Source organism: Microbacterium candidum (assembly GCF_030315975.1).
Lineage (GTDB): Bacteria > Actinomycetota > Actinomycetes > Actinomycetales > Microbacteriaceae > Microbacterium > Microbacterium candidum.
In genome coordinates this window covers 112,670-305,068 of the sequence record NZ_JASXSZ010000003.1, presented here as the reverse complement: position 1 = coordinate 305,068, position 192,399 = coordinate 112,670, and the positions used below count along the sequence as shown (strand labels likewise).

The window sequence follows — 192,399 nt, the reverse complement described above, 5'->3', positions numbered from 1 at the left end:
GGCCCGCGGCCGTGTGCGCGCAAACCGCGCGGGGGGCGGGGGGCGCCCCCCCGGGGCCCCCTTCTGCGTGCTGTCGGCTCAGGCGCCCTTGAACGTGAACGCGCGAACCAGCTGGACGACACCGAGGACGACCGCCGCGATTCCGACGATCCACCAGAGCACCGCGGCACCGAACGCCGGCGAGAAGATCAGGAAGATGCCCGCGATGATGCTGATGATCGCGAAGAACACCGTCCAGCCCTTCGAGGCGGCGTCGCGGAGGGTCGTGAGCGCCACGACGCCCTCGACGATCCACAGGACACCGATCAGGATGCCGACGAAGACGAGCAGCCATGCCGTCGTCTCCGCGAGGTTCGCGAAGGCGATGACGCCGGCGACGATGAACACGAGGCCGAGCACGATGTGACCGATGCGCGGCCACACCTTCATGCCCTTCGAGAAGATGCCGAGACCGGCATACACGAGGCCGCCTGCGATCGCGTAGATCGCGATCAGGATCGTGACGACTGCTGCGGACTTGGCCGGCCAGATGAGGATGGCGAGGCCGAGGAGGATGGCGAGGACGCCGCCGATGCCGAGCGCGGTGCGCAGGCCGTTGACAGCTGCCTTCTCATCCGAAGTGAGATCGGACATGAGGGGCTCCCTTCCTGGGAGATTCCTGAACATAGGACATGCATCACTGTAGCGACGTTCCGCGGCATCCATTCCGTGTGACCGCGCGTGTCGCGAACCGATCGTGCTGGGCCTCGCGCGTCCCGCGGGGGCGCGCTACCGTGAGCCTGCGCGGCATCGCCGCCTGAAGGGGGCTCGCATGGCCATCGTCTCGCGAGGATTCGGCGCCCGTCGCAGGGCGAGCGATCCGCAGCTTCCGCCCGGGCAGTATCTGACCGAGGACTTTCCGGTGCTGTCGGCCGGGCCGACCCCGCGCATCGATCTTGCGACATGGACATTCGAGATCCAGAGCGGGACGGACACGCTCGCCGCCTGGTCCTGGGACGAGCTGATCGCGCTGGAGATCGAGGACGTCCGCACCGACATCCATTGCGTGACCCGTTGGTCGAAGCTCGGCACCTCCTGGCGCGGGGTGTCGATCGACACGCTGCTCGCCGGCATCGACACGACGGCGTCGTACGCGACGGCGCACTCGTACGGCGGGTACACCACGAACATCCCGCTCGCGGAGCTCCGTGGCGGCCGCGCGTGGGTCGCGTTCGAGTTCGACGGCGCGCCCCTCGATCCGGAGCACGGGGGACCTGCACGTCTGCTCGTGCCGCACCTCTACTTCTGGAAGAGCGCGAAGTGGGTGCACGGTCTCACGCTGATGGACCAGGACGCCCCGGGGTTCTGGGAGCAGAACGGGTACAGCATGCACGGCGACCCGTGGACTGAGGAGCGCTATTGGTGAGCATGACCGATTGGCGTCCTGCGCGGGTCCTCGCCGTGGCGGAGGCCAGTCCTTCTGCGCGCGTGCTGCGCCTCGACGTGCCGGGCTGGCCCGGCAGCGCCGCGGGTCAGCACATCGATGTCCGGCTCACCGCCGAGGACGGCTACCAGGCGGTGCGGTCGTATTCGCTCGCATCGTACGGCTCGGCATCCGCACTGGAGATCGCGGTGGACGAGATCCCGGACGGCGAGGTGTCCCCGTACCTGGTCCGCGACGTGCTGCCGGGCGACGAACTGGAGGTCAAGGGGCCGCTCGGCGGCTATTTCGTGTGGCACAGCGCCGATGCCGGGCCGGTGCAGCTCATCGCGGGCGGATCCGGCATCGTGCCGCTCGTCGCGATCGCCAGAGCGGCGCGGCACGCCGGAGCCGCGGCATCCGCTCGTCTGCTCTATTCCGTCCGTTCTCCCACCGATGCGATATATCGCGAGGAGCTCGCGCGGTCGGCGAACGACGGGGGAGTGCCGGTCACGTGGGCGTACACCCGAGCGGCCCCCGCGGGATGGCCTGGACGCCTTGGCCGGGTGGACGACGAATCTCTGCGCGCGGCTGTCTGGCCGGCGACGGAGCAGCCCGTCGTGTACGTGTGCGGTCCAACCGGCTTCGTCGAGCATGTGGCGGATGCGCTCGTGCGACTCGGCCATGATCCGCAGCGTGTGCGCACCGAGCGATTCGGAGGATCGTGATGAGGATCGTCGACGGCAACGCCGCCGCTGGAATGCTGTCCGAGGTCATCGACGGCGATGCGACGACGCTGATCGGAACGTGCGCCGGGTGCGGCGCCGTCGCCTACATCGCGGAGGCAGTCGTCGAGCTGGACGACGTGGCGGCGATCATGCGATGCCGCAGCTGCACGCACACTCTGCTGACCGTGCTGCGCGCTCCGGAGGGCGTCCGGATCGTGTTCGGCACGCTCGGTGAGCTGCGTCGCGGCTGAGCGTCACTCTTTCGCAGAGGCGCCATGGAGAGCCGACGCGGCGACCGCACCGGACGCGGCGACGCCGATCGCGACCACTCCGATGCCGAGACTCGCGGTGGTGGCGGCGCCCACGGCACCGGCGATGAGCGGGCCGGCCGCATCCCCGAGTTCACGTCCGAGCTCGGCGCTGCCCATCGTCCGACCCATCCGGTCGGCCGGGGTCGACGCCGCGAGGTGCGCGAACGCGAGAGGGGTAGCAAGCCCGACTCCTGCGCCGATGAGCAGGGCCGCGAGGTAGAGCGTCACGGGTCCCGGCACGAGCGCGGCGACCGCCAGGCCGACGGCGATCGCGACGAGCCCGGTCGCCGTCCCCGCTCCCGCCGGGAGTCGCCCGGCATCGTGGCGGCGCCCCGCCCACGGCTGAACAAGCGTCGAGGCGAGTGCCAGCACGGTGACCGTCGCCATACCGCCGACCGGGCCGAGACCCGTGTGCGTCGACAGCAGAGGCAGGAAGCCGACGGCGACTCCGAGGGCACCGGTGGTCGCCGCGAGCACGAGCGTCGGGACGAGGAACGAGCGCTCGCCGACCTCGCGCGCGAGGTCGGCGAGGGTCGCGCGCTTGCGCGGCAGGACCGGGATGCGGGGGAGTGCGATCGCCACCCACACAGTGGCGCCCAGGGCGAGCACGGAGAGCGCGGCGAAGAGGGCTGGCATCCCGGCCCACCACACGAGGAAGGCGCCCAGCAGCGGCCCGAGTGCATAGCCGAGGCTCTTCCACGAGCCGTAGCGACCGAAGTACCGCCCGGTGGAGGTCGGGTCCGCGACTCGCGCCACCGCCGACGACGAGGCGGGGGAGAACGCGGATGCCGCGGCCCCCTGGGCGAATCGAGCCACCCCGAGCCAGATCGGCGACGGGAGGAGGACGCCGATGAGGGATGCCGCGGCGAACGCCGCGAGTCCGCCGACGATGACCGGCTTCACGCCGACGCGGTCGCTCAGCGCGCCGAAGACGGGCTTCAGGAGCACCTCGGCGAGATCGTAGAGGGCGAGCACGACACCGAATCCGAGGAGCGTGAGGCCGATATCGCCCGTCTCGACGCCGAGGGCCGCAGCCACTCCGTGCGCGCCGAACGCGGTCGTGAAGCCGGCGAGATACAGCGGTCCGAGGCGAGCGGGCGGGCGCGAGGACACGCCGCAAGCCTACGGCCCGGGGTGCGCAGGATCCGAGAAGCGCGTGTCCGGCGCCACCCCTAGAGTGAACGGCATGGCCGCTGACATCACCGCCGACGCGCACGACGCCATCCGGGTCGAAGGCGCCCGCGAGCACAACCTCAAAGACGTGAGCATCTCGATCCCGAAGCGCCGGCTCACCGTGTTCACCGGGGTGTCCGGGTCGGGCAAGAGCTCGCTCGTGTTCGGCACGATCGCCGCAGAGTCGCAGCGCCTCATCAACGAGACGTACAGCACGTTCGTACAGGGGTTCATGCCGTCGCTCGCGCGGCCCGACGTCGACGTGCTCGAGGGCATCACGACGGCGATCCTCGTCGACCAGGAGCGGATGGGTGCGAACTCGCGCTCCACGGTCGGCACGGTGACGGATGCGAACGCGATGCTCCGCATCCTGTTCAGCCGGCTCGGCGCGCCGCACGTCGGCTCGCCGCAGGCGTTCTCGTTCAACATCCCCACCGTCCAGGGGAAGGGTGCGATCACGGTCGGCGGCGTGACCACGCGACGCGAGTTCAGCCAGACGGGCGGCATGTGCCCGCGCTGCGAGGGAATGGGGACGGTGTCGGACGTCGACATCCATCAGCTCTTCGACGACTCGCTGTCGCTCAACGAGGGAGCGATCACGATCCCCGGGTACACCGCCGGCGGGTGGTCGGTGCGGATGTTCTCGGAGTCCGGGTTCTTCGACCCCGACAAGCCGATCAAGGACTATTCCGAGAAGGAGCTGAACGACTTCCTTTATCGTGAACCCGCCAAGGTCAAGATCAACGGCATCAACGTCACGTACGAGGGCCTGGTGCCGCGCATCCAGAAGTCGATGCTGTCGAAGGACGTCGAGTCCCTGCAGCCGCATATCCGCGCCTTCGTCGAGCGAGCCGTCGCGTTCGCTTCATGCCCGGAGTGCGGCGGCACGCGCCTGAACGAGGGTGCCCGGTCGTCGAAGATCAAGGGCATCAGCATCGCGGATGCGTGCGCGATGCAGATCAGCGATCTCGCGGCGTGGGTGAGCGGGATCCACGAGCCGTCGGTCGCACCGCTGCTCACGGCGCTGCGGGAGAACCTCGACTCCTTCGTCGACATCGGGCTCGGGTATCTGTCGCTCGATCGTCCGTCCGGGACGCTGTCCGGGGGAGAGGCGCAGCGCACGAAGATGATCCGCCACCTCGGATCAGCGCTCACCGACATCACCTACGTGTTCGACGAGCCCACGATCGGGTTGCATCCGCACGACATCCAGCGCATGAACGAGCTGCTCCTGCAGCTGCGCGACAAGGGGAACACCGTCCTCGTCGTCGAGCACAAGCCCGAAGCGATCATCATCGCCGACCACGTGGTCGACCTCGGCCCCGGCGCAGGGGCCGCCGGTGGCACGATCTGCTTCCAGGGCACTGTCGACGAGCTCCGGGGGAGCGACACCGTCACGGGCCGCCACCTCGGCGATCGCGCCCAGCTGAAGAAGGCCGTGCGCGATCCGAATGGCGCGATCGAGGTTCGCGGCGCATCGACCCACAACCTCAAGAAGGTGGATGTCGACATCCCGCTCGGCATGCTCACGGTCGTGACGGGTGTCGCGGGCTCCGGGAAGAGTTCGCTCATCCACGGCTCCGTGGCGGGGCGCGACGGCGTGATCGCGATCGACCAGGCCGCCATCAAGGGATCGCGACGGAGCAATCCGGCGACGTACACGGGGATGCTGGAGCCCATCCGCAAGGCGTTCGCCAAGGCGAACGGAGTCAAGCCCGCGCTGTTCAGCGCGAACTCGGAGGGCGCGTGCCCGAACTGCAACGGTGCGGGATTCATCACGACCGACCTCGGCCCGATGGCCTCCGTGGAGACCGTGTGCGAGGTCTGCGGCGGCAAGAGGTTCGACGCATCCGTCCTCGAGTACACGCTGGCCGGCAAGGACATCAGCGAGGTCCTCGCGATGTCCGTCGATGAGGCCGAGCAGTACTTCGGGGCCGGCGAGGCGAAGACGCCGGCCGCGCACACGATCCTGAAGCGCCTTTCAGATGTCGGGCTCGGCTATCTGCAGATCGGCCAGCCGCTGACGACCCTGTCGGGAGGAGAGCGTCAGCGACTGAAGCTCGCGACGCATCTGGGGGAGAAGGGCGGGGTGTACATCCTCGACGAGCCGACGACCGGCCTGCACCTCGCGGACGTCGACCAGCTGCTCGGACTGCTCGACCGCCTGGTCGAGTCCGGCAAGTCCGTCATCGTGATCGAACACCACCAGGCGGTCATGGCGCACGCAGACTGGATCATCGACATCGGCCCGGGCGCCGGACACGACGGCGGGCGCGTCGTCTTCGAGGGCACCCCTTCCGAGCTGGTCGCTGCACGATCGACTCTCACGGGTCAGTTCCTTGCCGAATACGTCGGAGCCTGAGGAGTCGGGACTCTTCCGCGGCGCTCGTTCCTATGCGTACACTGAGCGCCACATCCCGGGTGCGGCCCGGCGCGAAGATCGGAGCCAGACACCATGACCGACCCGACACAGCCCGCTGCGCCCGTACCGAGTGAGCCTGCGCCGCCGTCGCCCACTCCGAAGTCGGGCGTCGGGCTCGGAGCACTCATCGGCGTCGGAGTCGGCGTCGTCGTGCTCTCGTTCGTCGCCGCGTATCTCGGGGCCTCGGCCGCGCGCTCGACCGCAGAGCCGGCGTCGACCGTCACCGTCGTCGCGCCCACGCCGACACCGAAATCGTCCGCCGAGGTCGAGCAGATCATCAAGGGCGTCCTTCCGGCCGGATCCGCCGTCCGGGCAGGCAGCGGCGCACCCGCGGCCGGCAAGGGCTACGAAGGCGATGTCTACATCGACATCACGACGTCCGACGTCTATGTCTTCCGCAACGGCAGCTGGCAGCTTGCCGGTAACATCCGCCAGTCGGCGGCCGAGAACCTGACGGGCGCGGCAGGTGCTCCGGGCGCTCCGGGTGCGTCCGGGGCACCCGGCGCGTCCGGGGCACCAGGAGCTCCGGGCACACAGGTGCTGCTCGGCGTCGGCGCGCCGACGGACGCCACGTGCACCACGAACGGCGACGTCTACATCGACACCGCCGCGACGACGTTCTACGAGTGCTCGTCCGGGAAGTGGATCCCGTCCGGAGAGCCCACGCCGACGCCGCAGTCGACCAAGTAGCGCCGCTCTGGTCCATCTCCGCGTGACAGGCATTCGCCGATAATGCACATTATGTCAACTCGAGATTCCGCGGAGTCCCCTCGCAGCTGTGCCACCCAGCGCGGGTGATGCTCCGCCGGATCAGATGCGGGGACGGCGGTCATACGATGAATGGGTGGCTGCACCATCCCCTCGACCCGCTGGATCGTACGGAATGGATGCCTCGTGGGTGCCGTGGCTGTGGGCTGCGATCGGCATCGTCTACCTCGTCCTCGCCGGCTTCTCGGTGTTCTCCTGGGGCGCTCCGCTCTGGGTGACGTTCCTGGTCGCCGTCCTCGGGCTCGCATTCCTCGCCGGCGGAGCGCTGTTCTGGAACGCCTCGGCGCACGGCAAGTTCCTCGTCTGGAGAGAGCTTCTTGACGAGCTGCCCGCACCGGCGCGCGTGCTCGACCTCGGCTGCGGGCGCGGGGCGGTCACGATCATGACGGCGGAGGCGTTCCCGCGAGCCGACGTCACGGGCGTCGACCTGTGGCGCTCGATCGACCAGTCGGGCAACTCCCCCGCGGCCGCCGAGGCGAATGCGACGGTGAACGGGGTCTCCGGCCGCACGCGGTTCGTCACCGGAGACATGACGGCGTTGCCGCAGTTCGACGGTGGTTCGTTCGATCTCGTCACCGCGAGCCTGGCGATCCACAACATCCATTCCCCACTCGGCCGAAGGTCCGCGATCGGCGAGGCATGGCGCGTCCTCTCCCCCGGTGGCCGGCTCGTGATCGTCGACATCTCCAAGGTGGACGAGTACATCGTGCACCTGCGGGCACTCGGCGCGGCGCTGACGGTCCGCCGTGCGGGCTGGCGGATGTGGTGGTCGGGGCCGTGGATGGCGACCCGCATCCTCATCGCTGCGAAGCCCGGGGCGAGCTCATGACGACCGCACTCCCCTCCCCCGCCCGCACGTGGCGGATGTGGCTGATCTGGAGCGTGGCGGTCGCCGGATACGTGCTGTCCGTCACGAACCGCACGTCGCTCGCGGCCGTCGGCGCAGATGCATCCGATCGTTTCCATGCGGATGCATCGACCTTGGCCATGTTCGCCGTGCTGCAGCTCGGCGTGTACGGCGCGATGCAGATCCCCGTGGGTGTGCTCCTCGACCGATACGGCGCCAGGCCGATCATCACGATCGGCATGGGCTTCATGGCCATCGGTCAGCTCGTCATGGCCTTCTCCCCCAACGTCGGCATCGCCATCGCGGCGCGCATGCTGCTCGGGGCGGGTGACGCTGCCGTCTTCCCGAGCGTCCTGCGCGTCGTCGCGACGTGGTTTCCGGCGCAGCGCGCGCCGCTCATGGTGCAGATGACCGGCATCGTCGGCCAGACCGGTCAGATCCTCGCCATCCTGCCGATGGCCGCGCTCCTGCACGCGACGAGCTGGGAGGTGGCGTTCGGAAGCCTCGCAGGGCTCAGCGCGCTGTTCACGGTGCTCGTCTTCGGCGTGATCCGCAACCACCCGCCCGAGGTGGATGCCGACGTCTCGGTCGACAGCGATACCGGCGCCATCCGGGTGGTCAAGAGCTCGGCCGACCTGCGGCAGACCATCGGCGAAGCTTGGTCGCATCCCGGCACGCGACTCGCATTCTGGTCGCACTTCACCACGCCGTTCGCCGGCACGGCCTTCATCATGCTGTGGGGCTTCCCGTTCCTCACGGCCGGTGAAGGACGGACGCCGGCTGAGGCATCGGTCATCACGACGGTCTTCGTCGTCGTCGGCATGTCGATCGGCCCGATCATGGGTGCGCTCTCCAGCCGCAATCCCCTGCGCCGCTCGTACATGCTCGTGCTGCCCGCGGTCGCCGTCCAGGCCGTCGCGTGGCTCATCGTGATCGCGTGGCCGGGTCAGGCGCCCTTCTGGCTCCTGATCGCGCTCGCTGTGGCGCTCGCGATGGGCGGTCCCGCATCCATGATCGCCTTCGACCATGCACGCACCCACAACCCCAGTCATCGCCTCAGCACGGCGACCGGCATCACGAACGTCGGTGGATTCCTCGCGGGGCTCGTCGCGATCTTCCTCATCGGCCTGGCACTCGACCTGCAGGGAGCCGGCACCCCGGCCACATACTCCCTCGACGCATTCCGCGTCGCTTTCCTGACCCAGGTGCCGCTGTGGCTCCTCGGCAGTTTCTTCATCGTGTACGAGCGTCGCCGGACGCGGGTCCGCCTCGGACTGCACACCCCGCGGAAGCGCTCGTAGGCGCCGTCTACGATTGTGAGGTGACCGACGCCCGAGCGACCGCCGAGCACCTCATCCGCCGCTTCGCCCGCCAGACGAACCTTCTCGTCGCAGGCCGTGCCGTCCGGGTCATCGGCGATGACGACACCGCGCACGCGCTCCGCGAGATGCTCCGCGCGCTCGGCGCGATCGACGCGGAGACCGCGGACGCGCTCGTCTTCACACCGGAACCGCTCCTCGCGGGTGCGCCGCTACCCGACCGAGGCGATGCCGCCGGGCGGGTCGACTTCGCCGGGGCGCACATGCCCGTCTCCCGCGCTCAGGCCGCGCGCCTCGCCGAGGACGGCACGGTGCGGGGTGTCCGGATCGGCATCGCGATGGTCCTCGAGCCGAAGACCGCACAGCTCGCGCTCCTGCTCCGGGACGCCGGCGCGGAGGTCGCGGTCTACGCGCACCCGGACGAGATCGCCGTCGCCGTCGCCGATGTCCTGCGCGATCGCGGCATCCCGGTGGACGGCGACCCGGCTCTCACCGGCCGTGCCGAGCGGGATGCGGCGATCGCCTTCCTCCGCCGCGGCCACGACCTGCTCCTCGACGACGGGTCCCATCTCATCCGCCTCGCGCACGAGGAGAGGCTCGTCGACGGTCTCGTCGGGGCCGCGGAGGAGACGACGAGCGGTCTCGCGCCGTTGCGGGCGATGCAGGATGCCGGGGTCCTCTGCATCCCGGTCGTCGCCGTCAACGACGCTCCGATGAAGACCTCATTCGACAACCGCTACGGCACCGGCCAGTCCTGCGTGTTCGCGATCGCCGATGTGCTGGACGGCGTCGGACTGAGCGTGCGCGACCAGCCCGCCGTCGTGGTCGGCTACGGACCGGTCGGCGTCGGCGTGGCCGCGCACCTCGCCGCACTGGGAGCGGAGGTCGGTGTCGCGGAGACGGATCCGGTGCGCGCGCTGCAGGCTGCGCACGACGGGCATCGCGTCGGTCCTCTCATGGATCTGGCCCCAGGGGCGCTCGTCGTCTCGGCAACCGGCGCGCCGTACACGATCGGGGCGGACGTCCTCGCGGTCGCGCGGATCGTCGCCGTCGCGGGCGGAGTGCCCGGTGAGGTCGACCTCGATGAAGGGATGCTGCATCCTGTCCTGTCTCCAGGGGGCGACCTGCTCGCCCACCTCGAACGCCACGGCGTCGACGGGGCGCTTGTGATCGACCGCGGCGGATGCGTCAACCTCACAGCGGGCGAAGGGAATCCGATCGAGATCATGGATCTCTCGTTCGCCGTCCAGCTCGCCGCGGTCGCGCACCTCGTGCGCGAACCGCTCGAGCCGGGCGTGCATCGGCTGCCTGCGGATGTCGACGCATCGGTCGCGCGGACCGCCCTCCAGGCCCGCGGGCAACGCATCGACGCGCGCGGATCCCGTCAGCAGATCGCAGAGGCCGACTGGCGCTCGCGCCGCTACGCAGGGAGCCGTGCATGAGCGGCGTCGTGCTCTACTCCGCAGGCCTCGTCGTCCCGATCACGGCGCCGCCGATCGTCGATGGCGCCGTCGCAGTGCGAGGCGGCCGCATCCTCCACGTCGGCGAGCGGACGTGGGTCCGACGGCTCCTCGCGGAGCGCGGCATCGACGCCGTCGAGGTGCACTGGCCCGGAGTGCTGACGCCGGGACTCGTGAACGCGCACTCCCACCTGCAGTACACCGGGATGGCCGAGGTCGGCCTCGGGAGCTACCACGGCTTCGACGATTGGGCGCGGGCCTTCAATCCCGTCTACGAGGCGGGCCGCGATTGGGCGGCGGACGCGGCGGAGGGCGCCGAGCGCATGATCCGCACCGGCACGACGGCTGTCGCCGACATCGTGACGGATGTGGCGGCGGCCGGCGCTCTGCACGACGCGCGTCTGCACGGCATCTCCTACTGGGAGGTCATGAGCTGGACGAACGCGGACTGGGCGCGCACCGGGCGTGAGCAGGTCGAGCGCGCGCTGGATGCGCTGCCGACGCCGCCGGGCACCGGACTGTCTCCGCACGCGCCGTATTCCCTCGACATCGAGCCCCTGCTCGACATCCCCGACATCGTGCGCGAGCGCGGCGGCCGCATCCACATCCACCTCGGCGAAGCCGCGTTCGAGCGGGAGTTCGAGCACGAGCACGCCGACCCCTGGCATTCCGCCGGGCTGGGCAGCTTCACGGAGCTGCGCAGCGCGGGATTCGGCACGAGCGCGACGGAGTTCGTCGACCAGCTCGGGGTCCTCGGCCCGGACTGCCACATCGCGCACGGCGTCTACATGACGGCGCGCGACCGAGCGATCCTGCGCGAGCGGCGCACCACCGTCGCGCTCTGCCCGCGCTCGAACGCCGTGATCGGGCTGGACGAGCCGCCCATCGCCGCCTACCTGCGCGAGGGCAGCCCCATCGCGGTGGGCACCGACTCGCTCTCGTCGAGCCCATCGCTGGACGTGATGGCGGATGTCGCCGAGCTCGCCCGCATCGCGCGGAGCCAGGGGTACCTCGACCGCGACCTCCACGAACGGCTCCTCGGTGCTGCGACCATCGGCGGAGCGCACGCGATGGGCATCGACGTCGGCCCCGACCGCACCGGGTACCTCGCCGTCGGAGCACTCGCCGACCTCGCGTTCTTCGATGTCCCCGCCGGACCCGACGCCGTCGTCGAGCTCGTCGAGACCGGCGGCGGACGGACCGCAGCGACAATCATCTCCGGCGAACTGCGATACGCATCCGCCGGATTCCCCGCCGAAGGAGCCCCCGTATGACCGTGCCCGCCACTGCGCAGCGTCTCGGACTGGAGCCGCACCCCGAGGGCGGCTGGTACCGCCGCACGTGGGCGAGCGACGTCGCCGTCGAGACCGCGGGCGGGATGCGGCCTACGGCGACCTGCATCCACTACCTCCTGCAGTCCGATGAGCGCAGCGACTGGCACGTCGTCACAAGCGACGAGCTCTGGCTGTGGCATGGGCCCGGCGATCTCGAGCTCCGTTTCGGCGGGGACGGAGAGGCACCCGTCGACGGCCCGACGGTCCTGCTCGGACGGGATGCCGCCTTCCAGGCGATCGTGCCCGCGGGAACGTGGCAGTCGGCGCGCCCTGCCTCGGGTGAAGAGGTGCTCGTCAGCTGTATCGTTTCGCCGGGTTTCGACTTCGCCGATTGGCGCCTCGCCCGCTCCCATACGCTGTAGGGGCACCATCACAGCCCTCGAGGAGTTTCTCGTGTCCTTCGCCCCTGCCCTTCGCCGCGTCGCCGCCCTGGCGACCGCCGTCGTCGCCGCCGTCGCACTCACCGCCTGCAGCGGCACCGCCGCAGCCGCACCGACCGCTTCAGGCGGTTCGCTGCAGACCGTCACCGCCGGCAAACTGACCATCGCCACCGGCAACCCCGACTACGAGCCCTGGTTCATCGACAACGAGCCCTCCAACGGCAAGGGCTTCGAAGGCGCAGTGGCGAAGGCCGTCGCCGAGAAGCTCGGATACACCGGCTCCAAGATCGTCTGGGTCCGCACCGGGTTCGACGAGGCGATCGCGCCCGGCCCGAAGGACTGGGATCTCAACATCCAGCAGTTCTCGATCACGGATCAGCGCAAGAAGGCCGTCGACTTCTCCTCGCCCTACTACACGACCACGCAGGCCGTCGTCGCCCCCAAGGGATCGCCCGCCGCATCCGCCAAGACGCTCGACGCGCTGAAGAAGGTCAAGGTCGGCGTCGCCTCCGGCACGACGAGCTACACGGTCGCCAAGCAGGATCTCGGCACCGGGAACCTCGCCGTCTTCAACTCGGTCGACGATGTCGTCCTGGCCCTGAAGAGCGGTCAGATCGACGCCATGGTCACGGATCTCCCCGGAGCGTTCTACATCACCGGCGCCCAGCTCGACAACGGCGTCGTTGTCGGCCAGTTCGCGGGCGACCAAGGTGGCGACCAGTTCGGGGTCGTGCTCCCGAAGAACTCGTCCCTGACGCCCGCGGTCACCAAGGCCGTCGACGAGCTTCGCGCCGATGGCACGCTCGCGAAGCTGCAGCAGCAGTGGCTGACCGAGGCGGCCAACGTGCCCGTCCTCAAGTGACGGAACTCGCAACGCCGGTCGCGGCGTGGCAGCCGAGCGATCTCGAGCTGTCACGCCGCGCGCTGCGCCGCCGGGCCACGACGAAGTCTGTCCTGGTCGCCCTCATCAGCAGCGTCGTCGTCGCGGTCGTGCTCGTCGTCGTCGTCGTCAACACCCCGGGGTGGGAGGTCGTCCGACAGACGTTCTTCGACCCGCAGGTCGCTCTCGACAGCTTCTGGCCGATCCTGCAGGGCCTCGGCGTGAACATCGTGGTCCTCCTCGTCGGCGCCGTGGGCGTTGCGATCTTCGCGACGCTGCTCGCGATCCTGAGGTCGCTGCGCGGACCCGTCTTCTTCCCGCTGCGCTTCCTCGCGACTGCGTACACCGACCTCTTCCGCGGTGTCCCCCTCATCCTGGTCCTCTATCTCGTCGGCTTCGGCGTTCCGGCTCTGCAGCTGTTTCCGCGCGTACCGGCCGTCGTCTGGGGCACCATCGCGATCATCATCAGCTACTCGGCCTACGTCGCGGAGGTGCTGCGCGCAGGCATGGAGGCCGTGCATCCGTCGCAGCGCATCGCCGCTCGCTCGCTCGGACTGACCCACGGCCAGACGCTGCGGATCGTGGTCATCCCGCAGGGCGTCCGCAAGGTCGTCCCGGCACTCATGAACGACTTCGTCTCGATGCAGAAGGACGTCGGCCTCATCTCGGTCCTCGGCGTCGTGGACGCCGTCCGCGCCGCGCAGCTGCAGGTCGCCGAGACCTTCAACTACACCCCGTACGTCGTCGCCGGCATCTTCTTCATCATCCTGAGCTGGCCGATGATCCGGCTCACCGACACGTTCACCGCGCGCCTGAACAAGCGCGAACAGGCCGGAGGGATCGTATGAGCGTCCTCGAGACGCGCGGCGTGCGCAAGCGGTTCGACGACCACGAGGTGCTCCGCGGCATCGACCTCGACGTGGCGCAGCACGAGGTCGTCGTCCTCATCGGCGCGTCCGGATCCGGGAAGTCGACCCTGCTGCGGACGATCAACCTGATCGAGCGGGTCGACGACGGGCAGATCTTCCTCTCCGGCATGGACATCACCGATCCCCGCGTGGATGCCGACCGCATCCGTGCCCGCATCGGGGTGGTGTTCCAGCACTTCAACCTCTTCCCGCATCTGAACGTCCTCGACAACGTGACGCTCGCGGCACGCCGTGTGCACCGCATGCCGAAGGACGAGGCGACGGCCCGCGGCCGTGAGCTGCTGGACACGCTGGGGCTCGGCGGCAAGGCGCGCGAGTATCCCGACCGCCTCTCCGGCGGTCAGCAGCAGCGCGTCGCGATCGTGCGCGCGATCATGACCGATCCGGAGCTTCTGCTGCTCGACGAGATCACGAGCGCGCTCGATCCGCAGCTGGTCGGAGAGGTCCTCGATCTCGTCCGAGAGCTGAAGGGGCGCGGGTCGACGATCCTGATGGCCACGCACGAGATGTCCTTCGCGCGGGAGGTCGCCGATCGGGTGGTGTTCCTCAAGGGCGGCGTGCTGGTCGAACAGGGCACGCCCGAGCAGATCTTCGACGATCCGCAGCATCCCGACACCGCCGAGTTCCTCGCGCGCGTGCACAGCTGACCGCCGCGATGTCGGCGGTGGCCGATAGCGTGACGGAATGACGCGCGCGGTCTTCTACACGGCATCCACGCTGAACGGCTTCCTGGCCGACGAGCACGATTCCCTCGACTGGCTCTTCGCGGTGCCGGGCGGGGACGACGGCGGTGAAGACTTCGCCGAGTTCCTCGACGGGATGGGCGTGCTCGTGCAGGGATCCTCCACCTACGAGTGGGTGCTCGCTCACGAAGACCTCGTGGAGCACCCGGAGAAATGGCCCGCCTACTACGGCGATCGTCCGACGTTCGTGTTCACGTCACGCGAACTGCCGGCCGTTCCCGGCGTCGACATCCGCTTCATGACGGGATCCGTTGCGGAGCGGTGGGACGAGATCGCCGAGGCCGCCGGGTCACGCGACGTGTGGATCGTCGGAGGCGGCGATCTCGCCGGCCAGTTCGCGGACGCCGGTCACCTCGATGAGATCGTCGTGACGTTCGCCCCCGCGAGCCTCGTCACCGGCAAGCCGCTGCTCCCCCGCGTCATCGGCGCCGACCGTCTCACGCTCCTCGAGGCGACGAAGAAGGGCCCGTTCGCAGAGCTGCGCTACCGCGTCACGGCGCCGTAGGGGCCGGCTCGATCGGGGTCCACTGCCCGTACTTCGGCTCCCGGCCGTCACCGGACGAGGTGCCGGTCAGCCGGCGCTTGATCCACGGGCCGACGTGCTCGCGGTAGTACGACAGCCCGCGCGGTGCACCGGTATCGGGCAGATCGGGCAGCGACCACCATGCGGTCGCCGGATCCTGCCCCACCGCCGTGAGGACGCGTGCCGCGACCCGGTGGTGACCGCGCGCATTCATGTGCAGCCGGTCGTCCGACCAGTACGGCGGCGTCGCGAGTTCGCGATCCGGCCAATTCCATGCCGTGATGACGTCCGGGCGCGGGGCGAGACGCTGCGCCACCGCCGCCGAAAGGATGTCGCCCCGGCGCTGGATGAGCCGGCTCATCGGGAGCTGACCAGATGGGTTCGCTCCCGAGAGGGCGATGAGCTGCACGCCCTCCTCGTCGCAGCGCTGCAGGACGCGCTCGAACGCGTCGACCACGTGCGAGATCGATGTTCGCGGACGCAGCATGTCGTTTCCGCCGCCGTTGAACGACAGGTGGGTCGGCTTGAGGGCGAGCGCGGGCTCGAGCTGCTGCTCCACGATGGGCCAGATGAGCCTGCCGCGGATCGCGAGGTTCGCGTACTCCACGGTCTCGCCGCTCGACGTCGCCCAGCCTTCTGCGACGAGATCCGCCCAGCCGCGGACACGACCGTCGGGCAGTTCGTCGCCGACGCCTTCGGTGAATGAGTCGCCGATGGCGACGAAGCGGACGGTTCCCACGCATCCAGCCTACGTGAGGCTCCGCCCGGCCCCGCGGGGCCGGGCGGAGGCATAGTGTGACGCTATGGCCATGTTCGCGGATCGGGTCGCGGCGGGGCGGCAGCTCGCTCAGGTGCTCGATGCGGGCGCGTATCCGGATGCCGTCGTCTTCGGCATCCCGCGGGGCGGTGTGGTCGTCGCCGCGGAGGTCGCGCGCACGCTCGGTGTGCCGCTCGCGGCCGTGGTGGTGCGCAAGCTCGGCGCTCCGTCGAACATGGAGTTCGCGATCGGCGCGATCGCGAAAGAGGTGACGGTCGTGAATCCGGATGCTGTCCGGACCGCACTCGTGACCGCCGAGCAGCTCGCCTTCATCGAGGATGTGGAGCGTGTGGAGCTCGACCGCCGTGCGCGGGCTTTCGCGCCCGAGCCGCTCGACATCACCAACCGCACGGCGATGGTGGTCGACGACGGCATCGCCACGGGCGCGACGGCGACGGCTGCCTGTCAGGAGCTGCGCCGACGCGGTGCGGCGCGGGTCGTGCTCGCGGTCCCGGTCGCGCCGGCCGACTGGCATCCGTCGCACGGCGCGGTGGACGAGTACGTGTGCCTCCACGTCGAGCCGAACTTCTGGGCGGTCGGCCAGTTCTACGACGACTTCACCCAGACGACCGACGCGGAGGTCGTGGAACTGCTGTCCCACGACCTCCGCGACGGGCCTGCGTGAAGCGACTCAGCGCGCGAGGTGACCGCGCAGCGTGTCGAGTCCGACGCCGCCCATGTCGAGCGCGCGCTTGTGGAACTGCTTGATCGAGAAGGCATCGCCCTCACGAGCCTTCACCTCGTCGCGCACCTGCTCCCAGATACGCTGTCCGACCTTGTAGGACGGGGCCTGACCCGGCCAGCCGAGGTAGCGGTTCACCTCGAACTGGATGAACTGGTCGGACATGTTGACGTTGCCGCGCATGAACTCCAGCGCGTAGTCCGCATCCCACGTCCCTGTGCCGTCGAGGCGCGGCTTCTCGAGGTGCACGCCGATGTCGAGCACGACGCGAGCCGCGCGCATCCGCTGCCCGTCGAGCATGCCGAGGCGGTCGGCCGGGTCTTCGAGGTAGCCGAGCTGCTCCATGAGCCGCTCCGCGTACAGAGCCCAGCCCTCGGCGTGGCCTGAGGTACCGGCCAGGACGCGCCGCCACGTGTTGAGCTGCGCACGGTTGTAGGTCGCCTGGGCGATCTGCAGGTGGTGGCCGGGGACGCCCTCGTGGTACACGGTCGTCAGCTCGCGCCACGTGTCGAACGTGTTCACGCCTTCGGGCACCGACCACCACATGCGGCCCGGACGCGAGAAGTCGTCGGTCGGGCCGGTGTAGTAGATGCCGCCCTCGTTCGTCGGGGCGATCATGCACTCGAGCCTGCGGATGGGCTCCGCGATGTCGAAGTGGGTCTTGCCGAGCTCCTCGATCGCACGGTCGCTCGTGGCCTGCATCCAGGTCTGGAGTGCCTCGGTGCCCACGAGCTGGCGCGACGGATCCGCCTCGAGGAACGCGACGGCCTCTTCGACGGAGGCTCCGGCCTTGATCTCGTTCGCGATCGCCGTCTGCTCGGCGACCATGCGGTCGAGCTCCTGGCGGCCCCACTCGTACGTCTCGTCGAGGTCGATCGTCGCCCCGAGGAACCGGCGCGAGTGCAGCGCGTACAGCTCACGCCCCACGGCGTCCTTCTCGCCCGCGACAGGCGCGAGCTCGGAGCGCATGAACTCGGCGAGCTTGTCGTACGCCACACGCGCGGCGCCCGACTGGTCGGACAGATCGCGGGCGAGGGACGCCGGGAGCTGGCCTTCGGACGGGGCTGCACCACCCACGAACGCGGCGAAGAAGCCGTCGTCGCTCGTGTAGCGGTCGATCTGGACGGCGACCTCGGCCACCTGGCGGCGCGCCGGGACGACGCCCTGCGCGATGCCCTCGCGGAGCGTCGCGATGTAGCCGTCGATCGCTCCGGGGATCGCCGAGAGGCGCCGCGCGACCACCGACCAGTCGTCGACCGTGTCGGTCGGCATGAGGTCGAAGATCGAGCGGATCTCCTGCGTGGGCGACTCGATGACGTTGAGCTTGCGCAGGTGCCACCGCGCTTCGTGCAGGTCGAGCTCGAGGCGCAGCTCCCCGGAGAGGTCTGTCTTGGTGATCTCGTCGATCTCGTCGACGGGGGTTGCGGCGTCCAGAGCCGCGAGGGTCGAGCGGACCGCCTCGACAGCGCGCTCCTCGCCCTCGGGCGAGAAGTCGCCGAAACGGTCGTTGTACTCCGAGCGGCCGATGTAGGTCGCCAGGGTCGGCGACAGATCGGCCAGGGTGTCGACCCACGTTTCTGCGATCGCGTCGATCGGCGTGGGGGTGCGGACGGGTTCAGTCATGGGTTCGAGCCTAGGCACTTGGCATCCGGTGTCGCAAAGCCTGGGTCTCGGTGTCAGGCCGGACCGCGGGTCGCCGATGGATCAGTGGCCCGCCTCGTTCCAGTCGGCGCCGCGCCCGATCTGCACGTCCAGCGGCACGGAGAGCTCAGCCGCATCCCCCATCCGGGCCCGCACGATACGGGAGGCGGCATCCCACTCCCCCGGCGCGATCTCGACCACGAGCTCGTCGTGGATCTGCAGGAGCACCCGCGAGGCGAGGCCCGCCCTGCGGAACTCGTCATGGATGCGGAACAGCGCGATCTTCATGATGTCGGCCGCGCTGCCCTGGATCGGCGCGTTGAGAGCGGCGCGCTCGGCGTTCTCCCGGAGCACGCGGTTCGGGCTCGTGAGATCGGGGAACGGACGTCGGCGGCCGAAGATCGTCTCCGTGTAGCCCTCGATGCGCGCCGTCTCGACCGACGACCGCAGATAGTCGCGGACAGCGCCGAAGCGCGCGAAGTACTCCGTCATGAGCTGCTTCGCCTCGGCCTGCTCGATGCGCAGCTGTTTGGACAGGCCGAAGGCGGAGAGTCCGTACACGAGCCCGTAGGACATCGCCTTGACCTTCGTGCGCATCGCCGGCGTGACGTCCGTCGGCTCGACCCCGAAGACGCGGGCGCCGACGAAGCGGTGCAGGTCTTCGCCCGAGTTGAACGCCTCGATGAGCCCGGGATCGCCGGAGAGGTGCGCCATGATCCGCATCTCGATCTGCGAATAATCGGCCGTCAGCAGTGTCTCGTAACCCTCGCCCACCTCGAACGCGGCACGGATGCGACCGCTCTCGTCGGTGCGGATCGGGATGTTCTGCAGATTCGGGTCGGTGCTCGACAGACGCCCGGTCTGGCTGCCGGTCTGCACATACGTCGTGCGGATGCGACCGTCCTCGCCGATGGCGGCATCGAGCGACTCGATGATCTGTCGGAGCTTCGTCGCCTCGCGGTGCTGCGAGAGCTGCTCCAGGAAAGGATGCGGGTTGGTCTCCTGGAGGTCGGTCAGCGCCGTGGCGTCCGTCGAGTATCCCGTCTTCGTCTTGCGCGTCTTCGGCAGCTCCAGCTGGTCGAACAGCACCTCCTGCAGCTGCTTCGGCGAGCCGAGGTTCACCTCGCGCCCGATCGTCGCATACGCCTCTTGAGCGACGACGTCGGCCCGTGCGCCGAGCTCGCTGGAGAACGCGCTGAGCTTCTCGTGCGAGACGGCGACACCGGCGAGCTCCATGTCGGCGAGAGCGCGCTGCGTCGGCAGCTCGATCGTCTCGAGCACGTCCGCGACCCGCGCGGGCAGCTCTTCGCGGAGGGCGTCGGACACCCGCAGCGTGTACCAGGCGAGTTGGGCGGGAGTCGCGCCCTCGGTCTCCGGAACCAGCTGGTTCGGGTCGGACTCGGGCAGCCTCTCGCCGAGATACCGGTCGACGAGGTCGCCGAGGTTCTTGTCCGGGAAGCTCGGCCGCATGAGCCAGCCGGCGAGCGATGCGTCGTAGGCGACCGCGCCGACGGAGAGACCCGCGCGTGTGAGCGCCTTCAGCTGCGGCTTGGCGTCGGTGAAGACCTTGGGCGCATCCGAGGCGAACCACTCTGCGATGGATGCCGCGACCTCCGGCGACCAGTTCGACTCCGCCGCGGCATCGTGCGTCGCGAATCCGATGCGCGACGGCAGACCGCCGACGATCGCGACGGTCACGGCCACGTCACCGGAGGCATCTGCGAGCCACGCCGCGACACCGGCGGCGTCGGGCTCGGCGACCGCCGGCGCCTCTCTCGCGGGTTCCGCGACGGCTGCGTCGGCGGCGGCGCCGGTCGCCTCGAACACCCGCGGCAGCAGGGTGCGGAACTCCAGACGCGAGAAGATGTCGCGCACGGCGACGGCGTCGATCGGCTTGACCTCGAGGTCGGCGGGACCGAGCGGGAGCTCGACGTCCCGCAGGAGGCGGTTGAGCGACCGGTTGCGCCGTACGTCCTCGATGTGCTCGCGCAGATTGCCGCCGACGACGCCGGTGATCTTGTCGGCGTTCTCGAGCAGTGCCTCGAGCGAGCCCCACTGCGTCAGCCACTTCACCGCGGTCTTCTCGCCGACCTTGGGGACGCCGGGCAGGTTGTCGCTCGTCTCGCCGACGAGCGCCGCGATCTCCGGGTACTGGGCGGGCTCGACGCCGTACTTCTCGCGCACGGCCGCCGGGTCGTAGCGTTTCAGCTGCGAGACGCCCTGCACATTCGGGTAGAGCAGCGTGACGTCGTCGGTGACCAGCTGGATCGTGTCGCGGTCGCCCGAGCAGACGAGCACGCTGAAACCCTGCTCTGCCCCCTCGGTGGCGAGCGTGGCGAGGATGTCGTCGGCCTCCACGCCCTCCTTCAGGATCACGGGGATGCTCATCGCCGCGAGGCAGTCCTGCAGGATCGGGATCTGCCCGCGGAACTCCGCCGGCGTCTCCGACCGGTTCGCCTTGTACTCCGCGTATTGCTCGGTGCGGAACGAGACGCGCGATGTGTCGAACGCGACCGCCATATGGGTCGGGCGCTCGGCCTTGATGAGGTTCACGAGCATCGACAGGAAGCCGTAGATGCCGTTGGTGTGCTGGCCGTCTTTCGTGGAGAAGTTCTCGACAGGCAGGGCGTAGAACGCCCGGTATGCCAGCGAATGGCCGTCGACGACGAGCAGGGTAGGCTTTGCGGAGTCCGTCACCTCCTCAGCCTACTGAGGGCTGCGGACACCCGATGGCGCCCGGCGCCCCACTCCCCCGCATGGAAGGTGAGCGATGAGCGACGACCCCACGACCGACGTCCACATCGACCAGAACCTCGGGGCACTCGGCGAGAAGATGGGGATGCGGTTCCTCGAGAAGACCGTGGAGCGCTGCGTCGCGACGCTGCCGGTGGAGGGCAACACGCAGCCGTACGGGCTCCTGCACGGCGGCGCCTACGTCGTCCTCGGCGAGTCGCTCGGCTCGACCGCCGCGGCGCTGCACGCGGGCCCCGGACGGATGGTGGTCGGCGTCGACATCAACGCGACGCACACTCGCTCCGCGACGACGGGGGTCGTGACGGGCGTGTGCACCCCCATCCATCTCGGGCGCAGCATCGCCGTGCACGAGATCGTGGTGAGCGACGACAAGGGACGGCGCTGCTCGACGATCCGGATCACGAACCTGATCAAGGACTTCCCCGCGGCCTGACGAGCCGGCCGAGACGACGAAACGCCCCTCGGATCGAGGGGCGTTTCGCATGGGGTCGGGGGTTCAGGCCTTCTTCGGCGCGAGCTGCTCGATGATGGCCTTCGCGACGTCCTGCATCGTGAGACGGCGATCCATCGAGGCCTTCTGGATCCAGCGGAACGCCTCGGGCTCGGTGAGGCCCATCTTCTCGTTCAGGAGGCCCTTGGCGCGGTCGACGAGCTTGCGCGTCTCGAAGCGCTCGACCATGTCGGCGACCTCGGCCTCGAGCGTGATGATCTGCTCGTGACGGGCCAGCGCGATCTCGATCGCAGGAAGCAGGTCGTTCGGCGTGAACGGCTTCACGACGTACGCGAGGGCGCCCGCCTCGCTGGCGCGCTCGACGAGCTCCTTCTGGCTGAACGCGGTCAGCAGCACGACCGGCGCGATGTGGTTCTTGCTGAGCTTCTCCGCGGCCGAGATGCCGTCGAGCTGCGGCATCTTCACGTCCATGATGACGAGGTCGGGACGCAGGTCGGTCGCGAGCTGAACGGCGGTCTCGCCGTCACCCGCCTCGCCCACGACGTCGAATCCGTTGTCGCGCAGGATCTCGACGATGTCGAGTCGGATCAGCGATTCGTCCTCCGCCACGACGACGCGGCGAGGGGCTGCCGCCCCGGTGCTCTCTTGCTCAGTCACCATTGAATCCTACGGTATGGTCGTCTGCGGACGTTGACGGCCGGTGTGGCGGAATGGCAGACGCGACCGACTCAAACGCGGTTGCCCCAAGGGGCGTGGGGGTTCGCCCCCCCCCCCCGCCACCACAAAAGAGAAGAGTGGATGCCTCGACCCCGAGGCATCCACTCTTCTCTTCTGCGCTTTACGCGCCGTAGTACTGGTTGCCGAGCGCCTTGCTCTTGAGCGCGTCGAACTCGCCCTGCGTGATCGCGCCGGAGTCGAGCAGGGACTTCGCACGGGCGATGTCCTCCGCCGGGCTCGTCGAGGCCGCGGGGGCGTAGTCGTCGACCTCCGCGACCACCTGGTGTGCCTTGTACTCGCGCTCCGCGATGCCCTTGCTGTTCACGATGACGTAGATCAGCCCGGTCAGGAACGGCACGAAGATGAGCAGGATGATCCACAGCGCCTTCAGCCACCCGTTCGCCTTGTCGTCGCGGAACAGGTCTCGGATCACGAAGAAGATGACGTAGAAGTAGGCGACGAAGTAGAACGCCCACAGAATCCACCAGAAGAACACGAACAGTCCTTTCGTAAGAGTGACCCCAGCATAGAGGCCCGCACCCCTACGGGGCACGGGCCTCTTGCGAGCCGCGAAGGCGCTTACTGGCGGTAGATCGGCGCGGCGCCGTGGACCGCGTCACCGACCTTGTGGACGCGGATGTCGTTGGTCGAGCCCACGATCCCGGGAGGGGATCCGGAGATCACGACGACCTTGTCGCCGACCTTCGCGAGGTCGTTCGACAGCAGGTAGTCGTCCACCTGGATGAACATGCGATCGGTGTGCTCGACGTGCTCGACGAGGGTCGTCTTCACACCCCACGTGGCGGCGAGCCGACGACGGATCTCGGGCAGCGGTGTGAAGGCGATCATCGGGATCTTCGAGCGCAGCCGCGACATGCGTCGCGCCGAGTCGCCCGACTCCGTGAAGATGCAGAGGTACTTCGCCTCGACGAAGTCGGCCACCTCGGAGGCTGCGAGGGTGATCGCGCCGCCCTGCGTACGGGGCTTCGACGTCAGCGGCAGGATGCGCTCGAGCCCATGGTCCTCGGTCGACTCGATGATGCGCGCCATCGTCTCGACGACGACCACGGGGTACTCCCCCACGCTCGTCTCACCGGAGAGCATCACCGCGTCGGCGCCGTCGAGGACCGCGTTGGCGACGTCGCTGGTCTCGGCACGCGTGGGGACCGGGTTGTTGATCATCGACTCGAGCATCTGCGTCGCGACGATGACGGGCTTCGCGTTGCGGCGGGCGAGCTCGACGGCGCGCTTCTGCACGATCGGCACGGCCTCGAGGGGAAGCTCGACACCGAGGTCGCCGCGGGCGACCATGATGCCGTCGAACGCGTCGACGATCTCCTCGAGGTTGTCGACCGCCTGCGGCTTCTCGACCTTCGCGATGACCGGGACGTGACGCCCCTCCTCCGCCATGATCACGTGCACGCGCTGGACGTCCTTCGCGTCGCGCACGAAGGACAGCGCGATCAGGTCCGCACCGGCGCGCAGGCCCCAGCGGAGGTCGGCCTCGTCCTTCTCGGACAGCGCGGGGACGTTGACCGCGACGCCCGGCAGGTTGATGCCCTTGTTGTTCGACACGGGGCCGCCGACGATCACCTTGGTGGTGACCGTCACACCGTCGGTCTCGAGGACCTCGACGCGGACCTTGCCGTCGTCGATCAGGAGGAAGTCACCGGGCTTGACATCCTGCGGAAGGCCCTTGAAGGTCGTGCCGCAGATGTCCTTGGTGCCGGCGATCTCCTCGGTGGTGATCTTGAAGATGTCGCCGACGGCCAGGTCGTGCGGACCGTCGGCGAAGCGTCCGAGGCGGATCTTCGGGCCCTGCAGGTCGACCAGGACGGCGACGGCGCGGCCGGCGTCGTCGGCCGCGCGGCGGACGTTGGCGAGGTTGGCGTCATGGACGGAGTAGTCGCCATGGCTGAGGTTCAGACGGGCCACGTCCACGCCGGCGTCGATGATGGCACGGACCATCTCATACGACGACGTGGCGGGACCCAGGGTTGCGACGATCTTCGCGCGTCTCATTCGGTGTTCAGCTCCGGAGGGGTTGGTTGGAAGCGGTTACAGCCTACGCGGGCTGCAGTCCGATGGCCACGTCCGTGGGACGGACGGGCGAGGGCAGCGAGGACTCCCCCATGAGGTACCGGTCGACACCGGCGGCCACGGCGCGGCCCTCGGCGATCGCCCAGACGATGAGCGACTGACCGCGACCCGCATCCCCCGCCACGAACACGCCGGGAACAGTGGTCTGGTAGTCGTCGGCGCGCTCGACGTTTCCACGCCCGGTGAACTGCGCGCCGATCTGCTCCTCGATGAGGTCGCGCTCGGGGCCGGTGAAGCCCATCGCGATCAGCACCAGGTCCGCCGGGATCTCGCGCTCGGTCCCGCTCTTGGGCACGCGACGTCCGTCGACGAACTCGGTCTCCGCGACGCGCAGCGCGCGGACCTCCCCCGCATCCGTCCCGAGGAACTCGACCGTGGAGGCGAGGTACGACCGCTCGCCGCCCTCCTCATGGGCCGACTGGACCTCGAACACGGCGGGCATCATGGGCCACGGCTGGTGGTCGGGGCGGGAGGACGGCGGCATCTTGCCGATCGCCAGGTTGGTGACGCTGAGCGCCCCCTGACGGTGCGCCGTGCCGATGCAGTCGGCGCCGGTGTCGCCGCCGCCGATCACGATGACATGCTTGCCCTCGGCGGTGATCTGGTTCACCACGCCGTCGCCCGCGATCGCGTGGTTGGACTCCACGAGGTACTCCATCGCGAAGTGCACGCCGGCGAGGTCACGTCCCGGGAGCGCGAGCTCGCGGGGAACCGTCGACCCTGTCGCGATGACGACCGCGTCGTAGCGGGTCCGCAGATCGCTCCAGCTGATGTCGACGCCGATCTCGACGCCGGCGCGGAAGCGCGTCCCCTCGTCCTGCATCTGACGAAGTCGCGACTCGATGTGCCGCTTCTCCATCTTGAAGTCCGGGATTCCGTAGCGCAGCAGTCCGCCGATGCGGTCGTCGCGCTCGAAGACGGCGACGGTGTGCCCCGCACGGGTCAGCTGCTGCGCGGCTGCGAGCCCCGCAGGACCCGACCCGACGACGGCGACCGTCTTGCCCGTGAGACGCCCCGGCGGCTGCGGCTCCACCCATCCGTGCGCGAACGCCTCGTCGATGGTGGACACCTCGATCTGCTTGATCGTGACGGCCGGCTGGTTGATGCCGAGGACGCACGCGCTCTCGCACGGCGCCGGGCACAGCCGCCCGGTGAACTCCGGGAAGTTGTTCGTCGCGTGCAGGCGCTCGATCGCGGCCCGCCCCTCCCCGCGCCACGTGAGGTCGTTCCACTCGGGGATCAGGTTCCCGAGCGGGCAGCCCTTGTGACAGAACGGGATGCCGCAGTCCATGCAGCGGCCCGCCTGCCGGCGCAGCACTGCCTGGTCGCCCGCCTCGTAGACCTCTTTCCAGTCCATGATGCGGACCGGCACCGGGCGGCGAGCGGGCAGCTCGCGCTCGGTGACCTTGAGAAAGCCCTTCGGGTCAGCCACCCGTCACCTCCAGGATGCGGCTCCAGACGACGTCGCCGTCGGGGTCGAGCCCCTGGGCGACGGCATCCTGCCGGGTTTGCAGTACGGCCGCGTAGTCGCGCGGGAGCACGCGGGTGAAGTTCGCGACCTCGGTGTCGAAGTCCGCGAGGAGCGTCGCAGCGAGGGCGGAGTCGGTCTCGGCGACGTGCTGGACGAGGAGGTCACGGAGGATCTCCGCATCCGCCGCTCCGAGCGGGCCGAGCTCGAGCTCGCCGGCGGTCATGGCCTCGCGGTTGACCCGCGCGCTCTCGAGCTTGTAGACGTAAGCCGTCCCCCCGGACATGCCGGCGCCGAGGTTGCGCCCCGTGTCGCCGAGGATGACGGCGAGTCCGCCGGTCATGTACTCGAGGGCGTGGTCGCCCACGCCTTCGACGACGGCCGTCGCACCGGAGTTGCGGACGAAGAACCGCTCCCCGACAGCACCGCGCAGGAACAGCGTGCCCTGGGTCGCACCGTAGCCGATGACGTTGCCCGCGATCACGTTGAGGGAGGCGTCGAAGGTGGCGCCACGAGGCGGGCGGATCACGATCTGGCCGCCGGAGAGCCCCTTGCCCACGTAGTCGTTCGAATCGCCCTCGAGGCGCAGGGTGATGCCGGCCGGCAGGAATGCGCCGAACGACTGGCCCGCAGAGCCCGTCAAGTTGATCTCGATCGAGCCCGATGCGAGGCCGTTCTCACCGTGCGCCTTGGTGACGTGGTGTCCGAGCATCGTGCCGACCGCGCGCTCCGTGTTGCGGATCGGCAGGTCGAACGCGATGTGGCCGCCGTGGTGGATGACGTCCTGCGCGCGTTCGATGAGCGGCACGTCGAAGTGGGCCTCGAGCTCGTGATTCTGCGGCCTGGCGCTCCGGCGCGGCTCATCCGCGGCGAAGGCAGGACCCTCCAGGATCGGGGCGAGATCGAGACCGCTCGCCTTCCAGTGCGCGACGGCGCGGTCGACGTCGAGCAGCTCGTGGTGGCCGATCGCCTCCTCGATGGTGCGGAAGCCGAGCTCGGCGAGGATCTCGCGCACCTCCTCGGCGATGAACTCCATGAAGTTGACGACGAACTCCGGCTTGCCGGTGAACCGTGCCCGCAAGGCCGGGTTCTGCGTCGCGACGCCCACGGGGCACGTGTCCAGGTGGCAGACGCGCATCATGATGCAGCCCGACACGACGAGCGGGGCCGTGGCGAAACCGAACTCCTCAGCTCCGAGCAGCGCACCGATGATCACATCGCGACCGGTCTTCAGCTGCCCGTCCACCTGCACGACGACGCGGTCGCGCATGCCGTTGAGCATGAGCGTCTGCTGCGTCTCGGCGAGGCCCAGCTCCCACGGCGTGCCCGCGTGCTTCAGCGAGTTCAGGGGGCTCGCGCCCGTGCCGCCGTCATGCCCGGAGACGAGGATGACGTCGGCCAGCGCCTTGGCCGTGCCCGCCGCGACCGCGCCGATGCCCGACTGGCTGACGAGCTTGACGTGCACCCGCGCCTCGGGGTTCGCGCGCTTGAGGTCGAAGATCAGCTGTTTGAGGTCTTCGATCGAGTAGATGTCGTGGTGCGGCGGCGGAGAGATGAGCCCGACGCCGGCCGTGCCGCCGCGCGTCCGCGCGATCCACGGGTAGACCTTGCCCGGAGGCAGCTGACCGCCCTCGCCGGGCTTCGCGCCCTGGGCGAGCTTGATCTGGATGTCATCGGCCTCGGTGAGGTACATGCTCGTGACGCCGAAACGCCCCGATGCCACCTGCTTGATCGCGCTGCGGCGCTCCGGGTCGAGGAGCCGGTCGACGTCCTCGCCGCCCTCGCCCGTGTTCGACTTGCCCCCGAGGCGGTTCATCGCGATCGCGAGCGTCTCGTGCGCCTCGCGGGAGATCGAGCCGTAGCTCATCGCTCCGGTCGAGAAGCGCTTGACGATCGAGGAGACCGGCTCGACCTCGTCGATCGGCACCGGCGGCCGCATCCCCGTCTTCAGCCGGAACATACCGCGCAGGGTCTTGAGCTCCTCCGCCTGGTCGTCGACGAGTTTCGTGTACTCGCGGAAGATGTCGTAGCGGCGCGTGCGCGTCGAGTGCTGCAGGCGGAACACCGTATCCGGGTTGAACAGGTGCGGCGAGCCGTCGCGGCGCCACTGGTATTCGCCGCCCGTCCACAGCCGCTCGTGCGTGCGTGCGGCCGCATCCTCCGGGTAGGCGAAGTCGTGACGCGCCTGGTTCTCGGCCGCCACCTCTTCGATGCCGATGCCGCCGAGCTTCGACTCCGTGCCGGTGAAGTAGGCGTCGATGAACTCGTCCGAGAGTCCGATCGCCTCGAACACCTGGGCGCCCGTGTACGACGACACCGTCGAGATGCCCATCTTCGACATGATCTTCAGGACGCCCTTGCCGAGCGCGTAGATCACGTTCTTGACGGCCTTCTCGGGCGTGATGCCGGTGATGAAGCCGGCCCGCACCAGATACTCGACCGTCTCCATCGCGAGGTAGGGGTTGACCGCGGAGGCGCCGTAACCGAGCAGCGTCGCGACGTGGTGCACCTCGCGCACGTCGCCGGCTTCGACGACGAGGCCGACCTTCATCCGGTTCTGCTTGCGGATGAGGTGGTGGTGGACCGCCGAGAGCATCAGCAGCGACGGGATGGGAACGAGGTCCTTGTTCGAGTCGCGGTCGGAGAGGATGACGAACTCGGCGCCCTCCTCGATCGCGGCGTCGACCTCGGCGCACATCTCCTCGAGACGACGCTTCATCGAATCGGGGCCCGCGTCGAAGTGGTAGAGGCCGCGGATGATCACCGCACGACGGCCCGGCATGGTGCGGCCGATGTTCTGGATCTTCGCGAGCTCGTCGTTGTCGAGGACGGGGAACCCGATCGTGATCTGGCGCGCGTGGTCGGGACCCCATGCGAGGAGGTTCCGCTCCGGGCCGATCGACGTCCGCAGGCTCGTGACGACCTCTTCGCGGATGGAGTCGAGCGGCGGGTTCGTGACCTGCGCGAACTGCTGCGTGAAGTAGTCGAACAGCAGGCGCGGGCGGTTGCTGAGCGCCGCGATCGGCGTGTCGGTGCCCATGGCGCCGAGCGGCTCGGCACCCGTCTGCCCCATGGGGGTCAGGAGGATCCGCACCTCCTCCTCGGTGTAGCCGAAGGTGCGCTGACGCCGCGTGATCGAGGCGATCGGGTGCACGATGTGCTCGCGGTCGGGAAGCTCGGCGAGGTCGAGGCGCTGGCGCAGCCACAGGTCCCACGGCTCGAGCCCGGCGAGGCTCGCCTTGATCTCGTCGTCCTCGATGATGCGACGCTGGGCGGTGTCGACGAGGAACATGCGGCCCGGGCGCAGGCGCCCGCGGCGCTTGATGCGCTCCGGCGCGAAATCGAGCACGCCGGTCTCGCTGCCGATGACGACGAGCCCGTCGGTCGTCTCCGTCCAGCGTCCGGGGCGCAGGCCGTTGCGGTCGAGGGTGGCGCCGACGACCGTGCCGTCCGTGAACAGCAGTGCCGCCGGGCCATCCCACGGCTCCATCTGCATGCTGTGGTAGTCGTAGAACGAGCGCAGGTCGGCCGGGATGCCGGTCTGCTTCTCGTAGGCCTCCGGCACCATCATCATGATGGCGTGCGGCAGGCTGCGGCCCGTGAGCGTCAGGAGCTCGAGGACCTCGTCGAAGGATGCCGAATCGCTCGCGCCGTCCGTGCAGATCGGCAGCAGCGCCTCCATGTCGCCGAGGAGCTCGGACTCGAGCTGCGACTGGCGGGCCCGCATCCAGTTGCGGTTGCCGTTGACCGTGTTGATCTCGCCGTTGTGCGCGAGCATGCGCAGGGGCTGCGCGAGCGGCCACGACGGGAACGTGTTGGTGGAGTAGCGCGAGTGCACGACAGCGAGCTCGGAGGCGAACCGCTCGTCCTGCAGGTCGGGATAGAACGGCTCGAGCTGGAGCGTCGTGACCATGCCCTTGTAGCCGAGCGTCCGCGACGACAGCGACACGAAGTAGGCGTCGAGCTCGTGCTGCGCGCGCTTGCGCAGCCGGTAGACGCGGCGGTCGAGCGCGATCCCCGAGAGCGCCGGCGCATCGCCGACCGCCGGGCGCGACACGAAGATCTGCTCGAACGCGGGCATCGCGTCGAACGCGAGCTTGCCGAGGTGCGTCTCGTCGACGGGGACCACGCGCCATCCGAGGACCGTCAGAGCCTCGCTCTCCGCGATGCGGGCGATGCCCTCCTTCAGCGCCGCACGCGCAGCCTCGTCGCGCGGCAGGAACGCGAGTCCCGCCGCGTACTCCCCCACCGGGGGCAGGTCGAAGTCGACGACCTCGCGCAGGAAGGCATCCGGCATCTGGGTGAGGATGCCGGCGCCGTCACCGGTGCCCGCATCCGATCCGATCGCCCCGCGGTGCTCGAGGTTGCGCAGCGCTGTGAGGGCGAGCGCCACGATATCGTGCCCCGCCTCTCCGCGCAGCGTCGCCACCATCGCGAGACCACAGGCGTCCTTCTCGAACGCGGGGTTGTAGAGGCCCTGCTTGGGCGGGAATGCGCCGTGGCCGACGCCGAGAGGGGGGCTCGAGGCCATACCAACCGTCCTCAGATGAAACTCAAGACGGGACGACGTCGGCCCGTTACTTCTACTTGGTGGCGGCGGTGCTTGTGGCTGTGCCCTCGGCTACCGTCGCGGGCGGCTCGCTCACGTCGACGTAGTCATCGGTGTTCCCAGAGTCTACAGCCAGTTTGGAAGAGGGCTGTCTCCCGGACATATAGACCGACGGCTCGTAGCCGGTGTGCCTGCGCTTCTGCACGAACATGATGCCGAGACCCACGATGACGCCCAGAATGGCGGCCCAGACGTTCGTGCGCAGGCCCAGGTAGACGTCGCTCGGGTCGATGCGGATCGACTCCCAGACGATGCGTCCGGCGCTGTACCACACGAGATACAGACCGAACAGGCGCCCCCACTGCAGGCGGAAGCGCCTGCCCGCCCAGATGAGCACGGCGGCGCCGATCAGGTTCCAGATGACCTCGTACAGGAACGTGGGCTGGAAGAGCGTGCCGGCCGGCAGCCCGGCAGGAATCGCGGGGTTGGGCTGGGCGATCTCGAGGCCCCAGGGCAGGGTCGTCGGCAGACCGAACAGCTCCTGGTTGAACCAGTTGCCGAAGCGGCCCATCGCCTGGGCGACCAGGAGTCCCGGGGCGAGCGCGTCCGCGAAGCTCGTGAAGCGGATGCCGGTCCACTTGCAGCCGAGCCACGCGCCGATGGCGCCGCCGATGAGGGCGCCGTAGATCGCGATGCCGCCCTCCCAGATATAGAGCGCTGTGAGGGGATTACGGCCCGCGCCGAAGTAGAAGCTCCAGTGCGTGAGCACGTGATAGGCGCGCGCGAAGATGATCGCCATGGGCACGGCGATCAGCGCGATGTCGACGACCACCCAGCGCTCCCCGCCCCGCTTGGTCAGCCGGTAGTTCGTCATCAGCGTCGCGACGATGATGCCGGCGATGATGCAGAGGGCGTAGTAGTGGATCTGGAACGGTCCGACCGTGAAGTAGCTCACGGGCGGGCTCGGGATGCTGGCGAGCACGCCGGAGAGCGCGCCCGTGGCGTGGAGGGTCATGCCTCGAGTCTAGAGGCGCGGCGAGGGCGCGCCCGTCCGGGCGGTGCCCGCGGAGATCGCGCGGGTCGCCTCGGCGAGCCCGTCGACGCCGCCGTCGCGCAGCGCGCGCACGAGCGCCGTGCCGACGATCGCGCCGTCCGCGTACTCGAGCACGCCGGCGACCTGCTCCGCGTTCGAGATGCCGATGCCGACGCATGCGCGCTCGGCGCCGTGCGCGCGAAGACGTGCCGTGAGGGTGCGGGCCGCCGCATCCAGCTGCGCCCGCTCCCCGGTGATGCCCATCGTCGACACGGTGTACACGAAGCCCGTCGAGCTCGCCGCGATGAGTTCGAGCCGGGCATCGGTCGACGTCGGTGCCGCGAGGAACACGCGATCCAGCCCCGTCCGCTCGCTCGCCGCGATCCATTCCGGGGCGTTCTCCGGCGTGATGTCCGGTGTGATGAGGCCGGCTCCGCCCGCGGCGAGCAGGTCGTCGGCGTAGCGGTCGACGCCGTACTGGAGCACGGGGTTCCAGTACGTCATGACGAGCACCGGGACATCCACGCGGCTCGTGATCGCGCGGACAGCGGTGAAGAGGTCCGCGAGACGGAACCCCGCTGCCAGAGCCGCCTGCGTCGCCTCCTGGATGACCGTGCCGTCCATCACCGGGTCGGAGTACGGCGGGCCGAGCTCGATGACGTCGACGCCGTTCTCAGCGAGGGCGACGGCCGCGTCGATGCTGGTCTGGAGGTCGGGGAAGCCGACCGGAAGGTAGCCGACGAAGGCGCCCCGCCCGGCGGCGTGCGCGGCATCGATGGCTGCGGCGACTCGCGACGTCACTGGTCCGCCTCCTCGTCGTAGAGCCCGAAGTAGCGGGCGGCGGTGTCCATGTCCTTGTCGCCGCGGCCGGAGAGGCACACCGCGAGGATCGCGTCGGGCCCGAGTTCGCGCCCGACGCGCAGAGCGCCGGCGAGGGCGTGCGCCGACTCGATGGCGGGAATGATGCCCTCGGTGCGCGAGAGCAGGCGCAGGGCCTGCATCGCCTCGTCGTCGGTCGCCGGGATGTAGTCGGCGCGCCCGATGGATGCGAGCCACGAGTGCTCGGGGCCGACGCCCGGATAGTCGAGGCCAGCCGAGATCGAGTGCGACTCGATCGTCTGGCCGTCGGCGTCCTGCAGCACGTACGTCTTGGCGCCGTGCAGCACGCCAGGCCGCCCGCGCTCGATGGATGCCGCGTGCCGCTCGGTGTCGACGCCGTCACCGGCCGCCTCGACTCCGTAGAGGGCGACGCCTTCGTCGTCGAGGAACGCGTCGAACATGCCGATGGCGTTCGAGCCTCCGCCGACGCACGCGAGCACGGCGTCGGGCAGACGCCCCGTCTCGTCGAGGAGCTGCTGGCGCGCCTCTTCGCCGATGATCTTCTGGAAGTCGCGCACCATCGAGGGGAACGGATGCGGGCCGGCCGCCGTGCCGAAGATGTAGTTGGTGGTCTCGACGCTCGCGACCCAGTCGCGGTAGGCGTCGTTGATGGCGTCCTTCAGCGTGCGCGAGCCCGTGGTGACGGGGATGACCTCCGCGCCGAGGAGCCGCATCCGCGCCACGTTGAGCGCCTGGCGCTCGGTGTCGACTTCGCCCATGTAGATGGTGCAGTCGAAGCCGAACAGAGCGGCCGCCGTCGCGGTGGCCACGCCGTGCTGGCCGGCGCCGGTCTCGGCGATCACCCGGGTCTTGCCCAGCCGCTTGGTGAGCAGCGCCTGGCCGATCACGTTGTTGATCTTGTGCGAGCCGGTGTGGTTGAGGTCCTCGCGCTTGAGGAAGACGCGCGCTCCCCCGGCGTGCTCCGCGAAACGCGGCACCTCGGTGAGCACGGAAGGACGGCCCGCATACGAGTGCAGGAGGCCGGTGAGCTCGGCGAGGAACGCCGGATCGGCCATCGCCTCGTCGTACACGGCCGTCAGCTCGTCGATCGCGGCGATGAGCGACTCGGGCATGTAGCGCCCGCCGAACTCGCCGAAGAAGGGACCCTTCGCTTCGCGCAGGGATGTCATCACGCACCTCCGAGGAAGGCTTTGAGGGTGGCGACGGGGTCGCCGGTGACGAGAGCCTCGCCGACCAGGACCGCATCGGCTCCGGCAGCGCGGTAGTGGGCGACGTCGGCGGGCGCGAGCACCGCCGACTCGGCGACCTTGACGGCGCCCGCGGGGATGCCGTCGACGAGGCGCCCGAACAGGTCGCGATCCAGGTCGAACGTCGTGAGGTCGCGGGCGTTGACGCCGACGAGGCGCGCGCCGATGTCCGCCGCGCGCGACACCTCGTCCGCCGAATGGGTCTCGACGAGCGGCGTCATGCCGAGCTCGAGCACGAGTGCGTGCAGCTGCGCGAGCAGGGTCTGGTCGAGCGCCGCAACGATGAGAAGCACGAGGTCGGCACGCGCCGCACGAGCCTCGAAGACCTGGTACGGCGTCGCGATGAAGTCCTTGCGCAGGACCGGCACCGAGACGGCCGCCTTCACGGCCTCGAGGTCGGCGAGACTGCCCTTGAAGCGGCGCCCCTCAGTGAGGACCGAGATCGCGGAGGCCCCGCCCTGCTCGTAGAGACGCGCCTGCAGCGCCGGATCGGGGATGGCGGCGAGGTCGCCGCGCGAGGGGCTCGCCCGCTTGACCTCGGCGATGATCTTGACGCGCTCGGCGGGCGCCAGGTATGCGAGGGCATCCAGAGCGGGCGTCTGTGCGAGGGCGTCTCGTTCCACCTCGGCGAGCGGACGGGACTGCGCCCGGATCTCCGCATCCTCGACTGCGCCGGCCGTCAGGTCGGCGAGCATGTCAGTGCTCTTTCGGGGTGTACTTCGGGCCGTTGACGCCGTAGCCGGCCTTCGCCATGATCCAGCCCACGATGGCACCCACGACGACGAGCGCGACACCCGTCCACACGAGCCACGGCATCTCCAGGAAGAACGCGACCGTCGCGATGGCGATGGCGGCGAGCATGATGATGACAGCCGTCCAGGCAGCCGGCGAGTGTCCGTGGCCGGGGTCGCCGATGGGGTTGCTCATGGTTCTCCTTCGTGGCGCGCGCGAGTGCGCGCGCCCAGTCTATCGGGGCTGTTCGCCCGCGGTGGGATCCTCGCCCCGGGACAGTCCGTCCCACGAGTCGAGGGCGTCGAGGGGGCCGGCGGCGGGCGTCTTGGCGTGCTCGTCGGCGCGGAAGCGACGGCCACCCGCGTTCCAGCGGGCGCCGGTCGCGAGGGTCAGAACGCCCGCGAAGGCGAGGACCACGCACGCGAGGAGGGTGATCGCGGGCCACGCGGTCTGCGAGATCCGGCCGACGAGTCCCGCGATCGCATGGAGCCCCGCGATGCCGGTCGCCTTCGTCACGACGGTCTGCACCGCGGCGACCGGCATGGTGAACACGATCTGCGCGGTCAGCCAGCCGAGGACCAACGCGATGACGAGCGCCAGGGCCCCGAAGACGTAGCGCAGCACGCGGCCGACGATCGAGAGGGCGAGCCCCAGGGCGAGGACGGCCAGACACAGGGGGGCGAGCACCTGCACCGCCGAGGCGCCCGGAACCGGGAGGCTGTGCGCCGACACTCCGCTGATCGTCACCTCGAGCCACGTCTGCGTCGACGAGATGACACCGGTCGCACCCGCGATCAGCATCAGCACGATCGACGTGAGCTTCGCCCGGCGCCTCACAGCTCCGGGCCCCTGACCGGTTCGAGGTCGTCGGCGTCGAAGCACGTGCGCGTGCCGGTGTGGCACGCCGGGCCGACCTGGTCGACCTGGAGGAGGATCGCGTCGCCGTCGCAGTCGAGACGCGCGCCGCGGACGAGCTGGATGTTGCCCGACGTGTCGCCCTTCCGCCAGTACTCCTGGCGCGAACGGGACCAGAACGTGACGCGGCCGCTCGTCAGTGTGCGGCGGAGGGCCTCGGCATCCATCCACCCCAGCATGAGGACCTCCAGGGTGTCCCACTGCTGGACGATCGCGGCGACCAGCCCGTCGGCGTTGTAGGCGACGCGTGCCACGCGCTCTTCGACCGTCTCGGTCACGGCTGTTCCTCCGTCTCGCGGATCTCGATGCCGTCCGCGGCCAGCGCGCGCTTCACGTCGCCGACCGTCAGCTGGCCGGAGTGGAACACGGATGCGGCGAGGACGGCGTCCGCACCGGCGTGGATGGCGGGTGCGAAGTCCTCGGCGCGCCCGGCGCCGCCGGAGGCGATCACCGGCACGCTCGCGATCTCCCGCATGAGGCCGACGAGCTCCAGGTCGAAGCCCGCCTTCGTCCCGTCGGCGTCGATCGAGTTCACGAGAAGCTCGCCGGCGCCGCGCTCGATCGCCTCGCGCGCCCACTCGAGGGCGTCGAGGGCGGTCTCGGTGCGGCCGCCGTGAGTCGTGACGACGAATCCGGATGCGGTCGAGGGCGAGCGCTTGACGTCGAGCGAGAGGACGAGCACCTGCGCGCCGAAGCGGTCGGCGATCTCGTCGACGAGCGCAGGCCGGGCGATGGCGGCCGAGTTGACGCCGACCTTGTCGGCTCCGACGCCCTGCAGGCGCGCGACGTCGTCTGCGGAGCGGATGCCCCCGCCGACGGTGAGCGGGATGAAGACCTGCTCGGCGGTGCGGCGGACGACGTCGTACGTCGTGGCGCGCTCGTCGACCGTCGCGGTCACGTCGAGGAACGTCAGCTCGTCCGCGCCCTGGGCGAAGTACACGCGGGCGAGTTCGACCGGGTCGCCCATGTCGCGCAGGTTCTCGAAGTTCACGCCCTTCACGACGCGGCCGCCGGCCACATCGAGACACGGGATGACGCGGGCTGCAAGGGACATCTCAGAGCCTCGCGGCGTGGATCGCCGTGACGAGGATCGCGCGGGCGCCGATGTCGTACAGCTGATCCATGATCTGGTTCACGCCCGTGCGTGGGATCATCACCCGCACGGCGACCCACTCCGGGTCGCGCAGCGGAGAGATCGTAGGCGACTCGATGCCCGGCGCGATCGCGACCGCCTGGTCGACGAGGGCCGCGGGCAGGTCGTAGTCGACCAGCACGAAGCGGCGGGCGACCATGACGCCGCGCAAGCGCCGCAGGAACGTGTCGGCACCTTCCGGATCGGTCGGTCCGGCGATGAGGACGGCTTCGGACTCGAGCAGGACCGGCCCGAAGATCTCGAGGCCCGCCTGACGCAGCGTCGTGCCGGTCGACACGACGTCGGCGACGGCGTCCGCGACCCCCAGTTGCACGGCGGATTCCACCGCGCCGTCGAGGGGAACGAGGTCCACGGCGACGCCGTGCGTGTCGAGGTAGCCGTCGACGAGCCCCGGGTACGCGGTCGCGACGCGGAGCCCGTGGAGGTCCTCGAGCGAGTGGAAGCGGCCGGGAGGGCCCGCGAAGCGGAACGTCGAGCCAGCGAAGCCGAGCTGCTCGATCTCGCGCGCGCCGGGCATCCGCGCGTCGAGGAGGAGATCGCGGCCGGTGATGCCGACGTCGAGGGCGCCCGACCCGACATAGGTCGCGATGTCCTTCGGGCGCAGGTAGAAGAACTCGACCTCGTTCTGCGGGTCGGAGACATACAGGTCTTTGGCGTCGCGTCGGCCGGTGTATCCGGCCTCCGCGAGCATGTCGGCGGCCGTGTCGGCCAGGGAGCCCTTGTTGGGCACGGCGATTCGCAGCATCGGATTGTGCTTTCGGGTCGTGGCGTACGGGAGGGTCGTTCGCTCACAGATGTCGGTAGACGTCCTCCAGCTGGAGACCCTTCGCGATCATCATCACCTGGAGGTGGTAAAGCAGCTGCGAGATCTCCTCGGCCGCGGCATCCTTCGACTCGTACTCGGCCGCCATCCACACCTCGGCGGCTTCCTCGACGATCTTCTTGCCGATCGCATGCACGCCCGCGTCGAGGCGGGCGACCGTGCCGGAACCGGCGGGTCGCTCGGCCGCGGTCGCGGTGAGCTCAGCGAACAGCGTGTCGAACGTCTTCACTGTTCCAGCGTAGCGAAGCCCCGAGGGGCCGAGGACCGCGTGACGGCTCAGTGCCGGTGCTGTGCTGCGGTTGCACGGAGCCCGGCGATCGCCGCCTCGGGGTCTGCGGCGCCGAAGACCGCGGAGCCGGCGACGAACGTGTCCGCGCCGGCCTCCGCCGCCTGCTCGATGGTGGATGCGGCGATCCCCCCGTCGACCTGCAGCCAGACCGCGCTCCCCCGCCTGCGGGCTTCGTCGGCGAGGCGCCGCAGCTTCGGCATCGTCTCCGGCATGAACGACTGCCCGCCGAAGCCGGGCTCGACCGTCATCACGAGGATCTGGTCGAAGTCGTCGAGGATGTCGTACAGGCCCTCGACCGGGGTGGCGGGCTTCACCGCGACGCCCGCGCGAGCGCCGATCGCCCGCAGACGCCGGGCGAGGGCGACCGGCTCGGTCGCCGCCTCGAGGTGGAAGGTGACGGATGCCGCGCCGAGCTCGGCGTAACCGGGGGCCCAGCGGTCCGGGTCGGCGATCATGAGATGCACGTCCAGGGGGATCGGGCTCGTGGCCTGCACGCGCTCCACCATCTGGGGACCGAACGTCAGATTCGGGACGAAGTGGTTGTCCATGACGTCGACATGGACGTAGTCGGCCGTGGCGATGCGGGCCAGGTCTGCCTGCATGTTCGCGAAATCGGCGGCGAGGATGCTGGGGTTGATGCGGGGCGCGGCGGGAAGTTCGGGCACGCGCCCATTATGACGGTCCGGGCGGGCGCGACCCGCTGGCCGTGCTCGCGCCGTGTCAACGCTTGCGGAACAGCGCGATGAACATCGCATCCGTCCCGTGCCGGTGCGGCCAGAGCTGCACGCGACCAGAGCCGTCCGACGGCGCCGCGAGATCGAGGGGCTCTCGCGCCACCGACTGCACGACCGCGCGTGCATCCAGCTCCTCGATCTCATCACCCCAGTCGCGTCTGAGGTCGGCGACGACGCTGCTCGTCTCCGCCAGGTGCGGGGAGCACGTCACGTACGCGAGGATGCCGCCCGGCTTCAGCGCGCCGATCGCCGTCGAGGCGAGCTCCCGCTGCAGCGCGACCAGTTCCGGCACGTCCGCGGGGCTCTTGCGCCAGCGGGCCTCCGGCCGGCGTCGCAGCGCTCCGAGCCCGGTGCAGGGCGCATCCACGAGGATGCGGTCGTAGGTCGCGAGGGAAGCGGATGCGCGGACCCGGCCGTCCTCTTCGCTGACCGGCACATCGAGCGGCACGGCGGCGAGGGCCTGCCGGACGAGACCCGCACGGACCGGCGAGATCTCGTTGGCCTCGAGTTGCGCGCCGTGTGCGAGCGCCTCGGCGGCCAGCAGCGCGGTCTTCCCACCCGGCCCCGCGCACAGGTCCAGCCAGCGCTCGCCGGGCCGGATCGGCGCGGCGTTTACAAGTGCGTAGGCCGCCAGCTGCGAGCCCTCGTCCTGCACGCGAAGGCGGCCTTCGGATCCCGAGACGATGGGTTCGGGATCGCCGCCGCCGGCCCGGAACCCGGTCGGCGAATACAGCGTCGGGGTCGCGTCGGCGGGGACCTCTGCCAAGCCCGGGAGGGCCGTCATCGTGACCCGAGGAGCCTCGTTGTCGGCGTGCAGCAGGTCTTCGAGCTCATCCGCCCTGCCCTCGGCGGCCAGAGCGCGGCGCAGCGCCCGGACGACCCAAACCGGATGCGCGCTCGACAGCCCGATGCGCTCGTCGTCCGAGCGGGCGGATGCTTCGACCCGCGCCATCCACTCCCCCGGCGTGTCGCGGGAGATGCGCCGGAGCACGGCGTTCGCGAACCCGGCCGCGCCTTTGCCGCGCGCAGAACGCACGAGGTCCACGGTCTCGTTCACCGCGGCGTGCGAGGCGATGCGAGTCGAGAGGAGCTGATGGACGCCGAGGCGGAGGGCGTCGAGCACCGGCGGGTCGATCTCGTGCGCGCCGCGATCGGCGGAGAGGGCGATGATCGCGTCGTACGTCCCCTGGCGGCGGAGCGTGCCGTACGTGAGCTCGGTCGCGAGACCCGCATCGGCTCCCGTGAGTCCGGCGGCGGCGATGGCCTTCGGGAGCACAAGGTTGGCGTAGGCGTCGGACTCGTGCACGGCCCGGAGCGTCTCGAACGCGACGGCGCGGGCGCTGCCGGTGCGCGGGTCGCGCCGCGGCCGCACGGGCGGGCGGTTGCGGCTGTGGTGTGCGGGCGCGCTCATCGCAGGACCACCGGTCCGACGGTGCGGAGCCCGCGCCACCAGTCCGCTGCCGCCATCGCGCCGCGGCCCGCGGGCTGGACGGTCACCAGCGCGATCGGCTCGTCCGCGGTCCCGACGAGGACAGCGCGTCCGCGCAGCTCGACCTGTCCGGGCGGGAGCTCGTCGCCGGAGTCGGCGGCCCGCGCGGCGAGGACCTTGAGACGCGTGCCATCGAGGTCGGAGTGGGCGCCGGGTTCCGGCGTGACGCCGCGGACCCGGTTCAGCACGGCGTGTGCGGACTCGCCCCAGCGGATCCAGCCGTCGTCGAGGCTGAGCTTGGGTGCGAAGGTGGGCGTGCCCTCCTGGGGCCTCGCGATCGCCGTGCCCGCGGCGAGGCCATCGACCACGCTGCGCAGAAGGTACGCGCCGCGGTGGGCGAGGGCGTCCAGGACGTCGCCGGACGTGGCATCGGGCTCGGGCCGGTACTCGATCGCGTCGAACACGTCGCCCGCGTCGAGTTCCGGGACGAGCTGGAACACCGCCGCGCCGACCACCGCGTCGCCCGCGATGAGGGCGTGCTGCACGGGCGCCGCACCCCGCCACAGCGGCAGCAGCGAGAAGTGCAGGTTGATCCAGCCGAGGCGCGGGGCCGAAAGGAGGGGTTCGCGGACGAGCCCTCCGTACGCGACGATGACACCCAGGTCGGGCTCGAGCGCCGCGATCTGTTCCGTGGCCGCCGCATCCAGACGATCCGTCTTGATGACCGGTAGGCCGAGCTCGTCCGCCGCACCCGCCGTCGGCGACGGGGTCATCACCCGCTTGCGCCCGAGCGGGGCATCGTTGCGGCTCACGACGCCGACGATCTCGTGCTCGGTCGCCGCCAGCAGGCGCAACGAGGGGACGGCCGGGTCGGGGGTCCCGGCGAAGACGACGCGCATGGATCTCCTCACAGCTCGGGCTCGAGCACGTCGAGCCGCACTCTGAGTGTATTGCGGGGGCGCGCCCCGCGGTCGCGGGGTGCTCGGCGCGACGTGAGAGCCGCATGGACGACCGAAGCCCGCAGGCTCTCCGCGACGGCCTTCCCCTGGCCGTAGTCGAACCGCACGAGGGCGCGCTGGGCCGCCGCATCCGCCCCCTCGATCCCGACCGGACCGACGAGGGCGTCGTCGGTGAGAGCGGGCACGGCTTCGCGGAGGGCGGCGAGTGCTGCGGTCATCGCGGCCGGTACGCCCTCGATCGCGGCGACACGGACCGCCGGTGGCATCCGAAGCGGTGCACGCACCGCGAGTTCGCCACGTGCGTACGCCGGCTGCGACCATGTCGCGAGGGCACGCGCGACGGGCCCGACGACCCCCGCGAGATGCACGGGCGCACCCGGATGCGCCAGGGCTGCGGCGTTCGACCACCAGCGCAGGCAGGACTCGCCGATCCGGAGATCCTCCGACATGAGCATCCGCTCGCCGTCCAGGAGGAGCACCGCGCGATAGCCGCCGTCGGCCACCGGCTCAGCGCCGCGGGTGGCGATCACGAGGGCAGGACGGGCGTCGACGCGAAGGACCTGATGTGCGCCGTCCGCGACGACGATCCGCACGCCGGGGAACGCGCGGCCGAGCTCGTCGGCGGTGCGCTCGCTGCCCGAGGACGCCATGCGCACCTTGGTGGAGCCGCAGTTTCCGCACGTCCAGGGATTCGCAGCGCGGCCGCACCAGGCGCATTCAGGCACGGATCCCGGTCGGCGCGCCCGCAGCGGCCCGCCGCAGTGCGCGCAGCGCGCCGGACGACGACAGTCCGCGCACACGAGCGTCGGGGCGTACCCCGGCCGAGCCACCTGCACGAGGACAGGACCGTCGGCGAGCGCGGCACGAGCGGCCGCCCAGGCTGCGGAGGGGATGCGGGCCCCTCGATCGTCGGGCGGACTCAGCACGACGCGCGCCGACTGACGCCGCGCGGCGGGGGCATCGTCGACCCATCCGATCGAGACGAGCCGTTCGACATCCGTCGTGCGCGTGTGACCGAGGAACAGGAGCGCCCCGCCCTCGAGCTCCTGGCGCACGAGTGCGGCGTCACGGGCGTGGACGCCCGGACTCAGGGGCTCCGCGAGCAGCGGGTCGCCGTCGTCCCACACCCCGACGAGCCCGAGGTCGGTCACCGGCGCGTAGACGGCCGAGCGATTGCCGAGGACGATGCAGGGGGCCGCTGCCAGCCGGCGCAGATACGCGCCGTAACGGGCGGGCCCGCTCTGGCGCGAATCGTCGCGGACGAGAGCGGATGCGGGCACCCTCCCTTCCAGGGCGGCAGCGACGGCGTCGAGGTCGCGATGGTCGGGTACCACGAGCACGACGCTGCGGCCGGCGGCGAGCACCTGCGTCGCGGCCGCTGCGAGCAGCGTCGCCCACCGCCCGACGGTCTCTCCGGACGGCAGCCGCGTCGGCGCCGGCGGTGCATCCACCGCCAGACGACGGCTCTCGGCGATGGCTTCGGCGAGTTGCGGGAACGGCTCGAGCTCGGCGCGTGCCCAGGCGACCGAATCGTCCGTCACCGGCTCGGCGACGGGCGGATCGGCGGCGCACCAGAGCTTCTCGACGCGCACCATGCGCTTGGGCACGGCGAGCCGGAGGACGTCGCCGGCCGAACCCGCCGCACGGTCGGCGACCCGGCGGGCGAGCGTATAGAGGCGCTCAGGGAGCACCGGCACCGACCCGACCACCGACTCGATCTCCGAGAGCGGCCGGGGCGCGGCATCCAGGCCTGCGAGGGCCCCATCGGTCTCGCGCTCGGCATCGCGCACGCCGACGACGAAGCCGTCGACGACGCGGCCCGCGGTGCGCAGCGGCACGCGGACGCGCACGCCGGGGACGGCGTCGCCCCGGAGCTCGGACGGCACCGCATAGTCGAACAGCCTGTCGAGCTGCGGCAGCGGCGAATCGATGAGCACCGACGCGATGCGCTGCGGCGCGGCGCCGGAAGTCATCGTGCTCCCGGCGTCAGAGGCCGGCCGCGCGACGCAGGTCGTCGACGCGGTCGAGACGCTCCCACGTGAAATCGGGCAGCTCGCGACCGAAATGCCCGAATGCGGCCGTCTGCCGGTAGATCGGGCGGAGGAGATCGAGGTCGTCGATGATCGCCTTGGGCCGCAGGTCGAACACCTCGCGGATCGCGCTGACGATCGCCTCGTCGGCGACATGCCCCGTGCCGAAGCTCTCGACGTACAGGCCGACGGGATGCGCCGCGCCGATGGCGTAAGCGACCTGGACCTCGAGGCGGTCGGCGAAGCCCGCCGCGACCGCGTTCTTCGCGACCCAGCGCATGGCGTACGCCGCCGAGCGGTCGACCTTCGACGGGTCCTTGCCGCTGAACGCACCGCCGCCGTGGCGCGAGGCCCCGCCGTAGGTGTCGATGATGATCTTGCGGCCGGTGAGGCCGGCATCGCCCTTCGGTCCGCCGATGACGAACGGGCCCGCAGGGTTCACGAGATACGTGACGTCGTCGTGGTCGAGCCCCGTCGTCGCCAGCACCGGGTCGATGACCTCGGCGCGCACGAGGGCGCGCAGCTCGTCCTGCGAGATGTCGGGGTGGTGCTGCGTCGAGAGCACGACCGACTCGATCGTCTTGGGCACGGCGCCCTCGTAGCCGAGGGTCACCTGGGTTTTGCCGTCAGGGCGCAGGAAGGGCAGCTCACCGCTGCGGCGCGCCTCGGAGAGACGCTCGGACAGGCGGTGAGCCGTCCAGATGGCCATCGGCATCAGCTGCGGCGTCTCGGTCGTCGCGTAGCCGAACATGATGCCCTGGTCGCCGGCGCCCTGCGCGTCGCGCGGGTCGACAGAGCCGCCCTCGCGGTGCTCGAGCGCGTTGCCGACACCGGCGGCGATATCGGGCGACTGCTGTCCGATCGACACGCTGACGCCGCACGAGTCGCCGTCGAAGCCCATGTCGCTCGACGTGTAGCCGATGCCGGTCACGACGTCGCGCACGATCGCCGGGATCTCGACGTAGGTGCTCGTGGACACCTCCCCGGCCACATGGACGAGCCCCGTCGTGACGAGGGTCTCGACCGCGACGCGCCCGTCGGGGTCGTCGGTGAGGATCGCGTCGAGGATGCTGTCGGAGATCTGGTCGCAGATCTTGTCGGGGTGGCCCTCGGTGACGGATTCGGAGGTGAACAGGCGCAGCTCGGTCATCGACGCTCCAGGATCGGGTGAGGCGGTTCTTCCAGTATGCCGACGGCCGGGGACATCGTCCCCGGCCGTGGCAACAGTGCGACTCGGATCACTCCGCGTGGCGGAGGCGGAGCTTGTCCTCGTTGATCTCGTGGAGGGCGACCGTGAGCGGCTTGTCCTCGACGGTGGAGTCGACGAGCGGCCCGACGTTGTCGAACAGGTTCCCCTCGTGCAGGTCGGAGTAGTAGTCGTTGATCTGACGCGCGCGCTTCGATGCGTAGATCACGAGCTGGTACTTCGAGTCGACCTTCTCGAGAAGGCTGTCGATCGCGGGCTCGATGATGCCCTGGTTGTTTCCGGCCATGGCGGAACCTCCTGGTTCGGATGTCGGCGGCAAAGAGGCGGCGCTCAGGCGCGCGGAAGCGCGCGCAAAGGCGCCTGAGCCAATTCTACGACCTCCGCGGCCGCTGTGGCGACATCCTCGTTCACGACGCGGTAGTCGAACTCGTTCTGGGCGGCCAGCTCGACCTTCGCGGTGCGCAGACGACGCGCCCGCTCCTCGGCGTCCTCGGTGCCTCGGCCGACGAGCCGCTGGACCAGTTCGTCCCAGCTCGGCGGAAGCAGGAACACCAGGGTCGCGTCCGGTGCGGCCGCCCGCACCTGGCGAGCGCCCTGCAGATCGATCTCGAGGAGAGCCGTGCCGCCCGCATCCACCACGTGCTCGATGGGCTCGCGAGGCGTCCCGTAGCGGTACTTGTTGTGGACGGTCGCGTGCTCGAGCAGCGCGCCGGTCGCCACGAGCCGATCGAACTCCGCATCGTCGACGAAGAAGTAGTGGATGCCGTCGACCTCGCCCGGGCGCGGGGGCCGCGTCGTCGCGGAGACGGACAGGTGGATGTCCGGGTGATGATCGCGGATGTGCGCGGCCACCGTGCCCTTGCCGACCGCGGTGGGACCCGCGAGCACGATGAGGCGGCTGCGGCCGCCCCGTGGCTCCGGCTCCGGCATCCGATCGTCCAGCCACTCCTGGAGGGCCACGCGCTGGCGGGAGCCGAGACCGCCCAGCCGCTTGACCGGGGAGATCGCGAGCGAGTCGAGGATGCGGTCGCGCTTTCCCTCCCCGATCGCCGGGAGCGACGTCAGGAAATCGGTGATGCGCAGGGTGCCGGCGGCTGAGGTCGGAGCCGCGGCGGCACGGGTGAGGACGGTCTGCGGGGAGACGACGCGAGTCGCGAGATCGCGCTTCAGGCTGGCGCGTGCGCGGCGGGCCGCGACGGCGTTGCGAGAGGCCGCGACCCGGTCGACCTCGGGCGGTCGCGCCGGCGCGCCGGGGGTGTGGGCCGGAGCCCCATTCAGCGGTCGTGCTGGCGCGCCGGGGGTTTGGGGCGGAGCCCCATCGAGCGGAGTTCGGGTGTCAGGCATGGGATCTTCAAGCGTACAGCGCGGCACGCTCCGCGATGCGCGCGGAGATCCCCTCCGGTCCCGCCGAGAGGATGCTGCGGCTCTCGCTCGCGACGACGTTCACGGCCACCGCGTCGAAGAGCCGGCCGAGGTCCGCGGGCCGCGCGCCCTGGAAGCCGAAGCCCGGCGCGAGGATGGGCGTCCCGGACAGCACCTCGTCGGTGAGGCCGAATGCGCCTCGGTCGAGCGTCGCCCCGACCACGAGGCCGAACGATCCGAGCTGTGCGCCGCCGTTGCGCTCGCCGACCTCCGCGGCGACCTGCGCCGCGACGGTGCGCTCCCCCGCCGCTGCGGACTGCAGCACCGCGCCCTCAGGATTGCTCGTGGCCGCGAGGACGAACAGGCCCTTGCCGTGCTGTGCGGCGACGTCGAACGTCCCGGACAGCGCGCCGACGCCGAGGTACGGGCTCACGGTCAGCGCGTCGGCCTCGAGCGGCGAGCCCGGAGTCAGCCACGCGCGGCCGTAGGCGTCCATCGTCGAGCCGATGTCCCCGCGCTTCGCATCCGCGATCACGAGGAGACCCGCCGCGCGGGCGGCGGCGAGCACATCCTCGAGGGCGGCGAACCCGGCCGATCCGTGCCGCTCGAAGAACGACACCTGCGGCTTCACGATTCCGACACGGCCGGCCGCCGCATCCACCGTCCGCAGCCCGAACTCCCGGGCGCCGGCGGCGGACTCCGGAAGCCCCCACTCGGCGAGCAGCGCCTCGTGCGGGTCGATGCCGACGCACAGCCGGCCGTGCGTGTGGAACGCGGCGGCCAGCCGTGCGCCGAAGTCGCTCACGAGCGGCTCGCTCGGGCCACCGCGTACTCCTGCAGGCTCGTGACCTCGTAGCCGTCCTGCATGGCGTCCATCGCCGTCACCGCGGCGCCGAGCGTCGCGATGGTCGTGAACAGCGCCTTGTCGGCGGCGACCGCCGCGGCGCGGATCTCGTAGCCGTCGGCACGGGCGGACATGCCGCTCGGAGTATTCACCACGATGTCGATCTCGCCGGCGTTGATGAGGTCGACGATGTTGCGCTCGCCGCCCTCCTGCGTCTCGCTGAATTTGCGGACCACGCCCACGTCGATGCCGTTGCGGGCGAGGATCTCCGCCGTGCCCTCGGTCGCGACGAGCGTGAAGCCGAGCTGCTGCAGCCGGTGCGCGGGGAGGATGACGGCACGCTTGTCGCCGTCGGCGACCGAGATGAAGACGGTGCCGGACAGTGGCATCCCGCCGTAAGCGGCGTCCTGGCTCTTCGCGAACGCGGTCGGGAAGTCGCGGTCGATGCCCATGACCTCGCCGGTCGAGCGCATCTCGGGGCCCAGTACGGAGTCGACGGTGTGGCCCTCCTTCGTGCGGAAGCGCTTGAAAGGCAGCACGGCCTCCTTGACGGCGACCGGGGCGTCCAGCGGCACGCGTGAGCCGTCGAGGGTGGGCAGCAGCCCCTCCGCCTTGAGCTCCGCGATCGTCCCACCGGCCATGATGCGCGACGCGGCCTTCGCGAGCGGGATGCCGAGCGCCTTCGAGACGAACGGCACCGTGCGGCTCGCGCGCGGGTTCGCCTCGATCACATAGAGGACGTCGGCGCTGATGGCGAACTGGACGTTCAGGAGCCCGCGCACGCCGATGCCCTCCGCGATCGCGAGGGTCGCCTCGCGGACGCGGTCGACGTCGGTGCGGCCGAGGCTCACCGGCGGCAGGGTGCAGCTGGAATCGCCGGAGTGGATGCCGGCCTCCTCGAGGTGCTCCATGACGCCGCCGACGTACAGCTCGGCGCCGTCGTACAGCGCGTCGACGTCGATCTCGATCGCATCGTCGAGGAAGCGGTCGACGAGCAGCGGCGCGCCGGGCCCGATGATCGCCTGGTCGGCGACGCGCACGAAGTAGTCGCGCAGCGTGGCGGTGTCGTAGACGATCTCCATGCCGCGGCCGCCGAGCACGAAGCTCGGGCGCACGAGCACCGGGTAGCCGATGTCTTCGGCGATCGCGACGGCGCCCTCGACGTCCGTGGCTGTGCCGTGCCGGGGGGCGACGAGGCCCGCGGCGTCGAGGATGCCGCTGAACAGGCTCCGCTCCTCCGCGAGGTCGATGGCCTCGGGGCTCGTGCCGAGGATCGCGTACCCGGCATCCTGGATGCCCTTCGCGAGACCGAGCGGCGTCTGGCCGCCCAACTGGCAGACCACGCCGAGGATCTTGCCGGACTGCGCCTCCGCGTGCAGGACCTCGAGGACGTCCTCGAGGGTCAGCGGCTCGAAGTACAGCCGGTCACTCGTGTCGTAGTCGGTGGACACCGTCTCGGGGTTGCAGTTGACCATGACGGTCTCGTATCCGGCGTCGGCGAGGGCGAAGGACGCGTGCACGCAGGAGTAGTCGAACTCGACGCCCTGGCCGATGCGGTTCGGGCCCGAGCCGATGATGACGACCTTCGTGCGCTCGGACGGCCGGACCTCGGTCTCGAAGTCGTAGCTCGAGTAGTGGTAGGGCGTCAGCGCGGGGAACTCGCCGGCGCACGTGTCCACCGTCTTGTACACGGGGCGCACGCCCAGGCCGTGACGCACGCCGCGGACCTCGGCCTCGCTCTCATCGCGCAGCTGCGCGATCTGGGCGTCGCTGAGGCCGTGCTCCTTCGCGATGCGGAGGGTCGCGGCATCCAGCTCCGGCGCCTTGCCGACGAACTCGGCGACCTCGTTGATCAGCACGATCTGGTCGAGGAACCACGGGTCGATCTTGGTCGCCTCGAACAGCTGCTCGACGGTCGCACCCTTGCGCAGCGCCTGCTGCACGAGGATGATCCGGCCGTCGGTCGGGACCTTCGACGCCTCGACGAGCTCGGCGACCGAGCGCGGCTCCTCGCCCCAGTGGAAGCTCGACCCGCGCTTCTCCAGCGAGCGGAGCGCCTTGTTCAGCGCCGTCGAGAAGTTGCGGCCGATCGCCATCGCCTCGCCGACCGACTTCATGGTGGTCGTGAGGGTCGTGTCCGCGTTCGGGAACTTCTCGAAGTTGAAGCGAGGGACCTTCACGACGACGTAGTCGAGCGTCGGCTCGAAGCTCGCGGGGGTCGCCTGCGTGATGTCGTTGGGCACCTCGTCGAGGCGGTAGCCGATCGCGAGCTTCGCGGCGAGCTTGGCGATCGGGAACCCCGTCGCCTTCGACGCGAGCGCCGACGAGCGCGACACCCGCGGGTTCATCTCGATGACGATGATGCGCCCGTTGTCGGGGTTCACCGCGAACTGGATGTTGCAGCCGCCGGTGTCGACGCCCACGGCGCGGATGATGTCGATGCCGATGTCGCGCAGCTTCTGGTACTCGCGGTCGGTGAGGGTCAGCGCCGGGGCGACCGTGATCGAGTCGCCCGTGTGGACGCCGACCGGGTCGACGTTCTCGATCGAGCAGACGACGACCGTGTTGTCGGCCGTGTCGCGCATGAGCTCGAGCTCGTACTCCTTCCAGCCGAGGATCGACTCCTCGAGGAGCACCTCGTTGGTGGGCGAGTCGTGGAGGCCCGCGCCGCCGATGCGACGGAGGTCCGCCTCGTCGTATGCGAAGCCGGAGCCGAGGCCGCCCATCGTGAACGAGGGGCGGACGACGAGCGGGTAGCCGAGCTTCTCAGCCCCGGCGAGGAGGTCTTCCATCGAGTGGCAGATCACGGAGTCCGCGACATCCGCCCCCGCCTCGATCACGAGCTCCTTGAAGATCTGGCGGTCCTCGCCCTTCTGGATGGCATCGACCTTGGCGCCGATGAGCTCGACGCCGTACTTGTCGAGGATCCCCTGCGCGTGCAGGGCCATCGCGGCGTTCAGGGCCGTCTGGCCGCCGAGGGTCGGCAGGATCGCATCCGGCTTCTCCTTCGCGATGATCGTCTCGATCACGGCGGGCGTGATCGGCTCGATGTAGGTCGCGTCGGCGAAGTCTGGGTCGGTCATGATCGTGGCCGGGTTGGAGTTGACGAGGATGACGCGTACGCCCTCTTCGCGCAGCACGCGGCAGGCCTGCGTCCCCGAGTAGTCGAACTCGCACGCCTGGCCGATCACGATCGGCCCGGATCCGATGACCAGGACGCTCTTGATGTCGTCGCGCTTAGGCATTCTTGTGGGTCTCCAGGTTGGCGACGACCAGGTCGCGGAAGCGGTCGAAGAGGTAGTTGGCGTCGTGCGGGCCTGCCGCCGCCTCCGGGTGGTACTGGACCGAGAACGCCGGGATGTCGAGGGCGCGCAGCCCTTCGACGACACGGTCGTTGAGGCCGATGTGGCTGACCTCGACGCGGCCGTAGCCGTTCGGACTCTCCACTTCGCCCTCGATCGGCGCGTCGACCGCGAAGCCGTGGTTGTGCGCCGTGATCTCGACGCGGCCCGTCGCCTTGTCGAGCACGGGCTGGTTGATGCCGCGGTGGCCGAAGGGCAGCTTGTACGTGCCGAAGCCGAGGGCGCGGCCGAGGAGCTGGTTGCCGAAGCAGATGCCGAAGAACGGCAGCCGCTCGTCGAGGACGGCGCGCAGCAGCTCGACGTGGTCGCCCGAGGCCGCGGGATCGCCCGGTCCGTTCGAGTAGAAGACGGCGACAGGGTCGATCGCGCGGATGTCGTCGATCGTGACGTCCTGCGGCAGGACGTGCACGTCGAAGCCCCGCGCGGCGAGGTTGTCGATCGTCGCCTGCTTGACGCCGAGGTCGAGGACGGCGAGGTTGCCGATCCGCTCCCCTGTCGCCCGGGTCACCTCGGCGGTGGCCACCGAGACCTCGGCGGAGAGGTTCAGGCCGGCCATCTGCGGCGCCTCGCGCACGATGCGCACCTGCTCGTCCGGGTCGATGGATGCGGCGTCCCCGGAGAAGATCCCGCCGCGCATGCTGCCCGCGGACCGGATGTGCCGGGTGACCGCGCGGGTGTCGATGCCGCTGATCCCGACGATGCCGTCGTTCACGAGGGCGTCGTCGAGCGACTCGTCGGCGCGCCAGTTAGACACGACGCGGGAGGGGTCGCGCACGATGTAGCCCGCGACCCAGATGCGGCGCGATTCCGGGTCTTCGTCGTTCATGCCGGTGTTGCCGATGTGCGGCGCCGTCTGCAGCACGATCTGGCCGGCGTAGGACGGGTCGGTGAGGGTCTCCTGGTAGCCGGTCATGCCGGTGGCGAAGACGACCTCGCCCAGGGTCGTGCCGCGGGCGCCATAGGCGCGTCCGACGTGGCGGGTGCCGTCCTCGAGGACGAGGACGGCGGGGTCTGTGGTGAAGGTCATGCGTCGGCTCCTGTCTGGGAGTCTGTGGCGGATGCGGGGCCCGATCCGGTGTCGGGGCCCTGCGCAGATTCGGGGAGGATGTCGTGGATCGCGTCCGCGAGGGCGCGGGCCGAGGCATCCGTCGGGCGGAAGTACGAGTCGACCGTCGTGTCGGCGTCGGTGCGCCACACGAGGCGGACGAGACCGTCCTTCTCGACGACGCGGTCGATCACGACCGTCGACTGGCCGACCTCGATGATGCGGTCCGGGCTGAGGACGAAGCGGGTCTTTCCGCCGAGGTCGACCTCGACACCCGCATCCGCGATCACGACCGCGGCGAACGACCGCATGCCGAGCCCGGGCGCGGCCAGCCGCTCCAGCGGCTCGTCGTGCCGAGTCGTGGCGACGTAGAGCGTGTCGAACGATGCGTGCACGTGCGCATCCGCGGGAAGCTCTCCGGCTGTGAAGAGCGGGGTGGCGTCGCGCTTCGCGCGGCGGCTCCAGCCCCACAGCGCACCCGCGCCGACGGCTGCGACGAACAGGACGATGAGGATCGTCGCCGTCACATGGCTCACGCGAGGACTCCAGCCTCGGCCAGGACGCCGTCCGCGACGGTGGGCACACCGCGGTGCAGCGTCCACACCACGCGCCCGGGCAGCTCGCGCCCGAGGTACGGCGAGTTGCGGCTGCGGCCGCGGAGGTCGTCGGAGCCGAAGACCGCGGCGACCGACGGGTCGTGGAACGTCAGCTCCGCCGGCTCCCCGACGGCGATCGGGCGCCCGTGACCGTCCAGGCGGCCGATCTGCGCGGGCGTGCGCGACATCACGCGCGCGACGTCGGCCCACTCGAGCAGTCCGGTGTCGACCATGGCCTGCTGGACGACGCGGAGCGCGCTCTCCAGGCCCACCATGCCGTTCGCGGCCGCCTGCCACTCGCACGACTTCGCCTCGTCCGGATGAGGAGCGTGGTCCGTGGCGACGATGTCGATCGTGCCGTCGGCGAGCCCCTGGCGCACCGCGAGGACGTCCTCGTCGCGGCGCAGCGGCGGATTGACCTTGAAGCGCGCGTCGTAGCCGCGCACGAGCTCTTCCGTGAGGAGCAGGTGGTGAGGGGTGACCTCGGCGGTGACCGGGATGCCGCGGGCCTTGGCCCAGCGGATGATGTCGACCGAGCCTGCCGTCGACAGGTGGCACACGTGCAGGCGCGAGCCGACGTGCTGGGCGAGGAGCACGTCGCGGGCGATGATCGACTCCTCGGCGACCGCGGGCCAGCCGGCGAGGCCGAGCTCGGCCGAGACGGCGCCCTCGTTCATCTGCGCGCCCTCGGTGAGGCGCGGGTCCTGTGCGTGCTGTGCGATCACGCCGTCGAAGGCCTTCACGTACTCGAGCGCGCGGCGCATGATGAGCGGGTCGGACACGCAGAAGCCGTCGTCGCTGAAGACACGCACCCGGGCGCGCGAACGGGCCATCGCACCGAGCTCCGCGAGGCGCTCGCCCTTCTGACCGACGGTGACGGCGCCGATCGGCTGGACCGTGACGTAGCCCGCGACCTCGCCGAGAGACAGCTCCTGCTCCACGACACCGGCGGTGTCGGCCACCGGCGAAGTGTTGGGCATCGCGAAGACGGCCGTGTATCCACCGGCGGCAGCCGCGCGCGACCCGGTGAGGATCGTCTCCGACGCCTCGTATCCCGGCTCGCGGAGGTGCGTGTGGAGGTCGACGAGACCGGGCAGCGCCACGAGTCCGTCGACGTCCACGACGGTCGCGCCGGCCCGCGAGAGACCCGTGCCGACCTCGGCGATGCGGTCTCCCTCGACGAGGATATCGGCGGTGTCGCCGCCCTCGATGCGGGCGCCGCGGTAGATCGTGGTGCCGGGGCTGCCGGCATCCGGGTGAAGGGCGGTCATCGGGCGTCCTCCTTCTCGTTGCGCTCGCCTGCCAGCAGCAGGTACAGCGCGGCCATCCGCACCGAGACGCCGTTCGCGACCTGCTCGAGCACGGTCGAACGCGGCGAATCGGCGGCGTCGGCGGAGATCTCCAGCCCCCGGTTCATGGGTCCGGGGTGCATCACAATGCTATCGGCGGGCAGGGCCGCCAGCCGGTCGGCGTCGAGGCCCCATGTGCGCGTGTATTCGCGCTCGTTCGGGAAGTACGCGGCGTTCATCCGCTCGAGCTGGATGCGCAGCATCATGAGCGCATCGGGGCCGTCGGCGATCGCCTCGTCCAGGTCGAACAGGATGCGGGCGGGCCACGCCGTGACGTCCTGCGGGATCAGCGTCGGCGGACCCACGAGCGTCACCTCGGCGCCCAGGGTGTTCAGCAGCCACACGTTCGAGCGGGCGACGCGCGAGTGCAGGATGTCGCCGACGACCGTGACGCGGAAGCCTTCCAGGTCCCGCCCGCGGCTGTCCGCGCCGTAGCGACGCTTGCGCATCGAGTACGCGTCGAGGAGCGCCTGCGTGGGGTGCTCGTGCGTGCCGTCGCCGGCGTTCAGGACGCTCCCCGTGATCCAGCCGCTCGTCGCGAGCGTGCGGGGGGCCCCCGACGCGCCGTGGCGGATGACCACCGCATCCGCCCCCATCGCCTGAAGCGTCTGCGCGGTGTCCTGCAGGGACTCGCCCTTCGAGACGCTCGATCCCTTCGCGGAGAAGTTGATGACATCGGCCGACAGGCGCTTGGCCGCCGCCTCGAAGGAGATGCGCGTGCGCGTCGAGTCCTCGAAGAAGAGGTTCACGACGGTCTTGCCGCGCAGAGCCGGCAGCTTCTTGACCTCGCGTTGCTGCGCGTCGGCCATGTCCTCCGCGACATCGAGGATGCGGAGGGCGTCCTCGCGGGAGAGGGTCTTCGTGTCGAGCAGATGCCGCATCCCGGTCACTCCCCCTCGATCGTGACGGCGTCGTCGCCGTCGACCTCGATGAGCCGCACCCGGACGCGCTCGTCGCGCGCGCTCGGCAGGTTCTTGCCGACGAAGTCGGGGCGGATGGGGAGCTCGCGGTGCCCGCGGTCGACGAGCGTCGCGAGACGCACGATCGCGGGGCGGCCGATGTCCTGCAGGGCATCGAGCGCGGCGCGGATGCTGCGCCCGGAGAACAGGACGTCGTCGACGAGGACGACGACTTTGCCGTCGATCCCGCCGGCCGGGATCTGCGTGGGCTGCGGAGTGCGCGTCGGGTTGCGGTGCAGATCGTCGCGGTACATCGTGACGTCGAGGGCGCCGGTGGGGATCGCCTCCCCCGAGATCTCGCCGAGCAGGCGCGCGATGCGCTGGGCGAGGGTGACGCCGCGAGTCGGGATGCCGAGGAGCACCAGACCGTCGGGCCCCTTGTTGGACTCCAGGATCTCGTGGGAGATCCGAGTCAGGGCACGGGCGATGTCGGCTTCGTGCAGCACGGTACGTGCGCTCATCCGCCGCTCCCTTCTCCGCCTCACAGGACGGGCTTAAAGGTTGCTAGTCCCCTCAGTCTAGCGAAGGGGCGGGACGGATCCTGACGATCCGCCCCGCCCCTTCGCACAGCCGGTCAGCTCTTCTTCGGAGCCGCCTTCAGGGCGCGCGATGCGACGACGAGCGCGGCGCACACGAGCACGACGTCCTTCAGGATGTACTGCGCGGTGAGCGTGGGTGCCGGCGTGAACAGGTCGCCGGTGAAGAACACGAGCGGCGACAGGATGCCGACGAACGTGACGGCCAGCAGCGCCAGTGCGAAGCGCTGGAAGGCGCCGACGACGAGCAGGATGCCGACGAGCGACTCCATCGCCGCCGTGATCGCCAGCGCCGGGTATCCCGTGACCATGCCGAACGACAGCACGTTCCACGTACGGGCGACGAGAGCCTCGATCGGGCTCACGCCCGGGAGGAACTTCAGGACGCCGAACACGAGGAAGACGAGCCCGAGCGCGATCCGCAGCATCGGGATGGACCAGCGTTCGAGCAGCGTCTTCACGCCGCCCTCCAGCTGCGCCTCGAGCCGCATCGCCTTCGCGAACGCGGATTCACGGGTCGGAGCCGCCGTGGTCACGGCTCCTGTACGGACAGGGATGGTGGTCATTGTGCGACTCCTCAGTCGATAAGTCCCACGATTGTGGGAACCGCAGACTAGGAGCCGCCCTCCCCGACGGTGATACGCGGATCCGGATGTATCACCCCGCTGTTCCGAGGCTCTGAAGAGGCATCGGCGCAGCGCCGATGTGCGGCGCGCCACGGCGCCGTCGCACGCTCGAGACCACCAGAGGAGAACCGTGTCCCTGTTCGTCCGCCGCGCCGAGGTGTTCCTCGACGCCGCCACCGTGCTGTGGCTCTGCACGTTCGTGATCACGTGGTTCGGAATGGGGATCGGCGACGACGGGTGGTCCGTCTCCCGCTATCTCCTCTCGTCGGCGTTCATCGCGCTCGCGGCGCTGGCCACGACAGGTGCGCTCGTGGGACTGAGCGCCCGCCGCGCCGGCCGGATGGATGCGCCATCGCTCGCCATCGGCGGCCTCGGCCTCCTGTCCGCCGTCGCAGCAGCTCTGCTCGCCTGGGTCGTCGGGATCTGGCTGCCGCTGCTCGCCGCAGCGCTCGTCTGGACGCTCGCGCGGACCCGCCACCAGCCGGCGATGTCGCACCGTGTCAGTCTCGCTCTGCTCATCGTCGTCCCCATCCTCGGCGTGGGGGCCATCGCTACCTCCGCCCTGTCCTTCACGACCGGCGGCACGGAGCCGCTCCTCTGGGGGCTCGTCGCCGCGTTCGCAGCCGCGCACATCGTCGGCTTGGTGTCCGCGACCGCGCGACTCGGCCGCGACGCACGGCACGCGGCGGCCTGACCGTGACGATCGACATCACGGCCGTCGGGCCGCGCACCTGGGTGACCGTGACGCGTCGCGTTCTGGCCGGGCTCTTCGCGCTCAGCTGGCTGACGGTGCCCGGCTTCGGCATCCCCGATCTCCTCGTCACGTGGGACCCGGACTGGTACCAGGTCCTCGAGGCCGGCTGGGGCCTGTTCATGGGGGTCCTGGTGGCGGTCCCGTTCATCGTGCTCGCGGCGGCGCCGCGGTTCTCCGACATCGCGCAGGGTCAGCTTCTCGTCGCCGTCGCCGCCCTGGCGGTCGCCGCCGTCGCCACCGCCGACTGGCGCCTCGGCATCGTCATCGCGCTGCTCGCCGGTGAGGTGTTCATCGCCTCCGGTCTTCCGCGACTTCCCGCTCTCACCCGACCGCGGCGAGCGGGGCCGCTTCTCGCCGTCGCGGTGGTCGCCGCACCCGCATGGATCGCCTACGCGGTCTCGCTGTGGCCGCGGGAGCTGCAGCGACTGATCGATGCGGACTACACGATGGACATCGACCACCTGGGCGTGCAGGGGGCGCTCGCCGTCGCGTTGCCGTCACTCGCGGTCCTCGCGGCGTTCTGGCCGCGCGGACGGATGTTCACGGGGCTCAGCGCAGGCGTCTGCGCGTTCTACCTCGGACTCGTGTCCTGGGCGTGGCCCGAGACCCCGACCGCGCTGCCGCCGGCCTGGTCGGTGGCGTGCGCCGCCTGGGGTCTCGCCGTCGCCGTGCTCGCGCCCGTGCTCAGGCCGCGGGGACGGTCGCGTCGCGGTACAGCTCGTCCTCGACCGCATGAGCGCGGATCGAGTGCCCCTGCGATGTGAGGCACTTGCCGCTGCGCAGGTCCCAGCTCCAGTCGTGGAGGCTGCAGGTCAGCACGCCGTCCTCGATCTTGCCGGTCTTGGTGAGGTCTGCACGCAGGTGCGGGCAGCGCCGCTGCACCACCCAGTCGCCGAGCTGGGCGTCCTCGGTCTGGTCGGACTGCTCCGCGTACCAGTTCTCGACGTACTCGATGCGGTCCCGCGACAAGCACTTCAGGAACGTCGTGAGGAACTCATTGAACTTGCCGGAGCGTCCGACCTCGAACTGCATCGACAGGAAGATCGAGTTCGACCAATCGATCTCGTGGTCGGCGATGTTCGTCGAGACGAGGTCTGCGGGGATCGTGTACCAGTAGATACACTCCTCACCCGCGTACTCGCGGACCTTCGCCTTCGGGAAGTCCACGACCATGTCGAGTTCGCCGATGCGGAAGCGCACGTTGCCGCCGACGCCGTCCCGGATGGTGCGGGCACGGCGCAGGAGCGGCTCCCACCACTCCTTGATGGCGGCGAGCATCTCCTCGGGCGGCAGCACGGGCGCCCGGCGTGCCTCCTCGGCGCGGACCTCGTCCTGGCGCGAGTCGCGCTGCTCGGCGAGGTACTCCCACTTCTCGCCGAAGATCCGTGCGATCTCGGCGTCCGTGTACAGGGTCTGGGTCACCGTGAGGTCGGCGTGGTCGAGGTCGACCTGCGTACCGGGCACGAACAGGTAACCCTGCTGGTCCGGGCGCTCGACGGCCATGTGGTCGAGGAACTGCTGCTGATCGGTGAAGATCGCGTCGTCCTCGATGCCCCATCCGTTGTAGCGGAAGAGCTCCTCGCGCAGGAACATCGGCGGTCCCGCCATCGGGAAGACGTGCTCCGCATCCACCTTCTCGATGTAGTACAGGGCGCGCTTGTTCTGCGCGTCGCGCTTGAGCTTCGCGAAGTTCCGCTTGGCGTCCTGCGGCAGGTCGTAGACCATCGGCCACCAGATGGCGCCCGAGACCTGCGTGAAGTACGCGTCGGGCTTCGAGAAGGACAGCAGCTTCTCGAGGTCCAGAGGGTGCGAGTCGTTCTGATTGAGCATGCTCGCGGTGCCGTCGTCGACGCTCAGCGACGAGTCGCCGATCGGACCGTCCGACGGAGCCCGCAGCGGCGTGACCATCAGCTTGAGCTCGCCGTACTCGAGCGAGACACCCGCCTGCGTGTAGACGATGTTGTCGTACCCGAGATTGCGGAGGTCGGTCTCGAGGTCGTCCGTCGGGTACTCGGGCAGCAGGACCTTGATGTCCTTCGGAACGTACTGCTCGAGCAGTCGCGGGTCGAAGTGGTCGCGGTGCCGGTGCGAGATGTAGAGGAAGTCGGCCTTCCCGAAGCGCTCCCAGTCGAGACCGCGGTTGTCCGGGAACGGGAACCACGAGCCGAAGAAGCTCGGCCCGAGAACGGGGTCGCAGAGGATGCTGCCGCCCGTGGTCTCGATGAACATGCCGGCGTGACCGAGCCCCGTGATTCGCATGGAGTCCTCCCGTTTCGAACGGTTCGAGCCTATCCGAGGGTCTCGGGAGCGACCCGCGCGACCGGCCGGAACAAATGTGCGGGCTCAGTCCCGCGGTGGTGCCCCCTCGCCCCGCAGGAGCGCGAACAGGTCCCCCACGGGGGCGAGGTGCTGCAGCTTGTCCGGATTCAGCTGGTTCGCGATCGCCTGGATGCCACCGTCCTCGACGTGGAGGGTCACGACCGACAGGGTCGCACCGTCCGCGCCGCGGAAGCGCAGCGTGGGCTCCGCATTCGCGACCGTCTGCTCGAGCTCCACGCCGAGCACGGCGCCGCGGCGCATGAGCCCGACGAGGAACCGTGCCACGGCGAGATCCCCGGTCATCGGACGTTGGATGGCGGGCGCCTTGCCGCCGCCGTCAGCCATGAGCACGACATCGTCGGCGAGCACGCGCATGACCGCGTCGACATCTCCGTCGCGCAGCGCTCGGACGAAGTCGTCGACGACCCGTCGGGTCTCGGCATCCGTCGCCCTCGACGCGGCACGGCCCGCCGACACCCGCTGCCGCGCGCGATGGAGGATCTGGCGGCAGGCCGCCGGCTCCCGCTCCACGATCTCGGCGATCTCCCCGTACTCATAGCCCAGTGCCTCGCGCAGGACGAACACCGCCCTTTCCGTCGGCCCCAGGCGCTCCAGCATCGTCAGCACCGCGATGGACAGCGTGTCGTCGTGCTCGATGCGGTGCGCGGGGTCGGCGTCGTCGGCCAGCAGCGGCTCCGGGAGCCATGGCCCGACGTACACCTCCCGCACCCTCCGGGCTGATCGCAGCGCGTCGATCGACAGGCGGGTGGTGACGGTCGAGGCGAACGCGTCCGGTCGATCGATCCGCTCCCCGGTGCGCGCGTGCTCGTGCAAGCGCAGCATCCCGGCCTGCACGATGTCCTCGGCGTCGGTGACGCTGCCGAGCATGCGGTAGGCGATCGAGAACATGAGGGGACGGAGCCTCGGAGCCTCCACGGCGAGATCCATTCTTCGAGCCTGTCACAAACCGAGACGTCGCCCGTCGGAGGGGGTGAGGAAAGGAAAACCCGACATGAAGATCTTCATCGCAGGCGCATCCGGTGCGATCGGCTCCCGGCTCGTCCCGCTGCTCGTCGCCGCGGGACACGACGTCACCGGCACCTCGCGGACAGACACCGGCGCGCGTCGCATCGAGGCCGCCGGCGGCCACGGCGTCACCATGGACGGGAGGGACTCCGCATCCATCCGTCGCGCTGTGCTCGAGGCGCTCCCCGACGTCGTGGTCCACGAGCTCACCTCGTTGTCCGCGGGCTTCGACTTCAAGCGGTTCGACGAGGTGTTCGCCGCCACGAACGACATGCGCACACGCGGCACCGACGCGCTCATCGCCGCCGCCCAGGAGGCCGGGACCGAGCGGATCCTCGTGCAGAGCTACACGGGCTGGCCGAACGCACGCACCGGTGGCCCGGTGAAGACCGAAGAGGACCCGCTGGATCCGGATCCGGCGCCCGCCGTGCGCCGCACGCTGGCCGCGATCGCCCACACGGAACGCGCGACGGTGGATGCCGGCGGCCTCGCGCTGCGCTACGGCAACCTGTACGGCCCTGGCCAGGCGCTCGGCGAGGGCGGCCAGATGCTCGACGTCGTGCGCAAGCGGCAGTTCCCCATCGTCGGCCGCGGAACCGGGATCTGGTCGTTCTGCCACGTCGAGGACGCTGCGTCCGCGACCGCCGCAGCCGTGTCGCACGGCGCACCGGGCCTGTACAACATCGTCGACGACGAGCCCGCACCGGTCTCCGAGTGGCTCCCCGTCCTCGCACAGGCCGTCGGCGCGAAGCGGCCGATGCACGTGCCGGGCTGGGTGGCGCGCACGATGGTCGGCGAGTTCGGCGTCGCGTGGATGACGACGGCCCGCGGTTCGTCGAACGCCAAGGCGAAGGCCGCGCTGGAGTGGTCGCCGCGATACGCCTCGTGGCGCGACGGCTTCCGCACGGGCCTCGGCGTCGTCACGGCCGCCGCCGCGTAGCGCCGTCAGGCGTCGAAGAGGCCGCGGATGTCGTCGGCGGTGAGCGCCTGGCCGAAGAGTGCGTCATCGTCCATGACGGCCTGGAACAGGCGCGCCTTGCGCTGCTGGAGCGCCATGACCTTGTCCTCGATGGTGCCTTCGGCGATCATCCGGTAGACGTTCACGGGACGGGTCTGGCCGATGCGGTGCGTGCGATCGACGGCCTGCGCCTCGACAGCCGGGTTCCACCACGGATCGAGAAGGAACACGTAGTCCGCCTCCGTCAGCGTCAGGCCGAAGCCGCCGGCCTTCAGCGAGATGAGGAACACCGGCTCCTCCCCCGAACGGAATCCTTCGATGACGCGCGCGCGATGCCGCGTCGAGCCGTCGAGCATCGCGTATCCGACGCCGTCGCGTTCCAGCCGTGCTCGCACGAGGTCGAGGTACGACGTGAACTGACTGAAGACGAGCACGCGGTGTCCCTCGGCGACGATCTGCTCGAGCTGCTCCATCAGGGCCTCGAGCTTGCTCGACGGGATGTGCGCGTGGTCCGGGTCGACGAGCCCGGGGGCGAGGCTCAGCATGCGCAGCAGTGTCAACGACCGGAAGACGATGAACCGGTTGCGATCGAGGTCCTCGAGAAGCCCCAGGACCTTCTGCCGCTCCCGCTGGAGCGTCGCGTCGTAGATCGCGCGATGCGCGGGTTCGAGTTCGATGCGCAGCAGCTGCTCCTGCTTGGGCGGAAGGTCGGCTGCGACGAGCTCCTTCGTACGGCGCAGGACGAGCGGGCGGATGCGGCGGCGCAGTCGTGCGAGCCGCCCGGCGCGGAAGGGCCCGCCCTCCTGGTTCTCCGGAACCTTGCCCTTCTCGATCGGACCGATGTACTCCTCGCGGAACCGGCGGCCGGACGCGAAGAGCCCGGGCGCTGTGAGCGAGAGGAGCGCCCACAGCTCAGACAGGCTGTTCTCCAGCGGCGTGCCGGTCACGGCGTAGTGCGCATCGGCACGCAGGCGCCCGGCGGCGCGGTGCAGCTTCGTCTGCGGATTCTTGACGAACTGCGCCTCGTCGAGGACGACGGCGGCCCACTCGACGCCCGCGAAGGCGTCGGCATCCAGCCGCAGGATCGTGTACGACGTCACGAGGATGTCGGCCGCCGAAGCCGCATCCCCCACGCTCGACCGGCGCTTTCCCGTCGTCGCATCGACGACCTCGACACGCAGATCGGGGGTGAATCGCGCGGCCTCCGCACGCCATGTCGAGAGCACGGATGCGGGCGCGACGACGAGCACCGGCCTCGTCTCGCCCTGCTCCCGCATGTGCTGCACGAAGGCGAGCATCTGCAGCGTCTTCCCGAGGCCCATGTCGTCCGCGAGGATCCCGCCCAGCCGGTGGCGCCACAGGAAGGCCAGCCAGTCGAGCCCGTCCTGCTGGTACGGACGGAGGGATGCCACAAGCCCCGCGGGTGCGGGAGTGCGCTCGACGCGGGTCTCGGCGCGCAGCCCCTCCGCCAGTGCACGCCACGCGACGGCGGGCTGCGCCTCGTCGGCGAGGTCCTCGAAGTCGGCCCACAGATCCGTCTGGTGGCGGCTGATGCGGGTCGTACCCGCATCCCACTCGGCCAGCTCGCCGGCCTCTTCGAGGAGGTCTTTGAGCCGTTGCAGCGCGGGATGCGACAGCGAGAAGTAGGCGCCGTCCTGGAGCAGCAGCTTCTTCTTGCCCTTCGACAGAGCGCGGAACAACGGCGTGAACGGAATCACGCGGCCGTCGATCGTGAGGAGCACGCCCAGATCGAACCAGTCCGGATCGGTCGACTCGACCGTCGTGACGGTGATGCGCGGATCCTCTTCGAGGAGACGATAGGCGTGCGGAGTGCCGGCGACCTCGACTCGGAGCCCGGGGACGCCCTCGAGCGCGGGAACGAGTTCCGCCGCGAACTCGGCGGCGGCGACGTCGTTGAGAACGCCGCTCGACACCAACGGCCGCTCCGTCGCCTCCGCCCACGCCGCGCGAAGGCGCGATGCGGCCTCCGACTCGAAATCGGGGTCGCGGATCCGGTCGCTCTCTCGGCTGTCGAAGGGGACGCGGGCAGACCCCGGGTAGTCCCACGAGAAGCGGTAGGTCAGCACATGACCGGCCCCGTGGACGATGGTCAGCACGAGTGCGGGTTCGGGCCGCGCGGGGAGCTCGACTCCGGCTCCCGCGCGGACCGTGGTCGTCAGCGCGATCCGTGGGTAGTGCTCGCTCAGGAACTCGGCGGTTTCATCCGGCGGCACGTCTACCCCGCCCGGACGGCCGAGCAACGCAGCCACCGGTGCGCTGAGACGCGCCGGCGCGAGCGTGATGGTGACCTCGCCGCCGTCGTACGCCAGCGCATACGCGCCGGTGCGTCCGATCGGGCGGATGCTGCCCGCATCCACCGTCTCGCCGTCGATCGTCGCGACGGCCGTGAGCCGGAGCGCTTCGCGGTCCCTCGTGATCTCGAGAGCGACGTCTGCGCCGCCCGCGAGAACGACCGACCGGTTCTTCTTCGTGCCGATGAAGGGGACGCCGAGCCCCTCGGCCGCGGCGAGGTGCGCCCACAGCAGCTCGGACCCGACCGTGTCGAGGGTGATCCACTCGGACGAGTCGAGCGGAGTCCCGAGCGCCCGGATGTCCCTCGTGAGGGCATGCAGCTCTGCGAACCAGCGCGCCTGCGCCTCGTCGTGCGGGCCGCCGGGTCTCCGCAGCGACTCCCATGACACGTCGCCCTTGATCCAGTTCCCGGTCGACGCGCTCCGCACGTAGGGGCGGATGCCGAGGAGCAGCTCGCGGTCCGGGCGCACCGGCCCCGAGAGCCTCGCCTCCTGCGTGCGCGGCGAAGACCATGCCGAACGCTGCGGCAGCCGCTCTCGCACCTCGAAGCCGAGGGCCAGCAGGACGCGCGCCCGCGCAGGTGCGTCCGCCTCAGCGATCAGATCGCGCCAGCCGCGCACGCGCCGCGGGGCAGCGGACGACATCTGCGTCGTGCGGATCGGCTCCGCCAGGGTACGCGAAGGGGTTCGTTCCGGAACCGCAGGATCCGGCTCCCCCGGCGCAACCAGGGCATTGCTCGCGAGCATGGCCGCGACGGCGTGCTTGCAGTCCTCCTCCACCGGGCAGGTGCATCGGGCTGACAGAATACGCGCCGACCCTGCGTCGAGGGTCACCGTCGTGCGATAGGCGGCACCCCTGCTCCCGCTGACATCGGCACTCAGCGTGCGGCTGGCCTCGTTCCAGGTGAGCGCCCGAACGGCACCGCTGTGGAAGTAGCCGACCCCGCGCTCGAACGATCCTCCCTGCGTCCGGCGACGGATCAGCTCGGGATCGAAGTATGGCGCCGGCACGTCCACCACGTTAGGCGACGCCCGCGACACTCACGCCGCGGGCCGAATCAGCTCGAGCGCGCGACCCGCGCGAGCACGCCGTGCACGAACGCGCCCGACTCCTCCGTGGAGAACTCCTTGGCGAGCTCCACGGCCTCGTCGATCGCGACCGCGGAGGGGACCTGGTCGTTGTACAGGATCTCCCACGTCGCGATGCGCAGCACCGCACGGTCCACGGCGGGCATGCGTGCGAGCGACCAGTCCTTCGAGGAGGTCGTGATCTGCTCGTCGATCTCGTCGTGGTTGTCGATGATGCCGTCGACGATGTCGCGCGCGTACAGCCACGAGGCCTCGCGCGCCGGCTCGTTCGCCGCCCGCTTCGCCTCGGCGGCGAGCACGACGCCGAGCTCCTCCCCTCGCACGTCGGCCTGGAAGAGGATGTCGAGGGCGCGCTTGCGCGCCTTGGTGCGTGCGCTCATGGATGGCGCGCGTCAGCTCACGCGGCCGAGGTAGTCGCCCGTGCGCGTGTCGACCTTGACCTTGGTCCCGGTCTCCAGGAACAGCGGGACCTGGATCTCGTAGCCGGTCTCGACCGTGGCGGGCTTCGTGCCGGCCGACGAGCGGTCGCCCTGCAGACCCGGTTCGGTGTACGTGATCTCGAGGACGACGGATGCCGGCATGTCGATGTACAGCGGGTTGCCGTTGTTCAGGGCGATCGTCACCTGCTGGTTCTCCAGCAGGAAGTTCGCCGCATCCCCGACCGTCGCCGCGCCGACCGTGATCTGGTCGTAGTCGGAGACGTCCATGAAGACGAAGCCGTCGCCGTCGTTGTACAGGTACTGGAAGTCGCGGCGGTCGACGTTCTCGATCTCGATCTTCGCGCCCGCGTTGAACGTCTTGTCGACGACCTTGCCGGTCAGGACGTTCTTCATCTTGGTGCGGACGAACGCGCCGCCCTTGCCCGGCTTGACGTGCTGGAACTCGACGATGCTCCAGAGCTGGCCGTCGATGTTGAGGACGACGCCGTTCTTGATGTCTGCGGTCGATGCCATGAGTCTTCTGTTCCGTTTCGTGAAGTTCGCGGGCGCGTGGACGCCCAACATCCCATTCTATGGGATGCGGCGTACCGAGCCTGCGAGCGGGCCGTTCAGCCCTCTGCCTGGCCGGCGATGATGTCGATGAGACGCTCGGTCGCGGTGGCGTACCCGCGCACGCCCTCGCCGATCACATGCACGATGGCGACGTCCGCGACATAGGAGTGGCGGCGGAACTCCTCCCGCTGCTGCACGTCGGAGATGTGCACCTCGGCGACCGGCAGCGCGACGCCGAGGAGGGCGTCGCGCAGCACGACGGAGGTGTGCGTGAGCCCCGCCGGGTTGATGACGATGCCGTCGCAGTCCTCGCGCGCTGCGTGGATCGCATCGAGCAGGACGCCCTCGTGGTTGCTCTGCACGGCACGGACGACGAAACCGCGGGATGCGGCGGCCTCCGCCGTGATGCGCTCGACGTCGGCCAGGGTCTCGGTGCCGTAGATCTCCGGCTCCCGGGTGCCGAGGAGGTTGAGGTTCGGTCCGTTCAGGAGAAGCAGTCGATGCGTCGTCACGAGCCCACCGTACCGCGGAGGGTCGCCGTCGTCAGCCGGCGACCTCCTGGTATGCGGCGAACAGGAGCGACTCGTCGGGCGCCTGCAGCACGGTCGGACGGGCGATGTCGTCGAGCACGATGAACCGCAGCATCGAGCCGCGCGCCTTCTTGTCCCGCTGCATCGTCGCGAGCAGCGTCGGCCACGCCCCCGCGCGGTACGTCATCGGCAGGCCCAGCGCACCGAGGATGTCGCGATGACGCTGGACCGCGCCATCCGGAAGGCGTCCGGCCAGGCGCGAGAGCTCCGCGGCGAACATCATCCCCACCGAGATCGCCGCACCGTGGCGCCACCGGTAGCGTTCGGCGTGCTCGATCGCGTGGCCGAGGGTGTGCCCGTAGTTGAGGACCTCGCGCAGCCCTGCCTCGCGCAGGTCCTCGCCGACGACCCGCGCCTTCATGTCGATCGCGAGCTCGATACTGCGGCGGAACGCCTCGGAGCGCGGGTCGACGACCGCGACGGGGTCGGCCTCGATGAGGTCGAGGATCTCCGGATGCCAGATGAATCCGGCCTTCACGACCTCGGCGAACCCGGCGACGCGCTCGTTCGGAGACAGCGAGTCGAGCAGGTCGAGGTCGCAGATGACCGCGCGGGGGGGCCAGAACGCGCCCACGAGGTTCTTCCCCTCGGCGGTGTTGATACCGGTCTTGCCGCCGACGGCGGCATCGACCATGCCGAGGACGGTCGTCGGCACCTGGACGACGGCGACGCCGCGCAGCCACGTGGCTGCGACGAATCCGGCGAGGTCGGTCACCGCTCCCCCGCCGAAGCCGACGACGGCATCCGTGCGAGTGAAGTCGGCCTGGCCCATGACCTGCCAGCAGAAGGCGGCGACCTCGACGCGCTTGCCCTGCTCGGCATCGGGGATCTCCGCGAGGAGCACCTGACGGTCGGCGCCGAGGGCGCGACGCAGCCCCTCCGCCTGTTCGGCGAGCGTCGGCGGGTGCACGATGAGGACCTTCTGCGCGCCCGCCGGCAGTGCCTCGGCGAGACCCTGGACGACCCCGCGGCCGATGGTGATGTCGTAGGGCTGATCCCCCGCGACCTGGATCGTCGTCGTGTCGCTCACTGTGCGCCTTCCTCGTCCTCTTCGTCCTGCGTGACCCCGCCGTCGGTGCCGTCGCCAGGAGAGCCGCCGACCCAGGCAGCGATCGCCTCCGCGACCGCGCCGAGCGGACCGTGCGATGTGTCGAATGTCGCGTCGGCGAGCTCCTCGTACACGGGGCGTCGCGCCTCATAGATCTCGCGCCACCGTCCGACGGGGTCGTCGGCCTGCAGGAGCGGCCGATTCGTCCCCTGGATGCGGGATGCCACGATCCGCGGCTCCACTGTCAGCAGCACCACGCGGTGTCCGCCCAGGAGCGCCCGGGTTCCGGCATCCATCACCGCGCCCCCGCCGAGCGCGACCACGCCGCCCGCATCCAGCGCCTCAGCGACCGCATCCCGCTCGAGTTCGCGGAACCGGGCCTCGCCCTGCTCGGCGAAGATCCGCTCGATCGGTCCGTGGGCGCGGGCGATGGCCGCGTCGCTGTCCACGAACGAGACGCCGAGCATCTTCGCCACCCGGCGGCCGATGCTCGTCTTGCCCGCCCCCATGGGGCCGATCAGGACGACCGCGCTCACAGCAGGGCGGCGTCGCTCGCCGCCGTGCTGCGCAGCGCCTCCGGGATCGACGCCAGGTACGACTCGAGGTTGCGGCGCGTCTCGGCGACGTTGTCTCCGCCGAACTTCTCCAGCACGACGTCGGCGAGGACGACGGCGACCATGGCCTCCGCGACGACGCCGGCGGCGGGGACCGCGCACACATCGGAGCGCTGGTGGTGGGCGGACGCCGTCTCCCCCGTCGCGACATCCACGGTCCGCAGCGCGTGAGGCACCGTCGCGATCGGCTTCATCCCGGCGCGCACGCGCAGGACCGTACCCGTCGACATGCCGCCCTCCGTGCCGCCGGCGCGATCGGACGAGCGCGTGATGCCGTCATCCGTCACGAAGAGCTCGTCGTGGGCGGCGGAGCCGCGGCGGCGGGTCGTCTCGAAGCCGTCGCCGACCTCGACGCCCTTGATGGCCTGGATGCTCATGAGCGCCTGTGCGAGCTTCGCGTCCAGGCGGCGGTCCCACTGCACGTGGGAGCCGAGCCCCGGCGGCAGGCCGTACGCGAGCACTTCGACGATGCCGCCGAGCGTGTCGCCGTCCTTGCGGGCGTCGTCGACCTCCGCGACCATGCGTGCCGACGTCGCGGCGTCGAAGCAGCGCAGCGGATCGGCGTCGAGTGCGTCGACGTCGCCGGGCGTCGGCAGCGGCGAGCCGTCGGGGACCTGCACGGGGCCGATCGACAGCGTGTGGCTCACGAGACCGATGCCCAGCTCGCCGAGGAAGCCACGGGCCAGGGCGCCGAGGGCGACGCGTGCGGCCGTCTCGCGGGCGCTCGCGCGCTCCAGGATCGGGCGGGCCTCGTCGAACCCGTACTTCTGCATGCCGACGAGGTCGGCGTGGCCCGGACGCGGGCGCGTCAGCGCGGCGCTGCGGCCGCGCGACTTGTCGGTGAGCTCCACGGGATCCGGGCTCATCACCTCGACCCACTTGGGCCACTCGGTGTTGCCGATGCGCAGCGCGATCGGGCTTCCGAGCGTGTAGCCGTGCCGGACGCCCGACGAGATCGTCAGCTCGTCCTCTTCGAACTTCATGCGGGAACCGCGCCCGTAGCCGAGCTTCCGGCGGGCGAGGTCGGCGCGGATGGCGTCGGACGACACGGGGACGCCGGCAGGCAGACCCTCCATGACGGCGACGAGTTCGGGGCCGTGGGATTCACCGGCCGTGAGCACGCGGAGCATTGCTCCAGTCTCCCACGACCGCGCCGCCGCCCTCGCGCCTGTGACGGCCGCGGGCGCGGCCATCACGGCTATGAGCGTCAATCGACGGCGATCGACGCCCGCATCGCGGCCAGGACGTGCTCCTCGTCGGCGAGCGGCACCGCCGGGTCGCCGTGCACGAAGACGCGCACCTGCAGGAGGGCCTGGTGCAGCAGCATCCCCAGTCCCCAGACGGCCTGATTCCCGTGCCGCTCCCACGCGAGGGCCAGAGCCGTCGGCCAATGCCCGTAGACGACGTCGTACAGGAGGCCCCCGGCCTCGGCGAGGGCCTGGGCCGCCTCCCCGGCGATCGGGGCGTCTCCAGGCAGAGTCGAGATCGTCACGTCGCCCTGCGTGAAGGCCCCGGCATCGAGGGCGGAGGCGGACACCCGCATCCCGAGACGTCCGCCGAATGCAGCGAGGGATGCCGCGGCCTCGGGTCGGCGCGCGACGACGTCGACCTGCTCGGCGCCGAGTTCGGCGAGCGCGACGACGGCGGAGGTCGCCGTCGCCCCCGCGCCGACGATGCGAGCCCGCGGCGGTGCATCGATCCCGTGTTCGCGGAGGTCCTGGACGATTCCGCCGACGTCCGTGTTGAACCCGCGCGGGCCGTCGTCTGAGATCAGCAGCGTGTTCACCGCGCCGGTCAGGTCGGCCGGCCGGTCGAGGGTGACGGATGCGGCGCGCGCGACGCCCTTCAGCGGCATCGTGAGCGACAGCCCGCGGAAGGAGGCGTCCAGTCCCGCCAGCTCGCCGGCGAACGATTCCTCGTCGACGCGCCGACGGCCGTACGACCAGTCGAGACCGAGTGCCGCGTAGGCGGCCGCATGCAGCAGCGGTGAGCGGCTGTGTGCGATGGGGTCGCCCCACACCTCCAGCCGGGCGCCGACGGGCGTCAGCATCCCGAGTTCGGGTGCGCCGTGCACCACGTGCGCATCTGCTGCACGGCCTTCTGCTGGTCCGCGTACGTCGTGGAGAAGACGGTCTCGCCCGTGTCCATGTTGACGGTCGTGAAGTACAGCCACGGTCCGTCCACCGGGTGCATCGCGGCGTCGATCGCGAGGTCGCCGGGGCTCGAGATCGGCCCGATCGGAAGCCCCGCGTGCACATACGTGTTCCACGGGTTCGGGTCCTTCAGAGCCTCTGCGGACGAGCTCGCCGTTCCGTTGTGGAGCGACCCGTAGCCGTACTGCGCCGTCGAGTCCATCTGCAGCTTGCCGAACGTCTCCTTGTTGTTCGGCTGCAGGCGGTTCTCGATGACGCGCGAGACCTTGTAGAAGTCCTGCGTATTGCGCGCCTCGCGCTGGATGATCGACGCGACGATGAGGACGCGCTCACGATCCGCGACCGGCACACCGGCCTTGTCCAGCGACTGAACCGTGCGGTCGACCATCTTCTTGATGACCTGCTGCGCCGTCACGCCGGGTCCGAAGGTGTACTGCGCGGGGAACAGCCAGCCTTCGAGACTCTGCGCCGTGACGCCGTAGTCGGCGGGCTTCGCGGCCGCCGCCTGGAGCTGGTCGAGCGGGATCTTCAGGCTCCCGGACAGGTTCTTGAGGATCTGGTCCTCCGTGAGCCCCTCGCGCAGGAGCGCGGTGTTCTGCAGCTTCGTCGACGGGTCCTCGAGCGCCTTCAAGGCGGCAGCGGACGTCATCTCCTTCTGCAGCTTGTACACACCCGGGTAGAACGTCGGGTTCTGACCCGACTTCACGAGGTACTGATAGAACGCCTGCGAGGTCTTCGTCACGCCCGCGTTGCTGAGCGCCGTGGACACGTTCTTGCCGTTGTCGCCGTCGTTGATGGTCACGAGCGCCTCGCCGTGAGCGAGGCCCGACGCGTAGTCGATCGGCTCGGTCCACCCCATGACCTCGCGCACCTTGCCGCCCACCGGCGAGTTCCACACGGCGAACCCTCCGGCCACCAGTCCGCCGATGAGGACCACGACGATCCCGAGGATGACCCAGCCGCCGGCTCGGCTGTGACCGCGCGAACCGCCGCCCTTGCCTTTGCCCTTGCCCTTGCCGCCTCCCGAGGGCGGACCTCCGGCAGTCGCGAAGAGGTCGTCGAGTGTCGCCGCAGCGGGCTCCGGCGCCGATCGGACGGGGGCGGATGCCGCCGCGGCTGCCGCGTCTCGCACGGGCAGGAGCAGATCGAATGCCGTCGGCTGCACCGCGGGCGCGGGCTGCACGGCCTCCGCCGTCCGCCCCGCCTGGGGCAGGATCGCGGTCGGCGTCTGCGTGATCGGGCCGCTGTCCGCTGCGCGATTCGGCGTCCGCATGGGCCCCGGTTCGTCGGTGTCGCGCACCGACGAGAACGGATCGTCGGTGTCGTCGATCTCATCGCTCAGCGGGTCGGGGAAGCTGCGGACCGGTCGCAGCGGAAGCGGCGTGAAACCCGACGGCTCATCTGCCGGAGCAGTCGCCGGCATCGGCACCGGGAACGCTGTCTGTGGTACGGCAGGGGTGGCGCCCGACTGCGTCGGCACCTCGCCGGTCGCGCGGGCCGCGGCCTCGCGCGCGGCGCGGCGCGAGCCCGGCGCGGGAGCATCGGCAGCAGCCGCCCCTTCATCCGGCAGCGTCGCGGCACTCTGCGGAACCGTGGTCTGCCGGCTCGCTGGCGCCGTCTCGCGGGTGGGCACCGCAGCGGCCTGCGGGCTCCCGAACGGGCCCGTCGACGCGAGGGGCGCGGGTTGAGGAGTGCGCACGGGTCCGGGTGCCGTCATCGACGTGGATCCGGGGCGCGCCGTCTGGCGGTCGCCGAAGATCCCCTCGAAAGGATCGTCGTACGACGTGGGTTCGGGCATCAGGTGGGCTCCTGGGCGGGTTCGACGGTTTCGCCGGGAGCGCTCCCGCTGCTTTTCTCGACGTCGAGCGCCTGCTGCAGGAGGATCACCGCGGCGACCTGGTCAACAATGCTACGAGACGAACGTTGGGATCTCCCTGAGCCGCGCAGCGCCGCGTGGGCCGACACGGTGCTGAGCCGCTCGTCGACCAACCGTACGCCCCGCGATGACGCGGAAGCCAGCGCAGCCGCGAATTCCCTGGCATCCTGCGTCGACGGCGTGTCGTCTCCGCTCATATTGAGCGGAAGTCCGACCACGAGCTCGAACGCACTGTACTCGTCGGCGAGCTCGAGGATGCGGGCGACGGATGCATCCGACCGGGGCACGGTCTCGACAGGAGTGGCGAGCATGCCGTCGGGGTCGCAGCGCGCGACGCCGACCCGGGCCTTGCCCACGTCGACGCCGAGCCGAACGCCCCGGCGGAACCCGGTCACGCGCCCGTCGCCTCCACACCGCGCACGACCGCATCCAACGCCCCTGGCAGGGCCGAGACATCCGTCCCGCCACCCTGTGCGACGTCGTCGCGACCGCCGCCGCCTCCACCGAGGAGACCGGCCGCTGTCTTCGCGAGGACACCCGCCTTCGCGCCCCGGTCGCGTGCGGCTTCCGTCGTCGCGACGATGACGACCGGGCGGTCCCCCACCTCGGCGCCGAGCGCCACGACCGCCGCCTCGGAGCCGAGACGCTCCCGGACCTGCAGCACGAGATCGCGCAGGTCGTCCGCCGACGCGGCACGGCCGACGGACTGCGCCACGACGCGGAACGCGCCGGCGCTCGTCGCGGACTCCACGAGAGCGGGGACGCGCTCGCCCAGGGCCTTCGCCTCGAAGGCGGCGATCTTCTTCTCGGCGGCCTTCAGGCTCGCCGTGAGCTCGGCGATGCGAGCGGGCAGACTGTCCCGCGGGGTCTTCAGCGTCGACGTCAGCTGCGACACGATCGCCCGCTCGGCGGCGAGGTCGCGGAACGCGTCCTGGCCGACTAGAGCCTCGACCCGACGGTTCGACGCGCCGACGGACGACTCGCCGACGAGGCTGATGATCCCGATCTCGGCGCTCGTCGACACGTGCGTGCCCGCGCAGAGCTCGCGCGACCACGGGCCGCCGATGTCGACCATGCGCACGGTGTCGCCGTACTTCTCGCCGAAGAGCGCCATCGCGCCGAGCTCCTTGGCCTCGGTCAGCGACAGCACGCGCGTCGTCACCTCGAGGTTGTCGTGGACCGCGTTGTTGGCGATCTCCTCGATCTCGGTCTTCGTGTCGGCGGACAGCGACTGGCCCCATGCGAAGTCGAACCGGAGATACCCGGCGCGGTTCAGCGAACCCGCCTGGGTCGCGGTCTTGCCGAGGGTGTCACGGAGAGCGGCGTGCACGAGGTGCGTCGCCGAGTGCGCCTGACGCGCAGCACGGCGGTTCGCGGCATCCACCACGGACGTCGCCGCCTGCCCGACGCCGACCTCGCCGCTCGTCACCTCGACGGTGTGGCTGACGAGACCGGGGACCGGCTTCTGCACATCGAGCACTTCGAGCTCGTAGCCCGGACCGACGATGACGCCCTTGTCGGCGACCTGGCCGCCGGACTCGGCGTACAGCGCCGTCTCGGCCAGGATGACTTCGGCGATCTGCCCCTGCGTGGCCCGCGGCACCGGTAGCCCGTCGACGAGCAGGCCGAGCACGCTCGACTCCGTCTCGAGGTCCGAGTAGCCGGTGAACACCGTCTCGCCCTGCGCGCGGAAGTCGCGGTAGACGCTCAGGTCGGCGATCGCGCGCTTGCGCGACTTGGCGTCCGCCTTCGCGCGCGTCTTCTGCTCGAGCATCAGCTGATCGAACGCGGCACGGTCGACGGAGAGCCCGGCTTCCTCCGCGACCTCGAGCGTGAGGTCGATCGGGAAGCCGTACGTGTCGTGGAGGAGGAACGCCTCCTTGCCCGCCAGCGCCGCGGCACCGGCATCCTTCGTCTGTCCGATGGCGAGGTCGAGGATCGTCGAGCCCGACGCGAGCGTGCGCAGGAAGGTCTCTTCCTCCGCGTAGGCGTACTGCGAGATGCGGGCCCAGTCGTCGACGACCACCGGGTACGCCGAGGACATCGCGTCGCGCGAGGCGGTGAACAGCTCGGGGAACGACGCGCCCTCGTAGCCGAGGAGGCGCATCGCACGGATCGAGCGCCGCATGAGGCGGCGCAGGATGTAGCCGCGCCCCTCGTTCGACGGCGTGACGCCGTCCGACAGCAGCATCAGGGAGGAGCGCACGTGGTCCGCGATGACGCGGTACCGGACGTCGTCTTCGTGCTCGGCGCCGTAGCGGCGGCCGGTGAGCTCGACCGCACGGTCGAGCACCGGACGCACCTGGTCGATCTCGTACATGTTCTCGACGCCCTGCTTGATGAACGCGACGCGCTCCAGGCCCATGCCGGTGTCGATGTTCTTCTGCGGCAGCTCGCCGACGATCGTGAAGTCGGTCTTGCTCTTCACGTCCGCGATCAGATCCTGCATGAAGACCAGGTTCCAGATCTCGGTGAAGCGGTTGTCGTCGACCGCCGGTCCGCCGTCGCGGCCGTACTTGGGTCCGCGGTCGAAGTAGATCTCCGAGCACGGGCCCGCGGGGCCGGGCTGTCCGGTCGACCAGTAGTTGTCGTCCTTGCCCATGCGCTGGATGCGCTCGGGCGGCAGCCCCGCGACCTTCTGCCACAGCGCCGCGGCCTCGTCGTCGTCCTCATAGACCGTGACCCAGAGGTCGCGCTCGTCGAAGGCGAGGCCGCCGTCGGCCTCAGGCGACGTGAGCAGCTCCCACGCGTAGCCGATCGCGCCTTCCTTGAAGTAGTCGCCGAAGGACCAGTTGCCGAGCATCTGGAAGAACGTGCCGTGGCGGGCGGTCTTGCCGACCTCCTCGATGTCGTTCGTGCGGATGCACTTCTGCACGTCGGCGGCGCGCGCGTAGGGCGCCGGGACCACGCCCGTGAGGTACGGGATGAACGGCACCATGCCCGCGATCGTGAACAGGATCGACGGGTCGTCGCTCACGAGCGACGCCGACGGCACGATGGTGTGGTCGTTCTTCTCGAAGTAGTCGAGATAGCGCTTCGCGATCTCAGCGGTCTTCATGGCGGTGCGGATTCCTCAAGGCAGAGTCGAAGCAGGTCGCCGCACGGCGTGCAGCGACGGAAGCGGTGTTCAGAGGGCGGAAGCCGGACGTTCGGAAGCGTCGTCCTCGTCGCCGGAAGCAGGGCTTCCCGAAAAAGAGGCCTCCTGCGCCCGGTACGCGTCCGTCATCCGGTCGGTGAACTCCGTGATGCGGGCGTCGAGTTCGGCGAGCGCGTCGCGTCCGCGCGGGTCCTTGTTGACGTAGTGCGCGGCGACGAAGCCGCCGAGAACGCCGATCACGAACCACAGGAAGCTCTTCACAACAACTCCTTCGCGTCGCGCCGCGGGCGCGGCTCCCCCCATCGTAGGCGAGAACGCAAGAGGGGCGCCGGGTAGAACCCGGCACCCCTCCTGATGGTTGGCTTGAGCAGGCAACCCACGAAGCGGACTGTGCTCATTCGGACGCGGCGCTTCGCGCGCCGTGTCCGGCCGCGGCCCTAGCGGGCCGCGTAGTACTCGACGACCAGCTGGACGTCACAGACCACGGGGACCTCGACGCGCTTCGGGCGACGCACGAGACGCGCCTGGAGCTTGTCGAGCTCGACCTCGAGGTAGGCCGGCACGGGCGGCAGGACGTCGGCGTGGCCGCCGGCGGCTGCGACCTGGAAGGGCTCGGTGCCCTCGCTGCGCGGCTTGACGTGGATGAGCTGGCCCGGCTTCACACGGAACGACGGGCGGTCGACGAGCTGGCCGTCGACCATGATGTGGCGGTGCACGACCAGCTGGCGCGCCTGCGCCGTGGTGCGGGCGAAGCCGGAACGGAGCACGAGCGCGTCCAGACGCATCTCGAGGAGCTCGACCAGGTTCTCACCGGTCAGGCCGTCCTTGCGGCGGGCCTCGTTGAACGTGTTGCGCATCTGCTTCTCGCGGATGCCGTACTGCTCGCGCAGACGCTGCTTCTCGCGGAGGCGGACGGCGTAGTCGCTGTCCTGCTTGCGCTTGGTGCGGCCGTGCTCGCCCGGAGCGTAGGGACGCTTCTCGAGGTAGCGGGCGGCCTTCGGGGTGAGCGCGACGCCGAGGGCGCGGGACAGACGCACCTTGCGGCGGTCCTGGGACTTCGTGACCACGAAGTGTTCCTTCCTTGACGCGGCCGTGTCGATCACGGCTCGCGGACGTATCGCCTGTCTTCGCCCTGTCCGGACTGCACGCCGGGGCATGCCGAAAGGTATCCAGAAGAGAGGGGATGCCCGAAAACTCGGTTTCGAGCCGCTCAAGTCTACCAGAGGGGATGCCGCGCCCCTGATTCCGCGCTCCGCGGCTGTCTAGAGCACGCGGGCGAGCGCGTACTCCGAGCCGGAACGGGTGCGCTCGACGATTCCGGCATCCACCAGGTGGCGGCGGAGGCCTGCCGGATCGCCGGTGAATCGCGTCAGTCGTTCGGTGAGTTCGCGCTCGTCGACGACCTCTCCGGCTGCCAGCACGTGCGTCGCGATGTGGGCGAACAGCGCCTCGCGCTCAGCCGCGTTCGACGGATAGCGGTCGATCCGCCCGTCGGCGTCCAGGAAGCGATCCACACCCGTCGGGCGCTCGCGCTTCGGCGCCGCAGCCAGAACGCGCGCGAAAGCCCCGGCATCCAGCATCCCCTCGTCGTCGATCACTCCTGCCGAACGCAGCCGGTCGAGCGCGTGCCCGCGTCGCGACGGGCTGAGGCCCGCGCCCGGATCGTCGGCACCCAGCACGATCTCCGCGAACACCGCCCTCGTATCGGGGTTCGCCAGCGCGGCGACGATCGGCCGCCAATCGCCCGCCGTCATGCCTCGAGGATCCTTCGGATCTTCTCGAGCCGCGCCTGCACGTCGCGCTCCTGCCCGTGCGCGGTCGGCTCGTAGTACCGGCGGCCGCGGAGGTCGTCCGGGAGGTACTGCTGAGGAACGATCCCGATGTCGCTGTCGTGCGGGTAGACGTACCCCTTGCCGTGCCCGAGACGCTTGGCGCCCGGATAGTGGGCGTCGCGCAGGTGCACGGGCACGCGCCCGAAGCCGCCCTTGCGCACGTCCGCGATGGCCTGATCGATCGCGAGGTAGGCGGCGTTCGACTTCGCGGTCGTCGCGAGGTAGACCGTCGCCTCGGCGAGCGGGATGCGGCCCTCCGGCATCCCGATGAAGGCGACCGCGTCAGCCGCTGCTACGGCGATCTGCAGCGCCTGCGGGTCGGCGAGGCCGATGTCTTCTGCGGCGGAGATCACGAGCCGCCGCGCGATGAAGCGCGGGTCCTCTCCCGCCTCGATCATGCGCGCGAGGTAATGGACCGCCGCGTCCACATCCGAGCCGCGGATCGACTTGATGAATGCACTGATGACGTCGTAGTGCTCGTCGCCCTGCCGGTCATAACGGAGCAGGGCACGGTCGACGGCCTGCGCGATGGCTTCCGCCGTCACCAGCGGGACGGAGTCGTCGTCCGTCGTCCCGAGCGTGATGGTCGCGGCCGCCTCGAGGGCGGTCAGTGCGCGGCGCGCGTCGCCGGATGCCAGCCGCACGAGCGCCGCACGGGCATCGTCGGCGAGTTCCACCGATCCGTTCAGGCCGCGCGGATCGGTCACGGCCCGATCGACGAGCGCTCCCAGATCGTCGTCGGAGAGCGGCTGGAGGGTGAGCAGAAGAGAGCGCGACAGGAGCGGGGAGATGACCGAGAACGACGGGTTCTCCGTCGTGGCCGCGATGAGGACCACCCATCCGTTCTCGACGCCCGGGAGCAGCGCGTCCTGCTGCGCCTTCGTGAACCGGTGGATCTCGTCCAGGAACAGGATCGTCGACACGCCGTACAGATCGCGCTGGGTGAGCGCCTCCTGCATCACCTCGCGGACGTCGCGGACGCCCGCGGTGACGGCCGAGAGCTCGACGAATCGGCGGCCGGACGTGCGGGCGATCGCCTGGGCGAGCGTCGTCTTCCCCGTGCCCGGAGGGCCCCACAGGATGACGGACACCGGGGTGGATGCCGCCGCATCCGCCTGCGCGAGAGCGCGGATCGGAGACCCCGGCTTCAACAGGTGCGCCTGACCGGCGACCTCCTCCAGCGATGTGGGCCGCATGCGCACCGCAAGGGGCGTCTGCCCCTGGAAGAGCGCGGTCGGCATGGTCACCCGTCCAGGCTATCCGGCGGCGCCGACACCCGGCTTTTTGCCGACCTGCGGACGGCTAATAGGATCGTCCCGCCCGCAACGGGCGGTGCGAAGGAGGACACGTGGCCACTGGCGGCAAGGGGCGCGCAGACCGTGAGGTGCGCGATCGCAATCGTGCGTATCTCGCGCGCAAGGAGTTCCACGACGGTCAGGTCCGCCGACGCACCCGCGACGATGTCATCGCAGGTGTCGCAGGCGGCATCCTGATCCTTGCGATCCTCGGCGGGCAGATCCTCTACTTCACGGCCGGACCGGGCGCCTCGCACCCGTCGCCGTCGAGCACGCCGTCGCCCGCGCCGAGCGCGTCCTGAGCGACCTCGGAGCGCCGTGACCGGCGTACTAGGCTGAGATCCGTCCATTCCCCCCCGACAGGCGCCTGGCGCCGCGACGAGGTGCACCCCGTGACTGCAACGGCAGAATCCACCCCCGACCAGACCGAGCCCTGGGGCCGCGTCGAAGAAGACGGCACCGTGTCGGTGCGCGAAGGCGCAGAGTGGCGCGTCGTCGGCCAGTACCCCGACGGGTCGGCCGAAGAGGCCCTCGCCTACTACGAGCGCAAGTACACCGACCTCGCCGGTGAGGTCACGCTCCTCGAGGTCCGCCACCGCCGTGGCGGTGCGTCCGCATCCGACCTCCGCTCCACGGCCTCGACGCTGCGCGGCAAGGTCTCGGGCGCTGCCGCCGTCGGGGATCTCGCGTCGCTCGACGCCCGCCTCGAGGCGCTCGTCGCTGAGCTGTCCGCCGCCACCGAGACAGAAGCCGCCGCCGCCCGCGAGGCCGTCGACGAGGCGATCCGGGAGCGCACCGTGCTCGTCGAGCAGGCCGAGGCACTGGCCGCTCGCGACCCCCGCACGGTCCAGTGGCGCCAGGCCGGCGCCGAGATGACCTCGCTCTTCGACCAGTGGCAGTCCCAGCAGCAGAACGGCCCGCGCCTGCCGAAGTCCGTCGCCCAGCAGCTCTGGAAGCGATTCCGCGACGCTCGCGCGACCGTCGACAAGCACCGCCGCGAGTTCTACGCCGAGCTCGACGAGACCCACAAGGCCGCCCGTGACGCCAAGACGCGTCTCGTGGAGAAGGCCGAGGCGCTCGCACCGCGCGGCGAGGACGGCATCGGCGCCTACCGCGATCTTCTCGACCAGTGGAAGGGCGCCGGTCGCGCAGGCAAGAAGGTCGACGACGCACTGTGGGCCCGCTTCAAGGCCGCCGGCGACGCGCTGTACGGCGCGCGCGCCGACCGCGAGACCGCGGAGGCGGAGGAGTCGCGCGAGAAGATCGACCAGAAGCGTGCGCTTCTGGTCGAGGCCGCAGCCGTCGCCGACGAGCAGAGCCTGCCTGCCGCGCGCACGCTGCTCACCGGCATCCAGCGTCGCTGGGACGAGATCGGCCGCATCTTCCCGCGCGACAAGGAGCGCGCGCTCGACGACGAGCTCCGCAAGGTCGAGCAGGCGCTGCGCACCCGCGAGGACTCGGACTGGAAGCGCAACAACCCCGAGACCAAGGCCCGCGCCAATGACATGACGCGGCAGCTGACGGAGGCCATCGAGAAGCTCGAGGCCGAGCTCGCCGCAGCGCAGGCGTCGGGAGACAAGGCCGCGATCGCGCAGGCATCCGAGGCGCTCGAAGCCCGCAAGACCTGGCTGCGCGCGCTCGGCGGCTGATTGATCCACAGGAAGACGGATGCGGCGAACGCCGCGACGCGCGATGCGGCACACTTCCGTGCATGCATCGCGCGTTCCTCTTCTTCCCCGGTGATCGGCTCTCGGAGGCGGAGCTGTGCGCCGCCCGGCTCGACGGACACGTCGTCGAAGTCGGCTGCGCCTATGCACCCGCGGACACGGTGGAGACCGCGGCGCTGCGCGCCGCATCCCTTCTTCCGGTCGTCGGAACCACCCTCGCCGCCTCGCACCTGACCGCGGCATGGGTACACGGCGCGATCGGCGAACCGCCGGCGCGGCACACGGTCCAGCGTGCCGTCGGGCGTCGCGCGCACGCGCTGGTGGACTCACGGACGCACTACCGGGATGTATGCGTGCCCGACGGCGATCTGCACCGGATCGGCGGCGTGCTCGTCACGACGCCTGAGCGGACGCTCGCCGACCTCGCCCGCGTCGACGATGCGGCGCACACCTCGGCGTTCGAGCGGTTCGCGGATGCCGAACCGGGCCTCGCCGCTCACGCGCTGGCGTGGCTCGACCGCCAGGGACCGGTGTGGGCGAAGCGCGCAGGGCGTGCACGGCTCCGCGCGCGGATTCAGGAGGAGGTCACACGGTACACGTCGTAGACCGCGTCGATGCGCCGCACGGCGTTCAGGACGCGGTCGAGGTGGACGATGTCGCCCATCTCGAACACGAAACGGCTGAGCGCGAGGCGGTCGTTCGTCGTCTGCACGGTCGCCGACAGGATGTTGACGTGATGCTCGCTGAGGACACGGGTGACGTCGCTGAGGAGTCCGGACCGGTCGAGGGCCTCCACCTGGATCTGCACGAGGAAGATGCTCTTGGACGTCGGTGCCCATTCGACCTCGATGAGGCGCTCCGGATCCGCCATGAGCGACTTCACGTTGGTGCAGTCCGCGCGGTGCACGGACACGCCGCTCCCGCGCGTCACGAAGCCCACGATCGGGTCGCCCGGAACGGGCGTGCAGCACTTCGCGAGCTTGACGAGGATGTCAGGGGCTCCGCGCACGAGGACACCGGAGTCGCCGGCGCGCTGCTGACGCGCGCGACCGACATGCGGCAGCTCGATCGGACCGGTGACGGTCTCGTTGACGGTGACGAGCGCGGTGACCTTCTCGATGACCGACTGCGTCGAGACGTGCCCCTCGCCGACCGCCGCGTACAGCGCGGAGACGTCTTCGTACCGCAGCTGGTGCGCCACCTCGGTGAACGAGTCCTGGCTCATGAGCCGCTGCAGCGGAAGGTTCTGCCGGCGCATCGCGCGGGCGATCGCCTCCTTGCCCTGCTCGATCGCCTCTTCCCGGCGCTCCTTCGTGAACCAGCCGCGGATCTTGCTCCGCGCACGCGTGCTCTTGACGAAGCTCAGCCAGTCCTGGCTGGGCCCGGCATCCGGGTTCTTCGAGGTGAACACCTCGACGACATCGCCGCTGGACAGCGTGGACTCCAGCGGCACGAGACGCCCGTTGACCTTGGCGCCCATCGTGCGGTGCCCGATCTCGGTGTGCACCGCGTAGGCGAAGTCGACGGGGGTGGCGCCCGACGGGAGGCCGATCACGCGCCCCTTCGGCGTGAAGACGTAGACCTCTTTCGCGCCGATCTCGAAGCGCAGCGAATCGAGGAACTCCCCCGGATCCGCCGTCTCCGCCTGCCAGTCCGAGATGCGGGCGAGCCACGCCATGTCGGTGTCGAAGGCCTTGGCGTCGCTCTTGCCGCCGGCCATCCGCTCCTTGTACTTCCAGTGCGCCGCGACGCCGTACTCGGCCTGCTGGTGCATCTCGTGGGTACGGATCTGGATCTCCACGGTGCGGCCGCCAGGCCCGATCACCGTCGTGTGCAGCGACTGGTAGAGGTTGAACTTCGGCGTGGCGATGTAGTCCTTGAACCGGCCGGGCAGCGGTGTCCAGCGCGCGTGGATCGCACCCAGCACGGCGTAGCAGTCGCGCACCGTGCCGACGATGACGCGGATGCCGATGAGATCGTAGATGTCGTCGAACTCGCGACCGCGCACGACCATCTTCTGATAGACGGAGTACAGCTGCTTCGGCCGCCCCAGGACGTTCCCCCGGATGCGCAGCTCGCGCAGGTCGGTCTCGACCGACTCGATGACGGTGTGCACGTACTGCTCGCGCTGCGGCGTGCGCTGGCGCACGAGGCTCTCGATCTCGGCGTAGAGCTTCGGGTGCAGAACGGCGAACGACAGATCCTCGAGTTCGGACTTGATCGTCTGGATGCCGAGGCGATGGGCCAGCGGCGCGTAGATCTCGAGGGTCTCCGTCGCCTTCTTCTGCGCCTTCTCTGGGGGCACGAAACCCCACGTGCGCGCGTTGTGCAGGCGGTCGGCGAGCTTGATGAGCAGGACCCGGATGTCCTTGGACATCGCGACGATCATCTTGCGGACCGTCTCGGCCTGCGCGCTCTCCCCGTACTTGACCTTGTCGAGCTTGGTGACGCCGTCGACCAGCATGGCGACCTCGTCGCCGAACTCGTCGGCCAGGGCCTCGAGCGTGTAGTCCGTGTCCTCGACGGTGTCGTGCAGCAGCGCGGCGGCGATCGCCCGCGGGCCGAGCCCGAGATCCGCGAGGATCTGGGCCACGGCCAGCGGGTGCGTGATGTAGGGCTCGCCGCTCTGCCGCACCTGCCCGTCGTGTGCCCGCTCGGCGACGGCATACGCCCGTTCGACGACCGCGAGGTCGCCCTTCGGGTGGTGCGCCCGGACGGTGTGCAGCAGCTGGTCGACCCCGTCGCGGCGCACCGAACGCGAGAAGATACGCGGAACCAGACGGCGCAGCGAAGAGGACTGCCCAGCGGCAGCGGCGGTCTCGGTCATCCCGTCACCCCCACCCTCCGCTGGATCCCCTCATCCTATGCCCGGGCAGACCCTCAGGCCGCGGCCACCGCCTTCGCCCGCGTCGAGCGCACCTTCGTGTCATGCGTCTTGATCGCCGGCTCCGACTCGCGGAAGAGCGAGTACAGAGGTGCCGCGACGAACAGCGTCGAATACGCGGCCACGATGATGCCGACGAAGATCGACAGCGAGATGTCGCTGAGCGTCTGCGCGCCGAGCCAGAACACGCCGATGAACAGGATCGCGCCGACCGGGAGGATGGCGACGACCGTCGTGTTGATCGAACGGATGAGCGTCTGGTTGACCGCGAGGTTCACCGACTCGCCGAAGGTGCGGGTCATCCCCTCACCGTCGGCCCTCGTATTCTCACGGATCTTGTCGAAGACGACTGTAGTGTCGTACAGCGAGTACGCGAGGATCGTGAGGAAGCCGATGACCGCCGCCGGCGAGATCGCGAAGCCGCACGCCGCGTAGACGCCGATCGTGATGATCAGCACGTCCACGAGTCCGATGATCGCCGACATCGACATCTTCCAGGTGCGGAAGTACAGCGCGAGGATGAGGAACGTCAGCGCGAGGAAGATCGCAAGGCCCCACAGCGACTGCCGCGTGACGTCGGCACCCCAGCTCGGGCCGATGAACGAGGTCGTGACCTCGCTCTCCGGGACGTTGTACGCGTCGGCGAGCGCCTTCGAGACCGCCTGCGTCTGCTCGGGACTCATCTGGTCGGTCTGGACGCGCACGGTGTCCTTGCCGACCGTCGTGACCTTGGTGACCGCACCCGGAACGACGGAGTGCACCGCATCCGTCGCCGTCTGCTGGTTCGGATTCGCGACGTTCGAGACCGTGAACTGCGCTCCGCCCGTGAACTCGATGGAGAACTGGATCGGACGGAACAGCGGGACGAGCACCGAGGCCAGGACGAGCACGCTCGCGATGATGAACCACAGGCGGCGTCGGCCGATGAAGGGGAAGGAGACCTTGCCCGAGTAGAGATCGTTGCCGAACTGGCTCATGCGGCCCATCAGTCGTCGCCCTTCGCGGAGTTCTTCGTCGACGCATCCCCCGTGCCGCCCTTCGCGGTCACGCTGCCCGCCTCTGCGAGCTCCTGCGCCTGCTTGCGTTCGGCGATCGTCTGCCGGCGCTCGGCCTCACCGCGCGAACGAGCCACGCGGCCCTTCGAGACGGAGGCCACCGGGGCGCGGAACTCCGCACGTCCGCGATATACGGCGCCCAGCGCATCCGGGTCGAGACCCGAGAGCTTGTGGCCGGAGCCGAAGAACCGCGTGCGCGCAAGCAGCTGCATCACGGGGTGCGTGAAGAGGATGAAGATCATGATGTCGATCAGGGTCGTGAGGCCCAGCGTGAACGCGAAGCCCTTGACCGTCGCGTCGGCGAGGATGTACAGCACCACTGCGGCGAGGATGTTGATCGACTTCGACACGTAGATCGTGCGCTTCGCTCGGCCCCAGCCGTCTTCGACGGCGCTCGTGATGGTCTTGCCTTCGCGCAGCTCGTCTCGTATTCGCTCGAAGTACACGATGAACGAGTCCGCTGTGAAGCCGATCGTCACGATGAGGCCCGCGACGCCGGCGAGCGACAGGCGGAAGCCCATGCGCCAGCCGAGGATGCAGAGCATCAGATAGGTGATGACGCCCATCACCGCGAGGGACGCGATGATCACGAACCCGAGCGCGCGGTAGACGATCAGCGAGTACACCGCGACGAGCGCGAGACCGATGAGGCCGGCGATGAGGCCGATCATCAGCTGCTGCGAGCCGAGCGTCGCCGAAATGGTGTCGGAGCTCACGACCTTGAAGCTCAAGGGCAGCGCGCCGTACTTCAGCTGGTCAGCCAGGACCTGAGCCGACTGCTGCGTGAACGATCCAGAGATGCTCGGGTTGCCGTCGAGGATGACCGCGTTCATCGACGGTGCCGAAAGCACGTACCCGTCGAGGACGAACGCGAACTGGTTCAGCGGCGCAGTCTTCCCGTACAGACGCTGGCTGATCTCACCGAACGTCTTCGTGCCGTCGGCGTTGAACTTCAGGTTGACGGTCCACTGGCCGTTCTGCGTGTTGACCCCGGAGGTCGCGTCGCTGATCGACGAGCCGTCGAGCTCGACCGGCCCGAGGATGAACTTCTCAGTGCCGGCCGGGTTGCAGGTGATGAGCGGCTGGTCCTTCGGCGCATTGGCCGGATCGTTCGCCTTGTCCTTGCAGTCGTACGCGAGGTACTGCGCCTGCAGCTCGGGCGTGATCCAGTTCGTGTCGCTGCCGTTCGTCGGTGCCACCGTCGGCGTGGCCCGCAGAGACGGATCCGGCGTCGGGTACGGCGTCGACTTGCCGTCCTGCCCGACGAAGCTCGTCGCGGGCGACCCGGTGAACAGCACGGCGCGCAGCTGCAGCTGGGCGGACGCCTCGATGCGCTTGCGCGTCTGCTCGTCCGCCTGGCCCGGGATCTGGACGACGATGTTCTTGCCGCCCTCGGTGGTCACATCCGACTCGCCGACGCCCGAGGCGTCGATGCGCTGACGGATGATCGTCACCGCCTGGTTCATCTGGTCGGTCGTCGGCGCGCTCCCGTTGGCGGTCTGCGCCTCGAGGATGATCTGCGTGCCGCCCTGCAGGTCGAGAGCCAGCTGCGGCACCCATGAGCTCTGCTTGAAGACGTAGACGCCGACCGCGTTGATGCCGAACAGCACCGCGATGATGATGAGGAGTCCGGTCAGCGCACGCCACGCATGCCGGACGGGAGTGGATGTGGCCACGAAGGGTCAGCTTTCTCTGGCGGGGCGGCTTCTGGCCGCCACGGTCACTTCTGGTCGGAGTCGTTCTCGTTCTTGAGCCGCTCCGCGGTCTCCTCGGCGGTCTCCACGTGCGGGGCGGCGTCGCCCTGCTCGATGGACTCGTGCGAGCCGTCGATCGCCTCGTGCGCGCCGGGCTCCTCGGTGGGGGTCACGACGCGGAGGATGGCCTGGCTGTGGACCTTGATGTCGACGCCAGGAGCGATCTCGACGATCGCCGGCTGGTCGAGGTTCTCGGGGTCGAACGAGATGATCGTGCCGTACAGGCCGCCCTGCAGCATCACCTCTGCGCCGGGAACCGTCTGCTTGGCCTTCGCCTCCTGCTCGAGCTTCTGCTTGGCCATGCGGCGACGCGAGCTCCAGAACATGAAGACGAGGAGGACGGCCAGGAGGATGATCAGGCCGTACTGCTGAATGAACTGCATGCGGAGGTCGCACCTTTCGATATCGGCGCGTGCCAGGGGCTGCGTCGCCGAGGGGGCTGTGTGGTGGCTGAGAGCCTCCCCGATTATAAGTCATCCAATCTGATGACCCCGTCCGGGTGGGGTGCGCCGAGGTGCGCATACGCCTCCGGAGTGGCCACGCGGCCGCGCGGCGTGCGGCCCATGAACCCGATGCGGACGAGATAGGGCTCCACCACGGACTCGATCGTCTCAGGCTCCTCGCCGACCGCGACCGCGAGCGTCGAGAGGCCGACGGGGCCGCCGCGGAAGCGCCGGACGAGGGCGTCCAGCACCGCGCGGTCGAGCCGGTCGAGCCCGATCGAATCGACGTCGTACAGTTCGAGCGCAGCGGCCACGGAGGCCTCGTCGGCGTCGGTGCGATGGACGATCGCATAGTCGCGCACACGCCGCAGCAGGCGGTTGGCGATGCGCGGAGTGCCGCGCGATCGCCGGGCGATCTCGGCGCGGGCCTGCGGGGGCAGCGCGACGCCGAGCATCGCCGCCGAGCGCTCGACGACCCGCTCGAGCTCTTCCGGGTCGTAGTACTCCAAGTGCCCGGTGAAGCCGAACCGGTCGCGCAGCGGGTTCGGCAGAAGTCCGGAGCGCGTCGTCGCGCCGACGAGCGTGAACGGCGCGAGATCGAGCGGGATGCTCGTCGCACCGGCGCCCTTGCCGACCATGATGTCGATGCGGAAGTCCTCCATCGCGAGGTAGAGCATCTCTTCGGCGGAGCGCGCCATGCGGTGCACCTCGTCGATGAAGAGCACCTCGCCCGGCGTGAGGCTCGACAGCAGTGCCGCGAGGTCGCCCGCGTGCTGGATGGCGGGCCCGCTCGAGAGCCGCAGCGGCCGCCCGCTCTCGTGAGCGACGATCATCGCGAGCGTCGTCTTGCCGAGCCCGGGAGGACCGGAAAGGAGGATGTGGTCGGCGGGACGCTGCTGGATGCGCGCCGCATCGAGGAGCAGCTGGAGCTGGCCGCGGACCTTCTTCTGCCCGACGAACTCGGCCAGCGACGAAGGACGCAGCGCGCCCTCGATCGCGAGCTCGGTCTCGTCCTCCGGCGTACCCGTGTCGCGCAGGTCATCCACCGACGGGCTCCTTCCGCGCGGGGCCGAGCTCCGCGAGGGTCAGCCGCAGCAGGACGGGAACGGTGGCATCCGTCGTCGTCTCGGCGACCGACGCCACGGCCTCGGCCGCCACGCGCTCCGACCAGCCGAGGCCGATGAGCGCCTGCACCACCTGCGCCGCGACGGCGCCCGAGCCGGCCCCCGCGCGCCCGGCGACGGGCGCGCCTACCGGCGCCACGATCTTGCCTGCGAGCTGCACGACGATGAGCTTGGCGGTCTTCGGGCCGATGCCCGACACGCGGCGGAACGGCGCATCATCTTCCGCCGCGACCGCCTCTGCGATCTGGCCGACGGTGAGGCTCGACAGGACGCCGAGGGCGGACTTCGGGCCGACCCCGGTCACCCCGAGGAGCAGCCCGAAGGCGTCGAGCTCGTCGCGTTCGGAGAAGCCGTAGAGCGACAGCGCGTCTTCGCGGACGATCAGCGTCGTGTGCAGCCGCACCTCGTCGCCGAGGTGCACCGTGCGCGCGACCTGCGGCGTCACCGCGACGGAGAACCCGACGCCGCCCACATCGATGACGACCGAATCGTCGGACACGTGCAGCACCGAGCCGCGCAACGAGGAGATCATCCCCCCACCCTAGTGATCGCTTCGGACATATCTTCGAAACGACACGCCTCAGCGTCGCGCGAGGCGCTCCGCATCCGCCCACGCCCGCTGCGCGGGGGTCAACGGGGCCGTCCGCGTCGGCGCCGGCCCACGGCGCCACGCGTGACACAGGGCGAGGGCGAGGGCGTCGGCGGCATCCGCCGGCTTCGGGAGGGCGTCGAGACGGAGGACGCGGGCGACCATCGTCTGCACCTGGAGCTTGTCAGCGGAGCCGTACCCCGTGATCGCCGCCTTCACCTCGCTCGGGGTGTGCGTCTCGGCCGCGAGACCGCGCTCCCCCGCGAGCATGAGGGCGACGCCGCTCGCCTGAGCCGTTCCCATCACCGTGGAGCGATTGTTCTGCGCGAAGACGCGCTCGACGGCGACGACATCAGGCCGATGCTCGTCGAGCACGGCGCGGATGCCCGCTGCGATGATCGCGAGGCGGCGTTCGATGGCCTCATCCGCCGCGGAGCGCACCACGCCGACGTGCACGAGGGTCGCCGATCGATCGGGCGCGACATCGACGACGCCGATGCCGCACCGGGTCAGACCGGGATCGACCCCCATGACTCGCAGCGTGGACACTCCCCCACGCTAGACGCCTCGGCGCGGGTCAGCGCCGAGGCGCGCGCGTCACTCGTCCTCTTCGAGCTCCGCCTGGACGTCGGCGCTCAGGTCGAAGTTGCTGAAGACGTTCTGCACGTCGTCGCTGTCCTCGAGGGCGTCGATGAGGCGGAAGATCTTGCGCGCCGTGTCGGCGTCGATCTCGACCTTGAGGTTCGGGACGAACTCCACGTCGGCCGACTCGTAGTCGATGCCCGCGTCCTGCAGCGCCGTACGGACCGCGACGAGGTCGGAGGCCTCGGTGATGACTTCGAAGCCCTCCGCGTGCGGCTCGATCTCCTCGGCGCCGGCCTCGAGGGCGGCCATCATGACGTCGTCCTCGGTGGTGCCTTCGCCGCCCACGACGATGACGCCCTTGCGGGTGAAGTTGTATGCGACGCTGCCCGGGTCGGCGAGCGTTCCGCCGTTGCGGCTGAGGGCCGTGCGCACCTCGGCGGCCGCACGGTTCTTGTTGTCGGTCAGACACTCGATCATGAGCGCGACGCCGTTCGGGCCATAGCCCTCGTACATGATCGACGCGTACTCGACCGACTCGCCGCCGATGCCGGCGCCGCGCTTGATGGCCCGGTCGATGTTGTCCTTCGGGACGGAGGTCTTCTTCGCCTTCAGAACGGCGTCGAACAGCGTGGGGTTGCCCGCCAGATCAGCTCCGCCCAGCTTCGCGGCCACCTCGATGTTCTTGATGAGCTTGGCCCACGACTTGGCACGACGCGCGTCGATGACGGCCTTCTTGTGCTTGGTCGTTGCCCACTTGGAATGCCCGGACATGGTGCTCCTGAATCTCTCGGCGACGTCTTCCGCCGAAGGACCATTCTAGAACAGCGCCTCGCCGTGACCGCGGAGGGGGCGGATCAGACGACGATCTTGAGCAGCGTCCGAAGGTTGCGGGTCGTCGTCGCCGGCTTGAACCGCGCCCGCCCGAGCAGCTTGCCGAGCGGCGTGTCGACGGTCATCCCCACCGGCGGATTCCAGTAGACGACATCGGGCCCGGCGGCGACGGGGTCGAGATCGGGGTCCGCGGATGCCGCGACGATCTCGTCCCGCGTGGCCTCGTCGACACAGAAGATCGCGTAGGGCTGGCGGCCCGCATCCGTCTCGTCGAACGGGAACCCGTCGACGACCGCACGCAGCTCCGTCATCGTCGGCAGGAGGATCCACGCGTCGTAGCCGAAGCGCTCGCGCAAGCCGGTCTCGATCAGGCGCTTCAGATCCGTACGATCGGCCGCATCCGTGGCGAACACGACGTTGCCGCTCGCCAGCACGGTGCGCGCCTCAGTGAACCCGAGGTCGCGGAAGAGTGCCGCGAGGTCGGCGCTGCGCACGGTGACGCCGTTGACATTGACCCCGCGCAGGAGCGCCACCCAGTCCGTCACAGCACGAACTCGAATCCGAACCGCGACGACAGCAGCGCCACGAGGTCTCGGGGGATCTTCGCGATGTACGCGGGAGCGGGCACGAGCGTGTCCGCCTCGCCGATGAACGGGAAGTAGATGGGTCCGTCGATCTCGCGCTCGAGACGGTTGCGGATGTCGACGATCTCCCCGCCGATGCGGCGGAGCGAAGCCAGGCTGATGGGCTTGGCGAGCCGCAGTGTGTCGCTCACCGGCATGCGCCAGTGCGGGAGATCCTCACCGTCGCGCTCGTGCGTCTCCTCCCCCAGCGGGCCGAGGACGCGCCCCCATCCGCCGAAGCCGGGCTGAGCGAGGGTGCGATCCCACACGAACAGCGTGTCCCCGGGTTCGGTGTAGGCGACCAATTCGTGGGACCACTCGAACCGGCGCTCGTCGTCGGCCTTCGGCGCCAGGAGCGCATCGCCCACGACGCCGCGCGATGGCGCGATCATCCAGTAGCGCTCCTCGGGCGCATCCCCCCACCAGTCGTTGATCGCCATCGTGCCAGCGTAACCGGATGGTGCGCGCCGCTCAGGCGGCGCGCACCGTGTCCAGGAACAGTTCGTGGAAGCGGTGCTCACCGGTGACCTCCGGGTGGAAGGACGTGCCGAGGAGCACCCCCTGCCGCACCGCGACGACCCGGCCGTCTGCGAGGGTCGCCAGGGGTTCGACGCCGGCGCCCACGCGCTCCACCAGCGGGGCGCGGATGAAGACCGCGTGCACCGGCGGTGCGCCGACGGCGGGCACCTCCAGGTCGGTCTCGAACGAGTCGACCTGGCTGCCGAAGGCGTTGCGCCGGACGACGACGTCGAGCCCGCCGAGCGTCTCCTGACCGTCGATGCCGTCGGTGATCCGATCGGCGAGGAGGATCAGCCCTGCACACGTGCCGTAGACCGGCATGCCGGCCGCGATCCGGGAGCGGAGCGGCTCCTGCATCCCGAACGCCCGCGACATCTTGTCGATGACGCTCGACTCCCCTCCAGGGAGGACGAGACCGTCCACTGCGGCGAGCTCCTCGGGCCGGCGCACGAGGATCACCTCGGCGCCGAGCCCGGTGAGCACCCGCGCATGTTCGCGCACGTCGCCCTGCAGGGCGAGAACCCCGACCCGGGGACGTGCCGTGGTCACCAGCCGCGCTCGGATAGGCGGTGCGGCGCGGGGAGATCGGCGACGTTGATGCCGACCATCGCCTCGCCGAGACCGCGCGAGACATCCGCGATCACCTTGGGGTCGTCGTAGAAGGTCGTGGCCTTCACGATCGCCGCGGCGCGCTTGGCCGGGTCGCCCGACTTGAAGATGCCCGAACCGACGAAGACACCGTCCGCGCCCATCTGCATCATCATCGCGGCGTCCGCGGGGGTTGCGACGCCTCCCGCGACGAAGAGCACGACGGGCAGCTTGCCGGTCGCGGCGACCTCGGCGACGAGCTCGTACGGCGCCTGCAGCTCCTTGGCGGCGACGTACAACTCGTCCTTCGAGAGGGACGAGAGGACGTTGATCTCACCGGTGATCTTGCGGATGTGCTTCGTCGCCTCGGAGACGTCGCCCGTGCCCGCCTCGCCCTTGGAGCGGATCATGGCGGCGCCCTCGTTGATGCGACGCAGGGCCTCGCCCAGGTTCGTCGCGCCGCAGACGAAGGGAACCGTGAAGCCCCACTTGTCGATGTGGTTGACGTAGTCGGCCGGCGAGAGCACCTCGGACTCGTCGATGTAGTCGACGCCGAGCTCCTGCAGCACCTGCGCCTCGACGAAATGGCCGATGCGGGCCTTGGCCATCACGGGGATCGAGACGGCCTCGATGATGCCGTCGATCATGTCCGGGTCGCTCATGCGGGAGACGCCGCCCTGCGCGCGGATGTCGGCGGGAACGCGCTCGAGCGCCATGACGGCGACAGCGCCGGCGTCCTCGGCGATCTTCGCCTGGTCGGGGGTGACGACGTCCATGATGACGCCGCCCTTGAGCATCTCGGCGAGACCGCGCTTGACGCGGCTGGATCCGGTTTCGGGTGTCGACACGGGAGTTCCCTTCGGAGGTCGCGTCCAGCGCGACGGAGATGAATGGGTTCGGACAATGTCAGGTATTGGCCTAGGCCAAAAGATAGCATGGCGGGGACGGGGCCGACAGCACGGGAGGATGGAGCCATGACCGCCGAGATCCACGGGCGATCCGCATCCGAGATCGCCGAGAGCCTGCGCGCGCTCGTCGAGCGCGGCCGGCTGCGTCCCGGCGACGCGCTTCCGCCCGTGCGGGCGCTGGCGGACCAGCTCGGCGTCAACCGCAACACCGTCAACGCCGCCTATCGTCAGCTGACGGCCGCCGGTCTCGTCGTGACGCTCGGCCGGGGCGGCACCCGCGTGGCCGGCCCCGCTCCGGTCGCCCAGGAGGGCTTCGCCGACACCGTGCTGCGCGACGTCGGAACGGGCAACCCGGATCCGGCCTACATCCCCGATCCGTCGCGGGCTCTCGCGACGATCGCGGGACGCCCCGTCCTCTACGGTGAGCCGGTCATCGACCCGGACCTCGAATCGTGGGCGCGCGAGTGGATGCGGGAAGGCCTCGCGCCCGCCGCATCCATGCGGCTGACGATCACGAGCGGTGCGGCGGATGCCGTCGAGCGCCTTCTCGCCCAGGCGCTGACGCGCGACGACGCCGTCGCCCTCGAGGACCCGTGCTTCCTCGCCAGCATCCACACGGTGCGGATGGGCGGCTACCGGGCCGTGCCGGTCCCGGTCGACGACGAGGGCATGACCGTCGAAGGGCTGCGTGCGGCGCTGGCTCAGGGCGTCCGGGCGATCGTCTGCACGCCGCGTGCGCAGAATCCGACCGGGGCGAGTCTCACGGCCGCGCGTGCCGCCGATCTCCGCTCGGTACTGCGCGATCACCCCTACGTGCTCGTCATCGAGGACGACCATTACTCGATGCTCTCGCGCGACCCCTACCACTCGCTCATCGGCGCCGACCACGAGCGCTGGGCCCTCGTCCGGTCGGTGTCGAAGTTCCTCGGTCCCGACATGTGCCTCGCCGTCACGGCATCCGATCCCGAGACCGCACAGCGCCTCGCGATGCGCCTCACCCCGGGGACCACGTGGGTGAGCCATCTGCTGCAGCGGCTCACCCACGCGCTCGTGACCGATGACGACGCGCGGGCGCGGGTGGATGCGGCCGCCATCCACTACGCGTCCCGCAACGACGCGTTCGCCCGCCTGCTCACGGACGAGGGCATCCCCACCCGGGCCGCGGACGGCCTCAATGTGTGGGTCGAACTCCCGGTGCCGTCGCGGGCGATCACGGAGCAGCTCATGCGCCGGGGATGGCTCGCGCGCCCGGGCGACGAGTTCGACCTCGAGAGCCATGAGGGGTCGCGCCGGCTGCGCCTCACCGTGCACGAGCTGTCCGACGAGGACGCCCGGCTCCTCGCTCGGGATATCGCAGTGGCGGTCGCGACGGTTGCTGCGGCGCGGAAGGCGACCCCGGCGAAGATGGGATGATCTCCAGGTGAAGATCCTCTCCATCCAGTCGGCCGTGGCGTACGGCCACGTCGGCAACTCGGCGGCCGTTTTCCCCCTCCAGCGCATCGGCGTGGAGGTGCTGCCGGTCTACACGGTGAACTTCTCCAACCACACCGGATACGGCGCGTGGCGCGGTCCGATGATCAGCCCGGACGACGTGCGTGACGTCGTCACCGGCATCGAGGAGCGCGGCGTGCTGTCGCAGATCGACGTCGTCCTGTCGGGCTACCAGGGCGGCGAGGGCATCGCCGACGTCATCCTGGACGCCGTCGCGCGCGTGAAGGCCGCGAACCCGACCGCCGTGTACGCGTGCGACCCGGTCATGGGCAACGCGAAATCGGGATGCTTCGTGGCCCCCGCCATCCCGGACCTCCTCCGCGATCGCGTGGTCCCGGCTGCCGACATCGTCACGCCGAACCAGTTCGAGCTCGGCTATCTGACGAACACGACGCCCGACACGCTCGAATCGACGCTCGAGAGCGTCGACCTCGTCCGCGCGAGCGGCCCGCGCACGGTGCTCGTCACGAGCGTCGAGCGCCCCGACCGTCCCGAAGGGACGATCGAGATGCTCGCCGTCGACGACGCGGGTGCGTGGATCGTGCGCACTCCCTTGCTGCCGCTGAAGGCGAACGGCTCGGGCGACGTGACCGCGGCGCTGTTCACCGCCCACTACCGGGAGACCGGGGATGCGGCGACCGCCCTCGCCCGGACGACGTCGAGCGTCTTCGACCTGCTGCGGGTCACGCACGAATCCGGCGAACGGGAACTGCAGCTCGTGGAGTCGCAGGACTTCTACGCGGACCCGCGTCTGCAGTTCGAGGTCACGCAGGTCCGCTGACCCGCCATACCACTATGCGAAAACAGGTGTTTTCGCGAATACAGGCGAATGTGGATGATTCCGTCCTGTTCTCGCGAAAACACCTGTTCTCGTTCGGGGCAGGGAGATCAGACCGTGCCTACGCCCACGCGTCGGCGACGGCCTGGCGCACTTCGCCGAGCAGCTGCGGCAGCGCCTTCGTCCGGGCGATGATCGGGAAGAAGTTCGCGTCCGAGTTCCACCGGGGCACGACGTGCTGATGGAGATGCGCCTCGACGCCCGCTCCCGCGACGGCGCCCTGATTGATCCCGAGGTTGAACCCGTCGCAGCGAGACACCTTCCGGAGGACCCGCATCGCCTGCTGCGTCAGCTCCGCGATCTCCGTGGTCTCCTCGGGCGTCGCGTCGTCGTAGAGCGAGACATGACGATACGGGCACACGAGCAGATGGCCGGAGTTGTACGGGAAGAGGTTCAACAGCGCGTATGCGTGCTCGCCGCGCACGACGATGAGCCCGTCCTCGTCGGATTTCTTCGGGGCCTCGCAGAACGGGCACTCGTGCTTGAGGGGCTCGGGACCCGCCTGGATGTACGCCATCCGGTGCGGCGTCCACAGCCGCTGGAAGCCGTCCGGGACGCCCGCGAGGGTGGACGCGTCCACCAGCCGCTCGACGGGCTCGGGGGGCGCCCCGGATTCGGTCACGCGAGGTCCTCCGCGGTGTCGACGAGCGCGTGCGATGAGATGGCGTCGAGGATGCGCTGGACCGCCGCATCCACCGGCACACCGTTCTCCTGCGAGCCGTCGCGGAAGCGGAAGGAGACGGTGCCCGCGGTGCGGTCCTGCTCCCCCGCGATCAGCTGCAGCGGCACCTTCTGGGTGGTGTGGGTGCGGATCTTCTTCTGCATGCGGTCGGCGCTGTGGTCGAGCTCGGCGCGGACGCCCTCGCCCTTCAACCGTTCGATGACTCCGCCGAGATAGTCCGCGTACTCCTCCGCGACCGGGATGCCGACGACCTGCACCGGCGACAGCCACACCGGGAACGCGCCGGCGTAGTGCTCGAGCAGGATCGCGAAGAACCGCTCGATCGAGCCGAACAGCGCGCGGTGGATCATGATCGGGCGCTTCTTCTGGCCGTCCGAGTCGGTGAACTCGAGGTCGAAGCGCTCCGGCAGGTTCGGGTCGACCTGAACGGTCGACAGCTGCCAGACGCGGCCGATCGCGTCGGTGGTCTTGAGGTCGATCTTCGGGCCGTAGAACGCCGCCTCGCCGGGGACCTCGGTGAGCTTGAGCCCGGAAGCGACGGCGACCTTGCGGAGCGCGTCGGTCGAGTACTCCCAGAACTCGTCGGATCCGATCCACTTGTCCTTCTCGTCGTCGCGCATCGACAGCTCGAGCTCGAACTCGGTCAGCCCGAAGTCACGGAGCATCGAGATGACGAACTCCAGGACCTTGGTGACCTCCGCCTCCAGCTGGTCGGGGGTGACGAAGAGGTGCGAGTCGTCCTGGGTGAAGCCGCGCACGCGGGTGAGGCCGTGCAGCGCGCCGGACAGCTCGTTGCGGTACACGGTGCCGTTCTCCGCAAGCCGCAGCGGCAGATCACGATAGCTGCGCGCGCGCTCCTTGTAGATGAGGATGTGCATCGGGCAGTTCATGGGCTTCAGGTAGTAGTCCTGGCCCTGCTTGGTGATGTTGCCCTCTGCGTCGCGCTCCTCGTCCATCACGATCGGCGGGAACATCCCGTCCTTGTAGGTGACGAGGTGGTTCGAGGTGAGGAACAGGTCCTCTTTCGAGATGTGCGGGGTGTACACGTAGGAGTAGCCCGCCTTGACGTGCCGGCGACGCGCGTGCTGCTCCATCTCGCCACGGACGATCCCGCCGCGCGGGTGCCACACCGACAGACCCGAACCGATCTCGTCCGGGAACGAGAAGAGGTCGAGCTCCTTGCCGAGGCGGCGGTGGTCGCGCTTCGCGGCCTCCTCGAGACGCTGCTGATAGGCGCGCAGCTCGTCCTTGGTAGGCCACGCGGTGCCGTAGATGCGCTGCAGCTGCGGGTTCTTCTCGCTGCCGCGCCAGTAGGCGCCGGCGATGCGCTGGAGCGCCCAGCCGTTGCCGATCATGCGGGTCGACGGCACGTGCGGACCGCGGCAGAGATCCTTCCAGACGGTCTCGCCGCTGCGCGGGTCGACGTTGTCGTAGATGGTGAGCTCCCCGGCGCCGACCTCGACGTTGGCACCCTCCGCGGCTTCCTTCCCGCCCTTGAGCCCAATGAGCTCGAGCTTGAACGGCTCGTGGGCGAGCTCGACGCGCGCCTCGTCGTCGGTGACGACGCGGCGGACGAACCGCTGGCCGTCGCGGACGATGCGCTGCATCTCCTTCTCGATGGCCTTCAGGTCTTCGGGGGTGAACGGCTGCTCGGTGCCGAAGTCGTAGTAGAAGCCGTCGGTGATCGGCGGGCCGATGCCGAGGTCGGTCTGCGGCTTGATGCGCTGAACGGCCTGCGCGAGCACATGCGCGGTCGAATGGCGCAGGATGCTGAGCCCCTCCGGGCTCTCGATCGACACGGGCTCGACGGCGTCCGCCTGACCGACGGTCGCGGCGAGATCCTTCAGCTCGCCGTTCACGCGCATGGCGACGACGGAGCGATCAGGGAAGAGGGCGAAGCCGTCGGTCGGATAGGACGGCTGGGCGTTTTCGGTCACGGGAAACTCTCCAGGGAAATGGCTCGGATCAAGGCTACCGGGCGGCGCAGATGCGCTCGGGCCCGGCGTGGTTCAGCTTCGGATGCCGCAGCATCCCGCCCGCTCAGGCCTGCCGCGTTCGCGTGCCGGCGCCCGCGACGACGGTCGCGTCGACGAACCGGCGAGTCTCCATGCCCGCGAGTCTACCGGGCGGGACTCACGCGTCGGCGAACGCGATGTCGACCTGGATCTCGGTGGCGAGCCGCTCGAGGTCACCGACGACCGTCAGTTCGTCGACGCCGTCGGGCACGCGTGCGGCGACGGATGCCTCGAACAGCGTGCCGCCCGCCATCGGGGCCTCGCTCGTGCGGCTGGAGAAGAGGTCGATCGTGAGGCCGTGGCGGGTGAGCGCCGTCGTCACATCCTTCACGATGCCGGGCCGGTCGTTCCCGAGCACCGTGAACGTGATCGCGCGCGCATCGGCGCGACGCACGGCGGTTCCCGGATGCAGAGTAACCCGCAGCATCCCGTCGAGCGCTTCGAGCGCCTGCGTGAGCTCCGGCACGCGTGCATCGGCGACCGACACCAAGACGATGCCGGCGAACGCCCCCGCCAACTCAGCGAGCTCGCTCGTCTCCCAGTTGCCGCCGTGTGCGGACACCGCGTCGGCCAGCGACTGGACGATTCCGGCGCGGTCGTCACCGACCACGGTGAGCACGAGGTGGGCCATGCGGCCAGCATAGAGGCGCCCTCGCCCCGCCGTCAGAGGTGTTTCAGCGCCTCTCGGCGGCTCACCGGGCTCAGCTCGTGGGACGCGACGTACGCACGGACCCAGTCCGGATCGACGCGGGCGAGTTCGCGCAGCGCCCACCCGATGGCCTTGCGGATGAAGAAGTCGGCGTCGTCGAGGTTCGGCGCCATGACGTCCTCGAGCAGGACGCGGTCCACGGCATCCTTCCGCCCTAGTTGGGCGATGATCGCGACGCGGCGGATCCAGAGGTCGGCGTCGGTGCTCCACGTGCGCAGCAGAGCACCTGTGCGCGCCGGATCAGACTCGAGGAGCGGCGGAAACCGGTGGGCGAGCTCGTCGGTGAAGTCCCACCATCGCCCGGTACGCACCATGTGCTCCAGCGTGGGCACGATCCCGGGGTCGCCTTCAACGCCGCGCAGCGCGAGGAGCGCCATCGCCGCATACCGCTCCTCGCGGTGGGTAGCGTCGTCCCACAGCACGCGTGCGACCGGCAGGGCCGACGCGGCATCACGGATGCCATGCGCCGTCGCGCGCGAGCGTGCGATGCGTCGGGCGTCCGGCACGGTCACGCCGAGGAAGGGCATGTGCGACTTCATGTACGCCTGCTGCCCGGCGGCGCGCTCCGGAACGGCGGCGGCCCGCAGCGCGGTGCGGATGTCGGCGGCGACGTCGAGGCCTCCCATGCCTGGACACGGTACCGGGCGGTTCCGACGTCAGTCGACCGCAGCGGGAGCGGTCAGGATGCGGCGGCCCTTGATCGTGCGGCCGATCCAGCGCGACAGTGTCGTCGCGGGCTGCTCCACAGCCCGCTGGAACACGGCGGCCGCTGTCAGGGCGACGACGATGCCGATCGGAAGGGCGATCCAGAGCCGATCCTCCCCGAACACCCTCGCGAGGGCGACGACGATCGGCTCGTGCACGAGATAGAGGCTGAACGAGACCGCGCCGGACCACAGGAGCACCCGGGCCGTGAGCAGTCGTGCCGCCGGACGGCAGTGCAGCGCCATCACGACCACGACCGCGGCCGCCGAGACGGAGAGAAGCTGATGCATCCACGCCGGCACGACGGGGATGCCGGACAAGGTCCACCGCGCGGGCAGCATGACGACGACCCACAGCGCGCATCCCGCCCACAGGAACGTCGCGGACACGCGGCTGCGGCTCAGGCGTGCGACGAGACGTTCGATCGGCCGGTTCGCGGCGGCGAGGATGGCGCCCACCAGGAACACCGTGAGGTACTCCACTCCCCCGAGGCCGACGATCGCCAGCACCGCCAGGGGAATCGTGAGCCCGATCCACACCGGGCGGCGTACCGCGTGTCGCGGCCGCACGGCGAGGACGAACAACGGCAGCAGCAGCGAGAACCACACCTCCCACTGCAACGACCACAACGGCGACGCGGTGAACCCCGCGCCGCCGAGCAGCGTGCTGTCCGCGACCACGCCACGTACGGTCACGTCTTCGGCCCGGCGCTGCATCCACGCGCTTGCAGCCCCACCGTGGTCGGCTTCGCCGAACAGTGCGATGAGGGTGACCGCGAGGGCGACGGCGGCGAACACCGGGAGGTACAGGCGAGCCAACCGCTGCGGGTAGTAGGCGAGCCAGTCGAAGGATGCGGGTTCCCGCACCTGCCGCACGAGCACGAAGCCGCTCAGCACGAAGAAGACCCACACGGCCCCGGCGCCCTCCCAGAGGAGGTGCAGAGGGGACCACGTCAGAGCGAGCTCCCAGGGCGTCGCCTCTGCGCGGGAGGAGAGCGGGTCGGCGGACGCGGCGGAGAACACCGGGACCGTCAGCAGCGTGTGATGCAGCAGCACGACGAGGCATGCGAGCCCCCGAAGGCCGTCGAGCGCGGCGAGACGCGGTGCCGGGCGCCTCTCAGACGGATCGGCGCAGGTGATCTCGGTGCGGTCGGTCGTCGTGCTCGCGGTGCTCAAAACGGGTTCGCCTCCAGCCGTGACGGCCGGCCGACCCGAGATCGCCTGGGAGCGAACCGCCCATGGGCGACCGGATGGTGCGTGGCGGTTCGCGGCACGTTACCTGTCGCGCTGGAGCAGAGCCTGGGCATCGCGTGTGAGCACCCGTGACGACGGAAGCCCCCGCTGGGCGGGGGCTTCCGGAACAGCCGCACGACCGGAGCTCACGGCGCGGGGACACCGCGAGCTCCGGCCATCGGGGTCACTGCACAGCTGCGAGAGCGTCGACGATGCCGGTGCCGTAGTAGCTGTTCTCGGTGTCGGTGCCGACGCAGACGGGGCCGTAGTTCAGCTGCGCGGGCTCGCACGCGTGGCTCATCGCCTGTTCGCGCAGCTTGTCGATCATCTGCGCCGGTGACCAGGTCGGGTGGACCGACTTCATGAGCGCCAGGACTCCCGCGACATGCGGAGACGCCATCGACGTGCCACTCTTGCTGCCGTAGCCGTTGTCCTTCACGACCGTCGACAGGATCCCCGATCCGGGAGCGGCGACGTCGATCTTGCCGAGGCCGCGGTTCGAGAAGTACGACAGGGCGCCGGCCTTGATGACGGACGAGACGGTGACGACACCCGGCAGTTCCGCGGGGATGTCCTCGCAGCCTTCGTTCAGCGTCCGCGCGACGGCGGTGCCGTCATCCGGACTGCCCGTATCGACCGTCTTGTTCGCGAGATCGACCGCCGAGTTGCCGGCCGCGGCAGCGTGCACGACCCCCTGGCTCGTCGACCACTCGACCGCACGCCGGACGGCCTCCTTGGCCGCCGCCTGGTCGACCTGGTCGCCGCACCAGTACTCGAAGGGGTCGACGTAGTAGCTGTTGTTCGTCACATCCATGTGCTTCAGTCCCGCCCACACGAAGCCGCAGACGGCGTACTCGGGGTAGATGAATCCGTCGTCGTTGACGACCTTGACGGATGCCACGCGCACGCCGGGTGCAACCCCGACGATGCCGATGCCGTTGCGTGCCGCGGCGATCGTCCCGGCCACGTGGGTGCCGTGATCGCTCGTCGTGGGGTACCACCCATCGACGGACGCATCCGGCCGTCCCGCGTCGCTGCAGTTGATCGAGGCGGCGACGTCGATGTTCGCCACGAGATCAGGGTGATCGGGATCGATGCCGGAGTCGAGGACGCCGACCAGGACATTGCGGGAGCCATCGGTGATGGCGTGCGCCTTGTCGGCGTTGATCATCTTCATGTCCCACTGCTCCGACTCGCGAGCGTCGGCCGAGTCGGCAGGAGTCGTCGGCGCTTCGATGTCGCCGTTGAACTTCTTCTTCGCGTCAGCCTTCCAGCCGGACGAGCCAGGACCCCACGGCGCCTGGGCCCCGGCGGGAGTGCCCTCGATCACCGGAACCGAGCGCGTCGCGCCCACGGACACCAGCGCGTTGCCGGCCGCGACCACGACGTCCGCACGGAACGCGGATCGCACCGAGTGCGCGACGACGACGCCGATCTCGGGCCAGGACTGGACGACGACGCCGCCTGCAGCAACCACAGCGCGCTCGACGAGACGCATCTGGCCGGGGTTCGCAGTCTTCGCGTTGAGCACATAGCTCATGATCTTGCCGTCCGGCGCGGTGATCGGAACGGGAGTGGACGGTTCGGACGTACTCGCTTGGGCGGCGGGGGCGACGGTGCCGACGATGAGTGCGGCAGCTGCCAGGGCCGTCAGGACGAGGGGTCGACGGGGCATGACTCTCCTTCGTGGGGAAATGCGCTCGTCGATGAGCGCATACAGCCCACACTAGGCGTACGCATAAGCTTCTTCCAGCTTCGGTGCACGGTGGGCCTCGCGGGCCGATGAGCGCCGCCAGCGTCGGGCGCGACTCGCCTGGAGAACGAGCGCCCGCGTGGAGAAACAGCAAAGGCCCCGATGAACGGGGCCTCTTCTGAGATCGATGTCGTGCGCGATACTGGGATCGAACCAGTGACCTCTTCCGTGTCAGGGAAGCGCGCTACCGCTGCGCCAATCGCGCCTGTACAGGCTGTTGATTTGTCCGGTTACAACCGGGAGTGGAGGTGGCGACGGGATTCGAACCCGTGTAAACGGCTTTGCAGGCCGGTGCCTAGCCGCTCGGCCACGCCACCGCGTGTGGAGCAAACCCCACGGCGTGATCTCCGAAGAGATCCTCGCACTCGAGCGGATGACGAGACTCGAACTCGCGACCCTCACCTTGGCAAGGTGATGCGCTACCAACTGCGCTACATCCGCATTTCGTTCCCGGCGTTTCCCCCGGGCACTTGAATTACTTTAGACGAAGTTCGCCTCGACGCAAAACCGGAGACACCCCGCGCGTGTCACGCTCGCCGGTTCGCGACATCCCCCGGCATCCGGTAACATCGAGTCTCGGCCCCGCAAGGCTGAGGGCGATTGGCGCAGTTGGTAGCGCGCTTCCTTCACACGGAAGAGGTCGTCGGTTCGAGTCCGGCATCGCCCACCGAGAAACCCCCGAGAGATCGGGGGTTTTCGCGTTTCAGCCGATGGAGTCTGAGGGTGCGAGGAGCAGCGGATACGGGCGCGTTGTCACGGGGTGTGGCGAGGGCTACCATTGTCGCCGAGTCCCACTGATTCTGGGGAAAGGGCACTCTCGTCCGACGGCCGTCTCAGCGTCGTCGAAGCGGCCGAAGCAAGTCCGCTGGGGATCGGGCACTGGCCGCATCCGTCTGGCGCGTCGACCTACGCGACCAGGGAACCCGTTGCGGGCTGCGCCGAACGCGTCGGCTCGCGTCCTCCGTAAGGAGCAGTCATGTCCTCCCGTCCTCTTCTCCGGCGGCCCTACGCCGTCATTCTCGCCCTGATGGCCCTGCTGGTCGGTCTCTTCAGCGCGGTGCCCGCGCAGGCGAGCGTCACCAACAACAAGAACGCCACCACCTGGACCGTCCTCGTCGGCCAGCAGTCTTCGGAGAAGGCCATTCAAGGGATGCGCTTCGGGGCGAGCGATATCTGGATCGACCAAGGCGACGCGATCAAGTTCGTTGCCAACAGCGCCGAGATCCACACCGTCAGCTACGGAACACCGCCTCTTCCACCGACCGACGTCAACAACCTGCTCGCCGATGCCGTGCCCGCGGTCGGCGGTCCTGTGTTCGATCCGACCGCATCCTGGACGAACTCCGGCATCCTGAACACCACGGGTTCGCCGGACTTCCCGACGAAGACGTCCTACGTGCTGAAATTCGCCGCACGCGGCGACTTCATGTTCTACTGCCTGATCCACGGCATGATGATGTCGATCATGATCCACGTTCAGCCACCGAACGCGACATACCCGCACACGCAGACGTGGTACGACGAGCAGGCGGCGAAGCAGAACGCGGCGATCATCGCGGACGGATATGCGTTGTGGAAGAGCACGGCGGCGAAAGCCAGCGACACTCATGTGTACGTGGGCGCGATGGATGACGAGGCGATGGTCATGCGGTTCATCCCCTCGACGAGCACCGTCGCGAAGGGCACAACCGTGATGTGGGACATGTCGGCCAATCCCGGCGTCGTGCCGCACACGGTGACGTTTACGAACCTCGTCCAGAACGGGAGCCTCGTCGATTCCGGCGTCCTGCTCCCGGCGTTCGTCGGCGGGCCATCGACCTTCTCGGTTCCGTTCGACCAGGCCGGAACATGGAACTACTTCTGCGCGTTCCATGACGATCTGGGAATGCTCGGAAGCGTGACGGTGCAGTGAAGCGCTGACCTCACTTCTCCCGGGCGGCGCATCCTCCTCGGAGGGTGCGCCGCCCGGGCGCGAGGATGTCGCCTAGGGTCGGACCGTGAGTCAGTCCCCCGCCCTCCCCGCCCTGCGCCTATCGGGGCTCGTCAAGCGCTTCGGCGACAAGGTCGCCGTCGCCGGTCTCGACCTGGAGGTGCCGACAGGCTCGTTCTTCGGACTCGTCGGTCCGAACGGCGCAGGCAAGACCACGACGCTCTCGATGGCGACGGGACTGCTGCGCCCGGACGCCGGCACCGCCTTCGTCCACGGCATCGACGTGTGGCAGCACCCCGTCGACGCGAAGCGGATCATCGGGAACCTCGCGGACGGAGTGCGGCTGTTCGACCGCCTCACCGGTGAGCAGCTCATCACCTACACGGCGATGATGTTCGGCATCCCGCGCCCGGACATCGCGCCGCGCGTCGCGGACCTGCTCGAGCTCATGGATCTGCGCGAAGCCGCGGGCACGATGGTCGCGGATTATTCGGCCGGCATGACGAAGAAGATCGCCCTCGCGTGCGCGCTGGTGCACGCGCCGCGCCTGCTGGTGCTCGACGAGCCCTTCGAGTCGGTCGATCCGGTGTCGGCCGCCAACATCGAGGATGTCCTCCGCAGCTACACGTCGACGGGCGGCAGCGTCATCGTCTCTAGCCACTCGATGGATCTCGTTCAGCGCATGTGCGACCACGTCGCGATCATCGTCGCCGGCGGTGTGCGGGCCGCCGGGACCGTGGAAGAAGTCCGGGCGGGCGAGAGCCTCCAATCCAGGTTCCTGACGCTCGTCGGCGGCCGCCACACATCGGAGGGGCCGGAGTGGTTGCGACAGTCCTGAAGCTGCGGTACCGCCTCCTCGCCAACACCCTTGCGCGCAGCCCGTGGCAACTCGTCGGCTTCATCTTCGGGATGCTGGGCGCCCTGTGGCTGCTCGGCGCCGTCGTGGCGGGACTCGTCGCCGTCAGCATCCTGCAGGGTCTCGACGTCATCCGGGCGATCGCGGTGGTCGGAGGGTCCGCCCTGCTTCTCGGCTGGGCCTTCGGCCCGGTGATCGTGTCGGGGTCCGACGGGACGGTGGATGGCGAGCGCCTGGCGCCGTTCCCGTTCTCGAGGCGCCAGCTCATGGTCGCCCTGACAGGCACGGGACTGACCGGCATCCCCGGGATCGCGACGACCCTCGCCGCTCTTTCCTCGATCGTCCTGTGGGTCCGCTGGCCTGCGGCCGCCGCCTCGGCCCTGCCCATGATCGCGATCTCGGTGCTGACGTGCGTACTCGTCAGCCGTCTCATCACCACCCTCACCACGGGCTTCTCCGGTCGACGCCGCGGGCGCGAGATCATCGGCACGATCGTCATCGGCCTCCTGATCATGACGGGGCCGATCCTGACGGGGGTCCTCGGCCTGCTCGACGCGGCGGGCGACCTGCCGGCACGACTCGGGCTCGCCGGCACGATCCTCGGGTGGACGCCGATCGGCGCCGCGTGGGCCGTGCCCGGCGACGTCGCAGCAGGAGCGTGGCTCCCCGCGCTGTGCAAGCTGGCCATCGCGATCGGGACGCTGGTCGCGCTGTGGTTCGTGTGGGCGTGGGCGCTGCAGGCCTTGACGAGCTCGCGGCCGCGGCGGGCGACCAAGACCGTGAAGTCGGGCGCGCTCGGACTCTTCGGCGTGATGCCGACCGGCGGCGTCGGCGCGACGTGGGCGCGCTCGCTCACCGCCTGGGTCCGTGATCCGCGATACCTGCGCCAGCTCATCTTCATCCCGCTGTTCCCCGCACTGTTCGCGTTCACCACCGGTGTCGACGGGGTGATGTTCGGCGCGTCCGCGGTGCTGGTCGCGCTCATCCTCGCGGTCGGCGGCTATGCCGACATCTCGTACGACGGCACGGCGTTCGCCTCCGTCCTGTCGTCCGGAGTCACCGGCCGTGCCGACCGCTGGGGGCGAGCGCTGGCCGCCGCATCCGTGGGAGTTCCCGCCATCATCGTGATCGCCGTCGCGGTCGCCGCGATCTCCGAGACCTGGGACCGCCTGCCCGCCGTGCTCGGCGGAGCCCTCGGGCTGGTCCTGGTCGGCTACGGGGTGTCGGCGGTCTCGTCGGCGCTCGTGGTCGTGCCGGTGCCCCGTGCGGGCGACAGCCCGTTCAAGACGGTGCCGGGGCAGACGTTCGCCAGTGGGATGCTCGTGTTCGTCGTGATGGGCGCATGCCTGGTGCTGGCGGCTCCGGCTCTGATCCTCGCGATCATCGCGATGGCCACCGCATCCGCTCCCCTGGGCGCCGTCGCCCTCCTCGCCGGCGTCATCGTCGGAGGCGCGGTCATCGTCGGCGGCGTGATCGTCGGAGGACGGGTCCTCGACCGGTCCGCCCCCGGCCTTCTCCAGCGCATCAAGGCGTTCCCCATCTGACGCGCGGCGCTGCCGCCGCAGCATCCACCGATCGGCTGATGCCTTCGAGCCACCCGGTCGATCCCGCAAGAACACGCCGAGACGACGCTGGGATGCATGAACACCAAGCGCCTCACCATCGCCCGCACCGTCGTCGCGTGCTACGTCGCGCTGAGCCTTCTCAGCCTCCTCGCGCTCGGAATCCTGTCCACCGTCGCGCCGCACGAAGCCGCGGTCGCGGCATGGATCCGCGGGTCCATCGTCGCGGCGACCGGCATACTGATGTTCGTGTTCGCGACGCAAGCCGTCCGCGGCAGCTCCCGTGGCCTTCTGCGGTGGCGTATCGTCACCGCCGTCATGATGGTCGCCATCGCCGTGGTCGTCTCGATCCCGGGGCTCCTGCCCCCGTGGTTCGTCGTCGAGCAGATCGTGTGCGGGCTGCTCCTGCTGACCGCGGGGACCCTCATCCTTCCCCGCAGGAAGGCGTCCGGGTGACACACGTGCGGTCCGCCGACCGGATCGGTCGGATCATCGTCGCGGCCGGCCCCTACGTGATCGTCGCCATCGTGACCGGGTTCACCTTCACGGGCGGATCCGGCACAGGGGCGATCTACGGCCTGCTCGGCGCGATGACGATCTGGATGCTGGGGCTGTTCACACTCCCCCGCGCCCTGCGCTCGCGCCCCGGCGCGATGGCCGTCTTCGTCGCCGGGTTCTTCGCCTTCGTCTGCGCGCTCACCGCTCTCGCGCCCTGGTACGGCGTGCTCGCGCTCGCGGGGTATATCTTTTCGTTCGCCGTGATCGCGTGGCCATGGCGCCTGATCTCCGTCTCCGCGTTCGCGGTGCTGGCGGCGATCGCACAGGCGAACGGGCTGCACATTCAGGATGCGTCCCATATCGCCGTCACCGTCGCGATCATGCTGCTGAACGTCGGCGCGATGTGCTTCCTGACGTGGGTCTATCACAGCATGCGCACGCTCGCCGAAGAGCGCCGCGCAGCCCTCGAGGAGAACGAACGGCTGCGTGAGCAGCTCGTCGCGCGTGCGCGGGCTGAAGCACGCGCGGACGAACGACAGCGGCTCGCCCGCGAGATCCACGACACCGTGGCTCAGGGGCTCGTCGGCGTCATCACGCAGCTCGACGCGATCGACACGAGCGCCGGAGGGACGGCGAGCCAGGACGACCTCCACCATCTCGATCAGGCGGCGGCCATCGCCAGGGAGAGTCTGCGCGAGGCACGACGTGCGGTCGCGGAGCTCTCGCCCGCCGCTCTGGACGGGACGGACCTCACGACAGCGATCCGGCGCACGACCGAGCAATGGGGTCTCCGCGCCGGGGTCTCCACGCGGCTCTCGCTGCCGGATGCCGCGGCCGGTGTCGGTCCCGACGTCGCGAGCACCCTTCTGCGCGTCCTCCAGGAGGCTCTCGCGAACATCGCGCGGCACGCGGACGCCACCCTCGCCTCCGTCACGCTCACGTGGTTCGCCGACGCTCTGGTCATGGACATCGCAGACGACGGAACCGGATACGACCCCGTCAACGTCCCCGCCCGGCCCAGTACGGCAGGCGGCTACGGCGTCATTGCGATGCGCGATCGGATGGCCCGGGTCGGCGGCACGATCGACATCGAGTCGGAGCCCGGAGGCGGGACGGTGGTCTCGGCCCGCGCTCCCCTGACGCCGTCCCCGAACAGCCCTCGGAAGGATCCCGCATGACCGACGCACTCCGCATCGTCGTCGTGGACGATCACCCCGTCGTCCGCGACGGCCTCGTCGGCATCCTCGCGCAGGCCGACGGCATCGAGGTCGTCGGCACGGGCGGCACCGGAGCGGATGCCGTCCATCTGGCCCGCACGGCGCATCCGGACGTCCTCGTGCTCGACCTCAGAATGCCGCGGATGACCGGGGTCGAAGCCATCCGCACGCTTCGCGAGGGCGGGGACGACGTCCCGATCCTCGTCCTCACCACCTTCGACGCCGACGATGACGCCGTCGCCGCGCTCCGCGCCGGCGCGACCGGCTACCTGTTGAAGGATGCCGGACGCGACGAGCTCGTCGCCGCCGTGCGCGCCACGGCACGGCGCGAGCCCGTTCTCGCGCCGTCCGTCGCCGCGATGCTCGTCCGCGGCGTGCGTCCGGATCCCGAAGCCGGAGTCCTCACCGAGCGCGAGCAGGAGGTCCTGCAGCTCGTGGCCGAAGGAAACACGAACGCCGCCGTCGGGCGGGCGCTGTTCATCAGCCAGTCGACCGTCAAGACGCATCTGCTGAATGTCTATGCGAAACTCGGGGTCCCCGATCGCGCCGCGGCGGTCGCCGCCGCCTATCGGCGCGGCATCCTCTAATCCTCGACGGGATGGGACGCGGTCCGGCGCGACCGCCGGACCTGCGAACCCAGAGGTCTCAGCTCCCCGTGACACCCTGCAGTTCGCCCAGCAGACCGAACACGCGGTCGTCCATCTCCACCTGCGCCATGACGACGCAGATCGTGCCGTCCGGATCGACGAAGAAATCCGTCCCCAGGCCTCCCGACCAGCCGAACCTCCCGCGGTGGGCGCCGTCCGTCACGATCGAGACGCCGTATCCCCAGCCCGTCCCCGCCCAGAACCCGGGGAAGAAGCTGTCCTCCGCCTTGGCCGCGGCGGGGACCTGATCGCGGCGCAGCTCGGCGACGAGCTCCCGCTCGATCAGGAGGCCGTCCCTCAGTGCGCGCAGGAACGCGCGGTAGTCGGCGACCGTCGAGACGAGTTCGGAATGACTCACGTCGAACGGTGCGGGGGCGACGGAGAAGCCGGCTCCCGCGGGCTCGGTCTGCGTCAGCCCCTCAGCCGTGCGCCGGAACGCCGCGAGGAGACGGTCCTCCTCGCCGGGCCGCACCGTGAACCCGGTGTCGACCATCCCGGCGGGATCGAAGACGGTCGCACGGAGGACCTCCTCCGCCGTGCCGTGACCGACGCGTCCAAGCAGGATGCCGAGCACGCCGAAGGAGTGGTGATAGCGCCATCCGTCCCCCGGGTCGAACGCGAGCGGGAGCGCCGCCATCCTGTCGAGCCACTCCTGCGCGCCGAACGGCACCGGCTCCGCGCCCGCCTCCACCCCTGCCTCGACCATCGCCGTCCGCAGCGCGGAGTCGGTCGTCATCATCCCGTAGCCGGAGGTGTTGGTCAGCAGGTGGCGCACCGTGATCGGCCGGAGGGCAGGACGGGCCTCGTCGAGCGGCGCATCGGGGTGCGGCAGAGCGAGTGGAGCGCTGAGCTCGGGCAGCCAGGCGTCGACGGGATCATCCAGCGCAAGGATGCCGTCCTGCACGAGTCGCAAGGTCGCGACCGCTGTCACCGCCTTCGTCATCGACTGGATGCGGAAGACGGCGTTCGGACTGATCTCGGCGCCGTCCGGGGAGACACGCCCGATGGCGACCGGGTCGTCGTCTCCGTATGCGCCGACGGCGCCGGGAATCGTTCCCGCCCTCACGTGGCGGATGAGGACGTCGCTCAGAGTCTCGGGCACGTGAGGCCTTTCGTCGGTGGCCGGCGGTCCGGTCAGCGTAGCGTCAGTTGCCGACGGCCCAGCCGTATCGGCGGTGCAGCTCCGCCGCGATGCGCGTGAACCGGTCGAGGTCGAGTGCCGCGGCCTCCCGGCGCATTCCCTTCCGGTGGACGAGGTAGAACTGGTCGACGTCGACCCAGGACGGCCGACCCTGGGCGTCCCACGGACCCGAGCCGATCGGCAGGAAATCGCGCTGCCCGTCGTGGGCCTTGCTCGTCAGCTTCACGGCGTAGACGGTATCCGCATCCCGCCGCCCGATGACGAGCACGGGACGGTCCTTTCCGCGGCCGTCCCGCTCCGCATACGGCACCCACGTCCAGACGACCTCCCCCGCATCCGGGACCGCATCGCGCACGGGGGCATACGTGATCCGCAGGGCGTGACGGCCCGGCGGATCGATCTCGACCGTGGCCGCCGCGCCCGCGCGTCCTGGTGTGTCGAGGCCGCCCGAAGGGGCGGGCGCGGCCGTCCGCGCCGGGGTGCGCGACGGGAACAGGAAGCTGAAGATCGACGAGAGGATGCCACGGGCCACCCGCTCACGATAGCCGGGCGCCCCTCGCCCGGACGCGCGCACGGGGCGCCGCGCGAGTGCGCGGCGCCCCTGGACGGTATTCGCGGCGATCAGATCCGCGCGTCGAGCAGGTAGCCCTCCTCGCCGTGGACGACGGTGTCGACGCCGGCGATCTCGTCCTCGTTGGTGATGCGGAAGCCCATCGTCTTCTGGATGACCCAGCCGATGACGTATGCGATGACGAACGAGTAGATCAGCACGCTGAACGCTCCCACCGCCTGCACACCGAGCTGCTTGAACGAACCGGTGTCGAGCAGGCCGATGCCCGCGCCGAAGATGCCGATGTACAGCGTGCCGATGACACCGCCGACGAGGTGGATTCCGACCACGTCGAGCGAGTCGTCGAACCCGAGCTTCCACTTCATCTCGATCGCGATGGCGCAGATCGCGCCGGTGATGAGCCCGAGGACGATCGCCCATCCGGGCGTGAGGATGTTGCACGCCGGGGTGATGGCGACGAGGCCCGCGACGGCGCCGGACGCGGCCCCGATCGAGGTGGGCTTGCCGTCCTTCATCTTCTCCACGACGAGCCACCCGATCGTCGCGGCGGCGGGGGCTGCCAGCGTGTTGATCCAGGCGATGGCGGCGACGCCGTCGACGGCGCCCTCCGACCCGGCGTTGAACCCGAACCAGCCGAACCACAGGAGCGCGGCGCCGAGGAGCGTCAGCGGCACGTTGTGCGGCTTGTGCAGGCCCTTCTGGAAGCCGACGCGCTTGCCGAGCACGAGGGCGAGGGCGAGGCCTGCAGCTCCCGCGTTGATGTGCACCGCGGTGCCGCCGGCGAAGTCGTTGACGCCGAGGACCTGCACCAGCCATCCGTTCTGCAGGTTGAACACCCAGTACGCGACCGGGAAGTACACGACCGTGACCCAGATCCCTGCGAACACCATCCACGCGCCGAACTTCACCCGGTCGGCGATGGCACCGGAGATCAGGGCGACGGTGATGATCGCGAAGGTCGCCTGGAAGCCCGCGAACGCGAGCGAGTTCAGGTCGGGGCTCATCGCCCCGCCCTTGCCGATCCCGAGGAACTTCTCGAGCCCGATGAATCCGTCGAAAGGGTTGCCGAGCACGTGCGGGATGAGGGGCGTGCCGAAGGACAGGCCGTAGCCGTACAGCATCCACAGGACGCCGACGAGCGCGATCGCGCCGAAGCTCATCATCATCATCGAGATGACGCTCTTCGCCTTGACCATGCCTCCGTAGAAGAATGCGACGCCGGGAGTCATCAGCAGGACGAGGGCCGCCGCGACGAGGAGCCAGAGCGAATTCACGGATGTCTTCGCGTCATAGCTCGCAGCTGCTGCCAGGAGGTGCATGAGGGGAACCGCCTCTCAAGGGAACTCGGGTATCCCGAGCCGCGTGCTGAGCGACTCGGTGTAGCGAGTTTGCTGAGAGGACGTTTCCGGAGGCCGGTCCGCGTGTTTCGCGCCCGTTACAGGCTCCGCCGGCGTGTGAACATCACGTTTCGGCGGTTCAGTCGAGCGTCAGGGCCACCAGGCGCGAGATGGCGCGCAGATACTTCTTCCGATAGCCGCCGGCGAGCATCTCCTCGCCGAAGACCAGGTCGAGGCTCGTACCGGTCGCGCGAATCGGGATCTGCGCGTCGTAAGCGCGATCGACGAAGGCGACGAAGCGCAGCGCCGCCGACTGGTCATCGAGGACGGCGACGTCGCGGAGGCCGATCAGGTCGAGCCCGTCGAGCAGCCGGATGTAGCGCGAGGGATGCACGCGTGCGAGATGCGCGACGAGGTCGACGAACGCGTCGTCCGAAGCGAGACCGTCGGCCGCGGCATCCGCCACCGCCTTCTCGTAGGCGGGCTCGCCGAGCACTGCCGCGTGTCCGTCCAGAGCACGGTGCCGATAGTCGGTGCCGTCGATGCGGATCGTCTGGAAGCTCTCCGCCATCGCGTGGATCTCGCGCAGGAAGTCCTGCGCGGCGAACCGGCCTTCGCCGAGGGCGTTGGGCGGGGTGTTGGATGTCGCGGCCAACCGCGTCCCGGAGCCCACGAGCTCGCCGAGGAGCCGCGTCATCACCATCGTGTCGCCCGGGTCGTCGAGCTCGAACTCGTCGATGCAGAGGAGGTCCGCGCCCCGGAACAGCTCGACGGTCTTCTGGTAGCCGAGAGCGCCGACGAGGGCGGTGTACTCGATGAAAGAGCCGAAGTACTTCCGGCGCACCGGCATCGCGTGGTAGATCGACGCGAGGAGGTGCGTCTTGCCGACGCCGAATCCGCCGTCGAGGTACACGCCCGGCTTCGCCTCGGGCGCCTTCTTGGCGCGGCGGAAGAATCCGCCCTTCACAGGCTCCGCGCCGAGGCCCGCGAACCGCATCAGCAGCTCCTTCGCCTCCTGCTGGGACGGGAACTCCGGATCGCCGCGGTACGAGTCGAAGGTGGCCGCGGCGAACTGCGGCGGCGGGACGAGGGAGGCGATCATCTCGGCTCCGCCGATCTGCGGCGCGCGGTCGGCGAGGTGGACGACACCTGTTTCAGTGGGCATTCCTGTGACGCTGTCTTAAGGATCGGGCGCGACGCGCGCGCAGGCGGAATAGGGTCGTAGAGCGACGCATCAACCCTACGCCGCGTCCTCACACGCACCCGACCCGAGGAGCCTCCCGTGACCGTCGACCTCGACACGTCGTCCGCCAAGTTCGCCGAGTACGCGCATCCCGATCGCCTCGTCACGGCCGAATGGCTCGAGGCCCGCCTCGGCGAGCCCGGGCTCGTCGTCGTCGAGTCGGATGAAGACGTGCTCCTGTATGAGACCGGTCACATCCCGGGCGCGGTGAAGGTCGACTGGCACACGGAGCTCAACGACCCCGTCATACGCGACTACGTCGACGGAGCGGGCTTCGCGGAGCTCCTCAGCCGCAAGGGCATCTCCCGCGACGACACCGTCGTCATCTACGGCGACAAGAACAACTGGTGGGCCGCCTACGCGCTGTGGGTCTTCTCCCTCTTCGGCCACGAGGACGTGCGCCTCCTCGACGGCGGGCGCGACGGCTGGATCTCCTCCGGCCGCGCGATCACGACAGAGCCGACCGTGCGCGATCGCACCGACTACCCGATCGTCGAGCGCGACGACAGCGTGCTGCGCGCCTACAGGGAAGACGTCCTCGCCCACTTCGGGTCACCGCTCATCGACGTGCGCTCCCCCGAGGAGTACACCGGCGAGCGCACCTCGGCGCCGGCCTACCCTGAGGAGGGCGCTCTGCGCGGTGGGCACATCCCCACGGCACGCAGCATCCCGTGGGGGCGCGCGGTCGCCGAGGACGGCACCTTCAAGACACGCGAGGAACTCGACGCCATCTATCGCGGCGAGGCCGAGCTGAAGGACGGCGACCCCGTCATCGCGTACTGCCGCATCGGCGAGCGGTCGAGCCACACGTGGTTCGTGCTCCAGCACCTTCTCGGCTTCGCCGATGTGCGCAACTACGACGGCTCGTGGACCGAGTGGGGCAGCGCGGTGCGGGTGCCGATCGCGACAGGTGCTGAGCCCGGTGAGGTGCCTGCACGCTGACGGGTCCCGCGTTGGGGGCGCATGGGAGAATGGAGGCGATGACCGCCACCGCCCTCCCCGCCTCCCTCGCCGACATCCGCGACGAGTTCCTCGAGCTCCCGGAGGACGAGCGTCTTCAGCTCCTCCTGGAGTTCGCCAACGAACTCCCGGCGATCCCGGCCGAGTATGAGGGGCACCCTGAGCTGCAGGAGCGCGTCGTCGAGTGCCAGTCCCCCGTGTATATCGTGGTCGACGTCGACGATGACGACGTCGTCGCGATGCACGCCACCGCGCCGCGCGAGGCGCCGACGACCCGCGGGTTCGCGAGCATCCTCGCGCAGGGGCTCACGGGGCTCACCGCCGACCAGGTGCTGGCCGTTCCGAGCGACTTCCCACAGTCCATCGGCCTGACGCGTGCGGTCTCGCCGCTGCGGATCTCCGGCATGACGGGCATGCTGATGCGTGCGAAGCGCCAGGTCGCGGCGAAGCGCCGCGGCGCCTGAATCAGCCCTGCGGCGCCAGTTCGTGCCGCCGCAGCCAGGATGTGATCGCTGCGCTCCAGCGCTCCTGGTCGTAGTTCCACAGCTTCGTGTGGCGCGCCACGTCGAAGGAGTCGAGTTCGACGAGGTCGGGCCGGGCTTCGGCGAGCCGGTGGGACGCGTCCGAGGGGACGAACCCGTCGTCGTCGCTGTGCAGGATGAGGATCGGATGCCGCAGCTCGGCCGCGCGCGCCACCACGTCGAGACTGTCGAACGGGATGGCGCCCCCCGTGCGCGTGAGCGGTGTCGCCCACGGCGACTGCAGTGCGCCCATCGCGAGCCCGGCGACGGTCCCCGGGATGTGCATCTGGCTCGCCTGGTAGTCGAGGACGATCCGCCAGTCGACGACGGGCGACTCCAGGACGATGCCGGAGATGAGGTCCCGATGCGCGGAGCCGAGCGCGACCTGGAGCGAGATCGCGCCGCCCATCGACCAGCCCATGAGGATGACGCGGCGGGCGCCGTGCCGACGCGCGTAGCCGATGGCGGCATCCACGTCGCGCCATTCGGTCGAGCCGAGACCGTACGTCCCCGTGCGGCTGCGGGGCGCCTCGCCGTCGTTGCGGTAGGACACGACGAGCGACGTGATGCCGAGCGCGTGGAAGACGGGGATCGCGCGCAGGCACTCGGCCCGGGTCGTGCCGCGACCGTGCACTTGGATCACCCACGTGTCTCCATCGCCCGCCGGGAACAGCCAGGCGGGGCACGGGCCGACGCTCGAGCCGATGAGCTCCGCTGTGTACGGCAGGTGCAGCTGCTCCGGGTGGTCGTAGTACCAGCCGCTGAAGGCGGCGTCCGGGCTCAGCCGTGACTGCGCGCCGACCTGCGTCAGCAGCTTCCGCTTGACGGTCGTCGCGTCCTGCGAGAGCACGGACCCGAGCTTCACGTAGCTCTCCGTGCCCGTCGTGAACAGCCCGTACCGTCCTGGCAGCTCCGTGTCGGGCGTGCGCGCGAGGGTGATCGTCTGCGCAGCGATGTCGAGATCGACGATGCGCGTGTCGGCTTTACGGCGGGCGGGCGTGACGACCTCGCGCGCGACGCGCAGCGACAGGATGGCGAGTGCTCCGAGGACGACGCCGAGAGCCGTGCTCAGCACGGTCAGAGCGATCCGGATGCCGGTCGCCAGGCCGGGTTCCGCGCCGGTGCCCGCGGCGCGCCTGAAGGGCTTCATAGAGCGCTCACTTTAGTCTGTGGACGTGAGTGACCGCCGTCCGCCGGGTCCGGCATCGTTCGCCCGGGCCGAGGCAGAGGTGCGGGCCGCGGTCCTTCGCGCCGATCTGGCGGTCCGCGAGATCCCGGCGCCCACGGGCCTCGCGCCCGACGCCATGGCGCTCGCCGGCGATGTCAGGCCCGACGGCGACGGCGAATCGCCGTACGGAACCGGACGGTTCATCCTGCTCCACGATCCCGCGGAGCCGGTCGCGTGGGACGGCGCTTGGCGCATCGTGTGTCTGGCGCAGGCCCCGCTCGAACCTGAGATCGGCGTCGATCCGGTCCTGGCCGACGTCGCGTGGTCGTGGCTCGTGGACGCACTCGCCGCCCACAACGCGCAGCACCACGCCGCTGCGGGCACGGCCACCAAGACGATCTCCAAGGGTTTCGGTACGCTCGCCCAGGAGGGTGACGGCGCTCAGATCGAGGTGCGCGCATCCTGGTCGCCGGACGGCGACCTCTCCGCTCACGTCGAGGCGTGGGCGGAGTTCGTGTGCATGCTGGCGGGGCTCCCGCCCGGATCGGAGGGTATCGAGGTGTTCGGCGCGCGGAGGTCTCGTGGCTGATTACGACGTGATCGAGGATGCCGACGGCCTCCGGGCCGCATCCGCCCGACTCTCTGCAGGGTCCGGCCCCGTCGCCGTCGACGTGGAGCGGGCATCGGGGTTCCGCTATTCGCAGCGCGCCTACCTCGTGCAGGTGTTCCGGCGGGATGCCGGCGTGTTCCTGTTCGATCCCCCGGCCATCGGCGACTTCGTCGCGCTGGAGGACGCGATCGGCGGCGAGGAGTGGATCCTGCACGCCGCCAGCCAAGACCTTCCTTCGCTGCGCGAGCTCGGGCTCGAGCCGCCGTCGATCTTCGACACGGAGCTCGCCGCCCGCCTGCTCGGCCATGAGCGCGTGGGACTCGGCGCCGTCGTCGAGGACACGCTCGGCATCACGCTGGCCAAGGAGCACTCGGCGTCCGACTGGTCGACCCGACCGCTCCCCCAGAGCTGGCTCGAGTACGCGGCACTGGATGTCGAATACCTCGTGGACGTCCGCGAAGCCCTCGTGCAGGAGCTCGCCGAGCAGGGCAAGACCGGGTTCGCCTCCGAGGAGTTCGCGTCGGTCCTCGCCCGCCTGCCGAAGCCCCCGCGCGAGGACCCGTGGCGACGGCTCAGCGGGCTGCACACCGTGCGCGGTCGACGCAATCTCGCAGTGGCACGCGCCCTGTGGCTCTCCCGCGAGGAATACGCCCGCGAACAGGACGTCGCGCCCGGCCGGCTCGTGCCGGATCGCGCGCTCGTCGCCGCCGTGCGGGCCGAACCCGCCACCAAGCGCGATCTTGCCGGCGTCAAGGAGTTCACCGGGCGCGCGTCGCGCAGCCAGATCGATCGCTGGTGGACCGCGATCGAAGAAGGCCGCGCCGCGACCGACCTCCCGGTCGAGCGGATCCCGAGCGACTCGCCTCCGCCGCCCCGCGCGTGGTCGGACCGCAACCCCGCCGCCGACGCCCGGCTGAAGGTGGCGCGGCCGCGTATCGAGGCCCGCGCCGAAGAGCTGCACATGCCGACCGAGAACCTCCTCACCCCGGAGCTCCTGCGCCGCGTCGCCTGGAATCCGCCGGCCGTGATCGACGTTGCGTCCATCGGGCGCTCTCTGGCAGATCTCGGCGCTCGAGAGTGGCAGATTGCGCAGACTGCACAGCTGATCGCGGATGCGTTTGTGGAATCCGTGCACGGCGTGCCAGCGGCATCCGAGCCCGTTTCATAGATTCGGACAAGCGATTTGGTGAGACTCAGTCTCACCGTAGGCTGTACTCAATCCCAAACTTTGGAGGCAGAGTGGCCGAGATTTCGGACGTCTTCTTCGTCGACGGCATGCGCACCCCCTTCGGGCGCGCCGGCGAGAAAGGCATGTACTGGAACACGCGCGCTGACGACCTCGTCGTCAAGTCGATCATCGGACTGATGGAGCGCAACCCGAACGTCCCCGGCGATCGCGTCGACGACGTGGCCATCGCCGCGACGTCGCAGACGGGCGACCAGGGCCTCACGCTCGGTCGTTCCGCGGCTATCCTCGCGGGCCTTCCGATGACCGTCCCCGGCTTCGCGATCGACCGCATGTGCGCCGGCGCCATGACGAGCGTCACGACGATGGCGGGCTCGATCGGCATGGGCATGTACGACGTCGCCCTCGCCGGCGGCGTGGAGCACATGGGCCGTCACCCCATCGGCGCCAACGCCGACCCGAACCCGCGCTTCGTCGCGGAGCGGATGGTGGACCCGGGCGCCCTCAACATGGGCGTCACCGCCGAGCGCATCCACGACCGGTTCCCGCACCTGACGAAGGAGCGCGCCGACCGCTACGGGATGCTGAGCCAGCAGAAGGCTCAGGCCGCCTACGACGCCGGCAAGATCCAGCCCGACCTCGTGCAGGTCGCGACCAAGGACAACGAGGGTGCGTGGGGTCTCGCGACCGAGGACGAGGGTCGCCGCCCGGAGACCACGATGGCGGGGCTCGCCGCCCTGAAGACGCCGTTCCGCCCGCACGGCCGCGTCACCGCGGGCACCTCGTCGCCCCTCACCGACGGAGCGACGATGAGCCTGCTCGCAGGCGGCGCCGCCGTGAAGGAGCTGGGCCTCCAGCCGAAGATGCGGCTCGTCTCCTACGCGTTCGCCGGCGTCCAGCCGGAGATCATGGGCATCGGTCCGATCCCGTCGACCGAGAAGGCGCTGAAGAAGGCCGGGCTCGACATCTCCGACATCGGCCTGTTCGAGCTGAACGAGGCGTTCGCGATCCAGGTGATCTCGCTGCTCGACCACTTCGGCATCGCCGACGACGACCCCCGCGTGAACCAGTGGGGCGGCGCCATCGCCCTCGGCCACCCGCTCGCCGCCTCCGGCGTGCGCCTCATGATCCAGCTCGCGGCCCAGTTCGCCGAGCGCCCCGATGTCCGCTACGGCCTCACGGCCATGTGCGTCGGACTCGGCCAGGGCGGCTCGGTCATCTGGGAGAACCCGCACTACAACGGCAAGAAGAAGTAAGGGCAGAGGGTATGACGAACTACGACGAGATCGACTTCTCGCCGCTCGAGGTCTTCGCCGACGACGAGGTCGTCACGCACTCTTATGTGCGCGACGTCCGCCTCGCCTCGGGTCGCACCCTCGCGCTCGTGACGCTGGACAACGGCCGCGACCACACACGCCCGAACACGCTCGGACCGGCGACGCTCAAGGAGCTCGGCGCGACGCTCGACGCCCTGAAGGCGCGTGCGTCCGCCGGCGAGATCCAGGCGGTCGGCATCACCGGCAAGCAGTACATCCTGGCCGCCGGCGCCGATCTCAGCGACGTCGCCCGCATCCCTTCGAAGGAGATGGCCAAGCTCATCGCGCAGCGAGGGCACCAGGTGCTCGGGTCGCTGTCCGACCTGGGCGTCCCGGTGTTCGCGTTCGTCAACGGGCTCGCACTCGGCGGCGGTCTGGAGATCGCACTGAACTCCACCTACCGCACGGTGGACGCCTCGGCCGCGGCGATCGCGCTGCCGGAGGTCTTCCTGGGCATCATCCCCGGCTGGGGCGGCGCCTATCTCCTGCCGAACCTCATCGGCATCGAGAACGCGCTCGAGGTCGTGATCTCGAACCCGCTCAAGCAGAACCGCACGCTGAAGCCCCAGCAGGCCTTCGACCTCGGCATCGTCGATGCGATCTTCCCGCCGGCGACGTACCTCGAGGACTCTCTGCGCTGGGCCGACGGAGTGCTGTCGGGCTCCGTCAAGGTGGAGCGGAAGAACGAGCCCGGCAAGATCGAGCGCCTCACGAAGTGGCCCATCGCGATCAAGATGGCCCGTGGCATGCTCGAGAGCCGCATCGGCACGGTCCCCCGCTCCCCCTATGCCGCGCTCGACCTGCTCGACAAGGCGAAGAGCGGCACCAAGGCCGAGGGCTTCGCCCGCGAGGACGAGGCGCTGTCGGAGCTCATCACCGGCGACCAGTTCGCCGCATCCATGTACGCCTTCGATCTCGTGCAGAAGCGCGCGAAGCGTCCGGTCGGCGCGCCCGACAAGGCGCTCGCCAAGAAGGTGACGAAGGTCGGCATCATCGGCGCCGGGCTCATGGCGAGCCAGTTCGCCCTGCTGTTCGTGCGCAAGCTGCAGGTGCCAGTGCTGATCACCGATCTCGACCAGTCGCGCGTCGACAAGGGCCTCGCCTACATCAACGACGAGATCGACAAGCTCGAGGCGAAGGGCCGTCTCGACGGCGACGCCGCCAACCGCCTGCGGGCGCTCATCCACGGCACGACCGACAAGACCGAGTACGCGGACTGCGACTTCGTCATCGAGGCCGTGTTCGAGGAGATCGGCGTCAAGCAGCAGGTGTTCGCCGAGATCGAGCCGATCATCGCCGAGGACGCGATCCTTGCGACCAACACCTCGTCGCTGTCGGTGGAAGAGATCGGCGCGAAGCTCGCTCATCCGGAGCGTCTCGTCGGCTTCCACTTCTTCAACCCGGTGGCGGTCATGCCGCTCATCGAGATCGTGAAGACGCCCGCGACGAAGGATGCCGCGCTCTCGACGGCGTTCGTGGTCGCCCGCGGCCTCGGCAAGAACGCGGTGCTCACCGCGGACGCGCCGGGCTTCGTCGTGAACCGCCTCCTCGCGAAGGTCTTCGGCGAGGCCGCGCGGGCGCTCTACGAGGGCACGCCGCTGCTGACGGTGGAGAAGGCCTTCGAGCCGCTCGGCCTCCCGATGAAGCCGTTCCAGCTCATCGACCTCGTCGGCTGGAAGGTCGCCGCGCACGTGCAGGACACGATGGCGAACGCCTTCCCCGAGCGGTTCTACGCGAACGCGAACTTCCACGCGCTCGCCGAGCTGCCCCAGGTCGTGGAGAAGGACAAGGCCGGTCGCGTGACCGGCTGGACCAAGGACGCGCAGAGGGTGCTGAAGGATGCGGTCGGCTCCTCGCCCGCATCCGAGGCGGAGATCCTGCGTCGCGTGCAGGACGGCCTCGCTCAGGAGATCAAGCTGATGCTGGACGAGGGTGTCGTGCCCGAGGTCGAGGACATCGACCTGTGCCTCATCCTCGGCGCCGGCTGGCCGTTCATCGACGGCGGCGCGTCGCCGTACCTCGACCGCGAGGGTGCGTCGGAGCGCGTGTTCGGCGACACGTTCCACCACCCGGCGATCCGCGGGGTCGCCAACCGCTGATCCATGCAGCACGCCGGAAGGGCGGTCCTCCGAGATCGGAGGCCCGCCCTTCCGCTGTAGTGTGCTGAACATGTTCAGTACCGACGCCCCGATGACGAAGAGCGAGCGAACCCGGGCACAGCTGCGCGAGATCGCGCTCCGGTCGTTCCGGGAGCGGGGGTACGACGATACGACGATCCGCCTCATCGCCCAGGAGGCAGGGGTCTCCGTCGGGACGACGCATTACCATTTCGCGTCGAAGAACCATCTGGTCCAGGAGCTGTACCTCGATGTGCAGGAGGGACATCGCGCGGCCGCCGAACCTGGTCTCGCGGCATCCACCGATCTCGTCGACCGCGTCGGCATCGTCTACCGCACCGGGCTCGACCAGCTCGAGCCGTACCACGGCTTCGCACCGGGCTTCCTCTCCGCGGCCGTCTCCCCCAGATCGCCGATCAACCCGCTCTCGGACGACTCCGCGCCCGCGCTGGCGATCGTCGAGGGACTCTTCCGCGAGGCCGTGGATGGGGCGGACGACCGGCTCCCCGCGGATCTCCGCGACGCCCTGCCGCAGGCACTTGTCATCGGACACCTGCTGCTCGCGATGTTCTGGGTCTACGACTCCTCGCCAGGACAGAGGCGCACGCGGCTGCTCCTCGACCGAGGGCTGCGTCTGCTGCGCCTCGGCCTGCCGCTCGCACGGCTTCCGATCATGCGGGCTCCCCTGCGCGAGCTCCTCGGGCTCATCGCCGACGTCAGAATCGGCAGCACGGCAGGATAGTCCACAGCCCGGAATCGGCTCCCCGCGAGACGGCTGCGCGGCGTACGCCGCCCCCGCCCGCTCGCCTCCGCCGCGGTCGGTCCGTCAGCGCGGTTCGGCGGGCCCGACGACGGGCACGACCCCCGTGTCGCCGGACACCCCGCGCGCGAACGGAAGCTTCGCGCCCGACACCATCGCCGTGACGTCGCGCGCGATCTGCTGCGGCGTGAGACCGACGCGTTCGAGGATGTCGCCACGCGAACCGTGCTCGAGGAACTCGTCGGGCAGGCCGAGTTCGGTGACCGCCGTGTCGACGCCCGCTTCGCGCAGATCCTGTCTGATGCGGGTGCCGATGCCACCCACGCGGACGCCGTCCTCGATCGACACGACGAGGCGATGGGCCGCAGACAGCTCGATGACGCTGCTCGCGACGGGCACGACCCATCGAGGATCCACCACGGTCGCGCCGATGCCCTGTGCGGCCAGGAGGTCGGCGACGGCGAGGCCCGTCGCAGCCATCGGCCCGACGGTGACGACGAGGACGTCCTTGACCTCGGCCTCGCGCAGGATGTCGACGCCGTCATCCGTGCGGCGGACCGCGTCGATCTCCCGTCCGACGTTCCCCTTCGGGAACCGGAGCACGGTCGGCGCATCCTGCACCTTCACCGCCTCCGCGAGCTCTTCGGTGATGCGGGTGGCGTCACGGGGAGCCGCGATGCGGATGCCGGGCACCACCTGCAGGATCGCGAGGTCCCACACGCCGTGGTGACTCGGGCCGTCGGGGCCTGTCACGCCGGCGCGATCGAGGACGAAGGTCACTCCCGCGCGATGGAGGGCGACATCCATCAGCACCTGATCGAAGGCGCGGTTGATGAACGTCGCGTAGAGGGCGACGACAGGATGCAGTCCCCCGAAGGCGAGACCCGCCGCGGCCGTCACCGCGTGCTGCTCGGCGATGCCGACGTCGAAGACCCGGTCGGGGAACCGCTCCGCCATGCGGTGCAATCCGGTCGGCTGGAGCATGGCCGCAGTGATCCCGACGAGCCGCGGGTCGGCGTCGGCGAGCCCGACGAGCGAGTCGGCGAACACGGCGGTCCACGAGGGGGCTGAGGGGCTCTCGAGCGGCTCGCCGGTCTCGGGATCGATGATTCCGACGGCGTGGAACTGATCCGCGACATCCTGACGCGCCGGCTCGTAGCCGCGGCCCTTCTCGGTGATCGCGTGCACGATGACCGGGGCTCCGTAGTTCTTGGCCTGACGCAGCGCCGCCTCCATCGCGTGCTCGTCATGGCCGTCGACCGGGCCGACGTACTTGATGTCGAGGTTGGAGTAGAGCGCCTCGTTGTCGGTGAACCGCGCGAGGAAGCCATGCAGACCGCCGCGGACGCCGCGATAGAACGCCTTGCCCGGGTCGCCGAGCCTGTCGAAGGCGCGGCTGCTGGACAGATGCAGATTGCGGTAGGTCTGCTTCGTGCGGACGGAGTTGAGGAAGCGCGCCATCCCGCCGATCGTCGGCGCGTAGGAGCGGCCGTTGTCGTTGACGACGATGATGAGCTTGCGCGTGTTGTCGTCGGAGATGTTGTTGAGCGCCTCCCACGTCATCCCGCCCGTCAGCGCGCCGTCGCCGACCACCGCGACGACGTAACGGTCACTCTGCCCGGTCATCTCGAACGCCTTCGAGATGCCGTCCGCCCACGACAGCGAACTCGAGGCGTGCGAGGACTCGACGATGTCATGCACCGATTCGGAGCGCTGCGGATAGCCCGCGAGGCCTCCAGTCTGGCGCAGGGTCGAGAAGTCCTGGCGACCGGTCAGCAGCTTGTGCACGTACGACTGGTGACCCGTGTCGAACACGATCGCGTCGCGCGGCGAGGAGAACACGCGGTGGATTGCGAGGGTCAGCTCGACGACGCCGAGGTTCGGTCCGAGGTGCCCGCCGGTACGGGCGACGTTCTCGATGAGGAACTCGCGGATCTCTGCCGCGAGCAGATCCACCTGCTCCTCTGAGAGTGCGTCGAGGTCGCGAGGACCCGTGATCGTCTCGAGAAGCGTCATCGACAGAAGGCCTTTCACGCGGTGACGGATGCCGCCGCATCCGTCGATTCTACGCGACGAGGCCGGCGACCCTCGGGTCACCGGCCTCGCGTCGGTCGCTCAGACGAGCGAACGCAGCACGTACTGCAGGATGCCGCCGTTGCGGTAGTAGTCGGCTTCGCCGGGCGTGTCGATGCGGACGACCGCGTCGAACTCGACGGTCTGCTTGCCCTCCGGCGAGAACTCGCTCGGCTCGGCGACGACGTGCACGGTCTTCGGGGTCGTGCCCTCGTTGAGCTGCTCGAGGCCGCTGATCGAGACGATCTCCGTGCCGTCGAGGCCCAGCGAGTCGGCGGTCTCGCCGGCCGGGAACTGCAGCGGCACGACGCCCATGCCGATGAGGTTCGAGCGGTGGATGCGCTCGAAGCTCTCCGTGATGACCGCCTTGACGCCGAGCAGGCTCGTGCCCTTCGCCGCCCAGTCGCGCGACGAGCCGGAGCCGTACTCCTTGCCGCCGAAGATGACGAGCGGGGTGCCCTGCGCCTGGTAGTTCTGCGACGCGTCGTAGATGAACGACTGCGGGCCGCCGGCCTGCGTGAAGTCGCGCGTGTACCCGCCCTCGACGCCGTCGAGGAGCTGGTTCTTCAGGCGGATGTTCGCGAAGGTGCCGCGGATCATCACCTCGTGGTTGCCACGGCGCGAGCCGTACGAGTTGAAGTCCTTGCGGTCGACCCCGTGCTCCGTGAGGTAGCTGCCCGCGGGGCTGTCGGCCTTGATGGAACCGGCCGGCGAGATGTGGTCCGTCGTGACCGAGTCTCCGAGCTTCGCGAGCACGCGCGCACCCGAGATGTCGCTCACCGGCGACGGCTGCATCGTCATGCCCTCGAAGTACGGGGGGCGACGGACGTACGTCGACTGCGCGTCCCACTCGAAGGTCTTGCCCTCGGGCGTCGGCAGCGTGCGCCAGCGCTCATCGCCGGCGAAGACGCTCTCGTACTGCGAGACGAACATATCCTTGTCGATCGACGAGTCGATCGTGGACTGCACCTCGGCGGCATCCGGCCAGATGTCGCGCAGGAACACGTCGTTGCCGTCCTGGTCGGTGCCGAGGGCGTCGACCTCGAAGTCGAAGTTCATCGACCCGGCCAGCGCATAGGCGATGACGAGCGGCGGCGACGCGAGGTAGTTCATCTTCACGTCGGGGTTGATGCGGCCTTCGAAGTTGCGGTTGCCCGACAGCACCGCGGTGACGGCGAGGTCGTTCTGGTTGACCGCCGCCGAGACCTCCTCGATGAGGGGGCCCGAGTTGCCGATGCACGTCGTGCAGCCGTAGCCGACCGTGTAGAAGCCGAGGTCCTCGAGGTCCTGCGTGAGGCCGGACTTCTCGTAGTAGTCGGTGACGACCTTCGATCCGGGCGCGAGGGTGGTCTTCACCCACGGCTTGGCCTTCAGGCCCTTCTTCACCGCGTTGCGAGCCAGGAGGCCCGCCGCAAGCATGACCGACGGGTTCGACGTGTTGGTGCACGACGTGATCGCGGCGATCGTGACGGCGCCGTGGTCGATCGTGTACTCCGTGCCGTCGGCCTGCACGACATGCGTCGGCTTCGAAGCCGTCGCCGGTGCGTGGCTGTGGTGGTGGTGGATGTGGATGCTGTTCGCATCCGCAGGCGAGTTCGCCGGCGGGTCGGACGCCGGGAAGGACTCGGCGATCTCGAGGTCGACGAGGTCGTGCTCCACGTCCGCGTAGTTGCACAGGTCGCGCTCGAACTGCTCCTTCGAGTGGTTGAGCTCGATGCGGTCCTGCGGGCGCTTCGGACCGGCGATCGACGGGACGACCGTGGCGAGGTCGAGTTCCATGTACTCGCTGTAGGTCGGCTCGTGCGCGGCGTCGTGCCACAGGTGCTGGGTCTTGGCGTAGGACTCGACCAGCGCGACCTGCTCGTCGGAACGGCCGGTCAGGCGCAGGTAGTCGAGCGTGACGTCGTCGATCGGGAAGATCGCTGCGGTCGAGCCGAACTCCGGGCTCATGTTGCCGATGGTCGCGCGGTTCGCGAGCGGGACGGATGCCACACCCTCGCCGTAGAACTCGACGAACTTGCCGACCACACCGTGCTTGCGCAGCATGTCGGTGATCGTGAGGACGACGTCGGTCGCGGTCACGCCGGTCGGGATGGAACCGGTCAGCTTGAAGCCGACGACCTTGGGGATGAGCATCGACACGGGCTGGCCGAGCATCGCGGCCTCGGCCTCGATGCCGCCGACGCCCCAGCCGAGCACGCCGAGGCCGTTGACCATCGTCGTGTGCGAGTCGGTGCCGACACAGGTGTCGGGGTAGGCGCGGAGAACGCCGTCGACGGTGCGGTCGTAGATGACCTTCGCCAGGTGCTCGATGTTGACCTGGTGGACGATGCCGGTGCCCGGCGGGACGACCTTGAAGTCGTCGAAGGCGGTCTGGCCCCAGCGCAGGAACTGGTAGCGCTCGCCGTTGCGCTCGTACTCGATCTCGACGTTGCGCTCGAGAGCGTTGTCGGAGCCGAACAGGTCGGCGATGACGGAGTGGTCGATGACCATCTCCGCGGGCGAGAGCGGGTTGATCTTCGCGGGGTCCCCGCCGAGCGCCACCATCGCCTCGCGCATCGTGGCGAGGTCGACGATGCAGGGCACGCCGGTGAAGTCCTGCATGATCACGCGCGCCGGCGTGAACTGGATCTCCGTGTCGGGCTCGGCCTCGGCATCCCACGACCCGAGCGCCTGGATCTGCTCCTTCGTGACGTTCGCACCGTCCTCGGTGCGCAGCAGGTTCTCCAGCAGCACCTTGAGGCTGAACGGGAGCTTCGCGTAGCCGTCGACGGAGTCGATGCGGAAGATCTCGTAGTCGGTGCTGCCGACCGTCAGGGTGCTCTTCGCACCGAAGCTGTCAACCGTGGACACGTGTCGTCTCCTTCATCGGCGGCGGGGACGGGCTTCGCGCCCGCAGACCCATCCTTCCCCGCTCGGACGGCCACGGCTAGTGAGGTCCGCCTAACCGCTTCGCGGGGGGAATTTATCTTGATGTCGAGATAAATGTATCACTTCGCCGGCGCATCCCCGCCGGCATCCGGTGCCTTCGGGTACAGCGCGCGGACGGCGAGCCACGTGACGGCGACGAGCGGCGCGAAGAGGGGAAGCCCCAGGACGAGCTTGGCGATCCCGAGCGTCCCGGTGTCCTGCGCGATGTACAGCGGCAGCTCGACGGCGAGGCGGACGAAGAACAGTGCGGCCCACGCGATCGTGAGCCAGAAATAGACGCGGCGCTTGCGCGCGTCCTCGCGCCACGCCGTGCCCTCCCCCATCAGCCAGCCGGCGGCGAGGCCGATGAGGGGCCAGCGCACGATCGCCGACACGAGGAAGGCGAGGCCGTACACGGCGTTGGTGATGAGCCCGAGGAGGAAGTTGTTGGCCGCGTTCCCCGTCCACAGTGCGAGCGCCGCCGCAGCCGCTGCGGCGATCAGCCCGCCGATCGCCGCCGTCGCCTGCGAGTGCGTGGCGAGGCGGATGAGCGTGAAGACCGCGGCGAGTCCGACCGAGAGCCCGATCGACAGGAGGAGGTTGCCCTGCCCCTTCGCATCCAGGGTCAGTCCCCACACGACGACGAAGACGAGGGTCGGCAGGACGCTCTCGAGGATGCCGCGCCATCCGCCCATCGCCGCCCACACGACGTGGCCGGTCGACGACTGCTTGGCGGGATCGAGGCCCGCGCGACGAGCGGCGTTGCCGAGCGCGGCGCCGATGAGATCGGAGGCCGAGGGCTCGGCGTCGCGGGGCTCCTCCCCCGCCGCCTCGCCCGATTCTCTGTCCGTCACGCCACGCCCGGGGTCGACGGCATCTTCAGCGGGATGAGGTCGCGCGGCGGCATGGGGCTTCCCCCGCGGACGACGACGATCGAGCGGAAGAGGTCCTCCACGAGGGCCGCGGCCTCGACGTCGCTCGTCGCAGCGCCTCCGATGACGCCGCGCAGGAACCAGCGCGGGCCGTCGACGCCGACGAATCGCGCGAGTCGCTTGCCGGCGGTGCCGTCGGCACCGGCCATGACCGGGACCTCAGCGAGGAGCTCAGGCCCGAGGGGGCCCTCGCGCTCCTCGACGCGGCCGCCCTGCTGGCGGATCTGCTGACGGATCTGCTCGCGGGTCTCCTCCCAGAGCCCCGTGGTGCGCGGCGCCGCGAACGGCTGCACCTGCAGCGTCGACTCGGCGTAGTCGAGTCCGACCGCGACGATCCGCTTCGTCTGCTCCTCGACTTCGAGACGCAGGTTCAGGCCTTCACGCGGGAGCACCTTGATCCCGCCGAGGTCGATGTAGGGCCGTACCGGGTTCGCCTCCGAGTCGTCGAACGGGCCGGTCACGGCGCGGTCCTCGGGGGCCGACTTCGGCTCTTCCGGTGCGGCAGACGCATCCGTCATGCGTTGCTTCCTTCCTGGATCTGGTAGCCGGTCGAACCGAAGCCGCCGTCGCCGCGGACGCTGTCGGGAAGCTCGTCGACCGGGATGAAGCGCGCGCGCGGCACGGGCATGACGATCAGCTGGGCGATGCGATCGCCGACCTGGATGTCGTAGGCCTCGCGGGCGTCGGTGTTCAGCAGCGCGACCTTGATCTCGCCGCGGTAGCCGGCGTCGATCGTGCCCGGCGCGTTGACGATCGTGATCCCGTGCTTGGCGGCGAGGCCGCTGCGGGGCACGACGAATGCGGCATGGCCCTCGGGCAGGGCGATCCGCACGCCGGTGCCGACGAGCGCGCGCTCGCCCGGCTGCAGCCGGACGGACTCCGCGGCGATCAGATCGGCCCCGGCGTCACCGGGGTGCGCGTAGGCCGGAAGCTCGGGGGCGATAATGAGGACGTCCACGGTTTCGGTCACGCATAGAGGGTAATGCAGAACACAATGAGCAGTGCTTCCGCAGGCAGCGGCGTCGTCTACCGCGAGAGGCTCAGTCCGTCGCTCTGGTTCCTCGTGGCCGCCGCGGTGTGCGGCCCGATGGCGGCCCTCGTCTTCGCGCGCTTCGACACGACGATCGCGCTCATCGTCGGCGCCGTCGTCGGAATCGGAGTCGTGTGGCTCCTCATCGCCGGTTCGCCGTCCGTTGCGGTCCGCGACGGCGAGCTCGTCGCCGGTCGCGCGCACATCGATGCGAGCCTCCTCGGAGAGCCGGAGATCCTCACGGGCGAGGAGGCGCGCAATGCGCGCGGACGTGATCTCGATCCGCGGGCGTGGCATCTCATCCGGGGCGGCATCGACGGAGTCATCCGCATCCCGGTCCTGGACGAAGACGATCCGACGCCCGTGTGGATCGTCTCCACTCGGACGCCGGATCGGCTTGCGGCGGCGATCCGCCGTGCGCAGGTTACGCCGCGCACTCCACGCAGATAGGTCCTGCCGCCGTCTCGTGGTCGAGCTGCGAGCGGTGCTTCACGAGGAAGCAGCTGACGCACGTGAACTCGTCCTCCTGCGGGGGCAGGACGACGACATCGAGCTCGAGCTCCGAGAGGTCGGCTCCGGGCAGTTCGAAGCCCGACGGGTTGTCGGCATCCTCGGCATCGATCGATGCGGACGAGCTGTCCGGCACGCGCTCCTTGAACGCCTCGATCGATTCGCCCTCGTCCTCGTTCTTGCGGGGTGCGTCGTAGTCGGTTGCCATGCCTGAATATCTCTTCTTCCGTGTGTCCTGAAACCTCTGGCGGAACACAGGTCCGCCGGTACGGGCGGCCATAGTTTGCACGACCGTCTGGCATTTCGCAAATGTCCACTGCGGATTCGCAGGTTCCTCCGAAACCGCACAGACGAAACGGGCGGCGCGCGCCGGATATTCCCGCTCACCGAGAGAGGCCGTGTCACGATAGGTCGAGACCGCAGATCGGAGGCGCTCTTCCCATGGAACAGCTCAGAGTCGTCGGCGAAGAGGACGGAAAGCTCGTCCTCGCGACCGAGTCCGGGGAGCGGTTCGCCCTCCCCGTGGACGACGTGCTGCGCGCCGAGCTGCGCCGCGCGCGCCGGGAGCGCGAGGCCGGAGATCGCCAGGCCCGCCCCAGTCCTCGCGAGGTGCAGGCGCACATCCGCGCCGGTCTGTCCGCCGAGGAAGTCGCCGCGCTCCTCGGGGCGCGCGTCGAGGACGTCGCGCGGTTCGAAGGCCCCGTCCTCGCCGAGCGCGAACACGTCGTCGGACAGGCTCTCGCCGTCCCGGTGCTGCTCGGCAGCGACTTCGACAGCGACGCTCCGCCCACTTTCGGCTCCGCCGTACGCGGGAAGCTCTCCGAGGCGGGCGCCGTCGGCGAGCGGTGGACGAGCTGGAAGGAGCCGACCGGCTGGATCGTGAAGCTCGAGTTCACGGCCGCGGAGGTCGACCGCGACGCGCGCTGGAGCTTCGACCCGCGTCGCGGGGTGCTCGCACCGCTCAACCCAGACGCCATCCAGCTCTCCCGGCAGGGATCGCTGCCGGACAACCTCATTCCGCGCTTGCGCGCACTCGACACACCGACCAAGGACGACAGCCGGTTCGACAGCGGCGCGTTCGGCCCGAGGCGGATGCCGGCCCCCGAGGCCGACCTCGAGTCGCCCGTCGTCCACGAGCCCGTCCCCTCGGCGGTTCAGGATGCGGCGATCAAGCGCGCCCCGGAGACGAGCCAGACGTCGAGTCAGACGGCCGATCTGCTGGAGGCGCTGCGGCGTCGCCGCGGGCAGCGCGAGACGATGCCGGTGATCGACGAGGACGACGAGCCGGCGACGAGCACTCGCCCGAATTCGCCCGTCGCCTTGTTCGATGCTCTCGAGGCGGACGACGAGCCGGCTCCGCAGCGCGAGCCCGAGCAGCCCGCCGCCGCGCAGAAGCATCTGCCGAAGCATGCTGCCGCGGAGCCCGTCGCGAATCGAACCGCCGCCGAGTCCGCGCGTCGGAAGGGTCGCACGTCGATGCCGTCGTGGGACGAGATCGTCTTCGGCGCACGCACCGAGGACTGAGCCTCAGCCCGCGAACGCACCGAGGCGGATGAGCGGAACGATCCGCTCCGCGTCGGTGAGTGATCCGTGCTGGCCGACCATGCGCCGCGGCGCCTTGTCTGCGACGCGATCGTCGTAGTACACGATGCCGCCGCGTGCCGCGACGACGACGTCGCCGATCCGATCCCGGACAGCCGCATCGACGGGACCGAACAGCCCTGATCCGATCGCCTCATCTCGGGACACGACCCACGAACGGCTCGACTCCGACGCGCGCCACGCCTCGAGCAGGGATGCCTCGGCGCCCTGCTCGGCGTAGAGGTGCAGCATCCGCGGCTCTCCGCCGATCAACGCGACGCCGTCGAGGAGCGCGTCGCCCTCCGCGAGCAGGATCTGCCGGTGCCGCGGGATGTCGACCATGCCGTGGTCGGCGGTCACGACGGCGCCCGCGTTCTGCCGCAGCGCGTCGTCGAGGACGCGGGCCGCGGCATCCACCCGCTCGAGGGCGGCCGTCCAGCGGTCGCTCTCCCACCCGTGCTTGTGACCGACGGCATCCAGGTCCGGCGCGTAGAGGTAGATGAGCGCGCCCGGATTGTCCGCCGCCAGGTCGGCCGCGCGCAGCGCCCGGTCCCGGAGGTCATCGACGGCGACGAACTGAGCGCCGCGCAGGATCGCCTCCGTGAAGCCCGTGCCCGCGTACTTGCCGTGGGACACGACGAACACCGGGCGACCTGCCGCCGTCTCTCGCTCCAGGAGGGGCACCGCGCGCTGCCACGCATGCGGATCGAGACCGTCGGTCTCCCACCCCTTCAGCTGGTTGACGGTGTCTCGTGCACCGGGCACCCGCACGCGGTAGCCAAGGATGCCGTGCTCGCCGGGCGGTGTGCCCGTGAGGAGGCTCGTGAGGGCCGCCGCCGTCGTCGACGGGAACACCGTGCGGGCGACGTCCTTCCTCCCGCCTGCGGCCGCGAGGAACCGCGCGTGGCCGCTCCGCGCCGCCAGGTTCGCGGCACCCAGCCCGTCGATGACGAACACGATCGCGCTGCGCGCCGGAGCGAACCACGACGATGTGCCGGAGAGGGCCGCGATCGCCTCGGGCAGGACACGGACCAGGCTCCGGGCGCGCGGCGGGTCCGACGGTAGGCTGAGGGACATCGGTTCAGTGTCGCACATGCGTTCCGAGCCCTGCCCAGCCACCCGAAGGTCCTCATCACAGCCATGCCGTCACGCTCTTCCTCCTCGTCCACCGGCGACAGCACCGTCGAACGCATCGAGGACGTCGACGTCTCGGCCGAGATGCAGGGGTCGTACCTCGAGTACGCCTACTCGGTGATCTACTCGCGCGCACTGCCGGACGCGCGCGACGGTCTGAAGCCCGTGCAGCGGCGCATCCTCTTCCAGATGGCTGACATGGGTCTGCGACCCGACCGCGGGCACGTCAAGAGCGCCCGCGTCGTCGGCGAGGTGATGGGAAAGCTCCACCCGCACGGCGACACGGCCATCTACGACGCCCTCGTGCGGCTTGCGCAGCCCTTCACGATGCGGGTGCCGCTCGTCGACGGACACGGCAACTTCGGGTCGCTCGACGACGGTCCCGCGGCCCCGCGTTACACCGAAGCGCGCCTCGCGCCCGCGGCGCTCGCACTCACCGAGCACCTCGACGAGGACGTCGTCGACTTCGTCCCGAACTACGACGGGCAGTTCCAGCAGCCCGACGTGCTGCCGGCCGCATACCCGAACCTCCTCGTCAACGGCGCCGCGGGCATCGCCGTCGGCATGGCGACGAACATGGCACCGCACAACCTCATCGAGGTCGTGGCCGCCGCCATCCATCTCCTGAACAACCCCGACGCCACGGTCGAAGAGCTGATGGAGTTCGTCCCCGGGCCCGACCTTCCCGGCGGCGGCATCATCGTCGGCCTCGACGGCATCAAGGACGCCTACACGAACGGCCGTGGCACGTTCCGCACACGCGCGAAGGTCGCTGTCGAGCAGCTCGGGCCACGCCGCACCGGCCTCGTCGTCACGGAACTCCCCTATCTCGTCGGTCCCGAGCGGATCATCGAGAAGATCAAGGACGCGGTCAACTCGAAGAAGCTCACCGGCATCTCCGACGTCACGGACCTCACGGACCGCCGCAACGGGCTCAAGCTCGTCATCGGCATCAAGACGGGTTTCGACGCCAACGCCGTGCTCGAGCAGCTGTACCGCCTGACTCCGCTCGAGGACTCGTTCGGCATCAACAACGTCGCCCTCGTCGGCGGCCAGCCGCAGACGCTGGGCCTGCGCGAACTGCTGCGGGTGTACCTCGAGCACCGGCTCAGCGTCGTGACCCGTCGCAGCGAGTTCCGCCTCGCACGGCGCCGTGAACGGCTTCACCTCGTGGAGGGTCTGCTCATCGCGATCCTCGACATCGACGAGGTCATCCAGGTCATCCGGACCTCCGACGACAGCGAGCAGGCGCGCGGGCGGCTGCAGCAGGTCTTCGACCTCTCCGAGGTGCAGGCCGAGTACATCCTCGAACTCCGGCTGCGACGGCTCACCAAGTTCTCCCGCATCGAGCTCGAGGCGGAGCGCGACAAGCTGCAGGCCGAGATCGCCGAGCTCGTCGAGCTCCTCGGCGACGAGAACCTGCTCAAGGCCCAGGTCGCGAAGGAGCTGGATGCGGCGGCCGAGACCTACGGCACGCCCCGGCGCACGCTGCTGCTGAACGGCGGGCCGGTCCAGCCGCGGTCGCGCGCCGCGGCCGTGGCCGCCGACCTCCAGATCGCGGATGCGCCGTGCCGCGTGTTCCTCTCGGCGACGGGCCGCATGGTGCGCGCCGAGCTCACGGCCGACGTCGCGGGTGGCGGGATCGTCATCCCCGCACGCCGCTCGAAGCACGACGCGATCCGCTCGTCCGTCGACACGACGACGCGCGGCGACATCGGCGCCGTGACGACCGCGGGGCGCCTCGTCCGCTTCTCCCCCGTCGACCTGCCCTCCGTTCCTGCGAACGCGGTGCAGCTGGCCGCCGGCACCCGCGTGGACCAGTATCTGCCGCTCGAGAAGGGCGAGCACGTCGTCGCCATCGTGCCGCTCGTCGATGCGCCGCCCGTGGCACTCGGTACTCAGCAGGGCGTCGTCAAGCGGGTCGCCGCGACGGAGCTCGGCAACAAGCACGACATCGAGGTCATCGCGCTCAAGGACGGCGACCGTGTGATCGGCGCAGCCCCGGCGTCGGACGGCGCGGAGCTCGTCTTCGTGACGACCGACGCGCAGCTCCTCCGCTTCGACGCGTCCTCGGTGCGCCCGCAAGGGCGGTCGGCCGGCGGCATGGCCGGCATCCGCCTCGGGGACGGCGCGGACGTCGTCGCGTTCGACGTCGTCGGACCGAGCGACTTCGACGCGGTCGTCGTCACGGTCGCGGGGTCCACGAGCGCCTTGACGGGAGCGGATGCCGGCAGCGCCAAGGTGTCCCCCTTCACCGAGTTCCCGGCCAAGGGTCGTGCGACGGGCGGCGTGCGCGCGCAGCGACTGCTCAAGGGCGAGGACGTCATCGCGCTCGCGTGGGTCGGCTCCGACCCACGCGCCGTCGGCACGGACGGCAGCGTGCGTCAGCTTCCCGAGGGCGGCGCGAAGCGGGATGCGTCCGGCTCGCCCCTGGACGCGGTCATCGGCGCGGTCGGCACGTCCGTCCGCTGATCACCCGGTCACGGAACAGGGCGGCGCATCCAGATGTCGACGGCGTCCTGGTCCTCCACGACGAAGCCGTACCGCTCGTAAAGGCGACGCGCGGCGGATCCGACGAGGACCTGGAGGCGCATCGGCCGATCGCGCGGCGCATCGGCAAGCACGGAGCGGAGGACCGCCGTGCCGATCCCGCGGCCCTGGTGTTCGTCGTCGAGGTAGAACATCTCGAGCCACAGCGCGTCCGGCTCGGGCCGCAGCGTGATCGTCCCCGCGACGGCCGTGTCGACGAGGATCATGAACGTGTGGGCCGGTGAGAAGTGCTCGACGACCCGTTCCCGCGACCGCACATCGTCCCAGCCCACGAGAGGCTCCAGGTCGCGCCGGAGCACCCGCTTCTTCAGCGCGACGACGGTATCGAGGTCATCGGGGGTGGCGGTGCGAAGCGACACGCCGGTAGGGAGAGCCGGTTTCGGCTCGCGGAGACCCGCACTGAGCGAGCGCCATCGAGTCGACGTGTCGCTCAACCTCGATCCGCCGGGCATCAACGCTCCCGCGTCGGCGGGATCCGCGCTGCATCACGCATCGATGCGCTCGCGCCCGAGCCGGTCGGCCGAGTTCACGATGAATTCGCGGCGCGGGGCGACGTCGTTGCCCATCAGCATCTCGAAGACGGATGCGGCGGCCTCGGCCGCCTCGACATCCTGCACCGTGACGCGGCGCAGGGTGCGACCCGACCGGTCCATCGTCGTCGATGCCAGCTGCTCGGCATCCATCTCGCCGAGACCCTTGTACCGCTGGATCGGCTCCTGCCAGCGCTTCCCCGACTTGGTGAGCTTGGCCAGGAGGGCGTGGAGCTCCTGCTCGCTGTACGTGTAGATCGTCTCATTCGGCTTCGAGCCGGGGTTCATGACGATGACGCGGTGCAGCGGCGGCACGGCGGCGAACACGCGCCCGGCCTCGATGAGCGGGCGCATATAACGGAAGAAGAGCGTCAGCAGCAGCGTGCGGATATGGGCGCCGTCGACGTCCGCGTCGCTCATCAGGATGATCTTGCCGTAGCGCGCAGCGTCGAGATCGAACGAGCGACCGGACCCGGCGCCGACCACCTGGATGATCGAGGCGCACTCGGCGTTCCCGAGCATGTCGCTGATCGACGCTTTCTGGACGTTGAGGATCTTGCCGCGGATCGGCAGCAGCGCCTGGAACTCGCTGTTGCGTGCGAGCTTCGCGGTCCCGAGGGCCGAGTCGCCCTCCACGATGAACAGCTCCGAGTCGGCGACGTCGTTCGAACGGCAGTCGACGAGCTTCGCCGGGAGCGACGAGGATTCGAGCGCGTTCTTCCGCCGCTGCGTCTCCTTGTGGGTGCGCGCGGAGATGCGCGCCTTCATCTCGGAGACGACCTTGTCCAACAGCAGCGACGTCTGCGCCTTGTCGTCGCGCTTGGTGGACGAGAAGCGGGCGCCGAGCTCCTTCGCGACCACGTTCGTGACGATCTGACGCACCGCCGGCGTGCCGAGGACCTCCTTCGTCTGACCCTCGAACTGCGGTTCCGGGAGACGCACCGTGAGCACCGCCGTCAGGCCCGCCATGATGTCGTCCTTGTCGAGCTTGTCGTTGCCGACCTTCAGTCGCCTGGCGTTCTGTTCGACCTGGGCGCGCAGCACCTTCATCAGACCCTGCTCGAAGCCCTGCTGGTGCGTGCCGCCCTTGGGCGTGGAGATGATGTTCACGAACGACCGCGTCGTCGTCTCGTAGCCGGTTCCCCAGCGCAGGGCGATGTCGACATGGCACGTGCGCTCGACCTCTGTCGGGACCATCGCGCCGTTCGCCTGGAGCACGGGGACCGTCTCGCGGAACGTCCCTTCGCCGTCCAGCCGCCACGTGTCGGTCACCCCGGAGTCGGGAGCCAGGAAGTCGACGAACTCCGAGATGCCGCCGTCGTACTTGTACGACGTCGTCTGGGCTTCGCCTCCGCGCTCGTCGCTGATGACGATCTCGAGGCCCGGAACGAGGAACGCGGTCTGCCGCGCGCGCTGCTCCAGCTCGTCGAGGTGGAACGAGGCGTCCTTCGTGAAGATCTGGCGGTCGGCCCAGTAGCGGATGCGGGAGCCCGTGACGCCCTTCGCGACCTTGCCGACGACGCGCAGCTCGCTCGCGCTCTCGAAGGGGCTGAATCCGGAATCGGGCGACCCGTTGCCGAATGTGCCCGGCTCGCCGCGGTGGAACGACATCGCCCACGTCTTGCCGTCGCGGTCGACCTCGACGTCCAGGCGCTCGGAGAGGGCGTTGACGACGGAGGCGCCGACACCGTGCAGACCGCCGGATGCCGCGTACGATCCGCCGCCGAACTTGCCGCCGGCGTGCAGCTTCGTGAAGACGACCTCGACACCGGAGAGCCCGGTGCGGGGCTCGATGTCGACGGGGATGCCTCGCGCCCGGTCGACCACCTCGACGCTGCCGTCGGCACGCAGGATCACATCGATGCGCGTGCCGTGCCCGGCGAGCGCCTCGTCGACGGAGTTGTCGATGATCTCCCACAGGCAGTGCATCAGGCCGCGCGAGTCCGTCGAGCCGATGTACATGCCGGGCCGTTTGCGCACGGCCTCGAGCCCCTCCAGGACCTGGAGATGATGCGCGGAATATTCGGAGGTCACGATCTTCCAGCGTAATCGGGGTTGCCGGTGACTCCGTTCTCGGACACGGCCCAGCGCGGACATCGTACGCGTTCAGCGAACTCGCCGCCGTTCGGGGCATTCTCGCAAGCTCTCCGTGGTTGTATTTGATGACCGGACAGGAACCGCGACGATACCGAGGAGGCACCGAGATGACCACGCTTTCGACACCGAACGAGACCGACGTCCTCGTGCGCCGCCTCACGGCCGCGGACCGCTGCGACGCGTGCGGCGCACAGGCGTACATCATCGCCGTCGTGAACGGCAGCGAGCTGCTCTACTGCGCCCACCACGGACGCAAGTACGAGGAGAAGCTCCGTGCCGTCGCCACGTCGTGGCACGACGAGACGTCGCGTCTCCACGAGACCGACTAAGCCTCGATGTAGACCCGCTCCACGAGCGGGTTGACGCGGAGTGCGATCTCCTCGCCGATCGTGTCGATCAGCTCGGCGAGGTCGGTCGCCGATGGGGCTGCGCCTGCACCGTAGACGATGACGTCGTCACCGATCTTCACGTCGGGCCAGGTCTCCACGATGCTCTCGAGCGCGCCGACGCTGATGAGGCGGCGCGGTTCACCGCCCCCGTCGACGTCCGCGAGACCCGCGAGCGTCGACGGCAGTCCGTGCAAGGCGCCGACGTCGACGCGCACACCGTCGCCCGCCACGTCCACGACATTCGCGCGCAAAGAGGCGACCGGGTGGATGCCCAGGACGTCCTCCCCGGGTCCTCCCGCGGGGCGGATGCCGTAGCAGAACGCGCCGATCCGGACCGCGTCGTAGCGGAACTCCGCGCGGGCGAAGCTCGCGGCGCTGGCCGCGAGGTGGCGGATCCGCGGGGACAGTCCCGCATCTCGAGCGGTCGCGACGGCCGCGTCGAAGGCCACACGGGCGGCGTCGTCGTCCGCATCCGAGGCCTCTGAGATGTGCGACCACACGCCGTCGACGACGAGCGCTCCCGCCCGCTCGAGCGTCGCCGCCCGCGCCACCGCATCCGGCCACTCCTCGGGCCGGATGCCGTTGCGATGCAATCCGGTGTCGATCTTGAGATGGATGCGGGGTGCGACGCCGGTGCGGACCGCGGCGCCGACGGCGGCATCCAGCAGCGCCGTGCTTCCGACGCCCAGCTGCAGGTCCGCGGTCAGCGCGCGGTCGAGCTCCTCGTCCGCGGAGGCGAGGAGGACGAGGATGTCGGCTTCCGCACCCGCCGCCACGCGCACCTCGGCGCCTGTGGCCGCGGTGAACGCGACGAACCGGGTGACGCCCGCATCGATCGCGGCCCGCACGATCTCGGCGATCCCGTGCCCGTACGCGTCATCCTTCACGACGAGCATGAGGTCCGCCGGCGCGACGGATCGGCGCACTGCGTCGAGATTGCGTCGGAACACCCTGAGGTCGACGACCAGGCGCGCGGTCATGCCACCACGCTCCGGGCGGCGCGCGTGCCGACGAGCGTCGTGATCTCGCCCGGAGTGAGTCGCGTCAGGGACTCCCACTCCGCGAGCGGCGGGTCTCCGAGGGTCGGCTGCCCGAAGAACACCGCGTCGTCGCCGCGCGACACGTCAGCGTCGCCGACATCGACGACGCACGCGTCCATCGCGACGCGCCCGACGATCGGGTGGCGGACACCGCCGATCACGGCCTCCGCGATGCCCCCGAGCATCCGAACCAGGCCCTGCGCATACCCCCCGCTCACGAGCGCGACGCGCGTATCGGCGGGCGCCCGGTGGATGTAGCCGTACGACACGCCCTCCCCCGCGCGGAGCGTCTTGACGCCGATCACGGAGCCGACGAATCGCATCGCCGGACGCCCCTCACGGAACCCGAACACGAGGTCGGGGTCGAGGGTCGCACCGGCTGGACGGTCTCGGACGACCGCGAGCCCGATGGATGCGGCGATCCCTGTCACGAGGTCTGCTCCGTGGCCGTGCGCGTCCATCCGCACGTCGACGGACGCTTCCGGACGGGCGGAATGCGCCGCACGCAGGTTCTCCTCGAGCGCGCTGCGCGAGACGAAGGCGCGCGGCGACGCCCATGCCGGCATCGGAATACGGTCGCTCATCAGTCCGAGACGGGATGCCTACAGGTCGATCGCGGTGAAGTGTTTGGTCGCCCGTTCCTCGATCGCGGCTCGGGCCCCGTCCGCATATCCGTCGACGAGGTCGAGCTCGCCGCTGCGCTCGTACGACAGACCTGCCGCAGACGCGGCCTCGGCGAGCAGGAGGTCGGCGAACCAGGCGTTCAACGGGAGCAGCGGCCCCTGCACGTTGAGTGCGAACGCGTTGCGCACGCGCACACCCTCGCCGGCACGGCCGTCGGCGTAGGGAACGCCGCCCTTGCCCGCCGTGACCTGTGCGTACGGGCCGGCACCGTCCGCCAGTCGGTAGACGGACGCGTGGTCCTCGAAGCCGACGATGCGGCCCTCAGGGGCCTCGGCGACGATGTAGCCGACCCGCCGGTCGCGTGAGCGATCGACGCGGTACGGGAGCAGCCCGATGCCGTCGAGGTCGTCGCCGTCGAGCACGCCGATGCGCGAGCCCAGGAGCTCGGCGCCGCCGCCGATCGCGAGGATGACTCCACCGCGCTCGAGGTGGGCACGCAATGCGGGTTCACGGTCTCGCAGGTCGTCCACGACGCTGCGGAGAGCGGAGAGCGGCCCGTTGCCGAGGACGATGATGTCCGCATCCGGGAGGTCGTCGCCCGGTGAGACGGAATCGATCGTGACGTCGAGGCCGGCGCGGCGCGCACGCTGCGCGAGCACATCGACGTTCCCCCGATCGCCCGTCACTCCGAGGAGCACCGGATACAGCTGGACGATGCGCAGCGCCGTCATCGGCGGGCCACCTCCTGGTCGCCGTGGCCGAGGAGCCTGCGGCCGATCATCATGAGCTCGTAGTTGACGAACCACGTCTGCCGGCCCGACGTCGTGGTCGGAAGTGCGCGCATGTGCTGGACGGCGCGCTCCATGTCCGGCTCCACGAGTCCGATCGGGATGCCGGCGTAGGCGAGGCGCGTCGCGAGCTGGTAGGCCTTCTCCCCCGTCACGACGTCGACATGGTCGAGCTTGTCGAGGTCGACGTCGTACAGCCAGGAGACGTCCGGCGTGCCCTCGTCGATCGCCATCAGCAGACGCTCGGGCGCCGATTCGAGCGCATCCAGGTTCAGCTGGAGGCTCGGCCCGTTCTTGAACATCACGAACTCGACCTGCTCGTCCGTGCGGCCGGGGCGCAGCGGCACCAGCTCGCCACGACCGTAGGCAGGCGCCATCCGGGAGAACCCCTGGGCCGTCGCGTCCGTCCGGAACCGCGAGCCGAGGAGCGCAGCCACCGCAGCGGTCGCGGCCGCGGCATCCACCGCGTAGTGCAGGCCGCGTGCGGGGATCGTGAGGTCCACGCGCACTTCGGGGAGCTGGACGGACACGTCGCGGCCGTCGAGCGCGACGACCTCGGCCGTCGCTTCCCGATCCGCGACACCGGCGTTCCCGCTGCGCGTGTCCGCCGCATTGACGAGGCCGTGCGCCGACTGGGCGACGAGCTCCCGCGACGCGCCGAAGAAGGCGACGGGAGCGGCGAGGGACGACTCGTCGATCTTGCTGAGGTACGGGTCGTCACGGTTGACGACGACCGCCACCGAGGCGCGGGTCGCTGCATCCAGCATCATGTCGGCGACGCGCTCGGTCTCGTAGAACCGGTAGAGCTGGTCGACCTGCACGTTCAGCGCGATGATCACGCGCGGGTGCAGGATGTCGGCGAGATCCGCTGCATAGGCCTCGTCGACCTCGAGCACCGCGACATCCGCCTTGACCTTGCCGGTGAGCGTCGCGTCCGCCAGGAGGGCGCTCGTCACGCCCTGCGGGAGGTTCGCACCGGTCGGATTCGTGAAGACCTTCAGCCCGTGCGCACGCAGGATCTCGCTGACCATGTGGGTCGTCGTCGTCTTGCCGTTCGAGCCGAGGACGAAGACGATGCCGTCCTGGAACCCCTCGGCGAGCGTCGCGAGCAGGCTCGGCGCCAGGCGGTTCGTCAGATACCCGGGGAAGGCCGAGCCGCCCCCGCGCAGACGCGTCGCCACGCGGACTGCCTTGCCGGCCGCGATGGCCGGAACATAACGGATGCCGGACGAACCCTTACTCAAGGTAATCCCGCAGCGACTGCGACCGGGACGGGTGGCGCAGCTTCGCCATCGTCTTCGACTCGATCTGGCGGATGCGCTCACGCGTCACACCGAACGTGTCGCCGATCTGGTCGAGCGTCTTGGGCTGACCGTCGCCGAGGCCGAAGCGCATGCGGATGACGCCCGCCTCCCGCTCCGAGAGGGAGTCGAGGAGCGACTCGAGCTGACGCTGCAGCATCGTGAAGCCCACCGCGTCCGCCGGGACCACCGCTTCGGTGTCCTCGATCAGGTCGCCGAACTCGCTGTCGCCGTCCTCGCCGAGAGGCGTGTGCAGCGAGATCGGCTCACGGCCGTACTTCTGCACCTCGATGACCTTCTCGGGGGTCATGTCGAGCTCGCGGCTGAGCTCCTCGGGCGTGGGCTCGCGACCGAGGTCCTGCAGCATCTGGCGCTGCACGCGGGCGAGCTTGTTGATGACCTCGACCATGTGGACGGGGATGCGGATGGTGCGCGCCTGGTCGGCCATCGCACGCGTGATCGCCTGCCGGATCCACCACGTCGCGTAGGTCGAGAACTTGAAGCCCTTGGTGTAGTCGAACTTCTCGACCGCACGGATGAGGCCGAGGTTGCCCTCCTGGATGAGGTCCAGGAACTGCATGCCGCGGCCGGTGTAACGCTTCGCGAGCGAGACCACGAGGCGCAGGTTCGCGCCGAGCAGGTGGCTCTTCGCACGCTGGCCGTCGCGAGCGACCCACTGCAGGTCGAGGCCCAGCTGCGAGGACTTCTCCGCCGCCGACATGTGCGACAGCTTCTCCTCGGCGAACAGGCCCGCCTCGATGCGCATCGCGAGCTCGACCTCTTCGGCCGCGTTCAGCAGCGCGACCTTTCCGATCTGCTTCAGGTAGTCCTTGACCGGGTCGGCCGTGGCGCCGGTGATCTGCGTCGAGTAGACGGGGACGTCTTCGTCGTCGCTCGAGGAGATGACGATCGCGCCGGTCGGCAGCGGCTCGGAGAACGCCGGCTTGGCAGCGCCCTCCTCATCCTCCTCGTCGTCCTCGGAGTCGTCCTTGGCCGCCTCGGCAGCAGGAGTCTCCTCGGACTCGTCGTCGCTCGCGACGTCTTCGCCGAGGTCTTCGGCCATCTCCTCGTCCTCGCCGAGCTCTTCGTCCTCGTCCTCATCGGACTTGGCCTTGCTCTTCGAGGAAGCCTTCTTCGTCGTGGTGCGCTTCGCCGTCGATGCGGCTGCCGTCTTGGCGGCAGGCTTGCGCGCTGCCGTGCGCTTTGCGGGAGCCTTGGCCTCCGCGGTCTCGTCGGTCTCGGCGTCCTGCGCGCGGGGCTCGGTCTTCGCTGCGGTCACGTCTCGCCTTTCACCGGTGCGGGCCGGGTCTGGCGGCACCGGCTCGTTTCGGACACTAGTAAGACCCTTGTCAAGTCGGATCACGATCGAGGAAGCCTCGTCATGACCGCAGACAACGGGTCAGGTGCTCTATTGTCGCATATCCCGCCGCCGTCACCCGACGGCGCGTCGGCGACGCACATGTGAATCAACCGAGTTCCGCGCTCGGCTATTCCGCGGAGCGCGGGATATCGCTCTCAGGAGAGCCCGCCGCCGCGCTTGTCGTCATCGGTCGGCCGGGTCGCGAGGAACCGTTCCAGCTCGGCCGCGAGCTCGTCGGCGCTCGGCAGATCGCCCGTGTGGATGATGGGCCGCGCCTGCGTGGAGCCCGCCATGTAGGAGTCGTAGCGCTCCTCGAGCCCGTGCAGCATCGCGGTCAGCTCGTCGTTGCCCGCCACCTGCTCGGCGACCTTCTCCAAGTACTCACGGTTCTGCTCGCGCAGATCGTCGCCGGAGAAGACACGGCCTGTCGCGACGGTGATGCTGTCGAGCGCCGCGAGGATGGCGGCGGGATACTCCGAGTCGGCGAGGTAGTGCGGAACGAGGAGGGCGAAGCCGGCCACGGGGATGTCGGCATCCGACAGCCGCAGTTCCAGGAGGTGGGCGACCGTCCCCGGCACCTGGGTCCGCGGGCGCCACACGGAGTGCGCCGCAGTCAGCTCATCGCGGGTGCCGCTGACGGTCGTGGGCACGGGGCGCGTGTGCGGGACGGGCATCGGGATGGCGTGCACCCAGGTGACGGACGACACGCCGAGGTTGCCGGCGAGCGCCACGACGGCGTCGGCGAATGCGTTCCAGGCGAAGTCGGGCTCATACCCGGACAACAGGAGGAAGGGCTGGCCCAGCACGTCGGCTGTCAGAGTCAGCTCGAGCCGCTGCGGGGTCCAGTCGGTCAGGTGGTCCTCGTCGAAGGTCACGAGCGGCCGGCGCGCCCGATAGTCGAGGAGGATGTCGTTCTCGAACTCCGCGAGCGTCTGCGACTCGAGCTCTTCGCGGAGGTGCTCGATGAGCCCCGACACAGCGTTTCCCGCGTCGGTGAAGCCCGTCAGCGCGATCACGAGCGGAAGCCCGGACGCGACCGGCGGCGCGGACATCGACCACTCGTACAGCGGCAGGGAGAACGGCATGCTTCCACTCTACGAGCCGCCTCCGACCGGCGGGTCGCTTGCCGCTGACAGCGAACAGCCCCGCGGGTCGCGGCCGGGACGCAGCGCGAACCTAGGATGGGGACCATGCCGTTTCCCGAGCTCGCGCGCTCGAGCGCGCCGATCCGCGACTCCGATGCCGACGCGATCCTGATCGCACTCCCCCCGATCGACGACGAGGACCGCGAGGACGCGGTCCCGGTGGAGATCCCCGACTGGCCGGGCCTGGCCGCCGCTCTCAGCGCAGTGGGCTTCACGGGCGCGAGCGGATCGCTCGTGCGCGTGCCGCTCCCGGACGTCACCACGCCCCTCGCCGTCGTCGGCACTGGAGCCGACGTCGACGCCGACGGCCTCCGCGAGGCAGTGGGTGCCGGCATCCGTCAGCTCACCGGCTTCGAGACGGTCGCCGTCACTGTGCCCCTCGTCGAGGCGCCCGGCCGCTCCGCCGCAGAGGGCGCCGCACTCGGCGGCTACTCGTTCGCGGACTACAAGACGTCGGAGCCCAAGCGGCGTGCATCGCGCGTCGTTCTGCACGATGCGAGCCTCACCGACGACGACCTGGCAGCGGCGACCGTCGCCGCATCCGCCGTCGCCCTCGTGAAGGATCTCGGCAGCACGCCTGCGGAATGGCTCTCACCCGCGCAGCTCGCCGACCGGGCCGTCGCCGAGGTCGAGGGTCTTCCCGTCGAGGTCACCGTCCTCGACGAGGCGGAACTCGAGGCCCAGGGCTTCGGCGGGATCCTCGGGGTCGGCCAGGGGTCCGACCGTCCGCCCCGCCTCGTCCGCCTCGACTACGCGCCCGCCGGTGCCGAGCGCCACGTCGCCGTCGTCGGGAAGGGCATCACCTTCGACACCGGCGGGCTCTCGCTGAAGCCACCGGCGTCCATGGTCGGCATGAAGTACGACATGTGCGGTGCCGCAACGGTTCTCGCCGTCGTCCGCGCGGTCGCGCAGCTCGGCCTGCCCGTCCACGTGACCGGCTGGATGTGCGTCGCCGACAACATGCCCTCCGGCCGCGCCATCCGTCCCGGCGACGTGCTGCGCGCCCTCGACGGCACGAGCATCGAAGTGCTGAACACGGATGCCGAGGGCCGCCTGGTCCTCGCGGACGGCCTCGTCGCCGCGAGCCGCGAGAACCCGGACCTCCTCGTCGACGTGGCGACCCTCACCGGCGCGATCCTCGTCTCGCTCGGCCTCCGGCACACGGGCGTCATGGGCGACGACGATGCCGTCGCCGAGTACCTCGCCGCCTCCGAGCGAGCAGGAGAGCTCGCGTGGCACCTGCCGCTTCCGGCGCACATGGAGGAGGAGCTCGACTCCCCCATCGCCGACCTCCGCAACGCGAAGATCGGCGACACATCGGGCGGTGCCCTGTTCGCCGGTCTCTTCCTCCGGCGGTTCGTCGGGCGCACGGGAGAAGAGGCGGATTCCCCGCGGATCCCGTGGGTGCATCTCGACATCGCCGGCAGCGGTGACAACGACAAGGGAGCCCCCTACGGCTTCACCGGCAAGGGCCCGACCGGAGCGAGCGTCCGCGCGCTCATCGCCCTCATCGCAGGAGAGGATGCGGCATGACCGAGCACACGTTCGACCTGGTGATCCTGGGCGGAGGCAGCGGCGGGTACGCCGCGGCCCTCCGCGCAGCCGAGCTGGGCAAGACCGTCGCCCTCATCGAGAAGGACAAGGTCGGCGGGACGTGCCTGCACCGCGGCTGCATCCCGACCAAGGCGCTCCTGCACGCGGCCGAGGTCGCCGATCATTCCCGGGATGCGGCGCACGTCGGCGTACGCGCGACCTTCGACGGCGTCGATCCCGAGGCTCTGCGCGCCTACCGCGAGGGCATCGTCGCGAAGAAGTTCAAGGGTCTCGAGGGTCTCATCCGAGCCCGCGGCATCACGACGGTCCCCGGCGCCGGCGTACTGCAGGCGGATCGCTCGGTGCGGGTCGGCGACGACGTGTACCGCGGGACGGACGTGGTCCTGGCGACCGGCTCCTACAGCCGCAGCCTTCCGGGTCTCGAGATCGGCGGCCGCATCCTCACGAGCGAGCACGCGCTCGACCTCGGCGAGGTCCCCGCGCGCGTCGTGATCCTCGGCGGCGGGGTCATCGGCGTCGAGTTCGCGAGCGTGTGGCGCTCCTTCGGGGCGGAGGTCACGATCGTCGAGGCGCTGGACCACCTGGTACCCAACGAGGACCTGGCACTCAGCAAGGGCCTCGAGCGCGCGTTCCGCAAGCGCGGCATCGCTTACTCGCTCGGCGTGCGCTTCGCATCCGCGACGCAGACCGCGGAGGCCGTGACCGTGACTCTCGAAGACGGCAAGACGTTCGAGGCGGACTACCTCCTGGTCGCCGTCGGTCGCGGCCCCGCGACCGACGGCACCGGATTCGCGGAGGCCGGCATCGCGATGGACCGCGGGTTCGTGACGGTCGACGAGCAGCTGCGCACGAACCTCCCCGGCGTGTGGGCCGTGGGCGACATCGTCCCGGGTCTCCAGCTCGCGCACCGCGGCTTCCAGCAGGGCATCTTCGTCGCAGAGCGGATCGCCGGTCTCGACCCGGTCGCGGTGCCCGAGACGCTCATCCCGAAGATCACCTACTCGAGCCCCGAGGTCGCCTCCGTCGGCCTCACCGAGGCGCGTGCCGCCGAGGTGCACGGCGCCGACGCGATCGTCTCCTACGAGTACAACCTCGCGGGCAACGGCAAGAGCGAGATCATCGGCACCGCGGGCCTCGTCAAGGTCGTCCGGAAGAAGGACGGCCCCGTCATCGGGGTGCACCTTCTCGGCGATCGTGTCGGAGAACTGCTCACGGAGGGCCAGCTCGCCGTAGGCTGGGAGGCGCACCCAGAGGACATCGCGCCGTTCATTCACGCGCACCCCACCCAGAGCGAAGCTCTGGGAGAGGCGTTCCTGGCGCTCGCAGGCAAACCCCTCCACGCTCTGTGATGCCCCGGCCGGTATGCCGGATTCAGTAGGCTAGAACGACATCGGAATTCCGAAGGAGAATTGTCCATGAGCACTTCCGTGGTCCTTCCCGCGCTCGGTGAGAGCGTCACCGAGGGGACGGTCACCCGCTGGTTGAAGCAGGTCGGCGACACCGTCAAGGAGGATGAGGGCCTGCTCGAGATCTCGACCGACAAGGTCGACACCGAGATCCCCTCGCCGGTCAGCGGCGTCATCGAGGAGATCCTTGTCCAGGAGGACGAGACGGTCGAGGTCGGTGCGATTCTCGCCCGGATCGGCGACGGCAGCGGTGCCGCGGCCGCCCCGGAGGCGCCCGCCTCCGCCGCGCCCGCAGAACCCGCCGCCCCCGCACAGCCCGAGGCTGCGGCCCCCGCCGCAGCGCCCGCACCCGAGGCGGCCCCGGCCGCCGCCGCCGCAGCGCCGGCCGCAGGGGGCAAGGACGTCGTCCTCCCCGAGCTCGGCGAGAGCGTCACCGAGGGTACGGTCACGCGCTGGCTCAAGCAGGTCGGTGATGACGTGGCCGTCGACGAGCCGCTGCTGGAGATCTCCACCGACAAGGTCGACACCGAGATCCCCTCGCCGTTCGCCGGAACGCTGACCGAGATCCTCGTCTCCGAGGACGAAACGGTCGCCGTCGGCGCGACGCTCGCGCGCATCGGGGCCGCCGGTGCGGCACCCGCGGCCGCGCCCGCTGCACCGGCACCTGTCGCTGAGGCGGCGCCGGCTCCCGCAGCGCCCGCACCCGCGGCGCCCGCCGCCCCCGCGGCAGCGGCTCCTGCACCGGCAGCTCCGGCGGCGCCTGCGGCTCCTGCCGCCCCGGCGCCTGCCGCACCCGCTCCTGCAGCAGCAGCGCCGTCAGCCGGCTCGCTCTCCGCATCCGACGACCAGGGGCCGACCTACGTCACGCCGCTCGTGCGTCGCCTCGCGCAGCAGCAGGGCATCGACCTCGCGTCCGTCACGGGCACGGGTGTCGGCGGGCGCATCCGCAAGGAGGACGTCCTGGCCGCAGCCTCCGCACCGGCAGCGCCGGCGGCGGCCCCCGCGGCCCCCGCGCTCGAGATCTCGCCGCTGCGCGGCACGACCCAGCCGATGTCGCGCCTGCGAAAGGTCCTCGCCGAGCGTGCGGTGGCATCGATGCAGTCGACGGCTCAGCTGACGACCGTCGTCGAGGTCGACGTCACGAAGCTCGCAAGCCTGCGTGACAGGGTCAAGGGCGAATTCCAGGCGAAGACGGGCGACAAGCTCTCCTTCCTGCCGTTCTTCGCTCTCGCGGCATCCGAGGCGCTTCAGGCGTACCCGGTGATCAATGCCTCCGTCGATGGCGACCAGATCGTCTACCCGGCGGTCGAGAACCTCTCGATCGCGGTCGACACGGAGCGCGGACTGCTCACCCCGGTCCTGCGCGACCCGGCGGCGAAGAGCCTGGCCGCGATCGCCCACGAGATCGCCGATCTCGCGGCGCGCACGCGCGACAACAAGCTGAAGCCGGACGAGCTCGCGGGCGGCACCTTCACGCTGACCAACACCGGTTCGCGTGGTGCGCTGTTCGACACGCCCGTCGTCTTCCTGCCGCAGTCCGCCATCCTCGGAACGGGCACGGTCGTCAAGCGTCCGGGCATCGTGACGGTGGACGGGAAGGACGCGATCTCGGTCCGGTCGTACGTGTACCTCGCGCTCTCGTACGATCACCGCATCATCGACGGTGCCGACGCCGCCCGCTACCTGAGTGCTGTCAAGGCCCGTCTCGAGGCGGCGGACTTCGAAGGCAACCTCGGAATCTGAGATTCATCCCGGCTGCTCCGCGCCGGACCCGTCGCGCCGCCGCCAACGGTCGCCGGCCCGGACGACGACCACCAGCTGCGCGCCCGCTGCTCCGGCAGCGGGCGCGTTCGCGTCTTCGACCTTCACCACAGCGGCGCCGCCGAACGAGTCGAGAAGCGCGACGCGGCGCTCCCCCGCCGGGAGGGATGCGGCGCCCTCAGGGAAGCGCCGCTGCGGGTCCTCCTGCACGGCGTGCAGGCAGGCGGCGTTGTTCCGGCAGGTGAGCCGTTTCGTGAGGAGAGCACCCACAGCGGAGAGCACCTCCTGGTCCGGGGACGGGGATGCCGCGGTAGTGACGGGCTCCTCAGACACGACGTCATTCCCCGCTGCAGTTCCTTCGGGGGCATGGGTAGGCCCGGCCAGCGGGGCGGCAGACGAGGCAACGACGGCACTCGGAGGGGATGACGATGCCTGGCTGCCGGCTCGAGCGGGGCTCCCGCCGCCTCCCGGCCACATCAGGCCGATCCCGACCACTCCTGCCGCAACCGCACCGGCGATGAGCAGCGGACCGCGCTTTCCTCGGCGCCCGCGTGTGGAGTGGGACCCGCCCCGGCGGTGGAGCCTTCTCCACACGGAGGTCAGCGCCTTGGACGCAGCATCGGCGAGGTCCGAATCGACGAGCGGGGCGATCCGGGCGAGCCATCCCGCCTGCGCGTCCTCGGTCGCCGCCATCTCGATGTCCGGCGGGCGCGACCACGTGACGGCGCCGACCGCTCCGGTGAGCGGTGCAGCGGTTCCCGCCGTCGCGAGCGGCTCGGGCAGAGCGGCGGCGAAGAGCTCCGCCTCGATCTCCCCGGCCTCCCGGACGAGCGTGCGCGGCTGTTCAGCATGTGCTGCAGCGCGCGAAAGCGCGGCGGCGAGACGGGTTTCACCGTCGGCGCCCAGCTGGCCCAGGACACGCGCGGTCGCGGCGGGCACGGCATCCACGCCGTCGCGGACGCCGAGGGCGAGGATCGGGCGTCCGTCTGCCGTGATCCACCACACGCCGGATGCCCCCGGAGCACGCTGGTGAGCCTCGCAGAGTCCGCGGATCATGCTCACCGCGACGGTGACCCGCTCCCCCGCGGACAGCGGGAGACGCCTGTCTCGACGACGCATGAGGAACACGTCGAGGCGTTCCGTGCAGGCTGGAAGCACGACATCGTGTCCCCCCGGCCGACGGACGATATCGAGCGGCGCGAGCACATGTCCGTCCGGATCGGCGTCCCAGCCGGCGCAGCAGTCGTAGTCGACGGCGTCGACGAGCAGCCGCAGAGCGCCGGAGTCGTCCTGTGCGAGGACGCCCGGCCACGGCGACTCCCGGTCCGTGACGTGCCGGATGACATGGTGATCCGCATCCAACGCCTTCGCTTCCTCGCTCACGCGCCCCAGTCTCCCGATCGCCGACGCCGGCCTGCGGGCGGGGTCTTCGCTTGTGGAGAAACCCGCGGCACCTCGGCCCGGTGCAGGAAACGATGCGGGCCGCCGAAAGGTAGGCTGGAAGTTATGGCATCGCGCACCGACACCGCCGAGAAGCGCCCCGGATTCTTCTCCCAGATCACCTCCCTCTACCGCTTCACGCAGAAGGAGTACCGCTGGCTGCCGTGGCTGCTCATCGGCATCCTGATCGTGGGCGTGTGGGCCGGAGTCCTGGTCGGCTTCCTGATCCCGCCGGTCGCGATCTGGAGCGTCGTCCTGTGGGGCGTCACCGGGCTCCTCGTCGGCGTGCTCGTCGCCATGATGACCCTCACCCGCCTGTCCACCAAGGCGATGTACCTGAAGATCGACGGGATGCCGGGTGCCGCCGGCCAGGTGATGTCGACCTCGCTCGGGCGCAGCTGGCAGGCGAGCGACATGCCCGTCGGCATCAACCCGAAGACGCAGGAGGCCGTCTACCGCGCGGTCGGGCGCGGCGGCGTCGTGGTCGTCGGGGAAGGGACCCGCGGCCGACTCACGCGTCTGATCAACGACGAGCGGTCCAAGGTGCAGCGCGTGGCCTCGGGCGTCCCCGTGACCGTCCTGTACGTCGGGCACGGCGAGGACGAGGTTCCGATCGACCGCCTGGCCAAGACCATCAAGAAGCTTCCGAAGAAGGTCGACAACGCCACCATGGCCGCCGTCATCAAGCGCCTCGACTCGGTGTCGCAGTCGCTGGCGTCACTGCCGATCCCCAAGGGCATCGACCCGACGAAGGTGCGGGCGCCCCGCCCGCGCTGATCTTCTCGCGGTTCCCCGCAGGCGTCGACCGCTGGTCGGCGCCTGCGGCGTTCCTGGCCTGCTCAGCTCCGCACGAGCACGGTCCCTGCGACCTTGTCATGCAGGCCGCGCTGATCCGAGTCCCAGATCACCGCGGGGATGACCAGCACCAGCAGCGCTGTGCGCACGATCGGGCGCCAGAGGCCCGGCCATCCACCGTGAGCGCGCTGCACGCGCATCCCCACGAGCCGATGACCGGGGCTTCCGCCGAGGGTCGGGATGAAGAGGATCTGGACGATGCCGAAGATCGCCAGCGTCGCGAAGCCGTCGTAGGCGAAGAACGCCCAGGAGATGATCATCGCGCACGCCCAGTCGATGGCCAGGGCCGCGATGCGTCGGCCGATCCGCCCGACGCTGCCCGGCCCGGACACCGGAAGACCGAGCCGTTCACCCGGGTAGGAACTGGGGACGGCGGGTTCGGTCACCCCACGAGCCTAATGCGCCCGTGTAACATGCCGGAAACACGGGCGATACGGTCGGGCAATGCCTCGCCGCTACCTTCGATCCGAGCCTGCCGTGAGCGGGCGAGTTCCGCAGCCAGATCCTGGAGACTCCATGTTCAAAGACTCATCCGAGGTGTTGAAGTTCATCAAGGACAACGACGTCAAGTTCCTTGACATCCGGTTCACCGACCTCCCCGGTGTCCAGCAGCACTTCAACATTCCGGCAGCGTCCGTCGACGAGGAGTTCTTCACGGTCGGCCAGCTGTTCGACGGCTCCTCGATCCGCGGGTTCGCCAGCATCCACGAATCCGACATGCAGCTCATCCCGGACGTGACGACGGCCTACGTCGACCCGTTCCGCGAGGAGACCACGCTCATCATGGTCTTCGACATCTACAACCCGCGCACGGGCGAGATCTACGCGAAGGACCCGCGTCAGGTCGCCAAGAAGGCGGAGAAGTATCTCGCCTCCACGGGCATCGCCGACACCGCGTTCTTCGCCCCCGAGGCCGAGTTCTACATCTTCGACGACGTGCGCTACGAAGTGCGTCAGGGCAAGAGCTTCTACGAGGTCGACTCCGATGAGGCCGCCTGGAACTCGGGCCGTGTCGAGGATGGCGGGAACCTCGCCAACAAGACGCCGTTCAAGGGCGGCTACTTCCCCGTCTCCCCCGTCGACAAGCACGCCGACATGCGCGACGACATCGTGCTGAAGCTCATCGACGCCGGTCTCGAGGTCGAGCGCTCGCACCACGAGGTCGGCACCGCCGGCCAGGGCGAGATCAACTACAAGTTCGACACGATGGTCAGCGCCGCCGACGACATCCTCAAGTTCAAGTACATCGTGAAGAACACGGCCGAGCAGTGGGGCCGCACCGCGACCTTCATGCCGAAGCCGCTCTTCGGCGACAACGGCTCGGGCATGCACACGCACCAGTCGCTGTGGAACGACGGCAAGCCGCTCTTCTACGACGAGAAGGGCTACGGCGGACTGTCGGACATCGCTCGCTGGTACATCGGCGGTCTCCTCAAGCACGCCCACGCCGTGCTCGCATTCACGAACCCGACGCTCAACAGCTACCACCGCCTTGTGAAGCACTTCGAGGCGCCGGTGAACCTCGCCTACTCGGCGGGCAACCGCTCGGCGGCGATCCGCATCCCGCTCACGGGCTCGAACCCGAAGGCCAAGCGCATCGAGTTCCGCGTTCCGGACGCCTCGGGCAACCCGTACCTCGCGTTCGCCGCGCAGCTCATGGCGGGCCTCGACGGCATCAAGAACCGCATCGAGCCGATGGAGCCCATCGACAAGGACCTCTACGAGCTTCCGCCCGAGGAGGCCGCGAACATCCCGCAGGTCCCGAACTCGCTCCTCGACTCGCTCGACGCGCTGCGGGAGGACCACGAGTTCCTCCTGCAGGGCGGCGTGTTCACCAAGGAGCTCATCGAGACCTGGATCTCGTACAAGTACGAGAACGAGATCCTCCCCATGGCGCAGCGCCCGCACCCGTTCGAGTACGAGCTGTACTACGGCGTCTGAGACCCGTTCCAGCGGGTGGAGAGCCCTCCGAGCATCGCTCGGGGGGCTCTTCCTTTGTTCCGGTCCGCGGTCGAACAGGGCTGCCGGTCAGCGATCGACGAAGACGCCCACCCGGGATCCATCCAGGACGAACTGGATGCCGGTCCCCTCGGCGAACAGTTCGCGGATCGTGCCGGGCAGATCCTTGGTGACGACGATCTGCGCCACCGCCGGAAAGTCACCCGCCGCGCATCCGTTGAACATCGGGCCTTCGATGCTGTCCGAGTTCGACTCGAAGTCCGTGGTGCCCATGACGAACACACAGTCACCGGTGCCGGGCTGCCACGAACTGATGTCCGGCGAGAAGACGGTGAGCCCGTGGAAGTCGCCGAATGATCGGATGGCGAGCTCACCGAAGAAGTTCGTCTTCTGCGGCGCCGGCCGCGCCTGCTCGGTCAGGACCGCGAACTGGCGGACCCCCTCCGGCGCGCGGGCGATCGGGGCGAACATCGCCCACGCCCACCCGGCCGTCGCCGCCACCGCGACGCCCACCGCGACGAGGACGGAGGCGACCCAGAGCACCGGCATCCAACGCCACAGCCGCACGCCGATCCCGGGAGGGGCCGTGGATGCGGGTTCCGACGACAAACCCTCGAGAATCTCTGCAAGGTCATCGCGCGGTTGCTCGTCCTCGGGCTGAGGAGTCGCCGCATCCACCTCTTGCGGGGGCTCCGCGATCATCGAGGTGCCCCGTTCCGCCCACCCCGGCGCAGCGGCAGCCTCGAGCTCCTCGAGGCGGGCGAGCGCCTCGGGATCATCGTGGATGTCCGCGTCCGGACCGTAGGCGCGTTCGCGGAGCGCGCGGAGCTCCGCGGTCTCGTCCTCCCCGACCACGACGGCTACCGGTCCCCATCGGCGCGGGCGTAGTTGCCGGCGACAAGCGGCTCCACTTCGCCGTCCGCGGGCACGGCTGCGGCGAGCCGCATGGTCAGTCGCTCGCCGTCGCGCGCGAGGCGCATGACGTTGCGACCGCGATCCGACCGGCGCTCGAGGACGAGGCTATCGGCCGCCCAGGTCGCCGAACCCGGTGCGGCGGGGACGAAGCCGTAGGAATCGAACCACCACCACCCATCGCCCGATACGACACCGTGGCCGGTCATCTCGCCGTCATCCCGGGTCTCCCGGTAGTCGAGGACCAGCCCGCCTGGAGCAGGCGTGATCGTCAGTTCCGCGTGCGCGACGCCGGCCGCGGTCCATGCTGTCGCGGAGACCTCTTCGTCCCCGCTCCAGCGGCCGATCAGCGACGCGATCCGTTCGTCCGGTTCCACAGCTCGAGCATAGGTGGGCGTCGCGCGACGCACCCCGGTGACGCTCCGGCGTCTCAGCCTTCGAACTCGACGAGCCCGCCGAGCCGCGCCCTGCGGCCGGTCACCCGTAGAAGAGCTTCTCGAAGACGCGACGCGCGCGACGCGACGTGCCCAGCCAGTCCTCGTCGACCGCGGTCGCGGACCGCGGCGGATATCCGAGGAGCCGCCCGATGCCGTCGAGGCGGCGGCGATCGCTCGGCAGCACGTCGCTCGTCTGGCCGGACAGCAGGGTGTTCGCCGACCGCAGCCGGCTCGCGAGATGCCAGGCCTCGGCGAGACGGGATGCGGCTGCCTCCGGGATGAGACCCGCCTCCACGGCGGCGTCCAGCGCACCCAGGGTCGAGGTCGTGCGCAGCCCCGGCACCGCCCGCGCGTGCGCGAGCTGGGTGATCTGCACGAGCCACTCGACGTCGCTGAGGCCGCCGGGACCGAGTTTGAGGTGACGCCGCCGGTCGACGCCCTGCGGCAGCCGCTCGTTCTCCACCCGCGCCTTGATGCGCTTGATCTCGCGAAGAGCCGCGATGCCGGCGGACTCGGGGTAGCGGACCTCGTCCGCCAGCGCCGTGAACTCGCCGATGAGCTTGACGCTGCCCGCGACGCCGCGTGCGCGGAGAAGAGCCTGCGCCTCCCACGACAGCGACCAGCGCCGGTAGTACTCGGTGTACGCGTCGAGCGAGCGCACGATCGGCCCGTTCCGGCCTTCCGGACGCAGATCGGCATCGAGCTCGAGCGGGACGCGGTGGTCTTCCGAGTGCCGGCGCAGCTCGGCGACGAGCTGCAGCGCGAGCTCGTGCGCGCGTTGATCGTCGACGCCGTTCGGCCGGTAGACGTACAGCACGTCGGCATCCGAACCGAATCCGAGCTCCGCCCCGCCGAACCGGCCCATCGCGATGACGGAGAAGTCCAGGGCATCGTCCGCGGGCGGGACGACCTCGCGCCGTACGGCGCGCAGCGTCGCCTGGATCGTGACCTCGGTGATCGTCGTGAGGGCGAGCGCGAGCTCTTCGATCGACAGCGTCCCGAGGACCGCCGCCATCGCGGTGCGCAGCAGCTCCCGGCGGCGCAGCGCCCGCACGGACTTCATCGCGTCGTCCACCGTCTTGTGACGGGTCTGGATGGCGCGGGCCTCCTCCTGCAGGGCGACGCCGGTGCGCGGGCGCAGCTGCTCGTCCGAGTCGAGCCAGGCCACCGATTCGGGGATCCACTCCATCAGCTCGCCGATGAACCGAGAGTTCGACAGCACACGGGTGAGGCTCTCCGCCGCGCCGGACGAGTCGCGCAGCATTCGCAGGAACCACGGAGTGTCGCCGAGCCGCTCACTGATGCGACGGAAGGCCAGGAGGCCGAAGTCGGGATCCACGCCGTCCGCGAACCAGCGGATCATCACCGGCATCAGATGACGCTGGATCGTCGCCGTGCGACTGAGTCCGCTCGTGAGGGCGCCGATATGCCGGAGCGCCCCCGCCGGATCGGCGAACCCGATCGCCGCAAGACGGTCGTGCGCCTGCGTCGTGGACAGGATGCGCTCGTCCTCCGGCAGCGCCGCCACAGCGGACAGGAGCGGCCGATAGAACAGGCGCACGTGGATGTCGCGCACCTCGCGCTTGATCGACTCCCACAGCTCCCACACGGCCTCCCCGGTCTCGGCGAGACCGGACGCTCGGGCGAGGATGCGGAGATCCTCCGGACGCGACGGCATGAGGTGCGTGCGGCGCAGCGCGCTCAGCTGCATCCGGTGCTCGAGGACGCGCAGCATCCGGTAGTCGCGCGCGAAGGTGGCCGCATCCATCCGCCCGATGTACCCCTCCGCTACGAGCGCGTCGAGCGCCTCGAGGGTGCCGCGCTGGCGGATGCGGTCGTCCGACAGGCCGTGCACGAGCTGCAGCAGCTGCACAGTGAACTCGACGTCGCGGATGCCGCCGGGGCCGAGCTTGATCTGGAACGGGACGTCGGCGGGCGGGATGTGCTCCGTGACGCGCTCCCGCATGCGCTGCACGCTGTCGACGAAGTTCTCCCGCGCGGCGCTCGTCCACACCTTCGGCTGCACGGCGTCGACGTAGCGGTGGCCGAGGTCCGGGTCCCCGGCGACGGGTCGGGCCTTCAGGAGCGCCTGGAACTCCCAGCTGCGCGCCCAGCGGTCGTAGTACGAGAGGTGCGACTCCAGCGTGCGCACGAGCGCGCCCTGCTTGCCCTCGGGACGGAGGTTCGCGTCGACCTCCCACAGGGGCGGCTCGATCTCGACGCCGGAGATCCCCCGCATCGTGTGCGAGGCGAGCTTGGTTGCGATGTCGATGACGCGGCTCTCCCCGACCTCCGCGATCAGCGCGTCTTCGGCGCCCCCGACGAAGATGACGTCGACGTCGCTCACGTAGTTGAGCTCCCGCGCGCCCGTCTTGCCCATGCCGATGATCGCGAGCCTCGTCGCGGCGACCTGCTCCCGGGGGAACTTCGCCCCCGGCGCGCCCCCCGAGATCCGCGTGCGTGCGACGCAGAGGGATGCCTCGAGCGCGGCGCCGGCCGCATCCGCCAACCGCGCCGAAACGGCGGGAAGCACCTCGACGGGGTCGTCGCTCAGGAGGTCGTACGCAGCGATCCGGGCGAGCAGTCGCCGGTAGCGGATGCGCAGCGCGTTCCAGGCGCCCTCGCTCCCGTCCGCGGCGAAGCCGTCACGGACGTCGACGGACTCGAGCATCTCGGCGGTCAGCGTCTGCGCCGACGGGAGAGCCGAGCCCGCCGTCACGAGGTCGGCGAGCTCCGCAGGATGCCGCAGGTAGAAGTCGGCGAAACCGTGCGAAGCGCCGAGCAGCGCCCACGCGGCAGCGCGGCCCCGTTCGTCTCCGAGCACGGCGCGCAACGGGTCGCTGCGCCGTCTGGCGATCCGCAGCAGGGCGTCGAGCGCCGCATCCGGATCCGCGGCACGCGAGGCATCCGTGAGCAGCGCACCGCGGCTGATGCCGAGGATCGCCTCCAGCTCGGTGAGCGCGGCGTCCGCGGCCGCCAGGCCGCCGAATCCGATCCGAGCCAGGCCGATCAGCCCGCTCGAGCGATCACCCGTCACAGCATCTCGAGGTTGCGCTTCAGCTCGAACGGCGTCACCTGCGCGCGGTACTCCTGCCATTCCTTGCGCTTGTTGAGCAGCACATAGCTGAAGACCTGCTCGCCGAGCGTCTCCGCGACGAGCTCGGACTCCTCCATGTATTCGACGGCGTGGTCGAGACTCGCCGGCAGCGGCGCGTACCCGAGGGCGCGGCGCTCGCCGTCGGTCAAAGACCACACGTTGTCCTCGGCCTCCGGCGGGAGCTCGTATCCCTCTTCGATGCCCTTGAGGCCCGCGGCGAGGATGAGCGCGTACGCGAGATACGGGTTGGCTGCGGAATCCAGAGCACGGTACTCGACGCGCGAGGACTGCCCCTTGCTCGGCTTGTACAGCGGGACGCGGATGAGCGCCGACCTGTTGTTGTGGCCCCAGCACACGAAGCTCGGCGCTTCGTCGCCGCCCCACAGGCGCTTGTACGAGTTCACGAACTGGTTCGTCACCGCGGCGATCTCGTTCGCGTGACGCAGGAGGCCTGCGATGAACTGGCGGCCGACCGTCGACAGCTGGTACTGCGCGCCCTCTTCGTAGAACGCGTTCGTCTCGCCCTCGAACAACGACATGTGGGTGTGCATGCCGCTGCCGGGCTGTCCGCTGAGTGGCTTCGGCATGAACGTCGCGTAGACGCCCTGCTCGATCGCGACCTCCTTGATCACCGTGCGGAACGTCATGATGTTGTCCGCCGTCGTCAGCGCGTCCGCGTAGCGCAGATCGATCTCGTTCTGGCCGGGGCCGCCTTCGTGGTGGCTGTACTCGACCGAGATCCCGAGGTCTTCCAGCATCCGCACCGACCGTCGCCGGAAGTCGTGAGCGGTCCCGCCGGGGACGTTGTCGAAGTAGCCGGCGGAGTCGACGGGCTCAGGGCCGTCGGGCCCATAGGACGACGACTTCAGGAGATAGAACTCGATCTCCGGGTGCGTGTAGAAGGTGAACCCCGCATCCCCCGCCTTCGCGAGCGCGCGCTTGAGCACGTGCCGCGGGTCGGCCACGGCGGGCTCGCCGTCGGGCGTCGTGATGTCGCAGAACATCCGGGCCGTCGGGTCGATCTCCCCGCGCCACGGCAGGATCTGGAAGGTCGTCGGGTCGGGATGCGCGAGCAGGTCGGACTCGTACGACCTGGTCAGCCCCTCGATCGCCGACCCGTCGAAGCCGAGGCCCTCGCTGAACGCGCCCTCGACCTCCGCCGGGGCTATCGCGACCGACTTCAGCGTGCCCACCACGTCGGTGAACCACAGCCGGACGAACTTGACGCCCCGCTCCTCGATCGTGCGCAGGACGAAGTCGCGCTGCTTGTCCATCGGTGCCTCTCCGCTCGCGCAGCCTGGTCAGGGCCGCGGTCCTGTCAGTCGTCCTCTTCCGCCCACTCCTGGGAGCGCCGCTTGATGATCTCGGGCGCCTTGGCGGCTTCCTCTGCCGTGTCGAAGGGGCCGGCACGATCGGGAGACGGAGTCTTGTATCCGAACTCGACCTGGCCGGTCTTCAGGTTGTACCAGTACTTGTCGCTGTTGTCCTCGATGCCGACGGTCATGACATCCTCCTCGAAGCGGCTTGGGTCCTGGCTCGATCCTACTGATCCGGCGGCGGGCTCTGGCTAGGCTGAACCCATGGCAGCGAAGGCGACGCGCGCGGTCGGCGTGGACATCGGCGGGACGGGCATCAAGGCGGGTCTGGTCGACCTCGAAGCGGGCGAACTCCTCAGCGACCGGGTCCGTGTCTCCACCCCGGAGGGGGCACGCCCGGACGATGTCCTGAACGCCGTGCGCGAGGTCCTGAAGACCCTCGCCATCGAGGACCCGGCGATCCCGCTGGGCGTCGCCTTTCCCGCGATCATCAAGGACGGACAGACGCTCTCCGCCGCGAACGTCTCGGACGAGTGGATCGGGTTCGAGGCGGAGAAGTTCTTCGAGAAGGGTCTCGGGCGCGACATCCACTTCGCCAACGACGCGGATGTCGCGGGCATCGCCGAGGTCCGCTACGGCGCGGCGAAGGGCGTGCGCGGGCTCACGATCCTGACGACCCTCGGCACCGGCATCGGGTCGGCGATGATCTACAACGGCGTCCTCGTGCCGAACTCCGAGCTCGGACACGTGCAGCGCGGCGGGCACAAGCGCGACGCGGAGGCATGGACCGCCTACTCCGCGATGGAGCGCGAAGGCCTGACGTGGGAGGAGTGGGCGGCGCGACTCCAGTGGTACTACGACTACCTCGAGTTCCTCTTCAGCCCCGACCTGTTCGTCGTCGGCGGCGGCGTGTCCAAGCACCCCGACAGGTTCCTGCCGCTGCTCGATCTGAAGACGCCGATCGTCCCCGCCAAGCACCGCAACAACGCGGGCATCATCGGGGCCGCGGCATTGGCGGCCGACTGAGGCGAATGGGCCGGCCTATACGCCGGGTTCTGTTCCGGGGCGTGCGCCCCTTCGACGGTCATCTATCTCGGCGACACGTTGCCGTGCCGCTCCAGCGGTCTACCCGGGGACTCGGCGGGCCGCGTCTGCATCCCCTGTCTGACCTTGCTCCGGGCGAGGTTTGCCGTGCGGATGCTGTCACCAGCATCCCGGTGGTCTCTTACACCGCCCTTTCACCCTTACCCCGACCGAGGCCGAGGCGGTCTGCTCTCTGTGGCACTGTCTCGCGGATCGCTCCGGGTGGCCGTTAGCCACCGCCCTGCCCTGTGGAGCCCGGACGTTCCTCGGCGCGGGCGAGCCCGCGACGCGACCGTCCAGCCGACCCATTCGCCCTCCGATTCTATCGGGCGGCGCCGGTCAGTCCTTGGCGGCCGTCTGCGCGATGCGCAGGTCGAGCGGGAAGTCCACCGGGAAGTCCCCGAACAGCAGGCGAGCGGCGGATGCGGCTGCCTCCCGCACGGCGACGGCGACCTCGTCCGCGCGTTCGGCGGGGGTGTGCACGATGATCTCGTCGTGCAGGAAGAACGCGAGGTGCGGGCGCGTCGCGAACACACGCCCGGATGCGGGCGCACCGCGCTCCGCCTCGACCGGAGGCATCGCGGCGAGCCGCGTGCGGAGATCCGCGAGCCACGCGAGCGCCCACTCGGCCGCGGTCCCCTGCACGACGAAGTTGCGGGTGAACCGCCCGCGGTCGGCGGCGCGTCTGCGGGCTCGCGCCTCGTCGGCGGCGGATGCGTCGGGCTCCGCCGCCGCACCCTGGACTTCGCGCCATCCCTCCGACGTCGCCGGGGAGGTCCGTCCGAGCCACGTCGAGACGACTCCGCCCTGCTGCCCGACGCGCGCCGCCTCGTCGACGAGCGCCATCGCGCGCGGGTAGGTGCGCCGCAGCGCCGGGAGGAGCCGCCCGCTGTCGCCGGTCGTCGCGCCGTACATCGCGCCGAGGATCGCGACCTTCGCCTCCGCACGCGTCGCCACCGCGCCGCTGTCGACGATGCCGGCGTAGAGATCCTGCCCCCGCGCCGCGCGGGCGAGCGCCGCATCGCCCGACATCGCCGCGAGCACGCGCGGCTCGAGCTGCGCGACGTCCGCGACGACGAGCGCCCAGCCGGGGTCCGCCTTCACGGCCGGCCGGAGGTTCCGCGGGATCTGCAGCGCTCCCCCGCCCGACGACGCCCAACGCCCCGTGACGACACCCGCGGGCACGTACACGGGCCGGAATCGCCCGTCGCGCACCCACTCCGCGAGCCAGCTCCAGCCGTTCGCCGTGTAGAGGCGCGCGAGGCGCTTGTACTGGATGAGCGGTGAGATCGCGGGGTGCTCGTAGCGTGCGAGCTCCCAGCGGCTCGTCGATTCGGCGAGCACGCCGGCGCGGTGCAGCGAGCGCAGCAGCTTCGGCTGCGAGTCGAGGCTCGCGGCGGGATCGCGCAGCTCGATGCGGACCTCCTCGGCGAGCTCCTGCATCCTCACCGGCATCCCGCCGGCGGCGGGCCGCGCGCCGAGGATCTCGGTCAGCAGCCGCTCGTGCTCGGCGGCGTCCCACGGGAGCCCCGCGATCCGCATCTCCACCGCGATCAGGGCACCGGCGGACTCGGCCGCGAGGAGGAGGCGGAGACGACCCGGATCCTTCGACGCATCCACGGCCGCCCGCTGGCGCGCGAACTCGGCGAGCGCCGCGTCGATGTCATCGGGCGGACCCGCCGCGCCGATCTCCTCGAGGTCGAACAGCGTTGCGGATACGTCCTCTACGGAGGGCGCCGCATCCCACTCCCGCGCCGCACGGAGTCCGCGATCGTCCTCGACCAGAGCGCTGTCGCGAAGGATCGCGTGACACAGCCGCAGATCATGCGCACGGGCGACGCGCACGCTCGCCGACAGCAGTCCGGGATGCCACGCGGGCGTGTCGCTCCACACCCACCGTGTTTCCGGCTCCGCCGCGACGAACGCGGCGAAGTCCCGCGCCGAGACCTGTACGCGCGACAACTCGGCACCGTCCGCGGCCAGGCGCACGGCGACGACATCGGAACCGTCGCGACCGACGGCGATCCAGGCGGGCGCAGGCTGCGGGTCGGCGTGGCTCTCGGCCGTGGCTCTCAGAGCCCCGATTCCTCGGTACGCACCAGGATGCAGCCGCATTCGGGGCACGTCGCGACGGCGTCGGCGGCGAGCTGCCGCAGGGCTGCGAGGTCGGTGCCCGAGAGCATCATGCGGCATCCCTCGCACGTCTGCCGACGAAGGAGCGCGGCGCCCGCGCTGCGGGTCGCGAGCTTGTCGTAGAGGGCGACGAGATCCGCCGGGACGGTGGCCGCCACGGCGGCGCGGTCACGCGTCGCCGCCTCCAGTCGCGCGGTCGCCTCCGCGACATGCTCCTTCGCGGCGGCGCTCAGCGTGGCACCTTCGGCGTTCGTCTCCGCGATGAGCGCCTCCTGCTCGGCGACCGCGGCCCCCGCAACCTCGAGACGCTCCATGACTTCGAGCTCTGCATCCTCGAGGTCGTTCTTACGGCGCGCGAGCGAGGCGAGCTCGCTCTCGAGGCCCTGGGCGTCCTTCGGATTCGATACGGTGCGCAGCCGCTCGTCGTCGCGCTTGACGCGCGCCTCCACGACGGCGACATCGGATTCGATGCGCTTGAGCTCCGCGTTCGCCTCGTCCTGCACGGCGAGCCGTGCGGAGAGCTCCTGCGAGAGCGTCTGCCGCTGCGCCAGGAGCTCCTGCACCCGGGCGGCCTGCGGCGGCGTCTTGCGGGCGGTGTCCGCCTGACGGATGCGGACATCGAGGTCCGCGAGCTCGAGGAGGCGGCGCTGGTCGGCGGGGCTGGCGTTCACGTGGGCCCAGAGAGACTCGAACTCCCGACCCCCTCGGTGTAAACGAGGTGCTCTAACCAACTGAGCTATAGGCCCGCCGCCCCAGTCTATGCGGCGCGATCCCGAGGTCACCCGCACTGAGTAGGCTGAAGCCCGCGGCATTTTGTCGAGACCGTACAACCCGGACCACGCCGCAATGCTCACCCCTGGCACGATCTGCCAGTCGACGAAAGGTCACCCGTGACTGTCCACGATCAGGATCCCTACTCCCAGGAGCCCCTCGACAGCGACCCCGAAGAGACGTCGGAGTGGCAGGAGTCGCTCCAGCAGCTCGTCGCCGCCAAGGGCCACGAGCGCGGACGCGAGATCATGCTGAGCCTGCTCTCGACCTCCCGCGAGCTCCACCTCGGCGTACCGATGGTCCCGACGACGGACTACATCAACACGATCGCCCCCGAGAACGAGCCGGTGTTCCCCGGTGACGAGGAGATCGAGCGGCGCTATCGCGCATGGATCCGGTGGAACGCGGCGATCACGGTGCACCGCGCCCAGCGTCCCGGCATCGGAGTGGGCGGTCACATCTCGACGTACGCGTCGTCCGCCGCGCTCTACGAGGTCGGCTTCAACCACTTCTTCCGCGGCCAGGACCACGCGTCCGGCGGCGACCAGGTGTTCATCCAGGGCCACGCCTCTCCCGGCATCTACGCGCGCTCCTTCCTCGAGGGCCGCCTGACCGAGGCGCAGCTCGACGGCTTCCGTCAGGAGAAGTCCCAGGCGCCGAACGGACTGCCGTCGTACCCGCATCCGCGTCTCATGCCCGACTACTGGCAATTCCCGACCGTGTCGATGGGCCTCGGCCCGATCAACGCGATCTACCAGGCCATGTCGAACAAGTACCTCACCAACCGCGGCATCAAGGATCTCTCCGACGCGCACGTGTGGGCGTTCCTCGGCGACGGCGAGATGGACGAGGTCGAGAGCCGTGGACAGCTGCAGGTCGCCGCGAACGAGGGCCTCGACAACCTGACGTTCGTCATCAACGCGAACCTCCAGCGCCTCGACGGCCCGGTCCGCGGCAACGGCAAGATCATCCAGGAGCTGGAGAGCTTCTTCCGCGGCGCCGGCTGGAACGTCATCAAGGTCGTGTGGGGCCGCGAGTGGGACGACCTTCTGAAGCGCGACACCGACGGCGCTCTCCTGAACCTCATGAACGTCACGCCCGACGGCGACTACCAGACCTACAAGGCTGAGAACGGCGCCTACGTCCGCGAGAACTTCTTCGGTCGCGACGAGCGCGCCCTGGCCCTCGTCAAGGACTACAGCGACGAGCAGATCTGGAACCTCAAGCGCGGCGGCCACGACTACCGCAAGGTGTACGCGGCATTCAAGGCGGCCGTGGAGCACAAGGGCCAGCCGACCGTCATCATCGCGAAGACGATCAAGGGCTACGGCCTGGGTCCCCACTTCGAGGGTCGCAACGCGACCCACCAGATGAAGAAGATGACCCTCGACGACCTGAAGCACTTCCGCGACGCGATGCACATCCCGGTCACGGACGCCCAGCTCGAGGCGAACCCCTACCTGCCCCCGTACTTCAACCCGGGACCCCAGGACGACACGATCCGGTACATGCTCGACCGCCGTCGTGAGCTCGGCGGCTTCGTCCCCGAGCGGCGCACGACCCACGTCCCGATCACTCTGCCGTCCGATGACGCCTACGCGATTCCCCGCAAGGGCTCGGGCACGCAGGAGGTCGCCACGACGATGGCGTTCGTCCGCATGCTGAAGGATCTGCTGCGGGCGAAGGACTTCGGCAACCGCATCGTGCCGATCATCCCGGACGAGGCGCGCACGTTCGGCATCGACGCGTTCTTCCCGACCGCGAAGATCTACAACCCGCACGGCCAGCACTACACGTCGGTCGACCGCGAACTCCTCCTCGCCTACAAGGAGAGCCCGCAGGGCCAGATCGTCCACGTCGGCATCAACGAGGCGGGCGCGCTCGCCGCGTTCACCGCCGCGGGCACGTCGTACTCCACGCACGGCGAGCCGCTCATCCCGGTGTACGTCTTCTACTCGATGTTCGGCTTCCAGCGCACGGGCGACGCGCAGTGGGCCGCCGGCGACCAGATGGCACGCGGCTTCGTCATCGGCGCGACCGCTGGCCGCACCACGCTGACCGGCGAGGGTCTGCAGCACGCCGACGGGCACTCGCAGCTGCTCGCGTCGACGAACCCCGCGACGGTGTCGTACGACCCGGCCTACGGGTACGAGATCGCGCACATCACGCGCTCGGGTCTCGAGCGCATGTACGGCGGCGAGCACCCCGACCCCAACGTCATGTACTACATCACGGTCTACAACGAGCCGATGGTGCAGCCGGCGGAGCCGGAGGATGTGGACGTCGACGGCATCGTGCGCGGCATCCACCGTGTCTCCGTGGGCGAGGGCGACGGACCGCGCGCGCAGCTCATGGCGTCGGGCGTGGGCGTGCCGTGGGCGCTCGAGGCGCAGAAGCTGCTGCGCGACGACTGGGGCGTGGCCGCCGACGTGTGGTCGGTCACCTCGTGGTCGGAGCTGCGCCGCGACGGCATCGCCGCCGACGAGCACAACTTCCTGCACCCGGAGGGCGAGCGCCGAACCGCGTACCTCACCGACAAGCTCCGGGATGCGGAAGGTCCGGTCGTCGCGGTGAGCGACTTCATGCACGCCGTGCAGGACCAGATCCGCCCGTGGGTGCCGAAGCGGAACAGCTTCGCGACGCTCGGCGCTGACACGTTCGGCTTCTCCGACACGCGCGCCGCGGCACGCCGGTGGTTCAAGATCGACGGTCCTTCCGTCGTCGTCCGGACCCTCCAGGCGCTCGCCGAGGAGGGCAAGCTCGACGCGTCGCTGTCCGCGCAGGCGATCGAGAAGTACCGCCTCCACGACGTGAACGCGGGCACGAGCGGCAGCGCCGGCGGCGAGAGCTGAACCCTCGCATGGGGAGGAGCGCCACGCCCACCATGGACAAGGCCGAGACGCTCGCCTGGCTCCGGCGGATCTCGGGCGACCTCGCGACGGCGACGATCAAGCGCCTCGAGGACACCCTGCCGTGGTACGCCGAGATGCCGCCGGCCCGACGGTCCGCCGTCGGGCTGGTGGCCCAGGCCGGCATCACGTCGTTCATCCAGTGGTACGACGATCCGACCTCGACGCCGTGGATCGCGGCGGACATCTTCGCCGCGGCGCCCCGCGAGCTGCTGCGCAGCGTCAGTCTGACCCAGACGCTCCAACTCATCCGCGTCACGGTGGAGATCACCGAGGAACGCGTCGCGGGCAAGGGCGAGCACCTGCGCGAGGCGATCCTCCTCTACTCGCGCGAGGTCGCATTCGCCGCAGCGGACGTCTACGCGCGCGCGGCTGAGGCGCGTGGTCTGTGGGATGCGCGGCTCGAGGCGCTCGTCGTCGACTCGATCCTGACGGGCGAGGCGGATGAGGAGCTCCCGAGCCGCATCGCCGCCCTCGGCTGGCACGGTCACGGCGAGGTCGCGGTGCTCGTCGGGACAACGCCCCATCAGTTCGACGTCGATCAGGTCCGCCGCACGGCGCGCAAGCTCGGCGTCGACGTCCTGATCGGCGTACAGGGTTCTCGGCTCGTGCTCGTGATCGGGCGCGCCGAGCCTCCGAACCGCGCGGCCGAGGAATACGGCGACCTGCCGTTCACGGATATCGCGCGCCGATTGGAGCCGGGCTTCGGCTCCGGGCACCTCGTGCTCGGCCCGACAGTCCCCGCCCTCGTCGACGCGAGCCAGAGTGCACGCGCCGCGCTCGCCGGATTCGCGGTGGCCGAGGCGTGGCGTTCGGCACCGCGGCCTGTCGAGGCCGACGACCTGCTGCCGGAGCGCGCCCTCGCGGGTGATCCACTCGCCAAGCTCACGCTCGTCGAGCGGATCTACCGTCCGCTGCAGGCGCACAGCGCGGATCTCGTCACCACACTGTGGACGTATCTGGACAACGGCCGTTCGCTCGAGGCGACCGCCCGCGAGCTGTTCGTGCATCCGAACACCGTCCGGTATCGCCTCAAGCGCGTGTCCGAGGTCATCGGATGGGATGCGACGGGCGCGCGCGAGGCCCTCATCCTGCAGACCGCGCTCATCCTCGGCGCCGTCGGGTCGGACGCGACACGCCGACGCGCACCGGCGATCCGTCGGCCCCGGTGACCCTTTCTGTCGGTCGGACACAAACGACCGACCGATTCTTGTGACCCGATAGCCAGACAGAGCGACGGATCCTTGGCAGGATGGATAGGTGATCGTCGCCGTCTTCCCCGGACAGGGTTCGCAGACCCCCGGGTTCCTCTCCCCCTGGCTCGAACTCGACGGAGCGCGTGAGCGCCTGCAGGTGTTCTCCGACCACGCCGAGGTCGACCTCGTCGCGGCCGGCACCGAATGGGACGCGGATCGGATCCGGGACACGAGCGTCGCGCAGCCGCTGATCGTCGCAGCCAGCCTCTTGTCCTGGGGAGCGCTCGGCGACCGCACGCATGCAACGCCCTCCGGCGTGGCCGGCCATTCGGTCGGCGAACTCGCGGCCCTCGCGGCTGCAGGCGTCCTCTCCCCCGACGACGCGCTGCGCCTGGTCGGCATCCGCGGCCGGGCGATGGCGAACGCCGCGGCCTCCGAGGAGACGGGCATGAGCGCCGTGATCGGCGGCGATCAGGATGCGGTCGTCGCCCGCCTCGGCGAACTCGGCCTCACCCCGGCCAACTACAACGGCGGCGGGCAGATCGTCGCCGCGGGTTCGTTCGACGGTCTCGCCGCGCTCGCCGCAGAACCGGTCGCCGGGACGCGGGTCATCCCGCTCCAGGTCGCCGGCGCCTTCCACACGAGCTACATGGCCCCCGCAGTGGAGATCCTCCGCGACGCGGCGGCGGAGGTCGAGGCGTCGAACCCCCAGCTGACGCTGTGGACCAACAACGACGGCTCGGTCGTCGACACGGGGCGCCGGGCGCTCGACCTCATGGTCGCCCAGGTCGCCTCTCCCGTGCGCTGGGATCTCTGCATGGAGGCTTTCGCCGCGGCGGGTGTCAGCGGCATCATCGAATTCTCCCCTGCGGGTACGCTCGTGGGTCTCGCCAAGCGCGCACTGCGCGGGGTCCCGTCGGTCGCCGTCAAGACGCCCGACGACCTGGATGCCGCGGCCGCCCTGCTCTCGGAAGGCAACGCATGACCGCCACCCTCAACCAGCCCCACGGCCCCGCGCACACCCGCATCTATGCCTATGGCGCCGCCCGCGGTGAGAACTTCATCCCGAACGACGATCTGATCGGCCCGATCGACTCCAGCGACGAGTGGATCCGCCAGCGCACCGGGATCGTCACGCGCGTTCGCGCGAACTACGAGACGACCGCCGTCGACCTCGCCTCGGATGCCGCCCGCGAGGCCGTCGAGCGCTCGGGTGTCGACCCGTCGCTCATCGACGCCGTGATCGTCGCCACGATCAGCAATCCGAAGCAGACGCCGTCGGTGTCGGCGATCGTCGCCGATCGCATCGGCGCGAACCCGGCGGCCGCGTACGACGTCAACGCGGCGTGCGCAGGCTTCGCATACGCCGTCGCGCAGGCCGACGCGCTCATCCGCGGCGGCGTTGCCCACTACGCGGTCGTCGTCGGCGCGGAGAAGCTCAGCGACGTCGTGGACCCGACCGACCGCAGCATCTCGTTCCTCCTCGGCGACGGCGCGGGAGCTGCCGTCGTCGGTCCGAGCGACACACCCGGCATCGGCCCCACGGTGTGGGGTTCGGACGGCTCGAAGGCCGACGTCGTCGGCATGAACCACACGCTCGTCGAGTTCCGCGACGGCAAGGCCCCGTGGCCGACGCTGCGTCAGGAGGGGCCGGCGGTCTTCCGCTGGGCGGTGTGGGAGATGGCCAAGGTCGCCCGTCAGGCGCTCGACGCCGCGGGGATCGAGGCATCCGATCTCGCCGCCTTCATCCCGCACCAGGCGAACATGCGCATCATCGACGAGTTCGCCAAGCAGCTGAAGCTCCCTGACTCGGTCGTGATCGGACGTGACATCGAGACGACGGGCAACACCTCTGCCGCGTCCATCCCGCTCGCGACCCACCGCCTGCTCGAGGAGCATCCCGAGCTCAGCGGCGGACTCGCCCTGCAGATCGGGTTCGGCGCCGGGCTCGTCTTCGGCGCCCAGGTCGTCGTACTCCCGTGAGCGCGGGACGCTCGACCCTAGACTGAACAGCGGCCTGCCGCAGGCCCCAGATCCCCTGAGAACAAGGAGAAACCCATGGCATTCACCACCGATGACGTCCTCGCCGGCCTCGCCGAGCTGGTCAACGACGAGACCGGTGTCGCGGTCGAGGACGTCCAGCTCGAGAAGTCGTTCACCGACGACCTCGACATCGACTCGATCTCGATGATGACGATCGTCGTCAACGCCGAGGAGAAGTTCGGGGTCACCATCCCCGACGACGAGGTCAAGAACCTCAAGACCGTCGGCGACGCCGTCACCTACATCGTCTCGAACCAGGCGTAACGGTACTCAGTGGGGCTCCGCCCCACACCCCCGGCTCGCTCCGCGGGCCCGGGTGGGGGCTTCGGCCCCCACCCCCAATCACCCGCCTCCGACCCGAGGATCTTCATACCCATGAGCACGTCCCGCATCGTCGTCACCGGAATCGGAGCGTCGTCGCCCATCGGCGGCACCGCCCCCGACAGCTGGTCCGCCCTGCTCGGCGGCGCCTCCGGCACCCGCACTCTCGAGTACGACTGGGTGGAGCAGTATCAGCTGCCCGTCACCTTCGCCGCCGAGGCCATCGTCCGACCTGACACGGTCCTCGAGCGCCCGATGGCGAAGCGCCTCGACCCGTCCTCGCAGTTCGCGATGGTCGCGGCACTCGAGGCGTGGGCGGATGCGGGCAGCCCCGAAGTCGACCCCGAGCGACTCGGTGTCGACTTCGCGACCGGCATCGGCGGCCTGTGGACGATGCTGGACGCGTGGGACGCGCTCCGCGAGAAGGGGCCGCGCCGCGTCATGCCGATGACGGTGCCGATGCTCATGCCGAACGCGGCGGCCGGCAACCTGTCACTGCACTTCGGTGCGCGCGCCTTCGCGCGCACCGTGGCAAGCGCGTGCGCCTCGAGCACGGAGTCGATCGTCAACGCGGTCGAGCACCTGCGCGCGGGCCTCGCCGACGTCGTGATCGCGGGCGGCACCGAGTCCGCCATCCACCCGGTCACGCTCGCCTCCTTCTCCTCCATGCAGGCGCTGTCCAAGCGCAACGACGACCCGGCCACCGCCTCACGGCCCACGAGCGTCGACCGCGACGGGTTCGTCATGGGCGAGGGCGCCGGCGTTCTGATCCTCGAGACCGAGGAGCACGCGCGCGCCCGTGGCGCGAAGATCTACGCGGCCGTCGTCGGCGGCGGCGTCACTGCCGACTCGTACCACATCACGGCCAACGACCCCGAGGGCCGGGGCGCCGCGCGCGCGGTCAAACTCGCCCTCGCGATGGCGGATGCGTCACCCGACGACGTCACCCACATCAACGCGCACGCCACCTCGACCCCCGTCGGCGACCCCAATGAGTACCAGGCGCTGAAGGCCGTGTTCGGATCGCGCATCGACGAGATCCCGGTCTCGGCGACGAAGGCATCCACCGGGCACCTCCTCGGCGGCACGGGCGCGCTGGAGGCGATCTTCACGGTCCTCGCCCTCCGCGACCGCAAGGCGCCGCCGACCATCAACATCACGACGCAGGACCCGGAGGTCCCGTTCCGCGTCTCGGGCACCGCGCAGGACCTCGGCGCCGGCGAGCAGCTCGCGATCAGCAACTCGTTCGGCTTCGGCGGGCACAACGCGGTCGCCGCGTTCACCTCCGTCTGAGCCGGCGTCGGAACGGAAAGAAGAAGCCCCCGGGATTCCCCGGGGGCTTTCTCCGTGTCAGGCAGGTGATACGCGTTTCCGGCTTCCGGGAATGTCGTCCTCCGACCGCCGGTAATGGCGCCTCTACCTGCCTGAATCCTTCTCTCGGTGGCTTCACATTCGCTATGGGTGTGCTCAGCCCACCTTGTGGAGCCACACGACGGGGGCGTCGTCCCCCGCGTGGCGGAACGGCTCGAGCTCCTCGTCCCAGGCGGCGCCGAGCGCCACATCCAGCTCGCGCTGCAATTCGCGCATGTCGCCGGCGGCGACCTCCATCGCGTAGCGGATGCGATCCTCGCCGATGACCACGTTGCCCGCCGTGTCGGTCTGGGCATAGTGGATGCCGAGCCCTGGCGTGTGCAGCCAACGGCCTCCGTCGCTGCGCGGAGTGGGATCTTCCGTGACCTCGAACCGCAGGTGCTCCCAGCCACGGATCGCCGTCGACAGGGCAGCCCCGGTGCCGACCGCGCCCTCCCAGTAGAACTCCGCACGTCGGCTCCCGGAGAGGACCGGCTGATCGGCCCAGTCGAAGCTCGTGCCGCGCCCGAGGACGCGTCCGACCGCCCACTCGAGGTGGGGGCACAACGCTCGTGGCGCGGAGTGTATGAAGATCACGCCGCGCGCCGCTGTGGTCGCCATGTTCTCTCCCCTTCGTCAGGTACGTCTTCCCCTACGACCTGACCGGAGCTGCACGGCTGTTCGGTTCTCGCCGCCATTATGGCCCAGAATCAGGGGAAATCACAACACTGTCATTCGTTCGGCGTGCCTTCTTATGGAATTGCCGAGACTCCCGAATGAGTCAGCACTGCCGGGCGTAGCGTCGCACTCGTCGCGGCTACCCGGCCGCGATCAACGTCACAACAGGAGGATCCTGCATGCGCGCACGCATGGTAGGAGGGGCAGTCATCGCGGTCACCGCCGCTGTCGCCGCTCTCGCCGGTCCCGTCGCGGCCAATGCCGCCCCGAACACCGAGAAGGCCATTCCGCATTCCGCGCCCGGCTGGCTCAGCCACGGCACGCAGACCGGCACCGCAGCCGCATCCGCCGCGGTGCAGGCGCGGGTCTACCTCGCTCCGCGCGGCGGCATGGCCGCGCTGTCGGCCGTCGCGAACGCCGTCTCCACGCCCGGCTCGAGCAGTTACCACAGGTTCCTCACTCCTGCCCAGGTGCATGCGCAGTTCGACGCGTCAGCGGCGACCGTCGACGCGGTACGCGCGTGGCTGGCCGGTGCGGGCCTGACGGTCTCAGCGGTGGACACCGCCGGGCAATACGTCGACATCACCGGCACGGTCGCCGGTGCGACGAAGGCCTTCGGCACCGCGATCGCGAACTACTCGCACGACGGCCAGAGCGTCCAGGCGCCGACGGGCGACCTGCACGCGCCGGCATCGGTCGCCGACCAGGTGCTCGCCGTGAGCGGACTCGACACGTCCGCGTCCACGATCGCGCCGGGGACCCAGAAGCCCTCGCCCGCCTCCCCGGGGTTCCGCAACCCGCAGGTGTGCTCGGCACCCGACTTCGGGGCGCTCGATCAGACCGCCCAGATGCCCGACGGCACGGTGCTCCCCACCTTCCAGAACAGCACTGCGCCGCTCCCGCTGTCGCCGTGCGGCTACACCGGCCCTCAGCTGCGGAACGCGTATGAGGGCAACCTGGCGTCGACGTCGAACGGCGCGGGCGTGACCGTCGCGATCGTCGACGCGTTCGCCTCGCCGACGGTCGAGTCCGATGCGAACCGATACGCGACCACCCTGCACGACCCCGCCTTCGACGACCGCAACGGCCAGTTCAGCCAGAGCCTGCCGAACGCGTTCAACCAGGTGAACACGGGCAAGCGCCAGTGCGACGCGTCCGGCTGGTACGGCGAGGAGACGCTCGACGTCGAGGCTGTGCACGCGATGGCGCCGGCGGCGAACGTCCGGTACTACGCGGCGTCCACGTGCAACGACCGCGGGTTCCTCGACGCGTTCGCGCGCATCAATTCGGAGGGCGTCGCCAGCGTCGTCTCGAACTCGTGGGGCGGGACCGGCGACGCCGTCGACGGCGACCTGCAGCTCGCGTACGAGACCGCGTTCCTGCGCGGAGCTGCTGTGGGCATCAGCTACGTCTTCTCGTCCGGTGACGCCGGCGACGACGCCACCGTGCTCGGCACCCCGCAGACGGACTACCCGGCGTCCGACCCGTATGTCACCGCGGTCGGTGGGACCTCCACCGAGATCAAGGGCGGTGCCATCACGGCCGAGACCGGATGGCAGACGGAGAAGTGGACGCTGGAGAAGGGCGTCTGGACGCAGACGGCCAAATTCCAGTCCGGCGGTGGCGGCGGATACTCGACGCACATCCCCGAGCCGCAGTACCAGATCGACGCCGGCATCAAGAGCCCGAACAACGGCCGGGCGGTCCCGGATGTGTCGATGCTCGCCGACCCGAACACCGGCATGCTCGTGGGGCAGACTCAGGCGTTCCCCGAGGGTGTCTCGTACGACACGTACCGCATCGGTGGCACGAGCGTCGCGGCGCCGCTTTTCGCGGGTGCCACTGCGATCAAAGTGCAGAACAGCGGCATGCCGAACAACGTACGCGTCGGCCTCGGCCTGCTGAACCCGCTGATCTACGCGGACCACTCCGGGTTCGCCGACGTCACCGGTGCCGGGATGGCCGCGGCGGAGGTACGCGTCGATTACGTCGACGGCACCGACGCCAAGAGCGGGTACGTGTACTCGGTCCGCATCTTCGACACGAACAACCAGTCGCTGCGCGTCCACACCGGCTGGGACGACGAGACCGGCTGGGGCAGTGTCCGCGCCGGGTGGCTGATGAAGTAGTCCTGCATCGCACAGCACGGCGGCCCCGGTCGAAAGACCGGGGCCGCCGTTTCGCGTGTGGGGAGGCTCAGGCCTCGCTCATCGCGAGGACCTCGGCCTGGCCCTTGGCCGCGTAGTACGCGGCACGCGCCGCATCCTTCCGCGCCTGCTCGGCGTAGCCGGCATCCAGGATCTCCTGCGCGACCGGGTAGTTCTCGACGCGGTTCACGCCGTTGTACTTCTCGATGTAGGCGTCGAGCTCGGGGCCGGACGTCCACGAGGTGATGAGGCAGTAGCGCGGGTCGGGACCGGGGTGCGTCGCTGCGTGCCACAGGCGCTGCGTGTCGACGATCAGCTGTGCTCCAGCCGGGAGCGCGATGCGGACCTCGCCCGCCGGGTCCGTACGGTTCTCGCGCAGGACGAAGTAGCTGTCCTTGTCATCCGTCAGGTTGAAGAAGCCGCGGACGACCCAGCCGGTTCCGTCCGGGTTCAGGCGGTTGTTGTCGTCCTGGTGCAGGTTGTACAGGCAGTCGCCATAGGTGTTGGGCTGCAGCTCGATGACGCGGCAGCGGCCGACGTTCGCGCCCGGCTCCTGCGCGCGACGCGTCAGGTTCGGGGCCTTCTCGACCTGCGACGGGATCCAGACGCCGTCCTTGTCCGTGCGCGGCGGCTTGTGGTTCCAGAAGCCGTTGCACTCGATCTCACCGAAGGCGCTGGCCAGCGGCGCGAAACGCGTGTCGCCCGAGGACTTCCAGTCGTTGTACTCGATGTCGAGCCACTCCTGGGGGTCGAGCTCCTGGTTGTAGCTGTCGAGGACGACGTAACCGGTCTCCTCGAGCGCTGCGGACTTGATGTAACCCATGGGAACATCACCTTTCGTCGGGGGCGAGCGAAGTTTTTACAAGCCCCGGGTAAGGCAAGCCTATCCCAGTGCCATTCGACCCCCCGGGAGACGGGCCGTGAATAATCACGGCCCCTCCGGTCGGCCGTGAAGGGGGGCCGAATAGACTGGGAGACGGTGTGGCCGGCGCGAACGGCGGCACCGCCGACGCCATCGAGCAGGGAGACGAACGAACGGTGACGAGCGCTGCGAATGTGGATGCGACTGCTGTCAACACGATCGGATGGCTCGCCGCCGGACGCCGGACCATCGTCGTCCCGGTCTACCAGCGGCAGTATCGGTGGGACATCGGTGGGTGCGAGCAGCTGCTCGCGGACATCCGCGCCGTCGGCGACTCGGACGATTCCCACACGCATTTCATCGGTTCGATCCTGTCCACGGAGAGCGCGGCGAGTGGAGCGAGCGAGCTCGTCCTCATCGACGGGCAGCAGCGCATCACGACGCTGATGCTGCTCATCGCGGCCCTCCACCACACCGTGCGAGACCACGACGCCCGACTGGCCGAGGAGCTGGCGCGCGTGCTCGTCCACGATGATGCGACCCGCACGAAACTGCGCCCGCACCGCGAGTGGGGCGACATCTTCCGCAGCGTCGTCCTCGACCTGCACGACGACGCCGACGCACTGCGCGACTCCCGCTTCGATGACAACTACGCGTTCTTCCGCAGCCAGGTGGGTCTCGACGAGGTCCCGCGGATCTGGCGCGGCCTGCAGAAGCTCGAGCACGTCTCGATCACTCTCGGAATGGATGCGAACGCGCAGCAGATCTTCGAGAGCCTCAACTCGACGGGCGCTCCCCTGCGTGACCACGAGCTCATCCACAACTACGTGCTGATGGGCCTCTCGCACGCGGAGCAGAGCGAGATCGAAGACGAATACTGGCTTCCGATCGAGCGGAACACCGGCGACGCGATCGGGCCGTTCTGGCGGCACTATCTCGTGATGAAGACCGGGCGCGAGGTGGCTGTCGCCGGCGAGCACGGCGTGTACGAGGCGTTCCGGCACGAGTTCCCGCGCCTTGACCTCGCGAGGCTGCGCGAACACGCCGCCGAGTGGCGCGAGTACTCGGAGGCATATCGCATCCTGTCCGATCCCTCGCAGGAGGCGGATGGCGAGGTCTCCCGCCAGCTCGGTTGGGTCAACACGTTCGGGCGGGGCATCTACCCCCTCGTCATGCGCGGCTACCGCGATCACGCCCGCGGGGCGCTCCCGAAGGACGAGCTCATCGCCCTGCTCGAGGTCGTGCAGTCGCTGCTGCTGCGGCGCACGGTCGTCGGCATCCCGAACGAGCGCATCGTCGCGCGCCTGTGCCGCGCCCGTATGGAGGGCCCGGTGGAGCTCCTGCGCGCGATCGCCCGCATCACCCCGTCCGACGAGCGCGTCCGCATGGCGCTCAAGTACGGCGAGCTGCCGCATCCTGCCTACATCCTCGAGCGCCTCGGCGACGTGACGGATGCGACGGACCTCGAACTCGCGTACGTCCTCCCCCTCGCTCCGGGCGACACGTGGACGGCCGACGGCGCGCGCCCGTGGTCGGACTACACCGAGGACGAGCAGAACAGCCACCGCGCCCTCGCCCAGACCCTCGGGAACCTGGTCCTCCTCGAGGCACCGCTCGCGGAGCGTGCCTTCGCGGAGTCCTATCCGGCCGTCCGGTCCGTCTTCGCCCGGAGCGGGATCGCGGCGACGCGGGATGCGGCGACGCCCGAGGCCTGGAGCACGACGGCGATCTCCGAGCGCACCTCGCGCCTCACCGACCGCTTCGTCGAGGTCTGGGTGCGCCCCGCGATCGACGGCATCGACGACGACGGACTCACCCCCATCCTGGACGCCGTGCGCCGGCGCGGGTGGCCGCGCGGCTGGCACCGCGAGTTCGAGTACACCGAGTACCGCGGCGAGCACTGGGAGGTGCACGACGTGAAGGCGCTCTTCAACCGCGTCTTCAAGCGCCTGTGGGCCGACTCGCGAGCCGATGTCGAGACGTTCAGCGCCCGGCGCGGCGGGCCGATCTACGAGGCGCAGTCGTGGAACGGGCACTGGGACAGCCTCGACGAGACGCACTTCCTCTACATGGGCTGGGACTCGAAGTACATGCTGACGGCCGTCCAGGGCGTCCTCGAGGAGGCCGGACTGGCCGCCGAGGTGTTCGTCAAGTACTCGTACATCGCCGCGCACATGTGACGGCTTCGAGCCCGGGTAGGCTCGAAGCACAGGGGGCGGTGGCCAAGCTGGTCAAGGCAGCGGGCTCATAACCCGACGATCGTGGGTTCAAGTCCCACCCGCCCTACAGAATCCCGCCGGGACCGACTCAGGACTTGTCGCTCCCGCGCGGGATGTGGATCTCCTGGCTGTCGCTGAGCACCTGCGGGTGGTAGCGGGCGAGAGTGATGACGCCGTAGACGGCGATGGCTCCCGCGACGAGGAACCCTGCGAACGCCCACAGCGGGGCGTTCGCAGCCTCCTGCAGGACCGTGAGGCCGATGATCACGGCGACGATCGGGTCGATGACGGTGAGACCCGCGACCACGAGATCGGGCGGGCCCACCGCGTAGGCCGTCTGCACGAAGTACGCGCCGAGGGCGACGGCGACGAGGAGCCCGAGCAGGCAGAGCGCCGTGAGCCAGTTGAAGTCGTGGGCCTGGATCCGCGAGATGACGACCTTCGCGAGGGTCGCCACGAAGCCGTAGATGACGCCGGATGCCGCGATGTAGAACAGCGGGTGTCCGCGCTTGCGCACCGCCAGCCACAAGGCCAGCATCCCGATCAGCACGATGAGGAGCAGCCCCAGAATGATGATCAGCTGCAGATCCGTGACCGGCGACTCGGTGGCGAACAGGGCCGCGATCGTCACGAAGACGAAGATGCCGCCGATGCACGCGATGATCGAGCGGATCGACCGCGGTGTCGGCTTGTGGCCCGAGATCTTCGCGTTCAGCAGGGTCGTGATGACGAGCGAGACGGCGCCGATCGGCTGGACGATGATGATCGGTGCGACCGCCAGCGCCGAGAGCTGACAGATGATGGCGGCGCCCAGCATGAGCGTGCCGAAGACCCACGACGGACGCCGGAGCAGATTCAGCAGCTGCTTGCCGCTGAGTCCTGCGCTGCCGGAGGTGCCGGTCAGCTTCTCGACCTTGGTCACTCCGCGGTACTGATACTGCGCGCCGAAGGACATGAACACCGCGCCGAGGAGCGCGAGCGGGATGCCGAGGAGGATGGCGGGGTCGCGGAACACGCCGACGAGGTGATCCGTCACGTCCCCCAGTGGAGCCCCGAGCACTGTCACCCTTCGACCCTATCCGCAGGTCGCTCGATAGGCTCGAGACGTGGCCGTACTTCCGATTCGCATCATGGGCGATCCCGTCCTGCACGCCCCCGCATCCCCCGTCGGCGAGATCACGGACGAGATCCGAACGCTCGTCGCCGACATGTTCGAGACGATGGATGCCGCCCCCGGTGTCGGGCTCGCAGCCCCCCAGGTCGGCGTCGGGCTGCGCATCTACACGTACACCTACCAGGACGACGACGGCGCCCCCTGGCGCGGGGTGATCATCAACCCCGAGCTGTGGATGCGTCCCATGGAGCCGGGCGACCCGGATCCCGATGAGGAGTCCGAGGGATGCCTGTCGTTCCCCGGCGAGCGGTTCCCGCTCCGCCGGTCCGACGAGGTGCTCGTGACGGGGATCGACCTCGAGGGCGCCCCCGTGCGCATCCAGGTCGACGGATGGCGGGCCCGCATCATGCAGCACGAGTTCGACCACCTCGACGGCACGATGTACATCGACCGACTCGACGACAGCGACTGGAAGACGGTGCAGAAGCTCGCACGCAAGCGCGGGTGGGGCCGGCCCGGACAGTCCTGGATGCCGGGCGTCGACGACATCGACGCCTGACGGCGCGAGACCCATCGCCCTAGGCTCGGGGAATGCCACTCGTCGAACCGCACGCGACCGGGATGCTGCCCACCCGAGATGGGGCGCAGATCTACTGGGAGACCTCCGGCGACCCGGACGGCGTCCCGCTCGTCTGGCTCCACGGAGGCCCCGGTTCGGGTCTCGGCCCCGGTTACCGACACGGCCCGGACTCCCCCTGGCATGTCGTCGGCCTCGACCAGCGTGCGTGCGGCCGGAGCACGCCGCTGGTGACCGACCCGGGCTTCGACCTCTCCACCCTCACGACGCAGGCCATGATCGGGGACATCGAACTCCTGCGGCGGCACCTCGGCATCGAGCGGTGGGCCGTCGTCGGGGGCTCCTGGGGAACGACCCTCGCGATGGCGTATGCGCAGGCGCATCCGGATCGCGTGCTCGGCCTGGCGCTGGCACTGGTCACCGACGGTACCGCGGAGTCCGTGCGGTGGATCAGCGAGAGCGTGGGCGCCATCTTCCCCGAGCAATGGGAGCGGTTCTCGGAAGCGTCGGGACACCGCCCCGGCCAGCCGCTGCTCGATGCATACCTCGAGCGGCTGACCGATCCCGACCCTGGCATCCGCGCCGCAGCGGCACTCGCCTGGTGCGCCTGGGAGGACGCGCACGTCTCGCTCGTGCATCCGACGGCGCACGATCTCGTCGTCCGCGATCCCGCCTTTCAGCAGGTCTTCGCCCTGCAGGTGGCGCACAGCTGGGCGAACAATGCGTTTCTCGGCGACGACGGCGTCTACGAGCACCTGGACCGGATCACGCACCTCCCCGTATTCCTCATCCACGGACGTCTCGACGTCAGCGGACCGCTCGGTACCGCATGGCGACTGCACCGCAGCTGGCCGGGCAGCACCCTCATCGTCATCGACGATGAGGGCCACGGCGGCGCCCGGCTCAGCGCGGCCCTGCGCGGAGCGCTCGACGAGCTGCTGCCGCTGGTGCGGGAGGCTCGCTGACTCGACGGCATCTGCCGTCTGTCGGGTCAGCGCGCGCGGCGGACGCGGCGCCAGGGTACGGCCGCCACCACGACGGACGCGAGCGCGATGGTCGCGATCGCAACCTGCTGCACGAGTCCGGGACTTGCCGGGGTGGGCCACACGAGGTCGAGGATCATCGAGGTGATCACCTGCCCGACGATCGATGCGAGTCCCAAGAGCAGGACTCCCGTGTACGCCACGACGGCAGCGGCAAGGAAGATGTAGACCACTCCGACCGCGCCGCCGATGTAGTACCAGAGCTCGGTCGGGAACGTGTGCGGGAGTCCCGCGAATGCCGAATGCACGGTCGCGACGATGACCAGGACGATCGTGCCGCCGAGGAAGTTCACCACAGTGACGGTGAGTGGCGTCTCGACGCGCTGACGCAGGCGACCGTTCGTAGCCTGCTGCCATGCGATGCCGACGCCGACGAGGAACGGCAGCACCAGCATCCACGGCGGGACCGTGCGAGCCGCGCCGCCTGCCAGGGCGACCGCGACCGCGGTGAGGGAGAGGGCCGCGCCGACGAGGCGTCCCGGTGTCACCGCGACGACGCCGGCAGGACCGATCCCGAAGCGGTCGAGGACGAGACCGGTGATCCCCTGCCCCGCAACGATGCCGACGGTGAACATCGAGACGCCGATAATGCCGATGGCCAGTCCTTGCGTCGCCACCGTGAGCGCGCCGGCGATGCCGCCGCACAGCATCCAGAGCGGAATCGACCGCCCACGCAGGCCGCCCACAATCGAGTGGAACCCGCGCCGCCCCGCGGGAAGCGTGATCGACAGCACGACCAGGATCACGAGACCCGACCCGAAAGAGATCACCGCAGCGACCAGGCCGTCGCCGAGGCGCACACCCAGCTGCCCGTTGATTCGCGCCTGGACGGCCGTCAGCACCCCGATGAGCACCGCAAGATTGAGAGCGAGCCAGGGCGGGACGCGGGGACGGGACACCGGTCCATCATGCCCGGGTGCGACGACGAGAACGTTGATGCGCCGCAGCAAGAGGGGTGTGAGGTAGTCGCCGAAGTAGCGGTCGAGGTCATGAACTGCGCGATTGCCGCGAGCACCCGGCATCCCTCCTCGATCAGCACCCGCGTGACCGCGAGGCCGATCCCGCGCCCGGCGCCCGTGACGATCGCGACGGAGCCGGCCAGCCCGAGATCCATGTCACAGCCCCTGTGCGTCGAGCCACTTCAGGACGGCGTCGGCGACCTCGTCCCACCCGCTGTCGATCGTGAGCGAGTGCCCGCGACCTTCGAACTGCTGGAGCTCGTTGATTGTCATGGCGTCCCGGTACTGCTTGAGGGAGGAGCGCGTGACGACGTCGGGCACGGTGTGGTCGGCGGTGCCCGAGATGAGCAGGAGCGGACCACGCGGTTCGCGCTTGGTGTCGACCGCGGCGGGCGAGTGCATCACGAAGTTCGCCGCCGCGGCTTGAAACAGCGGCCGGGCCGGCGACGGGATCGTCCAGCGGTCGTACAGCGCGTCCGACTCCTCTTCGCTCACGGCGTTGCCGAATCCGTACCGGAACTGCGGCTTCGTCAGCGACACGGACTTGTGCAGGTTGGCGGGATTGCCGAGGGCCAGGAAGCCCGACCGCAGCTGGGCGAGCGGCAACGGCAGGACGCCCTTGATCTGTGCGGGATCGATCGCGACCGCTCCCGCACCGACGCCCTCGCCGAGGAGCTTCTCGGCGATGAGCCCGCCGAAGGAGTGCCCGATGAGGATCGTGTCGTCGCCCAGCCCGTTCGCGATCTCCGCGAAGTGCCCGGCCGCCTCGTCGATGCCGATGTCGGCCACGGCATCCGGGTGAGCCCGCGCCTCGGCGACGGTGTCGGCCTCGTTGGGCCAGCCGGGGGCCACAGTGTCGTAACCGGCGGCACGGAACTTCTCGATCCACGGACCCCAGCTCGTGGCGTGCAGCCACAGCCCGTGGATGAAGACGACAGGACGGTTCTCGGCCATGCTCTGACTCCTCGCCTGAAAGTGACGAGATCAGCACACACCCGCGGCATCCATCCTGTCCAAGACCCATCGGATGCGGATCGATAACCGATCTTGCTTGGCTCGTCGCGGAAGAGCACTCTTCCACTGAGGAGGACGGATGGACCTCGATCTCAGATCGGTGCGCTACTTCGTCGTGGTGGCCGACGAACTCCACTTCGGCCGCGCGGCGGCGAAGCTGCACATCAGCCAGCCCGCGCTGTCGAAGCAGATCCGGCGCCTGGAATCCGAGGTCGGCTTCCGGCTCTTCGTCCGAGACAGCCGGCACGTCGCGCTGACCGCGGAGGGCGTGCGATTCCTGCGCGATGCCCGCGTGCTGATCGCCCAGGCGGTGCGGATGACGCATCCCGACGATCCCGGCGTCCGCATCGCGCACATCTTCGATCTCGACACGAGCCGTCTGGTCGCCGACGCCTACTCGACCCGATTCCCCGAGGTCCCGGTGATCGCGAGCTCGATGGACAGCCAACGACAGTTCGACGCCCTGCTGAAGGGTCAGCTTGATGTCGCGATGATCCGCCTCACCCCGGCCATGACCGCGGAGCACCCGATCGGCTGGAGGCACCGGCCGCTGCGTCTCGAGCCGTTCTGGCTGGTCGGTCGGCCCGGCGACCCGCCCGCGGAGACCGCGTCCCTCTTCGAACGGCCGCTGCAGGTGTTCGGAGATCCGTCCGGGTCGGCACTGTTCAATGTGCACGGGCAGTACCTGGCCGCCCTCGAGCACCGTCTCGGGACGGCGTTCCGCTGGCTCGGCAACCCGGGCACCTTCGACCAGTGCCTCGCGCAGATGCGACGAACGACGGATGCGGCGCTCCTCCTCGAATTCGAGTCGTATGCATTCCGCTACCGGAATCTCGGGATGCCGATCCACCAGCCACGGGAGCTGCAGCCGCTGTACCCGTGGTCGATCGCATGGCGCGACGAACCGCTCACCCCGGCCGTCGCCCGCTTCCTCGAGGTCGCCGCGGAGCAGTCGGCTGAGCGCGAATGGCTCTACCCGGAGCAGACCGGCCCCGCCTGGCAGCCCGACGGCGCGTGAACGCGCTCGTGCTCAACCGTTGCTGAGATCGCCGTAGAGGAGCCCGGTCTGCTCCTTGGCTCCCTCGACTTCGAACGGGTCCCGCCGGACCTCGTCGTCGATCTCTCCCGCAACGGCGAGAGACGTCGCCGCGGCCATCACATCGGGCGACTCGAGGTCGCGCGGCTGCTCGAGCTTCGCGAACGTGCGAAGCCGATCCGTCGCGGCGTTCTCGGCGAGCACGGGGACGTAGTCCCGCACCTTCGCGCCGGCGAAGGAGTCGAACTCCTCCTGAACGATCTCGGCGATGCGCTCGCGACCGACCGAAGGAAACCGCTCCGAGAGACGGCCGACCGCCTCATCCAGAGCGCGCTGCTCGCTGCGCTGATCCACAGCACCATTCTCGGCATGCATGGCCGAGTTGGGAAGAGCCACACTGCCGTTTGGCACGTCGGACACGCCGACCCGGCTCGCCGTCGGTCAGACGGGAGACGGCGCCCTCTGAACCAAACGTGGGCAAAATGTGCAAGGCACGAACCGGTACGCAGCGCCGCATCAACCCTGACGACCAGAACCCCCGGAAAAACAAAGAAAACCCCGAGGGTGGAGCCTCGGGGCCTTCGCTCCCCCACTTGGACTCGAACCAAGAACCTATCGGTTAACAGCCGATTGCTCTGCCAATTGAGCTATGGAGGAATGCTTCCCGCTGGTGGGCGGGCAACTCATCTATCTTAGCAAGCCCGCGGCGCTCTAGCGAAATCAGGAGACGACGAGGGCGCGTCGCGCGGCTTCCGAGCTCGGCGTCCACACGAGGTCGCGCGTCCCATGGCCGAGCGCGACCGGATGACCGGCGTGCAGGACCAGGACATCCGCATCCAGTCGGGTGATCGCATCCGCGTCGTTCGTCATCATGATGGTGGCGAGGGATGCGGTGTCCCGCCGTCTTTCGATCGCCGCGAGCACCGCGCGGCGCGAGGTCACGTCGAGCGCCGCGAACGGCTCGTCGGCGACGAGGAGCTTCGGGCCCAGCATCAGGGCGCGTGCGACGGCCACGCGCTGGCGCATCCCCGCGCTGAGCTCGTACGGGTACTTCTCCGCGCAGCCGAGCGGCAGCATCAGCTCGTCGAGGAGCCCCGCGATCCGCAACGACAGACCTCGCGGGTCGACCCGACGGACGCGTGTGGTGATCGGCGACCCGATGATGTCCGCGACGCTCAGCCGAGGCGGCAGCGCAGCTCCCGCATCCTGCATCACGGCTCCGGTGCCGTAACGACGCACGCGGCGGGCGCGGCCGCCCTTCTGCACCGGAACGCCGAGGACGCTCGCGGAGCCGCCGGCGACCGTCACGCGCTCGTCGTCATCGCCCGCGATGATCGCCGCGAGGCTCGACTTGCCGGCGCCCGTCGGACCCATCACCGCCAGCGTGCGGCCGGGACGCAGGGTGAACGACACCCCGTCCACCACGCGGTTCGGGGCACCACCCCGTGCGGGCGCCCGGTGCAGGGACAGGTCGGTGCAGCGGATGATGGCGTCATCGTCGGCGCGGGGCATGCGCCCATCCTGCCGGTCCGAGCGCCGCGGGCGCTACTGCGACTGCTCGAGCAGCCTCTGGCGGTCCGCATCCAGCTCGCGCAGCATCACGCGCACGCGTCGGCCCTCGTCCGAATCCGCCGGGACCCGCTGGATCGTGCGCACCAGCTCCGCCTTGTCGGCGTCGTAGCCGCGCAGCACGACCTGCCGCGCGAGATCGAGCGTGGAGGCGACCGCATGCTCGTCGTCGCGCGCCGGGAAGTCGCTCGTCAGGAGCTCGGCAGCCAGCGTCCGGTACGGCTCGCGCACGGACGACACGGCATCGGCAGCCCAGCCGGGCCGGCTGCGATCCTGCGCGGTCGCGACCGCTGCCCGCACGGCGTCCAGGGCGGGCGTACGGAACGGGAGGTCCACCGCGCGCTGCAGGAGCTCGGGATCGATGCGATGCCCGTACTGGAGGAAGCCCTTGAGCGCATCGCGTTCCAGCGCGGCGTCATTGTTGCGCGGGAGCGTCGCGATCGACACCCGGATCGGCGGCTGCTCGTCGGGCGGAGGAGGCACGTCGTCGAAGGGCCGCGCGTCGCGGCGCCAGGCATCGCCGGACCGATCCTGATCCGGGACGGGGGTGCGGGCATCCGGACGCGACGCATCGGGTCGGCTCGTGTCGGGACGACGGGAGTCGGGTCGGCCCGCATCCGTTCGCGGTGCATCGGTGCGCGCGTGGTCTGCCCGCGCCGCACGCGATGCCTGCGAGACCGCGTTCGTCACGTCGGGGATGTCGAGTCCGATCCGGCGTGCCAGCACCCTCGAGTACCCCGTGCGCAGCGCGGCATCGCGGATGTCGGCGACGATCGGCGCGGCTGCACGGAGCGCGGCCGCCCGACCCTCGACCGTGCCGAGGTCGAACCCCTTGAGGCGCTGGTCGATGACGAACTCGAACATGGGCACCTTGGTGTCCATGAGGGATGCGACGGCGCCATCGCCGCGTTTCAGGCGCAAGTCGCACGGGTCGAGGCCGTCGGGAGCGACGGCGACGAAGCTCTGCGCCTGCAGCTCACGGGTCTCCGCGAACGCGCGCACGGCCGCCTTCTGGCCCGCGGCATCCGGGTCGAACGTGAAGACGACCTCCGCAGCCGTGTCGTCGCCCATGATCCGCCGGAGCATCCTCATGTGCTCGGCGCCGAACGCCGTGCCACAGGTGGCGACCGCCGTCGTCACTCCGGCGAGATGGCACGCCATGACGTCCGTGTACCCCTCGACGACGACGACCCGCCGCGGCTCTCCGCGCGCGATGTCGCGCTTGGCCAGGTCGAGCCCGTAGAGCACCTGCGTCTTCTTGTAGAGCGGTGTCTCCGGCGTGTTGAGGTACTTCGGCCCGTTGTCGTCGTCGAAGAGGCGCCGCGCACCGAATCCGAGCACCTGGCCGGTGACGTCGCGGATGGGCCAGATCACCCGCCCGCGGAACCTGTCGTAGACGCCGCGCTGCCCCTGCGAGACCAGCCCGGCGGCGAGGAGCTCGTCGCGCGTGAAGCCCTGCGCGGTGAGCGCGTCCATCATCCCCGACCACCCCTTCGGCGCGTACCCGACGCCGAAGTGCGCCGCGGCTCCCGCGTCGAATCCGCGCTCGCCGAGGAACCGGCGGCCTATCTCCGCCTCCGGGCTCGTGAGCTGGCCGCGGAAGTACTCCGCCGCCGCCGCGTTCGCGGCGTACAGCCGCGTGCGGCCCGACGTCTCGGGGGCCGCTCCCCCATCCTCGTAGTGCAGCGTGAAGCCGATGCGCGCGGCGAGCCGCTCGACCGCCTCCGTGAACGACAGATGGTCGATCTGCCGCAGGAACGTATACACGTCGCCGGACTCACCGCACCCGAAGCAGTGGTAGAAGCCCGACTGCGGCCGCACGTTGAAGCTCGGGCTCTTCTCGTCATGGAAGGGGCACAGGCCCTTCAGCGCCCCGATGCCGGCGGACTTCAGCGCGACGCGCTCGCCGATGATGTCGGCGATGTTGGTGCGCGCCTTGACCTCTTCGACGTCGGCCTGTGCGATCCGGCCCGCCATCACGGCCCCTCGACGGGCTCGGGGACCGGGTGCACGGGCTCGGGGACCGGCACGCGCGGATGCCGCGGCTCCGGGGCCCAGATGCCGAGGGATGCGGCATCCACGTCGCCGACCAGGCGTCGGTGCCACGCGATGGCCAGCTGGTCTGTGAGGCTCGCGACCTGGTCGACCACCACGCGGCGGCGCGCTGAATCCGTCTCCGCATCCGCGAAGTCGCCCGCATAGACCGGATCGAGCTCCTCAGGGCGCTCCCACAGGGCAGTCGCGAGACGCTTCAGGACGTGTCGCTGCTCCTTGTAGAGCTGCTTGCGTCCGTCGATCGTCACGACGGCGGCGCCGATCGTGCCCTTGAGCACCGCCATCTCCGCCTCGACGACCCGCGGCACCACGACATGCGCCCGATAGCGGGTGAGGTCCTCGGAGGCGTAGGCCTCGCGCGTCGCGGTGGTCGCCGCACGGGCGAAGCGGCCGATGAAATCGGAGGTGAGGTTCTTCAACCGTGCCAGAGCGGGTCGCGACCCGTCGAACGAGCCGATCCACTGCGGGAGCGTCGTCAGCCGGTGGAGGGCGTCCGCGAGCTCGTCGCGCGCGAAGTCGAAGCCGACCCACGACTGGATGGCGTTGACGAGCGTCTCGTGCTCGCCGGGCGCGGTCAGCCGAGCAGGGTCGAGGTAGCCGTTGACGATCGCGTCCTCGAAGTCGTGCACCGAGTACGCGATGTCGTCGGAGAGGTCCATCACCTCCGCCTCGATGCACCGCACGCGGCCCGGAGCGCCCGCGCGCATCCAGTGGAAGACCGGCTCGTCGTCGGGGTACACGCCGAACTTCAGGCGACCGCCGGGATCCGGGAGCGGATGATCCGCGGTCCAAGGGTACTTGCACGTGGCGTCGAGGCTCGCGCGCGTCAGGTTCAGGCCGACACTGCGGCCCGCCGCGTCGAACACCTTCGGCTCGAGGCGCGTCACGATCCGCAGTGTCTGCGCATTGCCCTCGAACCCGCCGATGTCGTCGGCCCACTCGTTCATCGCGCGCTCGCCGTTGTGACCGAACGGGGGGTGCCCGAGGTCGTGGCTGAGGCACGCCGTATCGACGACGTCCGGCGCGAGACGCAGAGCGGTCGCGAGCTCGCGGCCGACCTGGGCGACCTCGAGCGAGTGCGTGAGACGGTTGCGGGCGAAGTCGGCGGGGCTCGCCGGGCTCAGCACCTGCGTCTTCGCGGCGAGCCGCCGCAGCGCCGCGGAGTGCAGGACACGGGCACGGTCGCGCGCGAAGTCGTCGCGCTGGGAGCGGTGCTGCTCGACGAAGAACCTTTCGGCATCGGCTTCGACGTAGCCGGCGGGACGGGATGCCGCGTCCCCCCGCATCTCAGCCGCCACTGGTGTCGAGCTCCGCCTCGAGCAGAGTGCAGGATGCGTCTTCCCCGAGCTCGCGCGAATCGAGCCAGCCGTCGGGCAGCGCAGGGCGCTTCGGCGTGCCCGCGCGTCCGCGCTGGCCTTCGGCCGCCGCACCCGGATACGGGGCGTCGAGATCGAGGGTGGCGAGGAGCTCGTCGATCTCCGCGAGGCTCGATGCGGTCGCCAGGCGCGCACGCGTGTCGCCGCCCACGGGATACCCCTTGAAGTACCACGCGACGTGCTTGCGGATGTCGCGGCATCCGCGGTCTTCGTCCTCGAAGAACTCGACGAGAAGCTCGGCGTGCCGGCGGAACGCCTGCGCCACGAACCCGAGGGTCGCATCGACATGCACGCCCGGCGCGCCGAACGCCGCGGCGAGGTCGCCGAACAGCCAGGGGCGGCCGAGGCATCCGCGCCCGACGACCACGCCGTCGCATCCCGTCTCGTCCATCATGCGCAGCGCGTCGTCGGCCGACCAGATGTCTCCGTTTCCGAGCACCGGCACGCTCGTGACGGTCTCCTTGAGCTTCGCGATCGCCGACCAGTCGGCGGTGCCGGAGTAGAACTCCGACGCCGTCCGGCCGTGCAGGGCGATCGCCGAGACGCCCGCGTCTTCGGCGATGCGTGCGGCGTCGAGGTAGGTGAGGTGGTCGGCATCGATGCCCTTGCGCATCTTGACCGTCAGCGGGATGTCGCCCGCCGCCTGCACGGCGCCACGGACGATGTCGCCGAACAGACCTGTCTTCCACGGCAGCGCCGACCCCCCGCCCTTGCGCGTCACCTTGGGGACAGGGCATCCGAAGTTCAGGTCGATGTGGTCCGCGTGATCTTCCGCGACGAGGATGCGGACCGCTTCCGCGATCGTCTTGGGGTCGACGCCGTAGAGCTGGATCGAGCGCGGCGTCTCCGACTCGTGATGGCGGATGAGGCGCATCGTCGTGGCGTTCCGCTCCACGAGCGCGCGCGACGTGATCATCTCGCTGACGTAGAGCCCCGCACCGTACTCCCGGCACAGGCGCCGGAAGGCGGTGTTGGTGATGCCCGCCATCGGGGCGAGCACGACGGGCGCATCGAGCTCGATCGGCCCGATGCGCAGGGCACGGGCGGGCGCGAGCGCAGAAGTCACCTTGGTATTCTCCCAGACGCGAGCCGTGCGTGCGCCGCACGGGCTTAGCCTGTGGATATGCCCGAGACCGCATCCCCCACCGACCTCCGCGACATCCCCTTCACCACCGCCGATGGCTCGACCGCCTCGCTCGCCGACTACGCCGACGAGGTCATCATGATCGTCAACGTCGCTTCCAAGTGCGGCCTGACACCGCAGTACGAGCAGCTCGAGCAGCTCCAGCGCACGTACGGCGAACGCGGCTTCACCGTCCTCGGCTTCCCGTGCAACCAGTTCATGGGCCAGGAACCCGGCACGATGGACGAGATCCTCGACTACTGCGCGGCGACGTGGGGCGTGAGCTTCCCCATCGCCGACAAGATCAAGGTCAACGGCCGCAATGCGGCTCCGCTGTACAAGGCGCTCAAGACCACTCAGGATGCCGAGGGCCTCGGCGGGCGCATCCACTGGAACTTCGAGAAGTTCGTGCTCACGCCCGCCGGAGACCTCCACCGGTTCCGTCCGCAGACGAAGCCCGATGACCCGGCGATCGTCCAGGTCATCGAGGAGAATCTGCCGCGCTCTTAGGCGACGGCCTCGTCGTCGCCGTCGTCGGCGTGCTCTGCCCACACCTGGCGGACGACCTGCGCGAACGCGTCCGCCGGCTGGGCGCCGCTGACGCCGTACTTGCCGTCGATCACGAAGAACGGCACCCCGTTGATGCCGTAGGCGCGGGCCTGCTCCTCGTCGGCGCGCACGTCGTCGAGGTAGGTGTGCTGCTCGAGCGCCGTGCGGGCGGCGTGGGCGTCGAGGCCGACCTCTGCCGCGAGCGCGACGAGTTCGTCGTCCTCGCCGAGGTGGCGGCCTTCGGTGAAGTAGGCGGACATGAGGCGCTCGGCGAGGGGAAGCTGCATCCCGTTCGCCTTCGCGAAGTGGAGGAGCTCGTGCGCCTTCACGGTGTTGGTGTGCTTGAGCAGGTCGAAGCGGTACTCGAGGCCCGCGTCCGCCGCGACGCCCGTGACCCGCTCCAGCATCTGGGAAGCCTGAGCGGGCGTGATGCCCTTGTGCGTCGCGAGGTAGTCGGCCTCGCCGCCCTCGAAGTCGACGGGCGTGTCGGGCGACAGCTCGAACGAGTGGTACGTCACCTCCACCTGCGGGGCGTCGTCATCCGCCGCTGCCGCGGCGAGCCCCGTCTCGAGGTTGCGCTTGCCGATGTAGCACCAGGGGCAGGCGATGTCCGACCACACGTCGATCTTGATGGCATCCGTCACAACACCATCCAACCAGGGCGCGTGCGGCATCTATTCCCTCGCATGCGTCGAATCACGGCGAGCACAAGCATTGCGTCGATAATGACCCCGACCGGCACCCGCCGGGCTCTGGCACGGAGGCACCCATGATCATCGATTGCGCACACTACGTCGACGGCCGCAGGCAGGGCGAAGGGCCGGTCGCACTCCAGGATGCCGCCGCCCTGTGCGAACAGGGCGGATTCGTCTGGCTCGGACTCTTCGAACCGGACCCTGCGGAGCTGGCACAGGTGCGCGCGACCTTCGGTCTGCATGAGCTCGCGGTGGAGGACGCGCAGACGTTCCACATGCGACCGAAGATCGAGTCCTACGACCAGGATGTGCAGCTCGTGATCCTGCGCACCGCCCGATACGACGATGCCGCCGAGGAGGTGGAGTTCGGCGAGATCAGCGTGTTCCTGGCGCCGACGTTCGTCATCACCGTCCGACAGGGTGTCGGCAGCGAACTGCACGGGGCGCGCCTCCGGCTCGAGCAGCGGCCGGAACTCCTCGCCGCCGGCAGTCCTGCCGCGCTCTGGGCGATCCTGGATCAGGTCGTGGACGGGTATGCGCCGGTCGTCGCGGGCCTCGAGCACGACATCGACGAGATCGAGGCGACGGTGTTCTCGGGCAGTGCCGCACCCACCGAGCGGATCTATTCGCTCCGCCGGGAGGCGACGGACTTCTACCGTGCCGTGCATCCTCTCCTCGCCGTGGTCGCGACAGCCGAGCGCCAGACCGGTCCGGACGTGCTGCAGCCGTACCTGCGTGACGTCCAGGACCACCTGACGTTGATCAACGAGGAGGTGGCGGCCCAGCGCGACCTCCTCGGCACCGTCCTGGAGGCGAACCTGTCGGTCATCTCGGTGGAGCAGACCCGCGTCGGCGTGCGCCAGAACGCGACGATGGAGCGGCTCACAGTGCTCGCGACCGTGTTCCTGCCGCTAACCTTCATCACGGGGTTCTTCGGCCAGAACTTCTCGTGGCTCGTCGATCACATGACCGGCGTCGTGCCGTTCCTCGTCTACGGGATCGGTGGTCTGCTCATCCCGCTGGTGCTCCTCCTGTGGTGGCTGCGCCGCGACACCGACCGGCAGGACGCCGTCGCGAAGTCCCCGGCGTCGAAGTGGCGACGCTCAGAGAGCGATGTCGGCTGAATCCGATGCGTCCGGCGTGTCGACCGCCCCGCCGAACCGCCGGTCGCGGTCGAGGTACAGCCCGATCGCCCTCCACAGCTCAGTGCGCGTGAAGTCCGGCCACAGCGTGTCGAGGAAGACGAACTCGGCGTAGGCGGACTCCCACAGCATGAAGTTCGACGAGCGCTGCTCGCCGCTCGAGCGGATGAAGAGGTCGACGTCGGGCATGTCCCGCACGTAGAGATTGCGGCGGATGAGCTTCTCGGTGATCGCCGAGGGCTTCAGCCGCCCGGCGGCGATCTCCTCGCCGAGCGAGCGCATCGCATCCACGATCTCGACGCGTCCGCCGTAGTTGACGCACATCGTGAGCGTGAGCCCGGTGTTGTGCTTCGTGAGCTCTTCGGCGACCTGCAGCTCCTTGATGACGGAGCCCCACAGACGCGGCTTCCGTCCCGCCCAGCGGACCCGCACGTTCCACTCGTTGAGCTGGTCCCGACGACGGCGCAGCACATCGCGGTTGAAGCCCATGAGGAAGCGCACCTCTTCGGGCGAGCGGGCCCAGTTCTCGGTCGAGAACGCGTAGAGCGAGATGTGCGTGACGCCGGCCTGGATGGCACCCGCGACGACATCGAGGATAACCTCCTCCCCCGCCTTGTGCCCCTCGATGCGAGAGAGGCCGCGACGGTTCGCCCAGCGTCCGTTGCCGTCCATGACGATCGCGACGTGTGCGGGGACCGAGCCCTTGGGGAACGCCGGCGGATAGATGCCGGTCCAGTCCAGGGGCCGGTACGGCGCCGCCTCCTTGCTGGTGAACGGCTTCGGGCTCATCCCGCCTCCACATGCTCGAGCGACCGGATGCCGCGTTCCAGATGCCACTGCACGTACGCGGCGATCATGCCGGATGCCGCGGCCGTCGCCCGCTCCGGCGCGGCCTCGATGACCGCCCAGTCGCCGGACAGCAGCGCGCGCATGACATCACCGGCCTCCGGGGTGACGCGCGCGGAACCGACCGGCGCGCAGTCGCCGCACACGATGCCGCCGAGCTGCGCGACGAACCACTCGTGAGGGCCGGTCTTGCCGCAGCGCGCGCAGTCGTCGAGACCCGGCGCCCAGCCGGACAGCGCCATCGCGCGCAGCAGGTACGAATCGAGGATACTGCGCGGAGCGTGTTCGCCGCGCGCCAGTGCCCGCAGACCGCCGACGAGCAGCAGATACTGCTGCGGCGTCGCTTCAGCCTCGTTGAGCCGATCGGCGGCCTCCACCATCGCATTCGCGGACGTGTAGCGGTCGTAGTGCGCCGCGATCTCGGCGCCGTAGGAGCCGAGGGACTCCGCCTGCTGCACGATGTCGAGCGAGCGTCCGACGTACAGCTGCACGTCGGCCACCATGAACGGCTCGAGCCGCGCACCGAAGCGCGACGACGTGCGCCGCACGCCCTTGGCGACCGCGCGCAGCTTGCCGTGGGTGCGGCTCAGCATCGTCACGATGCGATCCGCCTCGCCGAGCTTGTGCGTGCGCAGCACGACGATCTCGTCACGATAGGTGGGCACACATCGATTATCCCGGCCGGGCTGGACAATGGATGCGTGAACGAGCCGACATTCGTCATCCCGCTGTGGGCGGACCTCCTCGGTGTGGGCCTGGGCGGGCTCCAGGGGGCGCTGTTCGCTTCCGGCTTCCGCGGACAGCGCCGCCTGGACTTCCTCGGGGTCGCCATCATCGGCATCATGGTCGGGATGGGCGGCGGCCTCATCCGCGACCTGCTTCTGAACCTGCTCCCGTCCTCCCTGCAGAGCAATTGGTATCTGCTCACGGCGACCGGCGCAGCCCTTCTGGGGATGCTGCTGGCGGGAGTGTTCCAGCGCCTCAACGCGGCGATCGTCGCGTTGGATGCGGTGGTGATCGGCCTCTTCGGTGCGTTCGGCACCAGCAAGGCCCTGGCCTTCGGACTGCCCGTCGTGCCCGCCGTCTTCGTCGGGGTGTGCGCGGCAGTGGGCGGCGGAGTCCTCCGAGACGTCCTCGTGGGTCTCCCCGTCGCGATCATGCACGTCGGCTCGCTCTACGCGGTGGCCGCGGGCGGTGGATGCGTCGTGCTCACCGTCCTGCAGGTGTCGGGCGTGTCACCGACGATCTCCGCGATCGTCGGCATCGCTGTGACCACCGTCGTGCGGCTGCTGGCGGTGATCTTCGACCTGTCGCTGCCGGAGCAGCGCATGCTCTATCGCCGCAAGGTCGCGGTGGAGACGAGCGCCATCCCGATCGTCAAGCCGCCCGACGAGTGATCCGCATCGCTGCGTCCTCCACCCCGCGGACCACTCCGCCATCCCGAGTGCCCGACCCTCATCCCGAGACAGGGGATCCTGGCCGAAACCGGGGGCGTACCACCCTGTCTCGACGGGAATCCCCTGTCTCGGCGGATCAGGATTCCGGAGCTGGACGGAGAGTCAGACGGCGGCGAGCTCCTGCTGCGCACCCTGGCGAGCCCGGATCGCGCGGTTGACCGCCGAGACCACGGCCTTCAGCGACGCGGTCGAGATGTCCCCGTCGATGCCGACGCCCCACAGGCGATCGCCGTCGACCTGCAGCTCGACATAGGCCGCGGCCTGCGCATCGCCGCCGGTCGAGAGCGTGTGCTCGACGTAGTCGTACAGGGAGATGTCGAATCCGCGCTCGCGGACGATCTCGAGGAACGCCGCGATCGGGCCGTTGCCGTTGCCCGACGCCTCGACGCGCTCGTCGCCGTCGCGCAGCGCCACGTCGAGCCGGACGTCGCCGGTCATGTCGCTCTGCGTGCGGGTCGAGAGGAGCTCGAAGCGGCCCCAGCGATCCTCGGCCTCCGCCGACGGCAGGTACTCGTCCTGGAACACCGCCCAGATCTGGTCGCTCGTGACCTCGCCGCCCTCGGCATCCGTCTTCGCCTGCACCACGCCGGAGAACTCGATCTGCAGCTTGCGCGGCAGGTCCAGCGCGTGGTCGGTCTTCAGCAGATACGCGACGCCGCCCTTGCCCGACTGCGAGTTGACGCGGATGACGGCCTCGTAGGAACGCCCCAGGTCCTTCGGGTCGATCGGCAGATACGGCACCGCCCACTCGATCTCGTCGACGGTGACCCCGGCGGCCTGCGCCCGCGCCTCCATCGACTCGAAGCCCTTCTTGATGGCGTCCTGATGCGAGCCGCTGAACGCGGTGAACACCAGGTCGCCGCCCCACGGGCTGCGCTCGGGCACCGGCAGCTGGTTGCAGTACTCGACGGTGCGCTTGACCTGGTCGATATCGCTGAAGTCGATCTGCGGGTCGATCCCCTGCGTGAAGAGGTTCACGCCCAGCGTCACGAGGTCGACATTGCCGGTGCGCTCGCCGTTGCCGAACAGGCATCCCTCGATGCGATCGGCGCCGGCCATGTAGCCCAGTTCCGCCGCCGCGACCGCGGTGCCGCGGTCATTGTGCGGGTGCAGCGACAGGATGACGTTCTCGCGGTGGTTCAGGTGCCGGTTCATCCACTCGATCGAGTCGGCGTAGACGTTGGGCGTGGCCATCTCGACGGTGGCCGGCAGGTTGACGATGACCTTGCGATCCGGGGTCGGCTCGAAGATGTCCAGCACCTGGTTGCAGATGTCGGCGGCGAACTCGAGCTCGGTGCCGGTGTAGCTCTCCGGCGAGTACTCGTAGTAGACCCGCGTCTGCGGGATGCGCTTCTCGAACTCGCGGCACAGGCGCGCGCCCTCCAGGGCGATGTCGACGATGCCCTGCTTGTCGGTGCGGAACACGACCTCGCGCTGCAGGATGCTCGTCGAGTTGTACAGGTGCACGATCGCCTGCTTCGCACCGGCGATCGCCTCGTACGTGCGGGCGATCAGGTGCTCGCGCGACTGCGTCAGCACCTGGATCGTGACGTCGTCCGGGATGAGGTCTTCCTCGATCAGCTGGCGCACGAAGTCGAAGTCGGTCTGGCTCGCCGACGGGAACCCGACCTCGATCTCCTTGTAGCCCATCTTCACGAGCAGCTCGAACATGATGCGCTTGCGCTCGGGGCTCATCGGGTCGATGAGCGCCTGGTTGCCGTCGCGCAGGTCGACGGCGCACCAGCGGGGTGCGGTCGTGATGCGCTTCGCCGGCCACGTGCGGTCGGGCATGTCCACGCGGATCTGCTCGTGGAACGGCCGGTACTTGTGGATCGGCATGCCGGAGGGCTTCTGGGTGTTGTCCATGATTCGCTTTTCTCTCGTCAGATGAGGCGGGCCAACACCGAACTCCGCGACGAGAGGGGCCCTAGAACGAGGCCTCGTCGCGGCAGCTAAGAAGAAGCTGGCCGAAGCGCATGGATCGAATATATCAGGATGCGAAGTCCCCGGCGACCTGAAGCCCCCGGATCGAGCAGAATGTGCAGTCTCAGAAGCCGAGGCGGCCCAACTGCTTCGGGTCGCGCTGCCATTCCTTCGCGACGCGCACGTGCAGCTTCAGGAACACCTTGGTCCCCACGAGCGGCTCGATCTGCGCGCGGGCACGAGAGCCGACGTCCCGCAGGCGCGATCCCTTGTGGCCGATGATGATGGCCTTCTGGCTGTCGCGCTCGACGACGATGTTCGCGTAGATGTCGGTGATCTCCGCATCCTCCCGCTCTGAGATGTCGTCGATCGTGATGGCGATGGAGTGCGGCAGCTCGTCGCGCACCCCTTCGAGCGCCGCTT

The 192,399-nt window shown here is 69.8% G+C and carries 176 protein-coding genes, 8 tRNA genes and 1 other RNA gene (1 of these 185 running past the window's edge); 64 read left to right on the top strand and 121 right to left on the bottom strand.

The genetic code is table 11. The features are described 5' to 3' along the window. Positions 1–78 precede the first annotated feature (78 nt). Entirely contained in the window at positions 79–633 is a 555-nt protein-coding gene (locus tag QSV35_RS10865) for an HdeD family acid-resistance protein (RefSeq protein ID WP_286288761.1), read from the bottom strand. A gap of 178 nt (positions 634–811) precedes the next feature. Between QSV35_RS10865 and QSV35_RS10860 the strand changes: the two genes are divergently transcribed. From QSV35_RS10860 to QSV35_RS10850, 3 genes are read left to right on the top strand one after another with little or no spacing between them, the layout of a single operon-like run. Further along, positions 812–1,405: a sulfite oxidase-like oxidoreductase gene (locus QSV35_RS10860; protein WP_286288760.1), complete on the top strand. Its 594-nt coding sequence runs from the start codon at positions 812–814 to the stop codon at positions 1,403–1,405. A gap of 2 nt (positions 1,406–1,407) precedes the next feature. Continuing rightward, positions 1,408–2,127: an FAD-binding oxidoreductase gene (locus tag QSV35_RS10855; protein ID WP_353618976.1), complete on the top strand. Its 720-nt coding sequence runs from the start codon at positions 1,408–1,410 to the stop codon at positions 2,125–2,127. Continuing rightward, positions 2,127–2,378 carry a DUF6510 family protein gene (locus QSV35_RS10850; RefSeq protein ID WP_286288758.1) on the top strand — a complete coding sequence of 84 codons (252 nt, stop codon included), beginning with the start codon at positions 2,127–2,129 and terminating at the stop codon, positions 2,376–2,378. The genes QSV35_RS10855 and QSV35_RS10850 overlap by 1 nt, the downstream gene beginning before the upstream one ends. Before the next feature lie 3 nt (positions 2,379–2,381). Here the strand turns inward: QSV35_RS10850 and QSV35_RS10845 are convergent, their stop codons facing one another. Beyond that, positions 2,382–3,551, bottom strand: coding sequence for an MFS transporter (locus QSV35_RS10845; RefSeq protein ID WP_286288757.1), 1,170 nt, complete (start codon positions 3,549–3,551; stop codon positions 2,382–2,384). Between the two features lie 73 nt (positions 3,552–3,624). Between QSV35_RS10845 and QSV35_RS10840 the strand changes: the two genes are divergently transcribed. From QSV35_RS10840 to QSV35_RS10790, 11 genes are all read left to right on the top strand, one after another. Further along, positions 3,625–5,973, top strand: a complete 2,349-nt coding sequence (locus QSV35_RS10840; protein ID WP_286288756.1) for an ATP-binding cassette domain-containing protein — start codon at positions 3,625–3,627, stop codon at positions 5,971–5,973. Positions 5,974–6,066: 93 nt separating this feature from the next. Further along, entirely contained in the window at positions 6,067–6,723 is a 657-nt protein-coding gene (locus tag QSV35_RS10835) for a hypothetical protein (protein ID WP_286288754.1), read from the top strand. A gap of 154 nt (positions 6,724–6,877) precedes the next feature. Further along, the gene (locus tag QSV35_RS10830) at positions 6,878–7,630 is read left to right on the top strand and encodes a class I SAM-dependent methyltransferase (protein ID WP_286288753.1); all 753 of its coding nucleotides are present in this window, start codon (positions 6,878–6,880) and stop codon (positions 7,628–7,630) included. After that, complete coding sequence (locus QSV35_RS10825; protein ID WP_286288752.1) at positions 7,627–8,949, top strand: MFS transporter; 1,323 nt, start codon at positions 7,627–7,629, stop codon at positions 8,947–8,949. Before QSV35_RS10830 ends, QSV35_RS10825 begins: the two co-directional genes overlap by 4 nt. Before the next feature lie 20 nt (positions 8,950–8,969). After that, entirely contained in the window at positions 8,970–10,409 is a 1,440-nt protein-coding gene (locus tag QSV35_RS10820) for an adenosylhomocysteinase (RefSeq protein WP_286288751.1), read from the top strand. After that, positions 10,406–11,701, top strand: a complete 1,296-nt coding sequence (locus QSV35_RS10815; protein ID WP_286288750.1) for an amidohydrolase family protein — start codon at positions 10,406–10,408, stop codon at positions 11,699–11,701. The genes QSV35_RS10820 and QSV35_RS10815 overlap by 4 nt, the downstream gene beginning before the upstream one ends. Further along, entirely contained in the window at positions 11,698–12,123 is a 426-nt protein-coding gene (locus QSV35_RS10810; protein WP_286288749.1) for a cupin domain-containing protein, read from the top strand. The genes QSV35_RS10815 and QSV35_RS10810 overlap by 4 nt, the downstream gene beginning before the upstream one ends. Before the next feature lie 31 nt (positions 12,124–12,154). After that, positions 12,155–13,003, top strand: a complete 849-nt coding sequence (locus tag QSV35_RS10805) for an ABC transporter substrate-binding protein (protein WP_286288748.1) — start codon at positions 12,155–12,157, stop codon at positions 13,001–13,003. Then, positions 13,000–13,869: an amino acid ABC transporter permease gene (locus QSV35_RS10800; protein ID WP_286288747.1), complete on the top strand. Its 870-nt coding sequence runs from the start codon at positions 13,000–13,002 to the stop codon at positions 13,867–13,869. The genes QSV35_RS10805 and QSV35_RS10800 overlap by 4 nt, the downstream gene beginning before the upstream one ends. Continuing rightward, entirely contained in the window at positions 13,866–14,597 is a 732-nt protein-coding gene (locus QSV35_RS10795; RefSeq protein WP_286288746.1) for an amino acid ABC transporter ATP-binding protein, read from the top strand. The genes QSV35_RS10800 and QSV35_RS10795 overlap by 4 nt, the downstream gene beginning before the upstream one ends. A 37-nt stretch (positions 14,598–14,634) precedes the next feature. Beyond that, complete coding sequence (locus QSV35_RS10790) at positions 14,635–15,198, top strand: dihydrofolate reductase family protein (protein ID WP_286288745.1); 564 nt, start codon at positions 14,635–14,637, stop codon at positions 15,196–15,198. Here the strand turns inward: QSV35_RS10790 and QSV35_RS10785 are convergent. Continuing rightward, the gene (locus QSV35_RS10785; protein WP_286288744.1) at positions 15,185–15,955 is read right to left on the bottom strand and encodes an SGNH/GDSL hydrolase family protein; all 771 of its coding nucleotides are present in this window, start codon (positions 15,953–15,955) and stop codon (positions 15,185–15,187) included. The two genes, QSV35_RS10790 and QSV35_RS10785, sit on opposite strands and share 14 nt — an antisense overlap. Positions 15,956–16,019: 64 nt before the next feature. Between QSV35_RS10785 and QSV35_RS10780 the strand changes: the two genes are divergently transcribed. After that, positions 16,020–16,658, top strand: coding sequence for a phosphoribosyltransferase (locus tag QSV35_RS10780; protein ID WP_286288743.1), 639 nt, complete (start codon positions 16,020–16,022; stop codon positions 16,656–16,658). Positions 16,659–16,664: 6 nt separating this feature from the next. Here QSV35_RS10780 and QSV35_RS10775 read toward each other — a convergent pair whose 3' ends face one another. After that, entirely contained in the window at positions 16,665–18,338 is a 1,674-nt protein-coding gene (locus QSV35_RS10775) for a DUF885 domain-containing protein (protein ID WP_286288742.1), read from the bottom strand. An 81-nt stretch (positions 18,339–18,419) separates the two neighbouring features. Further along, positions 18,420–21,053, bottom strand: a complete 2,634-nt coding sequence (polA, locus tag QSV35_RS10770) for a DNA polymerase I (protein ID WP_286288741.1) — start codon at positions 21,051–21,053, stop codon at positions 18,420–18,422. Positions 21,054–21,126: 73 nt separating this feature from the next. On the opposite strand from polA, the gene QSV35_RS10765 reads away from it, so the two are divergent. Continuing rightward, on the top strand, positions 21,127–21,543 hold the full coding sequence (locus QSV35_RS10765; RefSeq protein ID WP_286288740.1) for a hotdog fold thioesterase: 417 nt from the start codon (positions 21,127–21,129) through the stop codon (positions 21,541–21,543). Positions 21,544–21,606: 63 nt separating this feature from the next. On the opposite strand, the gene QSV35_RS10760 is transcribed toward QSV35_RS10765, so the two are convergent. Then, positions 21,607–22,221, bottom strand: coding sequence for an ANTAR domain-containing response regulator (locus tag QSV35_RS10760; protein ID WP_419956834.1), 615 nt, complete (start codon positions 22,219–22,221; stop codon positions 21,607–21,609). Positions 22,222–22,256: 35 nt separating this feature from the next. On the opposite strand from QSV35_RS10760, the gene QSV35_RS10755 reads away from it, so the two are divergent. Continuing rightward, positions 22,257–22,343 (top strand) — tRNA-Leu (locus QSV35_RS10755). A gap of 56 nt (positions 22,344–22,399) precedes the next feature. Here QSV35_RS10755 and QSV35_RS10750 read toward each other — a convergent pair. The 29 genes from QSV35_RS10750 to QSV35_RS10610 all read right to left on the bottom strand — a co-directional run bounded on the left by QSV35_RS10750 (position 22,400) and on the right by QSV35_RS10610 (position 54,405). Further along, entirely contained in the window at positions 22,400–22,774 is a 375-nt protein-coding gene (locus QSV35_RS10750) for an SHOCT domain-containing protein (protein WP_353618974.1), read from the bottom strand. A gap of 83 nt (positions 22,775–22,857) precedes the next feature. Then, a complete protein-coding gene (gene pyk / locus QSV35_RS10745) occupies positions 22,858–24,300 on the bottom strand; it encodes a pyruvate kinase (RefSeq protein ID WP_286288738.1) in 1,443 nt (480 codons plus the stop codon). A 43-nt stretch (positions 24,301–24,343) separates the two neighbouring features. After that, positions 24,344–25,810: a glutamate synthase subunit beta gene (locus tag QSV35_RS10740; RefSeq protein WP_286288737.1), complete on the bottom strand. Its 1,467-nt coding sequence runs from the start codon at positions 25,808–25,810 to the stop codon at positions 24,344–24,346. After that, positions 25,803–30,377 carry a glutamate synthase large subunit gene (gltB, locus tag QSV35_RS10735; RefSeq protein WP_286288736.1) on the bottom strand — a complete coding sequence of 1,525 codons (4,575 nt, stop codon included), beginning with the start codon at positions 30,375–30,377 and terminating at the stop codon, positions 25,803–25,805. Before gltB ends, QSV35_RS10740 begins: the two co-directional genes overlap by 8 nt. A 52-nt stretch (positions 30,378–30,429) precedes the next feature. Next, a complete protein-coding gene (gene lgt / locus QSV35_RS10730; protein ID WP_286288735.1) occupies positions 30,430–31,410 on the bottom strand; it encodes a prolipoprotein diacylglyceryl transferase in 981 nt (326 codons plus the stop codon). Positions 31,411–31,419: 9 nt separating this feature from the next. After that, positions 31,420–32,229 carry a tryptophan synthase subunit alpha gene (gene trpA, locus QSV35_RS10725; protein ID WP_286288734.1) on the bottom strand — a complete coding sequence of 270 codons (810 nt, stop codon included), beginning with the start codon at positions 32,227–32,229 and terminating at the stop codon, positions 31,420–31,422. Continuing rightward, positions 32,226–33,437 (bottom strand): tryptophan synthase subunit beta, encoded by a 1,212-nt coding sequence (gene trpB, locus QSV35_RS10720; RefSeq protein WP_286288733.1) that lies wholly within the window; start codon positions 33,435–33,437, stop codon positions 32,226–32,228. The genes trpA and trpB overlap by 4 nt, the downstream gene beginning before the upstream one ends. Continuing rightward, the gene (gene trpC / locus QSV35_RS10715) at positions 33,437–34,210 is read right to left on the bottom strand and encodes an indole-3-glycerol phosphate synthase TrpC (RefSeq protein ID WP_286288732.1); all 774 of its coding nucleotides are present in this window, start codon (positions 34,208–34,210) and stop codon (positions 33,437–33,439) included. The genes trpB and trpC overlap by 1 nt, the downstream gene beginning before the upstream one ends. Before the next feature lies 1 nt (position 34,211). Then, positions 34,212–34,442 carry an HGxxPAAW family protein gene (locus tag QSV35_RS10710; RefSeq protein ID WP_286288731.1) on the bottom strand — a complete coding sequence of 77 codons (231 nt, stop codon included), beginning with the start codon at positions 34,440–34,442 and terminating at the stop codon, positions 34,212–34,214. A gap of 39 nt (positions 34,443–34,481) precedes the next feature. Further along, a complete protein-coding gene (locus QSV35_RS10705) occupies positions 34,482–35,084 on the bottom strand; it encodes a Trp biosynthesis-associated membrane protein (protein ID WP_286288730.1) in 603 nt (200 codons plus the stop codon). Next, positions 35,081–35,440 carry a phosphoribosyl-AMP cyclohydrolase gene (gene hisI / locus QSV35_RS10700; RefSeq protein WP_286288729.1) on the bottom strand — a complete coding sequence of 120 codons (360 nt, stop codon included), beginning with the start codon at positions 35,438–35,440 and terminating at the stop codon, positions 35,081–35,083. Before hisI ends, QSV35_RS10705 begins: the two co-directional genes overlap by 4 nt. Continuing rightward, on the bottom strand, positions 35,437–36,216 hold the full coding sequence (gene hisF / locus QSV35_RS10695) for an imidazole glycerol phosphate synthase subunit HisF (protein WP_286288728.1): 780 nt from the start codon (positions 36,214–36,216) through the stop codon (positions 35,437–35,439). The genes hisI and hisF overlap by 4 nt, the downstream gene beginning before the upstream one ends. A 1-nt stretch (position 36,217) precedes the next feature. Further along, entirely contained in the window at positions 36,218–37,060 is an 843-nt protein-coding gene (gene hisG, locus QSV35_RS10690; protein ID WP_286288727.1) for an ATP phosphoribosyltransferase, read from the bottom strand. A gap of 43 nt (positions 37,061–37,103) precedes the next feature. After that, a complete protein-coding gene (locus QSV35_RS10685) occupies positions 37,104–37,367 on the bottom strand; it encodes a phosphoribosyl-ATP diphosphatase (RefSeq protein WP_286288726.1) in 264 nt (87 codons plus the stop codon). Positions 37,368–37,414: 47 nt separating this feature from the next. After that, a complete protein-coding gene (rpe, locus tag QSV35_RS10680; RefSeq protein ID WP_286288725.1) occupies positions 37,415–38,092 on the bottom strand; it encodes a ribulose-phosphate 3-epimerase in 678 nt (225 codons plus the stop codon). Between the two features lie 55 nt (positions 38,093–38,147). After that, the gene (locus tag QSV35_RS10675) at positions 38,148–39,572 is read right to left on the bottom strand and encodes an RsmB/NOP family class I SAM-dependent RNA methyltransferase (protein ID WP_286288724.1); all 1,425 of its coding nucleotides are present in this window, start codon (positions 39,570–39,572) and stop codon (positions 38,148–38,150) included. Beyond that, complete coding sequence (fmt, locus tag QSV35_RS10670) at positions 39,569–40,489, bottom strand: methionyl-tRNA formyltransferase (protein ID WP_286288722.1); 921 nt, start codon at positions 40,487–40,489, stop codon at positions 39,569–39,571. Before fmt ends, QSV35_RS10675 begins: the two co-directional genes overlap by 4 nt. Before the next feature lie 8 nt (positions 40,490–40,497). Beyond that, positions 40,498–42,522 (bottom strand): primosomal protein N' family DNA-binding protein, encoded by a 2,025-nt coding sequence (locus QSV35_RS10665; protein ID WP_286288721.1) that lies wholly within the window; start codon positions 42,520–42,522, stop codon positions 40,498–40,500. Between the two features lie 13 nt (positions 42,523–42,535). Further along, the gene (metK, locus tag QSV35_RS10660; protein ID WP_286288719.1) at positions 42,536–43,729 is read right to left on the bottom strand and encodes a methionine adenosyltransferase; all 1,194 of its coding nucleotides are present in this window, start codon (positions 43,727–43,729) and stop codon (positions 42,536–42,538) included. 88 nt (positions 43,730–43,817) lie between these two features. Further along, positions 43,818–44,072 (bottom strand): DNA-directed RNA polymerase subunit omega, encoded by a 255-nt coding sequence (gene rpoZ / locus QSV35_RS10655; RefSeq protein ID WP_286288718.1) that lies wholly within the window; start codon positions 44,070–44,072, stop codon positions 43,818–43,820. A 44-nt stretch (positions 44,073–44,116) separates the two neighbouring features. After that, entirely contained in the window at positions 44,117–45,130 is a 1,014-nt protein-coding gene (gene gmk, locus QSV35_RS10650; protein WP_286288717.1) for a guanylate kinase, read from the bottom strand. 7 nt (positions 45,131–45,137) lie between these two features. Continuing rightward, positions 45,138–45,953 carry an orotidine-5'-phosphate decarboxylase gene (pyrF, locus tag QSV35_RS10645; protein WP_286288716.1) on the bottom strand — a complete coding sequence of 272 codons (816 nt, stop codon included), beginning with the start codon at positions 45,951–45,953 and terminating at the stop codon, positions 45,138–45,140. Then, a complete protein-coding gene (carB, locus tag QSV35_RS10640; RefSeq protein ID WP_286288715.1) occupies positions 45,950–49,237 on the bottom strand; it encodes a carbamoyl-phosphate synthase large subunit in 3,288 nt (1,095 codons plus the stop codon). Before carB ends, pyrF begins: the two co-directional genes overlap by 4 nt. After that, a complete protein-coding gene (carA, locus tag QSV35_RS10635; RefSeq protein ID WP_286288714.1) occupies positions 49,230–50,381 on the bottom strand; it encodes a glutamine-hydrolyzing carbamoyl-phosphate synthase small subunit in 1,152 nt (383 codons plus the stop codon). The genes carB and carA overlap by 8 nt, the downstream gene beginning before the upstream one ends. Continuing rightward, positions 50,378–50,935 (bottom strand): PH-like domain-containing protein, encoded by a 558-nt coding sequence (locus tag QSV35_RS10630; RefSeq protein WP_286288713.1) that lies wholly within the window; start codon positions 50,933–50,935, stop codon positions 50,378–50,380. Before QSV35_RS10630 ends, carA begins: the two co-directional genes overlap by 4 nt. After that, positions 50,932–52,266 carry a dihydroorotase gene (locus tag QSV35_RS10625; RefSeq protein ID WP_286288712.1) on the bottom strand — a complete coding sequence of 445 codons (1,335 nt, stop codon included), beginning with the start codon at positions 52,264–52,266 and terminating at the stop codon, positions 50,932–50,934. The genes QSV35_RS10630 and QSV35_RS10625 overlap by 4 nt, the downstream gene beginning before the upstream one ends. Then, positions 52,263–53,225, bottom strand: coding sequence for an aspartate carbamoyltransferase catalytic subunit (locus QSV35_RS10620; RefSeq protein WP_286288711.1), 963 nt, complete (start codon positions 53,223–53,225; stop codon positions 52,263–52,265). Before QSV35_RS10620 ends, QSV35_RS10625 begins: the two co-directional genes overlap by 4 nt. 5 nt (positions 53,226–53,230) lie before the next feature. After that, positions 53,231–53,764 carry a bifunctional pyr operon transcriptional regulator/uracil phosphoribosyltransferase PyrR gene (gene pyrR, locus QSV35_RS10615; RefSeq protein WP_286288710.1) on the bottom strand — a complete coding sequence of 178 codons (534 nt, stop codon included), beginning with the start codon at positions 53,762–53,764 and terminating at the stop codon, positions 53,231–53,233. 113 nt (positions 53,765–53,877) lie between these two features. Continuing rightward, positions 53,878–54,405 (bottom strand): DoxX family protein, encoded by a 528-nt coding sequence (locus QSV35_RS10610; RefSeq protein ID WP_286288709.1) that lies wholly within the window; start codon positions 54,403–54,405, stop codon positions 53,878–53,880. A 190-nt stretch (positions 54,406–54,595) separates the two neighbouring features. On the opposite strand from QSV35_RS10610, the gene QSV35_RS10605 reads away from it, so the two are divergent. Both QSV35_RS10605 and QSV35_RS10600 read left to right on the top strand, forming a co-directional pair. Next, on the top strand, positions 54,596–55,159 hold the full coding sequence (locus QSV35_RS10605) for a hypothetical protein (RefSeq protein ID WP_286288708.1): 564 nt from the start codon (positions 54,596–54,598) through the stop codon (positions 55,157–55,159). A gap of 2 nt (positions 55,160–55,161) precedes the next feature. Then, complete coding sequence (locus QSV35_RS10600; RefSeq protein ID WP_286288707.1) at positions 55,162–55,983, top strand: hypothetical protein; 822 nt, start codon at positions 55,162–55,164, stop codon at positions 55,981–55,983. On the opposite strand, the gene QSV35_RS10595 is transcribed toward QSV35_RS10600, so the two are convergent. Further along, on the bottom strand, positions 55,904–57,478 hold the full coding sequence (locus tag QSV35_RS10595; protein ID WP_286288706.1) for a Rieske 2Fe-2S domain-containing protein: 1,575 nt from the start codon (positions 57,476–57,478) through the stop codon (positions 55,904–55,906). The genes QSV35_RS10600 and QSV35_RS10595 overlap by 80 nt on opposite strands. Before the next feature lie 84 nt (positions 57,479–57,562). Continuing rightward, positions 57,563–58,486, bottom strand: a complete 924-nt coding sequence (locus QSV35_RS10590) for an RNA polymerase sigma-70 factor (protein WP_286288705.1) — start codon at positions 58,484–58,486, stop codon at positions 57,563–57,565. Positions 58,487–58,550: 64 nt separating this feature from the next. Here QSV35_RS10590 and QSV35_RS10585 point away from each other — a divergent pair, with 64 nt between their 5' ends. Further along, a complete protein-coding gene (locus tag QSV35_RS10585; protein WP_286288704.1) occupies positions 58,551–59,504 on the top strand; it encodes an NAD-dependent epimerase/dehydratase family protein in 954 nt (317 codons plus the stop codon). A 5-nt stretch (positions 59,505–59,509) separates the two neighbouring features. Here the strand turns inward: QSV35_RS10585 and QSV35_RS10580 are convergent, their stop codons facing one another. The 15 genes from QSV35_RS10580 to QSV35_RS10510 all read right to left on the bottom strand — a co-directional run bounded on the left by QSV35_RS10580 (position 59,510) and on the right by QSV35_RS10510 (position 76,366). Beyond that, positions 59,510–62,845, bottom strand: coding sequence for a DEAD/DEAH box helicase (locus QSV35_RS10580; RefSeq protein WP_286288703.1), 3,336 nt, complete (start codon positions 62,843–62,845; stop codon positions 59,510–59,512). Positions 62,846–62,892: 47 nt separating this feature from the next. Next, positions 62,893–63,303 carry a transcription antitermination factor NusB gene (nusB, locus tag QSV35_RS10575; protein WP_286288701.1) on the bottom strand — a complete coding sequence of 137 codons (411 nt, stop codon included), beginning with the start codon at positions 63,301–63,303 and terminating at the stop codon, positions 62,893–62,895. A 12-nt stretch (positions 63,304–63,315) separates the two neighbouring features. Further along, entirely contained in the window at positions 63,316–63,876 is a 561-nt protein-coding gene (gene efp, locus QSV35_RS10570; RefSeq protein ID WP_286288700.1) for an elongation factor P, read from the bottom strand. Between the two features lie 95 nt (positions 63,877–63,971). Then, positions 63,972–64,427, bottom strand: coding sequence for a type II 3-dehydroquinate dehydratase (gene aroQ / locus QSV35_RS10565; protein ID WP_286288699.1), 456 nt, complete (start codon positions 64,425–64,427; stop codon positions 63,972–63,974). Between the two features lie 31 nt (positions 64,428–64,458). Further along, positions 64,459–65,535, bottom strand: coding sequence for a 3-dehydroquinate synthase (aroB, locus tag QSV35_RS10560; RefSeq protein WP_286288698.1), 1,077 nt, complete (start codon positions 65,533–65,535; stop codon positions 64,459–64,461). Beyond that, complete coding sequence (locus QSV35_RS10555; RefSeq protein WP_286289098.1) at positions 65,532–66,062, bottom strand: shikimate kinase; 531 nt, start codon at positions 66,060–66,062, stop codon at positions 65,532–65,534. The genes aroB and QSV35_RS10555 overlap by 4 nt, the downstream gene beginning before the upstream one ends. Before the next feature lie 23 nt (positions 66,063–66,085). Beyond that, positions 66,086–67,297, bottom strand: coding sequence for a chorismate synthase (gene aroC, locus QSV35_RS10550; protein ID WP_286288697.1), 1,212 nt, complete (start codon positions 67,295–67,297; stop codon positions 66,086–66,088). 77 nt (positions 67,298–67,374) lie between these two features. After that, positions 67,375–68,217, bottom strand: coding sequence for a shikimate dehydrogenase family protein (locus tag QSV35_RS10545; RefSeq protein WP_286289097.1), 843 nt, complete (start codon positions 68,215–68,217; stop codon positions 67,375–67,377). Further along, a complete protein-coding gene (gene mltG, locus QSV35_RS10540; RefSeq protein WP_286288696.1) occupies positions 68,211–70,118 on the bottom strand; it encodes an endolytic transglycosylase MltG in 1,908 nt (635 codons plus the stop codon). The genes QSV35_RS10545 and mltG overlap by 7 nt, the downstream gene beginning before the upstream one ends. Beyond that, positions 70,118–70,591, bottom strand: coding sequence for a Holliday junction resolvase RuvX (ruvX, locus tag QSV35_RS10535; RefSeq protein ID WP_286288695.1), 474 nt, complete (start codon positions 70,589–70,591; stop codon positions 70,118–70,120). Before ruvX ends, mltG begins: the two co-directional genes overlap by 1 nt. Continuing rightward, positions 70,588–73,254, bottom strand: a complete 2,667-nt coding sequence (gene alaS, locus QSV35_RS10530) for an alanine--tRNA ligase (protein WP_286288694.1) — start codon at positions 73,252–73,254, stop codon at positions 70,588–70,590. Before alaS ends, ruvX begins: the two co-directional genes overlap by 4 nt. Before the next feature lie 69 nt (positions 73,255–73,323). Further along, positions 73,324–73,554: an ATPase gene (locus QSV35_RS10525; RefSeq protein WP_286288693.1), complete on the bottom strand. Its 231-nt coding sequence runs from the start codon at positions 73,552–73,554 to the stop codon at positions 73,324–73,326. A gap of 176 nt (positions 73,555–73,730) precedes the next feature. Continuing rightward, entirely contained in the window at positions 73,731–74,360 is a 630-nt protein-coding gene (gene rpsD, locus QSV35_RS10520) for a 30S ribosomal protein S4 (RefSeq protein WP_286288692.1), read from the bottom strand. A gap of 195 nt (positions 74,361–74,555) precedes the next feature. Next, on the bottom strand, positions 74,556–75,047 hold the full coding sequence (locus QSV35_RS10515) for a DUF2087 domain-containing protein (protein WP_286288691.1): 492 nt from the start codon (positions 75,045–75,047) through the stop codon (positions 74,556–74,558). After that, a complete protein-coding gene (locus QSV35_RS10510) occupies positions 75,044–76,366 on the bottom strand; it encodes a replication-associated recombination protein A (protein WP_286289096.1) in 1,323 nt (440 codons plus the stop codon). Before QSV35_RS10510 ends, QSV35_RS10515 begins: the two co-directional genes overlap by 4 nt. A gap of 107 nt (positions 76,367–76,473) precedes the next feature. Here QSV35_RS10510 and QSV35_RS10505 point away from each other — a divergent pair, with 107 nt between their 5' ends. From QSV35_RS10505 to QSV35_RS10495, 3 genes are all read left to right on the top strand, one after another. Then, entirely contained in the window at positions 76,474–76,722 is a 249-nt protein-coding gene (locus tag QSV35_RS10505; RefSeq protein WP_286288690.1) for a dioxygenase, read from the top strand. A 90-nt stretch (positions 76,723–76,812) separates the two neighbouring features. Beyond that, positions 76,813–78,069, top strand: coding sequence for a DUF349 domain-containing protein (locus QSV35_RS10500; protein ID WP_286288689.1), 1,257 nt, complete (start codon positions 76,813–76,815; stop codon positions 78,067–78,069). 62 nt (positions 78,070–78,131) lie between these two features. Next, on the top strand, positions 78,132–78,692 hold the full coding sequence (locus tag QSV35_RS10495; protein ID WP_286288688.1) for a hypothetical protein: 561 nt from the start codon (positions 78,132–78,134) through the stop codon (positions 78,690–78,692). Here QSV35_RS10495 and QSV35_RS10490 read toward each other — a convergent pair. From QSV35_RS10490 to pdxS, 12 genes are all read right to left on the bottom strand, one after another. Beyond that, positions 78,662–80,914: a RelA/SpoT family protein gene (locus QSV35_RS10490; RefSeq protein WP_286288687.1), complete on the bottom strand. Its 2,253-nt coding sequence runs from the start codon at positions 80,912–80,914 to the stop codon at positions 78,662–78,664. The two genes, QSV35_RS10495 and QSV35_RS10490, sit on opposite strands and share 31 nt — an antisense overlap. Before the next feature lie 53 nt (positions 80,915–80,967). Next, positions 80,968–81,957 carry a protein translocase subunit SecF gene (gene secF / locus QSV35_RS10485; protein WP_286288686.1) on the bottom strand — a complete coding sequence of 330 codons (990 nt, stop codon included), beginning with the start codon at positions 81,955–81,957 and terminating at the stop codon, positions 80,968–80,970. Then, positions 81,957–83,702: a protein translocase subunit SecD gene (gene secD / locus QSV35_RS10480; RefSeq protein ID WP_286288685.1), complete on the bottom strand. Its 1,746-nt coding sequence runs from the start codon at positions 83,700–83,702 to the stop codon at positions 81,957–81,959. Before secD ends, secF begins: the two co-directional genes overlap by 1 nt. Positions 83,703–83,746: 44 nt before the next feature. Next, complete coding sequence (locus tag QSV35_RS10475) at positions 83,747–84,163, bottom strand: preprotein translocase subunit YajC (protein ID WP_286288684.1); 417 nt, start codon at positions 84,161–84,163, stop codon at positions 83,747–83,749. Positions 84,164–84,246: 83 nt separating this feature from the next. Next, the gene (gene ruvB / locus QSV35_RS10470; RefSeq protein WP_286288683.1) at positions 84,247–85,269 is read right to left on the bottom strand and encodes a Holliday junction branch migration DNA helicase RuvB; all 1,023 of its coding nucleotides are present in this window, start codon (positions 85,267–85,269) and stop codon (positions 84,247–84,249) included. After that, positions 85,262–85,879, bottom strand: a complete 618-nt coding sequence (gene ruvA, locus QSV35_RS10465; RefSeq protein ID WP_286288682.1) for a Holliday junction branch migration protein RuvA — start codon at positions 85,877–85,879, stop codon at positions 85,262–85,264. The genes ruvB and ruvA overlap by 8 nt, the downstream gene beginning before the upstream one ends. Before the next feature lie 48 nt (positions 85,880–85,927). Further along, complete coding sequence (ruvC, locus tag QSV35_RS10460) at positions 85,928–86,467, bottom strand: crossover junction endodeoxyribonuclease RuvC (RefSeq protein WP_286289095.1); 540 nt, start codon at positions 86,465–86,467, stop codon at positions 85,928–85,930. Between the two features lie 66 nt (positions 86,468–86,533). Further along, entirely contained in the window at positions 86,534–87,292 is a 759-nt protein-coding gene (locus QSV35_RS10455) for a YebC/PmpR family DNA-binding transcriptional regulator (protein WP_286288681.1), read from the bottom strand. An 83-nt stretch (positions 87,293–87,375) separates the two neighbouring features. Next, positions 87,376–87,897 carry a DUF1697 domain-containing protein gene (locus QSV35_RS10450; protein WP_286288680.1) on the bottom strand — a complete coding sequence of 174 codons (522 nt, stop codon included), beginning with the start codon at positions 87,895–87,897 and terminating at the stop codon, positions 87,376–87,378. Next, positions 87,894–88,415 (bottom strand): hypothetical protein, encoded by a 522-nt coding sequence (locus tag QSV35_RS10445; protein WP_286288679.1) that lies wholly within the window; start codon positions 88,413–88,415, stop codon positions 87,894–87,896. The genes QSV35_RS10450 and QSV35_RS10445 overlap by 4 nt, the downstream gene beginning before the upstream one ends. Positions 88,416–88,446: 31 nt before the next feature. After that, positions 88,447–89,046, bottom strand: a complete 600-nt coding sequence (gene pdxT, locus QSV35_RS10440; RefSeq protein ID WP_286289094.1) for a pyridoxal 5'-phosphate synthase glutaminase subunit PdxT — start codon at positions 89,044–89,046, stop codon at positions 88,447–88,449. After that, the gene (gene pdxS, locus QSV35_RS10435) at positions 89,040–89,930 is read right to left on the bottom strand and encodes a pyridoxal 5'-phosphate synthase lyase subunit PdxS (RefSeq protein ID WP_286288678.1); all 891 of its coding nucleotides are present in this window, start codon (positions 89,928–89,930) and stop codon (positions 89,040–89,042) included. The genes pdxT and pdxS overlap by 7 nt, the downstream gene beginning before the upstream one ends. Before the next feature lie 126 nt (positions 89,931–90,056). Between pdxS and QSV35_RS10430 the strand changes: the two genes are divergently transcribed. Then, complete coding sequence (locus QSV35_RS10430; RefSeq protein WP_286288677.1) at positions 90,057–91,403, top strand: aminotransferase class I/II-fold pyridoxal phosphate-dependent enzyme; 1,347 nt, start codon at positions 90,057–90,059, stop codon at positions 91,401–91,403. 7 nt (positions 91,404–91,410) lie between these two features. Next, complete coding sequence (pdxY, locus tag QSV35_RS10425; RefSeq protein ID WP_286288676.1) at positions 91,411–92,262, top strand: pyridoxal kinase PdxY; 852 nt, start codon at positions 91,411–91,413, stop codon at positions 92,260–92,262. Between the two features lie 118 nt (positions 92,263–92,380). On the opposite strand, the gene QSV35_RS10420 is transcribed toward pdxY, so the two are convergent. The 9 genes from QSV35_RS10420 to QSV35_RS10380 form a co-directional block, all read right to left on the bottom strand. Then, a complete protein-coding gene (locus QSV35_RS10420; protein ID WP_286288675.1) occupies positions 92,381–92,941 on the bottom strand; it encodes an HIT family protein in 561 nt (186 codons plus the stop codon). Next, positions 92,938–94,866 carry a threonine--tRNA ligase gene (gene thrS, locus QSV35_RS10415; RefSeq protein ID WP_286289093.1) on the bottom strand — a complete coding sequence of 643 codons (1,929 nt, stop codon included), beginning with the start codon at positions 94,864–94,866 and terminating at the stop codon, positions 92,938–92,940. The genes QSV35_RS10420 and thrS overlap by 4 nt, the downstream gene beginning before the upstream one ends. A 268-nt stretch (positions 94,867–95,134) precedes the next feature. Continuing rightward, positions 95,135–95,647 carry a glycine cleavage system transcriptional repressor gene (locus QSV35_RS10410; protein ID WP_286288674.1) on the bottom strand — a complete coding sequence of 171 codons (513 nt, stop codon included), beginning with the start codon at positions 95,645–95,647 and terminating at the stop codon, positions 95,135–95,137. A 32-nt stretch (positions 95,648–95,679) separates the two neighbouring features. Beyond that, positions 95,680–96,351 (bottom strand): DNA alkylation repair protein, encoded by a 672-nt coding sequence (locus QSV35_RS10405; protein ID WP_286288673.1) that lies wholly within the window; start codon positions 96,349–96,351, stop codon positions 95,680–95,682. Positions 96,352–96,381: 30 nt separating this feature from the next. Next, positions 96,382–97,605, bottom strand: a complete 1,224-nt coding sequence (locus QSV35_RS10400; RefSeq protein WP_286288672.1) for an acyltransferase family protein — start codon at positions 97,603–97,605, stop codon at positions 96,382–96,384. A gap of 241 nt (positions 97,606–97,846) precedes the next feature. Continuing rightward, positions 97,847–99,337 carry a S8 family peptidase gene (locus QSV35_RS10395; protein ID WP_286288671.1) on the bottom strand — a complete coding sequence of 497 codons (1,491 nt, stop codon included), beginning with the start codon at positions 99,335–99,337 and terminating at the stop codon, positions 97,847–97,849. A 211-nt stretch (positions 99,338–99,548) separates the two neighbouring features. Beyond that, positions 99,549–99,620: transfer RNA gene (locus QSV35_RS10390), tRNA-Val, on the bottom strand. Between the two features lie 38 nt (positions 99,621–99,658). Beyond that, positions 99,659–99,732 (bottom strand) — tRNA-Cys (locus tag QSV35_RS10385). A 51-nt stretch (positions 99,733–99,783) separates the two neighbouring features. Next, positions 99,784–99,856, bottom strand: a tRNA-Gly gene (locus tag QSV35_RS10380). A 153-nt stretch (positions 99,857–100,009) separates the two neighbouring features. Here QSV35_RS10380 and QSV35_RS10375 point away from each other — a divergent pair. From QSV35_RS10375 to QSV35_RS10345, 7 genes are all read left to right on the top strand, one after another. Next, positions 100,010–100,082, top strand: a tRNA-Val gene (locus QSV35_RS10375). A gap of 309 nt (positions 100,083–100,391) precedes the next feature. Next, positions 100,392–101,327 (top strand): plastocyanin/azurin family copper-binding protein, encoded by a 936-nt coding sequence (locus tag QSV35_RS10370; RefSeq protein WP_286288670.1) that lies wholly within the window; start codon positions 100,392–100,394, stop codon positions 101,325–101,327. Positions 101,328–101,412: 85 nt separating this feature from the next. Continuing rightward, complete coding sequence (locus QSV35_RS10365) at positions 101,413–102,183, top strand: ABC transporter ATP-binding protein (RefSeq protein WP_286288669.1); 771 nt, start codon at positions 101,413–101,415, stop codon at positions 102,181–102,183. Then, the gene (locus QSV35_RS10360; RefSeq protein ID WP_286288668.1) at positions 102,165–103,745 is read left to right on the top strand and encodes a hypothetical protein; all 1,581 of its coding nucleotides are present in this window, start codon (positions 102,165–102,167) and stop codon (positions 103,743–103,745) included. Before QSV35_RS10365 ends, QSV35_RS10360 begins: the two co-directional genes overlap by 19 nt. 96 nt (positions 103,746–103,841) lie before the next feature. Then, positions 103,842–104,219 carry a hypothetical protein gene (locus QSV35_RS10355; protein WP_286288667.1) on the top strand — a complete coding sequence of 126 codons (378 nt, stop codon included), beginning with the start codon at positions 103,842–103,844 and terminating at the stop codon, positions 104,217–104,219. Beyond that, positions 104,216–105,439: a sensor histidine kinase gene (locus QSV35_RS10350; protein ID WP_286288666.1), complete on the top strand. Its 1,224-nt coding sequence runs from the start codon at positions 104,216–104,218 to the stop codon at positions 105,437–105,439. Before QSV35_RS10355 ends, QSV35_RS10350 begins: the two co-directional genes overlap by 4 nt. Continuing rightward, positions 105,436–106,065, top strand: coding sequence for a response regulator (locus tag QSV35_RS10345; protein ID WP_286288665.1), 630 nt, complete (start codon positions 105,436–105,438; stop codon positions 106,063–106,065). The genes QSV35_RS10350 and QSV35_RS10345 overlap by 4 nt, the downstream gene beginning before the upstream one ends. A gap of 58 nt (positions 106,066–106,123) precedes the next feature. Here QSV35_RS10345 and QSV35_RS10340 read toward each other — a convergent pair whose 3' ends face one another. The 4 genes from QSV35_RS10340 to zapE form a co-directional block, all read right to left on the bottom strand. Then, positions 106,124–107,227 carry a serine hydrolase domain-containing protein gene (locus tag QSV35_RS10340; RefSeq protein WP_286288664.1) on the bottom strand — a complete coding sequence of 368 codons (1,104 nt, stop codon included), beginning with the start codon at positions 107,225–107,227 and terminating at the stop codon, positions 106,124–106,126. A 43-nt stretch (positions 107,228–107,270) separates the two neighbouring features. Next, the gene (locus tag QSV35_RS10335) at positions 107,271–107,798 is read right to left on the bottom strand and encodes a type II toxin-antitoxin system PemK/MazF family toxin (protein WP_286288663.1); all 528 of its coding nucleotides are present in this window, start codon (positions 107,796–107,798) and stop codon (positions 107,271–107,273) included. 89 nt (positions 107,799–107,887) lie between these two features. Beyond that, positions 107,888–109,156, bottom strand: coding sequence for an ammonium transporter (locus QSV35_RS10330; RefSeq protein ID WP_286288662.1), 1,269 nt, complete (start codon positions 109,154–109,156; stop codon positions 107,888–107,890). 157 nt (positions 109,157–109,313) lie between these two features. Beyond that, entirely contained in the window at positions 109,314–110,339 is a 1,026-nt protein-coding gene (gene zapE, locus QSV35_RS10325) for a cell division protein ZapE (protein ID WP_286288661.1), read from the bottom strand. A gap of 117 nt (positions 110,340–110,456) precedes the next feature. Between zapE and QSV35_RS10320 the strand changes: the two genes are divergently transcribed. Both QSV35_RS10320 and QSV35_RS10315 read left to right on the top strand, forming a co-directional pair. Then, complete coding sequence (locus QSV35_RS10320) at positions 110,457–111,359, top strand: sulfurtransferase (RefSeq protein ID WP_286288660.1); 903 nt, start codon at positions 110,457–110,459, stop codon at positions 111,357–111,359. 38 nt (positions 111,360–111,397) lie between these two features. After that, entirely contained in the window at positions 111,398–111,841 is a 444-nt protein-coding gene (locus QSV35_RS10315) for a SufE family protein (RefSeq protein ID WP_286288659.1), read from the top strand. 1 nt (position 111,842) lies between these two features. Here the strand turns inward: QSV35_RS10315 and QSV35_RS10310 are convergent, their stop codons facing one another. Beyond that, positions 111,843–113,048, bottom strand: a complete 1,206-nt coding sequence (locus QSV35_RS10310) for an alpha/beta hydrolase family protein (RefSeq protein WP_286288658.1) — start codon at positions 113,046–113,048, stop codon at positions 111,843–111,845. A gap of 25 nt (positions 113,049–113,073) precedes the next feature. Between QSV35_RS10310 and QSV35_RS10305 the strand changes: the two genes are divergently transcribed. The 5 genes from QSV35_RS10305 to QSV35_RS10285 all read left to right on the top strand — a co-directional run bounded on the left by QSV35_RS10305 (position 113,074) and on the right by QSV35_RS10285 (position 119,037). Next, a complete protein-coding gene (locus tag QSV35_RS10305) occupies positions 113,074–113,655 on the top strand; it encodes a DUF3000 family protein (RefSeq protein ID WP_286288657.1) in 582 nt (193 codons plus the stop codon). Continuing rightward, complete coding sequence (locus QSV35_RS10300) at positions 113,648–114,844, top strand: ribonuclease D (RefSeq protein WP_286288656.1); 1,197 nt, start codon at positions 113,648–113,650, stop codon at positions 114,842–114,844. Before QSV35_RS10305 ends, QSV35_RS10300 begins: the two co-directional genes overlap by 8 nt. Positions 114,845–114,915: 71 nt before the next feature. After that, a complete protein-coding gene (locus QSV35_RS10295) occupies positions 114,916–116,118 on the top strand; it encodes a thiolase family protein (RefSeq protein ID WP_286288655.1) in 1,203 nt (400 codons plus the stop codon). Positions 116,119–116,129: 11 nt separating this feature from the next. After that, positions 116,130–118,277: a 3-hydroxyacyl-CoA dehydrogenase NAD-binding domain-containing protein gene (locus tag QSV35_RS10290; RefSeq protein ID WP_286288654.1), complete on the top strand. Its 2,148-nt coding sequence runs from the start codon at positions 116,130–116,132 to the stop codon at positions 118,275–118,277. A 70-nt stretch (positions 118,278–118,347) separates the two neighbouring features. Continuing rightward, positions 118,348–119,037, top strand: coding sequence for a TetR/AcrR family transcriptional regulator (locus QSV35_RS10285; RefSeq protein ID WP_286288653.1), 690 nt, complete (start codon positions 118,348–118,350; stop codon positions 119,035–119,037). Positions 119,038–119,121: 84 nt separating this feature from the next. Here QSV35_RS10285 and dxs read toward each other — a convergent pair whose 3' ends face one another. From dxs to dut, 5 genes are all read right to left on the bottom strand, one after another. Further along, entirely contained in the window at positions 119,122–121,071 is a 1,950-nt protein-coding gene (gene dxs / locus QSV35_RS10280) for a 1-deoxy-D-xylulose-5-phosphate synthase (protein WP_286288652.1), read from the bottom strand. Between the two features lie 99 nt (positions 121,072–121,170). Continuing rightward, positions 121,171–123,981 (bottom strand): aconitate hydratase AcnA, encoded by a 2,811-nt coding sequence (acnA, locus tag QSV35_RS10275; RefSeq protein ID WP_286288651.1) that lies wholly within the window; start codon positions 123,979–123,981, stop codon positions 121,171–121,173. Positions 123,982–124,118: 137 nt separating this feature from the next. Beyond that, positions 124,119–124,892, bottom strand: a complete 774-nt coding sequence (locus QSV35_RS10270; protein WP_286288650.1) for a DUF3159 domain-containing protein — start codon at positions 124,890–124,892, stop codon at positions 124,119–124,121. Then, complete coding sequence (locus QSV35_RS10265) at positions 124,889–125,488, bottom strand: DUF3710 domain-containing protein (protein WP_286288649.1); 600 nt, start codon at positions 125,486–125,488, stop codon at positions 124,889–124,891. Before QSV35_RS10265 ends, QSV35_RS10270 begins: the two co-directional genes overlap by 4 nt. Continuing rightward, complete coding sequence (gene dut / locus QSV35_RS10260; protein WP_286288648.1) at positions 125,485–125,940, bottom strand: dUTP diphosphatase; 456 nt, start codon at positions 125,938–125,940, stop codon at positions 125,485–125,487. Before dut ends, QSV35_RS10265 begins: the two co-directional genes overlap by 4 nt. Before the next feature lie 24 nt (positions 125,941–125,964). Between dut and QSV35_RS10255 the strand changes: the two genes are divergently transcribed. After that, the gene (locus tag QSV35_RS10255) at positions 125,965–126,450 is read left to right on the top strand and encodes a DUF3093 domain-containing protein (protein WP_286288647.1); all 486 of its coding nucleotides are present in this window, start codon (positions 125,965–125,967) and stop codon (positions 126,448–126,450) included. Here QSV35_RS10255 and QSV35_RS10250 read toward each other — a convergent pair. Then, a complete protein-coding gene (locus tag QSV35_RS10250; protein ID WP_286288646.1) occupies positions 126,425–126,718 on the bottom strand; it encodes a DUF4193 domain-containing protein in 294 nt (97 codons plus the stop codon). The two genes, QSV35_RS10255 and QSV35_RS10250, sit on opposite strands and share 26 nt — an antisense overlap. 233 nt (positions 126,719–126,951) lie before the next feature. Between QSV35_RS10250 and sepH the strand changes: the two genes are divergently transcribed. After that, entirely contained in the window at positions 126,952–128,034 is a 1,083-nt protein-coding gene (sepH, locus tag QSV35_RS10245; protein WP_286288645.1) for a septation protein SepH, read from the top strand. A gap of 3 nt (positions 128,035–128,037) precedes the next feature. On the opposite strand, the gene QSV35_RS10240 is transcribed toward sepH, so the two are convergent. Next, complete coding sequence (locus QSV35_RS10240; protein WP_286288644.1) at positions 128,038–129,168, bottom strand: alkaline phosphatase family protein; 1,131 nt, start codon at positions 129,166–129,168, stop codon at positions 128,038–128,040. 63 nt (positions 129,169–129,231) lie between these two features. On the opposite strand from QSV35_RS10240, the gene QSV35_RS10235 reads away from it, so the two are divergent. Then, positions 129,232–131,697, top strand: coding sequence for a DNA gyrase/topoisomerase IV subunit A (locus QSV35_RS10235; protein ID WP_286288643.1), 2,466 nt, complete (start codon positions 129,232–129,234; stop codon positions 131,695–131,697). Positions 131,698–131,705: 8 nt separating this feature from the next. On the opposite strand, the gene QSV35_RS10230 is transcribed toward QSV35_RS10235, so the two are convergent. Then, on the bottom strand, positions 131,706–132,134 hold the full coding sequence (locus QSV35_RS10230; protein WP_286288642.1) for a GNAT family N-acetyltransferase: 429 nt from the start codon (positions 132,132–132,134) through the stop codon (positions 131,706–131,708). A 126-nt stretch (positions 132,135–132,260) separates the two neighbouring features. Continuing rightward, on the bottom strand, positions 132,261–134,342 hold the full coding sequence (locus QSV35_RS10225) for a DNA gyrase/topoisomerase IV subunit B (protein WP_286289092.1): 2,082 nt from the start codon (positions 134,340–134,342) through the stop codon (positions 132,261–132,263). 167 nt (positions 134,343–134,509) lie between these two features. On the opposite strand from QSV35_RS10225, the gene QSV35_RS10220 reads away from it, so the two are divergent. Beyond that, positions 134,510–134,731 carry a DUF7455 domain-containing protein gene (locus tag QSV35_RS10220; RefSeq protein WP_286288641.1) on the top strand — a complete coding sequence of 74 codons (222 nt, stop codon included), beginning with the start codon at positions 134,510–134,512 and terminating at the stop codon, positions 134,729–134,731. On the opposite strand, the gene QSV35_RS10215 is transcribed toward QSV35_RS10220, so the two are convergent. The 6 genes from QSV35_RS10215 to QSV35_RS10190 all read right to left on the bottom strand — a co-directional run bounded on the left by QSV35_RS10215 (position 134,728) and on the right by QSV35_RS10190 (position 140,989). Beyond that, a complete protein-coding gene (locus QSV35_RS10215) occupies positions 134,728–135,771 on the bottom strand; it encodes an alanine racemase (RefSeq protein WP_286288640.1) in 1,044 nt (347 codons plus the stop codon). The genes QSV35_RS10220 and QSV35_RS10215 overlap by 4 nt on opposite strands. Beyond that, positions 135,768–136,397, bottom strand: a complete 630-nt coding sequence (locus tag QSV35_RS10210; RefSeq protein WP_286288639.1) for an alanine racemase C-terminal domain-containing protein — start codon at positions 136,395–136,397, stop codon at positions 135,768–135,770. Before QSV35_RS10210 ends, QSV35_RS10215 begins: the two co-directional genes overlap by 4 nt. Positions 136,398–136,433: 36 nt before the next feature. Further along, positions 136,434–137,186, bottom strand: coding sequence for a glutamine amidotransferase (locus tag QSV35_RS10205; RefSeq protein ID WP_286288638.1), 753 nt, complete (start codon positions 137,184–137,186; stop codon positions 136,434–136,436). After that, a complete protein-coding gene (locus QSV35_RS10200) occupies positions 137,183–138,424 on the bottom strand; it encodes a MurT ligase domain-containing protein (RefSeq protein WP_286288637.1) in 1,242 nt (413 codons plus the stop codon). The genes QSV35_RS10205 and QSV35_RS10200 overlap by 4 nt, the downstream gene beginning before the upstream one ends. Positions 138,425–138,479: 55 nt before the next feature. Next, complete coding sequence (locus QSV35_RS10195) at positions 138,480–139,823, bottom strand: RNA polymerase sigma factor (RefSeq protein ID WP_286288636.1); 1,344 nt, start codon at positions 139,821–139,823, stop codon at positions 138,480–138,482. A 236-nt stretch (positions 139,824–140,059) separates the two neighbouring features. Next, the gene (locus tag QSV35_RS10190; RefSeq protein ID WP_286288635.1) at positions 140,060–140,989 is read right to left on the bottom strand and encodes a proteasome assembly chaperone family protein; all 930 of its coding nucleotides are present in this window, start codon (positions 140,987–140,989) and stop codon (positions 140,060–140,062) included. 105 nt (positions 140,990–141,094) lie between these two features. On the opposite strand from QSV35_RS10190, the gene QSV35_RS10185 reads away from it, so the two are divergent. The 3 genes from QSV35_RS10185 to sucB all read left to right on the top strand — a co-directional run bounded on the left by QSV35_RS10185 (position 141,095) and on the right by sucB (position 145,752). After that, positions 141,095–142,582: a leucyl aminopeptidase gene (locus QSV35_RS10185; RefSeq protein ID WP_286288634.1), complete on the top strand. Its 1,488-nt coding sequence runs from the start codon at positions 141,095–141,097 to the stop codon at positions 142,580–142,582. Next, entirely contained in the window at positions 142,579–143,952 is a 1,374-nt protein-coding gene (gene lpdA, locus QSV35_RS10180) for a dihydrolipoyl dehydrogenase (RefSeq protein WP_286288633.1), read from the top strand. Before QSV35_RS10185 ends, lpdA begins: the two co-directional genes overlap by 4 nt. A 66-nt stretch (positions 143,953–144,018) precedes the next feature. Continuing rightward, a complete protein-coding gene (gene sucB / locus QSV35_RS10175; protein WP_286288632.1) occupies positions 144,019–145,752 on the top strand; it encodes a 2-oxoglutarate dehydrogenase, E2 component, dihydrolipoamide succinyltransferase in 1,734 nt (577 codons plus the stop codon). A gap of 3 nt (positions 145,753–145,755) precedes the next feature. Here the strand turns inward: sucB and QSV35_RS10170 are convergent, their stop codons facing one another. Beyond that, a complete protein-coding gene (locus tag QSV35_RS10170) occupies positions 145,756–147,153 on the bottom strand; it encodes a hypothetical protein (protein WP_286288631.1) in 1,398 nt (465 codons plus the stop codon). Between the two features lie 123 nt (positions 147,154–147,276). On the opposite strand from QSV35_RS10170, the gene QSV35_RS10165 reads away from it, so the two are divergent. Continuing rightward, positions 147,277–147,987, top strand: a complete 711-nt coding sequence (locus QSV35_RS10165; protein WP_286288630.1) for a DUF4191 family protein — start codon at positions 147,277–147,279, stop codon at positions 147,985–147,987. Between the two features lie 62 nt (positions 147,988–148,049). On the opposite strand, the gene QSV35_RS10160 is transcribed toward QSV35_RS10165, so the two are convergent. After that, on the bottom strand, positions 148,050–148,451 hold the full coding sequence (locus QSV35_RS10160) for an RDD family protein (protein WP_286288629.1): 402 nt from the start codon (positions 148,449–148,451) through the stop codon (positions 148,050–148,052). Positions 148,452–148,581: 130 nt separating this feature from the next. Between QSV35_RS10160 and glnA the strand changes: the two genes are divergently transcribed. Beyond that, on the top strand, positions 148,582–150,006 hold the full coding sequence (glnA, locus tag QSV35_RS10155; protein ID WP_286288628.1) for a type I glutamate--ammonia ligase: 1,425 nt from the start codon (positions 148,582–148,584) through the stop codon (positions 150,004–150,006). A gap of 87 nt (positions 150,007–150,093) precedes the next feature. On the opposite strand, the gene QSV35_RS10150 is transcribed toward glnA, so the two are convergent. The 5 genes from QSV35_RS10150 to QSV35_RS10130 all read right to left on the bottom strand — a co-directional run bounded on the left by QSV35_RS10150 (position 150,094) and on the right by QSV35_RS10130 (position 155,974). Continuing rightward, a complete protein-coding gene (locus QSV35_RS10150) occupies positions 150,094–150,879 on the bottom strand; it encodes a hypothetical protein (protein WP_286288627.1) in 786 nt (261 codons plus the stop codon). A 5-nt stretch (positions 150,880–150,884) separates the two neighbouring features. After that, positions 150,885–151,313 carry a hypothetical protein gene (locus QSV35_RS10145; RefSeq protein WP_286288626.1) on the bottom strand — a complete coding sequence of 143 codons (429 nt, stop codon included), beginning with the start codon at positions 151,311–151,313 and terminating at the stop codon, positions 150,885–150,887. A gap of 100 nt (positions 151,314–151,413) precedes the next feature. Then, positions 151,414–154,470, bottom strand: coding sequence for a bifunctional [glutamine synthetase] adenylyltransferase/[glutamine synthetase]-adenylyl-L-tyrosine phosphorylase (locus QSV35_RS10140; protein ID WP_474099004.1), 3,057 nt, complete (start codon positions 154,468–154,470; stop codon positions 151,414–151,416). Beyond that, on the bottom strand, positions 154,407–155,744 hold the full coding sequence (locus tag QSV35_RS10135) for a glutamine synthetase family protein (protein WP_286288624.1): 1,338 nt from the start codon (positions 155,742–155,744) through the stop codon (positions 154,407–154,409). The genes QSV35_RS10140 and QSV35_RS10135 overlap by 64 nt, the downstream gene beginning before the upstream one ends. Positions 155,745–155,788: 44 nt before the next feature. After that, a complete protein-coding gene (locus QSV35_RS10130; protein WP_286288623.1) occupies positions 155,789–155,974 on the bottom strand; it encodes an SPOR domain-containing protein in 186 nt (61 codons plus the stop codon). 76 nt (positions 155,975–156,050) lie between these two features. On the opposite strand from QSV35_RS10130, the gene ppgK reads away from it, so the two are divergent. Then, on the top strand, positions 156,051–156,812 hold the full coding sequence (ppgK, locus tag QSV35_RS10125) for a polyphosphate--glucose phosphotransferase (protein WP_286288622.1): 762 nt from the start codon (positions 156,051–156,053) through the stop codon (positions 156,810–156,812). Between the two features lie 2 nt (positions 156,813–156,814). On the opposite strand, the gene rnpB is transcribed toward ppgK, so the two are convergent. The 4 genes from rnpB to QSV35_RS10105 form a co-directional block, all read right to left on the bottom strand. Next, an RNA gene (gene rnpB, locus QSV35_RS10120) (RNase P RNA component class A) lies at positions 156,815–157,177 on the bottom strand. 31 nt (positions 157,178–157,208) lie between these two features. Beyond that, a complete protein-coding gene (locus tag QSV35_RS10115) occupies positions 157,209–158,984 on the bottom strand; it encodes a bifunctional 3'-5' exonuclease/DNA polymerase (protein WP_286288621.1) in 1,776 nt (591 codons plus the stop codon). Further along, positions 158,942–159,673, bottom strand: coding sequence for a zinc ribbon domain-containing protein (locus tag QSV35_RS10110; protein WP_286288620.1), 732 nt, complete (start codon positions 159,671–159,673; stop codon positions 158,942–158,944). Before QSV35_RS10110 ends, QSV35_RS10115 begins: the two co-directional genes overlap by 43 nt. A 1-nt stretch (position 159,674) precedes the next feature. Beyond that, a tRNA-Val gene (locus tag QSV35_RS10105) sits at positions 159,675–159,748 on the bottom strand. A 144-nt stretch (positions 159,749–159,892) separates the two neighbouring features. Between QSV35_RS10105 and aceE the strand changes: the two genes are divergently transcribed. The 6 genes from aceE (at position 159,893) to QSV35_RS10075 (ending at position 167,535) form a co-directional block, all read left to right on the top strand. Continuing rightward, entirely contained in the window at positions 159,893–162,625 is a 2,733-nt protein-coding gene (aceE, locus tag QSV35_RS10100; protein ID WP_286288619.1) for a pyruvate dehydrogenase (acetyl-transferring), homodimeric type, read from the top strand. A 32-nt stretch (positions 162,626–162,657) separates the two neighbouring features. Then, the gene (locus QSV35_RS10095) at positions 162,658–163,854 is read left to right on the top strand and encodes a PucR family transcriptional regulator (RefSeq protein ID WP_286288618.1); all 1,197 of its coding nucleotides are present in this window, start codon (positions 162,658–162,660) and stop codon (positions 163,852–163,854) included. Between the two features lie 88 nt (positions 163,855–163,942). Beyond that, on the top strand, positions 163,943–164,863 hold the full coding sequence (locus QSV35_RS10090) for an ACP S-malonyltransferase (RefSeq protein ID WP_286288617.1): 921 nt from the start codon (positions 163,943–163,945) through the stop codon (positions 164,861–164,863). Next, entirely contained in the window at positions 164,860–165,861 is a 1,002-nt protein-coding gene (locus tag QSV35_RS10085) for a beta-ketoacyl-ACP synthase III (RefSeq protein ID WP_286288615.1), read from the top strand. Before QSV35_RS10090 ends, QSV35_RS10085 begins: the two co-directional genes overlap by 4 nt. Before the next feature lie 75 nt (positions 165,862–165,936). After that, positions 165,937–166,185, top strand: coding sequence for an acyl carrier protein (locus QSV35_RS10080; RefSeq protein WP_286288614.1), 249 nt, complete (start codon positions 165,937–165,939; stop codon positions 166,183–166,185). Between the two features lie 111 nt (positions 166,186–166,296). Continuing rightward, positions 166,297–167,535, top strand: a complete 1,239-nt coding sequence (locus tag QSV35_RS10075) for a beta-ketoacyl-[acyl-carrier-protein] synthase family protein (RefSeq protein WP_286288613.1) — start codon at positions 166,297–166,299, stop codon at positions 167,533–167,535. A 174-nt stretch (positions 167,536–167,709) separates the two neighbouring features. On the opposite strand, the gene QSV35_RS10070 is transcribed toward QSV35_RS10075, so the two are convergent. After that, a complete protein-coding gene (locus QSV35_RS10070) occupies positions 167,710–168,213 on the bottom strand; it encodes a DUF3145 domain-containing protein (protein ID WP_286288612.1) in 504 nt (167 codons plus the stop codon). Between the two features lie 236 nt (positions 168,214–168,449). On the opposite strand from QSV35_RS10070, the gene QSV35_RS10065 reads away from it, so the two are divergent. Further along, complete coding sequence (locus tag QSV35_RS10065; protein WP_286288610.1) at positions 168,450–170,399, top strand: S53 family peptidase; 1,950 nt, start codon at positions 168,450–168,452, stop codon at positions 170,397–170,399. A 67-nt stretch (positions 170,400–170,466) separates the two neighbouring features. On the opposite strand, the gene QSV35_RS10060 is transcribed toward QSV35_RS10065, so the two are convergent. Next, on the bottom strand, positions 170,467–171,240 hold the full coding sequence (locus QSV35_RS10060) for a hypothetical protein (protein ID WP_286288609.1): 774 nt from the start codon (positions 171,238–171,240) through the stop codon (positions 170,467–170,469). A 158-nt stretch (positions 171,241–171,398) separates the two neighbouring features. Between QSV35_RS10060 and QSV35_RS10055 the strand changes: the two genes are divergently transcribed. Both QSV35_RS10055 and QSV35_RS10050 read left to right on the top strand, forming a co-directional pair. Beyond that, complete coding sequence (locus QSV35_RS10055) at positions 171,399–173,459, top strand: DUF262 domain-containing protein (protein ID WP_286288608.1); 2,061 nt, start codon at positions 171,399–171,401, stop codon at positions 173,457–173,459. Between the two features lie 32 nt (positions 173,460–173,491). Further along, a tRNA-Ile gene (locus QSV35_RS10050) sits at positions 173,492–173,565 on the top strand. A 21-nt stretch (positions 173,566–173,586) separates the two neighbouring features. On the opposite strand, the gene QSV35_RS10045 is transcribed toward QSV35_RS10050, so the two are convergent. Further along, positions 173,587–174,543 carry a DMT family transporter gene (locus tag QSV35_RS10045; protein ID WP_286289091.1) on the bottom strand — a complete coding sequence of 319 codons (957 nt, stop codon included), beginning with the start codon at positions 174,541–174,543 and terminating at the stop codon, positions 173,587–173,589. A 61-nt stretch (positions 174,544–174,604) separates the two neighbouring features. On the opposite strand from QSV35_RS10045, the gene def reads away from it, so the two are divergent. Further along, positions 174,605–175,171, top strand: coding sequence for a peptide deformylase (gene def / locus QSV35_RS10040; RefSeq protein ID WP_286288607.1), 567 nt, complete (start codon positions 174,605–174,607; stop codon positions 175,169–175,171). Between the two features lie 32 nt (positions 175,172–175,203). Beyond that, positions 175,204–176,154, top strand: coding sequence for an alpha/beta fold hydrolase (locus QSV35_RS10035; RefSeq protein WP_286288606.1), 951 nt, complete (start codon positions 175,204–175,206; stop codon positions 176,152–176,154). Between the two features lie 26 nt (positions 176,155–176,180). Here the strand turns inward: QSV35_RS10035 and QSV35_RS10030 are convergent, their stop codons facing one another. Genes QSV35_RS10030 through QSV35_RS10020 form a run of 3 tightly spaced genes read right to left on the bottom strand, consistent with a single transcriptional unit; the run spans position 176,181 to position 178,145 of the window. Further along, positions 176,181–177,131, bottom strand: coding sequence for a DMT family transporter (locus tag QSV35_RS10030; RefSeq protein ID WP_286288605.1), 951 nt, complete (start codon positions 177,129–177,131; stop codon positions 176,181–176,183). After that, entirely contained in the window at positions 177,068–177,346 is a 279-nt protein-coding gene (locus QSV35_RS10025) for an SDR family NAD(P)-dependent oxidoreductase (protein ID WP_286288604.1), read from the bottom strand. Before QSV35_RS10025 ends, QSV35_RS10030 begins: the two co-directional genes overlap by 64 nt. 1 nt (position 177,347) lies before the next feature. After that, positions 177,348–178,145, bottom strand: coding sequence for an alpha/beta hydrolase (locus QSV35_RS10020; protein ID WP_286288603.1), 798 nt, complete (start codon positions 178,143–178,145; stop codon positions 177,348–177,350). 139 nt (positions 178,146–178,284) lie between these two features. Between QSV35_RS10020 and QSV35_RS10015 the strand changes: the two genes are divergently transcribed. Further along, complete coding sequence (locus QSV35_RS10015) at positions 178,285–179,223, top strand: LysR family transcriptional regulator (protein ID WP_286288602.1); 939 nt, start codon at positions 178,285–178,287, stop codon at positions 179,221–179,223. A gap of 12 nt (positions 179,224–179,235) precedes the next feature. On the opposite strand, the gene QSV35_RS10010 is transcribed toward QSV35_RS10015, so the two are convergent. From QSV35_RS10010 to dusB, 6 genes are all read right to left on the bottom strand, one after another. Further along, positions 179,236–179,595: a three-helix bundle dimerization domain-containing protein gene (locus tag QSV35_RS10010; RefSeq protein WP_286288601.1), complete on the bottom strand. Its 360-nt coding sequence runs from the start codon at positions 179,593–179,595 to the stop codon at positions 179,236–179,238. A gap of 230 nt (positions 179,596–179,825) precedes the next feature. Beyond that, positions 179,826–179,898, bottom strand: a tRNA-Asn gene (locus tag QSV35_RS10005). A 63-nt stretch (positions 179,899–179,961) separates the two neighbouring features. Beyond that, on the bottom strand, positions 179,962–180,753 hold the full coding sequence (locus tag QSV35_RS10000) for an ATP-binding cassette domain-containing protein (protein WP_286288600.1): 792 nt from the start codon (positions 180,751–180,753) through the stop codon (positions 179,962–179,964). Between the two features lie 33 nt (positions 180,754–180,786). Then, positions 180,787–182,787 (bottom strand): DNA primase, encoded by a 2,001-nt coding sequence (dnaG, locus tag QSV35_RS09995; protein WP_286288599.1) that lies wholly within the window; start codon positions 182,785–182,787, stop codon positions 180,787–180,789. Next, a complete protein-coding gene (locus QSV35_RS09990) occupies positions 182,787–184,151 on the bottom strand; it encodes a deoxyguanosinetriphosphate triphosphohydrolase (RefSeq protein ID WP_286288598.1) in 1,365 nt (454 codons plus the stop codon). The genes dnaG and QSV35_RS09990 overlap by 1 nt, the downstream gene beginning before the upstream one ends. Position 184,152: 1 nt before the next feature. Next, a complete protein-coding gene (dusB, locus tag QSV35_RS09985; RefSeq protein ID WP_286288597.1) occupies positions 184,153–185,307 on the bottom strand; it encodes a tRNA dihydrouridine synthase DusB in 1,155 nt (384 codons plus the stop codon). 57 nt (positions 185,308–185,364) lie between these two features. Here dusB and QSV35_RS09980 point away from each other — a divergent pair, with 57 nt between their 5' ends. Next, entirely contained in the window at positions 185,365–185,874 is a 510-nt protein-coding gene (locus QSV35_RS09980) for a glutathione peroxidase (RefSeq protein WP_286288596.1), read from the top strand. On the opposite strand, the gene QSV35_RS09975 is transcribed toward QSV35_RS09980, so the two are convergent. Beyond that, positions 185,871–186,557, bottom strand: a complete 687-nt coding sequence (locus QSV35_RS09975) for a DsbA family oxidoreductase (RefSeq protein WP_286288595.1) — start codon at positions 186,555–186,557, stop codon at positions 185,871–185,873. The two genes, QSV35_RS09980 and QSV35_RS09975, sit on opposite strands and share 4 nt — an antisense overlap. Positions 186,558–186,682: 125 nt before the next feature. Here QSV35_RS09975 and QSV35_RS09970 point away from each other — a divergent pair, with 125 nt between their 5' ends. Beyond that, positions 186,683–187,732 (top strand): magnesium and cobalt transport protein CorA, encoded by a 1,050-nt coding sequence (locus QSV35_RS09970; protein WP_286288594.1) that lies wholly within the window; start codon positions 186,683–186,685, stop codon positions 187,730–187,732. Here QSV35_RS09970 and QSV35_RS09965 read toward each other — a convergent pair. Together QSV35_RS09965 and recO are read right to left on the bottom strand one after the other, a co-directional pair. Beyond that, positions 187,712–188,539 carry an isoprenyl transferase gene (locus QSV35_RS09965; RefSeq protein WP_286288593.1) on the bottom strand — a complete coding sequence of 276 codons (828 nt, stop codon included), beginning with the start codon at positions 188,537–188,539 and terminating at the stop codon, positions 187,712–187,714. The two genes, QSV35_RS09970 and QSV35_RS09965, sit on opposite strands and share 21 nt — an antisense overlap. Continuing rightward, entirely contained in the window at positions 188,536–189,261 is a 726-nt protein-coding gene (gene recO / locus QSV35_RS09960; protein WP_286288592.1) for a DNA repair protein RecO, read from the bottom strand. The genes QSV35_RS09965 and recO overlap by 4 nt, the downstream gene beginning before the upstream one ends. A 36-nt stretch (positions 189,262–189,297) precedes the next feature. Here recO and QSV35_RS09955 point away from each other — a divergent pair, with 36 nt between their 5' ends. Further along, a complete protein-coding gene (locus tag QSV35_RS09955) occupies positions 189,298–189,993 on the top strand; it encodes a trimeric intracellular cation channel family protein (protein ID WP_286288591.1) in 696 nt (231 codons plus the stop codon). Between the two features lie 162 nt (positions 189,994–190,155). On the opposite strand, the gene leuA is transcribed toward QSV35_RS09955, so the two are convergent. Together leuA and era are read right to left on the bottom strand one after the other, a co-directional pair. After that, positions 190,156–191,919 carry a 2-isopropylmalate synthase gene (gene leuA / locus QSV35_RS09950; protein WP_286288589.1) on the bottom strand — a complete coding sequence of 588 codons (1,764 nt, stop codon included), beginning with the start codon at positions 191,917–191,919 and terminating at the stop codon, positions 190,156–190,158. Positions 191,920–192,100: 181 nt separating this feature from the next. Further along, on the bottom strand, positions 192,101–192,399 hold the final stretch of the coding sequence (gene era / locus QSV35_RS09945) for a GTPase Era (protein WP_286288588.1). The gene runs 598 nt beyond the window's last position; the window shows 299 of its 897 coding nt (coding positions 599–897); its start codon lies off the right edge, out of view; its stop codon occupies positions 192,101–192,103.

Bases quoted from the DNA above. Each gene is read 5' to 3' on its own strand.
- QSV35_RS10865 (WP_286288761.1), bottom strand. From the start codon at position 633: ATGTCCGATCTCACTTCGGATGAGAAGGCAGCTGTCAACGGCCTGCGC.
- QSV35_RS10860 (WP_286288760.1), top strand. From the start codon at position 812: ATGGCCATCGTCTCGCGAGGATTCGGCGCCCGTCGCAGGGCGAGCGAT.
- QSV35_RS10855 (WP_353618976.1), top strand. From the start codon at position 1,408: ATGACCGATTGGCGTCCTGCGCGGGTCCTCGCCGTGGCGGAGGCCAGT.
- QSV35_RS10850 (WP_286288758.1), top strand. From the start codon at position 2,127: ATGAGGATCGTCGACGGCAACGCCGCCGCTGGAATGCTGTCCGAGGTC.
- QSV35_RS10840 (WP_286288756.1), top strand. From the start codon at position 3,625: ATGGCCGCTGACATCACCGCCGACGCGCACGACGCCATCCGGGTCGAA.
- QSV35_RS10835 (WP_286288754.1), top strand. From the start codon at position 6,067: ATGACCGACCCGACACAGCCCGCTGCGCCCGTACCGAGTGAGCCTGCG.
- QSV35_RS10825 (WP_286288752.1), top strand. From the start codon at position 7,627: ATGACGACCGCACTCCCCTCCCCCGCCCGCACGTGGCGGATGTGGCTG.
- QSV35_RS10815 (WP_286288750.1), top strand. From the start codon at position 10,406: ATGAGCGGCGTCGTGCTCTACTCCGCAGGCCTCGTCGTCCCGATCACG.
- QSV35_RS10810 (WP_286288749.1), top strand. From the start codon at position 11,698: ATGACCGTGCCCGCCACTGCGCAGCGTCTCGGACTGGAGCCGCACCCC.
- QSV35_RS10795 (WP_286288746.1), top strand. From the start codon at position 13,866: ATGAGCGTCCTCGAGACGCGCGGCGTGCGCAAGCGGTTCGACGACCAC.
- QSV35_RS10790 (WP_286288745.1), top strand. From the start codon at position 14,635: ATGACGCGCGCGGTCTTCTACACGGCATCCACGCTGAACGGCTTCCTG.
- QSV35_RS10780 (WP_286288743.1), top strand. From the start codon at position 16,020: ATGGCCATGTTCGCGGATCGGGTCGCGGCGGGGCGGCAGCTCGCTCAG.
- QSV35_RS10775 (WP_286288742.1), bottom strand. From the start codon at position 18,338: ATGACTGAACCCGTCCGCACCCCCACGCCGATCGACGCGATCGCAGAA.
- QSV35_RS10765 (WP_286288740.1), top strand. From the start codon at position 21,127: ATGAGCGACGACCCCACGACCGACGTCCACATCGACCAGAACCTCGGG.
- QSV35_RS10760 (WP_419956834.1), bottom strand. From the start codon at position 22,221: ATGGTGACTGAGCAAGAGAGCACCGGGGCGGCAGCCCCTCGCCGCGTC.
- pyk (WP_286288738.1), bottom strand. From the start codon at position 24,300: ATGAGACGCGCGAAGATCGTCGCAACCCTGGGTCCCGCCACGTCGTCG.
- gltB (WP_286288736.1), bottom strand. From the start codon at position 30,377: ATGGCCTCGAGCCCCCCTCTCGGCGTCGGCCACGGCGCATTCCCGCCC.
- lgt (WP_286288735.1), bottom strand. From the start codon at position 31,410: ATGACCCTCCACGCCACGGGCGCGCTCTCCGGCGTGCTCGCCAGCATC.
- trpB (WP_286288733.1), bottom strand. From the start codon at position 33,437: ATGACATCCCTGCGCGAAGCGAAGGGTCCCTTCTTCGGCGAGTTCGGC.
- trpC (WP_286288732.1), bottom strand. From the start codon at position 34,210: ATGCTCGCCGACCTGACGGCCGGCGCAGTCGAGGATGCGGAGATCCGG.
- QSV35_RS10710 (WP_286288731.1), bottom strand. From the start codon at position 34,442: ATGAGCAACCCCATCGGCGACCCCGGCCACGGACACTCGCCGGCTGCC.
- hisF (WP_286288728.1), bottom strand. From the start codon at position 36,216: ATGTCCCTTGCAGCCCGCGTCATCCCGTGTCTCGATGTGGCCGGCGGC.
- hisG (WP_286288727.1), bottom strand. From the start codon at position 37,060: ATGCTGCGAATCGCCGTGCCCAACAAGGGCTCCCTGGCCGACACGGCC.
- QSV35_RS10675 (WP_286288724.1), bottom strand. From the start codon at position 39,572: ATGAGCGCGCCCGCACACCACAGCCGCAACCGCCCGCCCGTGCGGCCG.
- fmt (WP_286288722.1), bottom strand. From the start codon at position 40,489: ATGCGCGTCGTCTTCGCCGGGACCCCCGACCCGGCCGTCCCCTCGTTG.
- QSV35_RS10665 (WP_286288721.1), bottom strand. From the start codon at position 42,522: ATGACTTCCGGCGCCGCGCCGCAGCGCATCGCGTCGGTGCTCATCGAT.
- metK (WP_286288719.1), bottom strand. From the start codon at position 43,729: ATGACCGAGCTGCGCCTGTTCACCTCCGAATCCGTCACCGAGGGCCAC.
- rpoZ (WP_286288718.1), bottom strand. From the start codon at position 44,072: ATGGCCGGAAACAACCAGGGCATCATCGAGCCCGCGATCGACAGCCTT.
- gmk (WP_286288717.1), bottom strand. From the start codon at position 45,130: ATGCCTGACACCCGAACTCCGCTCGATGGGGCTCCGCCCCAAACCCCC.
- carB (WP_286288715.1), bottom strand. From the start codon at position 49,237: ATGCCTAAGCGCGACGACATCAAGAGCGTCCTGGTCATCGGATCCGGG.
- carA (WP_286288714.1), bottom strand. From the start codon at position 50,381: ATGACCTTCACCACAGACCCCGCCGTCCTCGTCCTCGAGGACGGCACC.
- QSV35_RS10625 (WP_286288712.1), bottom strand. From the start codon at position 52,266: ATGACCGCCCTTCACCCGGATGCCGGCAGCCCCGGCACCACGATCTAC.
- QSV35_RS10620 (WP_286288711.1), bottom strand. From the start codon at position 53,225: ATGCGGCATCTGCTCGACACGAAGACCCTCTCCCGCGAGGACGCCCTC.
- pyrR (WP_286288710.1), bottom strand. From the start codon at position 53,764: ATGAGCGCACGTACCGTGCTGCACGAAGCCGACATCGCCCGTGCCCTG.
- QSV35_RS10610 (WP_286288709.1), bottom strand. From the start codon at position 54,405: ATGACCACCATCCCTGTCCGTACAGGAGCCGTGACCACGGCGGCTCCG.
- QSV35_RS10595 (WP_286288706.1), bottom strand. From the start codon at position 57,478: ATGCGAATCACGGGGCTCGGTCACGCCGGCATGTTCATCGAGACCACG.
- QSV35_RS10590 (WP_286288705.1), bottom strand. From the start codon at position 58,486: ATGGATCTCGCCGTGGAGGCTCCGAGGCTCCGTCCCCTCATGTTCTCG.
- QSV35_RS10585 (WP_286288704.1), top strand. From the start codon at position 58,551: ATGAAGATCTTCATCGCAGGCGCATCCGGTGCGATCGGCTCCCGGCTC.
- nusB (WP_286288701.1), bottom strand. From the start codon at position 63,303: ATGAGCGCACGCACCAAGGCGCGCAAGCGCGCCCTCGACATCCTCTTC.
- efp (WP_286288700.1), bottom strand. From the start codon at position 63,876: ATGGCATCGACCGCAGACATCAAGAACGGCGTCGTCCTCAACATCGAC.
- QSV35_RS10555 (WP_286289098.1), bottom strand. From the start codon at position 66,062: ATGGGGGCGGGCAAGACGAGCATCGGCCGCCGGGTGGCGAAGATGCTC.
- aroC (WP_286288697.1), bottom strand. From the start codon at position 67,297: ATGCTCCGCGTGCTCACGGCCGGTGAATCCCACGGCCCCGAACTCGTC.
- QSV35_RS10545 (WP_286289097.1), bottom strand. From the start codon at position 68,217: ATGCTGACGCCCGTCGGCGCCCGGCTGGAGGTGTGGGGCGACCCCATC.
- mltG (WP_286288696.1), bottom strand. From the start codon at position 70,118: ATGCCCGAACCCACGTCGTACGACGATCCTTTCGAGGGGATCTTCGGC.
- alaS (WP_286288694.1), bottom strand. From the start codon at position 73,254: ATGAAGACCGCTGAGATCGCGAAGCGCTATCTCGACTACTTCGAGAAG.
- QSV35_RS10515 (WP_286288691.1), bottom strand. From the start codon at position 75,047: ATGACGGCGGGCGATTGGCGGCCGATCGTCGCCGCGCTGGCGAACCCC.
- QSV35_RS10510 (WP_286289096.1), bottom strand. From the start codon at position 76,366: ATGCCGACCGCGCTCTTCCAGGGGCAGACGCCCCTTGCGGTGCGCATG.
- QSV35_RS10495 (WP_286288688.1), top strand. From the start codon at position 78,132: ATGCATCGCGCGTTCCTCTTCTTCCCCGGTGATCGGCTCTCGGAGGCG.
- QSV35_RS10490 (WP_286288687.1), bottom strand. From the start codon at position 80,914: ATGACCGAGACCGCCGCTGCCGCTGGGCAGTCCTCTTCGCTGCGCCGT.
- secF (WP_286288686.1), bottom strand. From the start codon at position 81,957: ATGGGCCGCATGAGCCAGTTCGGCAACGATCTCTACTCGGGCAAGGTC.
- QSV35_RS10475 (WP_286288684.1), bottom strand. From the start codon at position 84,163: ATGCAGTTCATTCAGCAGTACGGCCTGATCATCCTCCTGGCCGTCCTC.
- ruvA (WP_286288682.1), bottom strand. From the start codon at position 85,879: ATGATCTCCTCGTTGCGCGGCTCGGTGCTGCACGTGTCCGACGATTCG.
- ruvC (WP_286289095.1), bottom strand. From the start codon at position 86,467: ATGGGGGTCGATCCCGGTCTGACCCGGTGCGGCATCGGCGTCGTCGAT.
- QSV35_RS10455 (WP_286288681.1), bottom strand. From the start codon at position 87,292: ATGTCCGGGCATTCCAAGTGGGCAACGACCAAGCACAAGAAGGCCGTC.
- QSV35_RS10445 (WP_286288679.1), bottom strand. From the start codon at position 88,415: ATGGCGATCAACGACTGGTGGGGGGATGCGCCCGAGGAGCGCTACTGG.
- QSV35_RS10430 (WP_286288677.1), top strand. From the start codon at position 90,057: ATGACCGCCGAGATCCACGGGCGATCCGCATCCGAGATCGCCGAGAGC.
- thrS (WP_286289093.1), bottom strand. From the start codon at position 94,866: ATGCGCGTGAACGGCGAGCTGAAGGATCTCGCCGCGACCGTCGGTCAG.
- QSV35_RS10410 (WP_286288674.1), bottom strand. From the start codon at position 95,647: ATGGCCCACCTCGTGCTCACCGTGGTCGGTGACGACCGCGCCGGAATC.
- QSV35_RS10405 (WP_286288673.1), bottom strand. From the start codon at position 96,351: ATGGGAGGCCTCGACGTCGCCGCCGACATCCGCACCGCGCTGCGGGCC.
- QSV35_RS10395 (WP_286288671.1), bottom strand. From the start codon at position 99,337: ATGCCCCGTCGACCCCTCGTCCTGACGGCCCTGGCAGCTGCCGCACTC.
- QSV35_RS10370 (WP_286288670.1), top strand. From the start codon at position 100,392: ATGTCCTCCCGTCCTCTTCTCCGGCGGCCCTACGCCGTCATTCTCGCC.
- QSV35_RS10355 (WP_286288667.1), top strand. From the start codon at position 103,842: ATGAACACCAAGCGCCTCACCATCGCCCGCACCGTCGTCGCGTGCTAC.
- QSV35_RS10345 (WP_286288665.1), top strand. From the start codon at position 105,436: ATGACCGACGCACTCCGCATCGTCGTCGTGGACGATCACCCCGTCGTC.
- QSV35_RS10330 (WP_286288662.1), bottom strand. From the start codon at position 109,156: ATGCACCTCCTGGCAGCAGCTGCGAGCTATGACGCGAAGACATCCGTG.
- zapE (WP_286288661.1), bottom strand. From the start codon at position 110,339: ATGCCCACTGAAACAGGTGTCGTCCACCTCGCCGACCGCGCGCCGCAG.
- QSV35_RS10315 (WP_286288659.1), top strand. From the start codon at position 111,398: ATGACCGCCACCGCCCTCCCCGCCTCCCTCGCCGACATCCGCGACGAG.
- QSV35_RS10310 (WP_286288658.1), bottom strand. From the start codon at position 113,048: ATGAAGCCCTTCAGGCGCGCCGCGGGCACCGGCGCGGAACCCGGCCTG.
- QSV35_RS10290 (WP_286288654.1), top strand. From the start codon at position 116,130: ATGACGAACTACGACGAGATCGACTTCTCGCCGCTCGAGGTCTTCGCC.
- QSV35_RS10285 (WP_286288653.1), top strand. From the start codon at position 118,348: ATGTTCAGTACCGACGCCCCGATGACGAAGAGCGAGCGAACCCGGGCA.
- dxs (WP_286288652.1), bottom strand. From the start codon at position 121,071: ATGACGCTTCTCGAGACGATCACGGGTCCTCGCGACCTCGACGCACTC.
- QSV35_RS10265 (WP_286288649.1), bottom strand. From the start codon at position 125,488: ATGACGGATGCGTCTGCCGCACCGGAAGAGCCGAAGTCGGCCCCCGAG.
- QSV35_RS10255 (WP_286288647.1), top strand. From the start codon at position 125,965: ATGAGCAGTGCTTCCGCAGGCAGCGGCGTCGTCTACCGCGAGAGGCTC.
- QSV35_RS10250 (WP_286288646.1), bottom strand. From the start codon at position 126,718: ATGGCAACCGACTACGACGCACCCCGCAAGAACGAGGACGAGGGCGAA.
- sepH (WP_286288645.1), top strand. From the start codon at position 126,952: ATGGAACAGCTCAGAGTCGTCGGCGAAGAGGACGGAAAGCTCGTCCTC.
- QSV35_RS10240 (WP_286288644.1), bottom strand. From the start codon at position 129,168: ATGTCCCTCAGCCTACCGTCGGACCCGCCGCGCGCCCGGAGCCTGGTC.
- QSV35_RS10235 (WP_286288643.1), top strand. From the start codon at position 129,232: ATGCCGTCACGCTCTTCCTCCTCGTCCACCGGCGACAGCACCGTCGAA.
- QSV35_RS10220 (WP_286288641.1), top strand. From the start codon at position 134,510: ATGACCACGCTTTCGACACCGAACGAGACCGACGTCCTCGTGCGCCGC.
- QSV35_RS10215 (WP_286288640.1), bottom strand. From the start codon at position 135,771: ATGACCGCGCGCCTGGTCGTCGACCTCAGGGTGTTCCGACGCAATCTC.
- QSV35_RS10210 (WP_286288639.1), bottom strand. From the start codon at position 136,397: ATGCCGGCATGGGCGTCGCCGCGCGCCTTCGTCTCGCGCAGCGCGCTC.
- QSV35_RS10205 (WP_286288638.1), bottom strand. From the start codon at position 137,186: ATGACGGCGCTGCGCATCGTCCAGCTGTATCCGGTGCTCCTCGGAGTG.
- QSV35_RS10190 (WP_286288635.1), bottom strand. From the start codon at position 140,989: ATGCCGTTCTCCCTGCCGCTGTACGAGTGGTCGATGTCCGCGCCGCCG.
- QSV35_RS10185 (WP_286288634.1), top strand. From the start codon at position 141,095: ATGCCGTTTCCCGAGCTCGCGCGCTCGAGCGCGCCGATCCGCGACTCC.
- lpdA (WP_286288633.1), top strand. From the start codon at position 142,579: ATGACCGAGCACACGTTCGACCTGGTGATCCTGGGCGGAGGCAGCGGC.
- sucB (WP_286288632.1), top strand. From the start codon at position 144,019: ATGAGCACTTCCGTGGTCCTTCCCGCGCTCGGTGAGAGCGTCACCGAG.
- QSV35_RS10165 (WP_286288630.1), top strand. From the start codon at position 147,277: ATGGCATCGCGCACCGACACCGCCGAGAAGCGCCCCGGATTCTTCTCC.
- glnA (WP_286288628.1), top strand. From the start codon at position 148,582: ATGTTCAAAGACTCATCCGAGGTGTTGAAGTTCATCAAGGACAACGAC.
- QSV35_RS10140 (WP_474099004.1), bottom strand. From the start codon at position 154,470: ATGGCAGGAGTACCGCGCGCAGGTGACGCCGTTCGAGCTGAAGCGCAA.
- QSV35_RS10135 (WP_286288624.1), bottom strand. From the start codon at position 155,744: ATGGACAAGCAGCGCGACTTCGTCCTGCGCACGATCGAGGAGCGGGGC.
- QSV35_RS10130 (WP_286288623.1), bottom strand. From the start codon at position 155,974: ATGACCGTCGGCATCGAGGACAACAGCGACAAGTACTGGTACAACCTG.
- ppgK (WP_286288622.1), top strand. From the start codon at position 156,051: ATGGCAGCGAAGGCGACGCGCGCGGTCGGCGTGGACATCGGCGGGACG.
- QSV35_RS10115 (WP_286288621.1), bottom strand. From the start codon at position 158,984: ATGCGGCTGCATCCTGGTGCGTACCGAGGAATCGGGGCTCTGAGAGCC.
- QSV35_RS10095 (WP_286288618.1), top strand. From the start codon at position 162,658: ATGGACAAGGCCGAGACGCTCGCCTGGCTCCGGCGGATCTCGGGCGAC.
- QSV35_RS10085 (WP_286288615.1), top strand. From the start codon at position 164,860: ATGACCGCCACCCTCAACCAGCCCCACGGCCCCGCGCACACCCGCATC.
- QSV35_RS10080 (WP_286288614.1), top strand. From the start codon at position 165,937: ATGGCATTCACCACCGATGACGTCCTCGCCGGCCTCGCCGAGCTGGTC.
- QSV35_RS10075 (WP_286288613.1), top strand. From the start codon at position 166,297: ATGAGCACGTCCCGCATCGTCGTCACCGGAATCGGAGCGTCGTCGCCC.
- QSV35_RS10070 (WP_286288612.1), bottom strand. From the start codon at position 168,213: ATGGCGACCACAGCGGCGCGCGGCGTGATCTTCATACACTCCGCGCCA.
- QSV35_RS10065 (WP_286288610.1), top strand. From the start codon at position 168,450: ATGCGCGCACGCATGGTAGGAGGGGCAGTCATCGCGGTCACCGCCGCT.
- QSV35_RS10060 (WP_286288609.1), bottom strand. From the start codon at position 171,240: ATGGGTTACATCAAGTCCGCAGCGCTCGAGGAGACCGGTTACGTCGTC.
- QSV35_RS10035 (WP_286288606.1), top strand. From the start codon at position 175,204: ATGCCACTCGTCGAACCGCACGCGACCGGGATGCTGCCCACCCGAGAT.
- QSV35_RS10025 (WP_286288604.1), bottom strand. From the start codon at position 177,346: ATGGATCTCGGGCTGGCCGGCTCCGTCGCGATCGTCACGGGCGCCGGG.
- QSV35_RS10020 (WP_286288603.1), bottom strand. From the start codon at position 178,145: ATGGCCGAGAACCGTCCTGTCGTCTTCATCCACGGGCTGTGGCTGCAC.
- QSV35_RS10015 (WP_286288602.1), top strand. From the start codon at position 178,285: ATGGACCTCGATCTCAGATCGGTGCGCTACTTCGTCGTGGTGGCCGAC.
- QSV35_RS10000 (WP_286288600.1), bottom strand. From the start codon at position 180,753: ATGCCCCGCGCCGACGATGACGCCATCATCCGCTGCACCGACCTGTCC.
- dnaG (WP_286288599.1), bottom strand. From the start codon at position 182,787: ATGGCGGGCCGGATCGCACAGGCCGACGTCGAAGAGGTCAAGGCGCGC.
- QSV35_RS09990 (WP_286288598.1), bottom strand. From the start codon at position 184,151: ATGCGGGGGGACGCGGCATCCCGTCCCGCCGGCTACGTCGAAGCCGAT.
- QSV35_RS09980 (WP_286288596.1), top strand. From the start codon at position 185,365: ATGCCCGAGACCGCATCCCCCACCGACCTCCGCGACATCCCCTTCACC.
- QSV35_RS09970 (WP_286288594.1), top strand. From the start codon at position 186,683: ATGATCATCGATTGCGCACACTACGTCGACGGCCGCAGGCAGGGCGAA.
- QSV35_RS09965 (WP_286288593.1), bottom strand. From the start codon at position 188,539: ATGAGCCCGAAGCCGTTCACCAGCAAGGAGGCGGCGCCGTACCGGCCC.
- leuA (WP_286288589.1), bottom strand. From the start codon at position 191,919: ATGGACAACACCCAGAAGCCCTCCGGCATGCCGATCCACAAGTACCGG.